Source organism: Mycobacterium neumannii, from assembly GCF_048452905.1.
GTDB lineage: Bacteria > Actinomycetota > Actinomycetes > Mycobacteriales > Mycobacteriaceae > Mycobacterium > Mycobacterium neumannii_B.
Window position 1 is genome coordinate 199815 of the sequence record NZ_JBCGVF010000007.1, and the last position, 229074, is coordinate 428888.

At 67.1% G+C, this 229074-nt stretch carries 221 protein-coding genes and 2 pseudogenes (2 of these 223 running past the window's edge); 85 read left to right on the top strand and 138 right to left on the bottom strand.

Annotated elements, in window-relative coordinates; all coding sequences use genetic code 11:
• The 3 genes in view from hisB to hisD are tightly spaced (each overlapping or abutting the next) and all read right to left on the bottom strand, a layout consistent with a single transcriptional unit that may run on beyond the window.
• On the bottom strand, positions 1–56 hold the 5' end (the start) of the coding sequence (hisB, locus tag AAHH99_RS21240) for an imidazoleglycerol-phosphate dehydratase HisB (RefSeq protein ID WP_418770732.1). It extends 577 nt beyond the left edge of the window; the window shows 56 of its 633 coding nt (coding positions 1–56); the start codon lies at positions 54–56; the stop codon falls past the left edge of the window.
• A complete protein-coding gene (locus tag AAHH99_RS21245; protein ID WP_418770463.1) occupies positions 35–1165 on the bottom strand; it encodes a histidinol-phosphate transaminase in 1131 nt (376 codons plus the stop codon). Before AAHH99_RS21245 ends, hisB begins: the two co-directional genes overlap by 22 nt.
• Positions 1162–2505, bottom strand: coding sequence for a histidinol dehydrogenase (gene hisD / locus AAHH99_RS21250; protein ID WP_418770464.1), 1344 nt, complete (start codon positions 2503–2505; stop codon positions 1162–1164). The genes AAHH99_RS21245 and hisD overlap by 4 nt, the downstream gene beginning before the upstream one ends.
• A gap of 36 nt (positions 2506–2541) precedes the next feature.
• On the opposite strand from hisD, the gene AAHH99_RS21255 reads away from it, so the two are divergent.
• Positions 2542–2952: a nitroreductase family deazaflavin-dependent oxidoreductase gene (locus tag AAHH99_RS21255; RefSeq protein ID WP_418770465.1), complete on the top strand. Its 411-nt coding sequence runs from the start codon at positions 2542–2544 to the stop codon at positions 2950–2952.
• A 1-nt stretch (position 2953) separates the two neighbouring features.
• Here AAHH99_RS21255 and AAHH99_RS21260 read toward each other — a convergent pair whose 3' ends face one another.
• Positions 2954–3979 (bottom strand): zinc-dependent alcohol dehydrogenase, encoded by a 1026-nt coding sequence (locus tag AAHH99_RS21260; protein WP_418770466.1) that lies wholly within the window; start codon positions 3977–3979, stop codon positions 2954–2956.
• 64 nt (positions 3980–4043) lie between these two features.
• Between AAHH99_RS21260 and AAHH99_RS21265 the strand changes: the two genes are divergently transcribed.
• On the top strand, positions 4044–4610 hold the full coding sequence (locus AAHH99_RS21265) for a TetR/AcrR family transcriptional regulator (protein WP_418770467.1): 567 nt from the start codon (positions 4044–4046) through the stop codon (positions 4608–4610).
• 1 nt (position 4611) lies between these two features.
• On the opposite strand, the gene AAHH99_RS21270 is transcribed toward AAHH99_RS21265, so the two are convergent.
• From AAHH99_RS21270 to nadA, 4 genes are read right to left on the bottom strand one after another with little or no spacing between them, the layout of a single operon-like run.
• A complete protein-coding gene (locus AAHH99_RS21270; RefSeq protein ID WP_418770468.1) occupies positions 4612–5094 on the bottom strand; it encodes a hypothetical protein in 483 nt (160 codons plus the stop codon).
• Between the two features lie 22 nt (positions 5095–5116).
• Complete coding sequence (nadC, locus tag AAHH99_RS21275; RefSeq protein WP_418770469.1) at positions 5117–5974, bottom strand: carboxylating nicotinate-nucleotide diphosphorylase; 858 nt, start codon at positions 5972–5974, stop codon at positions 5117–5119.
• Positions 5974–7539 (bottom strand): L-aspartate oxidase, encoded by a 1566-nt coding sequence (locus AAHH99_RS21280; protein ID WP_418770470.1) that lies wholly within the window; start codon positions 7537–7539, stop codon positions 5974–5976. Before AAHH99_RS21280 ends, nadC begins: the two co-directional genes overlap by 1 nt.
• Positions 7536–8579: a quinolinate synthase NadA gene (gene nadA / locus AAHH99_RS21285; protein ID WP_418770471.1), complete on the bottom strand. Its 1044-nt coding sequence runs from the start codon at positions 8577–8579 to the stop codon at positions 7536–7538. Before nadA ends, AAHH99_RS21280 begins: the two co-directional genes overlap by 4 nt.
• Before the next feature lie 47 nt (positions 8580–8626).
• Between nadA and AAHH99_RS21290 the strand changes: the two genes are divergently transcribed.
• Together AAHH99_RS21290 and AAHH99_RS21295 are read left to right on the top strand one after the other, a co-directional pair.
• Positions 8627–9331, top strand: a complete 705-nt coding sequence (locus AAHH99_RS21290) for an NUDIX hydrolase (protein ID WP_418770472.1) — start codon at positions 8627–8629, stop codon at positions 9329–9331.
• 42 nt (positions 9332–9373) lie between these two features.
• Positions 9374–10711, top strand: a complete 1338-nt coding sequence (locus tag AAHH99_RS21295; RefSeq protein ID WP_418770473.1) for a lipase family protein — start codon at positions 9374–9376, stop codon at positions 10709–10711.
• On the opposite strand, the gene AAHH99_RS21300 is transcribed toward AAHH99_RS21295, so the two are convergent.
• The 3 genes from AAHH99_RS21300 to bioB are packed head-to-tail and all read right to left on the bottom strand — an operon-like array spanning position 10668 to position 12532.
• Complete coding sequence (locus AAHH99_RS21300; protein ID WP_418770474.1) at positions 10668–11324, bottom strand: DUF2567 domain-containing protein; 657 nt, start codon at positions 11322–11324, stop codon at positions 10668–10670. The two genes, AAHH99_RS21295 and AAHH99_RS21300, sit on opposite strands and share 44 nt — an antisense overlap.
• Positions 11321–11512, bottom strand: a complete 192-nt coding sequence (locus AAHH99_RS21305; RefSeq protein ID WP_418770475.1) for a hypothetical protein — start codon at positions 11510–11512, stop codon at positions 11321–11323. Before AAHH99_RS21305 ends, AAHH99_RS21300 begins: the two co-directional genes overlap by 4 nt.
• A 24-nt stretch (positions 11513–11536) precedes the next feature.
• Positions 11537–12532 carry a biotin synthase BioB gene (bioB, locus tag AAHH99_RS21310; RefSeq protein WP_418770476.1) on the bottom strand — a complete coding sequence of 332 codons (996 nt, stop codon included), beginning with the start codon at positions 12530–12532 and terminating at the stop codon, positions 11537–11539.
• 94 nt (positions 12533–12626) lie between these two features.
• Between bioB and AAHH99_RS21315 the strand changes: the two genes are divergently transcribed.
• Entirely contained in the window at positions 12627–13205 is a 579-nt protein-coding gene (locus AAHH99_RS21315) for a TetR/AcrR family transcriptional regulator (protein WP_418770477.1), read from the top strand.
• Here AAHH99_RS21315 and AAHH99_RS21320 read toward each other — a convergent pair.
• Complete coding sequence (locus tag AAHH99_RS21320) at positions 13202–13975, bottom strand: hypothetical protein (RefSeq protein ID WP_418770478.1); 774 nt, start codon at positions 13973–13975, stop codon at positions 13202–13204. The genes AAHH99_RS21315 and AAHH99_RS21320 overlap by 4 nt on opposite strands.
• Before the next feature lie 80 nt (positions 13976–14055).
• On the opposite strand from AAHH99_RS21320, the gene AAHH99_RS21325 reads away from it, so the two are divergent.
• Positions 14056–14391 (top strand): MmcQ/YjbR family DNA-binding protein, encoded by a 336-nt coding sequence (locus AAHH99_RS21325; protein WP_418770479.1) that lies wholly within the window; start codon positions 14056–14058, stop codon positions 14389–14391.
• Here AAHH99_RS21325 and AAHH99_RS21330 read toward each other — a convergent pair.
• The 4 genes from AAHH99_RS21330 to AAHH99_RS21345 all read right to left on the bottom strand — a co-directional run bounded on the left by AAHH99_RS21330 (position 14384) and on the right by AAHH99_RS21345 (position 18109).
• Positions 14384–14905, bottom strand: coding sequence for a 2'-5' RNA ligase family protein (locus AAHH99_RS21330; protein ID WP_418770480.1), 522 nt, complete (start codon positions 14903–14905; stop codon positions 14384–14386). The genes AAHH99_RS21325 and AAHH99_RS21330 overlap by 8 nt on opposite strands.
• A gap of 2 nt (positions 14906–14907) precedes the next feature.
• Positions 14908–15573 carry a dethiobiotin synthase gene (bioD, locus tag AAHH99_RS21335; protein WP_418770481.1) on the bottom strand — a complete coding sequence of 222 codons (666 nt, stop codon included), beginning with the start codon at positions 15571–15573 and terminating at the stop codon, positions 14908–14910.
• Positions 15570–16715 carry an 8-amino-7-oxononanoate synthase gene (locus AAHH99_RS21340; protein WP_418770482.1) on the bottom strand — a complete coding sequence of 382 codons (1146 nt, stop codon included), beginning with the start codon at positions 16713–16715 and terminating at the stop codon, positions 15570–15572. The genes bioD and AAHH99_RS21340 overlap by 4 nt, the downstream gene beginning before the upstream one ends.
• A gap of 95 nt (positions 16716–16810) precedes the next feature.
• Complete coding sequence (locus tag AAHH99_RS21345) at positions 16811–18109, bottom strand: adenosylmethionine--8-amino-7-oxononanoate transaminase (RefSeq protein ID WP_418770483.1); 1299 nt, start codon at positions 18107–18109, stop codon at positions 16811–16813.
• 32 nt (positions 18110–18141) lie between these two features.
• Between AAHH99_RS21345 and AAHH99_RS21350 the strand changes: the two genes are divergently transcribed.
• From AAHH99_RS21350 to treZ, 4 genes are read left to right on the top strand one after another with little or no spacing between them, the layout of a single operon-like run.
• On the top strand, positions 18142–20319 hold the full coding sequence (locus AAHH99_RS21350) for an acyltransferase family protein (protein ID WP_418770484.1): 2178 nt from the start codon (positions 18142–18144) through the stop codon (positions 20317–20319).
• Entirely contained in the window at positions 20319–22469 is a 2151-nt protein-coding gene (gene glgX / locus AAHH99_RS21355) for a glycogen debranching protein GlgX (RefSeq protein ID WP_418770485.1), read from the top strand. The genes AAHH99_RS21350 and glgX overlap by 1 nt, the downstream gene beginning before the upstream one ends.
• An 11-nt stretch (positions 22470–22480) precedes the next feature.
• The gene (treY, locus tag AAHH99_RS21360; protein WP_418770486.1) at positions 22481–24772 is read left to right on the top strand and encodes a malto-oligosyltrehalose synthase; all 2292 of its coding nucleotides are present in this window, start codon (positions 22481–22483) and stop codon (positions 24770–24772) included.
• The gene (gene treZ / locus AAHH99_RS21365) at positions 24765–26489 is read left to right on the top strand and encodes a malto-oligosyltrehalose trehalohydrolase (protein WP_418770487.1); all 1725 of its coding nucleotides are present in this window, start codon (positions 24765–24767) and stop codon (positions 26487–26489) included. The genes treY and treZ overlap by 8 nt, the downstream gene beginning before the upstream one ends.
• 74 nt (positions 26490–26563) lie before the next feature.
• Here treZ and ilvA read toward each other — a convergent pair whose 3' ends face one another.
• The gene (gene ilvA / locus AAHH99_RS21370; RefSeq protein ID WP_418770488.1) at positions 26564–27844 is read right to left on the bottom strand and encodes a threonine ammonia-lyase IlvA; all 1281 of its coding nucleotides are present in this window, start codon (positions 27842–27844) and stop codon (positions 26564–26566) included.
• A gap of 29 nt (positions 27845–27873) precedes the next feature.
• Complete coding sequence (locus AAHH99_RS21375) at positions 27874–28311, bottom strand: nitroreductase family deazaflavin-dependent oxidoreductase (RefSeq protein ID WP_418770489.1); 438 nt, start codon at positions 28309–28311, stop codon at positions 27874–27876.
• An 88-nt stretch (positions 28312–28399) separates the two neighbouring features.
• Between AAHH99_RS21375 and AAHH99_RS21380 the strand changes: the two genes are divergently transcribed.
• The gene (locus tag AAHH99_RS21380; RefSeq protein ID WP_418770490.1) at positions 28400–28630 is read left to right on the top strand and encodes a hypothetical protein; all 231 of its coding nucleotides are present in this window, start codon (positions 28400–28402) and stop codon (positions 28628–28630) included.
• On the opposite strand, the gene AAHH99_RS21385 is transcribed toward AAHH99_RS21380, so the two are convergent.
• Positions 28627–29040: an SRPBCC family protein gene (locus AAHH99_RS21385; RefSeq protein ID WP_418770491.1), complete on the bottom strand. Its 414-nt coding sequence runs from the start codon at positions 29038–29040 to the stop codon at positions 28627–28629. The genes AAHH99_RS21380 and AAHH99_RS21385 overlap by 4 nt on opposite strands.
• A gap of 30 nt (positions 29041–29070) precedes the next feature.
• On the opposite strand from AAHH99_RS21385, the gene AAHH99_RS21390 reads away from it, so the two are divergent.
• Positions 29071–29754, top strand: coding sequence for a hypothetical protein (locus AAHH99_RS21390; protein WP_418770492.1), 684 nt, complete (start codon positions 29071–29073; stop codon positions 29752–29754).
• Positions 29755–30290: 536 nt separating this feature from the next.
• Here AAHH99_RS21390 and AAHH99_RS21395 read toward each other — a convergent pair.
• Positions 30291–32540 (bottom strand): SulP family inorganic anion transporter, encoded by a 2250-nt coding sequence (locus tag AAHH99_RS21395; protein WP_418770493.1) that lies wholly within the window; start codon positions 32538–32540, stop codon positions 30291–30293.
• A 341-nt stretch (positions 32541–32881) separates the two neighbouring features.
• Between AAHH99_RS21395 and AAHH99_RS21400 the strand changes: the two genes are divergently transcribed.
• The gene (locus tag AAHH99_RS21400; protein ID WP_418770494.1) at positions 32882–33646 is read left to right on the top strand and encodes a response regulator transcription factor; all 765 of its coding nucleotides are present in this window, start codon (positions 32882–32884) and stop codon (positions 33644–33646) included.
• A 95-nt stretch (positions 33647–33741) separates the two neighbouring features.
• The gene (locus tag AAHH99_RS21405; protein ID WP_418770495.1) at positions 33742–35175 is read left to right on the top strand and encodes a sensor histidine kinase; all 1434 of its coding nucleotides are present in this window, start codon (positions 33742–33744) and stop codon (positions 35173–35175) included.
• Here AAHH99_RS21405 and dnaE read toward each other — a convergent pair.
• The 5 genes from dnaE to lspA form a co-directional block, all read right to left on the bottom strand.
• The gene (gene dnaE, locus AAHH99_RS21410; protein WP_418770496.1) at positions 35138–38683 is read right to left on the bottom strand and encodes a DNA polymerase III subunit alpha; all 3546 of its coding nucleotides are present in this window, start codon (positions 38681–38683) and stop codon (positions 35138–35140) included. The two genes, AAHH99_RS21405 and dnaE, sit on opposite strands and share 38 nt — an antisense overlap.
• An 89-nt stretch (positions 38684–38772) precedes the next feature.
• Positions 38773–39432, bottom strand: coding sequence for a TetR/AcrR family transcriptional regulator (locus tag AAHH99_RS21415; RefSeq protein WP_418770497.1), 660 nt, complete (start codon positions 39430–39432; stop codon positions 38773–38775).
• A 31-nt stretch (positions 39433–39463) separates the two neighbouring features.
• Complete coding sequence (gene rarD, locus AAHH99_RS21420; RefSeq protein WP_418770498.1) at positions 39464–40363, bottom strand: EamA family transporter RarD; 900 nt, start codon at positions 40361–40363, stop codon at positions 39464–39466.
• Complete coding sequence (locus AAHH99_RS21425; RefSeq protein WP_418770499.1) at positions 40360–41289, bottom strand: RluA family pseudouridine synthase; 930 nt, start codon at positions 41287–41289, stop codon at positions 40360–40362. The genes rarD and AAHH99_RS21425 overlap by 4 nt, the downstream gene beginning before the upstream one ends.
• Positions 41290–41841: a signal peptidase II gene (gene lspA, locus AAHH99_RS21430; RefSeq protein ID WP_418770500.1), complete on the bottom strand. Its 552-nt coding sequence runs from the start codon at positions 41839–41841 to the stop codon at positions 41290–41292. It abuts the gene before it with no gap.
• A gap of 43 nt (positions 41842–41884) precedes the next feature.
• On the opposite strand from lspA, the gene AAHH99_RS21435 reads away from it, so the two are divergent.
• Together AAHH99_RS21435 and AAHH99_RS21440 are read left to right on the top strand one after the other, a co-directional pair.
• Complete coding sequence (locus AAHH99_RS21435) at positions 41885–42820, top strand: asparaginase domain-containing protein (protein WP_418770501.1); 936 nt, start codon at positions 41885–41887, stop codon at positions 42818–42820.
• A gap of 36 nt (positions 42821–42856) precedes the next feature.
• On the top strand, positions 42857–43324 hold the full coding sequence (locus AAHH99_RS21440; RefSeq protein WP_418770733.1) for a hypothetical protein: 468 nt from the start codon (positions 42857–42859) through the stop codon (positions 43322–43324).
• On the opposite strand, the gene AAHH99_RS21445 is transcribed toward AAHH99_RS21440, so the two are convergent.
• Positions 43306–44676, bottom strand: coding sequence for a DNA polymerase IV (locus AAHH99_RS21445; RefSeq protein WP_418770502.1), 1371 nt, complete (start codon positions 44674–44676; stop codon positions 43306–43308). The genes AAHH99_RS21440 and AAHH99_RS21445 overlap by 19 nt on opposite strands.
• Before the next feature lie 33 nt (positions 44677–44709).
• On the opposite strand from AAHH99_RS21445, the pseudogene AAHH99_RS21450 reads away from it, so the two are divergent.
• Positions 44710–44940: pseudogene (locus AAHH99_RS21450) on the top strand (RNA-binding S4 domain-containing protein); the annotation flags it as partial.
• Positions 44941–45031: 91 nt separating this feature from the next.
• Here AAHH99_RS21450 and ileS read toward each other — a convergent pair.
• Both ileS and AAHH99_RS21460 read right to left on the bottom strand, forming a co-directional pair.
• On the bottom strand, positions 45032–48226 hold the full coding sequence (gene ileS / locus AAHH99_RS21455; RefSeq protein ID WP_418770503.1) for an isoleucine--tRNA ligase: 3195 nt from the start codon (positions 48224–48226) through the stop codon (positions 45032–45034).
• 283 nt (positions 48227–48509) lie between these two features.
• Positions 48510–49154 (bottom strand): hypothetical protein, encoded by a 645-nt coding sequence (locus AAHH99_RS21460; RefSeq protein ID WP_418770504.1) that lies wholly within the window; start codon positions 49152–49154, stop codon positions 48510–48512.
• Between the two features lie 137 nt (positions 49155–49291).
• Here AAHH99_RS21460 and AAHH99_RS21465 point away from each other — a divergent pair, with 137 nt between their 5' ends.
• Both AAHH99_RS21465 and AAHH99_RS21470 read left to right on the top strand, forming a co-directional pair.
• Positions 49292–49663 carry an XRE family transcriptional regulator gene (locus AAHH99_RS21465; RefSeq protein WP_418770505.1) on the top strand — a complete coding sequence of 124 codons (372 nt, stop codon included), beginning with the start codon at positions 49292–49294 and terminating at the stop codon, positions 49661–49663.
• Between the two features lie 44 nt (positions 49664–49707).
• Positions 49708–50445 carry a hypothetical protein gene (locus AAHH99_RS21470; RefSeq protein ID WP_094286663.1) on the top strand — a complete coding sequence of 246 codons (738 nt, stop codon included), beginning with the start codon at positions 49708–49710 and terminating at the stop codon, positions 50443–50445.
• 7 nt (positions 50446–50452) lie between these two features.
• Here AAHH99_RS21470 and AAHH99_RS21475 read toward each other — a convergent pair whose 3' ends face one another.
• Genes AAHH99_RS21475 through mutA form a run of 4 tightly spaced genes read right to left on the bottom strand, consistent with a single transcriptional unit; the run spans position 50453 to position 56878 of the window.
• Entirely contained in the window at positions 50453–51727 is a 1275-nt protein-coding gene (locus AAHH99_RS21475) for a serine hydrolase domain-containing protein (RefSeq protein ID WP_418770506.1), read from the bottom strand.
• A gap of 47 nt (positions 51728–51774) precedes the next feature.
• Positions 51775–52767, bottom strand: coding sequence for a methylmalonyl Co-A mutase-associated GTPase MeaB (gene meaB / locus AAHH99_RS21480; protein WP_418770507.1), 993 nt, complete (start codon positions 52765–52767; stop codon positions 51775–51777).
• Entirely contained in the window at positions 52768–55017 is a 2250-nt protein-coding gene (gene scpA / locus AAHH99_RS21485; protein WP_418770734.1) for a methylmalonyl-CoA mutase, read from the bottom strand.
• Between the two features lie 19 nt (positions 55018–55036).
• Entirely contained in the window at positions 55037–56878 is a 1842-nt protein-coding gene (mutA, locus tag AAHH99_RS21490) for a methylmalonyl-CoA mutase small subunit (protein WP_418770508.1), read from the bottom strand.
• Between the two features lie 99 nt (positions 56879–56977).
• On the opposite strand from mutA, the gene AAHH99_RS21495 reads away from it, so the two are divergent.
• On the top strand, positions 56978–57724 hold the full coding sequence (locus AAHH99_RS21495) for a TVP38/TMEM64 family protein (protein WP_418770509.1): 747 nt from the start codon (positions 56978–56980) through the stop codon (positions 57722–57724).
• 60 nt (positions 57725–57784) lie between these two features.
• The gene (locus tag AAHH99_RS21500) at positions 57785–58981 is read left to right on the top strand and encodes a phytanoyl-CoA dioxygenase family protein (protein ID WP_418770510.1); all 1197 of its coding nucleotides are present in this window, start codon (positions 57785–57787) and stop codon (positions 58979–58981) included.
• A gap of 18 nt (positions 58982–58999) precedes the next feature.
• Here the strand turns inward: AAHH99_RS21500 and AAHH99_RS21505 are convergent, their stop codons facing one another.
• The gene (locus AAHH99_RS21505; protein ID WP_418770511.1) at positions 59000–60208 is read right to left on the bottom strand and encodes an SPFH domain-containing protein; all 1209 of its coding nucleotides are present in this window, start codon (positions 60206–60208) and stop codon (positions 59000–59002) included.
• 30 nt (positions 60209–60238) lie between these two features.
• Entirely contained in the window at positions 60239–60670 is a 432-nt protein-coding gene (locus tag AAHH99_RS21510) for an NfeD family protein (RefSeq protein ID WP_418770512.1), read from the bottom strand.
• Positions 60671–60730: 60 nt separating this feature from the next.
• Between AAHH99_RS21510 and AAHH99_RS21515 the strand changes: the two genes are divergently transcribed.
• A complete protein-coding gene (locus tag AAHH99_RS21515) occupies positions 60731–61579 on the top strand; it encodes a hypothetical protein (protein ID WP_418770513.1) in 849 nt (282 codons plus the stop codon).
• On the opposite strand, the gene AAHH99_RS21520 is transcribed toward AAHH99_RS21515, so the two are convergent.
• The 10 genes from AAHH99_RS21520 to AAHH99_RS21565 all read right to left on the bottom strand — a co-directional run bounded on the left by AAHH99_RS21520 (position 61576) and on the right by AAHH99_RS21565 (position 71519).
• Positions 61576–62562, bottom strand: a complete 987-nt coding sequence (locus AAHH99_RS21520) for a ferrochelatase (RefSeq protein WP_418770514.1) — start codon at positions 62560–62562, stop codon at positions 61576–61578. The genes AAHH99_RS21515 and AAHH99_RS21520 overlap by 4 nt on opposite strands.
• A 14-nt stretch (positions 62563–62576) precedes the next feature.
• A complete protein-coding gene (gene inhA / locus AAHH99_RS21525) occupies positions 62577–63386 on the bottom strand; it encodes an NADH-dependent enoyl-ACP reductase InhA (RefSeq protein ID WP_064419819.1) in 810 nt (269 codons plus the stop codon).
• A 29-nt stretch (positions 63387–63415) separates the two neighbouring features.
• Positions 63416–64195 (bottom strand): 3-oxoacyl-ACP reductase FabG1, encoded by a 780-nt coding sequence (gene fabG1 / locus AAHH99_RS21530; RefSeq protein WP_418770515.1) that lies wholly within the window; start codon positions 64193–64195, stop codon positions 63416–63418.
• A gap of 60 nt (positions 64196–64255) precedes the next feature.
• On the bottom strand, positions 64256–65266 hold the full coding sequence (locus tag AAHH99_RS21535; RefSeq protein ID WP_418770516.1) for a VWA domain-containing protein: 1011 nt from the start codon (positions 65264–65266) through the stop codon (positions 64256–64258).
• A gap of 23 nt (positions 65267–65289) precedes the next feature.
• On the bottom strand, positions 65290–66297 hold the full coding sequence (locus AAHH99_RS21540) for a VWA domain-containing protein (RefSeq protein WP_418770517.1): 1008 nt from the start codon (positions 66295–66297) through the stop codon (positions 65290–65292).
• A gap of 21 nt (positions 66298–66318) precedes the next feature.
• Positions 66319–67266: a DUF58 domain-containing protein gene (locus tag AAHH99_RS21545; RefSeq protein ID WP_064406116.1), complete on the bottom strand. Its 948-nt coding sequence runs from the start codon at positions 67264–67266 to the stop codon at positions 66319–66321.
• Positions 67263–68411 carry an AAA family ATPase gene (locus AAHH99_RS21550; protein WP_064406405.1) on the bottom strand — a complete coding sequence of 383 codons (1149 nt, stop codon included), beginning with the start codon at positions 68409–68411 and terminating at the stop codon, positions 67263–67265. The genes AAHH99_RS21545 and AAHH99_RS21550 overlap by 4 nt, the downstream gene beginning before the upstream one ends.
• Positions 68412–68546: 135 nt before the next feature.
• Positions 68547–69254, bottom strand: coding sequence for an NlpC/P60 family peptidoglycan endopeptidase RipB (ripB, locus tag AAHH99_RS21555; protein WP_418770518.1), 708 nt, complete (start codon positions 69252–69254; stop codon positions 68547–68549).
• Positions 69255–69285: 31 nt separating this feature from the next.
• The gene (gene ripA, locus AAHH99_RS21560) at positions 69286–70710 is read right to left on the bottom strand and encodes an NlpC/P60 family peptidoglycan endopeptidase RipA (protein WP_418770519.1); all 1425 of its coding nucleotides are present in this window, start codon (positions 70708–70710) and stop codon (positions 69286–69288) included.
• A 245-nt stretch (positions 70711–70955) separates the two neighbouring features.
• Positions 70956–71519, bottom strand: a complete 564-nt coding sequence (locus AAHH99_RS21565) for a DUF6676 family protein (protein ID WP_418770520.1) — start codon at positions 71517–71519, stop codon at positions 70956–70958.
• Between the two features lie 159 nt (positions 71520–71678).
• On the opposite strand from AAHH99_RS21565, the gene AAHH99_RS21570 reads away from it, so the two are divergent.
• Entirely contained in the window at positions 71679–74546 is a 2868-nt protein-coding gene (locus AAHH99_RS21570; protein ID WP_418770521.1) for an aconitate hydratase, read from the top strand.
• 19 nt (positions 74547–74565) lie between these two features.
• The gene (locus AAHH99_RS21575; RefSeq protein WP_418770522.1) at positions 74566–75159 is read left to right on the top strand and encodes a TetR/AcrR family transcriptional regulator; all 594 of its coding nucleotides are present in this window, start codon (positions 74566–74568) and stop codon (positions 75157–75159) included.
• On the opposite strand, the gene AAHH99_RS21580 is transcribed toward AAHH99_RS21575, so the two are convergent.
• The 12 genes from AAHH99_RS21580 to AAHH99_RS21635 form a co-directional block, all read right to left on the bottom strand.
• Positions 75156–75347 carry a helix-turn-helix domain-containing protein gene (locus tag AAHH99_RS21580; protein ID WP_064348432.1) on the bottom strand — a complete coding sequence of 64 codons (192 nt, stop codon included), beginning with the start codon at positions 75345–75347 and terminating at the stop codon, positions 75156–75158. The genes AAHH99_RS21575 and AAHH99_RS21580 overlap by 4 nt on opposite strands.
• Before the next feature lie 103 nt (positions 75348–75450).
• Complete coding sequence (locus tag AAHH99_RS21585) at positions 75451–77079, bottom strand: ABC-F family ATP-binding cassette domain-containing protein (protein WP_418770523.1); 1629 nt, start codon at positions 77077–77079, stop codon at positions 75451–75453.
• Positions 77080–77091: 12 nt separating this feature from the next.
• Positions 77092–77940 (bottom strand): enoyl-CoA hydratase, encoded by an 849-nt coding sequence (locus AAHH99_RS21590; RefSeq protein ID WP_418770524.1) that lies wholly within the window; start codon positions 77938–77940, stop codon positions 77092–77094.
• Between the two features lie 26 nt (positions 77941–77966).
• Complete coding sequence (trxA, locus tag AAHH99_RS21595; RefSeq protein WP_064395502.1) at positions 77967–78332, bottom strand: thioredoxin; 366 nt, start codon at positions 78330–78332, stop codon at positions 77967–77969.
• A 40-nt stretch (positions 78333–78372) separates the two neighbouring features.
• Entirely contained in the window at positions 78373–79005 is a 633-nt protein-coding gene (locus AAHH99_RS21600) for a hypothetical protein (RefSeq protein ID WP_418770525.1), read from the bottom strand.
• A 49-nt stretch (positions 79006–79054) separates the two neighbouring features.
• Positions 79055–79402, bottom strand: a complete 348-nt coding sequence (locus AAHH99_RS21605) for a metal-sulfur cluster assembly factor (RefSeq protein ID WP_064395500.1) — start codon at positions 79400–79402, stop codon at positions 79055–79057.
• Positions 79399–79857, bottom strand: a complete 459-nt coding sequence (gene sufU, locus AAHH99_RS21610; RefSeq protein WP_418770526.1) for a Fe-S cluster assembly sulfur transfer protein SufU — start codon at positions 79855–79857, stop codon at positions 79399–79401. The genes AAHH99_RS21605 and sufU overlap by 4 nt, the downstream gene beginning before the upstream one ends.
• A 1-nt stretch (position 79858) precedes the next feature.
• Positions 79859–81124: a cysteine desulfurase gene (locus AAHH99_RS21615; RefSeq protein WP_418770527.1), complete on the bottom strand. Its 1266-nt coding sequence runs from the start codon at positions 81122–81124 to the stop codon at positions 79859–79861.
• A gap of 2 nt (positions 81125–81126) precedes the next feature.
• Positions 81127–81897 carry a Fe-S cluster assembly ATPase SufC gene (gene sufC, locus AAHH99_RS21620; RefSeq protein ID WP_418770528.1) on the bottom strand — a complete coding sequence of 257 codons (771 nt, stop codon included), beginning with the start codon at positions 81895–81897 and terminating at the stop codon, positions 81127–81129.
• The gene (gene sufD / locus AAHH99_RS21625) at positions 81894–83093 is read right to left on the bottom strand and encodes a Fe-S cluster assembly protein SufD (RefSeq protein ID WP_418770529.1); all 1200 of its coding nucleotides are present in this window, start codon (positions 83091–83093) and stop codon (positions 81894–81896) included. The genes sufC and sufD overlap by 4 nt, the downstream gene beginning before the upstream one ends.
• Positions 83093–84538 carry a Fe-S cluster assembly protein SufB gene (gene sufB, locus AAHH99_RS21630; RefSeq protein WP_064395495.1) on the bottom strand — a complete coding sequence of 482 codons (1446 nt, stop codon included), beginning with the start codon at positions 84536–84538 and terminating at the stop codon, positions 83093–83095. Before sufB ends, sufD begins: the two co-directional genes overlap by 1 nt.
• The gene (locus AAHH99_RS21635; protein WP_418770530.1) at positions 84535–85254 is read right to left on the bottom strand and encodes a helix-turn-helix transcriptional regulator; all 720 of its coding nucleotides are present in this window, start codon (positions 85252–85254) and stop codon (positions 84535–84537) included. Before AAHH99_RS21635 ends, sufB begins: the two co-directional genes overlap by 4 nt.
• Positions 85255–85345: 91 nt before the next feature.
• Between AAHH99_RS21635 and mptB the strand changes: the two genes are divergently transcribed.
• The 3 genes from mptB to AAHH99_RS21650 are packed head-to-tail and all read left to right on the top strand — an operon-like array spanning position 85346 to position 88748.
• A complete protein-coding gene (gene mptB / locus AAHH99_RS21640; RefSeq protein ID WP_418770531.1) occupies positions 85346–87031 on the top strand; it encodes a polyprenol phosphomannose-dependent alpha 1,6 mannosyltransferase MptB in 1686 nt (561 codons plus the stop codon).
• Positions 87028–87975: an ABC transporter ATP-binding protein gene (locus tag AAHH99_RS21645; protein WP_418770532.1), complete on the top strand. Its 948-nt coding sequence runs from the start codon at positions 87028–87030 to the stop codon at positions 87973–87975. Before mptB ends, AAHH99_RS21645 begins: the two co-directional genes overlap by 4 nt.
• Positions 87975–88748, top strand: a complete 774-nt coding sequence (locus AAHH99_RS21650; RefSeq protein ID WP_418770533.1) for an ABC transporter permease — start codon at positions 87975–87977, stop codon at positions 88746–88748. Before AAHH99_RS21645 ends, AAHH99_RS21650 begins: the two co-directional genes overlap by 1 nt.
• Here the strand turns inward: AAHH99_RS21650 and AAHH99_RS21655 are convergent.
• A complete protein-coding gene (locus tag AAHH99_RS21655) occupies positions 88662–89345 on the bottom strand; it encodes a hypothetical protein (protein ID WP_418770535.1) in 684 nt (227 codons plus the stop codon). The two genes, AAHH99_RS21650 and AAHH99_RS21655, sit on opposite strands and share 87 nt — an antisense overlap.
• Before the next feature lie 91 nt (positions 89346–89436).
• On the opposite strand from AAHH99_RS21655, the gene AAHH99_RS21660 reads away from it, so the two are divergent.
• Together AAHH99_RS21660 and AAHH99_RS21665 are read left to right on the top strand one after the other, a co-directional pair.
• The gene (locus AAHH99_RS21660) at positions 89437–90006 is read left to right on the top strand and encodes a TetR/AcrR family transcriptional regulator (RefSeq protein WP_418770536.1); all 570 of its coding nucleotides are present in this window, start codon (positions 89437–89439) and stop codon (positions 90004–90006) included.
• A gap of 72 nt (positions 90007–90078) precedes the next feature.
• Positions 90079–91008, top strand: a complete 930-nt coding sequence (locus AAHH99_RS21665) for a COX15/CtaA family protein (protein WP_418770735.1) — start codon at positions 90079–90081, stop codon at positions 91006–91008.
• Here AAHH99_RS21665 and AAHH99_RS21670 read toward each other — a convergent pair.
• Positions 90958–91899 carry an ATP-grasp domain-containing protein gene (locus tag AAHH99_RS21670; protein WP_418770537.1) on the bottom strand — a complete coding sequence of 314 codons (942 nt, stop codon included), beginning with the start codon at positions 91897–91899 and terminating at the stop codon, positions 90958–90960. The genes AAHH99_RS21665 and AAHH99_RS21670 overlap by 51 nt on opposite strands.
• Positions 91900–91917: 18 nt before the next feature.
• Between AAHH99_RS21670 and AAHH99_RS21675 the strand changes: the two genes are divergently transcribed.
• Positions 91918–92889, top strand: coding sequence for a quinone oxidoreductase family protein (locus AAHH99_RS21675; RefSeq protein WP_418770538.1), 972 nt, complete (start codon positions 91918–91920; stop codon positions 92887–92889).
• A gap of 3 nt (positions 92890–92892) precedes the next feature.
• On the opposite strand, the gene AAHH99_RS21680 is transcribed toward AAHH99_RS21675, so the two are convergent.
• Positions 92893–93819, bottom strand: a complete 927-nt coding sequence (locus tag AAHH99_RS21680; RefSeq protein ID WP_066850427.1) for a heme o synthase — start codon at positions 93817–93819, stop codon at positions 92893–92895.
• Positions 93820–94006: 187 nt separating this feature from the next.
• On the opposite strand from AAHH99_RS21680, the gene tkt reads away from it, so the two are divergent.
• The 6 genes from tkt to AAHH99_RS21710 all read left to right on the top strand — a co-directional run bounded on the left by tkt (position 94007) and on the right by AAHH99_RS21710 (position 101589).
• A complete protein-coding gene (gene tkt, locus AAHH99_RS21685; protein ID WP_418770539.1) occupies positions 94007–96100 on the top strand; it encodes a transketolase in 2094 nt (697 codons plus the stop codon).
• 20 nt (positions 96101–96120) lie between these two features.
• Positions 96121–97239, top strand: a complete 1119-nt coding sequence (gene tal, locus AAHH99_RS21690) for a transaldolase (protein ID WP_418770540.1) — start codon at positions 96121–96123, stop codon at positions 97237–97239.
• Complete coding sequence (gene zwf / locus AAHH99_RS21695; protein WP_418770541.1) at positions 97236–98762, top strand: glucose-6-phosphate dehydrogenase; 1527 nt, start codon at positions 97236–97238, stop codon at positions 98760–98762. Before tal ends, zwf begins: the two co-directional genes overlap by 4 nt.
• Complete coding sequence (gene opcA / locus AAHH99_RS21700; protein WP_418770542.1) at positions 98759–99670, top strand: glucose-6-phosphate dehydrogenase assembly protein OpcA; 912 nt, start codon at positions 98759–98761, stop codon at positions 99668–99670. Before zwf ends, opcA begins: the two co-directional genes overlap by 4 nt.
• A complete protein-coding gene (gene pgl / locus AAHH99_RS21705) occupies positions 99667–100404 on the top strand; it encodes a 6-phosphogluconolactonase (RefSeq protein WP_418770543.1) in 738 nt (245 codons plus the stop codon). Before opcA ends, pgl begins: the two co-directional genes overlap by 4 nt.
• A gap of 813 nt (positions 100405–101217) precedes the next feature.
• The gene (locus tag AAHH99_RS21710) at positions 101218–101589 is read left to right on the top strand and encodes an ATPase (protein ID WP_418770544.1); all 372 of its coding nucleotides are present in this window, start codon (positions 101218–101220) and stop codon (positions 101587–101589) included.
• 9 nt (positions 101590–101598) lie between these two features.
• Here AAHH99_RS21710 and ppc read toward each other — a convergent pair whose 3' ends face one another.
• From ppc to uvrC, 12 genes are all read right to left on the bottom strand, one after another.
• Positions 101599–104397 (bottom strand): phosphoenolpyruvate carboxylase, encoded by a 2799-nt coding sequence (gene ppc / locus AAHH99_RS21715; RefSeq protein WP_418770546.1) that lies wholly within the window; start codon positions 104395–104397, stop codon positions 101599–101601.
• A 51-nt stretch (positions 104398–104448) separates the two neighbouring features.
• Entirely contained in the window at positions 104449–104682 is a 234-nt protein-coding gene (gene secG, locus AAHH99_RS21720) for a preprotein translocase subunit SecG (RefSeq protein ID WP_066842301.1), read from the bottom strand.
• A gap of 46 nt (positions 104683–104728) precedes the next feature.
• Positions 104729–105514, bottom strand: coding sequence for a triose-phosphate isomerase (tpiA, locus tag AAHH99_RS21725; protein ID WP_418770547.1), 786 nt, complete (start codon positions 105512–105514; stop codon positions 104729–104731).
• Between the two features lie 14 nt (positions 105515–105528).
• Positions 105529–106764, bottom strand: a complete 1236-nt coding sequence (locus AAHH99_RS21730; RefSeq protein WP_418770548.1) for a phosphoglycerate kinase — start codon at positions 106762–106764, stop codon at positions 105529–105531.
• Positions 106765–106768: 4 nt separating this feature from the next.
• Complete coding sequence (gap, locus tag AAHH99_RS21735) at positions 106769–107788, bottom strand: type I glyceraldehyde-3-phosphate dehydrogenase (RefSeq protein ID WP_064426638.1); 1020 nt, start codon at positions 107786–107788, stop codon at positions 106769–106771.
• A gap of 78 nt (positions 107789–107866) precedes the next feature.
• Complete coding sequence (locus tag AAHH99_RS21740; RefSeq protein ID WP_418770549.1) at positions 107867–108577, bottom strand: ABC transporter substrate-binding protein; 711 nt, start codon at positions 108575–108577, stop codon at positions 107867–107869.
• A gap of 4 nt (positions 108578–108581) precedes the next feature.
• A complete protein-coding gene (locus tag AAHH99_RS21745) occupies positions 108582–108854 on the bottom strand; it encodes a hypothetical protein (RefSeq protein WP_418770550.1) in 273 nt (90 codons plus the stop codon).
• A 5-nt stretch (positions 108855–108859) separates the two neighbouring features.
• On the bottom strand, positions 108860–111535 hold the full coding sequence (locus AAHH99_RS21750; protein ID WP_418770551.1) for an ATP-binding protein: 2676 nt from the start codon (positions 111533–111535) through the stop codon (positions 108860–108862).
• A 42-nt stretch (positions 111536–111577) separates the two neighbouring features.
• Entirely contained in the window at positions 111578–112555 is a 978-nt protein-coding gene (gene whiA / locus AAHH99_RS21755) for a DNA-binding protein WhiA (RefSeq protein WP_094286752.1), read from the bottom strand.
• Positions 112552–113589, bottom strand: coding sequence for a uridine diphosphate-N-acetylglucosamine-binding protein YvcK (gene yvcK, locus AAHH99_RS21760; protein WP_418770552.1), 1038 nt, complete (start codon positions 113587–113589; stop codon positions 112552–112554). Before yvcK ends, whiA begins: the two co-directional genes overlap by 4 nt.
• A complete protein-coding gene (gene rapZ, locus AAHH99_RS21765; RefSeq protein WP_418770736.1) occupies positions 113586–114485 on the bottom strand; it encodes an RNase adapter RapZ in 900 nt (299 codons plus the stop codon). Before rapZ ends, yvcK begins: the two co-directional genes overlap by 4 nt.
• A gap of 11 nt (positions 114486–114496) precedes the next feature.
• Positions 114497–116491: an excinuclease ABC subunit UvrC gene (gene uvrC, locus AAHH99_RS21770; RefSeq protein ID WP_418770553.1), complete on the bottom strand. Its 1995-nt coding sequence runs from the start codon at positions 116489–116491 to the stop codon at positions 114497–114499.
• Between the two features lie 53 nt (positions 116492–116544).
• Between uvrC and AAHH99_RS21775 the strand changes: the two genes are divergently transcribed.
• Complete coding sequence (locus AAHH99_RS21775; RefSeq protein WP_418770554.1) at positions 116545–118509, top strand: gamma-glutamyltransferase family protein; 1965 nt, start codon at positions 116545–116547, stop codon at positions 118507–118509.
• Positions 118506–118973, top strand: coding sequence for a GNAT family N-acetyltransferase (locus AAHH99_RS21780; protein WP_418770555.1), 468 nt, complete (start codon positions 118506–118508; stop codon positions 118971–118973). The genes AAHH99_RS21775 and AAHH99_RS21780 overlap by 4 nt, the downstream gene beginning before the upstream one ends.
• Here the strand turns inward: AAHH99_RS21780 and AAHH99_RS21785 are convergent.
• Genes AAHH99_RS21785 through AAHH99_RS21795 form a run of 3 tightly spaced genes read right to left on the bottom strand, consistent with a single transcriptional unit; the run spans position 118960 to position 121201 of the window.
• Positions 118960–119409: a PH domain-containing protein gene (locus AAHH99_RS21785; protein ID WP_418770556.1), complete on the bottom strand. Its 450-nt coding sequence runs from the start codon at positions 119407–119409 to the stop codon at positions 118960–118962. The two genes, AAHH99_RS21780 and AAHH99_RS21785, sit on opposite strands and share 14 nt — an antisense overlap.
• Entirely contained in the window at positions 119406–119885 is a 480-nt protein-coding gene (gene ribH / locus AAHH99_RS21790; protein ID WP_418770557.1) for a 6,7-dimethyl-8-ribityllumazine synthase, read from the bottom strand. Before ribH ends, AAHH99_RS21785 begins: the two co-directional genes overlap by 4 nt.
• The gene (locus AAHH99_RS21795) at positions 119882–121201 is read right to left on the bottom strand and encodes a bifunctional 3,4-dihydroxy-2-butanone-4-phosphate synthase/GTP cyclohydrolase II (protein ID WP_064395633.1); all 1320 of its coding nucleotides are present in this window, start codon (positions 121199–121201) and stop codon (positions 119882–119884) included. Before AAHH99_RS21795 ends, ribH begins: the two co-directional genes overlap by 4 nt.
• Positions 121202–121381: 180 nt before the next feature.
• Here AAHH99_RS21795 and AAHH99_RS21800 point away from each other — a divergent pair, with 180 nt between their 5' ends.
• A complete protein-coding gene (locus AAHH99_RS21800; protein ID WP_418770558.1) occupies positions 121382–121708 on the top strand; it encodes a hypothetical protein in 327 nt (108 codons plus the stop codon).
• A gap of 34 nt (positions 121709–121742) precedes the next feature.
• On the opposite strand, the gene AAHH99_RS21805 is transcribed toward AAHH99_RS21800, so the two are convergent.
• The gene (locus tag AAHH99_RS21805; protein ID WP_418770559.1) at positions 121743–122342 is read right to left on the bottom strand and encodes a riboflavin synthase; all 600 of its coding nucleotides are present in this window, start codon (positions 122340–122342) and stop codon (positions 121743–121745) included.
• A gap of 103 nt (positions 122343–122445) precedes the next feature.
• Between AAHH99_RS21805 and AAHH99_RS21810 the strand changes: the two genes are divergently transcribed.
• Positions 122446–123150 carry an LppX_LprAFG lipoprotein gene (locus AAHH99_RS21810; RefSeq protein WP_418770560.1) on the top strand — a complete coding sequence of 235 codons (705 nt, stop codon included), beginning with the start codon at positions 122446–122448 and terminating at the stop codon, positions 123148–123150.
• On the top strand, positions 123150–124733 hold the full coding sequence (locus AAHH99_RS21815; RefSeq protein ID WP_418770561.1) for an MFS transporter: 1584 nt from the start codon (positions 123150–123152) through the stop codon (positions 124731–124733). The genes AAHH99_RS21810 and AAHH99_RS21815 overlap by 1 nt, the downstream gene beginning before the upstream one ends.
• Here AAHH99_RS21815 and AAHH99_RS21820 read toward each other — a convergent pair.
• Complete coding sequence (locus tag AAHH99_RS21820; protein ID WP_418770562.1) at positions 124730–124900, bottom strand: hypothetical protein; 171 nt, start codon at positions 124898–124900, stop codon at positions 124730–124732. The genes AAHH99_RS21815 and AAHH99_RS21820 overlap by 4 nt on opposite strands.
• Positions 124901–125074: 174 nt before the next feature.
• Between AAHH99_RS21820 and AAHH99_RS21825 the strand changes: the two genes are divergently transcribed.
• Genes AAHH99_RS21825 through AAHH99_RS21835 form a run of 3 tightly spaced genes read left to right on the top strand, consistent with a single transcriptional unit; the run spans position 125075 to position 127768 of the window.
• Positions 125075–125629 (top strand): type 1 glutamine amidotransferase domain-containing protein, encoded by a 555-nt coding sequence (locus AAHH99_RS21825; RefSeq protein WP_418770563.1) that lies wholly within the window; start codon positions 125075–125077, stop codon positions 125627–125629.
• A gap of 47 nt (positions 125630–125676) precedes the next feature.
• The gene (locus AAHH99_RS21830; RefSeq protein ID WP_418770564.1) at positions 125677–126726 is read left to right on the top strand and encodes an ABC transporter permease; all 1050 of its coding nucleotides are present in this window, start codon (positions 125677–125679) and stop codon (positions 126724–126726) included.
• A 4-nt stretch (positions 126727–126730) separates the two neighbouring features.
• Positions 126731–127768 carry an ATP-binding cassette domain-containing protein gene (locus AAHH99_RS21835; RefSeq protein WP_418770565.1) on the top strand — a complete coding sequence of 346 codons (1038 nt, stop codon included), beginning with the start codon at positions 126731–126733 and terminating at the stop codon, positions 127766–127768.
• Here the strand turns inward: AAHH99_RS21835 and ribD are convergent.
• From ribD to AAHH99_RS21875, 8 genes are all read right to left on the bottom strand, one after another.
• Positions 127755–128756: a bifunctional diaminohydroxyphosphoribosylaminopyrimidine deaminase/5-amino-6-(5-phosphoribosylamino)uracil reductase RibD gene (gene ribD / locus AAHH99_RS21840; protein ID WP_418770566.1), complete on the bottom strand. Its 1002-nt coding sequence runs from the start codon at positions 128754–128756 to the stop codon at positions 127755–127757. The genes AAHH99_RS21835 and ribD overlap by 14 nt on opposite strands.
• Positions 128753–129430 carry a ribulose-phosphate 3-epimerase gene (rpe, locus tag AAHH99_RS21845; protein WP_418770567.1) on the bottom strand — a complete coding sequence of 226 codons (678 nt, stop codon included), beginning with the start codon at positions 129428–129430 and terminating at the stop codon, positions 128753–128755. The genes ribD and rpe overlap by 4 nt, the downstream gene beginning before the upstream one ends.
• A gap of 4 nt (positions 129431–129434) precedes the next feature.
• Positions 129435–130805 carry an RsmB/NOP family class I SAM-dependent RNA methyltransferase gene (locus tag AAHH99_RS21850; RefSeq protein WP_418770737.1) on the bottom strand — a complete coding sequence of 457 codons (1371 nt, stop codon included), beginning with the start codon at positions 130803–130805 and terminating at the stop codon, positions 129435–129437.
• A gap of 10 nt (positions 130806–130815) precedes the next feature.
• Complete coding sequence (fmt, locus tag AAHH99_RS21855) at positions 130816–131745, bottom strand: methionyl-tRNA formyltransferase (RefSeq protein WP_418770568.1); 930 nt, start codon at positions 131743–131745, stop codon at positions 130816–130818.
• A gap of 42 nt (positions 131746–131787) precedes the next feature.
• Positions 131788–132324: a LemA family protein gene (locus tag AAHH99_RS21860; protein ID WP_418770569.1), complete on the bottom strand. Its 537-nt coding sequence runs from the start codon at positions 132322–132324 to the stop codon at positions 131788–131790.
• Positions 132318–134126 carry a DUF2207 domain-containing protein gene (locus AAHH99_RS21865; protein WP_418770570.1) on the bottom strand — a complete coding sequence of 603 codons (1809 nt, stop codon included), beginning with the start codon at positions 134124–134126 and terminating at the stop codon, positions 132318–132320. Before AAHH99_RS21865 ends, AAHH99_RS21860 begins: the two co-directional genes overlap by 7 nt.
• An 84-nt stretch (positions 134127–134210) precedes the next feature.
• Positions 134211–136157 carry a primosomal protein N' gene (locus tag AAHH99_RS21870; protein WP_418770738.1) on the bottom strand — a complete coding sequence of 649 codons (1947 nt, stop codon included), beginning with the start codon at positions 136155–136157 and terminating at the stop codon, positions 134211–134213.
• 77 nt (positions 136158–136234) lie between these two features.
• Entirely contained in the window at positions 136235–136957 is a 723-nt protein-coding gene (locus tag AAHH99_RS21875; RefSeq protein WP_418770571.1) for a lysoplasmalogenase, read from the bottom strand.
• Between AAHH99_RS21875 and AAHH99_RS21880 the strand changes: the two genes are divergently transcribed.
• From AAHH99_RS21880 to AAHH99_RS21890, 3 genes are read left to right on the top strand one after another with little or no spacing between them, the layout of a single operon-like run.
• Positions 136956–137918, top strand: a complete 963-nt coding sequence (locus AAHH99_RS21880; protein ID WP_418770572.1) for an alpha/beta hydrolase — start codon at positions 136956–136958, stop codon at positions 137916–137918. The genes AAHH99_RS21875 and AAHH99_RS21880 overlap by 2 nt on opposite strands.
• Complete coding sequence (locus AAHH99_RS21885; RefSeq protein WP_418770573.1) at positions 137915–138334, top strand: ester cyclase; 420 nt, start codon at positions 137915–137917, stop codon at positions 138332–138334. The genes AAHH99_RS21880 and AAHH99_RS21885 overlap by 4 nt, the downstream gene beginning before the upstream one ends.
• Before the next feature lie 29 nt (positions 138335–138363).
• Positions 138364–139845 carry a flavin-containing monooxygenase gene (locus tag AAHH99_RS21890; protein ID WP_418770574.1) on the top strand — a complete coding sequence of 494 codons (1482 nt, stop codon included), beginning with the start codon at positions 138364–138366 and terminating at the stop codon, positions 139843–139845.
• A gap of 147 nt (positions 139846–139992) precedes the next feature.
• On the opposite strand, the gene metK is transcribed toward AAHH99_RS21890, so the two are convergent.
• The 12 genes from metK to pyrR form a co-directional block, all read right to left on the bottom strand.
• On the bottom strand, positions 139993–141201 hold the full coding sequence (gene metK, locus AAHH99_RS21895; RefSeq protein WP_418770575.1) for a methionine adenosyltransferase: 1209 nt from the start codon (positions 141199–141201) through the stop codon (positions 139993–139995).
• A gap of 128 nt (positions 141202–141329) precedes the next feature.
• On the bottom strand, positions 141330–142580 hold the full coding sequence (gene coaBC / locus AAHH99_RS21900; RefSeq protein ID WP_418770576.1) for a bifunctional phosphopantothenoylcysteine decarboxylase/phosphopantothenate--cysteine ligase CoaBC: 1251 nt from the start codon (positions 142578–142580) through the stop codon (positions 141330–141332).
• Between the two features lie 31 nt (positions 142581–142611).
• Positions 142612–142929 (bottom strand): DNA-directed RNA polymerase subunit omega, encoded by a 318-nt coding sequence (gene rpoZ, locus AAHH99_RS21905; protein ID WP_064395447.1) that lies wholly within the window; start codon positions 142927–142929, stop codon positions 142612–142614.
• A 73-nt stretch (positions 142930–143002) separates the two neighbouring features.
• On the bottom strand, positions 143003–143578 hold the full coding sequence (gene gmk, locus AAHH99_RS21910; RefSeq protein WP_418770577.1) for a guanylate kinase: 576 nt from the start codon (positions 143576–143578) through the stop codon (positions 143003–143005).
• A gap of 9 nt (positions 143579–143587) precedes the next feature.
• The gene (mihF, locus tag AAHH99_RS21915; RefSeq protein WP_003889986.1) at positions 143588–143905 is read right to left on the bottom strand and encodes an integration host factor, actinobacterial type; all 318 of its coding nucleotides are present in this window, start codon (positions 143903–143905) and stop codon (positions 143588–143590) included.
• A gap of 429 nt (positions 143906–144334) precedes the next feature.
• Positions 144335–145153 (bottom strand): orotidine-5'-phosphate decarboxylase, encoded by an 819-nt coding sequence (gene pyrF, locus AAHH99_RS21920; protein WP_418770578.1) that lies wholly within the window; start codon positions 145151–145153, stop codon positions 144335–144337.
• Positions 145150–148497: a carbamoyl-phosphate synthase large subunit gene (gene carB / locus AAHH99_RS21925; protein ID WP_418770579.1), complete on the bottom strand. Its 3348-nt coding sequence runs from the start codon at positions 148495–148497 to the stop codon at positions 145150–145152. The genes pyrF and carB overlap by 4 nt, the downstream gene beginning before the upstream one ends.
• 91 nt (positions 148498–148588) lie before the next feature.
• Positions 148589–149719 (bottom strand): glutamine-hydrolyzing carbamoyl-phosphate synthase small subunit, encoded by a 1131-nt coding sequence (carA, locus tag AAHH99_RS21930; RefSeq protein ID WP_418770580.1) that lies wholly within the window; start codon positions 149717–149719, stop codon positions 148589–148591.
• A complete protein-coding gene (locus tag AAHH99_RS21935; RefSeq protein WP_418770581.1) occupies positions 149716–150219 on the bottom strand; it encodes a transporter in 504 nt (167 codons plus the stop codon). The genes carA and AAHH99_RS21935 overlap by 4 nt, the downstream gene beginning before the upstream one ends.
• Positions 150216–151520, bottom strand: a complete 1305-nt coding sequence (locus tag AAHH99_RS21940) for a dihydroorotase (RefSeq protein WP_418770582.1) — start codon at positions 151518–151520, stop codon at positions 150216–150218. Before AAHH99_RS21940 ends, AAHH99_RS21935 begins: the two co-directional genes overlap by 4 nt.
• Positions 151517–152467, bottom strand: a complete 951-nt coding sequence (locus AAHH99_RS21945) for an aspartate carbamoyltransferase catalytic subunit (RefSeq protein WP_064395441.1) — start codon at positions 152465–152467, stop codon at positions 151517–151519. The genes AAHH99_RS21940 and AAHH99_RS21945 overlap by 4 nt, the downstream gene beginning before the upstream one ends.
• Positions 152464–153060 (bottom strand): bifunctional pyr operon transcriptional regulator/uracil phosphoribosyltransferase PyrR, encoded by a 597-nt coding sequence (pyrR, locus tag AAHH99_RS21950; RefSeq protein WP_418770583.1) that lies wholly within the window; start codon positions 153058–153060, stop codon positions 152464–152466. Before pyrR ends, AAHH99_RS21945 begins: the two co-directional genes overlap by 4 nt.
• Before the next feature lie 144 nt (positions 153061–153204).
• On the opposite strand from pyrR, the gene AAHH99_RS21955 reads away from it, so the two are divergent.
• Together AAHH99_RS21955 and AAHH99_RS21960 are read left to right on the top strand one after the other, a co-directional pair.
• A complete protein-coding gene (locus tag AAHH99_RS21955; protein ID WP_418770584.1) occupies positions 153205–154407 on the top strand; it encodes a serine hydrolase domain-containing protein in 1203 nt (400 codons plus the stop codon).
• A 17-nt stretch (positions 154408–154424) separates the two neighbouring features.
• Positions 154425–155645, top strand: coding sequence for an FAD-dependent monooxygenase (locus AAHH99_RS21960; RefSeq protein ID WP_418770585.1), 1221 nt, complete (start codon positions 154425–154427; stop codon positions 155643–155645).
• 10 nt (positions 155646–155655) lie between these two features.
• Here the strand turns inward: AAHH99_RS21960 and AAHH99_RS21965 are convergent, their stop codons facing one another.
• Genes AAHH99_RS21965 through AAHH99_RS21980 form a run of 4 tightly spaced genes read right to left on the bottom strand, consistent with a single transcriptional unit; the run spans position 155656 to position 158376 of the window.
• Entirely contained in the window at positions 155656–156204 is a 549-nt protein-coding gene (locus AAHH99_RS21965; RefSeq protein ID WP_418770586.1) for a hypothetical protein, read from the bottom strand.
• A gap of 3 nt (positions 156205–156207) precedes the next feature.
• Positions 156208–156687 carry a transcription antitermination factor NusB gene (gene nusB, locus AAHH99_RS21970; protein ID WP_064395436.1) on the bottom strand — a complete coding sequence of 160 codons (480 nt, stop codon included), beginning with the start codon at positions 156685–156687 and terminating at the stop codon, positions 156208–156210.
• The gene (gene efp / locus AAHH99_RS21975) at positions 156680–157243 is read right to left on the bottom strand and encodes an elongation factor P (RefSeq protein ID WP_064395435.1); all 564 of its coding nucleotides are present in this window, start codon (positions 157241–157243) and stop codon (positions 156680–156682) included. Before efp ends, nusB begins: the two co-directional genes overlap by 8 nt.
• A 17-nt stretch (positions 157244–157260) precedes the next feature.
• Positions 157261–158376: a M24 family metallopeptidase gene (locus AAHH99_RS21980; protein ID WP_418770587.1), complete on the bottom strand. Its 1116-nt coding sequence runs from the start codon at positions 158374–158376 to the stop codon at positions 157261–157263.
• 33 nt (positions 158377–158409) lie between these two features.
• Here AAHH99_RS21980 and AAHH99_RS21985 point away from each other — a divergent pair, with 33 nt between their 5' ends.
• Together AAHH99_RS21985 and AAHH99_RS21990 are read left to right on the top strand one after the other, a co-directional pair.
• Entirely contained in the window at positions 158410–158955 is a 546-nt protein-coding gene (locus tag AAHH99_RS21985; RefSeq protein ID WP_418770588.1) for a B-4DMT family transporter, read from the top strand.
• A gap of 18 nt (positions 158956–158973) precedes the next feature.
• Complete coding sequence (locus AAHH99_RS21990) at positions 158974–159870, top strand: hypothetical protein (RefSeq protein WP_418770589.1); 897 nt, start codon at positions 158974–158976, stop codon at positions 159868–159870.
• Here AAHH99_RS21990 and aroQ read toward each other — a convergent pair.
• From aroQ to AAHH99_RS22015, 5 genes and pseudogenes are all read right to left on the bottom strand, one after another.
• Complete coding sequence (gene aroQ / locus AAHH99_RS21995) at positions 159798–160265, bottom strand: type II 3-dehydroquinate dehydratase (protein WP_418770590.1); 468 nt, start codon at positions 160263–160265, stop codon at positions 159798–159800. The genes AAHH99_RS21990 and aroQ overlap by 73 nt on opposite strands.
• A complete protein-coding gene (gene aroB, locus AAHH99_RS22000) occupies positions 160262–161347 on the bottom strand; it encodes a 3-dehydroquinate synthase (RefSeq protein WP_418770591.1) in 1086 nt (361 codons plus the stop codon). Before aroB ends, aroQ begins: the two co-directional genes overlap by 4 nt.
• Before the next feature lie 115 nt (positions 161348–161462).
• A pseudogene (locus AAHH99_RS22005) lies at positions 161463–161987 on the bottom strand (shikimate kinase); the annotation flags it as partial.
• Positions 161987–163198 (bottom strand): chorismate synthase, encoded by a 1212-nt coding sequence (gene aroC, locus AAHH99_RS22010; RefSeq protein ID WP_418770739.1) that lies wholly within the window; start codon positions 163196–163198, stop codon positions 161987–161989. The pseudogene AAHH99_RS22005 and the gene aroC, both read right to left, overlap by 1 nt.
• Positions 163199–163235: 37 nt before the next feature.
• Positions 163236–163844: a TetR/AcrR family transcriptional regulator gene (locus AAHH99_RS22015; protein WP_418770592.1), complete on the bottom strand. Its 609-nt coding sequence runs from the start codon at positions 163842–163844 to the stop codon at positions 163236–163238.
• A gap of 96 nt (positions 163845–163940) precedes the next feature.
• On the opposite strand from AAHH99_RS22015, the gene AAHH99_RS22020 reads away from it, so the two are divergent.
• Complete coding sequence (locus tag AAHH99_RS22020) at positions 163941–164714, top strand: alpha/beta hydrolase (RefSeq protein ID WP_418770593.1); 774 nt, start codon at positions 163941–163943, stop codon at positions 164712–164714.
• Between the two features lie 130 nt (positions 164715–164844).
• Here AAHH99_RS22020 and AAHH99_RS22025 read toward each other — a convergent pair whose 3' ends face one another.
• Together AAHH99_RS22025 and AAHH99_RS22030 are read right to left on the bottom strand one after the other, a co-directional pair.
• Positions 164845–165336, bottom strand: a complete 492-nt coding sequence (locus tag AAHH99_RS22025; RefSeq protein ID WP_418770594.1) for a DUF3237 domain-containing protein — start codon at positions 165334–165336, stop codon at positions 164845–164847.
• On the bottom strand, positions 165333–165719 hold the full coding sequence (locus AAHH99_RS22030; protein ID WP_418770595.1) for a nuclear transport factor 2 family protein: 387 nt from the start codon (positions 165717–165719) through the stop codon (positions 165333–165335). The genes AAHH99_RS22025 and AAHH99_RS22030 overlap by 4 nt, the downstream gene beginning before the upstream one ends.
• A gap of 103 nt (positions 165720–165822) precedes the next feature.
• On the opposite strand from AAHH99_RS22030, the gene AAHH99_RS22035 reads away from it, so the two are divergent.
• The 5 genes from AAHH99_RS22035 to AAHH99_RS22055 are packed head-to-tail and all read left to right on the top strand — an operon-like array spanning position 165823 to position 168199.
• Positions 165823–166365 carry a DUF1097 domain-containing protein gene (locus AAHH99_RS22035; protein ID WP_418770596.1) on the top strand — a complete coding sequence of 181 codons (543 nt, stop codon included), beginning with the start codon at positions 165823–165825 and terminating at the stop codon, positions 166363–166365.
• Positions 166365–167102 carry a nitrile hydratase subunit beta gene (nthB, locus tag AAHH99_RS22040; protein ID WP_418770597.1) on the top strand — a complete coding sequence of 246 codons (738 nt, stop codon included), beginning with the start codon at positions 166365–166367 and terminating at the stop codon, positions 167100–167102. The genes AAHH99_RS22035 and nthB overlap by 1 nt, the downstream gene beginning before the upstream one ends.
• Positions 167099–167719: a nitrile hydratase subunit alpha gene (nthA, locus tag AAHH99_RS22045; RefSeq protein WP_418770598.1), complete on the top strand. Its 621-nt coding sequence runs from the start codon at positions 167099–167101 to the stop codon at positions 167717–167719. Before nthB ends, nthA begins: the two co-directional genes overlap by 4 nt.
• A complete protein-coding gene (locus AAHH99_RS22050) occupies positions 167716–168006 on the top strand; it encodes a nitrile hydratase accessory protein (RefSeq protein WP_418770599.1) in 291 nt (96 codons plus the stop codon). The genes nthA and AAHH99_RS22050 overlap by 4 nt, the downstream gene beginning before the upstream one ends.
• The gene (locus tag AAHH99_RS22055) at positions 167999–168199 is read left to right on the top strand and encodes a CbtB domain-containing protein (protein WP_418770600.1); all 201 of its coding nucleotides are present in this window, start codon (positions 167999–168001) and stop codon (positions 168197–168199) included. Before AAHH99_RS22050 ends, AAHH99_RS22055 begins: the two co-directional genes overlap by 8 nt.
• Here AAHH99_RS22055 and AAHH99_RS22060 read toward each other — a convergent pair.
• The 6 genes from AAHH99_RS22060 to AAHH99_RS22085 all read right to left on the bottom strand — a co-directional run bounded on the left by AAHH99_RS22060 (position 168196) and on the right by AAHH99_RS22085 (position 174657).
• On the bottom strand, positions 168196–168624 hold the full coding sequence (locus tag AAHH99_RS22060; RefSeq protein ID WP_418770601.1) for a prepilin peptidase: 429 nt from the start codon (positions 168622–168624) through the stop codon (positions 168196–168198). The genes AAHH99_RS22055 and AAHH99_RS22060 overlap by 4 nt on opposite strands.
• 137 nt (positions 168625–168761) lie before the next feature.
• Positions 168762–169568, bottom strand: a complete 807-nt coding sequence (locus AAHH99_RS22065; RefSeq protein WP_418770602.1) for a shikimate dehydrogenase — start codon at positions 169566–169568, stop codon at positions 168762–168764.
• The gene (locus AAHH99_RS22070) at positions 169565–170806 is read right to left on the bottom strand and encodes an endolytic transglycosylase MltG (protein ID WP_418770603.1); all 1242 of its coding nucleotides are present in this window, start codon (positions 170804–170806) and stop codon (positions 169565–169567) included. Before AAHH99_RS22070 ends, AAHH99_RS22065 begins: the two co-directional genes overlap by 4 nt.
• Positions 170799–171380, bottom strand: a complete 582-nt coding sequence (gene ruvX, locus AAHH99_RS22075; RefSeq protein WP_418770604.1) for a Holliday junction resolvase RuvX — start codon at positions 171378–171380, stop codon at positions 170799–170801. Before ruvX ends, AAHH99_RS22070 begins: the two co-directional genes overlap by 8 nt.
• Positions 171381–171384: 4 nt before the next feature.
• Positions 171385–174108, bottom strand: a complete 2724-nt coding sequence (gene alaS / locus AAHH99_RS22080) for an alanine--tRNA ligase (protein ID WP_418770605.1) — start codon at positions 174106–174108, stop codon at positions 171385–171387.
• A gap of 147 nt (positions 174109–174255) precedes the next feature.
• Entirely contained in the window at positions 174256–174657 is a 402-nt protein-coding gene (locus tag AAHH99_RS22085; RefSeq protein ID WP_064395414.1) for a secondary thiamine-phosphate synthase enzyme YjbQ, read from the bottom strand.
• Between the two features lie 119 nt (positions 174658–174776).
• Here AAHH99_RS22085 and AAHH99_RS22090 point away from each other — a divergent pair, with 119 nt between their 5' ends.
• On the top strand, positions 174777–175397 hold the full coding sequence (locus tag AAHH99_RS22090) for a hypothetical protein (RefSeq protein WP_418770606.1): 621 nt from the start codon (positions 174777–174779) through the stop codon (positions 175395–175397).
• A 79-nt stretch (positions 175398–175476) separates the two neighbouring features.
• Complete coding sequence (locus AAHH99_RS22095) at positions 175477–175785, top strand: GlsB/YeaQ/YmgE family stress response membrane protein (RefSeq protein WP_064395413.1); 309 nt, start codon at positions 175477–175479, stop codon at positions 175783–175785.
• Between the two features lie 67 nt (positions 175786–175852).
• On the opposite strand, the gene AAHH99_RS22100 is transcribed toward AAHH99_RS22095, so the two are convergent.
• From AAHH99_RS22100 to AAHH99_RS22115, 4 genes are all read right to left on the bottom strand, one after another.
• The gene (locus AAHH99_RS22100; protein WP_418770607.1) at positions 175853–176326 is read right to left on the bottom strand and encodes an SRPBCC family protein; all 474 of its coding nucleotides are present in this window, start codon (positions 176324–176326) and stop codon (positions 175853–175855) included.
• Positions 176323–176649, bottom strand: coding sequence for an ArsR/SmtB family transcription factor (locus tag AAHH99_RS22105; protein ID WP_418770740.1), 327 nt, complete (start codon positions 176647–176649; stop codon positions 176323–176325). Before AAHH99_RS22105 ends, AAHH99_RS22100 begins: the two co-directional genes overlap by 4 nt.
• Positions 176650–176771: 122 nt before the next feature.
• On the bottom strand, positions 176772–178100 hold the full coding sequence (locus AAHH99_RS22110; protein ID WP_418770608.1) for a replication-associated recombination protein A: 1329 nt from the start codon (positions 178098–178100) through the stop codon (positions 176772–176774).
• A gap of 20 nt (positions 178101–178120) precedes the next feature.
• The gene (locus AAHH99_RS22115) at positions 178121–178957 is read right to left on the bottom strand and encodes a DUF3097 domain-containing protein (protein WP_418770609.1); all 837 of its coding nucleotides are present in this window, start codon (positions 178955–178957) and stop codon (positions 178121–178123) included.
• 120 nt (positions 178958–179077) lie between these two features.
• Between AAHH99_RS22115 and AAHH99_RS22120 the strand changes: the two genes are divergently transcribed.
• Positions 179078–179878 (top strand): SDR family NAD(P)-dependent oxidoreductase, encoded by an 801-nt coding sequence (locus AAHH99_RS22120; RefSeq protein ID WP_418770610.1) that lies wholly within the window; start codon positions 179078–179080, stop codon positions 179876–179878.
• Positions 179875–180360 (top strand): nuclear transport factor 2 family protein, encoded by a 486-nt coding sequence (locus AAHH99_RS22125; protein ID WP_418770611.1) that lies wholly within the window; start codon positions 179875–179877, stop codon positions 180358–180360. Before AAHH99_RS22120 ends, AAHH99_RS22125 begins: the two co-directional genes overlap by 4 nt.
• A gap of 113 nt (positions 180361–180473) precedes the next feature.
• On the opposite strand, the gene AAHH99_RS22130 is transcribed toward AAHH99_RS22125, so the two are convergent.
• The 4 genes from AAHH99_RS22130 to AAHH99_RS22145 form a co-directional block, all read right to left on the bottom strand.
• Positions 180474–181502, bottom strand: coding sequence for a zinc-binding metallopeptidase family protein (locus AAHH99_RS22130; protein WP_418770612.1), 1029 nt, complete (start codon positions 181500–181502; stop codon positions 180474–180476).
• Positions 181495–182427, bottom strand: coding sequence for a transglutaminase family protein (locus tag AAHH99_RS22135; RefSeq protein ID WP_418770613.1), 933 nt, complete (start codon positions 182425–182427; stop codon positions 181495–181497). Before AAHH99_RS22135 ends, AAHH99_RS22130 begins: the two co-directional genes overlap by 8 nt.
• Positions 182424–185084 carry a circularly permuted type 2 ATP-grasp protein gene (locus tag AAHH99_RS22140; protein ID WP_418770614.1) on the bottom strand — a complete coding sequence of 887 codons (2661 nt, stop codon included), beginning with the start codon at positions 185082–185084 and terminating at the stop codon, positions 182424–182426. The genes AAHH99_RS22135 and AAHH99_RS22140 overlap by 4 nt, the downstream gene beginning before the upstream one ends.
• 64 nt (positions 185085–185148) lie before the next feature.
• Complete coding sequence (locus tag AAHH99_RS22145) at positions 185149–185616, bottom strand: winged helix-turn-helix transcriptional regulator (RefSeq protein ID WP_418770615.1); 468 nt, start codon at positions 185614–185616, stop codon at positions 185149–185151.
• Positions 185617–185710: 94 nt separating this feature from the next.
• Between AAHH99_RS22145 and AAHH99_RS22150 the strand changes: the two genes are divergently transcribed.
• Complete coding sequence (locus AAHH99_RS22150; protein ID WP_418770616.1) at positions 185711–186892, top strand: thiolase family protein; 1182 nt, start codon at positions 185711–185713, stop codon at positions 186890–186892.
• 54 nt (positions 186893–186946) lie between these two features.
• On the opposite strand, the gene AAHH99_RS22155 is transcribed toward AAHH99_RS22150, so the two are convergent.
• Entirely contained in the window at positions 186947–187369 is a 423-nt protein-coding gene (locus AAHH99_RS22155; protein ID WP_418770617.1) for a nitroreductase family deazaflavin-dependent oxidoreductase, read from the bottom strand.
• Positions 187370–187426: 57 nt separating this feature from the next.
• On the opposite strand from AAHH99_RS22155, the gene AAHH99_RS22160 reads away from it, so the two are divergent.
• Positions 187427–188221, top strand: a complete 795-nt coding sequence (locus AAHH99_RS22160) for an SDR family NAD(P)-dependent oxidoreductase (protein WP_418770618.1) — start codon at positions 187427–187429, stop codon at positions 188219–188221.
• Here the strand turns inward: AAHH99_RS22160 and AAHH99_RS22165 are convergent, their stop codons facing one another.
• Both AAHH99_RS22165 and aspS read right to left on the bottom strand, forming a co-directional pair.
• The gene (locus AAHH99_RS22165) at positions 188222–189079 is read right to left on the bottom strand and encodes a DUF4436 family protein (RefSeq protein ID WP_418770619.1); all 858 of its coding nucleotides are present in this window, start codon (positions 189077–189079) and stop codon (positions 188222–188224) included.
• Between the two features lie 46 nt (positions 189080–189125).
• Positions 189126–190904 carry an aspartate--tRNA ligase gene (aspS, locus tag AAHH99_RS22170; protein WP_418770620.1) on the bottom strand — a complete coding sequence of 593 codons (1779 nt, stop codon included), beginning with the start codon at positions 190902–190904 and terminating at the stop codon, positions 189126–189128.
• A gap of 76 nt (positions 190905–190980) precedes the next feature.
• Between aspS and AAHH99_RS22175 the strand changes: the two genes are divergently transcribed.
• Together AAHH99_RS22175 and AAHH99_RS22180 are read left to right on the top strand one after the other, a co-directional pair.
• Positions 190981–191868 carry an oxidoreductase gene (locus tag AAHH99_RS22175; RefSeq protein WP_418770621.1) on the top strand — a complete coding sequence of 296 codons (888 nt, stop codon included), beginning with the start codon at positions 190981–190983 and terminating at the stop codon, positions 191866–191868.
• Between the two features lie 36 nt (positions 191869–191904).
• Positions 191905–192405, top strand: coding sequence for an SRPBCC family protein (locus AAHH99_RS22180; protein ID WP_418770622.1), 501 nt, complete (start codon positions 191905–191907; stop codon positions 192403–192405).
• 66 nt (positions 192406–192471) lie between these two features.
• On the opposite strand, the gene AAHH99_RS22185 is transcribed toward AAHH99_RS22180, so the two are convergent.
• On the bottom strand, positions 192472–194010 hold the full coding sequence (locus AAHH99_RS22185; RefSeq protein WP_418770623.1) for a carboxylesterase/lipase family protein: 1539 nt from the start codon (positions 194008–194010) through the stop codon (positions 192472–192474).
• Here AAHH99_RS22185 and AAHH99_RS22190 point away from each other — a divergent pair.
• The 5 genes from AAHH99_RS22190 (at position 194009) to AAHH99_RS22210 (ending at position 198929) form a co-directional block, all read left to right on the top strand.
• Entirely contained in the window at positions 194009–194899 is an 891-nt protein-coding gene (locus AAHH99_RS22190; protein WP_418770624.1) for a neutral zinc metallopeptidase, read from the top strand. The genes AAHH99_RS22185 and AAHH99_RS22190 overlap by 2 nt on opposite strands.
• Positions 194892–196550, top strand: a complete 1659-nt coding sequence (locus AAHH99_RS22195) for a DUF885 domain-containing protein (protein WP_418770625.1) — start codon at positions 194892–194894, stop codon at positions 196548–196550. Before AAHH99_RS22190 ends, AAHH99_RS22195 begins: the two co-directional genes overlap by 8 nt.
• A gap of 41 nt (positions 196551–196591) precedes the next feature.
• Positions 196592–197266 (top strand): MBL fold metallo-hydrolase, encoded by a 675-nt coding sequence (locus AAHH99_RS22200; protein WP_418770626.1) that lies wholly within the window; start codon positions 196592–196594, stop codon positions 197264–197266.
• Positions 197267–197341: 75 nt separating this feature from the next.
• On the top strand, positions 197342–198088 hold the full coding sequence (locus AAHH99_RS22205; RefSeq protein WP_418770627.1) for an SDR family oxidoreductase: 747 nt from the start codon (positions 197342–197344) through the stop codon (positions 198086–198088).
• 13 nt (positions 198089–198101) lie between these two features.
• On the top strand, positions 198102–198929 hold the full coding sequence (locus AAHH99_RS22210) for a mycofactocin-coupled SDR family oxidoreductase (RefSeq protein ID WP_418770628.1): 828 nt from the start codon (positions 198102–198104) through the stop codon (positions 198927–198929).
• Positions 198930–199023: 94 nt separating this feature from the next.
• Here AAHH99_RS22210 and AAHH99_RS22215 read toward each other — a convergent pair whose 3' ends face one another.
• Complete coding sequence (locus AAHH99_RS22215; RefSeq protein WP_418770629.1) at positions 199024–199908, bottom strand: acyl-CoA thioesterase; 885 nt, start codon at positions 199906–199908, stop codon at positions 199024–199026.
• Positions 199909–199985: 77 nt separating this feature from the next.
• Between AAHH99_RS22215 and AAHH99_RS22220 the strand changes: the two genes are divergently transcribed.
• The 4 genes from AAHH99_RS22220 (at position 199986) to AAHH99_RS22235 (ending at position 204451) form a co-directional block, all read left to right on the top strand.
• Positions 199986–200636, top strand: coding sequence for a TetR/AcrR family transcriptional regulator (locus tag AAHH99_RS22220; RefSeq protein ID WP_418770630.1), 651 nt, complete (start codon positions 199986–199988; stop codon positions 200634–200636).
• A gap of 110 nt (positions 200637–200746) precedes the next feature.
• Positions 200747–201970: an amidohydrolase family protein gene (locus AAHH99_RS22225; protein ID WP_418770631.1), complete on the top strand. Its 1224-nt coding sequence runs from the start codon at positions 200747–200749 to the stop codon at positions 201968–201970.
• Positions 201971–202043: 73 nt separating this feature from the next.
• Positions 202044–203192 (top strand): acyl-CoA dehydrogenase family protein, encoded by a 1149-nt coding sequence (locus AAHH99_RS22230; RefSeq protein WP_418770632.1) that lies wholly within the window; start codon positions 202044–202046, stop codon positions 203190–203192.
• Positions 203189–204451: an acyl-CoA dehydrogenase family protein gene (locus AAHH99_RS22235; RefSeq protein ID WP_418770633.1), complete on the top strand. Its 1263-nt coding sequence runs from the start codon at positions 203189–203191 to the stop codon at positions 204449–204451. Before AAHH99_RS22230 ends, AAHH99_RS22235 begins: the two co-directional genes overlap by 4 nt.
• A gap of 8 nt (positions 204452–204459) precedes the next feature.
• Here AAHH99_RS22235 and AAHH99_RS22240 read toward each other — a convergent pair whose 3' ends face one another.
• Positions 204460–205479 (bottom strand): Rv2578c family radical SAM protein, encoded by a 1020-nt coding sequence (locus AAHH99_RS22240; protein ID WP_418770634.1) that lies wholly within the window; start codon positions 205477–205479, stop codon positions 204460–204462.
• Positions 205480–205569: 90 nt separating this feature from the next.
• Between AAHH99_RS22240 and helR the strand changes: the two genes are divergently transcribed.
• Positions 205570–207738 (top strand): RNA polymerase recycling motor ATPase HelR, encoded by a 2169-nt coding sequence (gene helR, locus AAHH99_RS22245; protein ID WP_418770741.1) that lies wholly within the window; start codon positions 205570–205572, stop codon positions 207736–207738.
• Between the two features lie 27 nt (positions 207739–207765).
• Here the strand turns inward: helR and AAHH99_RS22250 are convergent, their stop codons facing one another.
• On the bottom strand, positions 207766–208185 hold the full coding sequence (locus AAHH99_RS22250) for a hypothetical protein (RefSeq protein ID WP_418770635.1): 420 nt from the start codon (positions 208183–208185) through the stop codon (positions 207766–207768).
• A 255-nt stretch (positions 208186–208440) separates the two neighbouring features.
• On the opposite strand from AAHH99_RS22250, the gene urtA reads away from it, so the two are divergent.
• From urtA to AAHH99_RS22285, 7 genes are all read left to right on the top strand, one after another.
• Entirely contained in the window at positions 208441–209706 is a 1266-nt protein-coding gene (gene urtA, locus AAHH99_RS22255) for an urea ABC transporter substrate-binding protein (protein WP_418770636.1), read from the top strand.
• Positions 209707–209742: 36 nt separating this feature from the next.
• Complete coding sequence (gene urtB / locus AAHH99_RS22260; protein ID WP_418770637.1) at positions 209743–210627, top strand: urea ABC transporter permease subunit UrtB; 885 nt, start codon at positions 209743–209745, stop codon at positions 210625–210627.
• Positions 210624–211742 carry an urea ABC transporter permease subunit UrtC gene (urtC, locus tag AAHH99_RS22265; RefSeq protein ID WP_418770638.1) on the top strand — a complete coding sequence of 373 codons (1119 nt, stop codon included), beginning with the start codon at positions 210624–210626 and terminating at the stop codon, positions 211740–211742. Before urtB ends, urtC begins: the two co-directional genes overlap by 4 nt.
• On the top strand, positions 211739–212557 hold the full coding sequence (gene urtD, locus AAHH99_RS22270) for an urea ABC transporter ATP-binding protein UrtD (protein WP_418770639.1): 819 nt from the start codon (positions 211739–211741) through the stop codon (positions 212555–212557). The genes urtC and urtD overlap by 4 nt, the downstream gene beginning before the upstream one ends.
• Positions 212557–213249 carry an urea ABC transporter ATP-binding subunit UrtE gene (gene urtE / locus AAHH99_RS22275; protein ID WP_418770640.1) on the top strand — a complete coding sequence of 231 codons (693 nt, stop codon included), beginning with the start codon at positions 212557–212559 and terminating at the stop codon, positions 213247–213249. Before urtD ends, urtE begins: the two co-directional genes overlap by 1 nt.
• 103 nt (positions 213250–213352) lie before the next feature.
• Positions 213353–213883: a hypothetical protein gene (locus AAHH99_RS22280; protein ID WP_418770641.1), complete on the top strand. Its 531-nt coding sequence runs from the start codon at positions 213353–213355 to the stop codon at positions 213881–213883.
• The gene (locus tag AAHH99_RS22285; protein WP_418770642.1) at positions 213880–214422 is read left to right on the top strand and encodes a hypothetical protein; all 543 of its coding nucleotides are present in this window, start codon (positions 213880–213882) and stop codon (positions 214420–214422) included. Before AAHH99_RS22280 ends, AAHH99_RS22285 begins: the two co-directional genes overlap by 4 nt.
• A gap of 94 nt (positions 214423–214516) precedes the next feature.
• On the opposite strand, the gene hisS is transcribed toward AAHH99_RS22285, so the two are convergent.
• A complete protein-coding gene (hisS, locus tag AAHH99_RS22290) occupies positions 214517–215782 on the bottom strand; it encodes a histidine--tRNA ligase (RefSeq protein WP_418770643.1) in 1266 nt (421 codons plus the stop codon).
• A 9-nt stretch (positions 215783–215791) separates the two neighbouring features.
• Positions 215792–216478 carry an MBL fold metallo-hydrolase gene (locus AAHH99_RS22295; RefSeq protein ID WP_418770644.1) on the bottom strand — a complete coding sequence of 229 codons (687 nt, stop codon included), beginning with the start codon at positions 216476–216478 and terminating at the stop codon, positions 215792–215794.
• A 103-nt stretch (positions 216479–216581) separates the two neighbouring features.
• Here AAHH99_RS22295 and AAHH99_RS22300 point away from each other — a divergent pair, with 103 nt between their 5' ends.
• Together AAHH99_RS22300 and AAHH99_RS22305 are read left to right on the top strand one after the other, a co-directional pair.
• The gene (locus tag AAHH99_RS22300) at positions 216582–217451 is read left to right on the top strand and encodes a peptidylprolyl isomerase (protein ID WP_418770645.1); all 870 of its coding nucleotides are present in this window, start codon (positions 216582–216584) and stop codon (positions 217449–217451) included.
• A 4-nt stretch (positions 217452–217455) separates the two neighbouring features.
• The gene (locus AAHH99_RS22305) at positions 217456–218454 is read left to right on the top strand and encodes a peptidylprolyl isomerase (RefSeq protein WP_418770646.1); all 999 of its coding nucleotides are present in this window, start codon (positions 217456–217458) and stop codon (positions 218452–218454) included.
• 4 nt (positions 218455–218458) lie between these two features.
• On the opposite strand, the gene AAHH99_RS22310 is transcribed toward AAHH99_RS22305, so the two are convergent.
• The 7 genes from AAHH99_RS22310 to yajC form a co-directional block, all read right to left on the bottom strand.
• A complete protein-coding gene (locus AAHH99_RS22310) occupies positions 218459–218752 on the bottom strand; it encodes a DUF4333 domain-containing protein (protein ID WP_418770647.1) in 294 nt (97 codons plus the stop codon).
• A 142-nt stretch (positions 218753–218894) separates the two neighbouring features.
• On the bottom strand, positions 218895–221249 hold the full coding sequence (locus AAHH99_RS22315; RefSeq protein ID WP_418770648.1) for a RelA/SpoT family protein: 2355 nt from the start codon (positions 221247–221249) through the stop codon (positions 218895–218897).
• An 84-nt stretch (positions 221250–221333) separates the two neighbouring features.
• A complete protein-coding gene (locus AAHH99_RS22320) occupies positions 221334–221900 on the bottom strand; it encodes an adenine phosphoribosyltransferase (RefSeq protein ID WP_418770649.1) in 567 nt (188 codons plus the stop codon).
• Positions 221867–223558, bottom strand: a complete 1692-nt coding sequence (locus AAHH99_RS22325) for an ABC transporter substrate-binding protein (RefSeq protein ID WP_418770650.1) — start codon at positions 223556–223558, stop codon at positions 221867–221869. The genes AAHH99_RS22320 and AAHH99_RS22325 overlap by 34 nt, the downstream gene beginning before the upstream one ends.
• Before the next feature lie 4 nt (positions 223559–223562).
• Entirely contained in the window at positions 223563–224834 is a 1272-nt protein-coding gene (secF, locus tag AAHH99_RS22330) for a protein translocase subunit SecF (RefSeq protein WP_418770651.1), read from the bottom strand.
• Between the two features lie 3 nt (positions 224835–224837).
• Complete coding sequence (secD, locus tag AAHH99_RS22335; RefSeq protein ID WP_418770652.1) at positions 224838–226694, bottom strand: protein translocase subunit SecD; 1857 nt, start codon at positions 226692–226694, stop codon at positions 224838–224840.
• A gap of 79 nt (positions 226695–226773) precedes the next feature.
• Positions 226774–227109, bottom strand: a complete 336-nt coding sequence (gene yajC / locus AAHH99_RS22340; protein WP_064415788.1) for a preprotein translocase subunit YajC — start codon at positions 227107–227109, stop codon at positions 226774–226776.
• A 369-nt stretch (positions 227110–227478) separates the two neighbouring features.
• Here yajC and AAHH99_RS22345 point away from each other — a divergent pair, with 369 nt between their 5' ends.
• Positions 227479–228921, top strand: coding sequence for an aminobutyraldehyde dehydrogenase (locus AAHH99_RS22345; RefSeq protein WP_418770653.1), 1443 nt, complete (start codon positions 227479–227481; stop codon positions 228919–228921).
• Positions 228922–228935: 14 nt separating this feature from the next.
• On the opposite strand, the gene AAHH99_RS22350 is transcribed toward AAHH99_RS22345, so the two are convergent.
• Positions 228936–229074, bottom strand: the final stretch of a protein-coding gene (locus AAHH99_RS22350) for a hypothetical protein (protein WP_418770654.1). It continues 170 nt past the right edge of the window; 139 of the gene's 309 nt are visible here — the last part of the coding sequence; its start codon lies beyond the right edge, outside the window; it ends in the stop codon at positions 228936–228938.

Below are 229074 nucleotides of genomic sequence, written 5' to 3' on the forward strand. Positions count from 1 at the left end.
GTCTTGCGCTCGATCGTCGCGCGGCGGGGTTCGTTCACGGTGCTCCTACTGGGGATAGTTCGGTCGCGGCCAGGCGGGCGCTGGCGGTCAGCAGCGCGTCGTTCTCCTCGGCCAGACCGGTGGTGGCGCGCAGATAGCCGGGTATTCCGACGTCGCGGACGAGGATGCCCGCGTCCAGGTAGCGCTGCCAGGTGGCGGGGGCGTCGGCGAACTCGCCGAACAACACGAAGTTGGCGTCGCTGCCGATCACTCGGAAACCCATCTGCGACAGCGCTTCTGTGACGCGGTTGCGTTCGGCGATGAGAGCGGCGACGCTGCCGAGGGTGTCGTCGGCGTGGCGCAGTGCGGCGCGAGCGGCAGCCTGCGTCACCGACGACAGGTGGTAGGGCAAGCGGACGAGCAGCATCGCGTCGATCACCGCGGGTGCGGCGATCAGATACCCCAGTCGGCCGCCTGCGAACGCGAACGCCTTGCTCATCGTGCGGGTGACCACCAGCCGAGTCGGATACTCGTCGATCAGACGCACCGCGCTGGGCTGCGACGAGAACTCGCCGTAGGCCTCGTCGACGATCATCATGCCGACGCTCATCGCGTCGAGCAGCTTGCGGAGGTCGTCGACTGGAACGCTCTGCCCAGACGGGTTGTTCGGGCTCGCGATGAACACGATGTCGGGCGTGTGCTCCTTGATCGCGTGCACCGCCACGTCGATGTCGAGGCCGAAGTCATCGGCCCGGTTGGCCACCAGCCACTGGGTCTGCGTGCCGTCGGAGATGATCGGGTGCATCGAGTACGAGGGCACGAAGCCGATCGCGCTGCGGCCCGGCCCGCCGAAGGCCTGCAGGAGTTGCTGCAGGATCTCGTTGGAACCGTTTGCCGCCCAGAGGTTCTCAACGGTCAGCGGAGTTCGGGTCTGCGCCGAGAGGTAGGCGGCCAGATCGGTGCGCAGCGCCACCGCATCGCGGTCCGGGTACCGGTGCAGCTCCCCCGCGACCGCGGCGACGGACGCCGTCACATCGTCGATCAGGGCCTTGGTCGGCGGATGCGGATTCTCGTTGGTGTTTAACCGCACCGGAACGTCCAATTGAGGTGCGCCGTACGGCGCTTTACCGCGCAGATCGGCCCGCAGCGGCAAATCGTCGAGCGTCGCCCTCTTTCCGAGCGTCACCTTTCGAACCTCCGCCGCACCGCTTCGCCGTGCGCGGGAAGATTCTCGGCTTCGGCGAGGGTGATCACGTAGCCGGAAACGTCTTTCAGCGCGGCCTCGTCGTAGTCGACGACGTGGATGCCGCGCAGGAACGTCTGCACCGACAACCCGCTGGAGTGACGGGCACAACCCGCGGTGGGCAGCACGTGGTTGGATCCCGCGCAGTAGTCACCAAGGCTGACCGGTGCATATGGGCCGACGAAAATGGCGCCAGCGGAACGGATTCGAGCGGCCACCTCGCGCGCCTCGAGGGTCTGGATCTCGAGGTGCTCGGCGGCGTACGCGTTCACGGTTCGGATGCCGGCCTCCAGATCGTCGACGAGCACGGTGGCGGACTGCTTTCCGCCAAGCGCGGCGGTTACCCGCTCGCGGTGCACCGTCGTCTGTAGCTGGTTGACCAACTCGCGGTCGGTCGCGTCGGCCAATTCGATGCTGGGGGTAACCAGCACGCTGGCCGCCATCTCGTCGTGTTCGGCCTGGCTGATCAAGTCCGCGGCGACGTGGACGGGGTCAGCGGTGTGGTCGGCCAGGATCGCGATCTCGGTAGGTCCGGCTTCGGCGTCGATGCCGACCTGTGAGCGGCAGATGCGCTTGGCGGCGGTGACGTAGATGTTGCCCGGACCGGTGATCATGTCGACGGGCGCCAGTTCGGCGCCGTCGGTGTCGGTGCCGCCGTAGGCCAGCAGCGCGATGGACTGCGCACCGCCGACCGCCCATACTTCGTCGACGCCGAGCAGCGCGGCGGCGGCAAGGATGGTCGGGTGCGGCAGGCCGCCGAACTGTGCCTGCGGTGGGCTGGCGATCACCAGCGAGTCGACACCGGCGGTCTGCGCAGGGACGACGTTCATTACGACGCTGGAGGGATAGACGGCGTTGCCGCCGGGGACGTACAGCCCGACGCGCTCGACCGGTACCCAACGCTCGGTGACCGTGGCGCCCGGGGCGAGCGTCGTCGTCGTATCGGTACGGCGTTGGTCGGCGTGGACCGCGCGGGCGCGTTCGATGGCGACCTCGAGCGCGGCGCGGACATCTGCGGGCAGCTCAGCCAGGGCGGTCTGCAATTGAGCCGTAGGTACTCGGACCTGCGCGGGTCGCACACCGTCGAACGATTCGCCGTATTCCAACGCCGCATCGGCGCCGCGTGCCGCGACCGCGTCGACGATCGGGCGCACCTTCGGCACCACCGTGTCCACATCCACGCCGCCGCGCGGCAGGGCGGATCGCAGGCGCGCGGCAGAAAGGTGCGCACCCCGCAGATCGATGCGGGCGATCGGGCCCGGCGATAGATTCACGGTGTCCATTCTCCCAGAGCAGACCAAATTGGTTATGGAGGCACCATGCGAGCCAGCGAGCACCCGAATAACGCGCCCGGCGTGCCTATGCTATTTCCGCCGTGGTTTGAGAAACTGCAGGTCAAGTACCTGAATAACATGATCAGACCGCTTTCTCGACTGATGCCCGGGATGGCGATGATCAAACACCGTGGCCGCAAATCCGGAAAACCGTACGAGACGATCGTCACTGTCTATCGCAAGGGAAACACCGCGGCCGTCGCACTCGGGCACGGGAAAACCGACTGGGTGAAGAACGTGCTGGCCGCCGGCGAGGCAGACCTACGCCATGCCCGCCGAGACTTGCATCTGGTCAATCCGCGGATCGTGCCTGCCGGCGGTGACGCGGACGGGCTTCCGTTCATGGCCCGCCTCCAAGCCAAGAAGATGGGCATCTTCGTCGCCGATATCGCCTGAGCTACAACCGGCTGAACACCGTCTTGCCCGTCATCTTCGGCCACGCCTCCGGAGCCTCCTCCCACGACACCACACGTTCGACGGCAGGCGAAAGATCACGTCCGGCAAGCAGTTCCAATACTTCAGGTAGTACGGCGCGAGAGTTGACCCGCCCGGTGACGAAGCGCACGCCGCGGGTGTACATCGACAGCAGCGGCATCTCCACCGCGCCCTGGTAGTAGATGCCGGTATCCGTGCACACTCCGTCCGGCCAGGTCGCCCGCAGAGTCGCGGCCAACAGCGCCGGGTCCGCCGACGTATGCACCGTCACCGGATACGGTTCGGCGCTCTTGTCCGGCTTCTCGCGGTCGTGCACGGTCGCGCCCAGTTTCTCGGCCATAGCGAGCCGGTGCGGGTCGGTGTCGACGTAGTCGACGTGCACACCCGCCGCGGCTGCCGTCGCCGCCGCGTACAAGCCGATCGACAGCTGCCCGACGACCAGCACCCTGCGGTCGGCCGGTGTAAGCAGAGCAAGCTCCTCGCGATACGGCCCCACGCCGCGCCAACCATCGGGGATGTTGTCCGACATCGAAGCGACGGCCACGGGATCGGCGCCATCGGGCAACGGCACCAGCATCGCGTCGGCATAGGGCACCAGCACCAGGTCCGCCATGAAACCGCCGCCGTCGAGACCCGAAAGCGGCGCCATTCCGTACGTCGCCATCAGCGGCAAGGACGCACACGATCCGGTCGCGCCGCGCAGACACGCACTGCACTCACCGCAGCTGATCTGGAACGGCACGACGACACGGTCACCGACCGCGACGCTGCGGACGTCGTCCCCGATCGCGACCACCTCGGCTACTCCCTGATGTCCCACGGCATGACCGGGCGGCATTGGGAGCCGACCCTGCACCACCGCCACGTCGAGGTCACAACACGCCACGGCGATCGGCCTGACGAGTGCCTGTCGCGGACCGGCGAGTCGTGGATCGGATCCTTCACGCCACGCGTACTTGCCGGCGTCTTCGAGCATCAGCTGTTGCATGGTCGGCCCTTTCTTTAGTGATCGCTCAATTATTCTTGAGCGATCTTTCTAGTAAAGTCAAGGCATGCCTCGTCCGGACCGCAGCCGCACCGCCCTGATCGACACCGCGGCACTTCTGTTCCGCAGGCAGGGCTACGCAGCGACCGGCGTCAACCAGATCCTCGAGCTCGCCGACGTCAAAGCGGGCTCCCTGTACCACCACTTCCCCGAGGGCAAGCAGCAGTTGGCGGCCGCCGTGGTGGAGCGCGTCGGCGCCGACATCGAGCAGCGACTACGGGATCTGCTGGCCGCCGGCTCCCCCGTACCCGACCTCATCGACGGCTGGATCGACCTGATGGCCTTGGGACTGACCTCCGATCCACGCGACGGCTGCCCGATCGAACCGATCGCCACCGAGTCGGTCGACGCCAGCGCACGGGTTCGGCAGGCATCGGCAACGGCATTCGCCGGCTGGCGCAGGGCCATCGCCGACCGGCTGCACGCCGACGGGTGGGCGCAGGACGACGCCGAGCAGACTGCGCTGGCGTTGATAGCACTCATCGAGGGTGCGTTGATACTCGCCCGGATCGCGGGTGACACCGCCACCCTCGACTCCGCGAAAGTCGCCGCCAGGACGCTGTTGAGCCGGTGAGCTACTTGCAGAGCTCGGTGATGCTCTTGTTCTGCGCGTCGGCGTCGGACAGCCGCTTCGTTTGCGCCGGATCATCATTGGGCACTCCGGCCGTAGCGTTGGCGCCGATGTCCATCAGACTGTTCGCGAACTCTTCGACTTTCTCCGCGAGCACCACCGGGGTCGCCGGATCGAGCCGGTCCAGCAGGTACTGACCTCCGTCGTACAGCGAGATGCGCGCATTGGCGGCCACCGCCTGCGCGCCGGTGACGTCCTGTGGACCGCCTTCGGGTTGCATGTTCGTGTTGAGCGTGATGCCTTTCCGGACGACGTCGGCGGCGCTACAGATCTTGGCCTTGGCTTCGGCGACCTGCGTGGAATCGTATTCAGGCTCAGACGGGCTGGTCTTGTAGAGCGTCCATCCGGCGAGCGCCAAAGCGACGACGGCTACAACCAGGCTGGCGACGACCAACAATGTGAGGCGCCGCGACGAATCCTCATCCACGCGACCGATGCTATCGGCCCATTCAGATATCGAGCCCGATATCGAGCACCCGCACCGAGTGCGTGAGCGCCCCCACCGCGAGATAGTCGACACCGGTTCCCGCGTAATCCGCTGCGCTTTCCAGCGACAGCCCGCCCGACGATTCCAGTTTGGTCGCTGGTGAGCGAGAGTCGCGGCGCTGCACCGCGATCTGCGTCTGCCATACGGGGAAGTTGTCGAGCAGCACGAGTTCGACGTTCTCGGCCAGCACTTCGTCGAGTTGTTCGAGTGAGTCGACCTCGACCTCACATTCGAGCTCCGGCGCGGACGCGCGCACCGCCCGCAGTGCCGCCACCACCGACCCTGCCGCCGCGACGTGGTTGTCCTTGATCAGCGTCGCGTCCCCGAGCCCCATCCGGTGGTTGATCCCTCCGCCGACGCGCACCGCGTACTTCTGCAGTGCGCGCAAGCCCGGCAACGTCTTACGGGTGTCGCGGATCCTCGCCGCACTCCCGGAGACGGCCTCGACCCACGCCGCGGTTGCGGTTGCGATGCCCGACAGGTGACAAACCAGGTTCAGCGTGGTGCGCTCAGCGGTCAACAGCCCCTGCGTGGGGGCTTCGACGGTGAGCACGACGCCGCCCGGTTCGAGCCGGGCACCATCCTCGACGCGATGCTTGACCAGGTAGTTGTCGGGACCGATCACCTCGTCGAACGCGAGAAGTGCGATGTCCACACCCGCGATCACACCGGCCTCGCGGACCACCATGGACGCCGTGGTCCTGGCGTCGGCGGGCACCGTGGCCAGCGTGGTGACATCGGGCCCGTACCGCAGGTCTTCTTCGAGCGCACGAGCGATGACGCTTCGAGCCTCGGTGAGCTCGTCGGCGGTCAGTTCCATCAGCAGCACGCTCCTGCTGGGACCAGCGCGCGTGCCTGTACGGGGTCGGTGCCGGGGTAATCACGGCGATGATGGCAGCCCCGAGACTCGGTGCGGGTCAACGCACCCGCGGCGACCGCTACCGCAGCGGTGGTCAGCGCGGCGTCCTCGAAGTCGGTGCGCGAGCCGACCACCCGGGGTGGCGCGGTGTCGAGTTCCTTTGCCAGGATGCGCAGGCCGTCGGCGTCGCGGACCACACCGGCGTTCTTGGTCATCGCCCGCTGCAGATCGGCACGGGTCAGCGCAGGCCGCATCACGGGCTCCGGAGGACGCGCCGTCACGGACGCGGCGGCCAAAGCGTATGCGGCAGCGGCTTTTCCGGCTCTACCTCCGACGACGAGCCCCTCGAGCAAGCTGTTCGACGCCAGCCTGTTCGCGCCATGCATACCCGTGCACGCGACCTCACCTGCTGCGAACAGGCCCGCGAGCTCGGTGCGTCCGTGCACATCGGTGACCACACCGCCGCAGCTGTAGTGCGCACCCGGTAGCACGGGAATGGCCTCGAGCGTGGGATCGATACCGGCTGCTCGGCATGCCGCGGTCACCGTCGGGAATCGTTTCTCGAAGTTGTCGATCCGCCGCGCGTCGAGGAACACGCAGGGCGCGCCCGTCTGCTCGATGCGGGCGTGGATCGCCGCGGCAACCACATCGCGCGGCGCCAGGTCGCCCATCGGGTGAACACCCTCGGTGACCGAACAACCTTGCGAGTCAACGAGTATCGCGCCCTCACCGCGGACGGCCTCGGTGATCAGCGGGCGCCTGCCCGCGTTGTGTCCGTCGAAGAGCATGGTGGGGTGGAACTGGATGAACTCGATGTCGCTGACCGGAACTCCGACCCATATGGCCAGCGCGACACCGTCTGCCGTCGACCCATCGGGATTGGTTGTCGCGGAGTACAGGTGACCAAGTCCTCCGGTCGCGAGGATCACCGACGGTGCGTGCACCACACCGAACCCGTCGTCGTTGAGCACCAGCACACCGGTGACCGCTCCGGCGTCCTGCAGGATCTCGACCGCGACGTGGTTGGGTCGGACGTCCAGCGTGGCCGCGGCAACGTTGAGGGTTCGCTGAACCTCGGCACCTGTCGCGTCGCCGCCGGCGTGGATGATCCGGCGTCGGGAATGCCCCCCCTCGCGGGTCAGTGACCATGTGCCCGGCCTCGACTCATCGAATTGTGCGCCGTGTTCGACCAGTTCGGCGACCGCGCGGTACCCGTCGGCCACGATCGAGCGCACGGCTTCGGGATCACACAGCCCCGCGCCCGCAGCAAGCGTGTCGGCGATGTGCGCCTCGATCGAGTCGCCCTCCTCGCGCAGAGCGTCGGGCAGCACAACGGCGATCCCACCCTGCGCGTAGAACGTCGCAGTGTCACCGGTCTTGCTGAGCACCACGACTTTACGGCCTTCACGCTGTGCGGCGAGGGCAGCCACCAGGCCGGCCACACCGGTCCCGATGACTACGACATCGGCGCGCTGCTGCCAATGACCGGCCCACCTGCCGGCGCCGCAAGCCACCGGGCGCGTCATTCTCCGCCGCCGGGCTGGCCGATCTCGATCATGCGTTGCACGCTGGCCCGGGCCAGTCGTGCGGTCTCGGGATCGACGTGCACCTCGTCCTTGCCCTCCACCAGGCAGCGCAGTAGCGCGGCGGGGGTGATCATCTTCATGAACCGGCAGGACGCGCGGTCGTTGACGGCCATGAAGTCCACACCCGGTGCGGCGCGGCGCAACTGGTGCAGCATCCCCACCTCGGTGGCGACCAGCACCTGCTGTGCGCCGGTCTCGCGCGCGGCGTCCAGCATGCCGCCCGTCGACAGGATCTTGACGCGGTCCTCCGGGAAGGCACCCTCGCCGGCGAGGTACAGAGCCGATGTCGCGCAACCGCATTCGGGGTGAACGAACAGCTCGGCGTCCGGGTGAGAGCGGGCCTGGTCGGCGAGCTCGTCGCCGTTGATCCCGGCGTGCACGTGACACTCGCCCGCCCACACGTGCAGGTTCTTACGGCCGGTGACGCGCCGGACGTGCGCACCGAGGAACTGGTCCGGGCAGAACAGCACCTCGCAGTCTTCGGGTATCGACGCCACCACCTCGACGGCGTTCGACGACGTGCAGCAGATGTCGGTCTCGGCCTTCACCGCCGCGGTGGTGTTGACGTAGGACACCACGACCGCGCCAGGATGCTCGGCCTTCCACGCGCGCAGTTCGTCGGCGGTGATGGAATCGGCGAGCGAACATCCGGCTCGCTGGTCCGGGATGAGCACCGTCTTGTCCGGTGACAGGATCTTGGCCGTCTCGGCCATGAAGTGCACGCCGCAGAACACGATGGTGTCCTCGGGCACCTCGGCGGCGATCCGCGACAGCGCCAGCGAGTCACCGACGTGATCGGCGACATCCTGGATGGCGGGCAACTGGTAGTTGTGCGCCAGCAGCGTCGCGCCCCGCAGATCGGCAAGGCGACGAACCTCGGCGGCCCACTCCTCGTCGCCGTCGATCCCGGAGAAACCGGTGGGACCGTCGACGATGCGGCTCGAGAGGTTGTCTGCGGGCATCCGGTCCAGAACCGTCATGGCCGCCTCCTTCGTCCAAATCGAGTTTTCGACTTACAATCGAAAACATGGCACATACTAGCACCGCCCATGAGGTGCTCGCCGCCGTGTTCCAGGTTCGCGAAGCCGCTCACGGGGACACCGACCGGAAACCAGCACTTCACGTGCTGTTGTGGCAGCGCGCACTCGATCCGCAACGCGGAAATTGGTCCCTTCCCGGCGGACGTCTCGGCGACGACGAGGACCTGACCAGCTCGGTGCGCCGTCAACTGGCCGAAAAAGTGGACCTACGTGAGCTTGCCCACCTCGAGCAGCTCGCGGTGTTCTCCGATCCCTATCGAGTCCCCGGCGATCGGACGATCGCGTCGACCTTCCTCGGGCTGGTGCCCTCCCCCGCGGTTCCGGAGTTGCCGCCGGACACGCGCTGGCATCCGGTCAACGATCTGCCGCCGATGGCGTTCGACCACGGCACCATGGTCGAACACGCGCGCACCAGGCTCGTCGCCAAACTTTCCTACACCAACATCGGATTCGCCCTGGCACCAACGGAGTTCGCGTTATCGGCGTTGAGGGACATCTACAGCGCCGCGCTCGGACACCACGTCGACGCCACCAATCTGCAACGCGTGCTCGAACGTCGCAAGGTGATCACCCGCACGGGCACCACGGCGCGGTCCGGTCGCAGCGGCGGCCGCCCGGCGGCGCTGTACCGGTTCACCGAGTCGCGCTACCGCGTGACCGACGAGTTCGCCGCACTGCGCCCGCCCGGGTGAGTCGACTGGATTCTTAACGGTTCCTTAAGTAAGAATGGCCGAATGTCTCTGGGCAATGCCGCGCCAGCATCAGGTGCCGAGTGGATCGGGCACGTACCCCACCAGGACCTGGCGCGCGGCTCCCGGCCGCTGCGTCCCGACGACGACCCGTTCTATGAACCCCCGAGCGGCTTTCAGCACGCCGAACCGGGCACAGTGCTGCGCAGTCGCGATGTCGAGCTGGCCTTTTTCGGCCTGATTCCGCAGAAGTTCACCGCGACGCAGCTGCTGTACCGCACCACCGACATGAACGGTGCGGCGGAAGCCACCGTGACCACGGTGATCGTGCCCGCCGAGCGGACGAACCGCGACGTCATACCGGTGATCTCCTACCAGTGCGCGATCGACGCGGTGTCCTCGCGCTGCTTCCCGTCCTACGCGCTGCGCCGCAAGGCGCTGGCCCCCGGCGCGCTCGCGCAGCTGGAGTTCCTGCTGATTGCCGCCGCGCTCGCCGAGGGGTGGGCCGTTTCGGTGCCCGACCACGAGGGTGCGCACGGGCTGTGGGGCACGCCGTACGAGCCGGGATACCGCATTCTCGACGGCCTACGTGCGGCTGTGAGCTGCGAACGGCTCGGGCTGGACGAATCGGCGCCGATCGGCCTGTGGGGTTACTCAGGCGGCGGGCTGGCGTCGGCATGGGCGGCCGAGATGCACAGCCAGTACGCCCCTGAGCTCAACATCGTCGGCGCCGTGCTCGGCTCGCCCGTCGGCGACCTCGGACACGCCTACCGGCGGCTCAACGGCAGCCTGTACTCGGGGCTGCCCGCGATGGTGGTGGCCGCGCTGAGCCACGTCTATCCGGACTTGGACCGGGTCATCCAGGAGCACGCCACCGACGCCGGTAAGGCGATGTTGATGCGCATCCAGGACATGACCACCGCCCAGGCTGTGCTGCGGTTCGCGGGCATGGACATGGGCAAGCTGGTCGACCGGCCGCTGAACGAGATCCTCGATATGCCCGAGGTCAAGCACGTCTTCGACAGCATCAAGCTGGGCACCGCGGTGCCCACCCCGCCCGTGCTGATCGTGCAGGCCGTCCACGACAGAATCGTCTCGGTCGACGACATCGACGAGCTCAGCGAGATCTACCGCAGTGGCGGCGCATCGGTGACGTATCACCGCGACATGTTCAGCGAACACATGTTGCTGCACCCGATGTCAGCGCCGATGGCGCTGCGCTGGCTGATCGACCGGTTCGACGGTAAGCCGTTGTCGGAGCATCTGGTCCGCACGACGTGGCCGACGCTGCTCAACCCGATGACCTATGTCGGAATGACGCGGCTGGTCCGCATCGCGGTCAGGGTGATGACGGGCCGGAAGGTGGAGCGCTCTCCGCTGTGACGTCCGCCGCGGCCGGCGGGGGCACGAACGCAGGCACCTCGACAGGCGGCCAGGCACCCAGATCGTCGCGCGCGGTGGACACCGCGGCCAGCGAGTAGACGAGTGCGGCGACCGCGGCGGGAAACAGGATCGTCAGCACCGCCTGTATCGGGGAGGGCCCGAAGAAGACCGGCGGCGCCTCTATGACGTAGTACACACGGTTTTCGGGTGTCACCGGTGCGGCGGCCATGTCGATGGTCCCGTAGCGCAGGCGCACCAGGAGCGCCCCGATACCGGCGGCCACGCCCGCGGCGAGCATGCATCCCGTCGCCAGTGCCGCGGTCATCACCGGTCCCCGGTGCGCGCGCCACTGCCACACGGCCACCGCGGCGACGGCCCCCACGACGCAGAGCATGCCGACCAGCAGGAAGGCAGCGACGAAGAAATGGTCGCTTTCGTTGCCCAGGTGTGCGCGGACGCGGTCACCGTCGCGCGTCAGCGCTACGACACCGTGGACAGGCGGCGCCAGAATCGCCCACAGCGCACCGACGAGGGCACCGGCCGCCGCCAGTGCCACGACGACCGTCAGCGCTGCACGGGTACGTGAGAATCGCGGCGGGGCAACGTCGTTCATCGCTGCTCCAGATCTTTTGAATCGGTCAGCCCGTGCCGTGAGCACTTGGCAGACCACCCGTCGGGGCGCACCTGCACGATCATCCGCCTGCCGCATTCGGCGCAGAACCGGGGCGGCTCCAGACCCAGCCGGGCCGCGGTCGGTACAGCGGTGCCGTCGGGCTCGCCGGTGTAGACGTTGAACGCCATACTTCTACGTTCTACCGGCCGGCCTCAGAGACTGGCATTGAGCGCCTTGATCGGCATCTGCAGATCTTCGAGCAGTTCGAGGTCGGACTCGGCGGGCCGGCCCAGCGTCGTCAGGTAGTTGCCGACGATGACGGCGTTGATCCCGCCAAGAATGCCCTTCTTGGCGCCGAGGTCGCCGAGCGTGATCTCCCGGCCGCCGGCGAAGCGCAGCATGGTGCGGGGCAACGCAAGGCGGAAGGCCGCGACGGCCCGCAGAGCATCGGCGGCCGGCAGCACGTCGAGGTCGCCGAACGGGGTGCCGGGTCGTGGGTTGAGGAAGTTCAGCGGCACCTCGTGCGGATCGAGTTCAGCCAGGTTGGCGGCGAATTCGGCACGCTGTTCGAGGGTTTCACCCATGCCGAGGATGCCGCCGCAGCACACCTCCATACCGGCCTCGCGGACCATCTGCAAGGTGTCCCAGCGCTCTTCCCACGTGTGCGTGGTGACGACGTTGGTGAAGAACGACCGCGCGGTCTCGAGGTTGTGGTTGTAGCGGTGCACGCCCATCTCGGAGAGCTGCTCGACCTGTTCGGAGGTCAACATGCCCAGCGAGCAGGCGATCTGGATGTCGACCTCGTTGCGGATCGCCTCGATACCCGCGGCGACCTGTGCCAGCAGCCGCTCGTCGGGCCCGCGCACGGCGGCCACGATGCAGAACTCGGTCGCGCCGGTCTTCGCGGTCTGCTTGGCCGCCTCGACCAGGCTCGGCACATCCAGCCATGCGCTTCGTACGGGTGAGGCGAAAAGTCCTGACTGCGAACAGAAGTGGCAGTCCTCGGGGCAGCCGCCGGTCTTGAGGCTGATGATGCCCTCGACCTCCACGTCGGGGCCGCACCACGCCATGCGCACCTCGTGCGCCAACGCGAGCAGGTCGTCGAGCCGATCATCCGGCAACTGCAGCACCTGCAGCGTCTGGTCCTGGTTCAGGCCTTCGCCGCGCTCGAGCACCTGCTCGCCGGCCACTGCCAGAATGTCGCTCACTGATCACCTCTCGGTACTTGCACACGTCGGCGAGCCGACACTTGAACACGTCGGCGAGCCGACACTTGAACGCTGTTCAGGTTAGGGTACGGGCGTGCAGCTTCACAAACGTGACGTGGTGGCCGCGGCGGCGACGCTGTTGGACAGCTACGGTCTGGCCGACCTGACCATGCGGCGGCTGGCACGCGAGCTCGAGGTCTCCCCCGGCGCGCTGTACTGGCACTTCACCAACAAGCAGGAGCTGCTGGGTGCGGTCGCCGACCGGATCCTCGCGCCCGTCGGTGACGCCACCGGGGCCTGGCGGGAGCGGGTCTCGAGTGTCTGTGTGGCGCTGCGCGATGCGCTGTTGTCGCATACCGACGGCGCCGAGCTGGTGTCGGCCAGCTTCGCGGCCGGTCAGTCGACCGCGATGGCGCGGATCCTCGAACGGCTCGCCGAGGCCGCCCGCGACGCCGGTGTGCCCGACGGCCACGCCGAGCTGGCCGCCCGCACCGTCGTCTACTACGTGCTGGGCTTCACCGTCGACGAGCAGTCGCGACTGCAGTGGGATGCCGCCGGCGCCGACCTGCCAGGCGACCAGTCGGTGTTGGCCGAGGATGCGTCCGCCCGGTTCCGCTTCGGGGTGGGCCTGCTCGTCAGCGGGATCCGCGGCAGACAAGATCAACCGATCTAGAAGCCGCGGTAATTCTCGACGTCGTTCATCCACCGAGGATCGCCGGCGTCTACCGATGCGGTGAGGGCCCACATTCGGACCCCCTCGTCATGCCCGCCCACCATCGCGAAGCCGAGCTGGCGGTGTGTTTCGCTTGGCCCGGGCCGAATGAGCACCTCGACGATCTTGTTCGGGCGGCCCTCGGCTGTCACTCCGGCGAATTCACCCTGGTCGTAGAGCGGGCTCTCATGTACGACGACGTTGTCGGCTTTGGGCGCTTCATTACCGCTTCCGACAAGGGATTCCACATCTGGATAGGTGTTGGCCGGGTCCACCTTCAAAACGGGGGCGTACACGCACGAGAGTAGATTCTCGCCTTCGTCGGTGGGCGCCGACTTCTCGGCATAGTCGACCACGGTCAGATAGGTGTTGACGATCGCCTGGCCCGTGGCGTTCGCATCGTCGAGGGCCGCAAACGGTACGGGCGCCTTCTGACGCGAACCTCCAGAGTCGTCGAGTGCGGCGCGCCACTTGTCGCGCCAGGCGGCAGCATGCTCGGAGATGTAGGGCACGCACCGATCGATCCGATCGGAGTAGCTCAACTTCATGAACTCCGAGTGCGCCGAGTCGATGGTCGTCGGCGGCGGATTCGGGTGATAGAAGAAATTCATGATCAGCGATGTGCCGCCGACTAGAGCGCCGATGATGGCGATCGCCGTCGTCGTCCACCAATGGTGGCGGCCCGGACTCCAACCCGAAGTCCCGGCATCGTCGTCCGACTGCTTGGCCACCGAGGCGTAAGTTACCGGACTGACCGCCGCAAAATGGCAGATCAGCAGCGATGTCGTAGCACTCGGCTAGCGTTCCGTACGTGATCACCGTCGACGATGTGCGACGCACCACCGCGACGCTGCCGCGGTCGTACGAGGCGGTGGTCCGCGACAGCATCAGGTTCCGGGTCGGGCGCCTCGTCTACGCCGCGTTCTCGCGCGACGAGACGGTGATGGGCGTCGCCTTTCCCAAGGAGGAACGGGCCGCGATGGTCGCCGCCGAGCCCGACAAGTTCGCGCTGCCGCGCCAGTCGGAGATGCGGTTCAACTGGATACTTGTCCGGCTTGACGCGATCGGTCACGACGAACTTCGCGAGCTGCTGATCGACGGTTGGCGGATGTGCGTGCCGAAAAGCGTTGGCGCAACAGTCAGCTGATCGGATACTCGGCCCGGTTGTCGCCGTCCCAGTGACGCAGGCCGGTCACCGCACCCACTATGTCGCGGCCCACCGACTTGAGCGTCAGCGCCATAGGCAGCTTGTCGGGCGCGACGCGACGCGCCAACGTCACATGCGGTGTCCACTGCCCCGGATCGGCGTGGCCCAGGACGCCGTTAGGCATGTGCGGCAGGCACAGCTCATGCACCTGGCGATGCATTGCCAGCAGTTCTTCGGAGGGCACCACCAGCCGCACCAGCGTGAAGACATGACCGCCGAACAGCATCGGCGCTCCGATGGTGCAGTCCAGCGGCAGTCGCTCGAGCACCGGACGCAGCGCGGTGTTGGCCGTCTCTTCGAGGTTCTCGGCGACGGTCACGGTGACATGCGGCCGATTGCTCGGCGACGTGTTGCTCGCCTGACTGCGGATCCCGGCGCGTGTCAGGTCGTCCCAGACACCGCGGATCGCCGCGTCCGTGTCTGGATCGAAGACCAGCTCGACCGAATGCACCATGTCTAGACCAGGCTTTCGACCCACGCGGGATCAAAGGCGTGGGCGCTCATGTGCTCGAAATCGGATGCGGTCAGCACACCGGCACCCGCAGGCAGGATCCCCCGCACGGGAGCCAGCTCGGCCAGCGCGGCGCGGTTGCCCTGCTCGGCGACACCCGGCGACGACGGCCACGCGCCCACGACCAAGCCGGCACACGGAATACCCTCGTGTGCAAGCGCTTCCAGTGTCAGCGCGGTGTGGTTGAGCGTACCGAGCCCGGCCCCGACGACCACCAATACCGGTGCACCCAGGTCGCCCGCGAGGTCGCGCAGCGTCGTCCCCGCTCCGATCTCGACGAGCAGCCCGCCGGCCCCCTCCACCAGTGTCAGCGACGCGGCCGCGGACCGCACCGACTCGACCAGTTCGGGGCGGGTCGGCAGCGTCATGCCCGCCCGGCGCGCGGCTGCGACGGGCGCCAGCGGCTCGGGATAGCGCCATCCGCCGTGCAGCCGGGACACACCCGAGAGCCGCCCGACGTCGGCGAGGTCGTCGTCGTGGGGGCTGCCGGTCTGTACGGGTTTGCACACCGCGACGTCGATGCCCGCCATTCGGGCGTGGCATGCCAGGGCTGCGGTGGCGATCGTCTTTCCGATGCCGGTGTCGGTGCCCGTGACGAGGAGCGTGCTCACCGGCGCGCGGTCAGCACGTCGGCGAGCACCTCGGCCGCCAACTGCATCTCGTCGTCGGTCAGCGACGCCCGCGCGGTCAGTCGCAGCCGCGATGTGCCTGCCGGCACCGTCGGCGGCCGGAAGCACCCCACGCGCACACCGCGATCCAGGCATGCCACCGCCGCGCCGAAGGTGACGTCTGCGTCGCCGAGAACCACTGATACCACGGCCGATTCGGGAAGCTCCGACACCGAGCAGATAGACGCGAGCTCTGCGGCGCGGTCGATCACGGCCCGTGCGCGCCACGGCTCGGCGGCCAGAATGTCGAGCGCAGCCCAGGCCGCACCGACGGCGGCGGGCGCCAGCCCGGTGTCGAAGATGAACGGTCGCGCCGCGTCGATCAGGTGGTCACGCACGACCGTCGGGCCCAGAACCACACCGCCTTGGCTGCCCAGCGCCTTGGACAGCGTCGTGGTCACCACGATGTCGGGCGCACCGGCCAGGCCGACTTCGTGCAACAGCCCGCGTCCGCCCGTGCCGCGGACGCCGAGACCGTGGGCCTCGTCGACGATCAGCAGTGCGCCGTGGCGGCGGCAGACGTCGTGCAGGGCGCGCAGCGGTGCGAGGTCACCGTCCGCGGAGAAGACGGAGTCCGTCAGCACGACCGCGCGCTCCTCGCTGCGTGCCGCCAACGCCGCCTCCACCGCGGCGACGTCGCGGTGTGGCGTGACGACGACCCGCGCCCGCGACAAGCGGCACGCGTCGACCAACGAGGCGTGTGTCAGCGCGTCGGACACCAGCAGCGACCCCGTACCCGACAGCGCGACGACCGCGCCGAGGTTGGCGGTGTAGCCGGACGAGAACACCAACGCGGCCTCCGCGCCGACGAAGCCGGCCAGCGCCCTCTCGAAACCCTCGTGCAGCTCGGTGTTTCCGGTGACAAGGCGCGATCCGGTGGAACCCGCACCCCAGGTTCGCAACGCTGCCACCCCGCCGTCGATCACCGCGGGATGCTGCGACAGGCCCAGATAGTCGTTGGAGGCCAGGTCGAGCTCGGTGCTGACCGGTGGCCGCGCACGCAGGGAACGCCTCAGCCCCGCGGCGCGCCGCTGCCTTTCGACATCGTCGAGCCACGCCAGCGGTGAGAGACCTGCGCGCGTCACCGTGCTCCTCGCATCGGACTTGAACAGCGTTCAGGTTAGGGCACCCGCGCGCGGCGGCACAAATGTGTAGTCATGGTTCGCGAGCGCCTGATGAGTTAATGGCTTGGTTCATCACCCAGGGCCCGGGCGACCGCGCCCATCCCCGCGGTGATCTGCGCGATCTCCCCGGACGTGCAGATGTACGGCGGCATCGCGTAGATCAGGTTGCGGAACGGGCGCAGCCACAGGCCGTGTTCCAGCGCCACGGGCGTCGCGACCTTCAGGTCGACGGGACGGTCCATCTCGATGACCCCGATCGCGCCGAGCACCCGCACATCGGCCACCCCGGGCAGGGACGACGCGGAGGCCAGCCCCGAGCGCAGTCCCGCCTCGATCTCGCGGACCCGCGTGCGCCAGTCCTGGTCGAGCAGCAGTTCGACCGCGGCGACCGCGACCGCGCATGCCAGCGCGTTGGCCATGAACGTGGGTCCGTGCATCAGGGCGCCCGGCTCGTTCGAGCTGATCGTGTGGGCGACCTCCCGTGTGCAGAGCGTCGCGGCCAACGTGATGTAGCCGCCGGTGAGCGCCTTGCCGACGCACATGATGTCGGGGCTCACGCCTGCGTGGTCGGCCGCGAACAGTTCACCGGTCCGGCCGAAGCCGGTCGCGATCTCGTCGAAGATCAGCAGCACCTCGTGCCGGGTGCAGATGTCGCGGAGCTCCGCGAGGTAGCGGGGGTCGTGGAACCGCATCCCGCCCGCTCCTTGCACGACGGGTTCGACGATCACCGCGGCCAGTTCGTCGGCGTGTTCGGCCAATTGCTTCTCGAACGACTCGACGTAACCGGCGTCGTAGTCGCGCGGCACCGGCGGTGCGAACTCCTGGGCGACCAACACGTCCGTCCACAGCTCGTGCATCCCGCCGTCCGGGTCGCACACGCTCATCGGGGTGAAGGTGTCGCCGTGGTAGCCCCCGCGCCAAGTCATCAGGCGATGCTTGGCGCCTCGGCCCTCGCTGCGCCAGTACTGCAGCGCCATCTTCACGGCCACCTCGACCGACACCGACCCCGAGTCGCTGAAGAACACGGTGTCCAGGCCGTTGGGCGTGATCTCGACAAGCAACTGCGCGAGCCGTGCGGCCGGTTCGTGGGTGAGCCCGCCGAACATGACGTGATTCATGGTGGCGAGCTGGTCGGTGATCGCGGCGTCGAGCACCGGATGACCATGGCCGTGGATCGCGGTCCACCACGACGCCATCGCGTCGAGAACCCTCACCTCGCGCCCGTCGTGATGGAGGCTGAGCCAAGCGCCGCGCGCACCGACCGCGACGACGGGAGCCAAGGCTTCCGCGCCGATCGTGCTGTAGGGATGCCAGACGTGGGCGGCGTCGATCGCAGCGATCTCGGCGGGCGTCATGGCTGGCACCTTCGGTAGATTATCGGTCGACCATGATGACCCTCGCCCCTCCCCGGTCGGCGCCCGCCAGCTATCCGGGACGTCCGTTGCGCGCCGCGAAAGCCTCGGCCGGCACCCGCTCCTCAGCGGCCTACCGGCATGACCTCGACGGTTTGCGCGGTATCGCGATCGCGCTCGTCGCGGTGTTCCACGTGTGGTTCGGCCGGGTCTCCGGCGGTGTGGACGTGTTTCTGGCGCTGTCGGGCTTCTTCTTCGGCGGCCGGTTGCTGCGCTCGGCGATGACGCCGGGCGTGTCGCTGCGGCCGCGCCCGGAGGTGACGCGGCTGATCCGGCGGCTGCTGCCCGCCCTGGTCGTGGTGCTCGCGGCGTCGGCGGTGCTGACCGTCCTGATCCAGCCGCAGACGCGCTGGGAGACCTTCGCCGACCAGAGCCTGGCCAGCCTCGGCTACTTCCAGAACTGGGAGCTGGCCAACTCCGCGTCGGACTACCTGCGCGCGGGCGAGGCCGTGAGCCCGCTGCAGCACATCTGGTCGATGTCGGTGCAGGGCCAGTTCTACATCGCATTCCTGGCGATGATCTTCTTGTCGGCCTTGCTGTTTCGGCGGGTCTTCGGCCGGTATACGCGCGTGGCGTTCGTCGTGCTGCTCAGCGTGCTGACCATCGCGTCGTTCGTCTACGCCGTCCACGCCCACAACGCCGACCAGGCCACCGCGTACTACAACAGTTTCGCCAGGGCCTGGGAGCTGCTGCTCGGTGCACTGGTCGGTGCGCTCGTGACACATCTGCGGATGCCGATGTGGCTGCGAACGACGGCAGCGGTGGTGGCGCTGGCGGCAATCCTGTCGTGCGGGGCGCTGATTGACGGCGTCAAGGAGTTCCCCGGGCCGTGGGGGCTGGTCCCGGTCGGCGCCACCGTACTGTTCATCCTGTCAGCGGCGAACCGGGTGGCCGACCCGCACACCGCAGGCCGGATGCCGCTGCCCAACCGGCTGCTGGCCACGGCGCCTTTCGTTTCGCTGGGCGCGATGGCCTACTCGCTGTATCTCTGGCACTGGCCGCTGCTGATCTTCTGGCTGTCCTACACCGGGCACAGCCGCGCCACCTTCCTCGAAGGCGCGGTGGTGCTGCTGCTGTCCGGGGTGCTGGCCTGGCTGACCACCAAGTACGTTGAGAACCCCCTGCGCTACCGCAGTTCCACGGTCCAGCGCGCGGTCGCACCGAAGAAGGCCCGCCGGCGCAGGCCGCCGGTGGTGCTGGGGTCTGTGGTAGCCCTGCTGGGTGTGGCGTTGACCGTCACCTCGTTCACCTGGCGTGAGCATGTGCTAGTCCAACGCACCAACGGGGCCGAGCTCGTGTCGCTTTCGACACAGGACTACCCCGGCGCCGCTGCCCTGCTGAGCAATGCCAGGGTGCCCAAGCTGCCGATGCGCCCGAGCGTGCTGGAGGCCAAGAACGACCTGCCGGAGACCACTGAGGACGGGTGCATCAGTGACTTCGAAACCGTCGACGTGATCAACTGCGCCTACGGTGACAAGAACGCCAAGCGCACGATCGCGCTGGCCGGCGGATCGCACGCCGAACACTGGATCACCGCTCTCGACCTGCTCGGCAAACAGCACCACTTCAAGGTGGTCACCTACCTGAAGATGGGCTGTCCGTTGACCACCGAGCAGGTGCCGCTGGTGATGGGCGACAACCGCCCGTATCCGAAGTGCCACGAGTGGAACAAGCGCGTGATGGCCCAGATTGTGGCCGACCGGCCCGACTACGTCTTCACCACCTCCACGCGGCCATGGAACATCAGGGCCGGCGATGTGATGCCGTCGACGTATGTCGGCATCTGGCAGGAATTGTCCGCCAACAAGATTCCGATCTTGGCCATGCGTGACACGCCGTGGTTGGTCCGGAACGGTGAACCGTTCTTCGCCGCTGACTGCCTCGCGGGCGGCGGTGACGCTATCTCCTGTGGAACACGGCGATCCGACGTACTCTCGGAGCGCAACCCGACACTCGATTTCGTCAAGCGATTCCCGTTGATGAAGCCGCTCGACATGAGTGATGCGGTGTGCCGCAAGGACATTTGCCGAGCCGTGGAGGGTAACGTGTTGCTCTACCACGACGCTCATCACATCTCGAAGACGTATATGCGCACGATGGCGCCCGAACTCGGAAGGCAGATCGCCGCCGCCACCGGTTGGTGGGGTGGCTGATGCCTTCCGGCGAACCGGCGGCGGTGCCCACCGTCTGGCCGGGAGTGGCGTATCCCCTTGGCGCAACCTACGACGGCGCGGGCACCAACTTCTCGGTGTTCTCCGAGGTGGCCGATCGGGTCGAGCTCTGCCTGATCGGCAAGGACGGTAGCGAGGAGCGCATCAACCTCGAAGAGGTCGACGGCTACGTCTGGCACTGCTACCTGCCCACGGTCACCCCGGGACAGCGCTACGGCTTTCGCGTGCACGGCCCGTGGGACCCCGCGGCGGGCCACCGGTGCGACCCGAGCAAGCTGCTGCTCGACCCGTACGGCAAGTCGTTCCACGGTGATTTCGAGTTCTCCCAGGCGCTGTTCTCGTACGACTTGAACGCCGAGGATCTCGCCTCCGGCGGTACTCCGCCCCGCATCGACTCCCTCGGTCACACCATGACCAGCGTCGTGATCAACCCGTACTTCGACTGGGTTTCAGACCGCGCGCCGCGCACGCCGTACCACGAGACGGTGATCTACGAGGCCCACGTCAAGGGCATGACGCAGCGACATCCCGGTATCCCCGAGGGACTCCGCGGAACCTACGCCGGCCTGCACCACCCGGTGATCATCGACCACCTCAAGTCGCTGAACGTGACTGCCATCGAGTTGATGCCGGTGCACCAGTTCCTCCACGACCACCGGCTCATCGACCTCGGTTTGCGAAACTACTGGGGCTACAACACTTTCGGATTCTTCGCACCACACCATGAGTACGCGGCCAACAAACACGCCGGCGGCGCGGTCGCCGAGTTCAAGACCATGGTGCGCGCATTCCACGAGGCCGGGATCGAGGTCATCCTCGACGTGGTCTACAACCACACCGCCGAGGGCAACCACCTCGGCCCGACGCTGAACTTCCGGGGTATCGACAACGCCGCCTACTACCGGCTGCTCGACGGCGATCTGCGGCTGTACAAGGACTTCACCGGCACCGGCAATAGCCTCAACGCCCGCCATCCCCACACCCTGCAGCTGATCATGGATTCGCTGCGCTACTGGGTGATGGAGATGCACGTCGACGGGTTCCGCTTCGACCTGGCCGCCACTTTGGCCCGCGAGTTCTACGACGTCGACCGCTTGAGCGCGTTTTTCGACCTGGTGCAACAGGATCCGGTGGTCAGTCAGGTCAAGCTGATCGCCGAACCCTGGGACGTCGGCGAAGGTGGTTATCAGGTCGGCAACTTCCCAGGTTTGTGGACCGAGTGGAACGGGAAGTATCGCGACACTGTGCGTGATTACTGGCGGGGCGAGCCCGCAACCCTCGGCGAGTTCGCATCGCGGCTGACCGGTTCGTCCGACCTTTACGAGGCGACCGGCCGGCGCCCTAGCGCGAGCATCAACTTCGTCACCTGCCATGACGGCTTCACGTTGAACGACCTGGTGTCCTACAACGAGAAACACAACGAGGCCAACGGCGAGGACAACCGCGACGGCGAGAGCCACAACCGGTCGTGGAACTGCGGCGTCGAGGGTCCGACCGACGATCCTGACATTCTGGCGCTACGCGGTAAGCAGATGCGCAACATCATGGGCACGTTGATGGTTTCGCAGGGCACGCCGATGATCTCGCATGGCGACGAGATCGGCCGCACCCAGCGGGGCAACAACAACGTCTACTGCCAGGACTCCGAGCTCTCCTGGATGGACTGGTCATTGTGCGAGAAGAACGCCGACCTGCTCGAGTTCACCCGCAAGGTCACCCAGCTGCGCAAGGACCACCCGGTGTTCCGCAGGCGCAGGTTCTTCGAGGGCAAGCCGATCCGCAGCGGCGATCAGGTGCGCGACATCGCGTGGTTGACCCCCGCCGGTGAGGAGATGACGCTCGAGGACTGGGGCACCGGGTTGGGCAAATGTGTTGCGGTGTTCCTCAACGGTGACGCCATCTCGGCGCCGAACGAACGCGGTGAGCGAGTCGTCGACGACTCGTTCCTGTTGTGTTTCAACGCCCATGACCGTCCACAGCACTTCGTCACGCCATCGGGTTACTACGCGAAGGAGTGGACCGCGGCGCTCGACACCGCAGATGACACCGGGTCCACCGAGCTGGTGGCCAAGGCCGGGGAGAAGATCTCGCTGCCTGCGCGCTCCCTGCTGGTGATGCGTAAGACGGCCTGATGGCGCGACACATGCCCGTCCAATCCACATACCGCCTCCAGATGCGCGGCGACGCTTTCACTTTCGCCGACGCCGAGAACCTGCTCGACTATTACGCGGCGCTCGGCGTTTCCCACCTGTACCTGTCGCCGATCCTCACCGCGGCCGAAGGCTCCACCCACGGTTACGACGTCACCGATCCCACGACGGTGTCCGCCGAACTCGGTGGGCCCGAAGGGTTCGCGCGCCTGTCGCGCGCGGCCCGTGACAAGGGCATCGGCTTGATCGTTGATATCGTGCCCAATCACGTCGGTGTGGAGAAACCGCGGGATAACGCGTGGTGGTGGGACGTGCTCAAGCACGGGCGCGAGTCGGCCTACGCGTCCTATTTCGACATCGACTGGGACCTCGACGGCGGGCGCGTCGTGGTGCCGGTACTCGGATCCGACGACGACGCCGACAATCTCGAGGTCGACGCCAGCGGCGCTGAGCCCGTGCTACGCCTCGGCGACCTCGTCTACCCGATCGCCCCCGGCACCGAGGACGGGACCGGTCCACAGGTGCACGATCGGCAGCACTATCACCTGATCGGCTGGAAGAACGGTATCTGCGGCTATCGCCGGTTCTTTTCGATAACCTCGCTGGCCGGCTTGCGCCAAGAGGACCGCGCCGTTTTCGACGCCACCCACACCGAGGTGAAACGGTGGTTCGACGAGGGATTGGTCGACGGCATCCGCATCGACCACCCGGACGGGCTGTCGGACCCGGCCGGCTATCTGACCCGGCTGCGCGAACTCACCGGACCCGACGCCTGGATCGTGATCGAGAAGATCTTGGCCGCCGACGAGCCGCTGGAACCGACGCTGCCGGTCGCCGGAACCACCGGTTATGACGCGATGCGGGAAATCGGCGGCGTGCTCATCGACCCGTCGGGCGAGGAACCCCTGACCAACCTGTTCGACTCCACCGGGCTGGCCTACAGCTCGATGCCGGATCTCGCGCGCACGCTCAAGGCGAATGCCGTCACGGTCACCCTGGGCAGCGAACTCGCCCGGTTGCGCCGCACCATCGTCGGCGCCGTCGGTACCGACCATGATGACCTGCCCGCGGCGACCGCGGCTCTGCTCAGCCGCATCGACGTCTACCGCTCCGACTACCGCTCGCTGTCTGGTGTCCTGCCCAGCGCGCTGGCCGAAACAGCCACTGCAGAACCTGAATTGGCCGAGCCCCTGGCCTTGATCACGACTGCGCTGGCGGTCAACAACGAGGCCGAGGTCCGGTTGCAGCAACTGTGCGGTGCGGCGACGGCGAAGTCGATGGAGGACTGCCTGTTCTACCGTGATGCGCGGCTGGTCTCCCTCAACGAGGTCGGTTCCGAACCGCACCATTTCGGAGTGAGCGTCGCAGAGTTCCACCAGCGGGCCGCGGTGCGCGCACGGATGTGGCCCGACGCGATGGTCGCGATGACGACCCACGATACCAAGCGCGGTGAGGACGTGCGGGCACGCATCGGACTGCTGTCGCAGGTTCCGTCGCTGTGGGCGGAGTACGTCACCGCGTGGGAGCAGCGCACGCCAGCTCCCGACCGCGCCACCGGATTCTTCCTGCTGCAGAACATGTTCGGCGTCTGGCCTGCCGACGGTAGGGTGACCGACGAGCTGCGTGAGCGACTGCACGCCTATGCGGAGAAGGCCATCCGCGAAGCCGCGGTGCACACCACCTGGAACGATCCGGACGAGGATTTCGAGACCCGGCTGCACACCTGGATCGACGCCGTGATCGACGGCCCGGTGGCCACCGAATTGACTGGTTTGGTCGCGCGGCTCGACCTGCATGCCCGCAGCGACGCGCTGGGCCAGAAACTGTTGGCGCTCACGGGGCCCGGGGTCCCCGACGTCTATCAGGGCACCGAACTGTGGGAGGACAGCCTGGTCGATCCGGACAATCGCAGACCCGTCGACTACGCGGCTCGCCGCAAGGCGTTGGAGGCGATGCGCCATCCGAAGCTGCGGGTGGTCACTTCCGCGCTGGCGGTCCGGCGGGAGCGGCCGGCGACGTTTTCGAGCAGCGGTTACGTCCCCGTGCTGGCCGACGGGCCGGCGGCGCAACATCTCGTGGCGTTCCTGCGCGGTGACGACGTGCTGACCGCCGTCACCCGGCATTCCGTGCGGCTCTCCGAAACCGGCTGGGGAGAAACAGCTTTTGCCTTACCTCCCGGCACGTGGGCGGACCGCATCGGCGGGCGCCGGCACACCGGGCGGGTGCTGGCCGCCGAACTCTTCACCGAACTGCCGGTCGTACTGTTGGAGCGGGTCGATGGCTGAATTCAGCGTGTGGGCGCCGCGACCGCAACGGGTCCGACTCGACGTCGACGGTGAACTTCATGACATGACCCGGTCCGACGACGGGTGGTGGCGCGCCGACGTCGAGGCCCGGCCTGACGCGCGCTACGGTTTCGTCCTCGACGACGACCCGAAGGTGCTCCCCGACCCCCGCTCCCCCCGTCAGCCCGACGGTGTGCACGAGAGGTCGCAGCGGTGGCAACCGGATCCGTCGGCATGGACGGACGGCGACTGGGCTGGGCGTTCGATCGAGGGCGCCGTGATCTACGAATTGCACGTCGGAACCTTTACTCCCGAAGGCACTTTCGACGCGGTGATCGAGAAGCTGGACTACCTCGTCGACCTCGGCGTCGACCTCATCGAGCTGATGCCGGTCAACGCCTTCGGAGGCACCCACGGGTGGGGTTACGACGGTGTGCTCTGGTACGCGGTACACGAACCCTACGGCGGGCCCGACGCGCTCGTGCGCCTGATCAACGCTTGTCACGAACGCGGACTCGGGGTGCTGATCGACGCCGTGTTCAACCACCTGGGCCCCTCGGGGAACTACCTGCCCCTGTTCGGCCCGTACCTGTCGACGGGTAGCAATCCGTGGGGCGAGTCGATCAACATCGCCGACGCCGACGCCGACGAGGTGCGGCGCTACATCATCGACTGTGCGCTGCGCTGGATGCGCGACTTCCACGCTGACGGGCTGCGCCTGGACGCGGTGCACGCCCTCGTCGACACGACGGCGATCCACATCCTCGAAGAGCTGTCCGCCGAAACCGACGCGCTGGCAGCCAAGTTGGGCCGGCCGCTGTCGTTGATCGCCGAGAGCGACCTCAATGATCCGCGGCTCATCACACCCCGTGACAAGGGCGGCCTGGGGATGACCGCGCAGTGGGACGACGACATCCACCACGCAATCCACTCCGCAGTGTCCGGCGAACAGCAGGGCTACTACAACGATTTCGGAACCGTCGAGGCGCTGGCAACCACGCTGAAGAACGGTTACTACCACGCCGGCACGTACTCGTCGTTTCGCCACCGCAGGCACGGGCGCCCGTTGGACACCGCCACGATTCCGGGCACCCGCCTGTTGGCGTATACGCTGACCCACGATCAGGTGGGCAACCGCGCGGTCGGAGACCGGCCGTCGCAAAACCTGACCTTCGGCCAACTCGCCGTCAAAGCCGCCTTGGCGCTCGGAAGCCCGTATACTGCCATGCTTTTCATGGGCGAGGAATGGGGGTCGTCGTCGCCGTTCCAGTTCTTCAGCTCGCATCCAGAGCCCGAACTGGCGCGCGCCACGGCCGAGGGCCGCAAGCGCGAGTTCGCCGAGCACGGCTGGGACGCCGACGAGATCCCCGATCCGCAAGACCCCGAGACGTTCGAGCGCTCGAAGCTGAAATGGGATGAGATCGACGAGGGTGACCACGGCCGGCTGCGGCGGGTATACCGCGACCTGATCGTGTTACGGCACAACGAGCCCGATATGGCCGACCCGTGGCTGGGCAGCCTCGGGATCGACTACGACGAAGACCGGCGCTGGATCGTGATGCACCGCGGGTCGCTGTCGATCGCATGCAATCTGGGCACCGACGCGGTCGATGTCCCGGTCACCGGCGAGGTGGTGCTGGCGTGGGGCGGGCCCGAGGTCGCCGAAAAGACCACCCGCCTCGAGGGGCACTCGTTCGCGGTCATCCGCCGAAACTGAACTTATTCGCTACTTCGCGCGGAAAAGTCCTACACAGCTTCAGTTTCGACGCCGGGCGCGCGGCACCGATTACCTCAGAGCAGGTAGCGGTACGCCGGTGAGTCCGGTTCGAGCGCCTCGACGTGGATGTCCGATGCGCGCATGCGCTCGAGCAGGCCTTCGAAGTCGGTCGCCGAACCCAACTCGATTCCGACCAACGCCTCGCCGGTCTCGCGGTTGTTGCGCTTGACGTACTCGAACAAGGTGATGTCGTCGTTGGGCCCGAGGATCTGGTCGAGGAACCGGCGCAGTGCGCCCGGTTCCTGCGGAAAGTCGACCAGGAAGTAATGCTTGAGGCCGAGATGCACCAGCGAACGCTCCAGCACCTCGCCGTAGCGCGACACGTCGTTGTTGCCGCCCGAGATCACGCACACCACAGTCGATCCCGGCTCGATGTCGGCCTCCATCAACGCGGCCACCGACAGCGCTCCCGCCGGCTCGGCGATGATGCCCTCGTTCTGGTACAGGTCGAGCATCGCGGTGCACACTGCGCCCTCGTCGACGGTCGTCATCGACACCATGTCGCCGGCCGCCGCCAGCACCTCGTACGGCAGCGTTCCCGCGCGCTTCACCGCCGCACCGTCGACGAACTGGTCCACATCGTCGATCGTCACCGGCTCACCGGCGGCCAGCGCCGCGATCATCGCGGGCGCCCCCGCCGGCTCGACGCCCAACACGGAGGTGCCGCTGGTTCGTTCGACCAGATATGTGGTGATGCCGGCGATGCATCCGCCGCCCCCGACCGGGACAACGACGAGGTCGGGTTCGGCGTCGAGCTGGACGAGGATTTCGGCGGCGATCGTGCCCTGTCCGGCCATCGTGCGCAGATCGTCGTAAGGCGGCACCAACGTCGCACCCGTGCGGGCGATGTCTTCGGCTGCGGCGGCCGCGGCGTCGTCGTAGGTCCTGCCGCCGACGATCAACTCGATGAACTCGCGGCCGTGGTATCGGATCCGGTCGCGCTTCTGCTTGGGCGTCTTGCCCGGCACGTAGACCCGGCCGCGCACGCCCATCGAGCGGCACGCCATCGCGAAGCCCTGCGCGTGATTGCCCGCCGACGAGCACACCACGCCAGCGGCCAACTCGTCGGGGGACAACTGCATCAGCAGGTTGTGCGCGCCGCGCAACTTGTAGGACCGCACCGGCTGCAGATCCTCACGCTTCAGATACACCGCAGCGCCGGTGGCGTCCGAGAGCCTGTCGCTGAGTTCCAGCGGGCTGCGCAGCACGACGTCCGCAATTCGCTGAGCGGCCTCGTCGATATCCGCCGCACGAAGTGGCGACGTCCTCGGGCTTTGCCTCAGTTCAGCGGACACCGGTCAATGGTGCCACCAACCAGCGGTTTTCAAGAAATCGGGGTCAGCACGAACACCGGGATCTGGCGGTCGGTCTTCTTCTGGTACTCGGCGTAGTCGGGCCATGCGGACACGGCGCGCTCCCACCAGACCGCCTTCTCCTCGCCGGTGACCTCCCTAGCGTCATACTCCCTGGTCACCGCCCCGTCCTGCAGTTCCACCCGCGGATGGGCCTTGATGTTGTGGTACCAGACCGGATGCTTCGGGGCGCCGCCCAAAGAGGCCACCACCGCGTACTGGCCGTCGTGTTCCACCCGCATCAGCGGGGTCTTGCGGATTTTGCCCGTCTTCGCGCCCACGGTCGTCAGCAGGATGAGCGGCTTACCCTTCATGTCCACACCCGCAGTGGTGCCGGACTCCGTGATTTTGTCGGCGTGTTCCCTCACCCAGTCCCACGGGCTGGGCTCATACTCTCCGGAAAGTGGCATCCCATCAGCTTAGACGCGCTGGAGATCCACTGACCTTATCCGGTGTTTCGGGTGGCCGAAAAATAGGTTACGAGCTATCGTGGGTGTCATGACCACCGCAGGTAACTTCCGCACCGCGGCCGCACGCGTGACGTGCGACGTGTCGGTGGCGGGCGTGCCGTGGCCGGCCTACAAGCTGATCGCTCTGGTGCTCGGCGCGCTGGTGACGCTGGTGATCGGGATCGCCACCGCGACGGCGGCCACCGCGGTGCTGGCCGGTGCCGCGGTCGGAACCGTCACATGGCTGGCGTTCAGCGCGCTCTGCTCGTCGCGCCTTTAGTCCTCGATCAGCCTCTTGAGCGTCGCCAGGTCGGCGACAACCGCTTCGGTGTCGGCCTCGAACTCCTCGTCGGTCATCGCGGGCCGTCGACGCACGCTGAACACCACCTCGCAGCGTGGCTCGTCAGCGTCTGTCGGCACACTCCAGGGCTGCACCCGCATCGGGTTGTAGACCGCTTCCCCGGTGGGCAGACGCACGACGTGGTCGAGCACGCCGAGATCGTTGCGCGGCGAGAATTCGACGATCACCTCGCCCATCGGTGAGTCGGCCACCCAACCGCTCGGAGTCTGGCGAAGGCCGCCCTGTGCGATGCCCGCCGCCCACCGCGGCCACGTCTGCGGGTCCGCGGCGAACTCATAGACGGCCTCGGCCGGCGCGGCGATCCAGGTGCTGACGTGTCGTGACTCCATCCGACCATCCTGGCGCATCACAATGACGGGATGGAATCACCGCCGGAACAGCACCGCGCGCCGGCCTGGTTGCGGCGCGGCGATCCGGAGAGCACTATGCCCGTGCTGATCGCGGTGGTGGCGGTCATGGCGTTGCAACTCGCGATCCCGAAGGACTACACGCTGGTCCCCCGTTGGCCGCTGGTGGTGTTGGAAGGACTTCTGCTGCTGGCGCTGCTGGCGATCAACCCGCGCGTCATGACCCGGCGCACGCGGATCGGTCGGTACACCACATGGGTTCTGCTGGCGGCGATCACCCTCGACAACACGCTGTCGGCGGTCGTGCTGGCCTTCGGCATCCTCAGCGGCGGCGAAAGCAACGATGCGGCGGTGCTGCTCGGCAGCGGCGCCTCGATCATCGTCACGAACGTGATCGTGTTCGGTATCTGGTACTGGGAGCTGGATCGGGGCGGGCCGTTCGCGCGGCGTGCAGGAGAGCGGCCCTATCCCGATTTCTTGTTCCCGCAGATGACGACTCCGCATGTGGCCGAACCGGATTGGCGGCCCACGTTCGTCGACTACCTCTACGTCAGCGTGACGAACGTGATGGCGTTCTCCCCGACCGACACCATGCCCCTCGCGCGGTGGGCCAAGATGATGATGACGGTGCAGGCGATCGTCGCACTGGGCACCGCGGGGCTCGTCATTGCGCGGGCGGTGAATGTTCTGAACTGAGCGTCACGAGATCCGTTGCGGTGGAGCGCTCTCAGCATGCATCGATCACTTGCACCGCACACCGACATGGACGGTGGGTTGATGCTGCTGGAAGGCGTTGCCCATTTGCGGGTTACCTCCGATAGACCTGCCGCGCGGTGCCGGCGGCTGCGGCGTACGCACGGTCTGAACAGAGGTGATCGAGCAATCTTGGCCGGCCCCAACCCTATTGATGACGACCCTGTTCCCTTCGGCTTGCAACCTGGCGATGGTCTCATTCGCCGACGGTCCCGTCGGTGCCGCGAAAGCCGACCCTGCGCCGGCGGTCAGACCCACCACCATGCCGACAGCGGCAATACCCGATACGATTCCAATACATTTGGTGTACATTCGAATCCTCCTATTGTGCTTGGTATTTCGTGATACCCCAAGCCTAGGAGCTGCCCTCCAGGAACTGCCATACATTCATAGAGGGCGCATATGTGAAGGCACATATATGTGCATTCACATATATGTGCCTTCACCGCATTGCGCTTTGGATTCGGGTGTCTGGCCTGTCAAGCGCTGGGTTCGACAGCCAAGGCCCCGATATGGTCGTCACTGACCCGCAAGACCCGCGCAGAGGCGATGTCATAGAACAGACCGCTCAGCTGCAGCCCAGCTTCCCGACACGCCTTTTCGACGACCGGATGTTGTCGCAGAGTCTCCATTTGGACCGCGACGTTGACCATGCTCAATTGGTCTACTATCGAGAACCCTGCAGCAGCCGCAGATCGCGCGACCGGGTGGTCGCCCGAGCGAAACGCCGCGACCGTGTGCCGACCATTTCGTAGCCAGCGCACAAGTGGATCACCGTCATCGCCGTGCATCGATCCGTTGGTCGGTGCGGACAAGAGCGCCGTCATAGCCCCGCAGCTCGAGTGCCCGCAAACCACGATCGACGAAACGGCCAAGTGTTCAACCGCAAACGTTATCGCCGCTTCCGCCGAGGCATCGTTGCGATCCGGCGGCACCATGTTGCCGACGTTGCGGAAGGTGAACAGATCACCCGGTCCACTCGCTGTGATCACGTTGGGTACCAGGCGCGAGTCCGCGCACGTGATGAATAGCGTCTGCGGTCGTTGAACATGGGCGAGATCGCGCAGATGCCGTCGAATCACCGGCGCGGTGCGCCGCTGGTATACGGCCAAGCCATCCAAGAGCGGCCGCGGTGGGCTGTCGGCACCGCTCGCTTCGCGGCCGTCGGTGTTCTCAACGCCGTTACCCTGCCACGAACTCCACGGTAAAACGCCGGCCAGACTGCCGGTCGGCGACTCGAGTACACGTTCCGGGGGCCCCTGCATGGCGCTGCCCATCTTCACAGCACCGAGTTCGTGAATATACACCGCGCCTCCCGCAGCCTGCTGCTGGCGTTGCCAATGTGCGATCGACTCCAGGCACGGGTGATCGAGGAAGTCCACCGACAACTCGAGCGTCACGGTGGCGTTCGCGGGGATGGACGCAAGCTTCCGGGTCAATACGGGCAGCGAGAGGAAGGTGAGCGAGCCCGCGATGGTGACGCGCCAATCGTCTTCGCCCTCCTGCTCGACCCGAATTCGCATTCGGACGACGCGCCAGATAATGAGAGAGACCGCCAGCCCCAGTCCGATCAGCACGCCTGCGAGCAGGTTGACGAACACCACCCCCAGGATCGTGACGAGATACACGGCCAAATCACCGGTGCGGTGGGCGGTCTTGATCTGCGGCCACTTGACAAGCTGAAGGCCGATCACGATCAGCAGGCCCGCCAGCGCCGCGGAGGGAATCTGCTGGATGAGGGCCGTGAAGGGCAGCGCGAATAACAGCACCCAGACACCGTGCAAGATGGCCGAGGCACGGCTGCGGGCGCCGGCGGAGACGTTCGTCGAACTCCGCACGATGACGCCCGTGACGGGCAACCCGCCGATGGCGCCCGACACGATGTTCGCGCTGCCTTGGCCGAGCAGTTCCCGGTCGAAGTCCGTGCGAGTGGCGCCGTGGAGTCGGTCCACCGCCACGGCCGACAACAAACTCTCCACGCTGGCGATGAGCGCCACGGTGAGCACCCCGATGGCGAAAGCACCCCAGTTGCCGTCTGGTAATTCCGGAAGTTGCAGCGCATCCAAGAGGTTGCCGTCGATCGCCAGACGCGGAACGTCGAGCGACAACACCACCGAGGCCAGCGTCACGCCGGCGATCGCGACCAACGGTCCCGGCACCTTGCCCACGGCCCCCCGAACCCTCGGCCACACCAGAAGCAGGGCAATGACAGCCAGGCCCAAGACCAAGCCCATGCCGTCGGCGTTGGCCAACTGTGCCGGGAACTCGGTGATGCTGGTGAGTGCCGAACTCTTCGATTCACCGCCGAGCAGCACGTGCAGCTGCTGAAGAGCGATCGTGACCCCGATGCCGGCCAGCATCGCGTACACCACGACGGGTGCGATGGCCAACGCCGCACGCGCAATCCGGCTGAGCCCGAACAGCACCTGTAGTAGCCCTGCACATACCGTGATGGCACAGGTCACTGCCCATCCGAACTGCCCGACCAATCCGGCTACGATGACGGTCAAACCTGCGGCCGGCCCGCTCACCTGCAGCGGTGATCCGCCGAGGCTGCCAGCGACGATACCGCCGACGACGGCGGCAATCAGTCCGGCAAGTACTGGCGCGTTCGAGGCGACGGCGATACCCAGCGACAGCGGAAGAGCAACCAGGAACACCACCAACGACGCGGGCAGGTCGTAACGCATTATCGATCGCCAACGAGTCGTCTTCGACCTTTCTCCCATAATGCTGTCATGTCCGTTCGCGACGGCGGCCTGTTGTCCTTCGTTCATGGGCGATTCCCGTTCGTCGTTCCAAAGTCGTTTGATAAAGCGCCAATTGGCCGTGTCAGCGCGGACACACTCTCAGCCGGCGAAGCGCTGCACAGAGTCAGATGGTGAGACCTCATCGTCTACGAGGTCCAAGTTATGAATGTGGGAACTGAGGGGGCAAACGGATCCTCGTGCTTCATATGGAACGCATATATGTTGGTAACCAGAACAACTCGGCGTGCATACCGATGTGTGAATTAGATATGAATTCGTTGACAGCCTCGTATGCCGCTCGTAAAGGGAGTAGTTAGAAGATGAAGCAACCGGCTCCAAGGCCGTCACACCGTCAAGCGATCCTGGGAAAACTGCCGCGGATTTATCGGGCCGACGGCTCGGCCATCCGGGTACTTCTCGTCGACGACGAGTTGGCTCTGACCAATCTCGTCAAGATGGCCTTGCGGTACGAGGGTTGGGAAGTCGATGTCGCCCATGCCGGCGGTGACGCCGTCGCCAAGTTCAACGCCAACGCGCCGGACGTACTGATCCTCGACATCATGCTGCCCGACATCGACGGCATGCAGATCCTGCATCGCGTGCGGGAATCGGAGGCCAACACGCCGATACTGTTCCTGACCGCCCGTGATTCAGTCGCCGACCGCGTCGCGGGGTTAACCGCGGGCGCAGACGACTACATGACCAAACCCTTCAGCCTGGAGGAACTCGTCGCGCGCATCCGCGGTCTGCTCAGGCGGGGGCAGTACACCGCATCTGCCCCACAGGACGAGATCTCCGTTGGCGAGCTGAGGCTGGATGGTGCCAGCCGGACCGTCACCGGGGGTGGGCGTGTTATCGATCTGACGGCAACAGAATTCGAGCTCCTGCGATTCCTAATGCGCAACCCCGATCGTGCCATCAGCAGAGCCGAAATCTTGGATAACGTCTGGAATTACGGGTTCGACGGCAGAACCAGCATCGTCGATCTCTACATCTCATACCTTCGCAAGAAGATCGACGGCGGCCTGCAGCCGATGATTCAAACCGTGCGCGGCGTCGGGTACATGCTGCGGTCCCCCTCGTGACACCGACCAGGCGAGCGCGATGGTGGGTGCCACGCACCCTGCGACGGCGCCTGGTGGTGGGCCTATCCAGCGTGGTGGGTGTCGTGATGGTTGTCATGGGCGTGCTCCATATGATCAGCCTGCGCGACTACGCCTATGACCTGACTGATGACCGTCTTACCAATTCGCTTGATGCGCTTAGGCATTCGTTCACCAAACTGTCGTACACCGAGGCGCATCCGCAACCGTTCGGCATGAAAGGACCCGATGCGCTGATAACCTTCACCGGGCAACCGGTGGGCTCATTGATCGCGGTGGTTCGTGACGGGACCGTGACCGGTTCGGCGGTCTTCACGGACAACGAGGCACGCCATGCACCACCTGGTGCGGTCTCCGCACTCGAAGCCATCGAGTGGAACGACAACGGCTCGCCGTTCAATGCCGTACTCGGTGAGCTCGGCCGCTACCGGCTGAAGAGCATGAGCATCGACGACGGTGACTGGCTGGTGGCCGCCGCGAGCTTGCGTCCAACCGACCAAGCGGTTGCCAGGGGATTCGTCGCCACCGTTCTCCTGGTGATCGCCGCGCTGCTGGTCATCGCGATAGGCACGCTGCTGATCGTGCGCTATGCGCTGGGTCCGTTGCGCCGAGTCGCGGCAACAGCGGCGACTGTTGCCAAGCTCCCACTCGCGGCTCCGGAGAACCGTATCGACATCCGCATCCCCGACGCCTACACCGACCCGGATAGCGAAGTCGGCATTGTCGGGCAAGCTCTGAACCGGTTGCTGGTCAACGTCGACTCGGCGCTGGCCGAACGCGCCGAATCTGACCGCCGCATGCGTCGATTCCTTGCCGACGTCAGTCACGAATTGCGCACTCCCCTGACCGCGATTCAGGGCTATGCCGAGCTGACTCGGCAAGACAGCGCCGAACTACCCGAGACCACCGAATATGCGCTTGCCCGGATCGAAGCCGAATCCAGCCGGATGTCTTCGCTGGTTGCCGACTTATTGCTGTTGTCACGCCTCGACGAACGGCAGGATCTGCTGACCGAGGACGTCGACCTCAATGACTTGGTTACCAACGCCGTCAGCGACATCGCGGTCTCGGCCACAGACCACGATTGGCGTACGGTGCTCACCGAAGATCCGATCTGGGTTTCCGCCGACCGGGCCAGGCTGCATCAGTTGGTCACCAATCTGTTGATGAATGCGGTCGACCACACCCCGCCTGGCACCACGGTGACGACGACGGTTTCGCGCGACCCCAACGCCCCAGGCCCTGCCCGCGCGAAGCTGACAGTTCACGACGACGGCCCGGGCATTCCAGCTGAGCTCCTCCCGCACCTGTTCGACCGATTCGTCCGAGCAGACAAGTCACGTTCCCGCAAGCTCGGCAACCTAGGACTGGGCCTGGCCATCGTCCAGTCGGTCGCGCAGGCACACAACGGCGCGGTGTCGGTGAAATCCCGGCCAGGAGCTACGGTGTTCACCGTCGTGCTCCCGGAGGTCGTCAGCCGCCCAGGCAGCCAGGACCGAGCAGTGCCTTGAGGTCGCCCATCAAGGCCGACGACGGTGTGACGCGCAGCGATGTGTCCAGCTCCAGCGTGGTGATCCGCTCCCCGCTGATCAACCGCAGATGCACCTGCGACGTGCCGGGGTGACGGGCCAGCACTTGCTTGAGCGCGGTCACCTTGTCGACGGTGCACTGCCGCGTCGGCAAGCTCACCGCCAGCGGTCGATCCAGCTGCGCATTCGAGAAGTCGGGCACCACAAGGTCATTGGCGATCAACGAGATCCGATCGTCGCGGATCGCCACCTTGGCGCCGACCAGCACGACGGCGTCGTCGGCGATCTCGGCACCGAACGTCGAGTAGGTCTGCGGGAAGAACAGCACCTCGATGCCGCCGGTCAGATCCTCCAGTTGCGCGGAGGCCCAGGGCAACCCGTTCTTGTTGACCCTGCGGTTGACGGAGGCAAGGATGCCGCCGACGCGCACCTGGGTGTCGTTGGGGAGGTCGCCGTCGAGGATGGCCGGGATCGCGGTGTCGACCTGGGCGGCCAGCAGGTGGGCGATGCCGTTGAGCGGATGACCGGACACGTACAGGCCGAGCATCTCGCGTTCGAGCGCGAGTTTGTGCTTGCCCTCCCACTCCTCGTCGGGCACCTTGATGGTGAACACCGCGTCGGTGGCCGTGTCGGCGCCGCCGAAAAGGTCGAACTGCCCCATCGCCTCGGCCTTCTTGGTGCCGAGCACGGAATCGACGGCGTCGGTGTGGATCAGGAACAGCCCCTTGCGCGGATGCCCCAGCGAGTCGAACGCGCCTGCCTTGATCAGCGACTCGGTGACCTTCTTGTTGCAGGCGCCGATCTCTATCTTGTTCAGGTAATCGGAGAAGTCGATGTACTTCCCCTTCTCTGTGCGCGTGTTGATCAACGAGGCAACGACATTGGCGCCGACGTTGCGCACCGCCCCCAAGCCGTAGCGGATGTCCTCACCCACCGAGGCGAAGTTCAGCCCCGACTCGTTGACATCCGGAGGGAGCACCGTGATGCCCAGTTTCCGGCAGTCGGCCAGGTACACCGCGGCCTTGTCCTTGTCGTCGCCGACCGACGTGAGCAGGCCGGCCATGTACTCGGCCGGATAGTTGGCTTTGAGGTAGGCCGTCCAGTACGAGACGAGGCCGTACCCGGCGGCGTGCGACTTGTTGAACGCGTAGTCAGCGAACGGCAGCACGGTGTCCCACAGCGCCTTGATTGCGGCCGCGGAGAAACCGTTGGACTTCATGCCCTCGGAGAAGCCCTCGAACTCCTTTTCCAGGACTTCGCGCTTCTTCTTGCCCATGGCTTTTCGGAGAATGTCGGCTCGGGCCAGCGAGTACCCGGCCACCTTCTGCGCGATCCGCATGATCTGCTCTTGGTAGACGATCAGGCCGTAGGTCTCGGCGAGGATCTCGCGCAGCGGCTCTTCGAGTTCGGGGTGGATCGGCTTGATCGCCTGACGGCCGTTCTTGCGGTCGGCGTAGTCGTTGTGGGCGTTCATGCCCATCGGGCCGGGGCGGTACAGCGCGATCACCGCGACGACATCCTCGAAGCCGGTCGGCTGCATGCGCCGCAGCAGGTCGCGCATCGGCCCGCCGTCGAGCTGGAACACGCCGAGCGTGTCGCCGCGGCCCAACAGTTCGTAGGTCGCGTTGTCGTCGAGCGAGACGGCTTCGAGGTCGAGCTCAATCCCCCGGTTGGCCCTGATGTTGTCCAGCGCATCACCGATGATCGTCAGGTTGCGCAGCCCGAGGAAGTCCATCTTCAGCAGGCCGATGGCCTCGCACGACGGGTAGTCCCAGCCCGTGATCACAGCACCGTCTTGCGGGCGTCTCCACAGCGGGATCGCATCGATCAGCGGCTCGGAGCTCATGATCACCGCGCAGGCGTGCACACCGGCATTGCGCACCAGACCCTCGAGTCCGCGCGCGGTCTCGTAGATGGTGCGGACGTCGGGGTCGGTGTCGATCAGGCCTCGGACCTCGGCGGCCTCCTTGTACCGCTCATGGTTGGGGTCGGTGATCCCCGACAGCGGGATGTCTTTTGCCATGATCGGCGGAGGCAGCGCCTTGGTGATCCGGTCGGCGATCGCGAAGCCGGGCTGGCCGTAGTGCACACGCGCCGAATCCTTCAGCGCAGCTTTGGTTTTGATGGTGCCGAAGGTGATCACCTGGGCCACGCGGTCGCTGCCCCACTTGTTGGCGGCGTACCGCAGCATCTCGCCGCGGCGGCGGTCGTCGAAGTCGATGTCGATGTCGGGCATCGACACCCGCTCGGGATTGAGGAACCGCTCGAACAGCAGCCCGTACGGGATCGGGTCGATGTTGGTGATGCCCAGCGCGTAGGCGACCAGCGACCCGGCGGCCGACCCGCGGCCGGGCCCGACCCGGATGTCGACCGACCGCGCGTAGTTGATGAGGTCGGCCACGATCAGGAAGTAGGACGGGTAACCCTTGTCGCAGATGACCTTGATCTCGTAGTCGGCGCGATCGGTGTACTCCTGCGGTACGTCACTGGAGGGGAAGCGACGCTCGAGCCCCGCGCGGACCTCGTGGCGCAGCCACGACTCCTGGGTGTGTCCCTCGGGCACGGGGAAAACCGGCATCCGGTCGCGCACGGTCCACACGTCCTCGTAGGACGACACCCGCTCGGCGATCAGCAGCGTGGAGTCGCATGCCCCGGGCACCTGGCCGTCCCACAGCGCACGCATCTCGGCGGCCGTCTTGAGGAAGTAGCCGTCACCGTCGAACTTGAACCGGTTCGGATCCGACAGCGTCTTGCCGGTCTGGATACACAGCAGCGCCTCATGATTCTGGGCGGCGTCACGGGTGACGTAGTGGCAGTCGTTTGTGGCCAGCGGCGGGATGCCGAGCTTGCGTCCGATGTCAAGCAACCCCTCGCGCACCCGGCGTTCGATGTCGAGGCCGTGGTCCATCAGCTCGAGGAAGAAGTTGTCCGGTCCGAAGATGTCCCGCCACTTGGCGGCCGCAGCGACGGCCTCGTCATAGTGGCCGAGCCGTAGCCGGGTCTGCACCTCGCCCGACGGACAGCCGGTGGTGGCGATGATGCCCTCGGCGTGTTCGGCGATCAGCTCGGCGTCCATGCGTGACCACTTGCCGAGTTGACCCTCGAACGAGGCGAGCGAGGACAGTTTGAACAGGTTGCGCAACCCGGTGGCGTTCTCGGCCACCATCGTCATGTGGGTGTAGGACCCGCTGCCCGATACGTCGTCACCCTTCTGGCCGGGATCGCCCCACAGGATGCGCTTGGTTTCGAAGCGCGATCCCGGCGCGACGTAGGCCTCGACACCGATGATCGGCTTGATCCCGGCGTCGGTGGCGGCGTTGTAGAACTCGCTGGCGCCGAACATGTTTCCGTGATCGGTCATCCCGATCGCGGGCATCTCCAGACGCTGAGCCTCGGCGAGCATCGGCTTGACCTTCGCGGCACCGTCCAGCATCGAGTACTCGGTGTGGTTATGCAGGTGCACGAACGACCGCGAATCCGAAGGGCTCATAGGAGGGCCAGTCTATGACCGCCTTCCGACACTTCTCGGCGTGTCGGAAATGCGTGTCTTCACTCCGCGCGCAGAATTTCGGCTTCTCGCTAGACCGCGAGGCTCGCCGGTGACGGGAGCAATCCCCGACGCAACAACCTGTTAAGTTGCTTGGCAACTGCGATCGCCGGTTCGGACCCGTGGACGAACCGTCCGAAGAAGCCCATTCCCCAGAACATCGCCGAGAGCATGTTGACCACCGCCTGGATGTCCACGCCCTCGGGGATCTCTCCGCGGCGCATCGCCTCTTCGACCATCCAGGTGTAGAAGTCCGCCACCGCCTCGGCAACCGGTGTGACGCTGCCGCGCAGCCCGGGATGGCGGTGCTGTTCGAGTCGCGACGCGATCACGAACCGCATCATCGAACCGTCCGAGGGATCTCGCTCACCGGCCGCCGTGATGAACGCAGTTAGCTGTTCCAGCAGCGTATTTCGTTGTTTGGCGGCCGCGATCGAGGCGGAAACCGCCGCGTACGCCTCACGCTGGAGACAGTCGTAGAGGTCTTCCTTGGTGGCGAAGTAATAGTGCATGGTCGGCCGGCTGATCCCCGCGCGCACCGCGACGGCTTTGAACGTCGCCGCCTCGTATCCGCGTTCGTTGATCACCGCTCGCGCGGCCCGCAGAATGTTGGCCCGTGTCTCGGCCGAGTCGGAGCCCACGGGACGCCCCCGCCCGCGCGGGCCGAGAGCCAGCGCAGTCTCTTCAGCCACGAGCAAACGTTATGACATTGCTAGTGCGAGGTCAACCAGCGGTTTCGCAAAGTTCCCGATCGGCCTTGGACCGCCCGATGGCGTCGGCGCTGAAGACCAGCAGCGCCAGCCAGATCAACGCGAAGCCCAACCAGCGGGCCGGCGGCATCGGCTCCCGGCCGACGACCACGCCCCACGTCAGCTGCATCACCGGCGTCAGGTAGAACAGCAGGCCCATCGTCACCAGCGGCAATCGCTGCGCGGCCGCGGCGAACAGCAACAGCGGCACCGCCGTCAGGACGCCGGAGAGCACCATCAGCGCGGCGTGGTCACCGCCGTAGTCGGTGAACGTCCCGTGCCCGGTGCTCTGCAGCACGACGATGTAGGCCGCCGCGAACGGCGTGGCGATGCCGGCTTCCACTCCGACGCTGACCCGCGGATCGGTCGTCACCACTTTCTTCACCGCGCCGTAGAGGCCGAACGAGAGCGCCAGGCCCAGCCCGATGTAGGGCGGTGCGCCCACTTCCACCGTCAGCACCACCACGCCGGTCACCGCGATGGCCAACGCGCCGAACTGCGCGCGGTTGAGTCGCTCCCGGAAGACGATCAGCCCCAACGCGACGACCACCAACGGGTTGATGAAGTAGCCGAGCGCCGCGTCCACCACGTGCCCGTTGTTGACGGCATAGACATAGATCCCCCAGTTGATCGAGATCAACGCCGACGCGGCGGCCAGCAGCAGCCAGGTGCGGCCGGTGATCCGCTTCAGGTCGCCGAGCCTGCGCACGACCGCGACCACGACGACCATCAGCAGGAAGTTCCACACGATGCGGTGCGCGAGCACCTCGAGGGCCGAGGCGGGTTTCAATAGCGGAAAGAACGCGGGAAACGTTCCCCAGCACACGTAGGCGCCGACGCCGAACAGCAAGCCGGGTCTGCGGGTCTCGCTCACAGTTCGTGATTGCGCAGTGCGTCGAGGGCGTGCTGCAGATCGGCCGGATACGGGCTGGTGATCTCGACGCGGCGCCCGTCGGCGGGATGCGCGAAAGCCAGCGACCGCGCGTGCAGCCACTGCCGGTCCAGCTTGAGCCGCTTGGCCAGCGTGGGATCCGCACCGTAGGTGAGATCACCGACGCATGGATGGTGCAGCGCGGCGAAGTGCACCCGGATCTGGTGTGTACGGCCGGTTTCCAGTTCGATGTCGAGCAGGCTCGCGGCGCGGTGCGCCTCCAGGGTGTCGTAGTGAGTGACGCTGTGCCTGCCGCCCTCGGTGACCGCGAACTTCCAGTCGTGTCCGCGGTGACGGCCGATCGGTGCGTCGATCGTGCCGCTCGACGGGTCGGGATGTCCCTGCACCAGCGCGTGATAGCGCTTCTCGACCGTGCGCTGTTTGAACGCCCGCTTGAGCACCGTGTATGCGCGTTCAGAGAGCGCGACGACCATGACCCCCGAGGTGCCGACGTCGAGGCGGTGCACGATGCCTTGGCGCTCGTGGATCCCCGAGGTGCTGATTCGGAAGCCCGCCGCGGCCAGGCCTCCCAGCACCGTCGGGCCCGACCAGCCGACGGTGGCGTGTGCGGCGACCCCCGGCGGCTTGTCCACCGCGACGATGTCCTCGTCGGAGTACAGGATCGCCATCCCGTCGATCTCGACGGGCGTGTTCTCCACCGGCGCAGGTGCTTCGGGCAACCGCACGTCCAGCCAGGCGCCCGCGGTCAGCTTGTCCGATTTTCCCGCAGGGGCGCCGTCGATCTCGACACCGCCCTCTTCGGCCAGCGCCGCGGCGGCCGTCCGCGACAAACCGAGAAGCCGGGCGAGGCCCGCGTCGACCCGCATGCCGGCCAGACCCTCGGGGACTGGAAGCGACCGATCGACCATCTATTCGTCCTCGGCGGCTTTCCGCCGCCCGACGGTATCGAAGTCGAACCCGAACAGCGACAGCCCCACCAACAGGATCGCCCCGCCGACCACGCACGGATCGGCCACGTTGAAGACCGGCCACCACCCGATGGACAGGAAGTCCACGACGTGTCCTTGCAGCGGGCCGGGTGAACGGAAGAACCGGTCGATGAGGTTGCCGAGGGCCCCGCCGAGGATCATGCCCAGCCCGACCGCCCACCACGGATTCACCAGCCGTCGGCCCATCCAGATGATCCCGATCACCACGCCGGTGGCGATCAGCGTGAGCACCCACGTGTAGCCGGTGGCCATCGAGAACGCCGCACCCGAATTGCGCACCAGCGTCCAGGTCACCGTGTCGCCGATGATCGACACGGGCTGGCCCGGGGTGAGGAGTCTGACCGCGAGCACCTTGGTGACGACGTCGGTGACCAGCACCACGCCGGCGATGCCGAGCAACAGGCCCAGCCGTCGCTTCGGCGGCGCCGCCTCTTGGGACGTCTCGTCGGCCACGTCTGGGTCGTCAGTCACTGAACCATCATCCCAAAACGTCGATGCGGAAGAATCCCGCACCATGGGTCGCGTCGTCGTCATCACCACCGGCGGCACAATCGCCAGCGCCACGGGCGAGGACGGCATCAAGCGTCCGGCTCGTACAGGGGCCGAACTGACGTCGGGACTCGAGGGCGTTCTCGACGTCGAGGTGGTCGACGTGGTGGCGGTCGACAGCTCCCAGCTGACTCCCGCCGACTGGGATCGCATCGGCACGGCGGTCGCGGCTGCGGCGGACGCCGACGGCGTCGTCGTCACACACGGCACCGACACCATCGAGGAGACGGCGCTGTGGCTCGAACTGACCTATCGCGGCACCGCGCCGGTGGTGCTGACCGGGGCGCAGCGCAGCGCCGACGCCCCCGACGCCGACGGCCCAGCGAATCTGCGTGACGCGCTGACCATTGCCGGCAGCCCGCACGCGCGAGACCTCGGTGTCGTGGTCACCTTCTCGGGTTCGGTCTGGCAGCCGTTGGGGTTGCACAAGGCGACGACGGGTGACCTGCGTGGTTTCATCGGCGCGGTGGTCGGCGCCGTGTCGCGGAACGGCTTCGACCGGCATACGAACAAGGAGCGACCGTATTTCGGTGCGCTGTCGGCCGCCGGGGCGCCGAGGGTGGACATCGTCGCCGCCTATCCGGGTGCGGATGCCGTGACGATGGACGCCTGCGCGGCCGCGGGTGCGCGCGGGATCGTGCTGGAGGCACTGGGAGCGGGCAATGCCGGCGCGGCGGTGATCGACGGGGTACGGCGACTCCGCGACGGGGGCGTCGCCGTCGCGGTCACCACGCGTGTGCCGGGAGCGCGGGTGAGGCCCGCATACGGACCGGGCCACGAACTTGTCGCCGCCGGAGCTGTGCCGGTGCGTCGGCTGCGCTCCCCGCAGGCACGGGTGCTGCTGATGGCGGCGCTGGCGAGCGGTGTGCCCGTCGACGAAGCCGTCGGTCGATGGGGTTGACGCGCATGGCACCGTGGACGCGTGCCCTTCGAGAACCTGCTTCGCCGAGGCGCCACGCTGATCGCGGTTCTAGTGCTGGCCCTGGCCGCGGGCGCGGTGGCCCGCGCCGAAGCGCCCCCGGGCACCGACACGATCGACGACTACCCCGTCGCGCAAGGCTTCTACCGACCCGGCCCACCGCCCAACTACCACGTGTTCTTCAAGACACCCGACGGCCTGTCATGCGGCATCGGTCCCAACGGCGGACCCATCGGCTGTGACGGGGTCCCGCTGGACGCCCCGCCCGGAACCAATCAGACTTTCTTGATCAGCGGCGGCCCAGCAGAGTACCGGCACTCCCCCACACTAACGTTCACCCGCGAGGGTGTCGACGTCCTGCCGGCTGGGCACCGGCTCGAAAACTGGGGCGCCAGTTGCGGTGTCGGATATCAGGGCACCGTGACCTGTAAGACGTACGGCGATCACGGCTTCACCATCTCGAGCGTTTACGGGGTGCTCTGGTAGCGCGCCAGCTCGGCGAGGTAGTCGGGCCAGTCGAGGGAATCGACGGGGTTCGCACGCTCGATACCGGGCGTGTCTACCGGGAACGTGCGGGCCTGGCCCGGTCCGCTGGTCCTGGTCTCGAACCGGACCGTCATCACGCCGTGCCCGGCGCCCTGGATCCAACCGTGCCCGAAGTCGGAATGGGTGACGTCGTCGCCGATGCGCCAGGCGGGTGCGGTCGCGGCGAGGTCCGAGACGGTGGGTGGCACCCCGGTGTGCGTCACGTCGTCGTCGGACGCCATCAGCTCCAAGTCCGGGAACAACGACTCCTGCCGAACATCCGTGAGCCCCGAAAAACCCACGCCCAGAAGGCGAATCGGCCCGACCTCGACCGGGTCGAGCAGCAGCCGGCGTGCGGTGGCGATCAAGGTGGCCGCGTCGGTGGTTGCGTACGGCAGGGTCGCCGAGCGGGTCAACGTGCTCATATCGGACTTCTTCAGCTTCACGGTGACGGTGCGCGCGCCGCGGCCGTCCTTTTCCAGGCGCCGGTGGGCGTGCTCACCGATCGGGCCCATCGCTTCGCGAAGCTGATCGAGGGTGGTCAGGTCTTCGGGGAACGTGGACTCCGCGCTGATCTGTTTGGCGGGCGCGTTCTCGGCGACCGGCCGGTCGTCGATGCCGCGGGCGAGCCGGTGCAGCGACGGGCCCACGGTGCCGCCGAGGATGTCGGCGGCCTCGGCCTCGCTGAGCGCGGCGAATGCGCCGATGGTCTCGATGCCGAGCCTGTGCAGCTTCTCCCCGGCGACGGGTCCGATCCCCCACAGCCGCCGCACCGGCAGGCCGTCGAGCAGCGCACGCTCCTCATCGCGGCGGACCACGCGCATACCGTCGGGTTTGGCCAACCCGGATGCGATCTTGGCGAGTTGTTTCCCCGAGCCCGCCCCGATGGACGCGACGAGCCCGGTCACCTCGAGCACCTGCGCGCGCAGGATCCGGCAGAAGTCCTCGACCTCATCCGCCGACGCGCCCGAGAGCTCGGCGGGCTCACCGAAAGCCTCGTCGTACGAGAGCTGTTCAAGAACGGGCACCGTCGCGCGCACGGTTTCGAACACCCGGCGGCTGGCCACGCCGTAGACGACGCCGCGCGGTGGAAGGACGACCGCCGCAGCGCCGACCAGCCTGCGTGCCTGGTGCATCGGCATCGCCGACTTGGCGCCGTACACCCGGGACTCGTAGCTCGCCCCGGCGACCACACCGCGCCCGCCGAGCCCACCGACCAACACCGGGCGCCCCCGCAGCGTGGGACGCGTCAGCTGTTCGACGGACGCGAAGAAGGCGTCCATGTCGAGGTGCAGAACCCAGCGAGCGTCCATTGCTGCAGATGCTAAGGCGCTAGCCTGACCTGCATGGCACACCCGGGCGCCGAACCGTTCGATGTCGTCATCGAGGATGCCTCGATCCGGCTTGGTCAGTTCCTCAAGCTGGCCGGGCTCATCGACTCGGGGGCAGACGCGAAATCGGTGATCGCCGACGGCCTGGTCACCGTCAACGGCGAGGTCGAGCGCCGACGCGGCAGGCAGCTGCGCCCCGCCGATGTCGTAATGTTCGCCGGGCGCGGCGCCCGCGTTTCCGACGGTTTAGCGGTCGGGCGTTGCCGAGTGTGGGATCGTGTCACGCTGATTCGCGCAATGCGTTCATCGACCCCACACTCGCGGGCGGGCGCGATCGCTAGATTCTTATTCTCCTGAGCCTGAACGGGTACCCGCCACCGACAGTCCCCGTCTTCCATTCGCCATCCTCGAGATTCAGGGCACCGCCTACCATGTCGAGCCCCGAATCGTCGCGTGCTCGAAGCTTCAGGTTCGGGTCGGGCCTGATCGTGAAGCTGGGCGCCAACAACTCGTTGGCGATGAGATCGGCCAGCTCGTCGCGCCAACCGGCGGGGAACTCTCGGATGGTCAACTCCAGTTCGATTCGGTCGCCGATGTCGAGACCGAAGCGCCGCCGGGCTTCCTGGAACTCACGCACCATGTCGCGGGCCCAGCCCTCGGCCTCCAACTCCTCGGTGACCGTGCCATCGAGCACCACCAGCCCGGCCCCGTCGGACAGCGCCGCGGTGTATTCCGGGTCGGCGGCGACCAGCCGCGAGCTGTACTCGTCGGGCTGCAACACCGCCGGTCCGGCGGTCAGCGTGCCGTCGGCGTTGACCACGGCCTCTCCCGCCTTGACGGCTCTGATGGCCGCCTGCACGTCCTTGCCCAGTCGCGGACCCGCAACGCGCGCGTTGACCGTGAGCTCGAAGCGGCCGTAAGTGTCGATGTCGTCGGTGAGCTGGACGGCCTTCACGTTGAGCTCGTCGGCGATCAGGTCGGCGAACGGCTCGAGCCGCTGCGGGTTGTCCACGGCGACAGTGAGTTTCGGCAGCGGCAGTCGCACCCGCAGTTTCTTGGCCTTGCGCAGCGACGACGCCGCCGACGCCACCTCGCGCACCAGGTCCATGGTCTCGACCAACTCGGGGTCGGTGGGTAGCAGGTTCTCCTCGGGCCAGTCGGTCAGGTGCACCGACCGCTCACCGGTCAGGTCGCGCCAGATGCGCTCGGTGATCAACGGCAGCAACGGGGCGGCCAGCCGGGCGGTCACCTCCAGCACGGTGTGCAGGGTGTCGATCGCGTCGGGATCCTCCTCCCAGAACCGCGAACGAGACCGTCGCACATACCAATTCGTCAGCGCCTCGGTGAACTGCCGCAGATCGTCGCAGGCCCCGGAGATGTCACAGACGTCCAGCGACGCGGTGAGGTCGTCGCGCAGCACGGCGAGCTTGGCCAGGATGTAGCGGTCCAAAACGTGCTTCGAGTCGGTGCGCCAGGTGCCCTTCTTCGGTGCGTACAACGCGAGGAAGGTGTAGGCGTTCCACAGCGGCAGCAACACCTGCCGGACGCCTTCGCGGATGCCCTGTTCGGTGACGATCAGGTTGCCGCCGCGCAGGATCGGCGATGCCATCAGGAACCACCGCATGGCATCGGAGCCGTCGCGGTCGAACACCTCCGTCACATCCGGATAGTTGCGCAGCGACTTGCTCATCTTCTGGCCGTCGTTGCCGAGCACGATCCCGTGCGCCACACAGGTTTTGAACGCCGGCTTGCCGAACAGCGCGGTGGCAAGGATGTGCAGCGTGTAGAACCACCCGCGGGTCTGCCCGATGTACTCGACGATGAAGTCGCCCGGAAAGTGCGAGTCGAACCAGTCCTGGTTCTCGAACGGGTAATGCACCTGCGCGTACGGCATGGAGCCCGAGTCGAACCAGACGTCGAAGACGTCCTCGATGCGCCGCATCGTCGAGTGGCCCGTCGGATCGTCGGGATTGGGCCGGGTGAGCTCGTCGATGTAGGGCCGGTGCAGATCGGTGGGCCGCACCCCGAAGTCACGTTCGAGCTCGTCGAGGCTGCCGTAGACGTCGATGCGCGGATACGCCGGATCATCAGACTTCCACACTGGGATCGGGGTGCCCCAGTAGCGGTTTCGCGAGATCGACCAGTCGCGGGCACCGGCCAGCCACTTGCCGAACTGCCCGTCCTTGACATGTTCGGGATACCAGGTGATCTCCTGGTTGAGCTCCACCATGCGGTCGCGGAATTCGGTCACCTTGATGAACCAGGACGACACGGCCCGGTAGATCAGCGGATTGCGGCACCGCCAGCAGTGTGGGTAGGAGTGCTCGTAGGTCTCGTGACGCAACAGCACCGCACCGTGCGCAGCCACGGGCCCGCTCTGATTCTTCAGGTCGCGGATGATCTGCGGGTTGGCGTCGAAGACGTGCTGTCCGGCGTAGTCGGGGACGGTGGCGTCGAACCGCCCCTTGGAATCGACCGGTGTGACGGCTTCGATGCCCGCAGCCTGCGCGGTGAGCATGTCGTCTTCGCCGTAGGCGGGCGACATGTGCACGATGCCGGTGCCGTCCTCGGTGCTGACGAAGTCCGCGGGCAGCACGCGAAACGAGTGGGGCGCATCGGCGAAGTACGCAAAGGGCGGCAGGTACCGGGTCTCGAGCAGCTCGCGACCCGAGTACGTCCCGAGAACCTCCGGCTCCTCGCCCAATTCGCGCGCATAGGCGCCGACCCGCGCCTCGGCCAACACGAGACGCCGGCCGTCGGGCCCCTGCACCTGCACGTAGGTGACGTCGGGGTGGACCGCGACCGCCTGGTTGGACGGCAGCGTCCACGGCGTCGTGGTCCAGACCAACAGGTAGGCGCCGGCCAGATCTCCTTCGGCGATCCGGAAGCCCACGGTGATCGCGGGGTCCTGGCGACTCTGGTAGACGTCGTCGTCCATGCGCAATTCGTGGCTGGACAACGGTGTCTCGTCGTTCCAGCAGTACGGCAGCACGCGGTTGCCCTCGTAGGCAAGGCCCTTGTCCCACAACTGTTTGAAGGCCCAGATTACCGACTCCATGAACTCGGGTTCGAGGGTCTTGTAGTCGTTGTCGAAGTCCACCCAGCGGGCTTGGCGGGTCACGTAGGAACGCCATTCGTCGGTGTACTTGAGCACCGAGGCTCGGCAGGCGTCGTTGAACTTCTCGATGCCCATCTCTTCGATCTGCGCCTTGTCGGTGATGCCGAGTTGGCGCTGCACCTCGAGTTCGGCGGGCAGGCCGTGGGTGTCCCAGCCGAAGCGACGCTCCACCTTGTAGCCGCGCATGGTGCGGTACCGCGGCACGATGTCCTTGACGTAGCCGGTGAGCAGATGCCCGTAATGCGGCAACCCGTTGGCGAACGGCGGGCCGTCGTAGAAGACGTACTCGGGGGCGTCGTCGCGACGGGCGATACTGGCGCGGAAGGTGTCGTCGCGGTCCCAGTACTCGAGGACCTCGGTTTCCAGCGCGGGGAATTTGGGCGCCCCAGCGGCCGGCTTCGGGTAGGCGGTCATAGCTCCTGTGCCTCGCTCGGCTTCCGGTTCGAAAGGCCTCACATGTTCGTCAAGGCACGGGGACGACGTCGCGCCGGTGCGCGGGCGCCGCGGTACCACCCCGCTTGCGCACCCTCTAAGAGATGTGCGCCGCTCAGTTCGGGCGTTGACGGGCCCACCCGTTCGGTTCTACTGGGCTCGGAACGCCTCAGAAATCGTGGCGCCGAACTGTTCTTCCGAAGGCTCCCCGGTGATGGCCGGATCCAAGCCGTTGACGTCGATCTTACCGCCGAACGGCGCGCGCTCAGTTGGGGGGCAGCGCGTCGGACGTCATCTCGACGAGCGCGAGCGGGAACTGTTCGGACAGCTCCTCGATCGTGTACTGCTCGAAGCGGCTGGTGTCGTACCACCAGTCGATCTGCACGTCGCCACCAGCGCGGTAGACACGCACCTCGAGGGCGTGGCCGAGGCCAGGCGGCGTCTCCTGGACCGGCACGGTGTCCGACGGCGATTCGCCGATGTAGTTGAAGTACACCTCCGGTGAAGCGGCCACTTCGCGCTCCGAAGCGGCGGCCAATGTCTGGTGCACGGAGGCCAGCACCTCGGTGGCGCTCGCGTGCTGCCCCGCCACACACACCAGGGGTACTGCATCGAGCAGAGAACCGCGCTCGCTGGCGATGTCGACTCGGACCAGACCTTCACCGAGTGTGCGGGCGATGGTTCGGCTCAGCGCGGCGACCAGGATCTCGTCGGCCGGCAGACCGAGCCCTTCGGTGGCCCCGTCGAGTTCGGCCGTCAGCTCGTCACTTGCCGGGGTCGAAACTTTGACCATGCTGGCGGAGGCACCGGCATCCGCAGCGTCGTAGTCCGTGACGCGGACCATTGCCGTAGCAAACTCGGCGAGCGGGCGCAGAACCTCTGTCGGCGAAGCCAGGTAGGGAGCAACCATGCGACCAAAGATAGCTCACGTGTCCCAAAAATGGGAGACGCCTCCCAAAACTGTGACGCCAGTGTCAATTTAGGCAAACTCCTCCAGTTTGCGGACCGCACTGCCCAAATGCGGGACGTTTGGTTTAGAGTGGACAAGTGCCTCGGACAGACGAGAACGGCAGACAACTCAAAGCGCTGCTCGACTACCTGCTCGACGGCGACATCGAGGCCAAAGACATTTACGACGCACTGGGCACATCCAGCAGCACGTACTACCGCAGGATCAAAGAGCCCGACTACCCAGACGCCGAGGAGCTGCGGCGGGTCGCCGACCGGTTCGGTCTGAACTATCCGGACCTGCAGATCAGGTTCGGCCTGATGACCAGGCAAGAAGTGCTCAGTTACGTCGAATACCTGGAACGCACAGGCGGTTCCGGCCAGACGGCCGTGCGGGAGACGACCAGGTTGCGAACCCGCATCCCTCGACTCTCCGAGCTGCGACCGCGGAGTGACGCCCCGCCCCTTTAGCCGTACACTTTGCTGAGTACTACGGCAGCTCCGAAGGCAACCCTATGGCTTTGGCGACACTGATCGCGATCACGCTTTGCTGTATCGCGTGGAGCCTGTGGATTCGCCGGGTCACCTGGTCCTCCCGTTGGGAAGTGGCCGCCACCCTCAACATCGCCCTGCAGGGCATGGCGGTGTTGTTGATGTCCCCGTGGGCCTCGGAAACGCTCGGTGTCGCGCTGCATGCGCTGACCGGCAAGTGGAACCTCGAAGACTTCATCGGCCATGACTGCTACATCGTCGCCGCGTCGGCCGTCGTCTACAACGCCCTCGGTCGCCTGCAGGACGACCACCTGCTCCAGAGGTCGTTCAAGCAGTATGTCGAAATCCCGGCCACGTTGTGTATCCCGCTGCTGCTGGTGACGTTCTCTCTCGGCAACGGTGCGCGCATCTACAAGCCGGACTTCTTCCAGGTGCCCACCGACTTCTGGCTGAACACCTACTGGCTGATCCTCTGCGGCATCCTGATCTACCTGTTGGGGTACGGCAGCCGGGCCCTGCTGGTGCTGCGCAGGGATCCGCGGTCGCGAAAGATCGCCAACGTTTATCTGATCTCGTCCGCCGCGGGCATCGCCGCGTGCATCGTGCGCCTGCTGACGGCCTACATCCCCGCGCTGCAACAGCACGACGGCGGCACGACCCTGGTGTGGGTCTTCGCGTGTATGTGCGGTGCCGGATTCGCGCTGACCTCGGCGGAGTCCTGGCGGCAGAAGACGAAGTGGTTCAGCAGCGCTTCTCAGTGACCGCGCGCTACCCCGCGACCTCGCGCGACACGCTGTAGAACGGCGCACCCAGATCGGGCACCGTCTGATAGCCACGCCTGCGCGCCCGCGCCGCGTCGCGCCGGATCAACACGCCCAGCCCGGCGAACGTCGCCTGGTCGAGCACCATCCGCGTCAGCAGCCGGTTGTGCACGAAGCCGAATGCCAGCCCGGTGCTCGGATCGGCCCACCCGACCGACCCGGCCAGGCCGGCATGGCCGAACCCGGGCATCACGCCCGGCGGCACCGGGAGCGAGTGGTAGCCCAGATTGAAGCTCAAGGGCACGAAGATGTTGCGGTCCGGCCAGTAGCTCGCCCGGCCGGTCAGCGCGGCGACCCGCTCCTCGGACAGGAACTGTTTGCCCTCGATGCGGCCGCCGTTGGCGATCGCACCGTACATCTTGGCCAGGCTCCTGGCGGTGGCCACACCGTTGGCGGCCGGAATCTCGGCGTCCAGGAACGGGGTGTCGCCCTGGACCACCGACTTCATGCCGGGGAAGTACATCGAACCGAACATCCCGGATACACCGAGCGCCGCGACGCGCGGGGCGACGAAGTTGAAGACCGGGTTGGCGAGGGCGCCCTGCGGGGCGAGGATCTGCGCGGCGCGTGTCGGCGCGTTAGCCGGCGGGCGGCCCAGGTGCAACCCGTCGGTGTCGAGCGGCTCGGCCAGCTCCTCGCGGATCAGATCGCGCATGCCCTTGCCGGTGACCGCTCGGCCCAGGCCGGACATCAGCCAGCCGTAGGTCAGCGCGTGGTAGGCCTGATGTCCGAACAGCAGCTTGTTGACCGGCGCGGCCGCTACCCGCTCTTCCATCACCTGATGGTCGAGCAGCTGAGCCTTGGTGCACCCGTTGAGGTGGGACAGTCCGGCCCGGTGCTGCATCAGTTCGCGCACCGTGATCGCGGCCTTGCCCTTGACGCCGAACTCGGGCCAGTACTCGGCCACCGGGGTGTCGTAGTCGATGAGGCCGCGGTCGGCGAGTCGGTGGATGACCGTCGACGCCATGCCCTTGGTGACCGAGAAGACCATCGCGCCGGTGTCGGCGCTCCAGTACTGCGTGCCGCGGCGGTCCGAGTAGCCGGTCCACACGTCGACGACGGGCTCACCGTGCAGGTAGATCGACAGGGCGCCGCCGCCGTAGCGACGGCCGGGGAACAGTCGCGAGAAACCACGCAGGGTGCAGGCGAAGTTGGAATCCGCAGCGCCCTGGACACCGTGCGGAAGCGCGGCGCTGCGCTCCCGTTTGTTGACACCCGTCACAATTTATTTAATTTACTCGTAGCCCCGGCAAATAAACCTACCGTTACCTATTTGTTAGGTTCGCGCATGTCAGAGGCGTCGAGCAGGTGCTGCGCAGCAAGCGCGGGAGTCAGCTCCCCGTCGCGGACCTGACGTTCGATCTCGGCGCGCATCCGCTTCACGTTCGGGTTCGACAGCACCCGGTCGAGGACCGAATCGCGCACCATCGACCAGGTCCACTCGACTTGCTGAGCGCGCCTGCGGCTTTCGAACTCCCCGGCCTCGATGAGCACGCCGCGGTGTTTGAGCACCGTCGCCCACAGCTCCTCGAGGCCCGTCCCCTCCAACGCGCTCATCGTGAGAACCGGTGGGCGCCACAGTGTTTCGCGGGGATAAATAAGCCGAATGGCACCGGTGAGCTCACGGGCGGCCCGTTTTGCCTCGATCGCGTGCTCGCCGTCGGCCTTGTTCACCACGACGATGTCGGCGAGTTCGAGCACGCCCTTCTTGATGCCCTGCAGCTGATCGCCGGTACGCGCGAGCGTGAGGAACACGAAGGTGTCGACCATGTTGGCGACGGTCACCTCGGACTGCCCAACACCGACCGTCTCGACCAGGACCACGTCGAACCCGGCCGCCTCCAACAGCACGATCGTCTCGCGGGTTGCTTTGGCGACGCCGCCGAGTGTGCCCGAGGTGGGCGATGGGCGGATGTAGGCGTCGGGGTGCACCGCCAACTGCGCCATGCGGGTCTTGTCGCCCAGGATCGAGCCCCTGGTCCTGGTCGACGAGGGGTCGACGGCCAGCACGGCGACGCGGTGCCCCTGGTTGATCAGGTACATGCCGAGCGCCTCGATCGTCGTCGACTTGCCGACGCCGGGCACTCCGGTGATCCCGACATGCAGCGAGCTGCCCGCGTGCTCGGTCAGCTTCAGCAGCAGTTCCTGGGCCTGCTCGCGGTGGTCGACACGCGTCGACTCCACCAGCGTGATGGCTCTTGCCAGGGCAGCTCGGTCGCCGTCCGCCACGGCGGCCGCAAGGTCGGCGGTCGGATCGGCCATCTAGTCGAGGCGGTAGCCCAGCCGATCGGCCAACTTGTGCAGGAGGCCGACCGCCGCGTCTGCGATCACGGTGCCGGGCGGGAAGATCGCGGTGGCTCCGGCGGCGTAGAGCTCATCGAAGTCGCCGGGCGGGATGACGCCGCCGACCACGATCATGATGTCGGGCCGACCCACCTCGGCCAGCGCTTCGCGCAGCGCGGGCACCAGGGTCAGGTGCCCGGCCGCGAGCGACGAGACGCCGACGACGTGCACGTCGTTGTCGGCGGCCTGCCGTGCGACCTCGTCGGGGGTGGAGAACAGCGAGCCGACGTCGACGTCGAAGCCGATGTCGGCGAACGCGGTCGCGATCACCTTCTGGCCGCGGTCGTGGCCGTCCTGGCCCATCTTCGCGATCAGGATGCGCGGCTGGCGACCGTCGGCCTCGGCGAACTTCTGCACGAGGTCGGTGGCTTTCGTGATGTTGCTGACCCCTGCACCCCCCATCTCATCGCGGTAGACGCCGGCGATCGTACGGATCTCGGCGACGTGGCGCCCGTAGACCCGCTCGAGCGCATCGGAGATCTCGCCGACGGTGGCCTTGGCCCGCGCGGCGTTGATCGCCAGGGCGAGCAGGTTGTTGCCGAGCCCGTCCTCTCCCGCAGGCCCGCGGGCACCGGCCGCCCGGCTCAGCTCGGCCAGCGCGGCGTCCACCTCGGCCTGATCGCGTTCGGCACGCAGCCGCTCGAGTTTGGCGAGCTGTTCTGCCCGCACCCGGCTGTTCTCGACCTTGAGGACCTCGACCTCGTGGTCCTCGTCGACCTGGTACTTGTTGACGCCGATCACCGTCTGCTGGCCGGAGTCGATGCGCGCCTGGGTGCGAGCGGCGGCCTCCTCGATACGCAGTTTCGGGATGCCGTCGGAGATCGCCTGCGCCATCCCGCCGTGCTCGACGACCTCGCCGATGTGCATCCGCGCCGCGGTGGCCAGCTGGTGGGTCAGCCACTCGACGTAGTACGAGCCGCCCCACGGATCGATCGGCCGCGTGGTGCCCGACTCCTGCTGCAGCAGCAACTGGGTGTTGCGTGCGATGCGGGCTGAGAAGTCGGTCGGCAACGCCAGCGCCTCGTCGAGCGCGTTGGTGTGCAACGACTGGGTGTGCCCCTGCGTCGCGGCCATCGCCTCGACGCAGGTGCGCGCGACGTTGTTGAACGGGTCCTGGGCGGTCAACGACCACCCCGACGTCTGCGAATGGGTGCGCAGCGACAGCGATTTCGGGTTCTTCGGGTTGAACTCGGCGACCAGCTCGCTCCAGAGCAGCCGGCCGGCCCGCAGTTTGGCGACCTCCATGAAGAAGTTCATGCCGATGCCCCAGAAGAACGACAGGCGCGGCGCGAATTTGTCCACGTCGAGCCCGGCATCGAGGCCGGCCTTGATGTACTCGACACCGTCGGCCAGCGTGTAGGCCAGCTCGAGATCGGCTGTGGCACCGGCTTCCTGGATGTGGTAGCCCGAGATCGAGATCGAGTTGAACTTCGGCATCTTGACGCTGGTGTAGCCGAAGATGTCGGAGATGATCCGCATTGACTCCTTCGGCGGGTAGATGTAGGTGTTGCGGACCATGAACTCTTTGAGGATGTCGTTCTGGATGGTCCCGGCCAACTTCTCCGGCGGCACGCCCTGCTCTTCTGCGGCGACGACGTACAGCGCGAGGATCGGCAGCACCGCCCCGTTCATCGTCATCGACACCGACACCGTCGACAGGTCGATGCCGTCGAACAGCTGGCGCATATCGAGGATGGAATCGATGGCCACGCCAGCCATTCCGACGTCGCCCTGCACCCGTGGATGGTCGGAGTCGTAACCGCGGTGGGTGGCCAGGTCGAACGCCACCGAGAGGCCCTTCTGCCCAGCGGCCAGGTTGCGCCGGTAGAAGGCGTTGGACTCCGCGGCGGTGGAGAAACCCGCGTACTGCCGGATGGTCCACGGCTGGTTGACGTACATGGTGGGGTACGGGCCCCGCACGAAGGGCGGTTGGCCCGGGAAGGTGTCAAGCGGATATCCGGCGGCGACGGCGGCGTCGCGGTCGGCGCCGATGTAGACGGGCTTGACGTCGATACCCTCCGGCGTCACCCAGTCGACTTGGTCGGCGCCGTATCCGTGCGTCGTGGCGGCCGCCTCGACATGGGCGGTGACGGCGGCTTCGGTCGGCGCGTCGGCACGCTTGTCGCCGTGCAGCGGGACGTCGGCGAAACTCCCGATGGTCTTTCCGATCCCGGTTGTGGCAGTCACGTCAGGCCCCCAATCTGGTGAGCAGGTCCGACAGGGTGGCGACCGCGTCGATCTTCGCGGTCAGGTAGCCGTCCGGCTTCGAATCGGCATCCGCGACGGCATTTTCCGGCCCGGCGAGCAGCACGTGCGATACGCCCGCCTTGCGTGCCGAGTCGACCGCGGTCGAGGCTTCTTCGCCGTAACGGGCGTCGGTGCCGCAGATCACGGCGATCGGCGGCGTCTGGTCCGCCTCGGTCACCGCTTCGATGCCGCCCGACGCGAGCAGGTTCGTGGCGAAGGTGGTGCGCACGTTGTGTTCGGCGAGCGGACCGAGCGGCAGCAGCAGCACCTTCGGCCTGGCCCGGGTCTTCTCGAGGAAGGCGTCGGAACGGTCCCGCAGTTCCTCGAAACCTGCCGCATAGCGGGCCACCCCCGGTAGCGAATCACCCTGCGGCAGAGCCGGATCGGCGATGTTGGGAAACTCGTTCACGCCGGTCAGCGCGGTCCGCCGGTGTGCGATGTCCTCGGCGCGTCGCTCGGCCACTTCGGCGATCCGGGCGGCGACGTAATCCCGGACGCTCTGATCGCCGCCGTCGACGCCGGCGTCGAAGCCGCCGCGGGATTCGATGTCCTGGAAGTGTTCCCATGCCTGCTCGGCGAGTTGCTCGGTGAGGTCCTCGACATGCCAGGAACCCGCGGCCGGGTCGAGCACGCGGCCTAGGTGCGACTCCTCGAGCAACAGCAGTTGGGTGTTGCGGGCTATCCGGCGCGCGAAGCTCGGGGCCGTCCCCGGGAAGCCGCCGCGGATTGCGACGTCGAACGGATGGACCTGGATGGTGTCCGCACCGCCGACACCGGCCGAGAAGGCGGCCACCGTGGTGCGCAACATGTTCACCCACGGATCGCGCTTGGACATCATCGGCAGCGACGTCATGGCGTGCAGGGTGACCGCTCCTTGCTCCGGCGCCCCGACGACCTCGGCGACCCTGGCCCACAGCAGGCGTGCGGCCCGCAGTTTGGCGATCGTCATGAACTGGTCGTCATCGGCGGCGATGCGGAAACTAATCTGCCGCAACCCATCCGGGACAGCGATACCGCCCTCTTCCAGCTGCCGCAGGTAACTCACGCCGGCGGCCAGCAGGCCGGCCAGCTCCCACGACGCGTTGGCGCCGAGGTTGTGGAACGCGGGTCCGTCGACGGTGATGGCGCGAACGCCGCCGCTGTAGTCACCGAGTTTCGCCGCGGTGGCCACGACGTCGGAAATCTCGGGAGCCACGCGTCCGCTCACCGGTGCGGTCAACGGGTCGGCCCCGAGGTCCAAAGACAGCCGGGAGCGCTGATCGGCGTCGAGGTCGCTCAGCAGACCGAGCACCGCGTCGGCGGTCGAAACGTAATCCGGCCCGGCGATCTCGAAGAGCACCGGGACGAGGTCGAGGAAGACGCCGTCGAACAGCCGGCTCAACTCGGAGGCCGCGACGCCCGCGGACGCACCGACGCGGATGACGAGCGCGCTGACCCCCTCGGTGAGGCTGAGCAACACGGCGCCGTTGTGTTCGGCCACGTTGCCGGACCCGTACGCCGGGAACGCCTCGGCGACTTTCCAGCCGGCCTTGACGTCGCGGAGTGCGTCACCACCACGCACGAACGGCCACTGGCCGGGCAGCGGGGGTTCCGGCAGCGCATCGGCGCAGGTGTACAGCGGGCGGATCGCGAAGCCGTCGTAGGTGGGCGAATCCAGCAGTCGCTCGGGTTCGGCGGGCAGATCGGCGGGATCGCGCCTGGTGCTCTTTGCCAGCACCCCGGCAACCGCTGAGCGCCAGCGCTCGCGATCGGCCTCGACCACAGTGGGTTTCTGCACGATCATCAGGCTAAATGATCGCAGTCACAGCGGTGGCTGCCGGTCGGTCGACTCGCGGCCGCGCGAACCGGTGACTTCGGCCGCGGTTCCGTAGTCTTGGTAGACGTGAACTCCGTCGTCAGCACCCTGCGCGCGGTCCGCGGGGCGGTGCTCGCGACGATTTCGAGCCTCTCCCGGGTGCGCCTGGTCGGGTCCCTGCTGGCGATTGTGATTCTCGTCGCAGTTGCATTGCTGGTCCCCTTGCCGACCGCCGTGCAGTTGCGCGACTGGGCCACCTCGGTCGGGCCGTGGTTTCCGCTGGCGTTTTTGGCCGCCCACATCGTGGTGACAGTGTTCCCGTTCCCCCGCACGGCATTCACGCTCGGCGCAGGCCTGCTCTTCGGCCCGGTGCTGGGCATCCCTCTGGCGGTGACCGCGGCGACGATCAGCGCGGTCATCGCGGTGCTGCTCGTCCGCGCCGTGGGTCTCCGACTGGACCGGGCGGTGCGCCATCCGCGGATCGAGTCCCTCAACGCGCGGTTGCGCGAACGCGGTTGGCCGACGGTGTTGTCGATGCGGCTGATTCCCGCCGTGCCGTTCGCGGTGCTCAATTACGCCGCGGGCGTGTCGTCGGTGCGTGTGCTGCCCTACGCGCTGGCCACCCTGGCGGGACTGGTGCCGGGCACGGCGGCGGTGGTGATCCTCGGCGACGCTCTGGCCGGCAACGTCAGCCCCCTGCTCGTACTGATCTCGTTCTGCACGGCCTGTCTGGGCGTGGCGGGCCTGGTCTACGAGGTCCGCGTGCACCGGCGTCACCACCGCGAGCGCAACACCGAAGCCGAGGTCGATGAACCGCTCCACCTGACGAGATGACGTCGGCCGTCGTCTGCCCTTGATGGGAAGGGTTGGAACTTCCTACGCTGGTTTGCACACATGAGTGTCGACGTACGAACGAGGGTCGACGGCGAGCCCGCACTTCTTGAGCCCGCCGAATTCTTCGAGGTCATGGTCCCGCAACTGTTCGCCGACTCGAACGAGCGGTTCACGCCATCGTTTCAGCAGCGGCCGCCGCGACCGCTGACCGTTTCGGTCGACGATCAGCGTTGGACCCTCGGCGTTGACGGCGACCGCTTGACATGCGTGAAAGGGTCGACCACCGGCACAGTACTGCGAATCGACGCAGAGCAGCTGGCGGCGCTGATCGCCGACCACGTCACCCCGATGGGGTGGCTGACCACCGGCACGCTGCAGATCCACGGGCAACTGTCTGACGTCTTGGACTGGTGGCTCCTCCTGCGAGCAGCGATCGACGGCACGACCCCTCATGTCAACGGAGCTGTCGTCTTCCGGGGTCGCGACGGCGAACAACTGGACTTGCAAACGTCTTACGCCCCAGACGATCCAGCCGACGAGATGGCCTGGTTCCTCGAACAAGCCGGCTACCTGCACATCAAGGGCATGTTCAGCCAAGCGGAGATGTCCGCCGTCTCGACGGAAATGGACCTCGCCGCACCACGCTACTTCGAGGGCGACGGGCGGTCATGGTGGGCCACCCTGAAAGACGGGACCAACGCGCTGGTGCGGATGCAGGAATTCGATGCGGAGTCTCGGGCAGCCGCTGAGCTCGTCGCTGACGAACGTCTTGCCAGAATCGGCATGTTAACGGGCGACGGACACGTCCCCAGCGGATGGGATGGGAAACGCGTTGAGGCTCTTTTCAAGCCGCTCGGCGTCACGCGGGGCATCTCAGACGTCCCCTGGCACAAGGACTGCGCCCTCGGTCGACACAGTTACGACTGCTGTGGCCTGACGGTCGGCATCTCGGTGACCGGCGGCGGTGCCACGTCGGGTCAGCTGCGGGTCGTCGCCGGTTCGCATCGAGCCCTCGTGTGGCCCGCACCAAGCCTCCAACCGGGCCTCGACCTTCCAGTCGTCGATCTCGCCACCGAGGCCGGTGACGTCACCGTCCACCTCTCGTGCACTTTGCACATGGCCCAGCCGCCGGCGGACCGGGACCGACGGGTGATGTACACCAGTTTCAGCCTTCCGACGATCGACAACAGCGCCCAAGTCGGCCGTCAGCAGTTGAAGCGGATGGCCGACGCGGCGCCGCTGAACACGAGCCAGTGACCGCCTGCCCGCCATGTCTCAAGGGGAGTGCGCCCCGCCGCCGGGCTCGCGTTCCTGGGGCGCAGGGTTGGTCTGCTGGCCGAGCCCCGGGAACGACGGCGGCGCGTTGATGGGCGCGGGGCCGTCCACCGAGGTGCGCGCCTCGGCTTCGGCCTTGGCCACAGCACGGGCGATCTCGGGATCGGTCTCGGTGTTGAACCAGTCGGCGACCTCGTCGTCGTCATCAGTCTTGACCGGCGTGTCGTCGACCGGCGACGGGGTGTAGCGGAACACGCCGTCCTCGCCCGGTGCGCCGAGCAGCTTGGTGAAACCCTGTAGTGCCGAACCGAAGTCGCTGGGCACCAGCCACACCTTGTTTGCCTCGCCCTTGGCCATCTGGGGCAGGGTCTGCAGGTACTGGTACGCCAGCATCTCCGGCGTTGGCCGGCCCGCCTTGATGGCCGCGAAGGTCTTCTCGATGGCCTTCGCCTGGCCCTGGGCCTGCAGGTAGGCAGCAGCGCGTTCGCCTTGGGCGCGCAACATGCGCGACTGGCGATCTGCCTCCGCGGCCAGGATCGCAGCCTGTTTGGCACCCTCGGCGGCCAGGATCTGGGCCTGCTTCTGGCCCTCGGCCTGTTTGATGGCCGATTCCCGGTTGCCTTCCGCGGTCAGGATCATCGCGCGCTTCTCGCGGTCGGCGCGCATCTGCTTTTCCATCGAATCCTGGATCGACGGTGGCGGGTCGATGCTGCGCAGCTCGACACGCGCAACCCGCAACCCCCAGCGGTTGGTGGCCTCGTCGAGCACGCCGCGCAACGCCGTGTTGATCTGGTCGCGCGAAGTCAGCGTCTGCTCCAGCGTCATACCGCCGACGAGGTTGCGCAGCGTGGTCGTGGTCAGCTGCTCGACACCGACGATGTAGTTGCTGATCTGGTAGACCGCGGCCTGCGGGTTGGTCACCTGGAAGTAGACCACCGTGTCGATCTGCACGGTCAGGTTGTCCTCGGTGATCACCGGCTGCGGTGGGAAGGACACCACCCGCTCGCGCAGGTCGACGCGGGCACGGATCCGGTCGACGAACGGCAGCAGCAGTGTCAGCTGACCGGACACGGTCTTGCTGTAGCGGCCGAGCCGTTCGATGACCGCGGCCTCGGCCTGCGGTATCAGCGCGATCGACTTCGCGACGATGATGGCGGCGAACACCACCAGCACGCCGACGAGCACCAGGCCGGCGACGGCTCCATCCATGACGATCCCTTCCCTCGTACCCAGTGTGTTCTAGGCGAGCTTCTGGACGACGGCGGTGGCACCGTCGATCTGCACGACGGTCACCTGGTCCCCCGGTTCGTACACGTCGTTCTCGTTGAGCGGCCGCGCCGTCCAGACGTCACCGTCGAGCTTCACCTGTCCCTCGTGCTGGGCCACCCGGTCGAGCACCAGCGCGCTTTTGCCTTCGAGCGCCTTGGCCGGGTCGGGCAGACCGGTGCCAGCCTGGAAGTGCCTTCGCAGCGCGGGCCGCACCAGCACAAGCAACAGGATCGACGCGACGGCGAACACCGCGCCGTGGACCCACAGGTCGTCGAAGATCAGGCTCGATCCGGCCGCGGCCAGCGCCCCGCCGCCCAGCATGAGGAGGAACAGGTCGCCGGTCAGTGCTTCGGCACCGGCGAGCGCCAGCGCGGCAATTAACCAGATCAGCGCAGCGGGCATGGCACCACCCTATCGTCGCGCCCGACCACCTGCGGGCGTAACAACTACACTTCGAACATCATGTGGTGTCCCAGTGTTTCGCTGTCGGTATGGGCCAATGCCTGGTTAGCGGGCGTTGCCGCGCCCGACGATGTTCTCGATGCGCTATCACATTGGGCGCCAAAGCATTCCGTAACCGCCTATGATTCGGTGGCGGCCGGCGCGACTGGTTTGCCCTGGCCCGATCTGGTGGATACGGGCGCGGTGTCGCTGCTGCAGACGCTGCGCACGGCCGCCGGCCCCGGCGTGACGGAACCGCCGATCGGCCTGGCCCTGCCAGTGCCCGGCGACGTTCGGGGGCTGCCCGCAGGCACCCAGTTCCAGCGCGACGCGGTGACCGCGGGCGAGGCCCTCGTCGTCTCCGGTGCAGGGTCGATCGGTCTGGTGCCGGATTTCGAGTACGACGAATTCGAGGATCCCGACGAGTTCGACCGTGACCCCTGCGGGTTGTCGTGGACGGTGTACTCGATACCCGACGCATCCACGCCCGCGGGATATGTCGATCTCGCCGAGGCCGAGTACGCGCTGCGGTCCGCGGTCCGCTCGGCGGCGGACGCGCTCGGTGCACTGCGCGCAGGCGCAGCGGAGATCGACGTGGAGGATCCCCGCGGGCTCGTCGAGCAGGTGCTGGAATCCACCCGCATGCATCGCCTGCCCGACCACGCGCCGAACCGGGCGGCGCGTGTGCTGGAGAACGCCGCGCACGTCGACGCGATCATCTCCGTCAGCGCCGGGCTGATACCGATCGGGCTGCACAGCTCCGCTGAGGTGCAGATCGCCAACGACGCGCTGCGTCCGCTGTCGACCGTGGTGCGCTCGGCCCGACTGGCCGCGGTCGACGCGGTCCTGCGCTCGGCCTGGCGAGGCTAGCCGCAGGCCGGCGTGCACAGCACGCCGTCGACCGAATACCCTTGCAGCGGCGGCGGATTCGTTCCGGGCACCCGCTCAGGGTCCCGGCCGTCGCGCAACTCGGCGAGCAGATCGGCGGCGACACGTGCGAGATCGGCGTTCGGCGTCGCCGCCCTCACGAAGGCCATTCCGGCTTCTTCGGCCTGTTCGCGCAGCTCGGTGTCAAGATCCCACACCACCTCGATGTGGTCGGCGACGAAACCGATCGGACACACGATCACGGCCGAAATGCCGTTCTCGGCGAGCGAGGAAAGATGATCGCCCGCATCGGGTTCCAGCCACGGCACCTGCGGCGGGCCGGATCGGGACTGCCATACCTGGTCGTAATCGTCGTACCCCGCCGCGGCCGCCACCAGCCCGGAGGCATATGCCACCTGACGCTCGTAAAGCTCTGCGCCACAGCGTGACCGGGCGGCCAGCGGAATCGAGTGCGCGGTGAACACCAGGCGCGCATCGTGCGGCACCGCCTTCGCTGCGTCGGTGATCGCGTCGGCGAACATCTGGACGAACAGCGGATGGTCGAAGTACTGACGCAGTTTGATCAGTTGCGGGGCCGCGTCACCGGCCGCCTGCCGTCCCCTGGCGATGTCCTCGACGTACTGCGTGCAACTCGAGTAGCCGCCCCACGCCGACGTGGTGAACACCGCCGCGCGGCGCACCCCGTCATCGCGCATGGCGATCACGGCCTCCTCGACGTACGGCTCCCAGTTGCGGTTGCCGAAGTACACCGGAACGTCGACGTAGGTGCGCAGCCGCTCGATCACCGCCCGGTTGATGCCGTTGATCGGCGAGACGCCGCCGAAATGCAGGTAGTGCTCCGCGACCGACGCCAGCCGCTCCCGCGGGATGCCCCTCCCGCGAGTCACGTTCTCCAGGAACGGCATCACGTCTTCGGGGCGCTCCGGCCCGCCGAACGAGAGCAGCAGGACGGCGTCGATGTCCATTTACCTGAGGTCCGTCACAGCAACTGCGTGCTTGCGCCACCATCGGCGTAGATGACGGTGCCGGTGGTGGCAGGCAGCCAGTCCGACAGCAGGGCGCACACGGTCTTGGCCACCGGGGTCGGGTCCTTCATGTCCCAGCCGACCGGCGCGCGCTGATCCCAGCCCTCCTCGAGCAACCGCATCTGCTCGCCGGCCTCGGCTCCGAGTGCGCCGCCGACGATCGCGCTCATCGCGAGCGTGCGGATCGGCCCGGCCGCGACGAGATTCGAACGCACACCGTACGGCCCGGCCTCGCGCGCGACGAAGCGGTTCACCGACTCGAGCGCACTCTTGGCCACGGTCATCCAGTTGTAGGCGGGCATCGCGCGGGTCGGATCGAAGTCCATGCCGACGATGCTGCCGCCGCGGTTCATGATCGGCAGCGTCGCCTTCGCCAGCGAGGCGTACGAAAAGGCCGAGATGTGAATGCCTTTGGAGACGTCCTCGTAGGGCGCGTCGAAGAACGGGTTGATGCCCATGCCCGATTGCGGCATGAAGCCGATCGAGTGCACCACGCCGTCGATCTTGTTGCCCTCGCCGATCACCTCGGTGATGCGCTCGGACAAGGTGTCGAGGTGCTTCTCGTTCTGCACGTCGAGCTCCAACAGCGGCGCCGGGTTGGGCAACCGGTCGGCGATCCGCTGGATCAGCTTCAGCCGGTCGAACCCGGTCAACACCAGCTCCGCACCCGACTCCTGGGCAACCTTGGCGATGTGGAACGCGATCGACGAGTCGGTGATGATCCCCGTGACGAGGATGCGCTTGCCTTCGAGCAAACCGGTCATGTGAAAGTCCCTCTCTCTTGCGAAAAGATCTAGTGGCCCATACCCATGCCGCCGTCGACGGGGATCACCGCGCCGGCGATATAGCCGGCATCCTCGGATGCCAGGAAGCTGACCGCCCCGGCCACCTCCTCGGCGGTGCCCACGCGCTTGGCGGGTATGAAATCCAGTGCACCGGCCTGGATCCGCTCGTCGAGGGCCCGGGTCATCTCGGTGTCGATGTAACCCGGCGCCACCACGTTGGCGGTGACGTTGACCTTGGACAGCTCACGGGAGATCGAGCGGGCCATCCCGATCAGGCCGGCCTTGGCCGCGGCGTAGTTGGCCTGGTTGCCGATACCCCACATGCCCGACACCGAGCCGATGAAGATGATCCGGCCGAACCGCTTGCGCTGCATGCTGCGCGAGGCCCGCTGCACCACCCGGAACGCGCCGGTGAGGTTGGCGTCGATGACCTCGGTGAACCGGTCTTCGGTCATCCGCATCAGGAACGCGTCCTTGGAGATCCCGGCGTTGGACACCAGCACCTCGACCGGACCCTGATGCTCCTCGACCTCTTTGAACGCGCGGTCGACGGCGTCGTTGTCGGTGACGTCGCACACCACCCCGAACAGTCCCTCGGGCGCCCCGGACCCGCGGTGGGTGACCGCGACCTTGTGCCCGTCGGCGGCCAGGCGCTGCGCGATCGCCAACCCGATCCCCCGGTTACCGCCGGTGACCAGCACCGAGCGGGAGACGAAAGGCGGACGACCACCGGCCGATTCGGATTCGGCGGTCGCTCCGGTGTCCTTGCTCGTCGCGTGCGCAGTCATGTCCGCCAACCTATCGCCTGCCCGCCATTCTTAAGAAATCGCCTTAGTGAAATGCCGCGCTCACAGCGGTAGCCGGCGGTTGATCAGCAGGCTGGCCACCGCCGCCACGGCCGCGAACAGGGCGCCGAGCCGAAGCCAGCCGGTGGTGGCCTCACCGCGCACGGTCTCGTACCCGATCTGGTCCTGGAGGGTGTCGTAGACCTTGTTGAGTTCGTCGAGGTTGGACGCGGTGTAGGCCTCGCCGCCGGCGAGCTCTGCGATCTTCTCCATGCCCTCGTCGTCGACGGGCACCGGGACCCGCTCGTTGTTCACCTCGACCGACCCGTTCGGCGTGCCGAACGAGATCGTCGAGATCGGCACGCCCTGATCCTTGGCGGCCCGTGCCGCGGTGAACGCACCCTTCGGATTGTCGGGGTTGTTCGGCACCGTCTCCTTGCCGTCGGAGAACAGCACGATGTGCGCGGGCGGTGGCGTATCGCCGCCACCGATGACGGCGCCGACGGTGGAGATCGACGACAGTGCGGTGAAGATGGCCTCACCGGTCGCGGTCTTGTCGGCCACCTGAAGATTCTCGATGGCGCGCCGGCTCGCGTCGCGGTTGGTGGTCGGCGAGACCAGAACGTTGGCGGTCCCGGCATAGGCGATGACACCGAGGTTGATGCCCGGCGTGAGCTCGTCGACGAACTTCTTCGAGGCCTCCTGGGCCGCGGCCAGGCGGCTCGGGTCGACGTCGGTGGCGCGCATCGACTGGGAGACGTCGATGGCCAGCACCACCACCGCGCGGTTACGGGGAAGCCGTTGGTCGTGCGTGGGCCCGGCCAACGCAATGGTGCACAACAGCAGCGAGATCGCCAGCAGCACCGCGGGAACGTGACGCAGCGGGCTGGGCCGCTTGGGCGCGACGCTGTCGAGCAGCTCGGTGTTGGCGAAGCGCTGCAACCGCTTTCGCCGGGCGATCTGGGCGGCGGCGTACAACCCGGCCAGCACCAGCAGGACCACCACGAACAGGAGGAACCACCAGATGTGCTGAAAACCGGTGAGCGATAGCGGTCCCAGCAGTGGAACTGTCATCTCAGATCGTCATCCCTTGCAAATCAGTTCGGCAGACGACGGTTGATGAACAGGGCCGCCAGCGTCGCCATCGCCAGGGCCAGCGTTCCCAGCCGCAGCCACCCCACGCTCGCATCGCCGCGGATCGTCTCGTAGCCGATCTGCTGCTGCAGGTTGGCATAGACCTCTCGCAGCTGTTGGAGGCTCGACGCGGTGAACGCCTCGCCGCCGGACAGATCGGCGATCTTCTTGAGCATCTCGTCGTCGACCGGTACGGGCTGGCGCTGGTCGTTGATCTCGACGTAGCCGTACGGCGTGCCGAACGAGATCGTCGAGATCGGCACCCCCTGGTCCTTGGCGGTGCGGGCCGCGGTGTAGGCGCCCTTGGGGTTGTCCGGGTTCGACGGCACGGTCTCCTTGCCGTCGGAGAACAACACGATGCGCGCAGGCGGGGGTTCGTCGCCGCCGCCGATCACCGCCCCCACGGTGGCGATCGCCTGCAGAGCCGTGAAGATGCCCTCACCGGTCGCCGTGCGGTCGGCGAACTCCAGTTTGTCGATTGCGGCCTTGGTGGCCTCCCGGCCCGTGGTCGGCGACACCAGCACCGTCGCCGTGCCCGCGTAGGAGATCAAGCCCAGGTTTATTCCCGGGGTGAGTTCGTCGGCGAACTGTTTGGACGCCTCCTGGGCGGCTGCCATCCGGTTGGGGGCGACGTCGGTGGCGCGCATCGACTGCGAGACGTCCATCACGAGCATCACCACCGCGCGGTTGCGCGGAATGCGGACGTCGTGCGTGGGTCCTGCCATCGCCACCGTCAGCAACACCAGACCGATGACGAGCAGGATCGCGGGAAGATGCCGCCAGCGCGAAGGTCGTTTCGGCGCAACGCTTTCCAACAACTCCATGTTGGCGAACCGCAGCATCCGCCGATGCCGGGCCAGCTGGACGACCATGTAGAGCCCGACGATCCCGACCACCGCGAGCAGGAACAGAAAAAACCAGGCGTTTTCGAAACCCGACAGCGTCATGGGTCCGAGCAACGGCAATGTCATGTGCGCCTAATCATCTCGATATCAGGCGTGGCCCGCCAGCGCGCCACGCCTGCGGTTGGCGACGAACCGGACGACGTCGGCGATCCAGTCGCGATCGGTGCGCAGCGTCAGCAGCGGCGCATCGCATCGCCGCAACGTCCTGGCCACCTCCGCGCGGTGTGCCGCGGCCGCCCGCTCGAAGTCGTCGCGCAACTGCTCGTCGATGGTGAACTCACGGGTCACCCCGGTCTCGGCGTCCTGCAGCACCACTTCGCCGACCGCGGGCAGTTCGACGTCGCGCGGGTCGAGCACTTCGATTCCGAGCACCTCGTGGCGCCCCGCGATGGCCCGCAGCGGGCGCATCCAGTTGATCGGGCCGAGGAAGTCGCTGATGATCACCGCCATGCCACGGCGCCGCTCGGGCCTGCGCAACGCGTCGATCGCGGCGGCCAGGTCCCCGCGGACGCCGGCAGGCGCCTTCGGCATCGTCGCGATCGCGCGCAGCATCTCCTGCTCGTGCATCCGGCCCGACAGCGCAGGCACCCGCCGCACGGTGTCGCCGTTGGCGATGATCGCACCGATCCGGTTACCGCCCCCGCTGTTGAGGAACGTGATCGCCGCCGCGGCGGCCACCGCGAGATCGCGCTTCTCGCAGCCGGTTGTACCGAAGTCGAGGCTGGCCGACATATCGATCACGAGCCAGGTCTCGAGTTCGCGGTCGGCGATCATCTGCCGCACGTGCGGATGCGTGGTGCGCGCCGTGACCGACCAATCCATCCGGCGCACGTCGTCGCCGGGCTGGTAGAGCCGTGACTCCCCCGGTTCCGAACCCGGGCCGGGCAGCAGGCCGAGGTGGTCGCCGTGCAGCACGCCGTCGAGCTTGCGGCGCACCGTCAGCTCGAGCTTGCGCAGCGCCGCGCTCAGCGCGGGGTCACGGATCTCGCCGCGCTTCAGCGACGGCAGATCGACGGAGCGTCGGGAGCTGGTCACCGATTGCTGGCCGCACCAGCGGCGGCGGGCACGACGGGTGGCACCGAATGACCTTGCTGCGGAATGGCGTTCACCTGCGGCAGGGCCACGGTCTGCAGGATACGGTTGATCACCGTCTCGGCAGAGATCTCGTCGGCCAACGCGTCGTAGGTCAACACCAACCGGTGCCGCAGCACATCGGGGATGACCTCAACGACATCCTGCGGGATCACGTAGTCGCGTCCCCGCACGAGAGCCAGCGCGCGCGACGCCGCGATGATGCCCAGCGATGCGCGCGGCGAGGCGCCGTAGGCGATCCACGCCTTCGCATCGGGCATCCCGAACTTCTCGGGCTGACGCGTCGCGGTCACCACACGGACGACGTAGTCGACCAGCGCGTGGTGCACAAAGTTGTTGGCCGCCACGTCCTGCAGACGCAGCAGGTCGCCGGGCGCAAGGATCTGCTTGGGCTCCGGCGGCTTGACGCCCATCCGGTAGATGATCTCCCGCTCCTCCTCGGGCGACGGGTAGTCGATGTTCAGCTTGAACAGGAAGCGGTCCCGCTGAGCCTCGGGCAGGGCATACACGCCCTCCTGCTCGATCGGGTTCTGCGTGGCCATCACCAGGAACGGCTGGGGCAACGGGAACGTCTTACCGCCGATGGAGATCTTGCGCTCGGCCATGACCTCGAGGAGCGCCGACTGCACCTTGGCAGGGGCGCGATTGATCTCGTCGGCGAGCAGGAAATTGACCACGACGGGCCCGAGCTCGATGTCGAACTCCTCCTTGCCCACCCGGTAGATGCGGGTACCGACGATGTCGGTCGGTACCAGGTCGGGCGTGAACTGGATGCGGGCGAAGGTGCCGCCCACCACCTTGGCGAAGGTCTCGACGGCCAGCGTCTTGGCCACGCCGGGCACACCCTCTAGCAGTACGTGGCCCTTGGCGAGCAAACCGACCAGCATGCGCTCGACCAGTTGGTCCTGTCCGACGATGATGCGCTTGACCTCGAAGACGGCCCGCTCGAGCGTGTGGACCTCCTGCTGCAGACCGCCGTTCTGGGAAGCCGGGCCCGACGGTGCGGCGTGTGAGCCCTGGTATCCCTGTGCCGGTGCCTGGCCGGGGTAGCCTCCAGGCCCCTGCGACGGCCCACTCGGTGAGGTCATCAACGTTCCTTCCACATAACTCGCTGGTCAAAGCGGCGCAGGCCGGTCGCGGCCGCACGCTCGACGTCAACTATTCCAGGCACGGCAGAATCCGTCGACGCCGCCCGAAACGTTCAGCTTCGGCTCAGGCTCCGCTCAGGATTCGATGATGCGCGCCACATACGGCTGAAGGCCGGAGTGACGCACCGGGCCCACCGTGACCTTGCCCGCGCTGCCCGAGGACTCGAGCATCTGTCCGCCGCCCAGGTAGATGGCGACGTGCTGGCTGCCGCCGGGACCCCAGAACAGCAGGTCGCCGCGCTTGGCCTGCGACGTCGGCACCTTACGGCCGGTGTCGTACTGGTCGCCGGAGTACTTCGGGATCAGCACCCCGACCCCGGCGAACGAGAATTGGGTGAAACCCGAGCAGTCGAACCCGACGGTGTTGGCCCCCGAGTCGATGCCCCGGCTCGGGCCGTTGGGCTTGCCGCCGCCCCATGAGTACGGCACGCCCATCTGTGAGGCGCCGCGACGGATGACGTACTCGATCGCCTGCGGTCCGCGCACCCGGCCCGGCGCGACACTCGCCGTGGCCGCCTCGGGTGGCGCGAGACCCAGGGTGGACAGGAACTTGCGGCCCAGGCTCATCGTGACTTCGGTGGCCTGGGCGGTCGCCGCGAGCGACGCGTTGGCGATCGCGAGAGGATCGCCAGGGGCGCCGGCGCTGATCAATTTGGGCAGCGTCGGATCCCACTGGCCGTCTTCGGGTGCGGACGTCGCCGGCGTCGCCAGCCCGACGGTGAGCGCGACGGTCGCCACCAGCAGCGCACAACCGCCCAAGAACCGAATCAGCTTGACACGCAAAGTTTTCCTAACGTCTTTCGCTTCTGACCGCTCACCATTCGATGAGACGAGTCGCGTACGGGGTCATGCCGCTGGTACGTACCGGCGAAATCTTCACCACCGAACCCGTATAGGGCGCTTCGATCATTTGTCCGTCGCCGAGGTACAGCGCCACGTGCTGGCTGGCGTTGGGGCCCCAGAACAACATGTCGCCGCGGCGCATCTGTGACGTCGGGACCTTGCGCCCGGCGTTGTACTGGGAACCCGAATAGTGGTCGAGCTTGATGCCGACGCCTGCGAACGCGTAGAGCATCAGGCCCGAACAGTCGAAACCGACTGTGCCCGCACCGGAGTCGATGCCGCGGCTCGGTCCGGCAGCGTTGCCGCCGCCCCACGAGTAGGGCACGCCCATCTGCGACATGGCCCGCTTGATCACGAACTCGGTCGCCTGCCTGCCGTAGACGCGGGGAATCGCGCCGTTGTTGAAGGCCGGCGCGGCGGCCGGTTGCGGGAGGATTCCCAGCGACTGCAGGAACTTGCGACCGAGGTCCTGGGTCACCTGTGCCGAGGTCGACGCGATACCGAGAACCGCGTTGATGATCGCGATCGGGTCGCCGCTGACGAAGGCGCTGGGGATCGCGGGCAACGTCGGGTCCCACGGCGTGGCCCAGTTACCGGTGCCGGGGTCGACGCCCTGCGGGGCGCGGTCCCAGTCCGGGCTTTTCGGCGTCGCGGCGGCCGCCGGTTGCGCGGCAGCCCCCGCCGGTTGCGTCGGAGCGGCCTGAGTACGCGCCTCGGCGAGCTTGGTCTGCGCGGCCTTGCGCTCGGCGGCCAGCTTGTCGAGCTGAGCCTGCTGGGACTTGAAGGTCTCCTGCGCGTTGGTCAGAGCCGAAACCGCGGATTGCTGGCTGGCTTCGGCGTCGGCGACGGCCTTGTCGGCGTTCTGCTTGGCTAGCCGCGCTGCGGACTCGCGGTTGACCTGCTCGGTGCGGGCCCGCTGCAGATCGGCGATCACCTGCTGCGAGCTGATCGCCAGCGTCTGCCCTGCCGCGGCGGTCTTGATGACCTCGGCGGGATCGCCCGCGGTCAGGTAAGAGTCCGAGGGGCCGTTTACGTACGTCGCGGCGGCGAAGGAGTTGAACCGCTTCTGCGCCTGCTCGATCGCGATGTTGGCGTGCTCGACGCGCTGCCGGCTCGCGTCGACCTCACGCTGTGCGGCGTCGGCGTTGTCTCGGGCGGTCTGCACGTCGAGGATCGCCTTGTTGACGCTTTCCTGTTGCTGCTGAATCTCGGCGCCGAGATCCTGCAACTTCTGATCGGCATCGGCGACGGCGGCGACCAGCGCGGCGAGGCTGTCGGGGCTGCCGGGTTGCGCGAGGGCCAGGCCGGGCGTCGTGGACAACATGGCTGCCACGATCAGGGCCGCGCAGAACCGTCCACACGGCCGCGTAGCGGATGCGCCAGGTGTGCGTCTCATCCGACTCAGTTCTCCTATGGCTTCAGGCGAACGTGCGGACACATTCGTCACGGTGACTGTGCTCATTTGTCACACGATGCACATCTACAACACAGTTACCGATTGCACCGTACGTCACATCTGACGCCAAAGAAACTTAAGTCGCGAATTACAAGTTTGTAATTGAAAGAAGTGTTATCGGGTCGTGACTTCGCCCGTACCGGGGCGTTCCGCGGCCGCCCCAAAACCGTTGGCGCAGTGGGTTTTTAGGCGTTCTCGCGCGACGCTTGACGCTTGGCGCGAACCTGCAAAAGTCGCGTACCGATAACGGCGGCAACCACTCCCAGAACGACCACAATCGTCAATGCGGTCCACGGAAAGTGTGTTGCCGTCAGCTCACTGAGGAAATTCTGCGAACCCTGCACCGGACCGCGCCCTTCGGCGACGTCCTGGCCCGCCTCCAGTGTCATGCGGTCGAAGGTCGTACTGAAGGTGCCCGAGTCCGTCGGGCTGAGCACCAGCACCGTCGACCCGGGAAACGCCTCGCCCACCTCGGTCGCGACATCGCGCAGTGGCGTGTCGATCGGCGGGTTCTGGTTCACGACGACGATCTTCAGGTCGATGCCCTTCTGCTGGGCCTCGGCGACCACGTCGGGCAGACCCTCGTTTTCGGGTGTGGGCGAGGCGCTCACCCCGTCGTCGCGGACGTCTTCGATGACCAGGTTCAAACACGTGTCGACCGGCGTGGTCGCGGGGTCCATGCCCACGGGCCCGCAGACGTCGGGCGGGATGTAGGCCGGCAGTAACGGAATCACATGTGGTCCGAACACAGAAGAACCGTACGTGATGGGTACTCAGCAGAGTGACAGCACGCGCGGTGGGTACGAGACTGAGAACCGACCCTGACCGTTTTACAGGACAAGCGTACTGTTAGAGTTGTAACGCGGCCGTCACAGCCCGTCGGCTGCGAGAACTAGCCGGGAGTTGATGTGAGCAAAGGTAATACGGAAAATTCTTCCCCCAATTCTTTTGACGCCCGCGACACCCTGAAGGTCGGAGACAAGAGCTACGAGATCTACCGCCTCGACGCGGTGCCGGGTACCGACAAGCTGCCCTACAGCCTGAAGGTCCTTGCCGAGAACCTGCTGCGCAACGAGGACGGCGCCAACATCACCAAGGACCACATCGAGGCCATCGCCAACTGGGATCCCGACGCCGATCCCAGCGTGGAGATCCAGTTCACCCCCGCGCGCGTGGTGATGCAGGACTTCACCGGTGTGCCGTGCATTGTCGACCTGGCCACCATGCGCGAAGCGATCGCCGACCTCGGCGGTGACCCCGAGAAGGTCAACCCCCTCGCCCCCGCCGACCTGGTGATCGACCACTCGGTGATCGCCGACCTGTTCGGCCGCGAAGACGCGTTCGAGCGCAACGTCGAGATCGAGTACGAACGCAACGGCGAGCGCTACCAGTTCCTGCGTTGGGGCCAGGGCGCCTTCGACGACTTCAAGGTGGTTCCGCCGGGCACCGGCATCGTCCACCAGGTCAACATCGAATACCTGGCCAGCGTCGTGATGGACCGCGGTCGGGCGGGCGAAGCAGGGGCGGGTGAAGAGATCCGCGTTGCCTACCCGGACACCTGTGTGGGCACCGACAGCCACACCACCATGGTCAACGGTCTCGGCGTGCTCGGCTGGGGCGTCGGCGGTATCGAGGCTGAGGCCGCGATGCTCGGCCAGCCCGTGTCGATGCTCATTCCCCGTGTCGTCGGGTTCAAGCTGACCGGTGAGCGGCAACCGGGCGTGACGGCCACCGATGTGGTGCTCACGGTCACCGAGATGCTGCGCGAGCACGGTGTGGTTGGCAAGTTCGTCGAGTTCTACGGCGACGGTGTGGCCGAAGTGCCGCTGGCCAACCGGGCCACGCTGGGCAACATGAGCCCCGAGTTCGGTTCCACCGCGGCGATCTTCCCCATCGACGAGGAGACCATCAGTTATCTGCGCTTCACCGGGCGCAGTGAGGAACAACTGGCGCTGGTCGAGGCGTACGCCAAGGAACAGGGCATCTGGCACGACCCGAAGCAGGAACCCAAGTTCTCCGAGTACATCGAGCTGGACCTGTCCGACGTGGTGCCGTCGATCGCCGGACCGAAGCGCCCGCAGGACCGCATCGCGCTCAACGAGGCCAAGTCTGCCTTTCGCCGGGACATTCTCGACTATGTCGGCGACGACCAGCAGGAGGCGGAGTATTCCAAGCTCGACGAAGCCGTCGATGAGACCTTCCCTGCAAGCGATCCGGTGCGCAATACCGAGTACGCCAGCAACGGCGCGCCGCCCGGGCACGTCGAATCGGCGGCGGTTGAACCGGAGGGCCGGCCGAGCAAGCCGGTGACCGTGAAATCGGACGAATTGGGCGAGTTCGTGCTCGACCACGGCGCGGTGGTGATCGCAGCGATCACGTCGTGCACCAACACCTCCAACCCCGAGGTGATGCTCGGCGCGGCGCTGCTGGCCAAGAACGCGGTCGACAGGGGGCTGACCACCAAGCCGTGGGTGAAGACGACGATGGCGCCGGGCTCGCAGGTGGTCACCGACTACTACGAGAAGGCTGGACTGTGGCCGTATCTGGAGAAGCTGGGCTTCTTCTTGGTCGGCTACGGCTGCACGACTTGCATCGGCAATAGTGGCCCCCTGCCCGAGGAGATCAGCAAGGCCGTCAACGACAACGACCTCGCGGTGACGGCGGTGCTGTCGGGCAACCGCAACTTCGAGGGCCGCATCAACCCGGACGTGAAGATGAACTATCTGGCGTCCCCACCACTGGTGGTCGCCTACGCCCTGGCGGGCAAGATGGACTTCGACTTCGACAACGACTGCCTGGGCACCGACTCCGACGGCAACGAGGTGTACCTGCGCGACATCTGGCCGTCGCAGTCCGACATCAACGACACGATCGCCGATGCGATCAGCCAGGAGATGTTCACCAAGAACTACGCCGACGTCTTCAAGGGTGACGAGCGCTGGCGCAACCTGCCGACCCCGGAGGGCAACACCTTCGAATGGGCCGACGACTCGACCTACGTGCGCAAGCCCCCGTACTTCGACGGGATGTCGGCCGAACCTGAACCGGTGACCGATATCAAGGGCGCGAGAGTGCTGGCGCTGCTGGGTGATTCGGTGACCACCGACCACATATCCCCGGCCGGTGCCATCAAGCCGGGCACGCCTGCGGCGCAGTATCTCGACGAGCATGGCGTCGAACGTGCGGACTACAACTCGTTCGGTTCCCGGCGCGGCAACCACGAGGTGATGATCCGCGGTACGTTCGCCAACATCCGACTGCGCAACCAGTTGCTCGACGACGTCTCGGGTGGCTACACCCGCGACTTCACCAAGGACGGCGAGCAGGCATTCATCTATGACGCCGCGCAAAACTATGCGGCGCAGGATATTCCGCTCGTCGTGCTCGGCGGCAAGGAGTACGGTTCGGGTTCGTCGCGCGACTGGGCGGCCAAGGGCACGGGGCTGCTGGGTGTGCGCGCGGTGATCACCGAGTCGTTCGAGCGGATCCACCGGTCGAACCTGATCGGCATGGGCGTGATCCCGCTGCAGTTCCCTGAGGGCGAGTCGGCGGAGTCGCTGGGCATCGACGGCACAGAGACGTTCGACATCACCGGCATCGAAGAGCTCAACGAGGGTAAGACGCCCAAGACGGTGCACGTCACCGCGGCAAAGGAGGACGGCTCCAAGGTCGAGTTCGACGCGGAAGTGCGCATCGACACCCCGGGTGAGGCTGACTACTACCGCAACGGCGGCATCCTGCAGTACGTACTGCGCAATATGCTCGAGAACCAGTAGCTCGGAAGGGACAGCCGCGTTGCCCCGGGTGACCGACGACCACCTGGCGGCGCGTCGTCGGCAGATCCTCGACGGCGCCCGCCGGTGTTTCGCGGAGTACGGCTACGACAAGGCGACCGTGCGGCGGCTCGAGCAGACGATCGGGCTGTCGCGCGGCGCCATCTTCCACCACTTCCGCGACAAGGACACCCTGTTCTTCGAACTGGCCCGTGAGGACGCCGAGCGCATGGCCGATGTCGCCGCGCGCGAGGGGCTGGTCCAAGTCATGCGCGACATGCTGGCCGCGCCCGATCAGTTCGACTGGCTGGCCACCCGCCTCGAGATCGCGCGAAAGCTGCGCAACGATCCGGAATTTCACCGCGGTTGGGCAGAGCGGTCCGCCGAACTGTCGGTGGCCACGACCCAGCGGCTGCGCATGCAGAAACAGGCGGGCCGGCTGCGCGACGACGTCCCCAGCGCCGTGTTGCAGACCTATCTCGACCTCGTCCTCGACGGCCTGGTCGCACGTTTGGCGTCGGGGGACGATCCCGAAAAGCTCAGTGCCGTACTGGACCTGGTCGAGGCGTCACTGCGGCAGCGACGCGACCAAGAGACCGTGCGGCAGGGCGACTAGCGGCGCCTGCTGCGGTGGTTCGGACCCCCACGGCTGCGCATCGTGGTACCCGACTCACGCAGCATGCTGTGGATCGAACCGTACGAGCGTCCCGTGGACGCGACCAGAGTACGGATACTTGCCCCACCCTCGTAAGCACTCCGCAGCTCGTTGAGCAACTGGTCTCTCGACTTGTCCAGCTTCTTCATCAGCACCTCCCCGCTTCGATGCCCCGACGGATACCCAGCGTAGAAAGCGGTTACACACAGCGTTTGAAATTGGCCAAACGCTTCGCGTAATGGCCAAGCCGGGTCAAGCCAACTCGATCAGGTCGCGATAATCCTCGGACCAGTAGTCCTCGGTGCCATCCGGAAGCAGGACCACGCGTTGCGGTTCGAGCGCCTCGGCGGCCCCGGGATCATGGGTCACCAACACCACCGCGCCGACGTAGCTGCGCAGCGCATCGAGCACCTGCTCGCGCGATGCGGGATCGAGGTTATTCGTCGGCTCGTCGAGCAGCAGCACGTTCGCGGTCGACGCGACCAGGCCGGCCAGCGCCAGCCGGGTCTTCTCGCCGCCGGACAGCGTGCCCGCCGGCTGATCCAGCTGCGGTCCGCTGAACATGAAGGCGCCCAAGAGCCCGCGCAGATCCTGCTCGCCGGTGTCGGGCGCCGCGTGGCGGATGTTCTCCCACACCGTCGCGTTGTTGTCGAGGGTGTCGTGCTCTTGGGCGAAGTAGCCGAGCTTGAGGCCATGACCGGGTTCGAGTCGACCGGCGTCGGGCGTCTCCGTTCCCGCCAGCAGGCGCAACAGGGTGGTTTTGCCTGCACCGTTGAGTCCCAGCACCACTACTCGTGACCCACGATCGATCGCCAGGTCGACGCCGGTGAAGACCTCGAGTGAGCCGTAGTTCTTGGTCAACCCCTTGGCGACGAGCGGGGTTCGCCCACACGGCGCGGGGGTCGGGAACTTGATGCGCGCCACTTTGTCGGCGACGCGTTCCTCGTCGAGTGCGGCCATCATCCGATCCGCGCGACGCAGCATGTTCTGCGCGGCAACGGCTTTGGTGGCCTTGGCCCCCATTTTGGCCGCCTGGGTACGCAGCGCGGACGCCTTGCGTTCGGCGTTGGCGCGTTCGCGGCGGCGCCGGGCTTCGTCGGTCGCCCGGGCGTCGAGGTATTTCTGCCAGCCCATGTTGTAGACGTCGACTTCGCTGCGGACGGCGTCGAGGAACCACACCCGGTTCACCACGTCGGCGAGCAGATCGACGTTGTGACTGATGACGACCAGGCCACCGGGATGGTTCTGCAGGAACTCCCGCAGCCAGCCGATGGAGTCGGCGTCGAGGTGGTTGGTCGGTTCGTCGAGCAGCAGCGTCGTGCTCGAGCCCGCGCCGCTGTCGGAGGCGGCGAACAGGATCCGGGCCAGTTCCACGCGCCGGCGCTGCCCGCCGGAGAGTGTGCGCAGCGGTTGGGTGAGGACCCGCTCCGGCAGCCCGAGGCTGGCGCAGATCCGGCCGGCCTCGCTCTCGGCGGCGTAACCGCCCAGCGCGGCGAACCGCTCCTCGAGTTGGCCGTACTTGCGCACGGCCTTGTCGCGGGCGGCGTCGTCGGCGACTTCGGCCATCAGAAGCTGCTGCTTCTCGAGTTCGGCAAGCAGGGTGTCCAGGCCGCGCGCGGAGAGGACCCGGTCCCTGGCGAGCACGTCCAGGTCGCCTTCTCTGGGATCCTGTGGCAGATAACCGATCTCGCCGTTGCGGATGATGTCGCCCGCATACGGCTCGCCCTCGCCGGCGAGGATGCGCATCGTGGTGGTCTTACCCGCGCCGTTGCGGCCGACCAGTCCGATCCGGTCGCCGGGCTGCACGCGAAGCGCGGTCCCGTCGGTGGACAGCAATGTGCGCGCCCCGGCGCGGACCTCGAGGTCCGTTGCGGTGATCACGCTGTGCTGTCCTTACTTATCGTCGGTGAATGCGGGGTCTCGTTTTTCGGCGCGCGCCGCCACCGCTTCTTCGAAGTTGGCGGTGAGCAAACGGACGAACAGTTGTCCGAGACCCTCGGTTTGCATATGCCCTTCCAGGCTACCGGCGTCCAGTCCACTCCAAAGTGTGCGCTTGGTCAACTCGATTCCAGGCCGGGAGAACGCCGCAATGCGCTCCCCCATCTGGTAGCAAACCTCTAGCAGGTCCTCGCCGGGCACCGCGCGCGACACCAGGCCGATGCGTGCGGCCTCCGCGGCGTCGACGTCACGTCCGGTCAGCATCAGCTCGAACGCCCGCGACGTGCCGATGGCTCGCGGAAGCAGATAGGACAACCCCAGCTCACTGGCGGTCAGGCCGTTGTTGATGCCGGCCGCGCGGAAGTAGGCACCGTCGGCTGCCACGCGGATGTCGCAGGCCAGCGCCAGGCACAAGCCCCCGCCGATCGCGGCGCCGTTGACCGCCGCGATGACCGGCTGGTGCATCTTGCGCAGGGACAGGATGACGTCGTCGAGCACCTCCATCGAGCGCAGCGCGAACGTCGGCCGGGTCAACCCGTCGATGTGCGGCACGGAACCGGCCGACTTGTGATCCGCCCCCGAGGAGAATCCGCGGCCTGCACCCGTGAGCACGACCGCCCGCACCGAATTGTCGTAGGTCAGCTCGTCGAGCACCTTCTTGAGTGGAACCATGACGTCGAACGCCATGGAGTTCATCCGTTCGGGGCGGTTCAGCGTGACCAGCGCGAGGCCGGGGCGCGGTCGGTCGACCAGGACGAAGCCGCTCTCGTGATCGTCGGTGTTGTTGTCTGCGTGCTCGCTCACCCATGCACGCTATCGCGTGCGGACGATCACTCCGGCTGACCGTTGTCCTGCGCGGCGATCGCCGCGTCGATGTCGAACTCCTTGACGCGCTGAACCAGTTCCTCGAGGGCGGCCGGCGGCAACGCGCCTGCCTGGTTGAACACCAGCTTGCCTTTCTTGAACGCCATCAGCGTGGGGATGGACCGGATGTCGGCCGCGGCGGCCAGCTCCTGCTCGGCCTCGGTGTCGACCTTGGCGTACACCACATCGGGGTGTTGTTCGGAGGACGCCGCGAACGTGGGCGCGAACGCCTTACACGGGCCACACCACGACGCCCAGAAATCCACCAGCACGATCTCGTTGTCATTGATGGTGTTGTTGAATTGTTCGGCAGTGATGTCTTGGGTAGCCACGTTGATTCCTAACGCTGATGGTCAGCTGTCTGTTCCCAGCCTACGGACGGATACCCAGTTCAGTGCGGCCGCGCTCGAAGAATTCGGTGATCCGGGCGGCCAGAGTGTCGACGTCATGTGTGGCGTCGAGTGGATAAAGGGCCCCGAACGGCGCGTTCCAGAACGGACCCGTCCGCTGTTGCCACGGGCCGACGTACGCATACGGCGTCGGATGGGTTTCGTCACCGGCCGAGACCCCGTAGTTCACCGCGTCCTCGACGGCGGCGACGTCGAAGTGTTCCGGCCACAGCGTCGGATGCTGCTCCGGTAGAACATGTTTCAGCGCATATCCGCCGGCGTAGTGGGCACGCTGAAGCCACGCCGCGGCATCGGGATCGAGCTCGAGATCGGCGTCGGCGGGCAACGGGTCGACGATCCGGTAGACGCCGTCGGGAGGGCCGGGCGCCACACCGGCCGCCTCGGCGATGGCCTCGACTCGGCCGGCCAGCGGAACGCTGCCGTCCAGAAACACCAGGTCGGTGCCGTGCACCGACAGGGGTAGGGCGACCGCGGCGAACCCGTCAGGCCGAACGGCGAGCCTGATCGTGCCTGCGGACCGGTATTGCGGGCCGGCGATCAGGCTTTCGGCCACCCCGCGCAGTTGGCGGCGAGTGGCGACGTAAGGGTGCGTCATATCGCATCGAGCGTACGGACGCCGCGCGCCGAATCCGACGCCGCCTGTGCTAGACCGTGAAACCGAGCGCGCGCAGCTGTTCGCGGCCGTCCTCGGTGATCTTGTCCGGGCCCCACGGCGGGTTCCACACCCAGTTGATCTTCAACTCGTTGACCAGCCCTGCGCCGACCAGCGCTGTGCGCGACTGGTCCTCGATCACATCGGTGAGGGGGCAGGCGGCCGAGGTCAGCGTCATATCGATCAACGCGACCTTGCCCTGCTCCCCCTGCTCGACGTTGATCCCGTAGACCAGGCCCAAATCGACGACGTTGATACCGAGCTCGGGGTCGACGACGTCGCGCATCGCCTCCTCGAGGTCGAACAACAGTTCCTCGTTGGGTACTGCGGTGTCACTCATCCTGCCTCCTGAAATCTCTCCGATGCCTGTGACAGTGCATCTTTGAAAGCCATCCACCCCAGCAACGCGCACTTGACCCGCGCCGGATACTTCGCGACACCGGCGAATGCGATGCCGTCCCCGATGACGTCCTCGTCGCCTTCGACGGTCCCGCGCGAGGAGATCATCTCGCTGAACGCGGCGACGGTCTTGAGTGCGTCGCCGACGCTCTGGCCGATCACCTGATCGGTCAGCACCGATGTCGAGGCCTGGCTGATCGAACAGCCCTGCCCGTCATAGGAGATGTCGACCACCTGCTCACCGTCGTGGGACAACGCCACCCGCAGTGTCACCTCGTCACCACACGTCGGGTTGACGTGGTGAACCTGCGCGCCGTAGGGCTCTCGCAATCCGCGGTTGTGCGGGTGCTTGTAGTGATCGAGGATCACTTCCTGATAGATCTGATCCAGCCGCACGTCAGTCCCTGCTGAAGAATTCGACGGCCCGGCGCACACCTGCCACCAACCGATCGACCTCGTCGAAGGTGTTGTAGACCGCGAACGACGCCCGTGCGGTCGCGGCGATCCCGAACCGCCGATGCAGCGGCCACGCGCAATGGTGGCCGACGCGCACCGCCACGCCCTCGTCGTCGAGCACCTGCCCCACGTCGTGCGCATGCACTCCGTCGACGACGAAACTGACTGGCGAGCCCCGGTTCTCCAGCGACGTCGGCCCGATGATGCGCACGCCGTCGATCGCGGTCAGTCCCTCCAACGCGGCGGCCACGAGCTCGGCTTCGTGTGCTTCGACGGCGCCCATCCCGATCTCGCGCAGGTAGCGCGCCGCGGCGGCCAACCCGACTACTTGCGATGTCACCGGCGTTCCGGCCTCGAAGCGCTGCGGCGCAGGCGCGTACGTCGTCTCTTCCATCGTGACGGTCTCGATCATCGACCCGCCGGTCAGAAACGGTGGCATCGCGTTCATCAGCGCAGACCGCCCGTATAGCACGCCGATCCCGGTCGGTCCCAGCATCTTGTGCCCGGAGAACGCCGCGTAGTCGACGTCGAGCGCATGCAGGTCGACGGGCTGGTGCGGCACCGACTGGCAGGCGTCGAGCAGGGTCAACGCGCCGACGGCCTTGGCGCGCGCAACCAGCTCGCCAACCGGCGCCAATGCGCCGGTGACATTCGAATGATGGCTGAAGGCAACGAGCTTCACACGCTCATCGAGCTGCAGCGAATCGGGGTCGATGCGTCCCGCCTGATCACCTGAGTCGGTGACGCCGTACCACTTGAGCGTGGCTCCCGTCCGGCGCGCCAACTCCTGCCAGGGAACCAGGTTGGCGTGGTGTTCGAGTTCGGTCGTCACGATCACGTCGCCGGGCCCGACAGCGTGGTCGAACCGCGAGTCCCCCATCACGTACGAGACCAGGTTGATCGCCTCGGTCGCGTTCTTGGTGAACACCAACTCATCGGCATCGGCACCGACGAACGCCGCGATGTCGGCGCGGCCGTCCTCGTAGGCGTCGGTCGCCTCCTCCATCAACTGGTGCGCGCCGCGGTGCACCGCGCCGTTGGAGGTCACCAGGAACTCGCGCTCGGCGTCGAGGACCTGCACCGGCCGTTGCGAAGTAGCCCCGGAATCCAGATACGCCAACGTGTTTCCACCGCGCATCTGCTTCTTCAGGATCGGGAAGTCCGCGCGGATGGCGGTCAGATCCAGCGGGCGAACGGTGGCGGTCATGGCTACGCCTCCGCGGCCGCCGTCTGCGCGAAGCGGACGTAGCCCTTCTCCTCGAGCTCGTCGGCGAGCTCTGGACCACCGGAGGTCACGATGCGTCCGTCGACGAACACGTGCACGAACTGCGGCTGGATGTAGCGCAGGATGCGGGTGTAGTGGGTGATCAACAGCACGCCACCGTTCTCGGTCTCGGCGTACCGGTTGACGCCTTCGCTGACCACCCGCAGCGCGTCGACGTCCAGGCCGGAGTCGGTCTCGTCGAGGATCGCGATCTTCGGCTTGAGCAGGGCCAGCTGCAGGATCTCGTGGCGCTTCTTCTCACCACCGGAGAACCCCTCGTTTACACTGCGTTCGGAGAACGACTGGTCGATGTCGAGGTCGCTCATCGCCGACTTGACCTCTTTGACCCAGTGCCGCAGCTTCGGCGCCTCACCGCGTACGGCTGTGGCGGCCGTGCGCAGGAAGTTCGACATCGACACACCCGGCACCTCGACCGGGTACTGCATCGCGAGGAACAGGCCGGCGCGGGCGCGTTCGTCGATGCTCATCTCCAGCACGTCCTGGCCGTCGAGCGTGATCGAACCGGACGTCACCGTGTACTTGGGGTGACCGGCGATCGCGTAGGACAGCGTGGACTTGCCGGAGCCGTTGGGTCCCATCACCGCGTGGGTCTCCCCCGACCTCACGGTCAGGTCGACACCCTTGAGGATCGGGATCTCGGTCTGCTCAGGGGTGTGCACCGAGACGTGCAGGTCTTTGACTTCAAGTGTGGTCATGATTGGGCTGTTCTCGATTCCGTGATCGCTAGTTCTCGTTCGATTGCTTCGGTGAGGCGCTCGCGCACTGCGGGCACGGCGATCTTCGCGATGATCTCGTTGAAGAAGCCGCGCACCACCAAACGTCGCGCCTGATCCTCCGGGATGCCGCGGGCCCGCAGATAGAACAACTGCTCGTCGTCGAAACGCCCGGTGGCACTTGCGTGTCCAGCTCCGACGATCTCGCCCGTCTCGATCTCGAGGTTGGGCACCGAGTCGGCGCGAGCGCCGTCGGTGAGCAGCAGGTTGCGGTTCACCTCGAAGGTGTCGGTGCCGGTGGCCTCCGCGCGGATCAACACGTCACCGACCCACACGGTGTGCGCATCGGGCAGGTTGGATGCCGGATCACCCTGCAGCGCACCCTTGTACAGCACATCGGACTTGCAGTTCGGGTGGGCGTGGTCGACCAGCAGTCGCGACTCGAAGTGCTGGCCGTCGTCGGCGAAGTAGGTGCCGAGCATCTTGGCGTCGCCGCCGGGCGCGGTGAAACGCACGTTCGCCGTCGTCCGCACCACGTCCCCGCCGAGCGTCACGTTGACGTGGCCGAGGACGGCGTCCTTGCCGAGGCGCGCGTGATGCGCGCTGACGTGGACGGTGTCGTCGGCCCAGTCGGCGATCCAGATCACCCCGAGGCCTGCCGAATCGCCGACGATGATCTCGACGTTGTCGGCGTAGGTCCCGCTGCCGCGCAGGTCCACCACGACGATCGCGCGGGAGAGTTCTTCGACGCGGATCTGCAGATGCCCGTAGGCGACCGAACCCTCGCCGGGACCGTCGATGTCGATCTCGATCGGTTCGGCGATCTCGGTGTCGCGGCCCACCGTGACGATCGTCGCGCTGTCGAACGACGAGTACGCCTGTGCCGCAACGCGGTCGGCGGGCACGCCGCCCTGGCCGAGCCGCTCGTCGTCGCGGCCGACCTTCTCGATGGTGACCCCGGGGCGCTCGCTCACGGTAATGCCGGCGCTCCCCGAGGCGACCGCGGATCCGTCGTGCAGACCGCGCAGGCGCTTCAATGGCGTGAACCGCCAGATCTCGTCGCGACCGCCGGGCACCTCGAAGGCGTTCACGTCGAACGACGTGAAGATCTCGCCCTTGTTGAGTGCCGACCCGGCCGGTGTCCCCTCGATCGCAGTGGTCAGATTCTGTGCCGTCACTATCCAACCGCGCCTTCCATCTGAAGTTCGATCAGCCGGTTGAGCTCCAACGCGTACTCCATCGGAAGCTCCTTGGCGATCGGCTCGACGAAGCCGCGCACCACCATCGCCATCGCCTCGTCCTCGGTCAGGCCGCGGCTCATCAGGTAGAACAGCTGATCCTCGCTGACCTTCGACACCGTGGCCTCGTGGCCCATCGTGACGTCGTCCTCGCGGATGTCGACGTAGGGGTAGGTGTCGGAGCGGCTGATCGTGTCGACAAGCAGCGCATCGCATTTCACGCTCGACCGCGATCCGTGGGCGCCCTTGTTGACCTGGACAAGGCCGCGGTACGAGGCCCGGCCACCGGCGCGGGCCACGGACTTGGACACGATGTTGCTCGACGTGTTCGGCGCCAGGTGCAGCATCTTGGCACCGGTGTCCTGGTGCTGACCCTCCCCGGCGAACGCCACTGAGAGCACCTCACCGCGAGCGTGCTCACCGGTCATCCACACCGCGGGGTACTTCATGGTGACCTTGGAGCCGATGTTGCCATCGACCCACTCCATCGTCGCGCCGGCCTCCGCCCTGGCCCGCTTGGTGACCAGGTTGTAGACGTTGTTCGACCAATTCTGGATGGTCGTGTAGCGGCAGCGGCCGCCGGACTTGACGATGATCTCGACGACCGCGGAGTGCAACGAGTCGCTCTTGTAGATGGGCGCGGTGCAGCCCTCGACGTAGTGCACGTAGGCACCCTCGTCGACGATGATCAGCGTGCGCTCGAACTGGCCCATGTTCTCGGTGTTGATCCGGAAGTAGGCCTGCAGCGGGATGTCGACGTGCACACCGGGCGGGACGTAGATGAACGAACCGCCCGACCACACCGCGGTGTTCAGCGCGGAGAACTTGTTGTCGCCGGCCGGGATCACTGTGCCGAAGTACTGCTTGAAGATCTCCGGGTGCTCACGCAGCGCGGTGTCGGTGTCGAGGAAGATGACGCCCTGCGCCTCCAGGTCCTCGCGGATCTGGTGGTAGACCACCTCGGACTCGTACTGGGCCGCGACACCGGAGACCAGGCGCTGCTTCTCCGCCTCCGGGATGCCGAGCTTGTCGTAGGTGTTGCGGATGTCCTCGGGCAGGTCATCCCACGTGGCGGCCTGCTTCTCCGTGGACCGCACGAAGTACTTGATGTTGTCGAAGTCGATGCCCTCGAGATTGGAACCCCAGGTCGGCATCGGCTTCTTCTCGAAGGTGCGCAGCGCCTTCAGCCGGATGTCGAGCATCCATTGCGGCTCGTCCTTCTTGCCGGAGATGTCACGAACCACCGCCTCGGACAACCCGCGCTGCGCGCTGGCGCCCGCGACGTCGGAGTCCACCCAGCCGTAGCCGTACCGGCTCAGCGAGGCGATCGCCTCGTCCTGACTGAGCGGTTCGCCTACCTTGTGGACCTCAGGTGTCGTCGTCATCTCGACGCTCCTTGCTTGTTGGTGGGGGCTGTTGGGGCTGAAGCACTGACCTTTTCGACCAGGGGTACGTGCGTGGTGCACGCGAAGTCGCCGTTGACGATGGTGGCGAGCCTCTGCACGTGGGTTCCCAGAATCTCCGCGAACGCCTCACGCTCGGTCTCGCACAGCTCGGGGAACTCCTCCGCGACGTGTGAGACCGGACAGTGATGCTGACACAGCTGGATTCCGTGGATCGATCCAGGCGCCGGTGTCACCGAAGCCACACTGGTCGCGTATCCAGCCTTGGTCAGCGCGTCGGCCACCCGGTCTGCTTTAGATACAACGTCATCGGGCCCCTCGGTTACTCCCGCGAGGATCCCGTCGATACGGCGCCGCGCGAACGTCCGCACGGCGTCGTCGCCGCCGATCTCGCGCAGCTGACGAATGGCCGCCGCGGCCAGGTCGTCGTAGGCGTGGCCGAGCTTGGCACGACCCGCCGCAGTAAGCCGATACCGCTTCGCGGGCCTGCCGCGTCCGGTGTGCTGCCAGGCCGCTGCGGCGCTGGCCTGCGCGTCGCCGGCCTCGATCAAGGCGTCGAGGTGGCGACGCACGCCTGCGGCGGAGATTCCGAGCTGTTCGCCGATCTCACCGGCGGTGATCGGTCCGGATTCGAGCAGCAATTGCACGATCGCCCCACGCGTGTGGCGATCGGCTCCCGCCTCCGGACTGAATTTCACAACACTATTGTGACGGAATTCGGAAACCCCTGTAAAGCAAGGGCACCCTTAGCGTGACTAGAGCCATAAAGGGGACGGTTAGGCTGCTGAGGTGGCAGCCCGCCTCCCGTCGTTCAGCTCGTCGATCGCCCGTTGGCACGCCGACGAACCCCCGGTGGGCTCGCCCCTCAACGATGCCGAGGTCATCGCGCTGCGCCGGACCCGGCTGTTCGGAGCGGCCGGCACCGTCTTGATGGCGATCGGCGCGCTGGGCGTCGGGGCCAGGCCGGTGGTGCAGGACCCGACGTTCGGCGTGCGGCTGCTCAACCTACCGTCACGCCTCCAGACCGTGAGCCTGACCATGACCACCACCGGCGCGGTGATGATGGCGCTGGCCTGGCTGATGCTCGGGCGGTTCACCCTGGGTGACCGGCGGATGTCGCGCAGCCAGCTCGACCGGCTGTTGTGGCTGTGGGTGCTTCCCCTGCTCATCGCGCCACCGATGTACAGCCGCGACGTGTACTCCTATCTGGCGCAGAGCGAGATCGGCGTCAAAGGCCTCGACCCGTACCGGGTCGGCCCGGCCACCGGCCTGGGTCTGGACCACGTGTTCACGCTCTCGGTGCCGAACATGTGGCGCGAGACACCTGCGCCGTACGGGCCGCTGTTCCTGTGGATCGGTCAGGGTATCTCGGCGTTGACCGGTGAGAACATCGTCGCCGCGGTGCTGTGCCACCGGTTGGTCGTGCTGTTCGGCGTGGGCCTGATCGTCTGGGCGACCCCGCGCCTCGCCCGGCGCTGCGGCGTCGCCGAGGTGAGCGCGTTGTGGCTCGGCGCCGCCAACCCGCTGCTGATCATGCATCTGGTCGGGGGCATCCACAACGAAGCGCTGATGCTCGGCCTGATGCTCGCAGGCACCGAGTTCGCGCTGCGCGGGGTCGACGCCGCGGCGCCGCTGCTTCCGCGGCCGCTGTCGTGGCCAGACCGCCGCGAGCAGTGGGCACGATGGTGGCCGCTGGCGATGCTGTTGGTCGGCGTCGTCCTGATCACGCTGTCGTCGCAGGTCAAGCTGCCTTCGCTGCTGGCCTTGGGCTTCGTGGCAATGGCGCTGGCCTGCCGATGGGGTGGCACGGTCAAAGCGTTCTTCCTGGCCGGCGGGTCGCTGACCGCGGTGTCGGTGGTGGTGATGGCGCTAATCGGGTGGGCAAGTGGCCTCGGGTTCGGCTGGCTCAACACCCTGGGCACTGCGAACGTCGTGCGCAGCTGGATGTCGCTGCCCACCCTGTTGGCCCTGGGCACCGGTCAGGTCGGCATCCTGCTGGGGCTCGGCGACCACACCACGGCGGTGCTGGGCCTCACCCGTGCGATCGGCGTGTTCATCATCGCGATCCTGGTGACCTGGCTATTGCTGCTGGTGCTGCGGGGACGCCTGCATCCGGTGGGTGGGCTCGGGGTCGCGCTGGGTATGACGGTGCTGCTGTTCCCGGTCGTCCAGCCCTGGTACGTGCTGTGGGCGGTCCTGCCCCTCGCGGCGTGGGCCACCCGGCCGGCGTTCCGCAGCACGACGATCGTGGTGACGCTGGCCGTCGGCATCTTCGGTCCTACCGCCAACGGCGACCGCTTCACGGTCTTCCAGATTCTGCTCGCGACCGCGGCGAGCACGGTGATCGTCGTCGCGCTGTTTCTGCTCACCTACAACCGGTTGCCGTGGCGCAGCGTGGCGAGCCCGCCGCATGAGCGACCGCCGCCACCGCAGCCACAGCCCGCGCGGCCCGACGCATACGCTGAGTCCCCGTGACCCACTCTGGATCCGGGGCGTCATCCCCCGCCCCCGTACGCCTGCGCGGGGTCACGAAGCGCTACGGGTCGACGGTCGCGGTGTCCGAACTCGACCTGGAGGTACAGGCCGCCGAGGTGTTCGCGCTGCTCGGACCGAACGGCGCAGGCAAGACCACGACCGTGGAGATGTGCGAGGGCTTCATCAGACCCGACTCCGGCACGATCGAGATTCTCGGGCTGGACCCGTTCGCCGACAACGCCCGGTTGCGTGAGCGCATCGGCGTGATGCTGCAGGGCGGCGGCGGCTACCCGGCGGCCCGCGCAGGCGAGATGCTCAACCTGGTGGCCTCATACGCGGCCGACCCGCTCGACCCGGCATGGCTGATGAACACCCTCGGACTGACCGAGGCGGCACGCACCACCTACCGGAGGCTGTCCGGTGGTCAGCAGCAGCGGTTGGCACTCGCCTGTGCGGTGGTGGGCCGCCCGGAGTTGGTGTTCCTCGACGAGCCAACCGCGGGCATGGACGCGCATGCGCGAATCGTGGTGTGGGACATGATCGATGCCCTGCGTCGCGACGGCGTGACCGTGGTGCTGACGACCCATCAGCTCACCGAGGCCGAGGAGCTGGCCGATCGCATCATGATCATCGACCACGGCGTTCCGGTGGCCACCGGTTCGCCCGACGAACTGATGCGCAGCGGCGCCGAGAACCAGTTGCGGTTTCGCGCGCCGCGCATGCTCGACCTGTCGCTGTTGGTTTCCGCACTGCCCGAGAGTTACAAGGCAACCGAGACCGCCCCCGGCGAATACCTGGTGGAGGGCGCGATCAACCCGCAAGTGCTGGCGACGGTCACGGCGTGGTGCGCGCGTCTGGACGTTCTGGCCACCGATATGCGCGTCGAACAGCGAAGCCTCGAGGACGTTTTCCTCGACCTGACCGGGCGGGAGTTGCGGCCGTGATGACGAATCGCTTTGCGCCGGGCACCTTCACACCCGATCCGGGACCGGCGACCGTGCAGAAAATGCTCGCCGCACAGTTCGGCCTGGAGCTGCGACTGCTGCTGCGCAACGGCGAACAGCTCCTGTTGACGATGTTCATCCCCATCACCTTGTTGGTGGGCTTGACGGTGCTGCCGCTGGGGTCGTTCGGGCCGAACCGGGCGGCGACGTTCGTACCCGCCATCATGGCGCTGGCCGTGATCTCCACCGCGTTCACCGGGCAGGCGATCGCCGTGGCATTCGATCGCCGCTACGGGGCCCTCAAACGCCTTGGCGCCACGGCGCTTCCGGTGTGGGGCATCATCGCGGGCAAGTCGCTGGCGGTGGTGGCGGTCGTGTTCCTGCAGGCGATCGTGTTGGGCACAATCGGCGTGGCGCTCGGCTGGCGACCGCACCTGGCGGGGCTAGCGCTCGGCGCAGCGGTGATCGCTTTGGGCACAGCGGTTTTCGCAGCGCTGGGCCTGCTGCTCGGCGGCACTCTGCGCGCCGAGATCGTCCTGGCCTTGGCGAACCTGCTGTGGTTTGTCTTCGCGGGGCTCGGCGCGCTGACGCTTGAGGGCGGCATGGTGCCGTCCGCCGCACAGTGGGTGGCCCGATTGACGCCGTCCGGCGCACTCACCGAAGCGCTGACCCAGGCGATGACGTTGTCAGTGGACTGGTTCGGCCTTCTGGTGCTCGCGGTCTGGGGCGCCGTCGCCGCGCTGTGCGCGCTGCGCTGGTTCCGCTTCACCTGAGCGCAACAGCGGCAGCAGGTATTCGAGCTGTCCGACCTCTTCGATGTTGTGCTTCACCCACGCGCGCACCTTGTCCGCCGGGAACCGTCGGCGCACGACGCTGTTGACGACAGACAGCAGCGGCGAGCGTGCGCCGAGATCCATCACCGTCACGTAATGGGCGCCGTCGGCGCCCGCGGACCAGGTGTGCTCGAGCTGGAAGATCGCGATCCCCGCAACGCGTTTGACCAGTCGGATACCGGTCTCGTCGAGTTTTTCGACCCGCGCAACCTCGTCAATCCGGTACTCGGGTCGACCGCCGAACGCCTCGACCATGCGGAAACGCGCACCGTCGGCCGCTCCACCTCCCGGCGCCGGACGCGCCAGTGCCCATTGGATGTGATCGATCGGATGCCAGGCGAGATACCGGTCGATGACCTCTCCCCCGTACACCATCGTTTCGCCCAAATGCGTGAACCAGTCCAGCAGCATCGCCGGAGTGATGCCCGCCAGCGGCCGATGGTCGATGGTGATGCGGCGCCTGCCGTGGCGATGGTCGAGATGCTGCACCGTCGCGGTGTCGACGGAGCGCAGCGGATAGAGCACCGGACGCGCCATGAGATTCTCCTAAGATACGGAAGCGTTTCTTAAAACATGACGCTAGGCTTTCGCCATAAGATACGCAAGCGTTTCTTCGAAGGAGTGTCTGATGCCGCGTCGCCGCGGACAAGAACTCGACACCGCGATCCGTGACGCGGTGCTCGCCCTGCTCGCGCGGCACGGTCCGGCCGGGGTCACGATGGAGGCCGTCGCCGTGGCGGCCGCGACGAGTAAGCCCGTGCTGTACCGGCGCTGGCCGGACGCCACCGCTCTACTCCGAGACACCCTGCTCGGCATCGCCACCGAGGCGATTCCGCACGAGGACACGGGCAGTTACCGCGGCGACATGCTCGCTGTGTTGCGTGGATGGGCCGCGTTGTTCACCGGCCCTCGGGCGCCGCTGATTCGGGCCGCGATCACGGCGGGCGCCCACGACCCGGAGCTCACCGAGGCCTTCCGCAACGGTGTCATCGGCTGGCGCAAGGAGGAAATGGCCGCCCTGCTGGCGCGGGGTATCGCCCGCGGCGACGTGCGCGCCGACGTTCCCGTCGAGATCGCCCGCGAATTGGGGCAGAGCGTGCTGTGGCATCGGCTGCTGATCACCGGCGACCGCATCGACGACGATCTGGTCGTGCAACTGGTCGACGAGGTGCTGGTGCCGTTCGTGGCGCAGCGGTAGACCGCTCACCCGCTACTACGGCTTGTAGTTGCGCTGCTCTACCATCGAACCGTGCGACGTGCCTTTTTGCGGCTGGTCGATCTACTGCCGCTGCCCAGCCTGCGGGCCCAGCGCGTCATCGCTTTCCTCGTCATCCTGACCCAGGGCGGGATCTCGGTGACGGGTGCCATAGTCCGTGTCACCGCGTCCGGCCTGGGCTGTCCGACCTGGCCGCAGTGTTTCCCGGGCAGTTTCACACCGGTGCCGGTCGCCGAGGTGCCGGTGGTGCATCAGGCGGTCGAGTTCGGCAACCGGATGGTCACCTTCCTCGTCGTGCTCACCGCGGCGGCTGCCGTGCTGGCCGTGACCCGGGCCCGTCGCCGCCGCGAGGTACTCGTCTACGCGTGGCTGATGCCGGTGTCGACGGTGGTCCAGGCGGTAATCGGCGGCATCACGGTGTTGACCGGGCTGCTGTGGTGGACGGTCGCGATCCACCTGCTGGCGTCGATGACCATGGTCTGGTTGTCGGTGCTGCTGTTCGTCAAGATCGGCGAGCCCGACGATGGTGTCCTCGTCCGGCGGGCGCCCAAGGCGTTGCGGCAGCTTGCTCTGCTCAGCGCCGCGGCCTTGGCCGCCGTGCTGGTGACGGGCACCCTGGTGACCGGCGCAGGCCCGCATGCCGGAGATAAGAGCGTCGACCGCACGATTCCCCGGCTGGAGGTCGAGATCACCACGCTGGTGCACGCGCACTCGGCGCTGATGGTGGCCTACCTGTCGCTGCTGATCGGCCTCGGCTTCGGTCTGTTGGCGGTGCGCGCACCCCGTCCGGTCCTGCTGCGACTGGGTGTCCTCGTCGCGCTGGTGGTGTGTCAGGGTCTGGTCGGCACAGTGCAGTTCTTCACCGGCGTGCCTGCGGCATTGGTGGCGACGCACGTCGCGGGCGCCGCGCTCTGTACCGCGGCGACCGCCGCGCTATGGGCGTCGATGCGAGAGCGGGCCAAGCCCGAACCGGTCGAGCGCTGATTCGACGGCGACGACGAACTCGCGCTGCTGTCGGTCCCTGGTCGTTTCGTCCAGCTGCATCCAGCCCAGCGACGGTTCAACGAGTTCGACTTCCAGCACGCGCGGATCCGCGCGTCCGCCGATGACGTCGACGCGCGCGTAGAGCAACTCCTCCTGGGACAGGTCGAGGTGCGCGGCCGCCGCTGCAAGCGCCTGGTGTCCGACGTCCCAGACCTCGAAATCGGGATCGGCGGGGCCCAGGGACTCCTGCGCGTAGGTTCCCGACTCGTCGAACGGGGGCACCTGGCCGGGCTGCCGCAGGATCGGGCCCTTCGCGAAGGCATGCGACTGCTCGCCGCCGATGAACACCAGTGCGGTCTCGCCGTCTTCGATGCGCGGATCGTAGGGCTGGAGCAACACGGTCCGGCCGGCAGCCAGCAGCCGGTCGGCGTGCCGCCGCGCATCGTCGCGATCCGAAAAGCGAAGGGTGTCAACCGATCCCACACCGACAGCGGGTTTGACCACGACTTCTGCGCTGTTCGGAAGCCGTACCGCGTCGCCGGGGTCGAAGAATCGGGTGGGGACCGTCGGCACACCCGCTGCGGCCAGGTCGGCCAGGTAGCGCTTGTCGGTGTTCCAGGGCACCACCCTGGCCGGGTTGAGCAGATGGCGAACCCGTCGCGTCCAGGACAAGAACTCCTCGAGCCGGTCGATGTAGTCCCACGTCGCCCGCAGGATCACCAGATCCGCCTTCAAGGTCGCCGGGTCATCCCAGGACATCCAGAGCGCATGGAGTCCGTGCTTTCCCAGGACCGCGACCAGGCCGGCGTCGTCGCCGTCCCCCTCCGGCAGTGCGGGGCATCCGGCCAACACGATGCGCGGATGGAACACGTCGGGCCGCGCAAGCTTCATAGTTGGCACGATAGAACCATGCATGCCATCGAAGTCGCCCAGACCGGCGGACCCGAAGTCCTCACTTACGTCGAGAAGCCACAGCCCACGCCGGGCCCCGGCGAGGTGCTCATCAAGGCCGAGGCCATCGGCGTGAACTTCCTCGACACGTACTTCCGGTCCGGCCAGTACCCGCGGGAGACACCGTTCATCGTCGGCAACGAAGTGTGCGGCACCGTGGCGGCGATCGGCGAAGACGTCGCCGCGTTGAAGGTCGGCGATCGCGTCGTCACCGCTCAGGCCAACGGGGCCTATGCCGAATACTGTGTCGCCCCAGCTGATTTCGTGGCCTACGTACCCGAAGGCGTGGCTCCCGACGCGGCCGCCGCATCCCTACTCAAGGGTATGACGGCGCACTACTTGATCAAGTCGCTGTATCCGGTACAGCAGGGCGACTCGGTGCTGGTGCACGCGGGCGCCGGCGGCGTCGGGCTCATCCTCACCCAATGGGCGACCAGCATGGCGGTACGCGTCATCACCACCGTCTCGACGCCGGAGAAGGCGGAGCTGTCGCGTCAGGCCGGTGCGGTGCAAGTGCTCGACTATCCCGACGATCCGGCGGCGTTCGGCGCCGAGATCAAGGACATGACCGACGGTGGCGTCGCAGCCGTGTACGACGGGGTGGGAGCGGCTACCTTCGAAGCCAGCCTGGCCAGTCTCAGGGTGCGGGGCACGTTGGCTTTGTTCGGCGCTTCGAGCGGGCCGGTGCCGCCTTTCGACCCGCAGTTGCTCAACGCCGCGGGCTCGCTGTTCCTGACCCGTCCGACGCTCGTGCACTACACCCGCACGGCCGACGAGTTCGCGTGGCGTGCGGGCGAACTTCTCGATGCGATCGCCTCGGGCACGCTGACGATCACGGTCAGCGAGCGCTACCGGCTCGCCGATGCTGAGCAGGCGCACCGCGACCTGCAGGGTCGCAAGACGGTCGGTTCGGTGGTGCTGGTGCCCTAGGGGCTAGAACACAGTGGGCAGCGCCAGGACGGAGTCGACCGCGAGCGCCAGGAACACCACGGCGAGGTAGTTGTTCGACTGCAGGAACAGCCGCAGCGGCTTGACCGCCTCGCCGCGACGCACGCCGTTGTAGAGCTGGTGCGCCATCACCAGGAACCATCCGCCCGCCAGCAGCGCCACCGCCGCGTACAGCCAGCCGGTGACGGGCGTCAGCGCGAGCGTCGCGGCCACCGTCAGATACGTGTAGATCAGGATCTGCTTGGTGACCTGACGTTCGGTGGCGACCGCGGGAAGCATCGGGACGCCCGCGGCGCGGTAGTCCTCCTTGTAGCGCATCGCCAGCGCCCAGGTGTGCGGCGGAGTCCAGAAGAAGATGATCGCGAACATGACCAGCGCGGGCCAGGCGATCGTCCCGGTGACCGCGGACCAGCCGATCATCACCGGCATGCAGCCGGCCGCGCCGCCCCACACCACGTTCTGCGAAGTGCGGCGCTTGAGCAACAGTGTGTAGACGAGCACGTAGAACGCGATCGTCGCGCCGGCGAGATGGGCCGACAGCATGTTCGTCGTCCACCACAGCCAGAAGAACGACGCGACGGACAGGGCCAGCCCGAAGATCAGTGCGTGACTGCGCGGAACCGTGGCACGCGCCAGCGGCCTGCGCTCGGTGCGCTTCATGACCTTGTCGATGTCGGCGTCGGCAACGCAGTTCAATGCGTTGGCGCCCGCCGCGGCCAGCAGCCCGCCGAACAGGGTGTTCAGAATCAGCAGCGGATCGACCGTGCCCCGGCTCGCCAGCAGCATGGCCGGGATCGTGGTGACCAGAAGCAGTTCGATGACGCGCGGCTTGGTCAGCGAGACGTAGCCGAGGAACTTGTCGCGAATCCGAATCTGCGCCCCGTCGACGAGGTGAACGTCGCGAACTCTCACGCAGTTACTCCTGTCGAAATGTTCCCAGCGCGCGGGCATCTACTACAGACGATGGTAGACCGCACGACAACACCGGCCTAATCCTGCCGGGCGTCTCGCGCCGGCAGCCTGCATTCGACGACCATCCCGCACTAGGGTGGTTGAACGTGCAGCTGAGAAATGCTCTATGCCGACCAGGAGTGCGCCTGTGACCACACTCGAAGAAATCTCCGCGCTGACCCGCCCGAACCACCCCGAGGACTGGACCGAGTTGGACTCGGCGGCGGTCGACACCGTCCGGGTGCTGGCGGCCGACGCGGTGCAAAAGGTCGGCAACGGCCACCCGGGAACGGCGATGAGTTTGGCGCCGCTGGCCTACACGCTCTTCCAGCGCCAGATGCGCCACGACCCCAGCGACGTGCACTGGCTCGGCCGCGACCGCTTCGTGTTGTCGTGCGGCCATTCCAGCCTGACCCTCTACATCCAGCTCTATCTCGGCGGATTCGGGCTCGAGCTGGACGACATCGAAGCCCTGCGGACGTTCAAGTCCAAGACCCCCGGCCATCCGGAGTTCCGCCACACCGATGGCGTGGAGATCACCACCGGCCCGCTCGGGCAGGGTCTGGCATCCGCGGTCGGTATGGCGATGGCCTCTCGTTACGAGCGCGGCCTGTTCGATCCCGACGAGCCGTGGGGTGAGAGCCCGTTCGACCACTACATCTATGTGATCGCCTCCGACGGCGACATCGAAGAAGGCATCACCAGCGAGGCGTCGTCGCTTGCGGGCACGCAGCAACTAGGCAACCTGATCGTGTTCTACGACAAGAACCAGATCTCGATCGAACACGACACCAACATCGCGCTGTCCGAAGACGTCGCGGCCCGCTACCGCGCTTACGGCTGGCACGTGCAGGAGGTGGAGGGCGGCGAGAACGTCGTCGGCATCGAACAGGCCATCGTCGAGGCGAAGAAGGTCACCGACAAACCGTCGTTCATCGCGCTGCGCACGATCATCGGCTACCCGGCGCCCAACAAGATGAATACCGGCGACGTGCACGGTTCGGCGCTCGGCGAGGAGGAGGTCGCGGCCACCAAGAAGATCCTCGGCTTCAACCCCGACAAGACCTTCGAGGTGCGGCCCGAGGTCATCGAGCACACCCGCAAGCTGGTGGATCGCGGCAAAGAGGCACATGCGAAGTGGCAGATCGACTTCGACGCATGGGCCGAGCGTGAGCCCGAGCGCAAGGACCTCCTGGACCGGCTGCTGGCTCAGAAACTGCCCGACGGCTGGGATTCGGACCTGACCTACTGGGAGCCGGGGTCCAAGCCGTTGGCCACCCGCGCCGCGTTCGGCCAGGTCCTCAACGACGTCGCGCCCAAGCTGCCCGAGTTGTGGGGCGGTTCGGCGGACCTCGCGGGCAGCAACAACACCACGATTAAGGGCGTGAACTCGTTTGGCCCGCCGTCCATCTCGACCGACGACTTCACGGCGGACTGGTACGGCCGCGTGCTGCACTTCGGCGTCCGCGAACACGCGATGGGCGCGATCCTGTCCGGTATCGTGCTGCACGGCCCGACCCGCGCGTTCGGTGGCACGTTCCTGCAGTTCTCCGATTACATGCGGCCCGCCGTGCGACTTGCATCGCTGATGGACATCGACACCATCTACATCTGGACCCACGACTCGATCGGTCTCGGTGAGGACGGCCCGACCCACCAGCCGATCGAACACCTGGCGGCGCTGCGCGCCATCCCGAACCTGTCCGTCGTGCGACCGGGTGACCCCAACGAAACGGCGTACGCCTGGCGCAGCATCATCGCCCGCGGAAACGGCAGCGGTCCGGTCGGTTTCATCCTGACCCGCCAGGGCATCCCAGTGCTGGAGGGCACCGACGCCGACGGGGTGGCCCGCGGCGGCTACGTCCTCGGCGGCGGAAATCCCGCCGACGACGCGGACGTGATCATCATCGCGACGGGCTCGGAATTGCAGCTGGCGGTGGAGGCGAAAAAGCAGTTGGCGGATAAGGACATCACGGCATACGTGGTGTCGATGCCGTGTGTGGAATGGTTCGAGTCGCAACCGCGCGAGTACCGCGATTCGGTTCTGCCGCCGAGTGTTTCGGCGCGCGTAGCGGTCGAGGCGGCCGTCGCGCAGAGCTGGTACAAGCTCGTCGGCGACACCGGGGAGATCGTCTCGATCGAGCACTACGGCGAGTCCGCCGACTACAAGACGTTGTTCCGTGAGTTCGGGTTCACTCCCGAGGCCGTGGTGGCCGCCGCGGAGCGATCGATAGACAACTGAGGTCTAGGAAAGGCACAGCTATGGCTCAGAATCCGAATCTCGCGGCATTATCCGAGGCAGGCGTGTCGGTGTGGCTCGACGATCTGTCACGCGACCGACTGCAGACAGGAAATCTGCAGGAGCTCATCGACACCAAGAGTGTCGTCGGGGTGACCACCAACCCGTCGATCTTCCAGTCCGCACTGTCCAAGGGACACGCCTACGACGATCAGGTCAACGAACTGGCCGAGCGGGGCGCGGACGTGGACGCCACGATTCGCACGGTCACCACCGATGATGTCCGCAACGCCTGCGACGTATTGGCCAAGCAGAATGAGCTTTCCGACGGAGTCGACGGTCGGGTGTCGATCGAGGTGGACCCGAGGGTTGCGCACGACACCGACAAGACCATCCTGCAGGCGATCGACCTGTGGAAGACCGTCGACCGGCCGAATCTGCTGATCAAGATCCCCGCCACCATGGCGGGCCTTCCCGCGATCACCGCGGTGATCGCCGAAGGCATCTCGGTCAACGTCACGCTGATCTTCTCAGTGGAACGCCACCGGCTCGTGATGGACGCCTACCTCGAAGGCCTGGAGAAGGCCAAGGAGGCCGGCCACGATCTGTCCAAGATCCATTCGGTCGCTTCGTTCTTCGTGTCCCGGGTGGACACCGAGATCGACAAGCGCCTGGAGAAGATCGGATCGCAGGAGGCGCTGGATCTGCGGGGTAAGGCCGGTGTCGCCAACGCGCGACTCGCCTACGCCGCATACGAAGAAGTGTTCGTCGGCGGCAAACGCTACGAAGCGCTCAAGGGTGACGGTGCCCGTGTGCAGCGTCCGCTGTGGGCCTCCACCGGCGTGAAGAACCCGGAGTACTCGGACACCTTGTACGTCACCGAGTTGGTCGCCCCGAACACCGTCAACACCATGCCGGAGAAGACGATCGACGCGGTCGCCGAGCACGGCGTGATCACCGGCGATACCGTGACCGGCACGGCCGACGAATCGCAGGCGCTGTTCGACAAGCTGGCCGCGGTCGGTATCGACCTGCCCGACGTGTTCCGACTCCTCGAGGACGAGGGTGTGGAGAAATTCGAGAAGTCGTGGCTCGAGTTGCTCGAGGCGACGCAGGAACAGCTCAACGCCGCCAAGAAATGACGGACTGGGTGAATCCGCTTCGCGACAAGCGCGACAAGCGGATGCCTCGGATCGCGGGGCCCTGCGGCATCGTCATCTTCGGCGTCACCGGTGACCTGTCGCGTAAGAAGTTGATGCCGGCGATCTACGACTTGGCCAACCGCGGCCTGCTGCCTCCGTCCTTTTCGCTGATCGGATTCGCCCGAAGGGACTGGGCCGACGAAGACTTCGGTGAAGTGGTCTACGAGGCGGTGAAGAAGCACGCTCGCACGCCCTTCCGGCAGGAGGTGTGGGACCGCCTGGCCGAAGGATTCCGGTTCGTCCAGGGCACGTTCGACGACGATGCGGCATTCGGCCGACTCGCCGAGACGCTCGAGAAACTCGATGCCGAACGCGGAACGGGCGGCAATCACGTTTTTTACCTGTCCATTCCGCCGAACGCGTTCCAGCAGGTATGCGAGCAGCTGCACAAGTCCGGGCTGGCCAACCCGCAGGAGGGTCGCTGGAGCCGGGTGGTAGTCGAGAAGCCGTTCGGCCACGACCTGGCGAGTGCGCAGGAACTCAACGCGGTCGTCAACAGCGTGTTCCCCGAGGAGTCGGTGTTCCGCATCGACCACTACCTCGGCAAGGAGACGGTGCAGAACATCCTCGCGTTGCGGTTCGCCAACGAGTTGTATGAGCCGATCTGGAACAACAACTACGTCGACAGCGTGCAGATCACGATGGCCGAGGATATCGGGCTCGGCGGGCGCGGAGGCTATTACGACGGGGTCGGTGCCGCGCGCGACGTCATCCAGAATCACCTCCTGCAACTGCTGGCTCTGACCGCCATGGAGGAGCCGGTCAGCTTCGGCCCCAAGGAACTACAGATCGAGAAGATCAAGGTGTTCTCGGCCACGCGGCCGATGCAGCCGCTGAACGAGACCACCGCGCGTGGGCAGTACGCCTCGGGCTGGCAGGGCAGCGAGAAAGTGGTGGGCCTGCTCGAAGAGGAAGGCTTTTCGAAGGATTCGAAAACCGAGACCTACGCGGCCATCGCCCTGGAGGTCGACACCCGGCGGTGGGCCGGTGTGCCGTTCTTCCTGCGCACCGGAAAACGGTTGGGGCGCAGGGTCACCGAGATCGCGCTGATCTTCAAGCGGGCTCCGCACCTGCCCTTCGACAAGACCATGACCGAGGAACTCGGCCAGAACGCGTTGGTGATCAGGGTCCAGCCCGACGAGGGCATCACGATTCGGTTCGGCTCCAAGGTGCCCGGCAGCGCCATGGAGGTCCGCGACGTCAACATGGACTTCTCCTACGGGTCGGCGTTCGCCGAGGACTCCCCCGAAGCCTATGAACGGCTGATCCTCGACGTGCTGCTCGGTGAACCCTCGCTGTTCCCGGTGAACAGGGAGGTCGAATTGTCGTGGGAGATCCTCGACCCCGTGCTGGACTACTGGGCCGCGCACGGTAAACCGGAGTCCTACGAATCGGGTACCTGGGGTCCGGCCTCGGCCGACGAGATGTTGCACCGCATGGGCCGGGAATGGAGGCGGCCGTGATTGTCGACCTGCCGAACACAAACACCAACGACATCAACAAGAAGATCACCGGGCTGCGCGAGGAGGGCGGCGCGATCACGCTGAGCCGGGTGCTCACCCTGGTGGTCTCGCTCGACTCCGATGAGCTGCTGGAGGAGTCCATCGAAGCCGCCAACTTCGCCAGCCGCGAGCACCCCTGCCGGGTGATCATCGTGGTGCCCGGGGACCGCAACGCCGACGACGCCCGGCTGGATGCGCAGTTGCGTGTCGGCGGGGATGCCGGCGCCGGGGAGATCGTCGCGCTGCGCCTGCACGGCGAGCTCGCCGATCATGCGAGCGCCGTGGTCCTTCCTTTCCTTCTGCCGGATACACCGGTGGTGGCGTGGTGGCCAGCGGGCGGACCGGCGGTGCCCGCCGAGGATCCGTTGGGCCGGTTGGCGATTCGTCGAATCACCAACGCGACGCAGTGTTCCGATCCGTTGGGCGCGATCAAAGGTCGACTGGCCGGCTATACCGCCGGAGACACCGACCTGTGCTGGGCGCGGATCACCTACTGGCGGGCCCTGCTGGCTGCGGCCGTCGACCAGGAACCGCACGCGCCGATCGCATCGGCGGTGGTGTCGGGTCTGCGCGACGAGCCGTCGCTCGACGTGCTGGCGGGTTGGCTCGCCGCACGGATCGACGGTCCGGTGCACCGCCGGGTGGGCGAGCTGAAAGTGGAGCTGATGCGAGACGGTGAGACGATCACCCTGCGTCGGCCGCAAACCGGCGTCACCGCGACACTGAGCCGCACCAGCCGACCCGAGGCGCGAATCCCGTTGGCGCGCAGAGAGGCCAAGGAGTGCCTGGCCGAGGATCTACGCAGACTCGACCCCGATGAGATCTACCACGAAGCCCTGCGAGGAATCGACAAGGTGCAATACGCATGAACGCGACGATCGAGCGTTATCCCGACACCGCGACACTTGTGGCGGCCGCAGGTGATCGGCTTGTCGCAGCGATCGTCGCGGCCATCGACAAGCGCGGGTCGGCGCACATCGTCCTGACGGGCGGGGGCACCGGTACCAAGCTACTGAAGCGCGTTGCGGAGAAGGGAACCGAGATCGACTGGGCAAAGGTTCATCTCTACTGGGGTGACGACCGCTTCGTGCCGGCAGACGATGACGAGCGCAACTACAAGCAGGCCCGTGAGGCGCTGCTGAATCGTGTGGGCATCCCGGCCGGGAACGTGCACCCGATGGCGGCCAGCGGCGCGGAGTTCGGTGACGACCTCGACTCTGCCGCGGCCGCCTACGAGCAGGTGCTGGCGGCCAACGCCGAGGGCGGCGAGCCGGCCCCCGACTTCGACGTGCATCTGCTGGGGATGGGTGGCGAGGGGCACATCAACTCGCTGTTCCCCCACACCCCCGCGGTACGTGAGACCGAGCGTCTGGTGGTCGGTGTGGACGACTCCCCCAAGCCTCCACCGCGGCGAATCACGTTGACCCTGCCCGCGGTTCGCCGGTCGCGGGAGGTGTGGCTGGTGGTCTCCGGCGACGGGAAGGCCGACGCGGTTGCAGCGGCGATCGGCGGTGCTGACGCCGACGACGTGCCTGCGGCGGGTGCGGTGGGTCGCGAGGCGACGGTGTGGCTGCTCGACGAGGCTGCGGCGAGCAAGCTCTGACTTCTCGAGGTGTGCGGGTAGCGCCGGACGCCAGTGTCCGGATTTCGGCACCAGAGCGCTCAGCGTGCAGTCGGGGGCAGCACTGAAACGGTGGGGCCGACCAAAGGCGGATTCTGCGGTGCCACGATGGGTGGCTCCACCCTCACGGTCGGAAGGCCGACCCTCGGGCCGCTTGGCGGCTGACCTGCGTCCGCGGCCTCCGCAGGCGGGGCGGCACAGGTAATACCGTTCCACACGCCGCCAGAGCGATGGCAGCAGTAGCGATCGTTCTCCTCTTCCTGTGCGATGGGATCGCTTCCCGGCGGCACCCCTCCCGTCTGTCTCATGCAGTAGTCGTACTCTTCGACGTCCCACACGGGCTCCGCGGTTGCGACCGCCGGGCATGCCGCGCTGGCGAGGGTGACTGCCGCTGCGAACAGGGCAGCACGTGCGAGCCGACGCAGAGCCGCGGAAGAGGCGATGACGGTGCTGGTCATGAGACCTCACCCCCTGGTGTTCACGACGCGCTGCCTCGAACAATGGACCCGTGTTGCGGGTGGTATGTAAAAGTGTGCGCTTACTCCGGGTGTCTGTTGAGTCTTCGGCGTATTTTCTCCGCCCCAGAATTCCAGCTGGGCAACGTCGTGCGATCGTCCTTTCGTCCGTCGCGGAATCCCGCCTCGTATTCGGCCCCTGCGGTCACGGTGTCCGATCCGACAATGACGTTTCGCGGATCCACCATGCAGTGCCGAGACGCCGTTTCGTTTTGGCTCACATCTGTTCAGACGACGGGTTACGCCCAGCGGTTCCCCTGCTGCCGTCATAATGGCCGTCATGGCAGACAAGGGTGGTCGACCGGTTCGCACAGGACCAGAACGCATCAGGAAGCTCGCCCAGGCGGCGCTGAACGCCGACGTCACCGTCGAGCAGGTCGACACCATCCTGGAGGGGCTGAGCGAGACGCTCGAGGACCTCAACAGCTCCACCGCCAACCTCGACGCCACCCTGGAGCGGTTCAACGAGACGATCAACCAGATCAATCAGCTGGCCCCACGCCTGAACGCCGTCGTCGACCGCATGGAGGGCATCGTCGGGCGGGTGGAACGCATCGTCGGCCTCGGTGAATCGGTGATCTCACCGCTCGCCGCGACTGAGCAGGTGGTGCGGGGAGCCGTGAACAAGATGCGCCGCTCCGCAGGTCTGTAGTTCTGCCGGCTAACCGCTGTTGCGCAGTGCACTTGCCAACCCGCTCATCGTCAGCAGGATGCCGCGCTGGACGAGTTCGTCGTCGTCTCCGGATCGGTAGCGGCGCAACAATTCGACCTGGAGATGGTTCAGCGGTTCCAGGTACGGGAAGCGGTTGAACACCGAACGGGCCAGCGCCGGATTGTCCGCTAACAGGTCGTCCTGGCCGGTGATGAGCTTGTGCATCCGGATCGTGCGCTCGTGCTCCGCGACGATCTTGTCGAACACCCGCCGCCGCAACTCCTCGTCGTCGACCAGCTCGGAGTAGCGGGCCGCCAACCCCAGGTCCGATTTGGCCATGACCTGCGCCATGTTCGACAGCACGGTACGGAAGAACGGCCACCGCCGGTACAGGTCCCGGAGCACCTCGACGCGGTCCTCCTCCGACTGCGGCCCCTCGGCGATCCACTCCTCGAAAGCCGTGCCCGTGCCGTACCAGCCGGGCAGCATGACCCGCGACTGGCTCCACGCCAGCACCCACGGGATGGCGCGCAAGTCCGAGATCGAAGTCGTCGGCTTGCGCGACGATGGCCGGCTACCGATGTTGAGCGCGCCGATCTCGCTCACCGGGGTCGACGCCTTGAAATAGTCTACGAAACCCGGTGTCTCGTGCACCAATTCGGCGTATGCGCGCTGAGCCCGTGCGGCCAGGTCGTCGAGGACCTCGTAGGCCGGGCCTGCCTCGTCGCCGAGACCTTCCACGTCGAGCAGCGTGGCCTCCAACGTGGCCGCCAGGAGGGTCTCGAGATTGCGGTACGCCGCTTGTGGTTCGGCGTATTTCGCCGCGATGACCTCGCCCTGCTCGGTGAGGCGCAGCGATCCGTTCACCGCTCCCGGCGGCTGGGCCAAGATGGCGTCGTAGCTCGGCCCGCCGCCTCGACCCACCGTGCCTCCGCGACCGTGAAAGAGGCGCAGCCGAATTCCGGTCTTGCGCGCCGACTCCACCAGGTCGAGCTCCGCCCGGTACAGTGCCCAGTTGGCCGCGAGGTAACCGCCGTCCTTGTTGGAGTCCGAGTAGCCGAGCATCACCTCCTGACTCTCGCTGCGCGCCGACACGATCGACCGGTACACCGGAAGATCCAGCGCCGCTTCAAGAATCGACGAGCCACGCTGCAGGTCGTCGATGGTCTCGAACAACGGCACGATGCCGACGGGGGCGTACGGCCTCTCCCCCGAGACGTCGAGCAACCCGACCTCTTTGAGCAGGATCGCCGCCTCCAACATGTCCGACACGGACTCGCACATCGAGATGATGTAGTTCGGAATCGCCCGCGTCCCGAAGATCCGCACCGCCCGCGCGGCCGCCGCGACGATGTCGAGTTCCTTGCGGGCCAGCTCGGACAGTTCCGCGCCGGCTTTGACCAACGGGCGACGGGTCGACAGCTCACCTGCGAGCAGCTCTACCCGGTCCTCCTCGCTCAGCGAGCCGTAGTCCTGGTGCACACCCGCCCACGCCAGCAGCTCGGCGACGACCTCCTCATGGACGTCGGAGTTCTGCCGCATGTCGAGGCCGCACAGGTGAAACCCGAACGTGCGCACCGCCTCCCGCAACCTGGCCAGTCGGTCCTCGGCCAGCACCGCGCTACCGTTGCTCCGCAGCGACCCGTCGACCACGTCCAAGTCGGCGAGCAACTCGGCGGGCGACGCGTAACGCTCGAGTCCCAGATCGAGTTCGTGCTCGGGCTGCTCGTCGAGGTTCTCTTTCGCAGTCGACGTCAACCGGGAGTGGATGACCCGCAGCGCGCGCCGGTAGGGCTCGTCGGCCCGCGCGGGCTCCTCGCACCGGGCGGCCAGCGCTTCGAGTTCCTCGCTGATCCTGACCAGACGCGCCGACATCGACAGCTCTTCCTCGAGCGCGGTGATCTCCGTGAAGTAGTGGTCCATCGCGGTGTAGGCGGCTCTGCCGGTCGCGCGCCGGACGACGTCGGCGGTGACATTCGGGTTGCCATCCCGGTCCCCGCCGATCCACGAACCGGGACGCACGATCGGCTCGTCGAGCAGCGCGGTGTCGGGCCAACGGGCCTGCAGTTCAGTGCGGACGTCGGCGTTCACCTGCGGTATGACGTCGAAGAACGCGGCCGGGTAGTACCGCAGGCCTGTCTCGATCTCGTCCTGGATCTTCAAGCGCGACAACCGAACCAGCGCGGTCTGCCACAAGGTCAGGATGTGGCGGCGCAATTCGAGCTCGATGTGGCGACCGTCGGCATCGCTGCGCCCGTGCAGGCGTAAGCGCATCAGCTCGGTGATGCGGTGTTGGGTGTCGAAGATCGTGCGGCGCCTGGTCTCGGTCGGATGCGCAGTGATCACCGGCGACACCATCGCCCCGGCGAGGGCTTCGGCGACGGTGCCGGCATCGAGGTCGACGGCGTCGAGTTTGGCGTAGGTGGCGGCAAGGCTGCTGTTCTGCGGCGGCTCGCCCGCTTCGACGTGGATCGCCCGACGACGTTCTCGGTGAATGTCCTCGGCGACGTTGGCCAACAGAGCGAAGTGGGTGAAGGCACGGATCACCGGGATCGCCCGACGGATGTCGATGCCGTCGAACATTCCCGCCAGTTCCGCGCGGTCGATCTCGGAGCGGCGCACACGGAACGACTCGACACGGGCGCGCTCGACGAGGTCGAACACCTCGTCGCCGTTCTGCTCGCGCACGGTGTCGCCGAGTATCGCGCCGAGAAGGCGGATGTCCTCGCGCATCGGCTCGGTGGCGTCACGCCCCACCTTGGTCCGCCTGACCGCGCCTATAGGTTCGAGCCCGGCGATTTCAGCCATGACTCAAGTATCGACGGGCCACAGTCGGCCCGCACGGCGAGGTGCTGGGAATCAGCTGTACTTGATCAACAGCGCGACGCCGACGATCGAGACAAGCCAGATGCCGGTGACGAACAGCGTCAGCCGATCCAGGTTCTTTTCCACCACCGTCGACCCCGACAGGCTGGACTGGACACCGCCGCCGAAGAGCGTGGACAGACCGCCGCCCTTGGCGCGATGCAGCAGCACCAGGAGCACGACCAGGAGGCTGGTCACGACCAGGGTGATCTGCAGGGCCAATTCCATGGGCGCAAGACTACCTAATCGACGACGATGCTCACCAATCGGACGGTCAGGGCAGGGGGCCGCCGGCCGCGATGGCCGACAGGGTGGCGAACTGCTCGCCGTCGAGCGAGGCGCCCCCGACCAGAGCGCCGTCGATATCCTCCTGCGCGACGATGTCGCCGACGTTCTTCGCGTTCACCGACCCGCCGTAGAGCACCCGCACACCGGCCGCCAGCTGCGGCGTCGCCAACTTGCCCAGCTCGTCGCGGATCGCTTTGCAGACCTCCTGGGCGTCGGCGGCGCTGGCCACCCGACCGGTGCCGATGGCCCACACCGGCTCGTAGGCGATCACGGCCTGGCCGATCTGTTCGTTCGAGAGGCCCGCCAGCGACCCGCGCAACGACTCGACATTGTGCTCGACGTGGTTGCCCGCCTCGCGGACTTCGAGTTGCTCACCGATGCAGATGATCGGCACCAGCCCGTGCCGGAAGGCGGCCGCCGCCTTCGCCGCCACGACGGCGTCGTCCTCAAGGTGGTACGTGCGCCGCTCGGAGTGCCCGACGACGACGAAGGTGCATCCCAGCTTGGCCAGGAACGCGCCGCTGATGTCGCCGGTGTAGGCGCCGGAGTCGTGCTCCGAGAGATCCTGCGCGCCGTAGGTGAGCATCAGCTTGTCGCCGTCGACCAGGGTCTGCACGCTACGCAGGTCGGTGAACGGCGGGATCACCGTCACGTCGACCTTGTCGAAGTACTTCGCCGGCAACGCGAACGCAATCTTCTGCACCAGCGCGATCGCTTCGAAGTGGTTGAGGTTCATCTTCCAGTTGCCGGCGATCAGCGGCTTTCGGCTCACGATTCCAGGACCTCTCACTCTTCTAAAACGGCGATGCCGGGCAGTTTCTTGCCTTCAAGGTATTCCAGAGAGGCTCCGCCCCCGGTCGAAATGTGGGAGAAGCCCTCTTCGTCCAGGCCGAGCTGACGGACCGCGGCAGCCGAATCGCCGCCGCCGACGACGCTGAACCCGCCCTTACCGGTAGCTGCGATGATCGCCTCGGCGACCCCCTTTGTGCCCGCGGCGAACGCCGGAAACTCGAAGACTCCCATCGGCCCGTTCCAGAAGACGGTCTTGGCGTTCGACAGCAGCGTGGTAAACCGCTCGACCGAGCCGGGACCGATGTCCAGGCCCATCTTGTCGGCTGGGATCTTGTCCGCGGCGACGATTTCGGCCGTCGCATCAGCGGCGAACTTGTCAGCCACCACGATGTCGACCGGCACGTGGATGACGTCGGCATAGGTATCGAGCAGCTTGCGGCACGTGTCGATCATGGCTTCTTCCAGAAGCGAGTTACCCACCGAAACACCTTGTGAGGCAAGGAATGTGAAGCACATGCCGCCGCCGATGATCAGACTGTCGGCCTTCTCCGCCAACGACTCGATGACCGCCAGCTTGTCGGAGACCTTCGACCCGCCGAGCACCACGGCGTAGGGCCGGTCGGTGGAGGTGGTCAGCTGCTCGAGCACCTTGACCTCCGCGGCCACCAGCGTGCCCGCGTAGTGCGGCAGCAGCGTCGCGACGTCGTACACCGACGCCTGCTTGCGGTGCACCACCCCGAAGCCGTCGGAGACAAAAGCCCCCGGCGAACCGTCTGCGCCGCTGACGAGATCGGCGAGCTGCCGGGCCAACGCCATCCGTTCGCCGTCGTCTTTGCTGGTCTCGCGGGGGTCGAAACGGATGTTCTCCAGCAGCAGGATGTCGCCGTCGGTCAAGCCTTCGGCACGGGCCAGTGCGTCGGTGCCCACGACGTCACCGGCCAGTTGCACGTGACGGCCGAGTTGCTCGCCCAACGCCTTGGCGACCGGAGCCAGTGACAGCTTCGGGTCGGGTCCGCCCTTGGGTCGACCGAGATGCGCGGTGACGATCACCTTGGCGCCGGCATCGGAGAGCGCCCTCAGCGTGGGCACCGACGCGGTGATGCGACCCGGGTCGGTGATGTTGCCGTCATCGTCGAGCGGGACGTTGAGGTCCGACCGAACGAGCACTCCCCGATCCGAAACACCTTCACCGAGAAGGTCTTCCAGAGTCTTGATGGAAGACGAGGCCACGGCGTTACAGCGACTTGCCGACAAGTGCGACGAGGTCCACGCACCGGTTGGCGTAGCCCCACTCGTTGTCGTACCAGGACACCACCTTGGCCTGGTTGTCGATCACCTTGGTCAGCCCGGAGTCGAACAGCGAGCTGTGCGGGTCGGTGACGATGTCGCTGGACACGATTGGTGCGTCGTAGTACTTGAGGATGCCCTTGAGTGGTCCGTCGGCGGCGGCCTTGAACGCGGCGTTGATCTCGTCGACGGTGGCCGACTTGGACAGCTCCGCGGTCAGGTCGGTGACCGAACCGGTGGGGATCGGCACCCGCAGCGCGTACCCGTCGAGCTTGCCCTTCAGCTCCGGCAGCACCAGGCCGATGGCCTTGGCGGCGCCGGTGGAGGTCGGCACGATGTTGACCGCGGCGGCGCGGGCGCGACGCAGATCTTTGTGCGGGCCGTCCTGCAGGTTCTGGTCCTGGGTGTAGGCGTGAATGGTCGTCATCAGGCCCTTGACGATGCCGAACTCGTCGTTGAGGACCTTGGCCAACGGGCCCAAGCAGTTCGTGGTGCACGAGGCGTTGGAGATGATGTTCTGGCTGCCGTCGTACTTGTCGTCGTTGACGCCGAGCACGACCGTCAGGTCCTCGCCCTTGGCCGGTGCGGAGATGATGACCTTCTTGGCGCCGGCGTCCAGGTGGCCCTTGGCCTTTGCAGCGTCGGTGAAGATACCGGTGGACTCGACTACCACGTCGACCCCGAGATCGCCCCACGGGAGGGCCGACGGGCCCTCCTTGATCGACAGTCCCTTCATCTTGTGCCCGCCGATGATGATGTCCTCGCCGTCGACCTCTACGTCTTCGGGCAGCCGGCCCAGGATCGAATCGAACTTCAGCAGGTGCGCGAGCGTCTCGTTGTCGGTGAGGTCGTTGACAGCGACGATCTCGATGTCGGAGTTCCTGCCTTCGTGCTTCTGCGCGTCCAGCGCGCGGAAGAAGTTGCGTCCGATGCGGCCGAAGCCGTTCACGCCTACCCGGATGGTCACTGTTTCTCCCTTGATCGCCTCAACGTGTAGTGCTCGGCCGTCAGCCTAGTCGTGTGATAGCGGCCACGCGTCACCTGGTCAGTGCGCGGTCAGGCGCTGGTCGGCGTAGGGGTTGCCGAGCCATTTACGGCGGATCCGTTGCAGCGTGCCGTCGGCCTCCAACTCGGCTTGCGCGACTGTCAGCCGACCGAGAAGCACCTGGTCACCGTGCGGAACGGCAATCGCAATGTCCTCGACCGTGATGTCGCGCTGGACGACCTCGACGCCAGGGACCGGCTTGACCAGTTCGGTCAGCACCGGCGCAAGCTTCATGACGGCATCACAGCCACCCGTCGAAAGGTCGCTCAACGCGTCGCGAATCGCGGTGTACTCATAGACGCGGACGGCACCGGCCTTGCCATCAGCGACGAGTCGCTCGGCAATCGGCCGGCTGGTGTTGCCCCGCTGAACGCCGATGGTCAGGCCTTCGAGATCGTCGACGGACGTGACACGCGGCAGCCGGCGAGTGTCGACGGCCAGCGCCTGACCGGAGATCAGGTACGGAGGTAGGAACGTCGCCCTTCTCCCCCGGTCCGGTGTGACGGTGGTCCCGGCGGCGACGCAGTCGTACTTCGACCCCAGTGCATCGAAGATGCCGTCGAAGTCGGTTCCGTCGTAGGGCACGAATTCGACTGTCGCGTCGATCTTCTCGCTGAGCGCTCGCAACAGGTCGATGTCGAGCCCACCGTCGTCGGACATCCCGTTGAAGGGCGGGTCTGGCATCGCCACACCGACTCTCAGCGTCTCCATGGGTTCACCGTAGTTGCTGCAGCAGCGCGCGGGCCTGATCGATCTGTTCGAACGCGTAGGTCGCGAGTTCGGCCACGAGGATGTGACAGCCGGGCCCGGCCGCCATCACCCGGTTGAGGACCGTGCCGAAGTAGTCCCCGTCGCGAACCTTGGTCTCACCAGTCGTGATGCCCATGCGCACCGGTAGCTCGAATCGGCGCTGGGCGTCGACAGCAGCCTCGACGACGCGAAGGCAGCCCGAGTCCATCACCGCTATGGCTGAACACAAATTTGTCATGCGCCTCATGACGGTCGGTCGAGTTCAGCTCGCGCATGGTCGATTTCGCCATAGGCGTACTCCGCGACGGCAGCCATCGACATCGACTCCCCTCTGGAGGCCAGTGATTCGTAGGTGGTGTCACCGAGCACCGTCCGGAGGTGGGCTATGGAGGTGCTGAACTCCGGCAGTACCGCTTGAGCCAGAGGACTCATTGAAAACCCGCTGATAATCGCTGCCGATTCGTACAGACCCACGCGGTAAAGGAACGTACTCAGTACGGCGAGTGGGCTGCGAATGCTGCCGACGTTGCCGGAGTCGTGGTAATTGCGTAGGACTAACGTCAAGTGCTCGAGTGCCTCTGGGGTGACCGCCTCAAGTGCCTCAAACCTGGCCATCCCCAGAGCGAGAATCGAGGCGTTGAAACGATTTCCGCTATCCAGGGCCATCGCCAAACCTTCGCGGCAGTCCTCCAAGCCGGCGTCTGACCCTTTCGCGTGGAGTGGGAACGTACTTGCGGCGATTGCGAACGTGTGCATATAAGGGTTTCGAGTTGCCGCCCCCGCTTCGACCAATCCTTTCGCCGCTTCGATCGCTTCGTCGACAAGTCCCCCGAACGAAAGGCCGAACACCCGGCAGCCACGGATGTACACGTGGTTATCGCCGCGCCGTTCGAGTTGAGCGTGACATAGTTCGGCCCACCGCCGAGGCTCGCCGGCCGGAAGGTAGGCCGCTCCCAGCCAACCCTCCATTCCGTACGGCGGCGCATTCTCGTTGCGCGCCACTACGGCGGCGCCTGCTTCGGCATATCGAAGCGCGTTTTCCAACCTGCCGGCCATCCAGCACACCGCTGCGACCACATACAAACTCGACAGCCGGGGATGGTTTACAGCGACGGCAAGCTCGATCATCTCTTCGGCCCAGGTCATCGGTTCGTAACTCTCGACCCCTATGCCGAGAAGCCCCGCATACGTTGCGATCGTGGCGGCAACGTCAATGTCGCCTGAATCGGCCGCCCAGCGGAAGGCTGTGCGCAAGTTCGCCAGCTCCAACGCCAACCAGCGATACGCGTAGCGTTGCTCAGGGCTGTCCCATAAGGACAGCATCGTGTTCTCGAGTTGCGCGAAGTAGCGGGCGTGGGCGTTTCGAACCTCCTCTGCCGCACCGCAAGAGGCAAGCTGTTCCTCTGCGAATTGACGAACGGTCTCGAGCATGGAGAACCGAGCCGTCTGCTCGGATCGGTCCACCGTGAGCAGCGACTTGCGGACCAAAGACTCGAGAAGATCCACGACCGCGAACTCGTCGTATTCCGGCCCGGCCACGGCGCAGGCGCTGTGGATGTCGAACCCACCGGCGAACACCGAACACCGCTCTAGCAGTCTCTTCTCTTCGGCGCTCAAGAGGTCGTATGACCATTGCACCGCGTGACGAAGTGTCTGGTGTCTTTCCAAGCTTCGCCGTGACCCGACGAGGAGGTTGAACCTCTTGTCGAGTCGGTCACGAATATCGGTCAGCGTCATCACCGAAACCCGAGACGCAGCGAGTTCGATCGCCAGCGGAATGCCGTCGAGGCGACGACATATGTCGGTGACCGCATCCATTTCGTGGACGGCAGCGCCAGGAGCAATGCTGCCGGCCCGCTCCACGAACAGCTCCGCCGCGGCATCGTCAGAGAGTGAGCGGACCGGCCAGATCTGTTCTTCGGCGACGCCCAAGCCCTCTCTGCTCGTGGCGAGGATGCTCACGGTCGAGGACTTCGCGAGGATGGCCTCGACAAGTCCTGCGGTCGCGTCCAACACGTGTTCGCAGTTATCGAAGACCAACAGCCGCTTCCGGTTCTCCAAGACAGCCGCGACCGAATCACACATGCTCATCCCGGGTTGTTGAGCGATGCCTAGGATCGCGGCAACCGAATCAGCCACGGCACCTGCGTCGGCCACAGACGCGAGCTCGAAAACCCAGACCCCGTCGGTGAAATCGTTGGTCAAACAACCAGCGACCTCAAGCGCCAGACGCGTCTTGCCCACTCCACCGACACCGGTCAATGTGACGAATCGATTGGTGCGCAACACCGCCGCGATCCGGGCCACTTCGTCATCTCGCCCAACCAACCTTCTTCCCACAGGTCGGAAATTTCCCCGGTCAGCGTCCAGGCTGCGTAATGGCGGGAAGTCACATGGAAGGCCTTGGGTTCGCAGCTGAAAGATCGTGATCGGGCGCGTCACGTCACGTAAGCGCTTCGGCCCCAGGTTCAGCAGTTCGACACCGTCGAGCAGAACCGCCGTCGACTCGGCCACCAGGATCTGGCGACCATGCCCGGCCGCCATGACGCGAGCTGCGCGGTTGAGCACCGTTCCGAAGTAGTCACCGTCACGCAGTTCGGCCTCACCGGTCGCGATTCCCATACGCACGGGGAGCTCCAACTCGCGCTGGGCGGCGATGGCTGCGTCGACGGCGGCGCTCGGAGACGCGAACGCAGCGGCGAGACCATCGCCGCTGTGGCTGAACACGAATCCGTCGTGCGCCTCGATCGCCGCGCGCAACACCTTGTCATGGCAAGCAAGTGCGACCCGCATGGCATCCGCGTCGGACTCCCACCGACGAGTCGAACCCTCGATGTCGGTGAACAGGAATGTCACGACGCCGGTGGGCGGGACGCCCGCGGGCACAAATGAAGTGTCGGCCGAGAGGCCGCTTGTCATACGCTTTTCGCCGAAATGCGTGTCACAAGTGGCCGGTCGGCGCTAGGCGTCCTCGAGCAGGTCCGGCGTGACAGCCGACTCAGTGTCGGGAATGCCGTCCTGCTTGGCCTTGCGATCGGCCATGGACAGCAACCGCCGAATGCGGCCCGCCACAGCGTCCTTCGTCATCGGCGGATCGGCGAGCCGGCCCAACTCCTCCAGCGACGCCTGCCGGTGCTCGACGCGCAGCTTGCCCGCGGCGGCGAGATGGTCGGGCACCGTGTCGCCGAGGATCTCCAGCGCCCGTTCCACGCGCGCGGCCGCGGCGACCGCCGCCCGTGCCGAGCGCCGCAGGTTGGCGTCGTCGAAGTTGGCCAGCCGGTTGGCGGTGGCCCGCACCTCGCGCCGCATCCTGCGCTCTTCCCATGTCAGCCGGGTGTCCTGCGCGCCCATCCGGGTCAGCAGCGCACCGATCGCCTCGCCGTCGCGCACCACCACCCGGTCGGTGCCGCGAACCTCGCGCGCTTTCGCGCTCACCCCCAACCTGCGGGCGGCGCCGACGAGTGCCAGCGCCGCCTCAGGACCCGGGCAGCTGACTTCCAACGCCGACGAGCGTCCCGGTTCGGTGAGCGATCCGTGTGCCAGAAATGCTCCGCGCCAGGCTGCTTCGGCATCGGCCACGCTGCCGCCGACCACTTGAGCCGGCAGCCCGCGCACGGGGCGGCCCCGCAGGTCGAGCAGACCGGTCTGCCTGGCCAACGCCTCGCCGTCCTTGGCCACCCGGACCACGTACCGGGTGCTCTTGCGGATGCCGCTGGCCGACACGACGTGCACCGTGGCGTTATAGCCGTACAGGTCGTAGATGTCCTTGCGCAGCCGCCGGGCGATGATGCCGAGATCGACCTCCGCCTCGACGACCACGCGGCCCGAAACGATGTGCAATCCGCCGGCGAACCGCAGCAGGGAGGCCACCTCGGCGCGCCGAGCACTGACCGAATTGACGATCAGCCGACTCAACTCATCCTTGACCTCGGCTGTCATCGCCACGGGTCGTCACCTCTCGGTTCATTCGCTGTCGACGTGGGCACTGCCGGCGCCGGAGCGGCGGCGCCGCGAAGACGCACACTCTCCAATGCCGCGGCCAAGCGCGCCGGGTCATGTAAAGGTGTACCAGGTCTGGACACGTCAGCAAACTGAACTTGAGCACGAAGGATGTTCGCGGTCCGACGCAGTTGGTCGCGCTCGCGCTCGCTGGGCACCCGACTCGCGTCGACGATGATGTCGTGCACGGTGAAGTCGGGCGCATGCTGCGCGAGCACGTGAATGTGTCGCTCCACGGAAAAGCCCGCCGTCTCCCCCGGTTCGGCCACCAGGTTGAGCACCAGCGCCCGGCGCGCCGCGGTCGCCTGCAGCGCCGCCGCGAGCTCGGGAACCAGCACATGCGGGATCACGCTCGTGAACCACGAGCCGGGGCCCAGCACCACCAGGTCCGCCGCCATGATCGCGTCCACGGCCTGCCGAGTGGCGGGCGGATCCCCCGGCAACAGCCGCACGCGACGGACTTTGCCCACGGTCGTGGCGATCGCCACCTGACCGCGAATCACCCGGCTCATGCGGGGGTCGGACTCCAGACCCGCGACGTCGGCCTCGATGCCGAGCCCCATCGGGCACATCGGAAGCACGCGACCCTTCACGCCCAGGATGCGGCCCAGTTCGTCGAGCGCGGCGATCGGGTCGGCCAAGACCTCGCTGAGGCCCGCGAGCAGCAGGTTGCCGATCGGATGCCCGGCCAGCGCCCCACTGCCACCGAACCGGTGCTGAATGATCGTCGCCCACAGCCGGCCATGCGGACTGTCAGAGGCCAACGCCGCCAACGCCATTCGAAGATCACCCGGGGGAACGACATCCAGCTCGTTGCGCAGTCGACCCGACGAGCCGCCGTCGTCGGCGACCGTGACGATGGCCGTCACATGCGGCGTCAGCCTGCGCGCCGCCGACAGGGTCGCATAGAGCCCGTGCCCACCACCGAGTGCAACGATCCGCACCGCGGCGAGCCGCGAATCAGATGAAGTCATTCGCGACCCAGATCCCGGTGCAACACCCGCACCGTCAGGTCATCACCGCCCTGCAGTCGCGCCGCCAGTGCCTCGGCGATCGCCACGCTTCGATGTTTGCCGCCGGTGCATCCGATGGCGACGGTCATATATCGCTTCCCCTCGCGACGGTATCCGTCGATGACTACGTCGAGCAGCCGATGATAGGTCTCCAGGAAGTCGCCTGCACCCGGTTGCCCGAGAACGTAGTCGCGGACCGCGGGATGCTGGCCGCTGTGCGGGCGCAGATCGTCCACCCAGTGCGGGTTCGGCAGGAACCGGACGTCCATCACGGTGTCGGCATCCATCGGCAACCCGTACTTGTAGCCGAAGGACTCGACCGTGACGTTCGTGTGGGCGACGGTTTCGCCCCCGAAGGCGCGTTCGATGCTCTCACGCAGCGCGGGCACCGAAAGCGTCGAGGTGTCGATCACCAGATCGGCCGACGCGCGCACGGAGGCCAACAGCGAACGCTCGGCCGCAATGCCTTCTGCCAGAGTCTGATTGCCCTGTAGTGGGTGACTTCGGCGGTTCTGTTCGTAGCGGCGCACCAGGCTCTCGTCCGAAGCGTCCAGGAACAACACTCGCGGCGCGATGTTGCGGGTCGCGAGCTCGTTGCGCACCCAGTCCAGGTCTCCGGTGAACCCCCGTGAGCGCACGTCCATCACCACCGCCAGCTGGGTGATCCGTGAGCCGGCCGCCAGCCCCAACTCGACCATCTGCGCGATCAGCTCCGGCGGAAGGTTGTCGGCGACGTACCATCCCAGGTCCTCGAGCACCTTGGCCGCGGTACCCCTACCCGCGCCCGAGAGGCCGGTGACCAGAACCACGTCGATGCCGGAGTCGGCGCTGGCCTCGTCGCGAAGATCCTCGTGCATTCCCTGGTCCGTCATCCCGATACCTTGCTCTGATCATCGTCGACCGCCGACTCGGGCGCGTCGCTTTCGGGCGGTACGCCAAGCGCGTCGAGCACGGAACGGGCGGTGGCGACGCCAATGCCGGGTACCGCGGTGATCTCCTCGATCGACGCCTCCTTCAGTCGGGCCACCGATCCGAAGTGGGTGACCAGTGCTTTCCGGCGATGCTCACCGAGTCCTCGAACCGAGTCAAGCGCCGACGCGGTCATCCGCTTGGAACGCTTGCTGCGGTGATAGGCGACCGCGAACCGGTGCGCCTCGTCGCGTACACGCTGCAGCAGGTACAGCCCTTCACTGTTGCGCGGCATGATCAGCGGATCGGGCTCCGACGGAACCCACACCTCCTCCAGACGCTTGGCCAAGCCGATCACCGCGACGTCGGTGATACCCAGCTCGTCGAGCACCGTTTGTGCGGCGTTGACCTGTGGCGCACCGCCATCGACGACGAACAGGTTGGGTGGGTAGGCGAACCTGCGTGACTTTCCTTCCGGTGCAAGCTCTGTCGGATGCTGGGTGTCGTGCAGGTGACGGTGGAACCGGCGCCTTGTCACCTCGGCGATGGAGGCGACATCGTCGGAACGGCCGTCGCCCGCGGCCTCTCGGATTGCATAGTGCCGGTAATCGGACTTGCGCGGTAAGCCGTCCTCGAAGACCACCAGCGAGGCCACCACATCGGTGCCCTGCACGTGGCTGATGTCGACGCACTCGATGCGCAACGGCGCCTCAGCCAGCCCCAGCGCGTCCTGGATACTCTGCAGCGCAGCGGTTCTCGCGGTGAAGTCACCGGCACGCCTGAGCTTGTGCTGGGCGAGCGCATCCTGGGCGTTGCGGCGGACCGTCTCGGCGAGCGCGCGCTTGTCTCCGCGCTGCGGCACGCGCAACGACACCCGAGAGCCGCGCAACTGGCTGAGCCAGGCCGCCAATTCGTCGGAGTTGCTCGGCAGACACGGAACCAGCACCTGACGCGGCACGGGATTGGTCGCCTCGTCCCCGCCGCTGTCACTGGCGCCGCCCAATTCGGCCTGATCGCCGTAGAACTGCGTCAGGAACTGCTCCACCAGACGTTCCTGGCTCGATTCTCCCGGCTCACCGGACTTTTCCACGATCCAACCGCGCTGGCCACGCACCCGGCCGCCGCGGACATGGAAAACCTGCACGGCCGCTTCGAGTTCGTCGTCGGCGAATGCCACCACGTCGGCATCGGTGCCGTCGCCGAACACCACCGCCTGTTTCTCCAGCGCCCGTTTCAGAGCGCCGATGTCGTCGCGCAGGCGCGCGGCCCTCTCGAAATCCAGTTCCTCGGCGGCCTCGTTCATCTGGTGTTCGAGGTCGCGGCCCAACCGATCGGTCTTACCGGCGAGAAAGTCGCAGAAATCGACAACGATCTGGCGGTGCTCATCGGCGCTCACCCGACCGATACAGGGAGCCGAACACTTGTCGATATAGCCGAGCAGGCAGGGCCGATCGATTTGCCTGTGGCGCTTGAATACTCCGTTAGAGCATGTGCGCGCCGGGAACACCCGCGTCAGCAGGTCGAGGGTTTCGCGGATCGCCCACGCGTGCGAATAGGGTCCGAAGTACCGGACGCCCTTGCGCCGGGCCCCGCGGTACACCATCAGCCGCGGATACTCCTCGTTGAGCGTGACCGCGAGCACCGGGTACGACTTGTCGTCTCGATACCTGATGTTAAATCGCGGGTCGAACTCCTTGATCCAGTTGTATTCGAGCTGCAGCGCCTCGACTTCGGTGTTGACCACCGTCCACTCGACGCTGCCCGCGGCCATCACCATCTGACGTGTGCGCGGCGCCAGGCTCGCGACGTCGGCGAAGTAGGAGTTCAGTCGGCTGCGCAGACTCTTCGCCTTGCCGACGTAGATCACCCTGCCGTGCGGGTCGCGGAATCGGTAGACGCCCGGTTCGACGGGAATCGACCCTGGGGCGGGTCGGTATGTCGAAGGATCAGGCACGCAATCCAGGTTACTGCCGCGTACCGACCGCCCCGATCCACTACCGTCGGGTGATGCGGATCTCCTCGCTGACCAAGGTGATGGCCCCGCTGACCGGGTTGATGCTGGTGCTCGCCGGCTGCTCGACGAACGACGGCAGCACCGAATCGGAGTCCGCGGGACCGTGCGCGATCGTCGAGAACGGCACCCCGGTGGTCAAGACCACCGCCCCACCCACTCCCGGGTCGCCGCCGACCTCCCGCGACATCTCCACCAATCCCGAAGTGGCCACGGGTTACCGCACCGACATGACGCCGGTGCGAACCAGCAGCTATTCGGTGGTCACCGCCAATCCGCTGGCCACCCAGGCAGCGTGCGAGGTGCTCCGCGACGGCGGCACCGCGGCGGACGCGCTCGTCACCGCGCAGGCCGTGCTCGGCCTCGTCGAGCCGCAGGCGTCCGGCCTCGGCGGCGGCGGCTTCCTGCTCTACTTCGACGCGGCCTCCGGTGAGGTCCAGGCCTACGACGGTCGCGAAATCGCGCCCGCTGCGGCCACGGAGAACTATCTGCGCTGGGTCTCCGAAACCGACCGGACGGAGCCCAAACCGGACGCAAGGACCTCGGGCCGCTCGATCGGTGTGCCCGGCATCGTGCGGATGCTCACCGAGGTACACGCCGATCACGGCAAGACGGGCTGGCGCGATCTGTTCGCTCCCGCAGTCCGGATGGCCGACGACGGCTTCGACATCAGCCCGAGGCTGGCCGCGGCGATCGATGACGCGGCGCCCGAGCTCGAGCTCGACCGCCAAGCCGCCGAGTACTTCCTCAACGCCGACGGCACCCCCAAGACGGAGGGCACCCGGCTGACCAACCCGGCGTACTCGAAAACGTTGGGCATCATCGCCACCGACCCTCAGGAGTTCTACACCGGCGCCATCGCCCGCGACATCGTCGCCGCTGCGGCCGACGACTCCGGGGGCCGGACGCCAAGCCTGATGACCGTCGAAGACCTCGCCAACTACACGGTCAGCGAACGCGAACCGCTGTGCAGGCCATACCGCGGACGCGAGATCTGCGGAATGCCACCGCCGTCGTCAGGAGGCATCGCCGTGCTGGCGACGCTCGGCATTCTCGAACACTTCCCCATGGCCGATCACAAACCCAGCGACGTCGATCTCAACGGCGGCCGACCGTCGGTCATGGGCGTACACCTGATATCCGAGGCGGAACGACTCGCGTACGCCGACCGCGACAAGTACGTCGCCGACACCGATTTCGTGCCGCTGCCGGGCGGCTCACCCGACACCCTGCTCGGCAGTGACTACCTCGCCGGGCGGGCCGCGCTGATCTCCGAGCAGCAAAGCATGGGCACCGCGAAACCGGGCGAGTTCGGCCCGCCGACCAGCCCCCCACCGCCCGCCCCCGAACACGGCACCAGCCAGGTCAGCATCGTCGACTCACAGGGCAACGCCGCGTCGTTGACCACCACGGTCGAGTCAGCGTTCGGCTCGTTCCACATGGTCGACGGGTTCATCCTCAACAACCAGCTCACAGACTTCTCGGCCGAGCCGGCCGGCCCCGACGGGGCGCCGGTGGCGAACCGGGTCCAGCCCGGTAAGCGCCCGCGCAGCACGATGGCCCCGACCCTGATCTTCGACCAGGCACAGGGCCGGGCCGGGGAGCACGGACACCTCTTTGCGGTCCTGGGTTCGCCCGGCGGTGCCGTGATCATCCAGTTCGTGGCGAAAACCATTGTGGGAATCCTGGATTGGGGACTCGACCCGCAGCAGGCGGTGTCGATGGTCGACTTCGGCGCGGCGAACACCCCGAAGACCAATGTCGGCGGCGAGCATCCGATCATCGACACCTCCGATAACGGTGACCACGACCCCCTTGTGCAGGGGTTGCGGGCACTCGGCCATCAGGTGGATCTATCCGACCAGTCGAGCGGCCTGTCGGCGATCATCCGAGACAGCACAGGCCTCATCGGCGGAGCGGATCCACGCCGGGAAGGGTTGGTCATGGGCGACACCCAATGACCGAATGCGTTGCCCGGCTCGGCGAAATCGACTGGCAGACATTCGCCGCCATCCGGTTGAGGGCGCTGGCCGACTCGCTGGGTGAGAAAGATCCAAGCTATCGCGACGAGGCGGCCTTCACCGCAGCGCAGTGGCGGCGGCGGTTGCGCGACCATGCGCAGTTCGTCGCGCTCGACGGTGACCGTCCGGTCGGCATGATCGGGGCGCAGCAGGAGAACGGCGAGACCGTGTATCTGTACTCGCTGTGGCTGGAACCCGCGGCCCGGGGTCGAGGCCTGGCGCGGCAACTGGTTGCCGCGGCTCTTGACTGGGCGCGCACCAGCAACGTGCACACGGTGCGCTTACGGGTGGCGATCGACAACGCGGCGGCGCGTCAGGTGTACGAAAGCATCGGGTTCACCGTCGCAGACGACCAAACCACCTCCGAGCGCGACGAACTCGCGATGTCGCTCAGCGTGAGTTGAGGCCTTTGTAGCGCTCGAAGACGTCGCGAACGCGGTCCATCGCGTCGATGGCGCGCCCTTTGTCGACGGCCTGGATCGCCATGATCGGAATGTACTCGTCGTCGGGCAGATCCACGCGCGCCCACCGCGCGCCCCTCGGGAAGGAGATGCCGACCACATCGGACCACGGAATCATCTTGTCGTTGACGAGGTTCCGCACACTCACACCGGCAGCGCCGACTCGAAGCCGGGGCCGGGCGAACATCAAGACCACCCCGGCGATGACGACACCGAGGAGCGCGATCGCCACCTGGTCGGCGGTCCGAAAGATCACCCCTGTCGAGCTGATCTTCAACAATGCGCCGACCATCACATGCGCGGCAAGGATCAGCGCTGCGGCACCATAAGCGAAATACGGTGCCAGATGCGGGCGTATCTCGACATCCCAGTCGGTCATGAGCGCGAACGAATGTCGCGCAACGTCAACGCGGTCGACAACGCGGCCGCCGCCGCCTGCGCGCCTTTGTCCTCAGACGAGGACGGGAGCCCGGCCCGGTCGAGAGCCTGTTGCTCGCTGTTGGTCGTCAGCACGCCGTTGGCCACCGGTGTCGACGCATCCAGCGACACCCGGGTCAAACCCTGTGTTACCGCGTCACACACATAGTCGAAATGCGGTGTCTCCCCGCGGATTACCACGCCCAGCGCCACGACCGCGTCATGGTTGGCCGCCAGCGCCTGTGCCACAACGGGAATCTCGATGGCGCCCAGCACCCGCACCACCGTGGGGTTCTCGACCCCTGCGCCGGCTGCCACTTTGAGTGCCCCGTCGAGCAGTGCGTCGCAGATGGTCTCGTGCCAGGTGCTCGCCACCACGGCTAGCTTGAGCGCCGATCCGTCGATGTCTGGAAGATCGGGTACGCCTGTACCACTCACAGGGCTCCACCGAGATCTGTTGGGCGGCGGTCACCGAGCAGGTATACGCCCTCGTCGTAGTCGGCCATGGTGGTGGCCTCGTGATAGGCGTCCAGACCGCTCAGGTCGTGACCCATCCGGTCCCGCTTGGTCATCAGGTAACGGATGTTTTCCTTGTTGGCCCGCACGGGCAGCGGCACGCGTTCGATGATGTGCAGCCCGTAGCCGTCGAGCCCGACCCGTTTGGCGGGGTTGTTGGTGAGCAGCCGCATAGACCGCACGCCCAGGTCGACGAGGATCTGCGCTCCGATGCCGTAGTCGCGGGCGTCGGCGGGCAGGCCGAGCTTGAGGTTGGCGTCGACGGTGTCATCACCAGCATCCTGCAGTTGGTAGGCCTGCAGCTTGTGCATGAGCCCGATGCCGCGGCCTTCGTGGCCGCGCATGTACAGCACGATGCCACGGCCTTCGCGGGCGACCATCGCCATCGCCGCGTCGAGTTGGGGTCCGCAGTCACAGCGTCGAGAGCCGAACACGTCACCGGTAAGGCATTCGGAGTGCACACGCACCAATACGTCGTGGCCGTCGCTGGTCGGGCCCGCGATATCACCCTTGACCAACGCGACATGCTCGACGTCGTCGTAGATGCTGGTGTAGCCGACGGCGCGGAATTCGCCGTGGCGGGTTGGGATCCGCGCCTCGGCGATGCGCTCGATGTGCTTCTCGTGCTTGCGCCGCCACTCGATCAGGTCGGCGATCGAGATCAGCGCGAGGTCGTGCTCGTCGGCGAAGATGCGCAGCTCGTCGGTCTGCGCCATCGAGCCTTCGTCTTTCTGGCTGACGATCTCGCAGATCGCACCAGCCGGCTGCAGCCCGGCGAGGCGGGCCAGGTCGACGGCGGCCTCGGTGTGGCCGGGGCGGCGCAGCACGCCTCCGTCCTTCGCCCGCAGCGGCACTACGTGGCCCGGTTTCGTGAAATCGTCTGCAATGCTTGACGGATCCGCGAGCAACCGCATCGTCGTCGCCCGGTCGGCAGCCGAGATACCCGTTCCCACACCGTTCTTCGCGTCCACCGTGACGGTGTAGGCGGTGCCGTGCTTGTCCTGGTTCACCGCGTACATCGGCAGCAGACCCAGCTTGTCGCAGATCGCGCCGTCCAGCGGGACGCAGAGGTAGCCCGAGGTGTAGCGAACCATGAACGCAACAAGCTCCGGCGTCGCCTTTTCGGCGGCGAAGATGAGATCGCCCTCGTTCTCGCGATCCTCATCGTCGATCACGACGACGGCTTTGCCCGCGGCGATATCTGCCACCGCGCGCTCAACAGTGTCAAGCCTCGTCACCACATCAGTATGAACTACCAGGGTTCAAAACTTATTGCCAGGCCGCTGAGCTGGGCGTTCACTGCTAATTTCGGCGTCGGCGGCACATTGTGGAACCTCTGTGTATTTTCGGGATTGCTGCTCGGCCGAGTCGCCGGATGTCTACGCTACGTTCTCCTGGTCACGCTCAAAGGGACTCATATGAATGCGTCACGTCTCACCGCTCCGAGGCTGCTCTTCGCCGCGTGCGCTGTGGCCGCCTCCGGTCTGCTTCTTGCCATCGCACCGCCGGCGGCCGCCCAGCCGAGCGACATCGCTCCTCCAGGACCCGGCCCAACCGCGTCCGACGTGATCCCGGCAGTGGGAGTGCTCGAAGGAATGTGGCAGCAGTACGTGCCCCGGAACGTGGCCCCGCCCGACCAGATGGGCGCGGTCGACCGGTTCTTCAACGACTTCGTTCCGACCGCGACCCATGTCAGCGACTTCTTCACCATCATCCAGCAGTTCCGCGGGCCACTCGGCTACTAGACGGTGACGCCCGCTGCTCCAAAGTGGCGGCCGGTCAATCGCTTTGGGGAGTGAGCAGCCGCTCGACGTACTTGGCGATCACGTCCACCTCGAGATTGACCAGCGTACCGACCTCGGCACGGCCGAGCGTCGTGAGATCGAGTGTCGTGGGAATCAGCGACACCTCGAACCAGTCGTGTCCGAGCCCGGAAACCGTCAGCGAGACACCGTCGACGGTGATGGAGCCCTTCTCCACCACATACCGTGACAGCGCGGTCGGAAGCGCGATGCGCACCACGACCCAGCGATCCGACGGGGTGCGCGCGATCACGTGACCGGTGCCGTCGACGTGGCCCTGGACGATGTGACCGCCTAGGCGGCTGTTCACCGCAGCCGCCCGCTCGAGGTTGACCCGGCCGCCCACCGCGAGACGGCCGAGGCTCGAGCGGTTTAGCGTCTCCCCGATCACATCGGTGGTGAACGTCGCACCCGGACGCACCTCGACAACGGTGAGGCAGACACCGTTCACCGCGATCGAGTCACCGTGGCGAGCGTCCGATGTCACGAGGGGCCCGCGAATGGCGAGCCGCGCGAAATCGCCAAGATCTTCCTTGCCGACGACCTCGCCGACCTCTTCGACGATTCCGGTGAACACCTCGCCAGACTAGCGAGATCGCCGCCTCCTCCGGCGTGGGCCTGTTCGCCCTGGCAGCGCCCGCGCACCGAGTCGGTGCGCTCGGACCCTTTACGATGCACTCATGCCCACGCGCCTCCTCACGATCTTCGCCGCCCTCGTTGCCGCCGTCGCCCTTGTGGCGGGTTGCTCCTCCACATCGGAGGAGTCCACGAAGGACCTCCCCGACGGCGCGACCCTGCTGCAACAGTCCAGCGAAACGACCAAGAAGCAGACCAGCGCGCACCTGAAGCTGCAGGTGCAGGGCACGATCGAGAAGTTGCCGATCGAGCAGCTCGAGGGTGACTTGAGTAACGCGCCCACGTTCACCGCCCAAGGGAAGGTCAACCTGCTGATGGGGGGCCAGCGTATTGAGGGCGTGGAGTTCGTGGTCTTCGACGGCGACCTCTACGCCACTCTGACGCCCGGGGGCCCATTGTCGAACTTCGGCCCTGCCGTCGATATCTACGACGCTTCGCTGATCCTCAATCCCGAGACTGGTTTGGGCAACGTGCTGGACAACTTCTCGGATTCGAAGGCCGAGGGCCGTGAGACGGTCAACTCCGTAGAGACCGTCCGCGTCACCGGTAATGTCAGCGCCGATGCGGTCAACAAGATCGCGCCGCAACTCGAAGTGACGGGTTCTGTCCCTGGAACAGCCTGGATCGCCGAGGACGGCGACCACAAATTGGCCCAGGTCAAGTTGCAGATCGACTCTGATAGCAGCGTCACTATGACGATGTCGGAATGGGGCAAACCAGTGACTGTCAACAAGCCGCCGGCCGCCTAATGTCGATTCCAACGCGAACCACGGGCACCGAAACCTCCCTGACCACGGGGTCGAATCGGCGAATCGCAATCAGCGCCGGCGGCCTCGCGGTGCTGCTCGGCGCCCTCGACACCTATGTCGTGGTCGCGATCATCACCGACATCATCATCGATCTCGGTATCCCAATAAATCAGCTCCAGCGGGTGACCCCGATCATCACCTGCTACCTACTCGGTTACATCGCCGCGATGCCGCTGTTGGGCCGGGCCTCGGACCGGTTCGGCCGCAAATTCATCCTTCAGGTGAGCCTGGCCGGCTTCGCGGTCGGATCCGTCGTCACCGCGATGTCGAACGACCTGGTCCCCATGGTGATCGGCCGCACGATCCAGGGCGTCGCCAGCGGCGCGCTTCTGCCGGTCACGCTGGCGCTGGCCGCCGACCTGTGGGCCAGCCGCAACCGCGCCACGGTGCTCGGCGGGATCGGCGCCGCGCAGGAGTTGGGCAGCGTGCTGGGACCGCTGTACGGCATCGCCGTGGTGGCGGTGCTGAACACGTGGCGCGACGTCTTCTGGATCAACCTGCCATTGGCGGCCGTCGCTATGGTGCTGATCCACTTCAGCCTGCCCTCGCGCCTCAAACCCGAGAACCCCGAACGGGTGGACGTCGTCGGCGGAGTCCTGCTGGCCGTCGCGCTCGGCCTTGCGGTGATCGGGCTCTATAACCCGGCACCGGACGGCCGCAAGATCCTGCCGAGTTACGGGCTTCCGGTGCTTTTGGCCGCACTGGTGGCCGTCGTGGCCTTCTTCGTTTGGGAGAGGTACTCCCGCACACGCCTGATCGAACCCGCCGGCGTGCATTTCCGGCCGTTCCTCGCCGCGCTGGGCGCGTCCCTCTGCGCGGGCGCGGCGCTGATGGTGACGCTGGTCAACGTGGAACTGTTCGGGCAGGGAGTGCTCGGCAAGAACCAGACCGACGCGGTACTTCTGCTGCTGCGCTTCCTGATCGCGCTACCCATCGGCGCCGTTATCGGCGGGTGGGTCGCGACCCGCATCGGAGACCGACTGGTGGCCTTCGTCGGCCTGATGATCGCCGGAGGCGGCTACTACCTGATCTCGATGTGGGGCACCGACGTGCTGACCACTCACCACGACCTCGGGTTCATCGCCCTGCCCGTGCTCGACACCGACCTGGCGATCGCCGGCCTCGGCCTTGGCTTGGTGATCGGGCCGTTGACCTCGGCGACGCTACGTGTGGTGCCGGCCGCCCAGCACGGCATCGCGTCGGCGGCCGTGGTGGTGGCCCGGATGATCGGCATGCTCATCGGCCTGGCCGGTTTGACCGCATGGGGTCTGTACCGGCTCAACCAGCACCTTCAGACCCTGCCATTCCCGCCGGCCAACACGCTTGCCGAACGACTGGCCGCCGAAGCGACCCGCTATCGCGAGGCCTACGTGCTGCAGTACGGCGACATCTTCCTCGTCACGGTCGTGGTCTGCGTCGTCGGCGCTTTGTTGGGCCTGCTCATCGGCGGCAAGCAGGAGCACGCCGACGAACCGGCGGAATTGGTCGGGGAAACGGCCGCGGATCGCGTCGATGGCGCCTAGCAGCGCTCGAGGCCGGGGCGCAGCAGCGGCGGCTCGGCCGGCGTGACCGGCGCGGCCTCCTTTGCGACGGCCTGGGCAGGCTGAACCCGGAAGGTGTCGCAGATCAACGCCTTGAGGGTTCGAGGGTGCATCGGGCGATAGCTGAGCCAGTCCTGCAGTGCAGTCATGGGTCGTCGTCCTTTGTTCGTGCTCACCAGCGCGCAAATCGTCGGTGAAAGCGCGACTACGGCGGGCCATACACGGCCCACTCTGGTACGAGTGTACCGACGTGAACGCCCTGATTGACTCCTCGACGCGCGGGGTATGCGTGGCATCACACCTAACCTCAACGGAGAAAGCTCATGGCAAGTTCACTGAATGGCAAGAAGATTGCGTTCCTGGTTGCTACCGAAGGTGTCGAGCAGGTCGAGCTGACGGAGCCATGGAAGGCCGTCGAGCAGGCCGGGGGCACCCCTGAACTGGTGTCGACGGAGGTCGGCAAAATCCAGGCGTTCAACCACCTGACCCCCGCCGACACGTTCGAAGTTGAGAAGTCCGCCGATTCGGTGTCGGCGTCCGACTACGCCGCGTTGGTGCTGCCCGGCGGCGTGGCCAACCCGGATAACCTGCGCATGAACGCCGACGCGGTCGCGTTCGCAAAGAGCTTCTTCGATGACGGCAAACCGGTCGCGGTCATCTGCCACGGACCGTGGACGCTCATCGAGGCGGACGTGGTGCGGGGACGCACCATGACGTCGTGGCCCAGCGTGAAGACCGACCTGGTCAACGCCGGAGCCAACTGGGTGGATGACGAGGTCGTCGAATGCTCGCGTGGGCCAAACACTTTGGTGTCCAGCCGCAAGCCCGATGACCTGCCGGCCTTCTGCAACACATTGGTCAGCGCTTTCGCGAAGTAGCCGAAACCCCACGCACCAAAGACCATAGCCGGGGTAACGTCGCCTACATGCTCATCGCCGCGCTGCGCGACATGCAGTGGCGAAGGCGACGTTTCGCCATCGCGGTGTTGTCCACCGCGATCATTTTCGGAATGACGCTGGTTCTCACGGGTCTGGCCAACGGTTTCCAGACCGAGGCCGAAAGGACCGTCGACAGCCTCGGTGTCGACCAGTTCATCGTGAAGGCGGGCGCATCGGGTCCCTTCGTGGGGGCCACACCGTTCGCGCCCGTGGAATTGCGCCGTATCGCTGCCGCTCCCGGCGTCGACGCCGCCGCCCCCCTGGCCTATGCCGGCGGCACGGCCACCCTCGACGGGGCGACACGCAACGTCGACATCTTCGGCGCGCCCGAACGCGGACCGGGCATGCCCGCCGTCGTCGAAGGGCGTGCGCCCACGACCCCCGACGAAGTCGCGGTGTCCACCACATTGGGTCGTGGCGTCGGCGATGAGGTCGAGATCGCCTCTCAGACGCTGCGTATCGTCGGCCTGGTGGAGAACTCGACCGCATTGGCGAACCTGCCGAATGTGTTTCTCACCACAGAGGGTGCACAGCAGTTGGTGTACGGCGGTGAGCGTCTGGTCGCCTCCATCGGTGTCCGCGGTTCACTTGAGCAGGTGCCGAACGGTTATCGGGCGGTCGACCGCGGCGGAGCGATCGAGGACCTGCTGCGGCCGTTGAAGGTGGCCGTCAACTCCATCACGATTGTCGCGATCCTGCTGTGGATCGTGGCCGCGCTGATCGTGGGTTCGGTCGTCTACCTGTCCGCACTGGAACGGCTGCCAGACTTCGCCGTCTTCAAAGCGATTGGGGTGCCTACTCGTTCGGTGATGGCCGGGCTCGCCCTGCAGGCGGTGATCGTGGCGCTGCTGGCCGCGTTGGTCGGCGCCGGGCTGTCGCTGCTGCTCGGACCGCTGTTCCCCATGCAGGTGATCGTGCCCACAGAGGCCTTCGTCGCGCTGCCGGTGGTCGCGGTGGTGATCGGCCTCATCGCCAGCGCGGCGGGGTTACGTCGCGCCGTGTCAGTCGATCCCGCACTGGCCTTCGGGGGGCCGTGAGCCCATGGGCGATCTGGCGATCCAGAATCTCATCGTCGAGTACACCAGCGGCGGGCACGCCGTGCGCCCGATCGACGGCTTGAACCTCGACGTCGCGGCCGGCTCACTGGTGATTCTGATGGGCCCGAGCGGATGCGGGAAGACAACGCTGTTGTCGTGCCTCGGTGGGATCCTCCAACCCACCTCGGGTGCGATCAAATTCGGCGACGTCGAGGTGACCTCGCTCGGCGCCAACGAGCTCGCGACATACCGGCGCGAGACGGTGGGATTCGTGTTCCAGGCCTTCAACCTGGTGCCCAGCCTCACCGCGGTCGAGAACGTGATGGTGCCGCTGCGCGCAAACGGCATGTCGCGCCGGGCTTCCCGGAAGCGGGCGGAACAGCTGCTGGCGCGGGTAGGGCTGCAGGACCGTCTCGACCACCGGCCAGGTGATCTCAGCGGCGGGCAGCAGCAGCGGGTGGCGGTGGCCCGGGCGATCGCGCTCGATCCCCCGCTGATCCTGGCCGACGAGCCCACGGCGCATCTGGATTTCATTCAGGTCGAAGAGGTGCTGAAGCTGATTCGCGAGCTTGCCTCCGACAACCGGATGGTGGTCGTCGCGACACATGACAGCCGGATCCTGCCGCTGGCCGATCGGGTCGTCGAGATGGTGCCGAACTTCGCCTCCGGCGACCGCCCACCGGAGACCGTAGAGCTGGAAGCCGGTCAGGTGCTGTTCGAGCAGGGCACCATGGGTGACCAGATCTACATCGTCGATGACGGCGAGATCGAGATCATGCGCGAACTGGCCGGCGGCGGTGAGGAATTGCTGAAGTTGGCGATCGAAGGCGACTACTTCGGCGAGATCGGGCCGCTGTTCCATCTGCCCCGGTCAGCGACGGCCAGGGCGCGCACCGACGCGACCGTGGTGGGCTACACGGTGCAGGCTTTCCGGAAACGGTTGGGGATGGCCGGAGTCCGCGACCTCATCGAGCACCGTCCGCTGAGCGGCGAATTGGACGAGGGTCCGCCGGACACCGAGGGCCCGGCTACCCCGGAATGAGGCTCAGCAGCACGTCGGGGCCGATGGGTTCAATCTTGTCGAAGCGCCACCGCTGGGCGTGCGCGATGCTCAGCACACCGACATCGTCGACCGCGGTAATCGGGCCACCGAGAAGGATCGGTGCGACGTAAGCCAGGATCCGATTGATGACGCCGGCGCGCAAGAACGCGCCCGCCAACGTTGGACCACCCTCGAGCAGCACATCGGTGCGATCGGACAGCGCCTTGATCACTTCGTGGGGATCGCGGGTGCGGATCACCATCGTGCGGGAGTCGTCGTTGAGAACCCTTGCCTCTTGCGAGATTTCGCGCTCTCCGACGACGACGCGCAGCGGTTGACGGTCGGCGAGAGTGCCATTGGGGAGTCGCGCCGTCAGCGCAGGATCGTCGACGAAGACAGTGCCGGTACCGACCACGATCGCATCGGCGACGGCGCGCCTGCGGTGCACATCCGCACGGGCGGCTTCGCTGGTGATCCACTGGCTGCTACCGTCGGCCGCCGCGCTGCGACCGTCCACGCTGGTCGCGAATTTCCATGTCACATGCGGTGATCCGGTGCGCTGCTTGTGCAACCACTCGCGCAGCGGGCCGCCCGCCACCGTGTCGCCGAGCACGCCCCCGGTCACGGCCACCCCCTCCTCGGCGAGCCGCGCCGCCCCACCCGCAGCGATCGGGTTCGGGTCGGCGACCGCATACGCGACCGCCGAGACACCGGCAGCGACAAGCGCATCCACGCAGGGCGGGGTGCGGCCGTAGTGATTGCACGGTTCGAGCGCCACGACGGCGGTGCCTCCCGCGGCGCGCTCTCCCGCCCTACGCAAGGCCACCACCTCGGCGTGCGGCCCGCCGGGAGGCTCCGTGGCCCCCACACCGGCCACCTCGCCGTCGCTGTCCAGGATTACCGCTCCGACCGGCGGATTGGGATAGGTTGAGCCCTTGACCTTCTCGGCCTGTTGGACCGCCAGCCGCATCGCGGCCTCCAGATTCATGCCCGCAGGTGCTTGGAGGCGGCGGCGGCCTGCCTGCGCAACGACTCCACCGCCGCCGCGGGGTTCTCTGCGCTGTAGACGGCCGAGCCCGCGACGAAGCAGTCCACCCCCGCCTCGGCCGCCTGCTCGATGGTGTCGGCGTTGATGCCGCCGTCGATCTCGACGACGATCGTCAACTCGCCGGCGTCCACGAGGCGCCGCGCCGTGCCGACTTTCACCAGCACTTCCGGAATGAACTTCTGGCCGCCGAATCCCGGCTCCACCGACATGATCAGCAGCGTGTCGAACTCCGGCAGGATCTCCAGGTACGGCTCCAGCGGGGTGCCCGGCTTGACCGAGAGCCCCGCCTTGGCGCCCGCGGCGCGGATGTCTCGGGCGACGCCGACCGGGTTGTCGGTGGCTTCCGCGTGGAACGTGACGTTGTAGGCGCCCGCTTCCGCGTACGGCGGCGCCCAGCGTTCGGGGTTCTCGATCATCAGGTGGCAGTCCATCGGAATGTCGGTCACCTTCAGCAGCGACTCGACGACGGGCTGACCGATGGTCAGGTTCGGAACGAAATGGTTGTCCATCACATCGACGTGCAGCCAGTCCGCACCGCGCACGGCCTCGGCTTCGTCGGCGAGCCTGGCGAAGTCGGCGGCCAGGATCGACGGCGCGATTAGGGGTCCTGCCATGGGCCTACCCTACTTTGAGCGCGGCGGCGAACATCGCATCGGTGCCGTGGCGGTGCGGCCACAACTGCACGTGCGGCCCATCGCCGAGATTGTCCGCGGGCGCGAACAGCGGCCGGGTGTCCAGCGCCGTCACGGGGTGTCGGCGCAGCGCGTCGGAGACGACGCCCACGGTCTCGGCCAGGTGCGGCGAACAGGTGGCGTAGAGGACCACCCCTCCCGGCCGCGTCAGCCGGATCGCCGACGCCAGGAGTTCACGTTGCAGCTTCGTCAACGGCGGCACGTCACCTGGCTTGCGTCGCCACCGTGCCTCGGGCCTGCGCCGCAGCGCGCCGAGGCCGGTGCAGGGGGCGTCTACGAGCACCCGGTCGAAGCCGGGTTCCACGCCGGGCTCGCGACCGTCGACGCGCAGCACGTCCACGGGCAGGCCGCCGGTGTTCTGTTCGACGAGCTCGGCGCGCGCGGGTGCGGGCTCCACCGCGGTGACCCGGGCGCCGTCGGGCGCCAACGCGGCCAGCATGGCCGTCTTCCCGCCGGGGCCCGAGCACAGGTCAAGCCAACGTCCGCCGTCGGTGCCGTCGATTTCGGCCAGGGTCAGCGCCTGCGCGACGAGTTGGCTGCCCTCGTCCTGTACCAGCGCATTGCCGTCACGCACCGCCTGCAACCGCCCCGGGTCACCGCCGGTGAGGTACACCGCGTACGGCGAATATCGGCCGACCGTGCCGTCGACCTGCGTGGCCAGCTCATGCGCGGTCAGCGCTCCCGGGCGCACGGCGAGGTGCACGGCGGGCCGAGCGTCGTCGGCGGCGAGCAGCGCGTCGAGTTCACCGGCGTCGGCGCCCAGCGCATCGGCGAAGGTCTGCGCGACCCACCGGGGGTGCGCATGCACGAACGCCGAATGACCGATGGGGTCGGTCGTCGCGTCGGGGGCCAGTTCCGCGACCCAGGACTGTTCGTCGCGCGAGGCGATCTTGCGCAACACGCCGTTGACGAAACCCGCACGGGCCGAATCGAACTCGATGCCGGCCTGTTCCACGGTGGTGGACACCGCGGCGTGTTGTTCGACCCGCGTGCGCAGCAGCTGGTAGGCGCCCAGCCGCAGCAGGTCCAGCAGGACGGGGTCGATCCTGTCGGTGGGGCGGCCCGCGACGTGACTGATGACAGCGTCCAGCAGCCCTTTGGTCCGGCAGGCGCCGTACGCGAGTTCGGTGGCGAACGCCGCGTCACGGCCGCTGATGCCACGTTCCCGCAATAACGCCGGCAGCGCGAGGTTGGCGTAGGCGTCCTTCTCCGAGACGGCGCGCAACACGTCGAACGCGACCCGGCGAGGCGGGTCCAGAGGCTTGCGCCGTTGCGGACGGTTGCTGCGGGGCTTGATCATTCGGCTGTCATTCGGCTCGTGCCGAATCATCGAGGCGGGCGCCGCGGGCCCAGTCGGCCGCGTTCATGAGCTTCTTGCCCGGTGGCTGAACCTGCCCAAGCAGCGCAGGGTGCGACGCGGTGCCGATGCGCACACCGTCGCGACTGACGCGGATCGCGCCTGGCGCCAGAGGCTGCGAGGCCTCGTCGATGGTGACGGGACCGACTTTGACGCGAAGGTCACCGATCATCGTCCAGGCGCCGGGACTCGGTGTGACGGCGCGGATCCGCCGCTCGACGACATGGGCGGGCAGATCCCACCGCACGCGTGCCTCGTCGACGGTGATCTTGGGGGCGATCGTCACCCCCTCCGGCGGCTGCGGTACCGCCGTCAGCGTGCCGTCGGCGATTCCGTCGAGCGTGCGATCGAGCAGCTCCGCACCTGAAATCGACAGTCGCTCAAGGAGATCACCGGCCGTGTCCGTCGACCGGATGGTTTCGGTGACGACGCCGTAGACGGGACCGGAGTCGAGGGCCGGTTCGATGAGGAACGTGGTCGCGCCGGTCACGCTGTCCCCTGCTGCGATCGCCGCCTGCACCGGCGCGGCTCCACGCCACGTGGGCAGCACCGAGAAGTGCAGGTTCACCCAGCCGTGTTCGGGCACGGCGAGCAGCCGCTCGCTGAGCAGTGCGCCGTAGGCGACCACCGCGCAGCATTCCGGTGCGAGTTCGGTCAGTTCGGCGATGAACTCGTCGGAGTTCGGCTTCGACGGCCGCAGCAACGCGATGTCGTGCTCGAGCGCCACCCGCGCGACCGGCGACGGTGATGGTTTGCCGCGCCGACCCGATGCGGCATCGGGGCGGGTCAGCACAGCGATGACGTCGTGACGTGGCGATTCGATGAGACGGCGCAGCGCAGGCAGGGCGGGTTCCGGGGTGCCGGCGAAGACGATGCGCACCGCGTCAGTCTAGAGACGGCGGCGGTGACGACATCCGGGTGCTCAGCGCGGGGTCTGGTAGTACTCGCGTTCGGACACGCCGGTCATCGGTGCGACGAACATCCACGGGATCGTGGTGATCAACCGGTTCAGTGTCGCGACCGAGTCGTTGTAATACTGGCGCGCGAACGCGAGTTTGTTCTCGCTGTCGGTGAGGTTCTCCTGCAGATTGAGAAAGTTGTTCGACGAGTTCAGCTGCGGGTAGTCCTGGCCGAGCGCCAACAGCGGGGCCAGCGCGGTGTCGAGTTGCTTTTCGGCGGCGCTTCGTTGGGCCACCGACCTGCCGGTGGTGGCCGAGGTCAGCGCGGCACGCGCATTGGTGACGTGGTCGAGGATGCCCTTCTCGTGCGCGGCGAAGGTCTGCACGGTGTGCACAAGGCTTGGGATCAGCGACGCGCGACGCGTGAGCTCGACGTCGATACCGCTCAGCGCCTCGGCGACGCGTACGTCGGCCGAGCGCAGTTTGTTGTATCCGACGACGAAGACGATGAACGCCAGCACCGCCAGCACCAGTGCGATCGTCAGTAGCAGCGTCACCATGAGCCGCCTCCTCCCCCTCCGCCGCCGCCACCGCCGCCACCACCGCCGCCGCTGGACCCGCCGCCCCCGCTGGACGACTGTGAGGCGGTGTACGCGCCGATCGACGACGACAACGCGGACTCAAAGCTGTCGAAGTTCGATCCGCCGGAGCCGCCGACCAATCCCATACCGCCGTATGTGGTCGAGTTGTACCAATCCGGCTGTGGCGCAGCAGTTCCCATCGTCGTCTCGTACTTCTTGGCCCACAGTGCCGCGGCGCCCGCAGCGACGGCGAACGGAACATATGCCGAGTAGAGGTCTTTACGCGCCCCGAAGTCGAAACGCGCCTCGGCCGAATCGGTTGTCAACATGCGGTGGAAACCACCTGCACGCGACCAGAGTTCGCGGCCGGCCTCGGTGCGCCTGGTCCCCACGCCCGCGGCCCACGAACCGATGGACAGCAAGAAGAACGCCGCGAACGGCACCGCCCACATCGTGGTCGGAAAGAGCCAGCGGAAGACGGCGCACAGCATGAGCACGAAAGCGATCGCGTTCGCGGTGCGAAGCCAGAGTTCGTTGCGTCGTTTGACGAGAAGCTTGTTGTCGAAGGCCCAGTTCTGGACGGCCTTGGCCAGATCGGTCTTGGCCTTGTTGAGCTTCTGCCCCGACTTGACGGTCTTCTTCGCTTCGAACTCGCCGCCCGGATGCAAAACCTTCAGCACCGACCCGACGGTCACACTGACCGGGTCCACGTCGACCCATGCGCTGTGCTCGGCGATGCCGCGGATCCGCCAATGCTTCTCGCTGACCTGGCGCAGTTCGACCAAGCCCCGCTCGGCGAGGTAGAACAGCGTCGCGGTCAGGGCTTGTTTGGGGACTGCCTCGGTCCGGATGTACTCCGTCTGCACGGGGCCGAGCCCCTCCGGTGGCGCGTACTGCAGTGGGAAACCCGGCGACGGTTCGACCGTGGTGCGGTACCACAGCAGACCGGCCAAGCCGGCCGCCACGGTCAGCGCCGCCACCCACAGCGCTCCGGCCAGCGACTGGCCCAGTACGCGATCCCATTCATAGGTCCAGGGCAGCTCGGTCCGCGGCGGCGTCGGCACGTCCACACTTGCCCGTACCGTCACCGGCGTGCGCGGCGGGAGGTTTCGCGCCGAGAATTCCACCCGGTTCCCCGCCGTCGTCAGGCCCAGGCACTGCCCGCCGACGCCGTATCCGACCGAACACTGCACGCGGGGAACGTCTCCGGGCAGCCCGATCGAGATGTCGGCGCGCTGGATCCGGTTGTTCCAGGCCGGCGCGATCACATTCCAGAAGAACACCGACCCGGTTGCACCGGGTTCACCCGACGATGTGGCGAATCTCCGGTCCGCGCCGGTGGTTCCGGGATCGAGGACACCATCGATGGAGTAGCGGATTTCGTATACGTGCTCGCCGTAGCTCAGGTAGCTGTCGGGATCGCCGATCTTCGCGACCCGGAACCGCTCACCGTCTTCCCACAGCAGCTCGTAGGGCGCTGGGTCGCCGTCGAGAAGGATGGAGTCGATTTCCGGCACTTGGCGCACGTGAGGACTGTTGGGGTTGGTCACATCCCAGTACCGGAAGATGCCGTGCCTGCCACTGGGAAAATCCGCCGTGATGGTCTCGACGGCGTCGAGCCGTCCGTCCTCGTCGACGACGAGGTCCACGTCGTAGTCCGTGATGACAACGGGGTCGTCGGCGGGTGCGGCCTCCGAACCACCACCGCTGAACACCACCGGCCAGAGCACCGCAAATGCCAGAACCAGCAACGTGATCGACCACGCGAACAGCCGGCGCATGCGGTCCTCCTGTTGCGTGCGATGCCAGGTTTTCGGTTCACCCTAAGTGCAGCGGGCCGATTTGGGCGCGAACTGGCCATCGGGTCACCCGATGTGCAGCGGGTCGATCTGGACGCGAACCGGCTGTTGGTCGTGACGGGCGCTGAGCACCGCGGTGGCCCGGCGCAGGGCCGACGATAGGGCCAGTCCGGTGTCACGGGGAACCCTCAGCAGCATCCGGATCACCGTCGTGTCGGAGGCCAGTCCCGGCGGTCGGCGCGCCCCGACCGGCAGATCGACCGGGCCGAGTTGTTCGGTGCCGTCAGGCGTGTCCGCGGTGTCGAGCAAGGCGTGCACCGCCTCGGGCGGTCCGTCCACCGCGGCCATGTGCACGTCGGGCGGCAGGCCGACTTCAGCGCGCGCGTTCAGCTCAGCATCGGCATGGCCGACGGGATCCCAGCGGATCAGCGCCTGCACGGTCGGTATCGCGGACTCCGCCACCACCGCGATCACCCCGCCGTCGCCGCGGTTGCGTACCAGGGCGGCCGCGGCCATCCACCTGCGCAAGGTGTCCTCGGCCGCCCGCAGGTCCTGGCGGCCGAGCAGTGCCCAGCTGTCCAATAGCAGCGCGGCGCCGTAGCCGCCCGCGGCCACCGGTTCGGCGCCGGGGGTGGCGACCACGACAGCGGACCGCGCCGGGACCTCGGCGACCATCGCATCACCGCCGGAGGTGATGACCGTGGTGCCCGGAAATGCCCTGCCGAGTTCCTCGGCGGTTCGCCTGGCCCCGACGACGACCGCACGCACCGCATCCGAGCCGCACCGCACACAGCGCAGCGACGGGTGGGCGCGCCCGCACCACCGGCATACCGCGCCTGAGGCATCGCGGTCGGGAAGCGACAACGGCCCCGTGCAGTTGCGGCACCGGGCGATGGTCCGGCAGCGCCCGCACGCGAGCGCGGGTACGTATCCGCGGCGGGGTACTTGCACCAGCACCGGGGAACCGGACTCCAGCGCTTTGCGCGCGGCCTGCAGCGCCATCGACGGGAGCCGGGCCGACCGGGCGGCCGGGTCGCGTTCCTGTTCGAAACCGCTGTCGTCGAGGGCGATGACACGCGGTGAGGCCGACCGCACCACCGGCCGGAGCGCGACCAGGTCGTGCGCCCAACCGCTGCGCACCAGCGCCTGGGCCTCCGCGGTCCTTGCGAATCCGCCGATCAGTGCGGCGCAGCGGAGCTGATGTGCCCGCAACATCGCCACTTCACGCGCATGCGGATAGGGCGCACGAGGTTCGGCGAGCGTGTCGTCGCCGTCGTCCCACACCATCACCAGGCCGAGATCGGCGACGGGTGCGAACACCGCGCTGCGGGTGCCGATGACGAGTTGGGCGCTGCCGCGAAGCACCGACAACCATCGCCGATAGCGTTGCGCGGGACCGAGTCCCGCCGACAGCGCCACCACCACGTCTTCGTCGAGGAGGCCGAGCGCGGCGGTGTGCACCGCGTCGATGTCGCGTTGATCCGGCACGATCACCAGCACACCGCGGCCGGAGTTCGCCATCACCGCGGCGGCTTCGGCCAGCCGGTCGGGCCACGCTTCGCCGGGCAGCGCCTGCCAGACCGCGCGTGCGGCACGTCCGCCCGCCACGGCCGTTAGGAACTGCTCACCTCTGCCGTAGGCGTTCCAGGGGTCGGTGTCGACGGGTCGCGGGTCGATCGGCGCCGTCTGAGGTGGCTGCTGTTTCTCGACCCGGGCGTGCCGCGGCGGGATGGCCAGCCGCAGAACGTCCGCGCGGGTGCCGGCGTAACGGGCCGCGACGCCGTCGGCCAGTCGACGGATCTCGGGCGTCAGCACCGGTTCGGGCGAGACCACGCGATCGAGCCAGCCGAGCTTGCCGACGTGGTCGGTTTCGGACCGCCGCTCCAGAATGAACGCGTCGACCAGCCGGCCGTGGAACCGCACCCGGACGCGGACGCCGGGTTGCGCGTCGTCGGACTGCTCGGCCGCGACGAGGTAGTCGAACTCGCGGTCGAGGTGGGGAACGGTCAGCATCGGCAGCACACGCGCGACCGGCTCGTGCTCGGCAGGCTGTCTGGTGGCGCCCGGGCGGGCCGGGCTGTCGGACCCCGTCACGCAGGATTGGTAGCAGACGGCACCGACGTCCTGCCGAAGAAGAACCCGGCGGTGATGAGCAACAGCGAGGCCGCATACACCCACCAGATCGGCAGCGCAAGCGCCTCGGAACCCAGCACGAACTTGCCGATCCCGATCATCGCATCCGACACCGCGAAACACACCGCGCCCAGCGCCGTCCACGGCGTGGGCAACCGGGCCATCAGCGCGGCGCACACCATCGCACCTAGCACCGCGATGTACAGCGTGACCGGTACGGCCATGCCCTCGGCGATGAGCCGCGGCCAGAACCACACCAGCAGGGCCAGGCAGGCCGCGACCGTGACCGCGGCGGCGGCCAGCCTCGGACCGGAACGCGTGACCAACGGCCACAGCGCGCCCAGGAAGCACAGGTGGGCGACGAGGAACGCGGCCAGCCCGAGCATGAACGACGGCTCCCACCACGGCAGTGCCAACAAAAAATCCCCCGCCGCCGAGAACAGCAGCGCGGCCACCAGCCAGCGTCGCTCCCGGGCGATCGGATGCGACAACGCAGCCGCCGCGAGCAGCACCGCCGCGGCGGCCTTGACCGCGGGCTGCAACGCGAACTGGCCGGTGAGCTCGGCGCCGGCGGGCAGCCGCACCGCGGTCGCGATCAGGAACAGCCCGTAGCAGGCGGCCACGACGGCGGCGGCCACCCACAGAAGCCGGGTCCGCCGATGAACGTACGGTGTCCCCATGTCAGTCCCTGAGGTAGGGCCGGCCAGCCCGGAACCCATCGACGCCATTCTGCTGAAGGTACTGCAGGCAGTTCCGTTCCAGTTGACAACCGACGGGGGCGTGCGGGCCGCGCGTGAACGGTTCAACGCGCTGCCGCGCGTCGAGATCCTCCCCGAGGTGCGTGCCCAGGACCGCACGGTCGAGGGGCCCGGTGGTCCGATCCCGGTCCGGGTGTACCGGCCGCCGACCGCGTCAGACGCGCACGCCCCCGTGGTGGTGTTCTTCCACGGCGGCGGCTGGTGTGTCGGTGACCTCGACAGCTACGACGGCACCGCGCGCCGGCATGCGGCCGACGCCGAGGCCGTGGTGGTATCCGTCGACTATCGGCTGGCACCAGAGCACCCATACCCCGCCGCCGTCGACGATGTGTGGGCGGTGACGCAGTGGGTCGCCGCGAACGCGGACGAGCTGTGCGTCGACGCGGGCCGGCTCGCGGTGGCCGGCGACTCGGCGGGCGGCAATCTTGCCGCGGTGGTGGCGCAGTTGGCGCGCGACGCGGGCGGCCCGGAGATCTGTTTCCAGCTGCTGTGGTATCCAGCGACGACGTGGGACACCACGTTGCCGTCGTTCGCCGAGAACGCCGACGCGCCGATCCTCGATTTTGCTGCGGTAGGCGGCTTTTCGCGGTGGTATGTCGGTGACATGGACCTGTCGGACATGCCCGCGACGCTGGCGCCCGCGCGCGCCGAGGATCTGACCGGCCTGCCGCCGGCCTACATCGCGGTCGCGGGCCATGACCCGTTGCGTGACGACGGCGCCCGATATGCGGAGTTGCTGTCGGCCGCCGGGGTTCGTGTCGAACTGCACAATGCTGAATCGCTCGTGCACGGCTACCTCGGCTATGCCGGGGTAGTGCCCGCCGCGACCGAGGCCACCGAACGGGGATTGAGGGCGCTACACGCCGCGTTACACCCGGTGTGAACACATCGAGATCCATCGACATCGTGCACGCGTTCTGGGACGAGGTCTGGAACGCCCACGACCCAGCCGCGGCGGACCACTTCGTGGTCGAGGACTTCGTGATCGTCAGCGGTGGGGAGACGGTGCGCGGCCGCGAGAATTTCAAGGAATGGATCGCCGGCTTCCTCAGCAAGGTCGACGACTTGCACCTGGACGTCGTCGAGTCGTTCGAGAGCGCTGACGGCAGCCGCGTCGCGTCGCGGTGGCAGCTGACCGGGAAGAACAACGGCTACCTCGGAAGCGCGCCCGACGGCAGCGATATCGCGATGACCGGGACGGCCGTGTGGGCGGTCGGCGAGGACGGCAAGCTGCTCACCAACTGGGTCGAGCGCAGTGCATGGGAGTTGTCGCAGCGGCTGAACATCGAGGTACCGTGAGCGAGATGTGAGCGACACGGGGAGGCCCTATGACAGTGCCCGATCACGACACCATCATCGTCGGTGCTGGCTTCTCCGGTATTGGCGCGGGAATCAGCCTCGACAAGGCCGGTCTCGGCGACTACCTCATCATCGAGGCGGGCGACGGGCCCGGCGGGACGTGGTACTGGAACACGTATCCCGGTATCGCCGTTGATATTCCGTCGTTCTCCTACCAGTTCTCCTTCGAGCAGAGCCCGGAATGGACCCGCACGTACGCACCGGGGCACGAGCTGCGCGCATACGCCGAGCACTGCGTCGACAAGTACCGTCTGCGGCCAAAGATCCGGTTCAACACCAAGGTGCTCGGCGCGGTCTTCGACGACGACCAGAACCTGTGGCGGGTAGAAATCGACTCCGGCGATGTCGTCACATCCCGCTTCCTGATCAATGCGTGCGGCGCGCTGGTCACCCCGAACCTGCCCGACATCGACGGCGTCGACTCGTTCGCCGGCGTGACCATGCACACCGCGCGTTGGGATCACTCGCAGGACCTGTCGGGCAAGCGCGTCGCGGTCATCGGCACTGGCGCCTCAGCGGTGCAGGTGATCCCGGAGATCGCACCCGTCGTCAAGCAGCTCACCGTCTTTCAGCGCACACCGATCTGGTGTTTCCCGAAGTTCGACGTGCCGCTGTCGCCAACGGTGCGGCGGATGATGCGGCTGCCCGGCGGCCATGTGGTGCAGCGGCTGATCAGCCAGGGGTTCGTCGAGCTCACCTTCACGCTGCCCGCGCAGTACTTCACGATCAACCCGATAGCCAAGAACATGTCCAAGGCCGGCGAAGCGTATCTGCGTAAAGAAGTCCACGACCCGGAGGTCCGCGAAAAGCTCACGCCCGACTACGCGGTCGGCTGCAAGCGGCCCGGCTTCCACAACACTTATCTGTCGACGTACAACCGCGACAACGTCGAGTTGGTCACCGAGCCGATCGACAAGATCACCGGTTCGGGCGTGGCCACTGTCGACGGCGCGACCCGCGAGGCCGACGTCCTGATCCTGGCCACCGGGTTCAAGGTCATGGACACCGACGAGATGCCGACCTTCTCGGTGACCGGGGCCGGCGGCCGGTCCTGGAGTCGGCACTGGCAAGAACACCGGCTGCAGGCCTACGAGGGCGTCAGCGTGCCCGGCTTCCCGAACTTCTTCACGGTATTCGGGCCGTACGGCTATGTCGGCTCGTCGTATTTCGCGCTCATTGAGACGCAGACGCACCACATCGTGCGCTGTCTCAAGCACGCCCGACACAAGAGCGCCCGCCGCGTGGAGGTCACCCAGGAGGCCAACGACCGCTACTTCGACGAGATGATGCGCAAACGGCACCGCCAGATCTTCTGGCAAGAGAGCTGCCAGCGCGCCAACAGCTACTACTTCGACAAGAACGGCGACGCCCCGCTGCGGCCGACCACCACACTCGAGGCGTACTGGCGCAGCCGCCGCTTCCCGCTGCGGGATTACGCGTTCAGTTCGTAGGTCTCCATCGCGCCGAGGCCGACGAAATGGCTGGGATCAGCCGTCGAGGGCGACCAATTCGTCAGTTTCGGCGCTGGGCAGACGAACTAGACGGACCCTTCTCGTCCGACTCCTCAACGCGGCTCGTACCTCGCCGCTTGATCGTCCTCAGACGGCGGCCTTGAGCTCGTCGACCTTGTTCAGCTGCTCCCAGGGCAGCTCGACGTCGGTGCGGCCGAAGTGGCCGTACGCGGCGGTCTGCGCGTAAATCGGGCGCAGCAGGTCGAGGTCGCGCACGATCGCGCCGGGACGCAGGTCGAATACCGAGGTGATGGCTTTCTCGATGCGGCCCGGATCGACGGACTCGCTGCCGAACGTCTCGACGAACAGACCGACCGGAGCAGCCTTGCCGATCGCGTAGGCGACCTGGACCTCGACGCGCTCGGCCAGACCCGCCGCGACGACGTTCTTCGCCACCCAGCGCATCGCGTAGGCCGCCGACCGGTCCACCTTGGACGGGTCCTTGCCCGAGAATGCGCCGCCGCCGTGACGGGCCCAGCCGCCGTAGGTGTCGACGATGATCTTGCGGCCCGTCAGCCCCGCATCACCCATGGGGCCGCCGAGCACGAACTTGCCGGTCGGGTTCACCAGCAGGCGGAAGTCGGAGGTGTCCATCGAGTCGTGGCCCAGGTCGGCGAGGACGGTGTTGACGACCTTTTCGCGGATATCCGGCGTCAGCGTCCCCTCGAGGTCGATGCCCGCCGCGTGCTGCGTCGACAGCACGACCGTGTCGAGGCGCACCGGGGTCGTGCCGTCGTACTGCACGGTGACCTGGGTCTTGCCGTCGGGGCGCAGGTAGTCGAGCACACCGCTCTTGCGAACCTCGGTCAGCCGGCGCGACAGCCGGTGTGCGAGCGCGATCGGCAGCGGCATCAGCTCGGGCGTGTCCTTGATCGCGTAGCCGAACATCAGGCCCTGGTCGCCCGCGCCCTGCAGGTCGAGCGGGTCGCCCGCACCCTCGACGCGGGTCTCGTGCGCGGTGTCGACGCCCATCGCGATATCGGGTGACTGACGACCGATGCCGACATTGACGCCGCAGGTCTCACCGTCGAAGCCCTTCTCCGACGAGTCGTAGCCGATCTCCAGGATGCGCTCGCGCACCGTGGTGGCGATGTCGGCGAAGGCCTCCTTGGCCGTTGTCGTCACCTCACCGACGACGTGCACCTGCCCGGTGGTGACCAGCGTCTCCACGGCAACCCGCGATTTGGGATCCCCCGCGAGCAAAGCGTCGAGCACCGAGTCGCTGATCGCGTCGCAGATCTTGTCGGGGTGGCCCTCGGTTACCGACTCACTGGTGAACAGCCGAGCTTCACTCACGGTGTGATCCTTCCGCTCAAGTCATCTTGAGGTAGTTAGTTCATCAAATTGTAGGCGTGCCCTGTTGCACCCAAGCCTGTGCTTGACTCGCGCGCAAGCATTTCACGCAGCCGGATGCGTGATCCGCGTTACCCGCTGCCGCTGTGCAGGAAGGCCACGATCGCGTCCACGATACGGCTGGCCATCAGCGTTTTCGAACCGTGCTCCAGTGTGGACTCCGCGCCGTCGGCCGCGAGCAGCCAACCGTCGTTGTTGTCCACTTCGAACGCCCGATTCTCGCCCACCGCATTGACCACGAGCAAATCGCATCCCTTGCGCTGCAGCTTCGCGCGAGCGTGGTGAAGCACGTCGCCGTTCGCGTCGCCGGTCTCGGCAGCGAACCCCACGATGGCCCGCATATTCGGCAGCTGCCCGTCGGCGCGGGCCCGCACTGCGCCGGCGAGCACGTCCTCGGTGCGGGTCAGTTCGATGACCGGCGCGGCGGCGTCCGGATCGGCGGACTTCTTGATCTTGCTGGTCTGCATCTGCGTGGGCCGGAAATCCGCGACCGCGGCCGCCATCACCAGCACGTGCGCGTCGGGTGCGTGCTTGGACACGGCGTCCTTGAGCTGGGCGGCCGAGCCGATGTGTACGACGTCGACGCCCGCCGGGTCAACCAGTCCGGCGGTGTTGCCGGCGATCAGCGTGACGTCGGCACCGCGCTGGGCCATCACCCGCGCCATCGCATAGCCCTGTTTGCCCGAACTGCGGTTGCCGATGAACCGCACGGGATCGATCGGCTCGCGCGTCCCGCCCGCGGAAACCAGCACCTTGACCCCTGCCAGGTCGTAGGGCAGGGCGTCCGGTCGCGTCAGCAAAAGTTGGGCCAGCGTGCTGATCTCCTCGGCCTCGGGCAGGCGGCCCGCGCCGCTGTCGGCTCCGGTCAGCCGGCCCGACGCGGGTTCGAGGACGACGGCACCGCGACGACGCAGTGTGGCCACGTTCTCCACCGTCGCGGGGTGGAACCACATTTCGGTGTGCATGGCCGGGGCGAACAGCACCGGACATCGCGCGGTCAGTAGCGTCGCGGTCAGCAGGTCGTCCGCGCGGCCCGCGACGGCCCGCGCCAGAAGATCCGCGGTGGCGGGGGCGACGACGACCAGGTCGGCCTCCTGGCCGAAGCGGACGTGCGGCACCTCGTGGACGTCGTCCCAGACGCCGGTGTGAACGGCATGGCCCGAGAGGGCCTCGAAGGTGGCGGCACCGACGAACCGCAGCGCGGACTCGGTGGGGACGACGCGGACGTCGTGTCCGGCCTCGGTGAGCTGTCTGACCACCGTGGCCGCCTTGTAGGCGGCGATACCACCGGCGACGCCGACGATGATCCGCTTGGGCTCCATGGCGGCCGCTCCCCTATGCCTCGCGGTGTTGCTACTCGCCTTCGGTGTGCTCGAGCAGGTCGGCGTGGATCTCGCGCAGCGCGATCGACAGCGGTTTCTCCTGCAGGCCGGGCTCAACCAGCGGGCCGACGTACTCGAGGATGCCGTCGCCGAGCTGGTTGTAGTAGTCGTTGATCTGGCGGGCGCGCTTGGCGGCATAGATCACCAGCGCATACTTGCTCGACGCGCGATCCAGCAGCTCGTCGATGGGCGGGTTGGTGATGCCCAACGGCGTGTCGTAGGCGCTGGCTGCGGACGTGTCGAAGTCGTCCACAGCTGCCAGCTGCGTGTCGGCGTGCGGGGTGCTCACGAAAAATTCTCCTGGCGGGTTTAGCTGAATGCGAGATAGCTGTCGGGCCTGCGGCGCCGTCTCCGGCGCGTACTTATCTGTGGCCCACCAGCAAGGATACCAATTCGGCGCATGCAGACTCCAATTGACTGTTCACGACCACGGCGTCGAAGTCGTCCTGTGCGGCGAGTTCGGCTCGCGCGGTCGCCAGCCGGCGCTCCATCGCCTCGGGTGTCTCGGTGCCCCGTCCGGTCAGCCGGTTCTTCAGCTCTTCCCAGCTCGGCGGCGCCAGGAAGACGGTCAGGGCCTCGGGCATCGCGGACTTGACGGCCCGCGCGCCCGCGAGATCCACCTCGATCAGAACGGGCCTGTCGGCGGAGATCGCCTCGCGGACGGGCCGGGCTGGTGTTCCGGAGCGGTGCAGCCCACCGTGGATCTCCGCCCATTCGAGCAGGGCGCCGTCGGCGATCAGTTCATCGAATTCGTCAGGGGTCACGAACGAGTAATCAACGCCGTCGACCTCACCCGGGCGCGGCGCCCTGGTGGTGACGGACACGCTGAAGTGCAGGTCGGGAACGCGTTCGCGCAGACAGCGAACGACGGTCGACTTCCCGACGGCAGAGGGGCCGGACAGCACGACTACCCGGCCGGCCCCTCGGCCGGCGCTCAACTTAGGCGCCTAGGACTGGTCGAACTTTTCCAGCAGCGCCTTGCGCTGACGATCGCCGAGACCGCGCAACCGGCGGGTCGGGGCGATTTCGAGTTCGGTCATGATCTCCTGCGCCTTGACCTTGCCGACCTTGGGCAACGCCTCCAGAAGCGCCGAAACTTTCATCTTGCCCAAGACCTCGTCGGTCTCGGCATCCTTGAGCACCTGCTTGAGGTTGGTGCCGCCGCGCTTGAGCCGATCCTTCAATTCGGCTCGGGCTCGACGTGCGGCGGCAGCCTTCTCCAACGCGGCCGCGCGCTGTTCGTCGGTCAACTGGGGAAGGGCCACGGGTTCCTCCGTCTCATCACCATCAATTTTCACTGCCTCGGCTGATAGGGAAAACCCAGAAACAGCCAGCGACGACGACCGTACCCACGCATGCTGACGAAAGCGAACCCCACCCCCTGGTTACGGCGTCAAAAGCCCAGCGTGTCGGGCAGTCGCGCCCGACACGCGCCTACGGCGTTTCGCGGCCGGGAGCGTCGAAATCTCGTTTTCCGCCGCCGGAACCGCCTGCATATCAAGGCATTTCGGATTGTGTGGAAGCGCTAATCGGGCGCTCAGCGCGTGACCTGCGCCACACTACGGCGGGTCGGCGCCGCCGAAGAAGAAAATTTTCGCTGGTCATCAGCTTTCGGGCGTGTCGCGAGCAGCCGGTTTGTGACGTCTGTGACAGGTGAGTCTGGCGGTGCCTGAGTTGCGTCGCCAGCCGGTATGTCAGGCCAGGTAGGCGACCGCATCGCGCATTCTCTCGGCCGCGGCGCGCACCGCGCCCACGTCCGGGCCGGCGCGCAGCACCTCGCGGGACACCGCGGGCAGCAACTGGCCGGGTTGGGCCCCTCCGAGCCCGCTCAACGCCTCCGGACGCCCGCCCTGGGCCCCGACACCGGGGACCAGGACCGGTCCGGCGAGCGCGCTGACGTCGGGGGGGTCGGCAAGGGTGGCGCCGACGACGACGCCGATCGGGCCGGGTTGCGCGGGCAAGGCGTGGTTGATAGCCGCGGCGGCGTCGACGATCGCCTGCGCGACGGTGCGCCCGCCGGCATCGGCGCGCTGTATGGACGCGCCCTCGGGGTTCGAGGTGGCCGCAAGCACGAACACCCCGCGGTCGTGGGCCATCGCGGTGTCGATCAGCGGTTGCAGCGAGCCGAAGCCGAGGTAGGGCGATGCGGTCACCGCGTCGGCGGCCAGCGGCGAATCACCCGCCCATGCGGCGGCGTACGCGGCCATCGTCGAGCCGATATCGCCGCGTTTGGCGTCGGCGAGCACCAGCACTCCCGCCTCGCGGAGCGCGGCGATGGTGTGCTCGAGGACCGCGAACCCGGCGGCGCCGTACGCCTCGAAGAACGCGACCTGCGGTTTGACGACGGCGAAGTCGGAAAACGCCGTCACGCACACAGAGCAGAACCGGCGCAACCCGTCGGCGTCAGCGGTGAGTCCCCATGCGCGCATCAACTCCGGGTGCGGGTCGATGCCCAGACACAGTGGTCCACGCCGGGCCGCCGCGTCGGCCAACTGCAGGCCGAACCTCGTCACGGCCCCAGCACGCTGTGCAGTTCCTGCAGTGACATCACGCCGATGTCACCGCGGATGCCGGCCTCGATGCCCTGTACCGCCGCGGACGCGCCCTGCACCGTCGTGACACACGGAATGCTGTTCGCCACCGCCGCGGAACGGATCTCGTATCCGTCGACGCGAGGACCGGAGTTGCCGTACGGGGTGTTGATCACCATGTCCACCTCCCCGGCCTTGATGAGGTCGACGGCCGACGAGGCCGGCCTGTCCTCGCTCGGCTCCTGGAAGTGTTTGCGTACCTCCTCGCACGGAATCCCGTTGCGCCGCAACATCTCCGCGGTGCCTTCGGTGGCCAGAACCCTGAACCCTAGATCGGCAAGCCGTTTGACGGGGAACACCAGCGACCGCTTGTCGCGGTTGGCCACCGACACGAACACCGTGCCCTCCAGCGGCAGGGACCCGTAGGCGGCGGTCTGGCTCTTGGCGAAGGCGCTTCCGAAATCGTGGTCGATGCCCATCACCTCGCCCGTCGACTTCATCTCCGGGCCCAGCAGCGAGTCGATCTGGGTGCCATCGTGTTTGCGGAACCGGTTGAACGGCAGAACGGCTTCCTTGACCGCCACCGGAGCGTTGCGTGCGGTGCTCGCGCCGTCCCCGGTGCGCGCCAGCACGCCTTCCTCGCGCAGCTCGGCGATCGTCGCGCCGAGCATGATCCGCGCACACGCCTTGGCCAGGGGCACCGCGGTGGCCTTCGAGACGAACGGCACGGTGCGGCTGGCGCGCGGGTTGGCCTCCAGCACGTAGAGCACGTCGTCCTTGAGCGCGTACTGCACGTTCAGCAGGCCCACCACGCCGATACCGTGGGCGATCGCTTCGGTGGCCCGCCGAACGGCCTCGATGTCGCTGCGGCCCAACGTCACCGGTGGCAGCGCGCACGCGGAGTCACCGGAGTGGATACCGGCCTCCTCGATGTGCTCCATGATGCCGCCGATGTAGACCTCGGTCCCGTCGCAGAGCGCGTCGACGTCGATCTCTATGGCGTCCTCGAGGAACCGGTCCACCAGCACGGGATGTTCGGGCGAGAGTTCGGTGGCCCTGGTGATGTAGCCCTGCAGCGTCTCGTCGTCGTAGACGATCTCCATGCCGCGGCCGCCGAGAACGTAGGAGGGCCGCACCAGCACGGGGTAACCGATCTCGGCGGCGATGCGCCGCGCCTGCTCGAAGCTGGTGGCCAGGCCGAACCGCGGTGCAGGCAGGCCCGCGTTGGTCAGCACCTCGCCGAACGCGCCGCGATCCTCGGCCAGGTCGATGGCCTTGGGGCTGGTACCGACGATCGGCACGCCGGCGCTCTGCAGGCGTTCGGCCAGTCCGAGCGGCGTCTGGCCGCCGAGCTGCACGATGACGCCGACGACACCGGGACCGCTTGCGCCGGAGACGGATTCGGCGTAGTACACCTCGAGCACGTCCTCGAAGGTGAGCGGTTCGAAGTAGAGCCGGTCGGCGGTGTCGTAGTCGGTGGACACCGTCTCGGGGTTGCAGTTGACCATGACCGTCTCGAAGCCGGCCTGGCTCAACGTCGTTGCGGCGTGCACGCAGCTGTAGTCGAACTCGATGCCCTGACCGATGCGGTTGGGGCCCGAGCCGAGGATCAGCACCTTGGGCCGCTCGGTCTGCGGGGCCACCTCCGTCTCGGCGGCGGGGTCGAGCTCATAGCTGCTGTAGTGGTACGGGGTCTTGGCCTCGAACTCGGCGGCGCACGTGTCGACGGTCTTGAATACCGGGTGGATGCCGAGTCGCTGGCGCAGCGCCCGGACACCGACCTCACCGGCGAGTTCGGGTCGCAATGCGGCGATCTGGCGGTCGGACAGCCCGTGGTACTTGGCGCGCCGCAACAGGTCGGCGTCGAGCACCGGCGCATCGACGATTTCGGCGCGCAGCGCGACCAGCCCGGCGATCTGCTCGACGAACCACGGGTCGACTCCGGAGGCCTTCGACACCTGCTCGACGGTCGCGCCCTTGCGCAGCACCAGTTCCAGGTCATACAGGCGTCCGTCCGACGGTGTGCTCAGCCGCGCCAGCAACTCGTCGACGGTGACCGTGTCTTCATCGGGGTCGGGCTTGGTCCAGAACCCGGCGCGGCCGGACTCCAGCGAGCGCATCACCTTGCCGAGCGCTTCGATGAAGTTGCGCCCCAACGACATCGCCTCGCCGACCGACTTCATGGTGGTGGTCAGCGTGCCGTCGGCGCCGGGGAACTTCTCGAACGCGAAGCGCGGGGCCTTGACGACGACGTAGTCGAGCGTCGGCTCGAAACAGGCCGGGGTCTCCTTGGTGATGTCGTTGACGATTTCGTCGAGCGTGTAGCCGATGGCCAGCTTCGCCGCGATCTTGGCGATCGGAAACCCGGTGGCCTTCGACGCGAGCGCGCTCGACCGCGACACTCGCGGGTTCATCTCGATCACGATCAGGCGCCCGTCGGCGGGGTTGACGGCGAACTGGATGTTGCAGCCGCCGGTGTCGACGCCGACCTCGCGCAGGATCGCGATGCCCAGATCACGCATCGTCTGGTATTCGCGGTCGGTGAGCGTCATGGCAGGCGCGACGGTGACCGAGTCGCCGGTGTGCACACCCATCGGGTCGAAGTTTTCGATCGAGCACACCACGACCACGTTGTCGCGGCCGTCGCGCATCAACTCGAGTTCGTATTCCTTCCAGCCGAAGATCGATTCCTCGATCAGCACGTTGGCACTCGGCGAGGCCGCGAGCCCGTCACCGGCCATCCGATCGACGTCCTCGGCGGAGTACGCCATTCCCGAGCCCAGCCCGCCCATCGTGAACGAGGGGCGCACCACCACGGGAAGGCCGAGGTCCTCGACGGTTTCGCGTACCTCGTCCATGGTGAAACAGACTCGGGAGCGGGCGGATTCGCCGCCGACCTTGGCGACGATGTCCTTGAACCGCTGCCGGTCCTCGCCGCGCTGGATGGCCTCGAAGTCCGCGCCGATCAGCTCCACCCCGTGCTTGGCCAGCGCACCCGACTCCGACAGCGCGACCGCGGTGTTCAGCGCCGTCTGGCCACCCAGCGTGGCCAGCAGGCCGTCGATCTTGTTGCCGCGCTCGGCCTGCTGCACGATCACCCGCTCGACGAACGCGGGCGTGATCGGCTCCACGTAGGTGTGGTCGGCGTACTCGGGGTCGGTCATGATCGTCGCCGGATTCGAGTTGATCAGGCTGACCTGCAACCCCTCGGCGCGCAGTACCCGGCACGCCTGGGTGCCGGAGTAGTCGAATTCGGCGGCCTGACCGATCACGATCGGCCCGGAGCCGATCACCAGGACGTGGTTCAGGTCGCTCCGCTTGGGCATTACCGCATACCTCTTCTACCGCGAGTGACCGTGTTTGCGCACGACACGCCGCGCAAATTTGTACAACAGCGGTCGCTCACCGCGGACGACGTCACTTATTCTCCCCTGCCATCAGGTCGACGAACTTATCGAACAGATAGTTCGCATCGTGCGGTCCGGCCGCGGCCTCCGGGTGGTACTGCACCGAAAAGGCCAGCCCGCTGACGAGTTTGATGCCCTCTACGACGCCGTCGTTGGCGCAGGTGTGGCTGACGATCGCCTCACCGAACGGGGTGTCGAAGCGCTCCCCCGCCTCGCCCTCGAGGGCGAAACCGTGGTTCTGCGCGGTGATCGCGACGGCGCCGGTCTGGTGGTCGATCACCGGCACGTTGATCCCGCGGTGGCCGAACACCATCTTGTACGTCGAGCGTCCCAGCGCACGGCCCAGGATCTGGTTGCCGAAACAGATGCCGAACAGCGGAATGCCCGCGCCGAGCACCTCCCGGGTGACGGCCACGATGTGGTCGGCGGTGGCGGGGTCGCCGGGGCCGTTGGACAAGAACACGCCGTCGGGTTTCAGGTCGGCGATCTGCTCGTAGGTCGTCGACGCCGGCAGCACGTGGCTGCGGATACCGCGTCTTGCGAAATTGCGGGGGGTGTTGGTTTTGATGCCGAGGTCGATCGCTGCCACCGTGAACCGTTGCGGCCCTTCGGGTTCCACCACATAAGTGGCGTCGGTGCTGACCTCTCCCGCCAGGTTCGCGCCGAGCATGCCGGGCTGACTGCGCACCCGCTCGAGCAGCTCGTCGGGGTCAGCCAGCGCCGGTCCGGAGAATAACCCGGCCCGCATCGAGCCCCGACTGCGCAAGTGGCGCACCACCGCGCGGGTGTCGATGCCCGCGATGCCGACGATGCCCTGCCGTTCGAGTTCCTCGTCGAGCGTGCCGGTGGCCCGCCAGTTCGAGGCCCTCGGCGAGGGATCGCGCACCGCGTAACCGGCCACCCAGATCTTGTCGCCGCGGCTCTCGGCGTCCTCGTGGTTCCATCCGGTGTTGCCGATCTGCGGTGCCGTCGCGACCACGATCTGACCGTGATAACTCGGATCGGTGAGCGTCTCCTGATAGCCCGACATTCCGGTGGAGAACACCGCCTCGCCGAGCGCCTGCCCGGCCGCGCCGAACGCCGTGCCCGTGAAGACGCGGCCGTCCTCGAGCACTAGAACGGCCTTGTCGGTTCCTCTCACACCGCCTCCTGTTCCACCCAGTGCGAGTACTCGCGGCGGTCGTTGGCGCGAAACCCGGTATCGATTTCGGTGCCTGACGGCAATCGCCACCGGATCGCGAGAATGCCTTCGTGCGTCATCGCCTTGCCCGCGATCCCCCGCTCGGTGCGGATTTCGGTGATCGCCTCGTCGGGGATCCAGATCGGCAGAGCACCGCTGCGCTGCAACATGATTCCTTCGGGGTAACGGGTCAGCACGGCTTTGGCGCGAAAGCCCAGGTCGCCGACCACGATTCGGTCGTTCCAATGGGGGGCCAGCGTGCTGCCGACGTACAGGCCCTTGGTGGCGGACACGATCGCGGGCCCGACAGTGTCGGGAAGCGCAGGCAGCGTGCCGATCAGTTCGGCCTGACGTTCGGCGCGGCGGCGCCATCCCCGGATCATCGCCTGGATCAGCACCGCGATGAGCACGGCCACGACGGCGGCCATGACCAGCGATCCGACGAGCGTGGCCGTATTCATGCCGGACACTTCCCATCGCGCGCAGTCACCTTGCCGCGCAACAACGTCAGCGTGACCGCCGCGGGCAGTTCGAGCGCCTCGTAGGGGGTGTTTGCCGAGCGGCTGGCCAGCGCGGAACCCTCGACCGTCCACGTCGCGTCCGGGTCGACCACCGTCAGGTTGGCCGGCTCGCCGATCTCCAGTGGCCTTCCCTGATCGGGCAGCCCGACGATCTCGGCGGGCCGCTCGCTCATCACCCGCGCGACGTCCCGCCAGCTCAGCAGCCCCGGGCGCACCATCGTCTCGACCACCACCGACAGCGCGGTCTGCAATCCGAGCATGCCGGGGCGGGCGACGGAGAACTCGCAGCACTTCTCGTGCTCGGCGTGGGGGGCGTGATCGGTGGCCACACAATCGATGATCCCGTCCGCCAGCGCCTGGCGCAGCGCCCGCGCGTCCGAAGCCTCACGCAGCGGCGGGTTGACCCGGTAACGCCCGTCGTAGGTGGCCAGCCGTTCGTCGTCGAGCAGCAGGTGGTGTGGGGTCACCTCCGCTGTGATCGAGATCGCTTGTGATTTCGCCCATCGCACGATCTCGACCGTGCCCGTGGTGGACGCATGGCAGATGTGCACCCGCGCACCGGCGTCGCGTGCCAGCAGCGCATCGCGCGCGACGATCGACTCCTCGGCCGCCCGCGGCCACCCGGCGAGGCCCAGCCGGGCGGCGTTGGGACCTTCGTGGGCGACGGCGCCGACCGTGAGCCGGGGTTCCTCAGCGTGCTGGGCGATCAGCACACCGAGCCCGGTGGCGTATTCGAGCGCGCGGCGCATGATCAGCGGATCGTGCACACAGATGCCGTCGTCGGAGAACATCCGCACCTGCGCGGCACCGCCTGCCATCATCCCCATCTCGGTGAGCTGGGCACCCGCCAGGCCGACGGTCACCGCGCCGACGGGGTGCACGTCGACCAGGCCCACCTGCTGACCTCGCTGCCAGACATGGTCGGTCACCACGGGGCTGTCGGCGACGGGGTTGGTGTTGGCCATGGCGAACACCGCGGTGTACCCGCCCAGAGCGGCTGCTGCCGAGCCGGTTTCGATGTCCTCGGCGTACTCGCGGCCGGGCTCGCGCAGGTGAGTGTGCAGGTCGACGAAGCCGGGCAGCAGAACCTGATCGGTGGCGTCGATCACCTCGGAGGCCTTCTCGAGGCCGCCGGACTCCGCCAGGTCCGCGCCGATGTCGGCGATCTGCTCGTCGTCCACCAGCACGTCGACGCGGTCGCCCTCACCGTAGAGCCGGACCCCTCGTATCAGCACGCTCATACGCTGATCGCCTCTTTCTCGGCACCCACCAACAGGTGGAACAGCACCGCCATACGGATATGCACGCCGTTGGAAACTTGTTGCAGCACAGCCGATTGCGACGAGTCGGCGACGGAGAACGCGATCTCCATACCGCGGACCATCGGCCCCGGGTGGAGCACCACCGCGTTACCCGAAAGCAGCGCCTGGCGCTTCTCGGACAAGCCGTAGAGCACCGAGTACTCCCTGGCCGACGGGAAGAATCCGCCGTTCATGCGCTCGGCCTGCACCCTCAGCATCAGCACCGCGTCGGCCAGCGGCAGTTCGGCGTCGAGGTCGTGCGACACCGTGACCGGCCAGCCGGCGACGCCGACCGGCAGCAGCGTCGGCGGCGCGACCAGCACCACCTCCGCGCCGAGGGTATGCAGCAGAAGCACATTCGAGCGGGCCACCCGGCTGTGCAGGACATCGCCGACGATGACCACCCGCTTGCCCTCGATGTCGCCGAGGCGCTGGCGGATGGTCAACGCGTCGAGCAGCGCCTGGGTGGGGTGCTCGTGGGTGCCGTCGCCGGCGTTGATGACCGCGGGACCATGCCCGTCCTCGGTGGCCGTCCACTCCGCGAGTTGCTGCGGCGCTCCCGAAGCGGGGTGGCGCAGGATCAGAGCGTCGGCTCCCGCCGCGCGCAGCGTCAACGCGGTGTCGCGCAGCGACTCCCCCTTGGACACCGACGATCCCGAGGCGCTGACGTTGATCACGTCGGCGCTCATCCACTTACCGGCGACCTCGAAGGAGACCCGGGTGCGGGTCGAGTTTTCGTAGAACATCGTGATGATCGTGCGCCCACGCAGGGTGGGCAGCTTCTTGACCTCGCGGCCGAGCAGCGCCTGGCTGAAACGGTCGGCGTTGTCGAGGATCGCCAGCGCGTCGTCGCGCGACAGGTCCGCCGCCGAGAGCAGATGTTTCACCTGATCGGACCTCCGTACGGCGCGATGGACACACGGTCGTGGCCGTCGTCTTCGGCTAACCGGACCTTGACGTTCTCACTTCGGGACGTGGGCACGTTCTTGCCCACGTAGTCCGCACGCAGCGGCAGCTCGCGGTGGCCGCGGTCGACGAGGACCGCCAGCTGCACCGCCTTCGGCCTGCCGATGTCGCGCAGGGCGTCCAGGGCCGCGCGCACCGAGCGGCCGGTGTAGAGCACGTCGTCGACGAGGATGACGAGCGACTGGTCGACACCGCCCCCGGGTATCGAGGTCTCCTCCAGAGCGCGGGGCGGCTTGAAGTCGAGGTCGTCGCGGTACAGCGTGTTGTCCAGCGCGCCGTGCGGGACGACGACGCCGGAGAACTCCTTGATTTTCTCGGCGAGCCGGGTGGCCAACGTCACGCCGCGGGTCGGGATGCCGAGCAGGACGACGTGGGGGGCTTCGGCGTCATCGGGGGAACCGTCGAGTGCGGTCTTCTCGATGATCTGGTGGGCGATACGGGAAATGGTGCGGCCGACGTCCGCTGCGGACATCAGCTCCCGGTCGGTGCCCGACGAGCCTTCATGCGCGCCCAAGCGACTCTGACCTCCTTCTCCGCCTCTCTGGACGGCTCCTTAAAGGACGTCGAAACTGCGGGGAAGCTTAGCACCCGGACGACGGTGGTCCGATCAGGCCACGAAGGCGACTGCCCGCGCCGGCGCGTCAGTAGGCTTGCCGCGATGAAACTCGACGGCAACCACGCGTCCATCCGCGAGGCGATCGACGCGGGGCTCCTCGCCGGTGCGGTCACCCTGGTGTGGCACGCCGGTGAGGTGGTTCAGGTTAACGAGTTGGGGCACCGCGACGTCGACGCCGGACTGCCGATGCAGCGGGACACGATCTTCCGCATCGCCTCGATGACCAAACCCGTGACGGTCGCCGCCGCGATGAGTCTTCTCGAGCAAGGCCACTTCGCGCTCACCGACCCGGTCGCCACGTGGGTTCCCGAACTCGCCGACATGCAGGTGCTCGTCGACCCGCAGGGCGACCTGGACAAAACGACGCCTGCCCGGCGCCTGATCACGTTCGACGATCTGATGACACACCGCAGCGGCCTGGCCTATGCCTTCTCGGTACTGGGTCCGTTGAGCCGCGCCTACGGCCGGATGTCGTTCCGCCAGGATCAGGACCGCTGGCTGGCCGAGTTGGCCGCTCTACCGCTGGTGCACCAGCCCGGCGACCGGCTCACCTACAGCCACGCCACCGACGTGCTCGGAATCGCGATATCGCGAATCGTGGGCAAACCGTTGTCCGACATCCTGCGCGAACGGATCTTCGATCCACTGCAGATGCCCGACACCGGGTTCTCGGTGGGCACGGCGCGGCGCCACCGCGCCGCGACGATGTACAAGCTCGACCAGAGCAACACCCTGCAGCACGACGTGATGGGACCCGCGCCGATCTCCGATCCGCCGTTCTGCACAGGCGGTGCCGGATTGTGGTCGACCGTCGACGACTACCTGCGCTTCGCACGGATGCTGTTGGCCGGCGGGACGCTGGAGGGGGTCCAGGTGCTCTCGGAAGAGTCCGTGCGTCTCATGCGCACCGACCGCCTGACCGACGAGCAGAAGCGCCAGAACTTCCTCGGCGCCCCGTTCTGGGTGGGCCGCGGATTCGGGCTGAACCTCTCGGTGGTGACCGATCCGGCGAAATCCCGGCCGCTGTTCGGGCCCGGCGGGCTGGGCACTTTCAGCTGGCCCGGCGCCTACGGCACCTGGTGGCAGGCTGACCCGTCCGCGGATCTGATCCTGATCTACCTGGTCCAGAACCTGCCCGATATCAACGTCGACATGGCCGCGATCGCGGGCAACACATCGCTGGCCAAGCTGCAAAGCGCTCAGCCGAAATTCGTCCGCCGGACCTACCAGGCACTCGACATCTGAGCGTTTAGTCTGACGGCATGACCCAGCCAACCGTCTTGATCAGTGGCGCCGGGATCGCCGGGCCGTCGTTGGCGTTCTGGTTGACGCGCAACGGATATCGCGTCGTCGTCGTGGAGATCGCACTGGGCGTGCGGCCCGGCGGCCAGACGGTCGACCTGCGCGGCGCGGGCGGCGACGTCGTCGAGCGGATGGGGCTGATCGACCAGATGCGGGCCCGCGCACTCGAACAGCGCGGTGCGGCCTGGGTGCGTTCGGACAGCAGCAGACGTGCCGAGATGCCGGTGACCGCGTTCGACGGCAACGGTCTGGTGTCGAAGTTGGAGATCCTACGAGGCGATCTGGTGGACGTGCTGTACCAGGCCACCCGCGACTCCGTCGAATACCGCTTCGGACAGCGGATCTCGGAAATTCGCGAAGTCGACGCGGGAATCGAGGCGACACTGGCCGACGGCACCGTGCTGCACGCCGACCTCGTCGTCGGCGCCGACGGTCCGCATTCGACGGTGCGCCGCCTGGCCTTCGGCCCCGAGGAACAATTCGTCAAGCCCATCGGCGGATACAACGCGTGGTTCTCCGCGCCCGACAGCGTCGGACTCGACGGCTGGTACCTGCTCTACCAGGCCCCCGGCGGCCTCAACGCCTCGATGCGGCCCTCCCACGACCCCGCAATCGCCAAGGCCGGCCTGGCTTTTCGGTCCGAGCCGATTGAGTACGACCGGCACGACCCCGACCAACAGCGCCGGATCCTCGCCGAGCGGTTTGCAGGCGCCGGGTGGGAGTGCGACGCGCTGCTGGCCGCCGCCGACCAAGCCGACGACTTCTACTTCGATTCCTTCGCCCAGATCCACATGCCGTCCTGGTCGACGGGACGCGTCACCCTGGTCGGCGATGCCGGATACTGCGCATCGCCGCTGTCGGGTATGGGCACGAGCCTCGCGCTCGTCGGCGCCTATCTCCTCGCGGGTGAACTGGGACCGGCGGATTCGTTCGAGGCGGACGGCATCGCCGATGCGCTGGCGCGGTACGAGTCGCGGATGCGCCCGTACGTCAACACCTGCCAGAAGTTGAACAACACCATCGACCGGTATGCACCGATGAAGGAGTCCGACATCGCGGTCAACGCGGCGGTGATGAAGTGGATGCAGCGCTGGCCGTTTCGACCGGTGGCCGCACGGCTGTGGTTCACGACGGCCGATTCGATCGCGTTGCCGGAATATCCGGCCATGGTGGACAACTGAACTCCACGCGCTACTGCATGCTGCGCGAGAGGACGCGCCCGAACTGCAGCAGCCGCTGCATCTGCGCGAGCCCGCCGTTGTCAACGGACTTGTAGTAGCGGAACGACTCGCAGTAGACATCTGATTCGGTGGCCGACTTCTGTCGTGCGCGGGTGATCAGTTGGGTGTACATCCGCAACCTGACCTCCGACAGGCGCCGGGTGCCGTCGTCGAGCACCTCGTACTCGGTTGTGAGCACGTGGTCGGTGATCGTCGACAACAGGATCGTGCGCACCGAGGCGTTGAGCACGCGACGATCGCGGTCGGTCGACGACATCTCGTCGTCGGCGCGCCACATGATCAGTCGGTGCCCGTCGGTGAGGACGACCTCCTGCCAAAGGGATTGGTCCTCCTCGCCCCACGGCTCGTCGATGTAGCCGCGCGACATGATGAACGACTTGATGATCGGCAGGTCCACTACCGACCGCAGTTGGTCGAGCGCGAGTTCGGGATCGCGTAGATACACCCTGGCCGCTTCGTCGACGCTCGAGTACGGCGCCCAGTCCTGCGGTGTGGGCATCGCCTAGCCCCCGCTCCCCTCACCCCGCACGGCCGCAGCGGCGGCACGGATCTGTGGCGTCACGAGCATCACCTGACCCAGCACTCCGTTGACGAAACCCGGTGAATCGTCGGTGGACAACTGTTTGGCGAGTTCGACCGCCTCGTCGACGGCCACCGGTTCGGGAACGTCCTCGGCGTGCAGCAGCTCCCACACCGCGACCCGCAGGATCGCGCGATCGACGGCGGGCAGCCTCTCGAGCGTCCAGCCCTGCAGATGGGAGGCGATCAGATCGTCGATGTGTGCGGCGTGCTCCGTCACACCGCGCGCCACCGTCACCGTGTAGGGGTTGAGTGGCGATACGTCGGACTGGTTCTCGGCCAACGCATTTCGTGCATCGGCCACCTCGGCTGAGGTGAGCCCGCGCGCTTCGGCTTCGAAGAGCAGGTCGACGGCGCGCTTGCGTGCCTGATGCCTGCCCCGATCGCCTTTCCGGTCAGGCATTCACCCGACCCAGGTAGCTGCCGTCGCGCGAATCGATCTTCAGCTTGTCGCCGGTGTTGATGAACAGCGGCACCTGGATCTCGGCACCGGTCTCGACGGTCGCCGGTTTGGTGCCCGCGCTGGAGCGGTCACCCTGCAGACCCGGCTCGGTGTGGGTCACCTCGAGTTCGACGGTCACGGGCAATTCGAGGTAGAGCGGATTGCCGTCGTGGAAGGCGATCTGCACCGGCATGCTCTCCAGCAGAAAGCCGGCGGCGCGACCGACGAGCGACTCGGGCAGCGGATGCTGCTCGTAGTCCTCGGAATCCATGAACACGAAATCCGAACCGTCGCGGTACAGGTAGGTCGCGTCGCGCCGGTCGACCGTCGCGGTCTCGACCTTCACCCCGGCGTTGTAGGTCTTGTCCACGGTCTTGCCCGAGACGACGTTCTTGAGCTTGGTGCGCACGAAGGCCGGTCCCTTGCCCGGCTTGACGTGCTGGAACTCGATGATCTGCCAGAGCTGGCCGTCGATCACCAGGACGAGCCCGTTCTTGAAGTCGGCGGTCGTTGCCACGTTGGTCGTACTCCTTGTCAGAGGATGGCCAGTTCCTTGGGGAACCGGGTGAGCAAGTCTGCTGTCTGATGTCGTCGGCTACCCGGCTCCGAAGCGCCGCTCCCGACGACGAGCGTGTCCTCGATGCGGACACCGCCACGGTCGGGCAGATAGACACCGGGCTCCACGGTCACCGCGGAGCCAGCAAGCAGTGTACCGACGGAGGCCCCGCTGATTCCTGGCGCTTCGTGGATCTGCAACCCGACGCCGTGGCCGAGGCCGTGGGTGAAGTTCTCGACGTAGCCGGCGCCGGCGATGACCTGCCGCGATGCGGCGTCGACGTCCTTGCACGCGACTCCGGGCGCCAGCGCCTCCCGGCCCGCCTTCTGAGCGGCCGACACCAACGCGTAGATCTCGTGTTGCCAGTCTGCGATCGGCGCGAGCACGAAGGTTCTGGTCATGTCGGAGTGGTAGCCGCTCACCAAGGCACCGAAATCGATCTTGACGAAATCGCCGGCCGCCAGAACGGCATCGGTGGGCCGGTGATGCGGAATCGCCGAGTTCGGTCCGGCCGCCACGATCGTCTCGAACGACGGACCGTCGGCGCCGTGTTCGAGCATCAACCATTCCAGTTCGCGGGCGACCTCCTTCTCACTGCGACCGGCCCGCAGCCCACCGCGGTCGACCAGGTCCCGCAGTGCCGCGTCGGCGGCCTCGCACGCCAGCCGCAACAGCGCGACCTCGCCCGCGTCCTTGACTTCGCGCAGCGCCTCGACGGTTCCGGCGGCGCGCACCATGTCAATCTGTTCTCCGGCGGCCTTCTCTAGAACTGAAAAAGCATCGACGGTCACCACATGACTCTCGAAGCCGAGCCGGCGCACGCCGTCGGTGGCGGCACGACCCGCCAGATACGGTCCGCACGCCCGCTCGATGACGATCTCGGCGTCGGGCGCCTGCTGCCCTGCCTGCGTGCGATAGCGCCCGTCGGTCGCCAGCACCGGCGTTTCGTCGTCCGCCTTGATGAGCAGGGCGGCGTTGGAGCCGGTGAACCCGCTCAGATAGCGCACGTTGACCAGGTCCGATACCAACATGGCATCGATTTCGGACTTGGCCAGCCGCTCGCGCAGCCGATCCCGGCGCTGTGAAATAGTCACGGTCGATGACGCTACTCGCTAAGGTGAGGCCCCATGAGTAAGTGGTTGCTGCGCGGACTGGTGTTCGCGACCCTGATGGTGATCGTGCGATTGCTGCAGGGCGCGCTGATCAACGCGTGGGAAACCAAGGCCGGATTGATCAGCGTCGTGCTGGTCGTTCTGTTCGCCGTTGCGGTGTTCATCTGGGGGTTCGTCGACGGCCGCGCCGACGCCCGCGCCAACCCGGACCCGGACCGCCGCGGAGACCTGGCGATGATCTGGCTTCTGGCCGGCCTGTTCGCCGGAATCGTCAGCGGCGCGGTGGCATGGTTCATCTCGCTGTTCTACAAGGCGCTCTACGTCGAGGCGCTCGTCAACGAGCTCACCACCTTCGCGGCGTTCACCGCGCTGCTGGTGTTCCTGATGGCGCTCGCCGGAGTGGCGCTCGGCCGCTGGCTGGTCGACCGCAAGGCCGACCAGACCCCGCACCTGCACCGCGCCGGTGACGACGACCGCGCCGACACCGACGTGTTCGCCGCGGTCAGCCAACCGGGTACGGACGACACCACCCAGACCGCGCCCCGCGACGACCGGGTCTAGCTCTAGGCCCAGCGCTCCGTGAACCCGGACGAGTTCTGCACGTCCGACCAATGGAGCGTGCTGTCGTCCGCGTCGTCGAACTCCCAACTGGCCGGGGTGCTCGGCGGCTTCCTGATCACCGCGATCGCCCTGCTGTTCGACAAGAACAGCCGCGAAGGCGTGCACACGCTGGCGCTGTTCTCCTCGGCCGTCCTGGTCCTGATGCTCGACAGCTTCCTGTTCAGCTTGATCACCGGAACTCAGGTGCCCGACGGAGCGCGCCGGGCCACCTGCGCGATCGCCTGGACTCAGGGTGCGGTGTCGACCGGGATGCTGGCCGCCGGGGCGGTCGCGTTGTTCGGGGGGCTCGGCTGGATGCTGGCCAGCCACGCCGTCAACAAGATCAGCGACCAGGACCCCGCCGATGTGCGCGCGTATGGCTTCCTTGCCGAACTCGGCGGTTGGCTGACCTTCGCCGCCGCGATGACGGCGACGCTGATCGTGTCCGAGACCTCGATCGACTACCTGCGCTTCATGTGGGGACACCGGCCCGCGGTGTGGGTGGAGGGCACCATCGTCGTCGCGGCCGCGGCCTTCGTCATCGCCAATTTCGTGTTGGTGTACCTGCGCACCCGGGCGTTGCGAAAGTCGTTGGCCGACACCACCGAACCGACGCTCCTCGAGCTTCGGTCCATCCAGTTCGCCACCATCGGCACCGTGGTGCTCGCGATCGCCGGATCCTGGCTCGCGGTCAGCCTCGCTCGCATCCCCGAGGCCTGGCTCACGGCGCCCAACCCGGCGATCGTCGTCTGCGTGCTGATGCTCACCCTCGTGATGCCGACGGTGATCTCGACGGCGATCTGCTATTCGGTGGCCAGTACCGACGAACGCGGTTCCTCGCCGACGCTGGCCAGATACCGCAGGGCCAACAGGTAGCCCTGCACCCCCAGGCCGACGATCACACCGGTCGCCACCGCGCTGAGGTACGAATGATGCCGAAAATCCTCGCGGGCGTGCACGTTCGAGATGTGCACCTCGATCAGCGGCGCGCGCAGTTCGCTGCAGGCGTCGCGCAGGGCGACCGACGTGTGGGTCAGCGCGCCGGCGTTGATGATCACCGGATCACCGGCGTCCGCGGCTGCGTGGATCCAACCCAGCAGGTCGGCCTCGTTGTCGCTCTGGCGCACAACGGCCTTCAGTCCGAGCGCCTCGGCCTCGCGGTCGATGAGCGCCACCAGCTCGTCGTGGGTGGTGTTGCCGTACACGCCGGGTTCGCGGCGGCCCAGCCGACCGAGGTTGGGGCCGTTGAGCACGAGCACGGTCTGGGTCATGACGTCACCGCCCCTATTTCTGCGTAGGCCGCCGCCAGAAGTGACGGGTCAGGCCCTTCCAGGCGTCCGGGCTTGCCGAGCCCGTCGAGCACGACGAACCGCAGCACACCGGCGCGGGTCTTCTTGTCACCGGCCATGTTTTCCAGCAAGTCGCCGAAGGCGTCGGGGTCATAGCTGACCGGAAGCCCGAGCGAGGTCAGCACGGAACGGTGCCGCTCGGCGGTTTCGTCGTCCAGCCGGCCCGCGAGCCGGCCGAGTTCGGCTGCGAACACCAGTCCCACCGAAACGGCGGCGCCGTGCCGCCACTGGTAGCGCTCGCGGCGTTCGATCGCGTGGGCGAGGGTATGGCCGTAGTTAAGGATCTCGCGCAGTTGCGATTCCTTCTCGTCGGCGGCCACCACCTCGGCCTTGACCGCGATCGCGCGGCGGATCAGTTCGGGCAGCACGGGGCCCGTCGGGTCGAGTGCCGCCTCGGGGTCGGCCTCGATCAGGTCGAGGATCGTCGGGTCGGCGATGAAGCCGGCCTTGACGATCTCGGCCATACCCGCCACGAGTTCGTTGCGCGGCAACGTCTCCAGGGTCGCGAGGTCGACGAGCACGGCCGCCGGCTGGTGGAACGCACCGACGAGGTTCTTGCCCGCGTCGGTGTTGATGCCGGTCTTCCCGCCGACCGCGGCGTCGACCATGCCGAGCAGCGTTGTGGGCACGTGCACGATGTCGATGCCGCGCAGCCAGGTGGCCGCGGCGAACCCGGCGACGTCGGTGGCCGCCCCCCCGCCGAGGCTGACGATCGCGTCCTTGCGGCCGACCCCGATGCGGCCCAGCACTTCCCAGATGAACCCCACGACGGGCAGGTCCTTGCCCTTCTCGGCGTCCGGGATCTCGATGCGGTGTGCGTCGATCCCCTTGTCTGCCAGGGTGCTTCGTATGACCTCGGCGGTCTGCGCCAGCGTCGGCTGGTGCAGGATCGCTACTTTGTGCCTGCCCTCGAGCACGCGCTCGAGATCGCCGAGCAGTCCGGTGCCGACGATCACCGGGTAGGGAACCTCAACGAGGACGTCTATGGTCACGGGCTCAGTCACGGTTGGCCTTCGGATTGCGGGCGGCGACCGCCGCCGGGGACGGCGGGGCCTCGGTACTGGGTTCGGCGGTCAGCTGCGCCGGCCCCCTGCGCCACGGCGAGCGGCGCTTGCGTCGCGAGGAGTGGGAGTTCTCGGGGTTCTCGAGGCGGGCCACGATGTAGCGCACAACCGCGCCGGGGTTGCGGCGGTTGGTGTTGACCCGCAGCGTCGCCACTTGGCGGTACAGCGGAACCCGTTCGGACATCAGCGCTTTGAATTTCTCGCTGCGGTCGCCGCCCTCGAGCAGCGGGCGCACGGTGCTTCCGCCGGTCCGGCGAACCCCCTCGGCGGCGCTGATTTCCAGATAGATGACGGTGTGACCGGCCAGCGCATCGCGCACGCCGGGCGTGGTCACCGCGCCGCCCCCCAGCGACAGCACGCCGTCGTGGGTCTGCAGTGCCGAACCGATGACCTCTTCCTCGATCCGGCGAAACTCCTGCTCGCCGTCGGTGGCGAAGATGTCGGCGATCGTGCGGCCCGTGGTCTCCTCGATCGCGGCGTCGGTGTCGAGCATTGAAAGGTCGAGCGCCTTGGCCAGCCGCCGCCCGATGGTGGACTTACCCGAGCCGGGCAATCCGACCAGCACTGCTCGGGGCGCCATCAGCCCGAAGCCTGGACCCGTTGCGGAGAGGGCTCACGCGTGCGCACCGCCCGCAGGTAGTTGTCGATGTTGGCGCGCGTCTCGGTCAACGAGTCACCGCCGAACTTCTGCAGCGCCGCGCGCGCCAGCACCAGCGCCACCATGGTCTCGACGACCACGCCCGCGGCGGGCACCGCGCACACGTCGGAGCGCTGGTGGATCGCGACGGCCTCCTCACCGGTGTCCATGTCGACGGTGGCCAGGGCGCGCGGAACCGTGGAGATCGGCTTCATCGCCGCCCGCACCCGCAGCGGTTGGCCGTTGGTCATCCCGCCTTCCAGCCCGCCCGCGCGGTTCGTCGAGCGCATGATGCCGTCGGGTCCCGGATACATCTCGTCGTGGGCGACGCTGCCGCGGCGGCGGGCGGTCCGGAAGCCGTCGCCGATCTCGACGCCCTTTATCGCCTGGATGCCCATCACCGCGGCGGCGAGTTGGCTGTCCAGCCGATTGTCGCCACTGGTGAAGGAACCCAGCCCGACCGGGAGCCCGTTCGCCACGACCTCGACGACGCCGCCCAGCGTGTCGCCGTCCTTCTTGGCCGACTCGATCTCGTCGATCATCGACTTCTCGGCGTCCTTGTCGTACGCGCGCACCGGGCTGGCGTCGATCGCCGCGAGGTCGGCAGCTTGGGGCGGTGGGCCGTCGTAGGGGTCCGACGCCCCGATCGAGATGACATGGGACACCACCTCGACGCCGAGGGCCTCCTTGAGGAATGCGCGGGCGATGCTGCCTGCGGCGACGCGGGCCGCGGTCTCGCGCGCGCTGGCACGCTCCAGCACCGGGCGGGCGTCGTCGAAGCCGTATTTGAGCATGCCCGCGTAGTCGGCGTGCCCGGGCCGGGGCCGCGTCAGCGGCGCGTTGCGCGCGCTCTCGGCCAGCTCGGCGGGGTCGACCGGATCCGGGGCCATCACCGTCTCCCACTTGGGCCACTCGGTGTTGCCGATCTCGACCGCGATCGGGCCGCCGAGCGTGACGCCGTGTCGAACCCCCGCCAGCATCGTGACCTGGTCTTGTTCGAACTTCATTCGGGCGCCGCGGCCGTACCCGAGACGTCGACGCGCCAGTTGTCCGGCGATGTCGTCCGAGGTGACGTGCACGCCGGCGACCATGCCTTCGACCACGGCCACCAGGGCGCGGCCGTGTGATTCACCAGCAGTGGTCCATCGCAACACGCGTCCCATCTTCCCACGTCGGCCGTCTGACCCCGAATCAGGCGATGACCAGGCCGTCGAGGACGCGGGCGAGTTCGGCCGCGGCCTGACGGTGCGCGGCCTTCTGAGCGGTCGAGCGCGCGACGATCATGGCCGCCTCGCAGATGGCTCCGAACAGGAAGTGCGCCAGCGGCCCCGGCGTGCGCTTGGCGATCCGTCCCGCGTCGACCGCACGAGCGATGGCCGCCTCCATCATGTCGAGCAGGGGGGTCTCCAGGCGCCGCATCTGCTCCCAGCCCAGCGCGGTGAACGCGTCGAGCAGCACGATCCGTTGCACCCCCGGGTCGAGGCACTCGTCGAGGAACGCCTGGCAGCCGGCCCCGAACGCGTCCCACGGATCCTTCTTCCGCGCGTACGCACGCTGATAGGTCTCGACCAGTGGCACCGCCATCCGCTCGACCTCGCGCATGAAGACCGCCTCGAACAGCCCGCGCTTGCCGTCGAAGTGGTGGTAGACGGCGCCCTTGGTCACCCACGCCCGGGCCGCGACGGCGTCGAGCGAGGTCGCGTCGTATCCGTTCTCGGCGAACAACGCGCGCGCCGCGTCGATGAGCGCGGCGGTGGTCGCCTCGGTCCGTTCGGCCTGGGTGAGTCGCGTTGCGGGCATACCTCGAGTATGCAAGTGTTGTGCGGTCGGGGGTGGGAGCTTCCATGACCTCCGAGGTAATCGACTCGGCGAACCCGGTCCGCGAGAATCAGTGCGATGACGTCCGAGAAGCCGCCGATCCTGTTCCTACACTCGATTTTTGGAACTCCCGAGCTGTACAGGCCGTGGCTGGAGTTCTTCCGCGCCACGGGGTACGAGTGTCGTGCCGCGACGATGCCCGGCCGCAACCCGACGGATCGGGAGGTGTTGTCGGCGAGCGGGGTGGCGGAGTTCTTCGAGGCGGCGCTGGCGGCGTACGACAGCCTGGACGCCCCGGCGGTGGTGGTCGGCCACAGCATCGGCGGGCTACTGGGCCAGAAACTGGCCGCAGTGCGCGACGTGCGCGCGCTGGTGCTACTGGCGTCGATTCCGGCCGGGGTTTTGTGGCCGCAGCTGCGGTCTCTGCCGCACCTGGTCCCGATCCTGCCGGCGGTGCTGGCAGGCCGGCCGGTCCTGCCGAATGCGCGCACGATGCGGGCGGTCCCGTTGAGCACGCTGCCGACGGCCGAGCAGGATGAGCTGGTACCGAAGCTGGTGCCCGACTCGGGCAAGGCGTTTCGCGCGTTGACGTTGGGAACGCCGTCGGTGCGGGCGAACAGGCGTTCGGTGAGGTGTCCCGTGCTCGTGGTCAGCGGCGGTTCGGATCGCAATGTCGCGCCGTGGATTTCGCGACGGATCGCAAAGCGGTACAGCGCCGAGCATCAAATGCATCCGGACATGCCGCACTGGATCATCGCGGAGTCGGGTCTGCAGCGGGTAGCGCCGCCGGTGCTGGAGTGGCTTGAGCGAGTGCTCGCGAGCGGCCACGAATGCGAGCTCGCCACCGAGTAATCGTGCTCGCTCCGGTGCCTTGCCGGGCCAGTCCCGGGCATGCCAGAGCGGAGCGCGGCCAGCCAATCTCGTGGTGGCGTTCTTCTTCAGCTTCGAGTTCAGCGCGTTCGCGGCGTTCTGTCTCTTCAGTTCAGAGCACCTGGTAGACGCGGTAGTCGACGCGGTTGGGCGACAGTATGTTGTAGGCCACCGTCACGACCTCACCGAGCCGGGAATAGCGCTCGTCGGCGGTGGCCAGTCGCGGCGTGGTGCGGACATAGGTCTCGCGGAACGGCAGGACCTCACCGGCCGCGAGGCGCTGCGCGCCGTCGGCGGGGACCTTGATGATGCCTGCGCTCTCGAAGTGGATGAGCACACCGTCGTCGGAGCGCAGTGTCACGCGGACGTCGACCCGGCCTACGCCGTCCTCGCCCACGAGCAACCAATCTCCGCCACCCGGCAGCACCTCGCCGGTGAGCGCGGGTCCGGCTATTGCCCCGCCGGCCGCGACGAAGGTCATCCGCATGCCGGTGGTGGTCGGGACCGGTTGCGCCGGAAGCAATTCGACGGTCATGTCGAACAGGTGCTCCACCGGGAGTGCATCGACTAGCGGCAGCTGGTCGACCACCGCAGACGCGGTCACGAGGGGCTCCCGCTCATCGTCGCCATCAACTGCGCGGAATCGATGAACGAGTCCTTGCGCGCGACCAAGCCGTCGGGTGAGACGACGACCAGGTCGAGGCAGTCGAATCGCACGTTACCGGAGATCAACACCCAGTCGAGCACCCAATGCGCATCGCCGTAGAGAACTCGGTTGACCTCGAAGGCGAAGTCGGGGAATTGCCGGAAGACACCGGCGAACGCCTCCCGCGCGGCGTCGCGGCCCACCGCGGGCTCGATATCCACATGGGTCCAGAATCGGGTGTCCGCGGTGTGCAGTTCGGCGATCGCGTCGGGATCCCGAGCCGCCCACGCGGCGAAATACCGCTCCGAGATGGCTTTCAGATCAAGGTCGACATTTTGCATACTCGCAGTATGTATTAACCTACTCTGAGTATGCAACTTGCAGTTGTTCTGAATCCAACACAGCCGTTACGCGGGCGAAACACCGCGACCGCACAGTTTTTCCATGGATTCAAGATCGGCATTGACGGTGAGCATCGGTGTGCTCGGCGGACTCGCGGTTGCCTTGACCGCGGAAGTGATCACGGTCCCGATCTGGGTGGTCTTCCTGACGTGGGCCACCTTCTTCTTCGTCGGTGGCGGTATCGGCGGATGGGTGCGGTCGCTGGCGAGCAATCTGGCCGGCGTCCTGATTGCGTCGGCGAGCCTGTATGCGGGCCACCTGTTGGGCGGCAGCCTGTTGGCGGTCGCGGTGGCCGTCGGGATCGGCAGCGCGGTGATGGTGCAGGTGTCCTGGCTACCGCTGCTCTCGACGACGCCCGCGGTGGTGGTCGGTTTCGCGAGCACGGTGTCCACGGTGGCCGGGACGGGCAACGCGATCACCGTGACGTCGATATCGCATCCGGGCCTGGTCGCCGCGATGGCGTGTGTGCTCGGGGCCTCGTTCGGGCTGTTGAGCGAGTACGTCGCGAAGGTGTTGACCCGCGAGCCCGAACCGCACCACGGGAGTCCGGAAAATGCACCGACGACGGAAGGCAGCCCCGCGTAATGAAACTGCAGCACTACCTTGGCGGCCTGGAGGGGCTGCCGGCACCGCTCACGTTCGAGAAGCGAGTCTTCGTCGAAGAGTGGGAGAAGCGGATCTTCGGTATCCACGTCGCGATGATGGGGTTGTCGAACCACCTCGGTTCGTCGCTTCCGCGGTATCCGATCGACGAGGTGCCGACCGCGTTCAAGGACGAGTGGACGTGGGCTGACCTGCGCACCGGCGCCGAGGCGATGAACCCGTTCGACTACTTCAAGTTCCGCTACTACGAGAAGTGGCTGGGCGGCATCACGCAGTTCTTCATCGACAAGGGCTACGTGAGCGAAGACGAATTGGCCGCGCGTAAAGAGGAATTGGCCGCCGAAGCCGCCCCTGCCGTCGCCGATCCGGTGCCGGCGATCGACGACCAGGTCGTCGACTACCTGCGTCGGGGCGACAGCCCCCGGCGCGACGTCGCGCACCCGAAGTTCGCCGTCGGCGACTCCGTGCGCATCACCAACGTCGCCGCCGCCGCCCACACCCGCCTGCCCGGCTATCTGCGTGGTCGCGTGGGCACCGTGGAGCGGATCTTCGAGGGTGACTACGCGTACTTCACCCACACCGGTGACGGCATCGGTGACCCGATGCCGATCTACATCGTCGCGTTCGACCCGCAGGATCTGTTCGGTGAGCGCGCCGAGGACGGTCCGCTGACCATCTACGCCGAGCTGTTCGAGGCCTACCTGGAAGGAGTGCGATGAGCGACCAGTTCTTCTACCCCGAGGATCGCGAGCTGTCCAGCGCGGCCAAAGTCGCTGCACTGGAATCTCTTCTGATCGAGAAGGGCGTGATCACGAACCAAACTGTGGACAAGGTGTTGTCGTACTTCGAATCGGAGATGACACCGCTGAACGGCCGCAAGATCGTCATTAAGGCATGGACCGACCCGGATTTCGCGGCTCGCGTCGTGGTCGACACCCCTGCGGCCATCGCCGAACTCGAGCTGCCCGAGGGTATGGCCGGCGCCGAGGGTGAGCATCTGCAGGCCGTCGCCAACTCCCCCGGTGTGCATAATCTGGTCATCTGCACGCTGTGTTCGTGCTTCCCGTGGCCCGTGCTGGGTCTGCCGCCGTACTGGTACAAGGACCCGGTGTTCCGTGCTCGCGCGGCGCGCGAACCACGCAAGGTGCTCGCCGAGATCGGCGTCGAACTGCCCGAGGACACCGAGATCAAGGTCTGGGACAGCAGCGGTCACTCACGGTGGTTCGTCATCCCCGAACGCCCGTCCGGCACAGAACAATTCACTGATGAGGATCTGATGGAGCTGGTCACGACCGAATCGATGATGGGCGTGGCCCTGGCGGGGCCGGTCTCATGAGCCTGCACGAGACCTGCACCACCGACCAGGCCGCTCCGCAGTTCGACCACGACTGGCAGCGGCGGGCGTTCGGTCTGGCACTGGCCCTGTCGGAATTCCGCCACTTCGATTGGAGTGACTTCCAGCAGAGCCTGATCGAGACGATCGGACGGTGGGAGGAGACCCCGGAATCCGACCGCGGCGACTGGCAGTACTACGACCACTGGGTCAGCGCCCTGGAGAAGGTAATTCACGATCACCATTTGTTGACCGCGCCCGCGCGCATGACCGGAGACAGCCATGACTGAGGCGACCGCCGCCCGCATCGATGTCAGCGGACTGGCCGCCACCGCGTGGTTGACCGGTACGGCGTTCCTGGCATTGATGGTGCTGTATCTCGTCGGGCTCGACCGGGGCGCGACGTCGATCTTCGGCTCGGACACCCACATCCACGAGTTCGTGCACGACGCCCGCCATCTGCTCGGGTTCCCCTGCCACTAGGACACCGCGAGCGCGGTCACCGTCGCCGCGGCCAGACACATCGACAGGCCGTGTGGGACAGTGCTTTCCCTGCGGCACATCACGGCGGCGACGGCCCATGTCGCCGTCACAAGCGGTGCGGTTAGCGCGGACAGGGCCCACACGTCGACGCCGAATGAACCGGTCAGGGCTCCGAGACCGATCGCGAGCTTGACGTCGCCGGCGCCCATCGCCGCAGGCGCGAGCAGGTGCACCGTCAGGTACACGAGGAACAGCGCCGAGGCGCCGATCAAGGCGGCGCCACCGCGCCCCGTCACGAACGCGACCGCAACGATCACCAGCGCACCCGGCAGGGTCAGCCAGTTGGGCAGCCGACGCGCCGTGACGTCGAACACGCTCAGCGCCACCAGCCACGCCAGTACAGCGCCGCAACCCACTCCCCCCATCCACGAAGGTTAACGCTCGCTCAGTACACAGGTGGACACCGAAATGGCTTGCAGTCGTGCTCCGATTTCTGCGTCTGGGCTATGAAATCGCCCGGACCACAGCCGTGGGCAGAAATGGACGCTATGCGAGCGGCGGGCTAATCGCGTTGCAGCGCCGCGGCCATCGCCTCTTTCGGCGCCGGCATCCCGGTGAAGAGTTCGACCTGCGAGAACGCCTGGTGCAGCAGCATCTGCAGACCGCTGATCACCCGTCCACCGGCGTCCTGCACAGCGGTGGCCAGCGGGGTCGGCCAGGGATCATAGATCGCATCGAGCAGGAGCGGGACGACGGCCAGTGCGGGGGTATACGCCGCGGCGACATCCGCCGGAATCGTGTTGATCATCAGGTCTGCGTCGGCCGCCGCCGCAGCCAATCCGGTTCCATCGATGTCGGACCACCGTGCCTCGGCACCCAGCCGCGTCGCCAGGTCCACCAAGGGTGCGGCCTTGTCGGGGTTCCTGGCCGCCACGGTGATCCGCCGGACCCCGAGTTCGGCCAGCCCGACGACCACCGCGGGCGCCGTACCCCCCGAGCCGACCACGATGCCGTGGGCGGCCGCGACGCCCTCCAGCGCGCCCGTCACACCGTCGATGTCGGTGTTGTCCGCCCTCCAACCCGCCGGTGACCGGACAAGCGTGTTGGCCGAGCCGACCATTTCCGCACGGGAGGTGCGCTCGTCGGCGACCGCGAGCGCCGCGAACTTGCCGGGCATTGTCACCGACACGCCCACCCATTCCGGACCCAAACCGCCGACCAGAGCCGGCAGTTGCTCGGCGGTGCACTCGATGCGCTCGTAGGTCCAGTCGTCCAGGCCCAGCGTGCGATAAGCCGCGAGGTGTAGTTGCGGTGAACGGGAATGCGCGATCGGCGACCCGAGCACCGCAGCCTTACGGCCGGGGCTCACCGCGCGGAGTCGAGCACACCGTTGCGCCGGGCGAGCTCGATGTTCGCGAGGTGCTGCGGGTAGTCCCGGGTGAACAACGTCGTTCCCTGCATGTCGATGGTGACGAAGTACAGCCAGTCCCCTGGGGCGGGATTCTCGGCAGCGGTCAATGCCGCGGCGCTCGGCGAACAGATCGGCGTCGCCGGAAGGCCGGGCCGCACATAGGTGTTCCACTCGTTGCGCTGCGCGCGGTCGGCGTCGGTGGTGGCCACCTCGATGCGGTCGAGCGGATAGTTCACCGTCGAGTCGAACTCGAGGGTGCGGTTCTCGGCCAGCCGGTTGTAGATGACGCGCGCCACCTTCGAGAAGTCTTCCGGTGTCGACTCCCGCTGCACCAGTGAGCCGACGATCAGGATCTCGTAGGGCGACAAGTCCATGGCCGCTGCCGTCTCGAGCAATCCACCATTGGCGTATTGCGTTGCGCTGGTGGAGATCAGATTCATCAGGATCTCCTGCGGCTGTGCCGACGGGTCGATGTTCCAGGTCCCCGCGGCGATCAACCCCTCGAGGCGGCGGTGGTCGTCACCCATCGCCTGGACGGGGCCGACAGCCCAGTCGGCCACACCGAGCGACGCCGGCGCCGCCGTCGCGGCCACGTTCTTCAGCGCGTCCGCGGACACACAGTGCCGCTCACCGTCGAGGTCGACACACGTCGCCCGCGAGATCAGGGTGAGGATGCCCTCGGTGACCGCGTTCGTCTTAACGTCACGAACATCGTCGAGCTGACGCCCCTCGGGGATGGTCAGCTTGCCGACCCGGTTTTTCGGATCCGAAAGCCGCTCAACCGCGTTGGCGGCCGGAATCTCGGTCCGCATCTTGTAGAAGCCCGGCTGGATCGCCGATATCGCGTCGTTGCCTTCGGCGGCGTCGACGAACACGCTTGCGGCCGCGACGATCTTGTGCTCCTGCAACGTCTTGCCTATCGCGGTGGTCGAGTCGCCGTCGTGCACCTGGATCACGACATCCGCGACGCCCTCACCGGTGAAGTCGTTACCGCCGAACAGTGAGTGCCACAACTTGGAACCCAGGAACACCGCGCCGATGGCGACCACGATCAGCAGGCCGACGGCCAGGCCACCCGCCCAGCGGCGCTTGCGCCGGTTGCGCGCCGCGCGGATGCGCTCCGCGCGGGTCATCCGGCGCCGCGGCGGGCCCACCGCAACCGGTTCGGCCCGCTCACCGCTCCAGTGGTTAGTCATCCCCGACCTCTCCATGCGCGGCAACGTGCTCATCCGCTCCTCGCGTGCGCGCCGCTTCACGCCGCTGGTCCAACCAGTTCTGCAGAATGCCCACCGCCGCCGCTTGGTCGATCACCGAGCGCTGCCCTCTGGCGCGGACACCGGCATCCCGCAGCGAGCGTTGCGCCACCACCGTAGTCAGTCGTTCATCGGCGAGTCGCACCGGTGTCGGCGCGATCCGTGCAGCCAACGCGTCAGCCAATGCGACGGCGTCCTGAGCCGAGGACCCCGATCGATCGGCGAGCGTGCGCGGCAAACCCACGACGACCTCCACCACATCGAGGTCCTTGACCAATCCGGTGAGCCGGCGGATGTGCCGATCGGTGCGGTCGCGACGGACGGTCTCGACCGGAGTGGCCAGGATGCCATCCGGATCGCTGGCGGCCACGCCGATCCGCACGCTGCCGACGTCGATGCCGATCCGGCGGCCGCGCCCCGGATCCGGCGGGTTCAGTGAATCCCCGGGCCGATCCGGTCGACGGTCCCCTGATGCCCCCCGCGAGTGCGGATCGTCGCCCGTCGGTGTGGAATCCACGCCGCTAGCCTCGGTCGATCTCTGCGCGGAGCGCGGCCAGCGCCGCGTCGATTGCTGCCGCCTCCTTGCCGGAACCCTGTGCCAGATCAGGTTTTCCGCCGCCGCGACCGTTGACGGCCGCACCCAACGTCTTCACCAGATCGTTGGCACGGAACCCGAGGTCTTGTGCGGCCGGGTTGACCGCGACCACGAACGGCACGCTGTCGTTCTCGCCCTCGGCGATCAGCGCGACAACGGCGGGATCGCTGCCGAGCTTGCCGCGGACGTCGCCGACGAGCGTGCGCAGATCACCGGCCGACATCCCACTGGCCATGCGCTGCGCCACCAGACGGACCTTACCGACAAGTTCCGCGCCCGCGGCGGCATTGGCTGCCGCGGCGCGGGCATTGGCCAAGCGCAACCGGTCCAGCTCTTTCTCGGCCGTCCGCAGCCGCTCGACCAGGTTCGCCACCCGCGCAGGCACCTCGTCGGAGGGCACCTTCAGGGTCGACGCAAGCCCGGCCATCAAGGCCCGTTCCTTGGCCAGGTGGCGGAACGACTCGAGGCCGACGTAGGCCTCCACCCGGCGCACACCGGAGCCGACCGACGACTCACCGAGGAGGGTGACCGGACCGATCTGCGCGGAGTTGTGCACGTGGGTGCCGCCGCACAGCTCCAGCGAGAACGGGCCGCCGATCTCGACCACGCGGACCTGTTCGGGGTACTGCTCGCCGAACAGCGCTATCGCGCCCATTGCCTTGGCCTTGTCCAGCTCGGTGGTGAACGTGTGCACCTCGTGGTCGGCTTCGACCGCCTCGTTGGTCACCTCTTCTATCTGGGTGCGCTGCTCCTCGGCCAACGGGCCCTGCCAGTTGAAGTCGAAGCGCAGATATCCGGGCCTGTTCAACGAGCCCGCCTGCACGGCGTTGGGCCCCAGCACCTGCCGCAGCGCGGCGTGCACCATGTGGGTCCCGGAGTGGCCCTGCGTGGCACCGTGTCGCCACTTTGGGTCGACCGCTGCGACGACCGTGTCGCCCTCGACGAACTCGCCGGACTCCACATGGACACGGTGTGACCACAAAGTCTTCGCGATCTTCTGCACGTCGGTGACCGCCGCCTTGGCCGCGGTGGAGGCGCCCGATCCGCTGATCGTGCCCTCGTCGGCGATCTGACCGCCGGACTCGGCGTAGAAGGGGGTGCGGTCGAGGATCAGCTCGACGCGGTCCGGCGGCGGGCCTCCACCGGAGGCCGAGCCGCCGGATCCGGCACCGTTGTGCGAAACGACCGGCACCCGTTCACCGTCGACGAAGATTCCGAGAATCCTTGCCTCGGAAGCCAACTCGTCGAAGCCGGTGAATTCGGTCGGTCCGGCGTCGACGAGGTCGCGGTACGCCGACAGATCCGAGTGCGCCTGCTTGCGCGCTGCGGCGTCGGCCTTCGCGCGTTGCCGCTGCTCAGCCATCAGGCCGCGGAAGCCTTCCTCGTCGACGGACAAGCCGTGTTCGGCCGCCATCTCCAGCGTGAGCTCGATCGGGAAGCCGTAGGTGTCGTGCAACGTGAACGCATCGGAGCCGGACAGCACCGTGGCTCCCTTGGCCTTCGTGGCGCCGGCTGCCTCGTCGAACAGCCGGGAGCCGGAGGCCAGTGTCCGGTTGAACGCTGTCTCCTCGGCCACGGCGATGCGTTGGATGCGGTCGAAGTCGGCGACCAGTTCCGGGTACGACGGGCCCATCGCGTCGCGCACGGTGATCATCAAGTCGGCCATGATCGGTCGTTCGACGCCGAGCAGTTTCGCGGAGCGGATGATTCGGCGCAGCAGGCGGCGCAACACGTATCCGCGGCCCTCGTTGCCGGGGCTCACGCCGTCGCCGATGATGATTGCCGCCGTGCGGCTGTGGTCGGCGATGATGCGGTATCGCACGTCGTCGGTGTGGCTGCCCTGGCCATAACCGCGCGGCGCGTGCGCGGCCACCAGGTCGATGGCCGGACGCAGCAGGTCGGTCTCGTAAACGTTGTCCACACCTTGCAGCAGGCAGGCCACCCGCTCGATGCCCATACCGGTGTCGATGTTCATGCGCGGCAGCGGCCCGAGGATCTCGAAGTCCTCCTTGGAGGTGCCCTCGCCGCGCTCGTTCTGCATGAAGACGAGGTTCCAGATCTCGATGTAGCGGTCTTCGTTGGCGATCGGGCCGCCCTCGACGCCGTACTCGGGGCCCCGGTCGTAGTAGATCTCCGACGACGGCCCACACGGCCCCGGGATGCCCATCGACCAGTAGTTGTCGGCCATGCCGCGACGCTGGATGCGCTCGGCCGGCAGTCCTGCCACCTCCTGCCACAGGGCCATCGCCTCGTCGTCATCGAGATAGACCGTGGCCCACAGACGCTGCGGGTCTAGCCCGTAACCGCCCTGTTCGACCGGGTTGGTGAGCAGCGTCCACGCGAACTCGATGGCGCCCTTTTTGAAGTAGTCGCCGAACGAGAAGTTGCCGGCCATCTGGAAGAAGGTGTTGTGGCGGGTGGTGATGCCCACCTCGTCGATGTCGGGTGTGCGGATGCACTTCTGGATGCTGGTGGCCCGTTTCCACGGCGGGGCCTGCTGGCCCAGGAAGTAGGGCACGAACTGGACCATGCCGGCGTTGACGAAGAGCAGATTCGGATCGTCCAGTATCACCGAGGCGCTGGGCACCTCGGTGTGGCCCGCCTTCACGAAGTGATCGAGGAAACGCTTCCTGATCTCGTGTGTCTGCACGTCTGATACATCCTTGAAGTTTCGCTGATACCTGCGACTATTCGACCGCACTACAGTACCGGTCGCGGTTGTCACGCCGAAAAGACAACGAACGGGCAGCGCCGGCAGTGCCCAGGTCAGAATCGGTCGGGTGTCACCGACGTCACGTCAAGCGTCGATGAAGCTCAGCCGGACCTTGCGCTGCGGGTTGTCGCGGTTGAGGTCGACGAGCACGATGCTCTGCCAGGTGCCGAGCAGCGGCTCACCGTTCTGCACGGGGATGGTCACCGACGGCGACACCAGGGCGGGCAGCACATGGTCGGCGCCATGTCCTGGCGAGCCGTGGGAGTGCCGGTAGCGATCGTCGCGCGGGAGCAGGTTCTCGAGGGTGTCGACGAGATCGTCGTCAGAACCCGCGCCCGTCTCGATGATCGCCACACCCGCCGTTGCGTGCGGGACGAAGACGCTGCACAACCCGTCGCCGCGGCGGCCGCAGAAGGAGCGCACGTCGTCGGTCAGGTCGATGATGCGGCGCTGACCGGTCTCGATGTTGAGCACGTCGGTATCCACATCATCGAGGGTACGAGTTGCGTTTCTATCGTCCATTGAATCGACCTCCTACCAGGAGGAAGCTGAGAGGTGGTCCGGCGGCGCCGCTGGGGCGCTGCCCCGAGCAAAGGAGGCGGGCCGTGTACGCACGCTCTACCACCGTCCATGCACGACCTTCGTCGATCGATGACGGCATCGCGTTCATCAGGTCCGAGGTAATGCCCGCGCTGGAAGCGGTCGACGGGTTCGTCGGCTTGTCGTTGTTGGTGGATCGAGAATCCGGCCACTGCATCGCGACCAGCGCATGGGACTCCGAGGACGCGCTGCGGGCGAGCACCGAGCGGGCGGCACCGCTGCGCGATCGCGCCGCCGAGGCCCTCGGCGGTGAGGCGACCGTCGATCAGTGGCAGATCGGCGTCATGCACCGCGATCACCGCTCGGCCGAGGGCGCCTGCGTCCGGGCCACCTGGCTGAGGGTGCCTCGCGAACACATCGCACGCTCGATCGCGTTCTTCAAGACCGATGTGCTTCCGGCCCTTGAGGCACTGCACGGCTTCTGCAGCGCCAGCTACCTGATCAATCCGGATTCGGGCCGCGCCGTGGCGTCGGCGACGTTCGACAGCCGTGCCGCGATGGCGGAGAACCGGGACCAGGCCAGGGAACTGCGCAACGCCCGGACGCGCGAATTGGGAGCCGACATCGTCGACGTGGGCGAATTCGATCTGGCCCTCGCCCACCTCCGCATCCCGGAAATGGTCTGATCCCGGTCCGCCACGCCGATCCGTTTATTGACGTCGGTGTCGGGGTATGTCAGCTGCACCCCGAGACCCTGGAGGAACCATGACCGTCACCGGCGTTATCACCGCGATTCTCATCGGCGCAGTGGTCGGCGTGCTCGCCCGCCTGATCCTGCCCGGCAGGCAGCCCATCGGCATCATCGTGACCGTTCTCGTGGGGATCGTCTCGGCGCTGATCGGCACGTGGCTCGCAAATGCGCTCGGGCTGCCGACCGCCACCGCCGGCGTCGACTGGATCGAATTGCTTTGTCAGGTCGTCGTCGCCGTGATCGGCGTTGCGCTCGTGTCTGCGCTCATGGGACGCAGGCGCACCGGCGTGACGGGCGGTCGTCGCGGCGGCGTCCTGCGCTAACGAAAACCAACCAGGCGATCCCGGCTGCGCCACCCGGCAGCCGGGATCGCTTCTGTCGCAGGGTTAGTCAAAGCGTCTTCAGTAGTTCGTCGAGCTTCTCGTAGCCCTCGGTCATCCCGCCCTCCATACCGGAGGCCAGCAGCGCGTCGCGGGCCTCGACGGTCGGGCAGATCGACCGGCCGCGCAAGCGGCTGCGGCCGCCGCCGAGATCCTCGAACCAGAGGTATTCAATGTTGACCTGATCCGGCGCCCCGTCGAACTCGAACGTCTGGAGGATGAACTCGTTCGCCCGGACGGTGTGGAACGTGCCGTTGAAGCTGTACGCGCCGCCCTGGTCCTTGTGCACGTAGCGGTATCCGCCGTGGCTGTTGAAGTACCACTCCTCGATCGTCATCTCCAGTCCGCGCGGGCCAAGCCACTGCTTGACCAGATCGGGCTCGGCGTGTGCGCGGAACAGAGCGTCGACGGGTGCGTCGAACTCCCGGGTGAACTCCATGGCCAGGGTGTCCACGGGGGCCGTCAGATCCAGTGCGTTGCTCATGTGTTGGTTCCTTTCTCAACGGTGTCGGTCATCGGTGAAATCTGAGCCAGCAGGGTGTCCAGCCGGCGATAACTGCGTTCGGCGTCGAGCCGGTACCGGTCGATCCATGCGGTCAGCCGCTCGAGCGCGGCCGCGTCCAGGTGCACTGGCCTGCGCTGAGCCTCGCGGGTCCTGGTGACCAGTCCCGCTTGCTCGAGCACCTGAATGTGTTTGGACACCGCCTGTTTGGTGATGTCGAAGGGCTCCGCGAGCTCGTTGACCGTAGCCGGCCCCCGAGAGAGCCGCGCCACGATGGTGCGCCGGACGGGGTCGGCCAGCGCCATGAAGGCGCGGTCGAGTGCGGAGTCAGCATCGTCATCACGCTCCAATTATCAACCCTATGCTTGATCAACTTAATGATTGAATACCAAGGTAAACGAGCCCAGAGAGTGTGTCAAGGCTGAAGTCAGCGCTTGCGACGGATGATTGCGCGCAGCTTGTCGAGCCGGGTGGCGATCTCGCGCTCTACGCCATGCGAGGTCGGCTTGTAGTAGTCGACACCGACCAGTTCGTCGGGCGGATACTGTTGCGGCACAACCCCGTCCGGATCATCGTGGCTGTACCTGTAGCCCACTGCGTTGCCGAGCTTCTCCGCGCCGGAGTAATGACCGTCGCGCAGATGCGGCGGCACCAGCCCGGCCTTGCCCGCCCGGATATCGGCCATCGCCGCCCCCAGCGCGGTGGTCACCGCGTTCGACTTCGGGGCCGTCGCGAGATGAACCGTCGCGTGCGCGAGCGTGAGCTGCGCTTCGGGCATGCCGATCAACTGCACGGTTTGCGCTGCGGCCACTGCGGTGTGCAGGGCTGTCGGATCGGCCATGCCGATGTCCTCGCTGGCCAGGATCATCAGCCGTCGGGCCACGAACCGCGGGTCCTCCCCCGCGACCAGCATCCGGGACAGGTAGTGCAGTGCTGCGTCGACGTCGGATCCGCGGACGGACTTGATGAACGCGCTGATCACGTCGTAGTGCTGGTCTCCGTCGCGGTCGTAGCGGACTGCGGCCTTGTCCAGGGACTGCTCGATGGTCTCGACCGTCACGGCCTCGCCCGCTTCGGCCGCCACCTCCAGCGCGGTCAGCGCCCGGCGGGCATCGCCGGCAGATAACGAAACCAGAAGGGCGACGGCGTCGTTGGTGACCTCGACCTTGCCCCCGAGACCGCGAGGGTCGTCGATGGCGCGGCGGACCAGCGTGCGCACCGCGTCGGCGTCGAGGGGTTGCAGCTGCAGGATCAGCGATCGCGAGAGCAGCGGGGCAACGACCGAGAACGACGGGTTCTCGGTGGTCGCGGCGACCAGTGCGACGACGCGGTTCTCGACCGCGGACAGCAGGGCGTCCTGTTGCGTCTTGGAGAAGCGGTGCACCTCGTCGATGAACAGCACGGTCTGCTCGCCGTAGGCGGCGGCGCGCCTGGCGACGTCGATCACGGCGCGCACCTCTTTGACTCCCGCCGACAGCGCCGAAAGGGCCTCGAATCGGCGGCCCGTGGCTTGCGAGATCAGCGATGCGAGCGTGGTCTTGCCGGTGCCGGGCGGTCCGTAGAGGATGACTGAGGCCGCACCGGAACCCTCCACCATCCGGCGCAGCGGGGAGCCGGGTTGCAGCAGGTGATCCTGGCCGACCACCTCGTCGAGGGTGGCCGGGCGCATCCGGACCGCCAGCGGTGCCGATGCACCGAGGGACCCGGCCGCCGGCGTGGCGACCTCACCGGGGACGTCGAACAGACCGTCGGACACGCCTTCTGCTTACCACGCCATCACGACGCGGGTTGCGTCACGAAGTCGATCAATTCCTCGACCCGCCCGATCAGCGCCGGCTCCAGGTCGTTCCAGTCCCGCACACAGGCGCGGATGCGCTGCCAGGCCCTCGCGGTGTCGGCCTGCCCGTCCGCCGGCCAGCCCAGCGCGCGGCACACCCCCGTCTTCCAGTCGACGCCTTTCGGCACGACGGGCCATTTCTCGACGCCGAGCCGCTCGGGTTTGACGGCCTGCCATATGTCGACGAACGGGTGACCGACGACGAGCGTGTGCACGCCGCCCGGTCCGCGCCGCACCGCCTCCGCGATACGAGCCTCCTTCGAGCCCGCGACCAGGTGATCGACGAGGACGCCGAGCCGGCGGCCGGGGCCGGGCCGGAAGTCCTCGACGATCGCCACGAGATCGTCGATGCCGCCGAGGTGTTCGACGACGACGCCTTCGATCCGCAGATCGTCACCCCAGACCTGTTCGACGAGTTCGGCGTCGTGCCGGCCTTCGACGTAGATGCGGCTGGCCAACGCGACTTTCGCCCGGGCGCCCTGCACCGCAACGGATCCCGACGCGGTGCGGGTGGTCTTGGGTGCGGCCCGGCGGGGCGCGGTCAGGATCACGGGCTTGCCGTCGATCAAATAGCCCGGCCCGACGGGGAATGGCTTACGCCGTCCGTTGCGGTCTTCCAGTTCCATGCGGCCGTACTCGACCCGCACGACAGCGCCGACGAATCCCGTCTGCGCGTCCTCGACGACCAGTCCGATCTCGGCCTGTTGTTCGGTGGAGCGGACTCTGCGCGGGTGAGGGTTGTTAGCCAGGATGTCGGAGCCATAGCGATCAGCCACCGGGCGATCGTAGGGTCGCGGCCTGCCCCCGTCCGATGCAATGCGGTTCCGACACGCCGAGATGTCCGCCACTCGATGTCCGCCCGCGGACGCAATGCAGCGTCGGCGACAATGCGGGGCGTGACAGATCTGTCCCGATACGGACCCTGGGCGGTGATCGCCGGCGGCTCCGAAGGTGTCGGCGCCGAGTTCGCCCACCAACTCGCCCACGCGGGAATCAACCTCGTCCTGATCGCACGCAAGCCCGACCCGCTCGAGCAGACGGCCGAAACCTGTCGCCGCTGCGGCGTTGAGGTGCGAACCCTCGCCGTGGACTTGACCTCACCCGGCGCGCTGGAGCGCACCGTGGCGGTCACCGGTGGCCTGGAGGTCGGTCTGCTGATCTACAACGCCGGAGCCAACACCTGCAGCGAGCACTTCCTCGACGGCGACCTCGACGGCTTTCAGCGGGTGATTGACCTGAACGTCGGCACCATGCTCGCGATGGTGCAGCACTTCGGTCGTCCGATGCGGGACCGGCGCCGCGGCGGAATCCTGATGGTGGGGTCGATGGCGGGATACCTGGGCTCCGTGCGCCACACCGTTTACGGCGGGGTGAAGGCGTTCGGCCGGATCTTCGCCGAGAGCCTGTGGCTCGAACTGCGCGCCTACGACGTCGATGTGCTCGAACTCGTCCTGGGCGTGACCCGCACACCGGCGATGGAGCGGGTGGGCTTGAACTTCGACGTGCCCGGTATGCGGGTGGCCGAACCCGCCGACGTGGCGCGAGAAGGTCTGGAGCAGTTGGCGAATGGACCGGTGTACGTCGCGGGCGGCAACGCCGAGGACGTCGCACGCCGCAACGACCCGGACCGCGCCAAGGTCGTGCTGCGCACGCACGAGTTCATGCGAAAGCTGCTGGGCGAGAAGGGAACCCGATGACCGAGCTGGCGGACCTGGAGCGGCGGCTTGCCCGCATCGAGGACGAGCGCGCGATCGAACGGCTGATCGCGTCCTACGGTCCGCTGGTGGACGCAGGCGAAGCCGATGCAACCGCCGACCTTTGGGCGGAGGACGGCAGCTACGACGTCGAGGGTTGGCACATGGCCAGCCGTGACGAGGTCGCGGCGATGGTCCGCTCGGATGCGCACCAGGGTTTGATCGGCCGCGGATGCTGCCACTTCCTGGGACCCGCGGTGGTCACGGTGGACGGCGACGAGGCGGTCGCGGTCTGCGAGTCGCTGTTGGTGACGCGCCACGACGACGGTCTCGCGGTATCGCGGGCAGGCGCCAACCACTTCCGTTTGCGCCGCAGCGACGGGCGATGGTTCATCGCCGCACGACGAACCCGCCAGCTCGACGGCGGCGCCGAGGCGCGGGAGCTGCTGGCGAGGGGGGTGGCCGGGTGTCCGACGCCGGGGTGACTCTCGACCGGCGCGAGCGACCACGAAATGAGAAATTGTCGCGGCGTGTCGTGGGCAAACACGGCCGCTCGCGGAGGTGTGGGGAGCGCTCGCGGAGGTCTGGGGAGGCGAGTTCAGGTCTGGGTGATCTCGTCGACGACGGTGTGGATGAACCGCATCTTCTCGAGCACCGGGCCGGGCAGCACGAACGGGTAAAGATCCTCTTTACCCATCGAGCGGTTGAGCATGTTGAGCGCCCACGATAGCGGGAGCCACATCTCGATGATCGCATCGAAGCTGCTCGGGCCCAATACCTTTCGTTCGAACGTCGCCGCCGCGGGCGCCACCCCGAACGCGGCGGCGGTGTCGAGGGTGTCGCGGATGTGCAGGTAGTGTGCGAACGTTTCCGCCCAGTCCTCGGCGGGATGCATGGTGGCGTAGGAGGAGACGTAGCTCTTCTGCCAGTTGTCGGGCGGACCGTCGTTGTAATGGCGGTCCAGAGCGGCCTGGTAATCGGCGTCGGGGTCGCCGAACAACTCGCGGAACCGATTGTCGTAGTCGGGTGACACGCTGACCAGGCGGTAGTAGTAATAGTGCCCGATCTCGTGGCGGAAGTGGCCGAGTAGGGTGCGGTACGGCTCGTCCATCGCTTTGCGCAACTGCTCGCGGTGTACGTCGTCGCCCTCGGCGAGATCCAAAGTGATGACACCGTTTTGGTGACCGGTGAACACCTTCTGATGTTCGCTCGACAACAGATCGAAGGCCAGACCGTAGTCGGGATCCTCGTCACGGCCGACGATCGGCAGCTTGAGTTCGTGCAGTTCGGCCAACAACCGCCGCTTGGCGCGCTCGGCGTCGGCGAACGCCGCGAGTGCCTTGGTGTCGGAGTCCTGCGGCCGGGTGCGGGTAAGGGTGCATGCGTCACAGAGCTTGTGGACCGGAGCTTTCTCCACCAGCCAGTTGCATTCAGCCAGATGCATATTCGCGCACAACTGGTACTTTTCGCCGTCGACGAAACCGGCGTGGTTTTGCTCATCGCCCGTGGCGATGACCAGCAGCGCCATGTCGTCGAGCGAGAACCCCAGCGGCCGACCGCACGACAGGCACAGTGAGTTCTCGAAGGCGAGGCGCTGTCCGCAGTTCGGGCACAGGAAGTCACGCATGCAACACTCCCCCCTCGAAGGGTTCGACGTCGACGGAGACGTCGATCTCGCTGCTCTGCGACTCGGTGTAGATGATGCCGCGCAACGGCGGGACGTCGGCGTAATCGCGGCCGTACCCGACGGTGATGTAGCGCTCGTCGACCATCTGGTCGTTGGTGGGATCGAGGCCCAACCACTGGTTCTGCGGTGTCCACACGGCGGCCCACGCGTGGGTCGCGTCGATACCGATCATCCGTTCCTTCCCGGGCGGCGGATCGGTCGCCAGATAACCGGACACATAACTGGCGGCCAACCCGTTGGCGCGCAGGCAGGCGATGGCCAGCCGTGCGAAGTCCTGACATACCCCTTCGCGTGCCGCCAAAACCTGACTGACCTGAGTGGACACCGTCGTCGACCCGGATCGATAGGTGAAATCGGAGTAGATGCGGTGCGTCAGGTCTTCCAGCGCGTCGATCAGCGGCCGTTCCGGCGCGAAACTGGCTGCCGCGTAATCGCGTAGGGTCGGCGTGATCTCCGGCGGCTGCAGGTCGAGGGTGAACTCGGTCGCCAGCGCCGCGTCCACGCCGACCGGGCGGGCGATCTCCCACGGCGCCAGCGCCGAACCGGCCCCGTACAGCGTCGACGGCGGTGGGTCGACTTCGACCACCGACTGGCTGGTCACCGCCAGCGTCCGGTGGCGTTCGGCCACGTGGAAATACGAGCTGATGTTGCCGTAGACGTCGCGGCTGGTGGAACTGTCCGCGGCCGGCGGGTCGATCTCGAGCTCATGCGACAGGCAGCGCTGACGCTCGGTGTCCCGCGGGGTGAGGAAGCCGCGGCCGTAGGAACTGGTGACATCGGCGGCGTAGCGATACACGGTGCGGTGCGCGATGCGGTAGGTGCGGCTGGCGGCAGACGAGGTCGGGCCATCCGGTAACGCCCTCACGGCATCAACCTCCGCTCGTCCGGGCCCCACAGGTGCTGCATGCCACCCGGCAGCGACAGATGGGTCGCGGTGATCACGTTCGCCAATTCACGGAGATCCGTGTGCATTCCGTCGAGCAGCTCAGCCAGCTCCACCCGCCTGCCGTCCACGATCTCCTCGAGATCGTCGGGGTCGAGTCGCCGGAGCCGCGTGGCGATCTCGTCGACCATCCGCTCGGGTCGCGACGAACCCGACGACCCGGGCAACGCCTTGAGGCCCGCGCGCAGCCGCTCCAGCTGGTAGGCCAGCGAGCGCGGGTTGTCGGCGTCGAACAGCACCAGGTCGGCGACCGCGGACACACTGACCTTTCCGAGCATCCGTCGCCGGTAGATGACCGACGACTCGCACACCACCAGAGTCGATTCGGTGATGGTCTGCTCGGCGCCGGGGCTACGGGCGGTGGTGAGCGTCGCGCTCAGCAGCGCGGTGAGGTTCAGGCCGCGTTCGATGCGCTTGCCGATGTCCATCATCGTCCAGCTGACATCGCGGATCATCGATTCCGCCGCCACACCGGACAGCGCCAACATTCCCGCAAGGGTCAGGCTGGCCGTCGCGGTGAGAAACGCCTCTCCCTCGGCCTGCGAATCCGGCGGCTCGTTGGCGGGACGGACAGCCGACGACGCCGGTGGATGAAGCAGTGTCCGTTCCACAGCAGCCAGCACCATCCAGGTGTCGTTGGACATCTGGTCGCGCACGGAACGGGTGAGCAGTCCGAGGCGTTCGACGGACTGCGCCAGCGATCCCGGGCGGTACCGGTCCGCGGTCAACGACCACAGGGTGGATTGTGCGGTGGCGACCATCTCCGCGTCGTCGCTGCCGGCGCCGGTGTCGGTACCGGTCTGGTGGCCCAGCGCGGCCAGCAACACCGGTACGCATTCGCTGCCGTCCATGTCTCGGCGGTAATGGAATTCGTGGTAGCGCTCCCTGGTCACCGTGAGCAGCCGCGCCATGTGCTCGGCGCGTTCGGCGTAGCGTCCCACCCAGAACATGTCGGCCAGTACGCGCGGCGAGCTCACCGCGCGCGTCGGGCTCGGTCTGACCGCGGGCAATTCGACCGGTGGCACCCGCTCCACGGTGACCCGCTCCGGTGCCCGAACCCAGACATCCTTGGCGGCAACGGTGTTCAGTGTGTACGCCGCATCACCCGGTGCCAGGACGTAGCCGAGGCCACCGATCATGGGCGCATAGCCGCCGCGCTGAGCGACGGTGAACAGGCGCATGCCGACATTCGTCGCCGACAAGCTGTCGGATACGACAACGCTTGGCGCAGAGGAGAACTGGGGGAGCTCCTGGCCGACCCACTGCCACGGGGTGGCTTCGATGCACTCGGTGAGCTGCCGACGCTGATCGGCCGACAGGGCGGGGCCGACGATCCCACGGCCGCCGGTCACCGGTCTGATCAACAGCGACGACAGGTGGGCGAGAAGATGCGAGCGTTCGGTGCTGATGCCGCCCCAGTACATCGGCGCGGTGTCGAGCATCGGTGCCTCGCCGAGCAACTGTTGCGAGAGTTCGGGCAGAAACCGTTGCAGCCCGGGGCTTTCGAGAACGCCGCTGCCCAACGTGTTGACGACCGCTACCGTGCCACGACGCAGCGCCTCGACGAGGCCGACGACACCGATTCGTGAGTCCGAACGCAGATCCAGCGGATCGACGAAGTCCGCGTCCACCCGGCGCAGCACGACGTCGACACGCTTGAGCGTTCCCATCGAGCGCATCCACAGCTTGCCGTCACGCACGACCAGGTCGGCGCTCTCCACCAGCGGAAAGCCCAGCACGCTGGCCAGGTACGCCTGGTCGAAGGCGGTCTCGGAGTGGATGCCCGGGCTGAGTACCACCACAGTGGGTTCCTCGGCCGACTCGGGGGCGGCGTCGATGAGCGCCAGTCGCAGCGCCTGCGCCCACGGGGACGCCGGTCGCGGGCCGATCCTTTCGTAGAGGTCGGGAACGGCATGCGCGACGACGCGCCGGTCCGCCAGCGCGTAACCCGCCCCCGAGGGCGCCTGTGTCCAGTCGGCGTTGACGCGGAAGCCGCCGTCGGCGACGCGGCTGACGTCGCAGCCGTGCAGGAACAGCTGGTGGCGGCCGGGGACGTCGATGCCGCGCGCGGCCCGCACGTAGCCAGGATGGGCGAAGAGAAGCTGGGCCGGCAGCACGCCGCTGGTGATCGACAGCTGAGGCCCGTACAGGTCGGTGAGGACCGCGTCGAGGAGCCTGGAGCGCTGCAGCAGACCGGATTCCAGCACATTCCACTCGTCGGCCGAGACCACAAGGGGCAGCGCGTCGAGATGCCACGGCCCCGGTTCGGTGGGCTCGTGACCGTGGGGGCCGGCCTGACCGACCACCGAACCGCGCCTGTCGACCTGGACATAGGTGATGCCGTCGTTGTCGACCAGGCTGCGCACCACGTCACGCAGCTGCGTCAGACCGGGGCGGCCGCGCTCGGCGACGCATTCGGCCAGGTCCTGCCACCCCGGGCGGACTTCGCCTGCGGCATCGACGAACTCGTCGTAGCCGCTGCCTGCGCCCGGTCGCACGTCGAACAGCGCCTGCTGAATGCGTGCGGTGCGGTACCTGCCCAGCAGGTCGTCGGTGACGTTCGGTGCCGGTAGTGCCATCAGTGCAGAACGGTAACCGGTCAACCCGGGATACGGCGCGGCGCGCTGTGCCGGCGGTCGATGCTCACCGCTTCAGCCGTACCGCCAGTTCCTCCGGCGGTACGCGGTGACCGTCGGCGCACCGAATTTCGACGGTGGCCTCGGCGCCACACTCCCGGTGCGCAAGGCGCAACGGCGTGCGGTTGGGCAGATGGCGCCGACCCCACTCGAACATCGCCCAGACCACCGGCATGAACTCCCGGCCGGCCTCGGTAAGCACGTACTCGTCGCGGCTGCGCTGGCCCGGCTCCTGATAGGGCTGCCGCTCCAGCAGACCGGCCTCGACCAGGTCCGAAAGCCGGGCCGCCGCGGCGGCTTTGGTGATGCCGACCCGGCGCCAGAAGTCTTCGAAGCGGGTGGTGCCGTAGTAGGCCTCGCGCATGATGAGCATCGCCGACTTGGTGCCCAGCACCGCCATCGTCTTCTCGACCGGACACTCCCCGACCGCCGACCAGGCCTCCCGATCGGCCAGCCTCCCCTGCAGAACTGTCATGGAATTCACTCTACCCCTGAGTTGTTCTAGCTATACCTAGCTGGTATAGCTGGGTATAGACAAGTTCACTCAGCGTGGAGGCTAGGAGGCAGCAATGTCCGGGTTCTCAGCTCGGGACGCCGTCATCGTCGGAGCGGTACGCACGCCGATCGGAAAGGGCAAGCAGAACGGAGCGCTGCACGATGTGCTGCCCGTTGACCTGCTGGCGCATAGTCTCAAGGAACTGGTGGCCAGGACCGGCATCGACCCGGTACAGATCGACGACATCATCGCCGGGGCGGTCACCCAGGTCGGTGACCAAGCGGTCAACATCGCGCGCAACGCCCTCCTCGGCGCGGGATTCCCCGAATCGGTCCCGGGTACCACGGTCGACCGGCAGTGCGGCAGCAGCCAGCAGGCCATCCATTTCGCCGCCCAGGGCGTCATCTCGGGCGCCTACGACATCGTTGTCGCCGCAGGGGTGGAGTCGATGTCGCGGGCGCCGATGGGTTCCAGCGTGCTGCCCGGCAGTGACCCGTTTGGCGCGATGGCGCAGCGCTATCCCGAAGGCCTTGTGCCGCAGGGCATCAGCGCAGAGTTGATCGCCGCGAAGTGGGGTCTGTCGCGTCACCAGCTAGACGAGTTCTCGGCCGGCAGCCACGAGAAAGCCGCGGCCGCGACCAAGGAGGGCCGGTTCGACGACGAACTGATCCCGATCGCCGGTCTCACCACTGACGAGATCATCCGGCCGGGCACGACCGTCGACACGTTGGCCGCGCTGAAGCCGGCTTTCTACAACCCCGCCTACGAGCAGCGCTTTCCGCAGATCGGCTGGGAGATCACCCCGGGCAACTCGTCGCCACTGTCCGATGGCAGCGCCGCGGTGCTGATCACCACCAGCGAGGTGGCCGCACGACTGGGTCTGCGCCCACGCGCCCGCATCCACTCGATGACCGTCGTCGGCTCCGATCCGCTCTACATGCTGACCGGTGTCATCCCCGCGACCGAGAAGGTGCTGCAGCGCGCCGGCCTCTCACTGGCCGACATCGACCTGTTCGAGGTCAACGAGGCGTTCGCGCCCGTCGTCCTGGCGTGGGCGCACGACACCGGAGCCGATCTCGCCAAGACCAACGTCAACGGCGGGGCGATCGCGATCGGTCACCCCCTGGGTGCCAGCGGCGCGCGCATCATGACGACTCTCGTGAACGCGTTGGAACAGCGCGGCGGACGGTATGCGTTGCAGACGATGTGCGAGGGCGGCGGCATGGCCAGCGCCACCATCATCGAACGCCTCTGAACCGGACGACTTCGGTGTAATTGGTCGCGCTGACCGCGCCCAACTACACCGAAGTCACGCGCGGACGAGCTCGAAGACTGGGATGACCCGACTCGTCTTCGCTTGGTACTCGGCGAACACCGGCGCATACTCGACCAGCTTCGGGTAGAGCTCGTCGCGCTCCGCTCGCGGCAGCTCCCGAGCGGTGGCCTCGTAGTCGGTAGTCCCGACCTCGACGTGGACCTTCGGATTCGCCCGGAGGTTGTGCACCCACGCTGGATCCTTGTCGGAGCCGGCGTAGGACCCGACGATGTAGATCCTGTCCTCGACTCGGAAGTACGCCAGCGGCGAAACCCGCGGCTGACCTGACTTCGCGCCGGTGGTGTGCAGCAACAGGAGGTTTCCGCCCTCGAACGGCCCGCCGACCTTGCCGCCGTTGGCGCGGAACTCATCGACGATGCTTGCGTTGAAGTCCTTGATGTTGGAGATCTCGGTCACAACCTCTCCAAGTCCCGGCGGGTGCCCCGGTATTCCGCATCCGCATAATCAACGACCATGCGGGTGATAGTGACGGGCGGTAACAGCGGTGTCGGCAAGGCCACGGCGGCAGCCCTCGCGGCCCACGGCCACAGCGTGCTTATCGCCTGTCGCGATGTCGACAAGGGGCACCGCGCGGCGGCCGAGATCGCCGGTGACGTCGAGGTGGCCGCCCTCGACCTCGCCGACCTGGCCAGCGTGCGCGCGTTCGCCGATTCCGTCGAATCCATTGACGTACTGGTGAACAACGCCGGCGTGATGGGCATGCCACTGACGCGCACCGCCGACGGTTTCGAATCCCACATCGGCATCAACCATCTCGGCCACTTCGCGTTGACGTCGCTGCTGGCCGACCGGATCACCGACCGGGTGATCTCGGTGGCGAGCGCGACGTATCTGTTCGCCACTCTGCATCTCGACGACCTGAACTGGCAGCGCCGCAAGTACTCGAAGTGGAGCGCCTACGGCGAATCCAAGTTGGCCAACCTTCTGTTCGTCGCCGAGTTGGCGAACCGAGGCGTGCGCGCATACGCCACCGATCCCGGTTCCACCGACACCGACATCACACGGTCGCTCGGAATGGGCGAGCATCAACGGATCCGGCGCCTGATGCACACCCCCGCTCAAGGCGCCAGGGCCACTTTGCAGGCGGTGACGACCGACCTGCCCAGCGGGACCTATCTGGCGCCGCGGTTCAATCAGCTCGGCAGGCCCAGGGTCACCCGGTTGCGACGCAAGGCCGTCGATCCGGCGACGGCCCGCCGACTGTGGGACGCGTCGGCCGAGCTCACCGGGTGCGACTGGCCGCGCTGATCAGTCCCTCTGCCGCCACCACGCGACGATGTACAGCACCATCGCCGCCGCCAGCGCGAGCAGCACCCACAGCACCACCGCCAGGTCGATCCAGGCGCCCGCCGGCGGCGCCCCGGGCAGCAGGTTCCGAAGCGGGACCACTGCGAACAACATCGCCGCGAACCAGGTCGTCAACGGCGGCAGGAACTTTCGGCGGCCCAACGCCGTCTCGATCGCCACGAACAATGCGGCCGCAGGCAGCGCGAGCAGCACCAGCAGGATCCCGAGGTCGAATGCGAGCGCTCCCCTGGTGCGCTCCATGGTGAATCGCACGGTCGGAACCGAGTTGGCGGTGTCGTGCGCGGTATGGACGTCCCACCCGTTGATCTGCCCCGCGACGACGACGCCCGCCGCGATCGGGCGTTCTTCCGGGCCATCCCCCAGGAAAGTCTGTACGCCGATGATGTCGGTGGTGAACCTGTCGAACGGCCAGTCGTCGGGATCCCCGACGGCGACCAGGTGGGTCGTCGTGTCATTGGCGGACAGAGCCGGGTGGAGATAGATCAGCTCGCCCGAAGCGGTCCACGAGCTCAGGCGGATCGTGACGTCGTCGCGACCGTCGGACTGCAGCTCCGGTCCGGGATGCACCAGGACGTCGACCACCAGTCGGTTCTGGATCGCGTTCATCTCCCGCAGCCGGATGATCACGACGGTCTCGCCGGTGACCGACGACTCGGAGAACTCGAAATGGCGGTGCTCGGGCTCCAGCAGCGCGTAACCGATCAGCGACCCCACATAGACGGCGATGACGGCCACCACAGTGGTCACGACGGTGACCCGTCGCCGCCTGGGCGTGCCTGATGGCGCCGCACCTGTCACGCGCGGATCGTAGCCTCAGTCGCGACGAACCCGACGCGAATTGGGGTCAGTCGGTCTTCGGCTTGGCGTCGATCCCGGATTCCTTGCGCTGCTGCGCGGTAATGGGTGCGGGCGCGCCGGTCAACGGGTCGACACCACCACCGGACTTCGGGAACGCGATCACTTCGCGGATCGAGTCCGCGCCGGCCAGCAGAGCGGTGGTGCGATCCCACCCGAACGCCAGACCGCCGTGCGGCGGCGCGCCAAAAGTGAACGCCTCCAACAGGAATCCGAACTTCTCCTCGGCCTCGGCCTTGTCCAGACCCATCACCGCGAACACCCGCTCCTGGATGTCGCGACGGTGGATACGGATCGAACCACCGCCGATCTCGTTGCCGTTGCACACCACGTCGTAGGCGTCGGCGAGCACACTGCCGGGATCGGTGTCGATGCGGTCCTCGAACTCCGGCTTTGGCGCGGTGAACGCGTGGTGTACCGCGGTCCACGCGCCGGACCCGACCGCGACGTCACCGTGCGCCGTCGCGTCATCGGCGGGCTCGAACAGCGGCGGATCCACCACCCAGGTGAACGCCCAGGCGTTCGGGTCGATCATGTCGAGCCGTTTGGCGATCTCGATGCGCACCGCGCCGAGCAGCGCCCGCGAACTCTTCGCCGGGCCCGCCGAGAAGAAGACGCAGTCACCCGGGGATGCGCCGACGTGCGCGGCCAGGCCGTCGCGCTCTGCGTCCGACAGGTTCTTGGCCACCGGCCCGCTCAGCGTGCCGTCCTCGCCGACGAGCACGTACGCCAGCCCCCTGTGCCCGCGCTGCTTGGCGAAGTCCTGCCAGGCGTCCAGCGTGCGGCGGGGCTGAGATGCGCCACCGGGCATGACGACGGCGCCGACATATGGCGCCTGGAACACCCGGAACGGGGTGTCGGAGAAGAATTCGGCGCACTCGACTAGTTCGAGTCCGAACCTCAGATCGGGCTTGTCCGAACCGAACCGGCGCATCGCGTCGGCGTAGGTCATTCGCGGCAACGGCAGCGGCACGTCGTAGCCGATCAGCCGCCACAGCGCCGCGATGATCTCCTCGGAGACCGCGATCACGTCCTCGGAGTCGACGAAGCTCATCTCGAGGTCCAGCTGGGTGAACTCGGGCTGGCGGTCGGCGCGGAAGTCCTCGTCGCGGTAGCAGCGCGCGATCTGGTAGTAGCGCTCCATGCCTGCGACCATCAGCAGCTGCTTGAACAGCTGCGGGCTCTGCGGCAACGCGTAGAACGAACCGGGCTGCAGCCGTGCGGGCACCAGGAAGTCTCGCGCACCCTCGGGGGTTGAGCGGGTCATCGTCGGGGTCTCGATCTCGACGAAGTCATGCCGTTCTAGCACTTCGCGGGCGGCGGCGTTCACCTTGGACCGCAGCCGGATCGCGTGGCCGGGGCCGTCGCGCCGCAGGTCGAGGTAGCGGTACTTCAGGCGCGCCTCCTCGCCGGCCTGCTCGTCGAGCTGGAAGGGCAGCGGCGCGCTCTCCCCGAGCACGGTCAGCGACGTCGCGTTGACCTCGATCTCACCGGTCGCGATCTCGGGGTTGGCGTTGCCTTCGGGGCGAATCTCCACCACACCGTCGATCGCGATGCAGAACTCGGCGCGCAGCCGGTGCGCCGCCTCGAGGACCTGCCCCTTTTCAAGGCCTTCACGGAACACGACCTGCGACACCCCGGACGCGTCGCGCAGATCGATGAAGATGACGCCGCCGTGGTCGCGCCGACGCGCCACCCACCCGGCCAACGTCACCTTCTGACCGGCGTCGGCGGGCCGCAACGATCCGGCGGCATGACTGCGCAGCACTGAAACTCCTGGGATTCGCCTGACAAGACAACTGCACAAGTGTAGAGGGGTCGAATCCGCCGGTAGTTTGGCGTTCATGCCCAGTCGCGTCGCGCTCGTCGGACCCGGGGCGATCGGATCGACGGTCGCGGCTCTGCTGCACGCGTCCGGCCACCCGGTGATGCTGTACGGGCGCACGCCGCGCGACTCGATCGAGGTCAGGTCCGACGACGGCGAGCCGATCGTGGTGCCCGGTCCGGTGCTGACCGACCCTGCCGTCATCTCCGATCCGGCCGATGTCGTGTTGCTGGCGGTCAAGGACACCCAGAACGAGCGGTCGGCCGGATGGCTCGCCAGGTTGTGCGACAAGCGCACCGTGGTGTGTGCGCTGCAGAACGGTGTCGAACAGGTCGAGCGCGTCGGCCGCTACTGCCCCGCATCGACGGTCGTGCCTGCGGCCGTCTGGGTTTCGGCGGAGCCGACGGAGCAGGGCTATGTCCGGTTGCGCACCGGGGCCCGCCTCGTGCTGCCCGATAATGCCGGGGCGCGGACACTGGCGGCACTGTTCGCTGACAGCGCCGTCACGGTCGAGATCGACCCGAACTTCGTCAGCGCGGCGTGGCACAAGCTTCTGGTCAACGCGGTCGTGGGGTTCATGGTGCTCAGCGGCCGCCGCTCGGGCATGTTCCGCCGCGACGACGTGGACGGCCTGGCACGCCGCTATCTGGCCGAATGCCTGGCCGTCGCGCGGGCCGACGGCGCCCAACTGGGCGATGAGGTGATCGACGACATCGTCGGGCTGCTCGCCAAGTCCCCGGAGGACATCACTACCTCGATGCTGACCGATCGCGAGGCCGGCCGGGAGCTGGAGTGGGACATCCGCAACGGGGTGATCGCTCGCAAGGGCGCCGAGCACGGGCTGAGCACGCCGATCAGCGATGTGCTGGTACCGCTGCTGGCGGCGGCCAGCGACGGGCCGGGCTAGACGTGGGCTCTGACTAGACAGCGTCCTTTACTGTGTATGCCCATGCAGCAGTGTGAACGCGTCGACCTGGGCTTCATCGAGAACGCGCCGTTTCGGTTCGTCAGCACCGTCGACCTCGCGATCACACCCGAACAGCTCTTCGAGGTGCTCGCGGACGCGGAGTCATGGCCGCACTGGGCCACCGTGATCACCGAGGTCACGTGGACCAGCCCCGAACCGCGAGGTATCGGCACGACCCGAACGGTGAAAATGCGCGGCGGCATCGTCGGCGACGAGGAGTTCCTGGCGTGGGAGCCGTACAGCCACATGGCGTTTCGGTTCAACGAAGCGTCGACAGGGAGTATCGCGGCGTTCGCCGAGGATTACCGGGTGGTGCATACGCCGCGGGGCTGCCACCTGACGTGGGTGATGGCGATGAAACCCAACGGCGCCGCCGCCCGCATCGGAATGACGCTCGGCAAGCCGGTGATGGGCTGGCTGTTCCAGAAGTTCCTCTACAACCTGCGCGACTACTCCGCGAAGCGCTTCGGGGTCTGAAGTTCGCGAAATTGCATTCCCGCAGGCGTCTACTCGCACTTTCGCTGCTGGAATTCCATTTCGCGGTTAATACAGGCCCGCCCAGGCTTCGCGGCGCTGGGCGTCGGGATCGGAGACCACCGTGTCACGCGCGCTCATGATGATGCGGGTGCAGCGCCGTTGGGTATCGTAGACGGGCCAGTCGTGTCCGTTCGACCAGTGGATCTCGCCGGTTTCCCACCCCTGGCCCGCGAAGTCGAGCCAGGCCCGTTGCATGCGTCGCCCGACCGCAGGCTGCAGCCGCCGCCCCAGCGGGTGGATCTTGCGCCCGAGATATGACGCGTAGCTGTGCTGGATGTGCACGATCTCGCTGCCGTGCGTCGCTCCGAGGCCGAGCATGCGCAGGCTGAAGCCGAAGTGGTCGAAGCGGTACATGTGGGTCGGGGCGTGTGTGCTGTAGGCATCGGCGAACGCCCACGCCGGCCCGCCGAACATCACATCGGAGGCGAACGCCAGCAACTCCCTTCGGCGCGGATAGTGCGGGTACGCGGCCAGCACGCGCTGTTTGGCGTCGGGCGCGACGCGGGCGAAGTAGGCCTCCACGGACGGCTGGGTGGTCGGCAGCATCGGCGGTTTGGTCCAGGCGAACATCGACGCTTCGTGGCTGTTGGTTCCGATGATCAGCGGCACCCGCCGCAGGGTTCCGGCGCGCGCGGCGTCCACGGGGTGACGCGGCAGCAGATCGACGCCGTAGGTCAACCCGTAGGCCAACGTCGGTGTGCGCGCGGCGCTTTCGAGTTGCAGCCTGCCCGCCGCGCGGCGCAGCTCGCGTTGCGGTAGCCCCTTGAGGTCGGAGACCGGCACACCGAGTCGGCGCACGAATTCGTGTGCCTGCTCGGCGCGCAGCTCGCGATCGGCGATCAGCGGCAGCGCCGGGCTCTGCGCGATCGCGCGGCTGAAGAGACCATCGGCGGCGGGGCTGGCGATCAGCGCGAGCACCGACGTTCCGCCCGCGGACTCACCGAACACCGTCACGCGGGACGGATCGCCGCCGAAGGCCGCGATGTGGTCGCGGATCCACCGCAGTGCGGCTATCTGGTCCCGCAGGGCGAGGTTGTCGTCGAACCCGTCGCCGAGGTCGCCGAGTTCGAAGCCACCGAATACGCCGATGCGGTAGGTGATGTTGACGACGACCACGTCGCCGTTGGCAGCCAGCCGCGAGCCGTTGTACAGCTGGAACTGACCCGCACCGAACACGAAGGCGCCGCCGGGGATCCACACCATCACCGGCAGTGATGCGCTGGTGTCGGGCGACCACACCGTCAACGTGAGGCAGGCTTCGTCGCGGACCTTGGGATCGTCGCGGCCGCCGCCGACGAACGACTTCCCCTGCGGGGGCAGCGGCCCGTGCTCGATCGCGTCACGCACGCCAGTCCACGGCCGCTTCGGCTCGGGACCGAGGAACCGGCGGTCACCAACGGGCTGCTCGGCGTACGGCACACCCCGCCAGACGCCGACGCCGCCCTCGGTCGCGCCGCGGAGATCACCGAGGTCGGTGTGCACGACGACCGGATGTCCGACAACGGTGGCCACGACGGAATCGTAATGTGCAAAGCTGAACGTCATGACCTTCAACGAAGGCATGCGAATCGACACCAGCACCGCCTCGTCCAGTGGCGGCGGAGGCGGGCCCGGGCGGGGCATCGCGGTCGGCGGTGGCGTCGGCGGCCTGCTCATCCTCGTGGTGGCGCTGTTCCTCGGCGTTGACCCCAGCACGGTGCCTCAGCAGGGCCAGTACGGCAGCCAGGGTGTGCAGGCGCCGGGTTTCGACCTCAGCCAGTGCAAGACCGGCGCAGACGCCAACGCGATTCCGCAGTGCCGCGTGCTCGCCACCGCCACCTCGCTGGACGGGATCTGGCCACAGCTGATGCCGGACTACACGCGGCCGGGCGTTCATCTCTTCAAAGACAGCGTCAACACGGCCTGCGGCCCGGCGACCAGCGACGTGGGACCGTTCTACTGCCCCGCGGATCAGACCGCCTATTTCGACGTCGGCTTCTTCAACGTGCTGCGTGACCAATTCGGTTCCAGCGGTGGGCCGCTGGCGCAGGAATACGTCGTCGCCCACGAGTACGGGCACCACGTGCAGAGCCTCACCGGCGCCCTTCGCCAGTCGCAGGGCCCCGGCGCCGCGGGCCCCACCGGCGGCGGTGTCCGCACCGAACTGCAGGCCGACTGCTACGCCGGAGTGTGGGCGCACTACGCCGCCATCACCAAGCAGGAAGGCACCGACGTCACGTTCCTACAGCCGTTGACCGACAAGGACATCGCCGATGCGCTGTCGGCCGCGGCCGCGGTGGGCGATGACCGCATCCAGAAGCAGACCACGGGCCGCGTCAACCCGGAGGCCTGGACGCACGGATCGGCCGCGCAGAGGCAGAAGTGGTTCACCGAGGGCTACCGCACGGGTGATCCGCAGGCCTGCGACACGTTCTCCACCGAAAACCTTGGGTAGGACGCCAACGGCCGTCGACGCCGTCGCCGAACGCTATCTCGACACCCTCGCCGAGCTCGACCCCTGTGCTGCAACGGAAATGGGCATCACCGGCTACGACCGCAACTACGACGAGGAGATCACCGACTACTCCCCCGACGGCGTCGCCGCGCGTGCCGACGCCGCGCGCCGCGCACTGCGGGAGCTAGACACCGTCACCGCCGCGGACGCCGTCGACGAGGTGACGGTCGCGGCGATGCGCGAGCGCCTCGGCATTGTGGTCGACATCAACGACGCCGGGCTGGATATGGGCGAACTCAACGTGATCGCCTCCCCGCTGCAGTCGATGCGCGACGTGTTCGACCTCATGCCCACCGACACCGACGACGACTGGGCGGTGATCGCGCGGCGGCTGTCGCAGGTGCCCGACCGTGTCGCCGGATATGCCGACGCGCTGCGAACGGCGGTCACCATCGGCCAGCCACCCGCGGTCCGTCAGGTCGCACGCGGCATCGAGCAGTCCGCAAGCATCCAGCACCTGTTGGTGGACATGGTCGCGGCCGCGGTCCCCGACAATGCAACGCTGCACGACGAACTGCAACAGAACGCCGCTCACGCCGCGAACGCCTACCGCGAACTCGGCAGGATTCTCGGAGACGAGATCGCACCACATGCGCGCGTCGAGGACGCAGTGGGCCGCGACGCCTACCGGTTGTGCTCACGTTCCTTTCTCGGCGCCGAGGTCGATTTCGACGAGACATACGAGTGGGGCTTGGAGCGGCTGGAAAGCATTGTCACCGAACAGGAGAAGCTCGCCAAGCAGTTGTATCCCGGAACGTCGATCGCGGACGCGCTGCGGCGCCTGGACACCGAGGAGCGCTACCTCATCCACGGCGTCGACGCACTGCAGGCATGGATGCAAGACCTCTCCGACCGCGCTGTCGAGGCGCTCGCCGACACACACTTCGACATCGCCGAACCGCTGCGCCAGCTGGAGTGCCGGATCGCCCCGACCCACACCGGCGGCATCTATTACACCGGTCCGTCGGAAGACTTCAGCAGACCTGGTCGGATGTGGTGGTCGGTTCCCCACGGCATCGACACCTTCCACACCTGGCAAGAGACGACGACGGTGTTCCATGAGGGCGTTCCGGGACACCATCTGCAGATCGGGCGCGCGGTCGTGCGCGCCGACCAACTCAACCGGTGGCGGCGACTGGGCTGCTTCGTGTCGGGCCACGGTGAGGGCTGGGCGCTGTACGCCGAACGGCTGATGGCCGAACTCGGTTGGCTCGACGATCCCGGCGACCACATCGGAATGCTTGACGCGCAACGCTTTCGGGCCGCGCGCGTCGTCATCGACATCGGTGTGCACTGCGGCATGACCGCATCCGATGGCACCGTTTGGGATGTCGACAAGGCGTGGCAATTCCTGGTCTCGCACAGCGCGATGAACGAGGAGCACCTGCAGTTCGAACTCGACCGCTACCTCGGCTGGCCGGGTCAGGCGCCGTCGTATGCGATCGGCCAGCGGATCTGGCAACGGCTGCGCGACGAGATACTGGGCCGGGGTGTGTCGCTCAAGGAGTTTCATGATCGCGCCCTGGATCTCGGCGGATTGCCGCTCGACGTGCTCCGGTCCGCGCTGATGCGCGATTTCGCCTCCGGCTGAGCCTCTTTCGCGGCCCGCTCGTACGCACTAGCGTTGGACGCATGCAGTCCGTGGCCGTCACGCCGAACCTCACCATGCTCGTCGTCAACGGCTGGCAGGTCTACGCCTGGCGCGACGGTGACTCGGTCACGCTGATCGACACCGGGGCACCGGGATCCGGCGCAGCCATCGCCGAGGCGGTGCCCGCAATCGATCGGATAATCCTGACGCACGGACACGTCGACCATATCGGCTCGGCCGCAGAACTACACAGCTCGACCGGCGCCCGGGTTGTCGCCGGCGCAGGGGATGCCGCCGCGATTCGCGACGGAGCTGCGCTGCCCCCACCGGTGTTCGAGGACTGGGAGGTGCCGATCCATGCGCGTGTCGCAGCAGGATTGCCCGATGCCGCCGACCCCGTCCCCGTCGACCGGGAACTGCGCGACGGCGACATCCTCGATTTCGGTGGCGGCGCCGAGATCCTCTCGATACCGGGTCACACCGAGGGCAGCATCGCGATTCATCTGCCACACCACGGTGTGCTGCTCACTGGCGACACCATCGCCAACGTCGGCACGCTCATGCTCGGCACCTTCAACCAGGACCGTGCGCGCACGGTGGCGTCATTCCGCCGTCTTGCCGCGCTCGACATCGAAACGGCGTGTTTCGGTCACGGCGAGCCGATCGCCTCCGGCGCGGGCGCCCGTCTTCGTGAGGTCGCTGCCGCGCTGAGCTGATGGTTGCGTCGAACGCAACCGACCCCATGCGAATCGCCCAGCGAGTACCGTCACGACTGGCCAAAGGAGACACAGATGCGCATTGCCATCGCAGGTGCGACGGGAAACATCGGCGCCCGCACCGCCGCCGCGCTCGAACGCGACGGCCACGAGGTCGTCCGCATCAGTCGCTCACTCGGCGTCGACCTGATGTCCGGCGAGGGTCTGGACGCCGCGCTCGCCGGGGTGCAGGCGGTCGTCGACACGGTCAGCGCACCTCCTATCGACCGGGACGGCACCATCGAGTACTTCGGCACCACCACACGCAATCTGTTGGCCGCCGAGCAGCGTGCCGGCGTCGGACACCATGTGCTGTTGTCGATCGTCGGCATCCACGACATCGAAGGCAATCCGCACTACTCAGGCAAGCGGGAGCAGGAGCGTCTCGTCGCCGACGGACCGGTGCCGTGGACGATCGTGCCCGCCACACAGTTTCACGACTTCGCAGCCATGGTCGCCGGCTGGTTCGAGCAGGACGGGGTGTCGACCATCGCGCCGTTGCTCGTGCAACCGATCGCGCCCGACGACATCGCCGAGGTTCTCGCCGAGGTCGCACTCGGCCAACCGCAGGGCCGGTACGTGGATGTCGCGGGGCCCGAGACACAAGACCTCGTCGACATGGCCCGCCGGACGCTGGCCGCAAGGGGCAAGCAGGTCAAGCTGGTGCCGACCTGGTCGGGCATGTTCGGGTTGTCGATGTCGGGAAACGTGTTACTGCCGGGCGAGAATGCGCGCATCGCCTCGACGACGTTCGACGACTGGCTCACCGCCGGCGCCAACTGATCAGGAGAACTCGATGACCAACCCCGATACCCCGCTCGCCGGGAAAGTTGCCTACGTGACGGGCGCCGCTCGCGGACAGGGCCGTTCGCACTGCGTACGGTTGGCCCGCGCCGGCGCCGACATCGTCGCGATAGACGCGTGCGGTCCGGTCGCCGAGCACAACGGCTATCCGCCTGCGCTCCCGGAGGATCTCGCCGAGACGGTCAGCCTCGTCGAAGGCGAGGGCCGCAAGATCGTCGCCGACAGGGTCGACGTCCGCGATGCCGCCGGACAGCAGCGGGTGGTCTCCGACGCGATCGAACAGTTCGGCCGCCTCGACATCGTCGTCGCCAATGCCGGTGTGATGAATTGGGGTCGGCTGTGGGAGATTTCGGCACAGCAGTGGCAGGAAGTCCTCGACGTCAACCTCACCGGTGTGTGGAACACGATCAAGGCCGCCGTGCCGCCGATGATCGAGGCGGGCAACGGCGGCTCCATCATCACGATCAGTTCGGCAGCCGGCATCAAAGCCGTTCCCGGGTGCGGTCACTATTGCGCCAGCAAGTTCGGCGTCGTCGGGCTCACCAACTCGTTGGCGGTCGAACTCGGCGAGTTCGGCATCCGGGTCAACTCGGTGCATCCGTACGGCACCGACACCCCGATGGGCAACGACACGTCGATGTGGCAGGTCTTCGCCGACCACCAGAGCTACATCCACAGCTTCTCCCCCGGCGCGCTGCCGACGGAGTCACTGGCGGACCCGGATCTGATCTCCGACATCGTCGTGTGGCTGGCCAGCGACGCCTCGTCACTGCTGACCGCGGCGCAAATCCCCGCGGACAAGGGCTATCTCAAGATTTGAGCTTGCCGCGAGTCTGAGCTTATGCGTCAAATCCGGCCGAATTCTCGTGCAGAAGTTCAGTTTCGGCGGCCGACCGGCCGTGCCACGGGCTCGGTTACAGGCGCGACTGCTCCTTGATCGCCGTGTCGCTGGTGCGCAGCGGACGGATCAGCGCGTCCTGGGTGAACGATGCGATCAGGTCACCGGCCTCGGTGTGCACGGTTCCGCGGACATACGACATCCCTGCGCCCACCTGCGTGCTCTCGTGGCTGTACAGCAGCCACCCGTCGAATCCGAACGGCTCGTGGAAGCTGACCGACACCGTCATCGGTGCGGTCGACACGGTGACGTGGGACTGCGCGGTGCCGATGCCCTCGTGGGCGCGCATGGTCGTCGAAATACCAAGGTGTCCGGTCAGATACGCGACGAGAGCCTTGGCGAGGTCGTCGCGGACGGGGGTCTTGTCGTAGTGCACCCAGGCGTACAGTTCCGGCGGGCCGACCTCGTCGGGGCTGTTGACGTCGACCACATCGACCAGTCGGATCTCGCGACCGGCCATGGCCATGCGCGCGTCGTTCGCCTCGGCGGGCGACTTCACCTCTGGACGCGCGACGGCGTGGCGGATGACGTCATCGGTCGGGACGTCGGTCAGCACGGTGACGGTGATGCAGCGCTTGCCGTTCTGCTTGGCCGCGACGACAGCGGTTGCGGTGGAACGGCCTTCGTTGACGACGTCGATCTCCAACTCGACCGGCCCGGCCGCGACCATGACCGCCCGCGAGAACACCGCATGCGCCGACCGCACCGACTTGCCCTCGAATCGCTTGGCCACCGCCACGATCACCTGGGCGAGCACCTGGGTGCCCTCGACGACCTGCCGGTCCTCCTCACCGGCCGGGCCGGTCTCGGCGATGAATCGGTTGTCCCCGTCCCGGCGGACGTCGAACAGGTCGAGCAGGGTGTCGACGGTCCACTGGTGCTGCGCTGAGTCTGTCGTCATAACAAGGAACAGTAACCGAGCTTCTACAAAAGCGGTAACGTCGTTACCAGTCGATCTCGAGCCGGAAGGTGACGACCATGGCCAAGCCGAGCGGGCGCCCCGCTGCGGGCGCCACACGCATGGCCGACGCCGCCGATGGTGACCCCCGGCCCAAGCGCTTCATGAAGTCGGCGCTGGCGATCCTCGGCGAGACCGGACGCACCGACTTCACCGTGCTCGAGGTGGTCGAACGGTCGAAGACATCGCTGCGGTCCTTCTACCAACACTTCTCGACCAAGGATGAGCTGCTCCTCGCGCTGGTCGACAAGATCATGGCCGAGTCGACGCGCCGCTGGTGCGAAGACACCGCCGGGCTGCCCGCCGCGACGGCCCTTCGCGTGCTCATCGACCGGATCTGCACCCCACCCGAGACCACCACCCAGGACAAGGTCAACCGCGGCCTGACCAACTACAACGACCGCCTCGCCGAGACCTTGCCGCGCGAATACTCCCGTGTGCTCTCGCCGGTCTACGAGCTGATCAAGGACATCATCAACCGCGGCATCGCCGAGGGCGTCTTCCGGTCGGACCTCAACGTCGACGCCCGGGCCGCACTGATCATGCAGTCCTCGCTGGGCGCGATCCGGCTGCAGGTGCTCGGCGCGGAACTCAGCGGCGTACCAGTCGGCGCCGACGACATCTACGACTTCTGCCTCAGCGGGCTCACCGGCCCGGACAACAACGCTTGACCTGCGCCGCACCGGCAGAGAACAGGCTTCTCCGGCGCCGCTGTTTCTGCTGGTCCCAAAGTGGTAATGTCATTACCACTAACAGCCAATCAGACTTGCAGGAGGCGAACATGACACGCCAGCTTCCGTATCCCGTCTTCGACGCGGACAACCACTTCTACGAGCCCAAAGAGGCGCTGACCAAGTTCCTCCCGGACCACCGCAAGCACGTCATCGACTACATCGAGGTGCGCGGCCGGACCAAGATCATGGTGCGCAACCAGGTCAGCGACTACATCCCGAACCCGACCTTCGAGGTCGTCGCGCGCCCCGGCGCCCAGGAGGAGTACTTCAAGCATGGCAGCGGCGGCAAAAGCTTCCGCGAGGTGATGGGCAAGCCGATGAAGGCGATTCCGGCGTTCCGCGAACCCGCCGCACGACTCGAGGTCATGGACGGCCTCGGCCTGGATTACTCGCTGATGTTCCCGACCCTGGCCAGCCTGGTCGAGGAACGTATGAAGGACGATCCGGAACTGATCCTCGACGTGATCCACGCGCTCAACGAGTGGATGTACGAGACCTGGCAGTTCAACTACGAGGATCGGATCTTCTCCACCCCGGTGATCAACCTCGGCATTGTCGACCGCGCGCTCGAGGAACTCGAATGGTGTCTGGAGCGCGGCGCCAAGACGGTCCTGGTCCGGCCGGCGCCGGTACCGGGTGTGCGCGGCACGCGGTCGTTCGGGCTGCCCGAGTTCGATCCGTTCTGGGACGCCTGCGTGAAGGCCGGTATCCCGGTGTCCATGCACGCCTCGGACTCCGGCTACGCCGAGTACCTCAACGACTGGGAACCGGCCGACGAGTACCTGCCGTTCAAGCCGACCGCGTTCCGGATGGTGTCGATGGGCAAGCGGCCGATCGAGGACTCGATGGCCGCGCTGGTGTGCCACGGCGCGCTGACCCGTAACCCTGATCTGCGAATCCTGTCCATCGAGAACGGCGCCGACTGGGTGCCGTACCTGTTCAAGCAGTTCGAGGGCGTCTACAAGAAGATGCCGCAGGAGTTCCCCGAGAACCCGATCGAGGCGTTCAAGCGCGGGGTGTATGTCGCACCGTTCTGGGAGGACGACTTCGCCAAGATGGCCGACCTCATCGGCATCGACCGGGTGATCTTCGGATCGGACTGGCCGCACCCGGAGGGGCTGGCCGAGCCGACCCATCTGATCGACGACCTGCAGGGTCTCGACGAGGAAGGCCAACGGAAGATCATGGGCGGCAACATGATCGACCTGTTCAAGGTGCCCAACGAGATCGTCCACAACCCCGACGTGCCCGCGCTCGTCATCCCCGCCTGAGTTCAGGCGCCGTCGCGAAACGTGCGTGTCGATCCGTCGACACGCACGTTCGCACGATCACGAAAGAGAGCCCGTGACCGATAGCTCGAACAACGGCACGAATCCTGAGGTACTGCTCTTCGCCTCGACCACGCAGTCGTTCCTCGAAAAGGAAGTGCCGCTGAGTCGGATACGCGAGATGCACGACGCCGGAACCTCGTTCGACGCCGATTGGTGGCGTCGCGCCGTCGAACTGGGCTGGACCAGCCTGCTGGTGCCCGAGGAACTCGGCGGCGGCAGTGTTTCCGGTAACGGCGTCGAGGATCTGGCGCTGGTCGCCGAGATCGCAGGCAAGACCGTCGCTCCCGGCCCGCTGCACCCTGTCAGCACCGTGCTCGCCGGGCTGGTGGAGGCGCCCGCCGGCCACGAGGACACCATCGAGGCCTTGGTGGCCGGCGACGCGGTGGCCAGCTGGGCGGTGTACGAACCAGGGCAGCAGTGGTCACCGCTGACGCCGACCGCCACCGCCACCGCCACCGCGACCGGGTTCCGTCTCGACGGGGTCAAAGACCGGGTCGAGGCCGGCGCCGACAGCGCATTGTTCTTGGTCACAGCACAATCCGACGACGGTGTCCGACAGTTCCTTGTGCCCGCGGACGCACCGGGTGTGCGCGTGGAGCCGCAGCGCTCGATCGACATGGTCAAGACGTACGCCCGCGTGCACTTCGACGGGGTCGAGGTCGATGCGGGCGCGGCGGTCGGCTCTGCCGACCAGACACCTGCCCTGATCGAGCGGCAGACCCAGATCGCCTGCGTACTTCAGTGCGCGGAAGTGGTAGGCATCCTGGATACGGTGCTGGCCTTCACGATTCAGTGGGGCTTCGACCGGCTCTCCTTCGGTCGCCCCCTTGGCTCGTATCAGGCACTCAAGCACAAGTACGCCGACCTGAAGATCTGGTTCGAAGGATGCCGTGCCACGACCAACGCCGCGGTGGCCGAGGTGGCAGCGCAGACTCCCGGTGCGGCGATGGCCGTCAGCGTCGCGAAATCGTACGTGGGCGAATACTCACCGGGCATGTTGCAGCTGTGCGTGCAGCTGCACGGCGGCATCGGGGTGACGTGGGAACACGACCTGCACTTGTTCTTGCGACGAACCACGTTGAACCGCTCGATGTTCGGCACTCCCGAGGAGCACAACCTGCGCGTCTACTCCCTCACCAAGAACCTGGAGCAAGCGTCATGACCGAGACCACATCGGCCCCCGCCGCGACCGCCACCACGGAGTCGGTCGAGGAGTTCGCCGCCCGGGCTCAGGCGTGGCTTGCGGAGAACATGCCGCCGATCGATCCGAACAACCCACCCGAACACGACCGCGGTGAAGAGGAGCCATGGCTACGCGCGCGGGAACTCCAGAAGCGGTTGTGGGAGGGGGGATTCGCAGGCATCTGTTTCCCCAAGGAGTACGGCGGGCTCGGACTGCCGATCGCCTATCAGAAGGCGTTCGACAGGGTGTCGCGTGCCTATGAACTGCCGATCATCCTCAACACCCCGACGTTCACGATCTGCGCGGCCACCATCCTCGACACCGGTAGCGAAGAGCAGAAACGACAGCACATCTCCGCGGCGCTGCGCGGCGACGAGGTGCTGGTGCAGCTGCTGTCGGAACCGAGCGGCGGCTCCGACCTCGCCGGTGTGATCACCCGCGCCGACCGCAAAAGCGACAAGTGGGTGATCAACGGAGCAAAGACCTGGAGCACAAGCGCTTTCGCCGCTGACTACGGGTTGATGCTCGCGCGCACCAACTGGGATGTGCCCAAGCACGAGGGCCTGACGATGTTCCTGGTGCCCATCAACAGCCCCGGCATCACACTGCGCCGCATCAAGCAGGTCAACGGTTCCGTCGAGTTCTGCGAGGAGTTCTTCGACAACCTCGAACTCGACGAGGACGCCGTGGTCGGCGAGGTCAACGCGGGCTGGCACGTCGCCTCCCGGCAGCTGTACCACGAACGGCGCGCCGTCGGCGGCGGATCGGAGTTCGCCAGCGGGATCGGTGCCGAGGGCAAATCCGATGTCCCGACCAATTACGTTGAGCTGCTTGAGAAGGCGGGTCAGGCCGACAACGCGCGGCTTCAGGAGATGGCCGGGCGCGCGCTGGTGCACCGGACCGTGCGCGAGCAGCTGATCGACCACGTCTACCACGGTGTGCTCGACGGCTCGCTACCGCCGGCCGCCGGGTCGATCATCCGCATCGCGCACGCCGACGTCCATCACGTCGAGTTCGACACGGCGCTGGCGATCACCGGCAGCGCGGGTGTGGTCGACGTCGACGGTGTGTTGATCCGTCACGGCGAGCGGTACCTGTCGCGCCAAGCCGCCGCCCTCGGTGGCGGCACCACCGAGATCGCGCGCAACATCATCGGCGAGCGCGTGCTCGGCTTCCCCCGCGAACCCGCCGCCGATCGCGACGTGCCGTTCAAAGAGGTCAAGCGCAACAGAGGCTGACCCATTCCTCAGAAGAGGGTGGGTTGCAACGCTGGGACGGGTGAAGCTGCGGGCGGAGTGTCTGTGGCGCGGAACGACCGGCGGTCGGGCGCCAGGCCGTGCTTGGCCACGAGCGGTGCCGCACGGCCGTGCAACATCTTCCGGTAGTCCTGCGGCAGGTAGGCGCCGCGGCGATACAGTTCGCGGTACTTGGGCACCAGCTCCGGGTGCGAGCCGGCCAGCCAGTTCATGAACCAGCCGCGCGTGGAACCACGCAGGTGCAGGCCGAACACGGTGACACCGGTGGCGCCTACCGCCGCGATCTGGGCAAGCAGCGCATCGAGATGCTCGGCCGAGTCCGTCAGATGCGGCAACACCGGCGCCACCATCACATGACAGTCCAGACCGGCGTCCCGGATCGCGGCGATCATCCCGAGCCGCGCCTGCGGCGACGGTGTGCCCGGTTCGACTTCCCTGTGCAGCACCGGATCCCCGACTGCGAGCGAAACCGCCACGCTGACGTCGACCTGCTGCGCGGCCTCGCGGATCAGCGGCAGGTCGCGCCGCATCAGGGTGCCCTTGGTGAGGATGGAGAACGGCGTACCGGAATCGGTCAGCGCCGAGATGATCCCGGGCATGAGCGCATAGCGGCCCTCGGCCCGCTGGTACGGATCGGTGTTGGTGCCCAAGGCCACCGTCTCGCGCTGCCACGATCGCCGCGACAATTCGCGGCGCAGCACGTCGGCCACGTTGGTCTTGACCACGACCTGACTGTCGAAGTCGCTGCCGCAGTTCAATTCGAGATATTCATGCGTGGGCCGCGCAAAGCAATAACGGCAGGCGTGTGAGCAACCGCGGTAGCCGTTGACCGTGAAATTGAACGGCAGCATGGCCCCGTTTGGCACCTTGTTGAGCGCCGATTTGCACAGCACTTCATGAAACGTGATGCCCTCGAACTGCGGCGTCCGCACGCTGCGCACGAAACCGATACGCTGCAAGCCGGGCAGCGCACCGTCGTCGACGCCGACACCCTGACCATCCCACCGCATATACTCGATTCGAACTCACGTTCGATGGGTTGTCAAGGTCGACGCGCGCAAGCCGGCTTTGCAGAACAAATTATTGGGGGCGATGTGGCGATCGACGGCCACGAGGACGAACTGCGTTCCGAGCAGCGCTACATCGACGGGTTGTACGCGCGACTCGACGCCGAACGCGCACGGGTGCGGGCGCACTACGACGCGGCGCTGCGCGGTGACGGCGGCTCACTCGTCGACCGCGACGCCGAGGTGCGCGCGGTAGCCACGCGGATGAACCGGCTCAACGTGGCCGACCACGGGCTGTGCTTCGGTCGGCTGGACAGCGTCACGGGCGACCGCCTCTACATCGGTCGTATCGGCTTGCTGGACGAGGCCAACGAGTACGAGTCGCTGCTTCTCGACTGGCGGGCTCCCGCGGCGCGCCCGTTCTACGTCGCCACCGCGGCCCACCCCGAGGGCATGCGCCGGCGGCGCCAGTTCCACTCCATCGGGCGTCGCATCACCGATTTCACCGACGAGACCCTGGGCAGGCCCACCGAAGGCGCCCAGGGTGACGCCGCGCTGCTCGCGGCGGTCAACGCGCCTCGCGGCGATGGCATGCGCGACATCGTTGCGACCATCCAGTCCGAACAGGACGAGATCATCCGGATCGATCACCCGGGTGTGTTGGTGATCGAGGGCGGCCCGGGCACGGGCAAGACGGTCGTCGCATTGCACCGGGTCGCCTACCTGCTCTACACGCAGCGGGAGCGGATGGAACGCCACGGCGTACTGGTGATCGGCCCGAACACCGCGTTCCTACGGCACATCGACCGGGTGCTGCCCTCGCTCGGCGAGACCAACGTCGTGTTCATGACGACCGGTGACCTCGTTCCCGGCCTGCGGGTCACCGCCGAGGACACTCCCGACGCGGCGCGGGCGAAGGGATCGCTGACGATGCTGGACGTGCTGGCCGCCGCGATCGCCGACCGGCAACGGGTCCCCGAAGAACCGGTGCCGATCAAGCTGGCCGACGTCACGGTGCGGATCGATGCCGAGACGGCCGAGTGGGCGATCCAGGAAGCCCGTGACAGCGGCTTGCCGCACAACGACGCGCGCGCGGTGTTCGTCGACGTCATCACCTGGGTGCTCACCGAGCGCGCGATCGCACGCATCGGCAAGGGCTGGCTGACCCGCGACGCCAAAGCGGCGTGGGAACACCTGCGTGCCGAGCTTCTCGACGAGCTCGCTGACCACGAAGCGTTCAACATCGCCCTCGACGGGCTGTGGCCGGAGCTGACACCGGAGGCCCTGCTGTCCGGGCTCTACGAGTCTGTTGAACGACTCAGTGCCGCAGGCGCCGACGAGTCCCTACTGCGCGCGCCCGGCGACCACTGGACGGTGTCGGACGTGCCGTTGCTCGACGAGCTGGTCGACATGCTGGGCGGCATCAAACCGGACCCCGCGGCCGAGAAGGAACGCCGGGAGGAGGCCGCGTACGCCGCCGGTGTGCTTGACCTGATGGTGGCCCGCGAAGACCTCATGGACGATGAGGATCACCTGATCGCCGCCGACCTGCTCGACGCCGAGGAACTCGCCGAACGTTTCGTCGAGCGCGACAACCGTGACGTCGCCGAACGTGCTGCGGCAGACCGTGATTGGACATACCGGCACGTCGTAGTCGACGAGGCGCAGGAGCTCTCGGAAATGGACTGGCGGGTGCTGATGCGTCGGTGTCCCAGCAAGTCCTTCACCGTGGTGGGCGATCTCGCGCAACGCCGATCGGCAGCGGGCGCCACGTCATGGGGGTCGATGCTCGAACCGTATGTGCCCGGGCGCTGGGTGTACCGGCCGCTGTCGGTGAACTACCGCACGCCCGCCGAGATCATGGACGTCGCCGCGGGCCTGCTCGCCGAGTTCGCCCCCGACGTGCGGCCACCCGAATCCGTTCGCGCATCCGGTGTTCGGCCATGGGCGCGCCTCATCGATACCGACGAAATACCCGCCGCGATCGAGGAGTTCCGTCGCGACGAAGACGGCCGCGATGGGACCAGCGTCGTGATCGGGCCTGCGGGAATGGACGGGACGTTGTCACCGTCGGAGATCAAGGGCTTGGAGTTCGACGCGGTTCTCGTCGTCGAGCCGGGCCGAATCCTCGCCGACGGTCCCCGCGGGGCGGCCGATCTCTACGTCGCGCTCACGCGCGCGACACAGCGGCTCGGTGTGCTGCACACCGAGCCGCTGCCACCCACGTTGAAATTGTCCGAGCTCCAGAGCGTGGCCGACTGAGCGGCCGCGATACCTACAGCGGCGCGGTCACCACTGGCTCAGCTGGCACTGCACCGTGTAGGTGCCGTCCTGCTGCACCGCCACCTCACCGTCGATCGCGATCTCGCAGTGCGGGTTCGGGGAAGCTTGCATGGCGTGTACTCCGGTGCTCGCGGTGAGGATCGCCCACTGCGGATCCGACATCGTCGTCTCGAACACCCACGGCACGCCCGGCTGCAGGACCACTTCTTCCTTCTTCAGGTACGCATAGGCGTCGGCGTTGTAGGCCTCCTTGCTCGGAGGCTGAGCCGTCAGATAGTTCAGTTGAAAATCGGCAGGAGCCGTTGACGTCAGCGTGTACCGGACCACGTGGCCTTCCGACTGGGCATTCGCCGTCGCATGGCTGACCGCGACTGACGCCGCCGCCACCATGAGAGCCGCCCCGACCTTGGTTGTAGCTGTTCGCATGTTCGTCACATCGCCGGACGGTACCAAACCGTTACAGCCCCGGCGTCGCCGCGACCGGGCGCATATCGTGCGTCGCTCGACGGCAAACGACCTGCAGAGAAGTGACAGGTTAATTTGTTCGTCACACGCAGACATTTCCCAGAAACACCGCCGCTCTAACGTCCCGATTCGACAATCACGCGACGTCGGGACTCTCGCGCCCGACTCGACGCTCATCGCCGATGTGCGCTGCGGATATATAGGGAAAGGCTGTTCATGCGACTACCACGACGGTCCTCCGTGAGACGTTCAGCACTCGTTGCCGGCGGAATCGTCGCTGCGACAAGTCTGGTGCTGGCCGGTTGCGGAAGCAAGGCGACCGAGTCGGACTCGGCAAACGCCCAATCGTGTGTCGACACTTCGGGCCCGACGATCAAAGTGGGTGTGCTGAACTCGTTGTCGGGCACGATGGCCATCTCCGAAGTGACCGTCCGCAACGCCATCGACCTCGCGGTCGAGCAGATCAACGCCGACGGCGGTGTGATGGGCAAGCAGATCCAGCTCGTCGGCGAGGACGGGGCGTCCGAGCCGACGGTGTTCGCGGAGAAAGCCGAGAAACTGATCAGCAGCGACTGCGTGGCAGCGGTGTTCGGCGGGTGGACGTCGTCGTCGCGCAAGGCCATGCTGCCGGTCTTCGAGAGCGCAAACTCTCTGCTGTATTACCCCGTGCAGTACGAGGGCCTGGAGTCGTCGAAGAACATCTTCTACACCGGCGCCACCACCAACCAACAGATCGTGCCCGCGCTGGACTACCTCAAAGAGAAGGGCGTCAAGTCGCTTTATCTGGTGGGCAGCGACTACGTGTTCCCGCAGACCGCCAACCGGATCATCAAGGCATACGCGGGCGCCAACGGCATCGAGATCAAGGGCGAGGACTACACCCCGCTGGGCTCGACGGACTTCTCGACCATCGTCAACAAGGTCCGCACCGCCGACGCCGACGCCGTGTTCAACACGCTCAACGGCGATTCCAACGTCGCCTTCTTCCGGGAGTACCGCAACGTCGGCCTGACGCCGGAGGCGATGCCGGTGGTGTCGGTGTCGATCGCCGAGGAAGAGGTCGGCGGCATCGGCATCGGCAACATCACCGGTCAACTCACCGCGTGGAACTACTACGAAACCGTCGACAATCCGGTCAACAAGGCGTTCGTCAAGGCTTACAAGGACAAATACGGCGCCAACAAGCCGACCTCGGATCCGATGGAGGCCGCCTACGTCTCGGTGTACCTGTGGAAGAACACGGTGGAGAAGGCGAAGTCGTTCGACGTCAAAGCGATTCAGGACAATGCGGGCGGAGTGACTTTCGACGCCCCGGAGGGCCTGGTCACCATCGACGGCGATAACCACCACATCACCAAGACCGCACGCATCGGCGAGATCCGGCCCGACGGGCTGATCTACACGATCTGGGAGTCGCCGGGCCCGATCGAACCCGACCCCTATCTCAAGTCGTATCCGTGGGCGGCCGGTCTGTCCAGCTGAGGCTCCGGGCGAGCGAAGCGACGGGAGTATGTCGTAGTGGATATCCTGATCGGGCAGCTGGCAACGGGATTGAGCCTCGGCTCGATCCTGTTGCTGGCCGCGCTGGGGTTGTCGCTGACGTTCGGCCAGATGGGCGTCATCAACATGGCGCACGGCGAGTTCATCATGGCCGGCTGCTACACCGCCTACGTGGTGCAGCAGATCGTATCGAGTGCCGGTGCGTCGCTGTTGATCTCGCTGGCGGTCGGATTCTTGATCGGCGGCGCGATGGGCGCGCTTCTGGAGACCACGCTCATCCGCCGGATGTATCACCGGCCGCTGGACACACTGCTGGTCACCTTCGGTGTCGGGTTGATCCTGCAGCAAGTCGCTCGCGACGTCTTCGGAGCTCCCGCGGTCAACGTGGTGGCACCGGCGTGGCTGTCGGGCGGGGTCGAGATGTTCGGGGCGGTGGTGCCCAAGACCCGGATCTTCATCCTGGTGCTGGCCGTCGTCTGCGTCGTGGCGCTGGCCACCGCACTCAAGGTCAGCCCGATGGGACGGCGGATCCGGGCCGTCGTCCAGAACCGCGACCTCGCCGAGACCAGCGGAATCTCGTCCCGCAAAACCGACATCACAACGTTTTTCATCGGTTCGGGGCTGGCCGCGGTGGCCGGTGTCGCGTTGACGCTGATCGGGTCGACCAGCCCGACCATCGGGCAGAGCTATCTGATCGACGCCTTCCTGGTGGTCGTGGTCGGTGGACTCGGCCAGATCAAGGGCACGGCCATCGCGGCGTTCGCGCTGGGCTTCTTGAACTCGTTCATCGAATACAACACCACCGCATCGCTGGCCAAGGTGATCGTTTTCGTGATCATCGTGATCTTCCTGCAGGCTCGGCCGCAGGGCCTGTTCACCGTCCGGACAAGGAGTCTCGCGTGAGAACCTTCGTTGGCCGCTGGCAGACGTGGGCCGGTTTCGCGGTGGCCGCGGTGCTGCTGTTCGCCGTGGCGCCTGCGGTACTGTCCGATTTCCGGCTCAGCCTGCTCGGCAAGTTCCTGTGCTTCGCCATCGTCGCGGTCGGCATCGGATTGGCCTGGGGCCGCGGCGGAATGCTCGTGTTGGGTCAGGGCGTGTTCTTCGGTCTCGGCGGCTACATGATGGGCATGCATCTGAAGATCTCGGATGCACAGTTGCGGGGCGACGATGTGCCGGACTTCATGCAGATCGCCGGTGTGCGCGAATTGCCCGGCTACTGGCAGCCGTTCGCCTCCCCCATCTTCACCCTGGCGGCGATCCTGGTTGTGCCGACCGCGATCGCGGCCGCGCTGGGGCTCGGCGTGTTCAAGCGCCGCGTCAAGGGCGCCTACTTCGCCATCCTGTCGCAGGCGCTGGCTGCCGCGCTGGCGATCCTGCTCGTCGGGCAGACCAGCTTGGGTGGCAGCAACGGTCTCAACAGGTTTCGCACGTTCTTCGGGTTCACCCTCAACGACCCGGCCAACCGGCGCATGCTGTACTTCATCGCCGCCGGCGTGTTGCTCGCCGTCGTCGCGGTGGTCCGCCAACTGATGCAGAGCCGATACGGCGAGCTGCTGGTCGCGGTTCGCGACGGTGAGGAACGTGTCCGCTTCCTCGGCTACGACCCGGCGAACATCAAGGTGGTCGCCTACACCGTGGCGGCACTGTTCGCCAGCATCGCGGGCGCGTTGTTCGCCCCGATCGTCGGGTTCATCGCACCGTCGCAGGTCGGCATCCTGCCCTCGATCGCGTTCCTGATCGGCGTGGCGATCGGCGGGCGCACCACGCTGCTGGGACCGGTGCTCGGCGCGATCGGGGTCGCGTGGGCGCAGACGCTGTTCTCCGAACGCTTCCCCTCGGAATGGACCTATGCACAGGGCCTGCTGTTTATCGTCGTTGTCGGCTTCTTCCCGGCAGGGCTGGCCGGTCTGGGTGTGCTGTTCAAACGGCGCCGGATCCGCAGGCGCACGAAACCCGTCCCAGCCGAGCCCCAACCGCAGGCCGACCCCGACGCCGAGAAGGTGGGTGCAGCCACATGACGGCAGAAGCGGAACCCATCGCGGGCGGCAACGTCGGCATGGGCACCGAGTACCTCGAAGTACGCGGGCTCACAGTCGATTTCGACGGCTTCAAAGCGGTCAGCGATGTCGACTTGACGCTGTTCCAGGGCGACCTACGCTTCCTGATCGGCCCGAACGGTGCGGGCAAGACGACGGTCATCGACGCGATCACCGGCCTGGTCGACGCCACCGGGTCGGTCAACAAATCCGGCGTCGAACTGCTCGGCAAGAAGGTGCATCAGATCGCCCGGCTCGGGGTGGGTCGCACGTTCCAGACAGCCACCGTCTTCGAGCAACTGACCGTGCTGCAGAATCTCGACATCGCGGCGGGTGCGGCGCGGTCGGTGTGGACGTTGTTGCGGCGCCGCAAGGGTGTGCTTCCCGCGATCGAAGAGGCGCTCGACACCATCGGGTTGACCGACCTGGCCGACAAGCCGGCCGGGGTGCTGGCCCACGGACAGAAGCAGTGGCTGGAGATCGGCATGCTGCTCGTGCAGAACGCCGACGTGCTGCTGCTCGACGAACCCGTCGCAGGCATGAGCCACGAGGAACGCGAGGAGACGGGAAAGCTGTTGCGCCGCATCGGTGCCCAGCGCACGGTCGTCGTCGTCGAACACGACATGGACTTCATGCGCGCGTTCGCCACGTCGGTGAGCGTGCTCGCGCGCGGGCAGGTGATCGCCGAGGGCTCTGTCGCCGAGGTACAGGCCAACCCCAAGGTGCAAGAGGTCTACCTCGGCACCGCCGCGGCGGGTACCGCCGATGTCCCCGCCGAACTCACCGAGGAGTCCTGATGCTGTCACTGGTCGACGTGCGTTGCGGTTACGGCCGTTCCGAGGTCATCCACGGGGCCAGCGTCGACGTGCCCTCCGACGGAGTGGCCGCGGTGATGGGCCACAACGGAGCGGGTAAGACCACGCTGCTGCGCGCCGCGGTCGGATTGCTGCGATGCAGCGCGGGCAAGGTGCTCTTCGACGGCGACGACATCAGCAGGCTGCGCCCGAGCGCACGCGTCGCGCGTGGACTGGCCTACGTGCCGCAGGGCCAGCAGTCGTTCGGCCAGCTCACCACGATGGAGAACCTGCAAGTTGTCGCGGACGGACGCAAGAATGGTAAGCGGCTCATCGACGAACAACTCGACCTGTTCCCTGCCCTCAAGGAGCTGTTGACTCGTCGCGCCGGTCTGCTCTCCGGGGGTCAGCGCCAGCAGTTGGCGATCGCCCGCGCGCTGATCACCACGCCGAAGTGCCTGATCCTCGACGAGCCGACCGAGGGCATCCAGCCGTCGGTGGTCGCCGAGATCGAGGCGGCGATCACCGAGCTGACCCAGCGGGGTGACATGGGCGTACTACTGGTCGAACAGCACATCGGTTTCGCGCTGGAGTCCTCGCAGCACTACTACGTTCTCGAGTCCGGTCACGTGACCTCCAGCGGTGCAGGCGGCTCGTCCTCTGAAGCCGCCGTCCGCGCGGCGATGGCCATCTAGCCTTTGTGCCCCCTTCCGCGAGCGGGCGCGTCTGCCTACGACACGCCGCGCATTTCCAGCAGTTTGCGCACGCTCGGGGCCGGCGAAGTGGCACAGTGCACGCGTGAACACAGCTTCGGAGCCGCAGGTACTGGCCGACACCGGCGGACTTGTCGTCACCGACGACGGTCGTCGGGTGTTGGTCGTGGACCGTGGGACGGGACCGCTGACGGTGCTGGCGTTCGTGCTCGGCGTCCTGACGATCGTCGTCGCCGGGTTCGGGGTGATCACGCTGATCGGCGGTTCCCCGTCGAGGGCGTTAGGTGCCGTCTTCCTCGCCGTCGGCGTGGCACTGGCGGTGGCCGCATTTCTCGTCGTCCGCAGAATCCGCAAGTACCGCAGCCGACCGTTGCACAGTTGTCGGCCCGCCGCGGTACTCGACCGCAAGCTCGGGTTGTTCAGCTACCGCGGTGGCGCCCTGGTGCAGCTGGATCAGGTGCGCTTTGCGCGCAAGTTCCAAATCGGGTCCAGTTCACCGAAACTCGTCGCCGTCACACCGGGCGGAACAAAGACGCTCAAGCGCGGCAACCCGTTCGACGGCGGGGTCGGACACATCGACGAACTCCTCAACTCGGTCGCCCGCGGCTCTGCGTGAACCCGTCGCTCGAGCCGATCGCACTGACGGATCAGGGGCCTGTGGTGGTGGCCGAGCGCGGGTTCGACGTTCTGCTCATCGACCGCGGACGCGCGCCGACGGAGATGACGGTGCTGCTGTTGACGATGTCGGCGCTGATCTTCGGCGGCTTCGGCGCCGTGTCGATCTTCTACGCGTTCGCGTATTCGATGGTGTGGCCCTCGGCGGCGATCGGTGCGACGCTGCTCGTCATCGGCCTCGTGGCCTTCAGGACGATGATCCGCGGCGGCGCAGCACTTCGACACATGCGGATGACACCGCTGAGCGCGTACCCCGCGGTGGCCGTCTTCGACCGCCGGAACCAGACCTACCGCGACGGCACCGGTGAGATCGTGGCGCCGCTGAACCAGGTGCAGTTCGAGCGGCGGTCGCGGTTGCTGACGTCGACTCTGGTCGTGGTCACCCCGTCATCGACGCGAGTCCTTATGCGCGGCAACGTGTTCAGTGGCGGCGTCGGAATGCTCGACCGGGTGCTCACCGACGTCGTACACCGCGCTTGAGCACGCTCGATAGCCCACGAGTGTGCGCAAACTGTCGGAATTTCGCGGCGCGTCGTGTGCAGACCCGCACGCTCGCGCCACTAGGGCCAAGAAATCAGGCGCGGTTGAGGCGGGCCAGCACTTCGGCCAACACGTCGTCCACCGCTACGTCCGTCTGCTGCCCCGTCGCCAGGTTCTTCACACCGATCGTGCCCGCCTCGATGTCGCGGTCACCGGCCACCAGCGCAAGCGCCGCACCCGAACGGTCCGCTGCGCGCATCGCCCCCTTGATCCCGCGGTCGCCGTAGGCAAGGTTGACGTGCACACCCGCCGCCCGCAGTCGCGCGCCCAGCACCGACAGCGTCACCTTGGCCTGTTCGCCCAGCGGCACGCCGAAGACATCGACCCGCGCCGTCCCGCCGACGGTCTTGCCCTCGGCTTTCAACGCCAGCAATGTGCGGTCGACACCTAAGCCGAATCCGATGCCCGACAAGTCTTTTCCGCCGAGCTGTGCCATCAAGCCGTCGTAGCGTCCGCCCCCTCCGACACCCGACTGGGCGCCGAGCCCGTCATGGACGAACTCGAAGGTGGTCTTGGTGTAGTAATCCAGCCCGCGCACCATCCGCGGGTTGATGAGGTACGGCACCCCCAACGCGTCCAGATGTGCCAGCACGGTGTCGAAGTGCTGTTTGGCGACGTCGGAGAGGTGGTCGAGCATCACCGGCGCATCGGCGGTCATCTCACGCATCTTCGGGCGCTTGTCGTCGAGCACCCGCAGCGGGTTGATCTCCGCGCGCCGCCGAGTCTCGTCGTCGAGGTCCAGCTTGAATAAGAAGTCCTGCAACAGTTCCCGGTACTGCGGACGGCAGGTCTCATCACCTAGCGAGGTGATCTCCAGCCGGAAACCGTCGAGTCCCAGCGATCGGAATCCCGCGTCGGCGATCGCGATCACCTCGGCGTCCAGGGCCGGGTCGTCGACGCCGATGGCTTCCACCCCGACCTGCTGTAGCTGACGGTAGCGGCCGGCCTGCGGGCGTTCGTACCGGAAGAAGGGCCCCGAGTAGCACAGCTTCACCGGAAGCGGCCCGCGGTCCAGACCGTGCTCGATGACGGCGCGCATCACCCCCGCGGTGCCCTCCGGCCGCAACGTGACCGAGCGGTCACCGCGGTCGGAGAACGTGTACATCTCCTTCGAGACCACATCGGTCGACTCGCCGACCCCCCGCGCGAACAACGCGGTGTCCTCGAAGATGGGCAGCTCGACGTCGCCGTAGCCCGCCCGCCGGGCGGTGTCGAGCAGACCGTCGCGCACACCGACGAACTGCGCCGAGTCCGGCGGCAGGTAGTCCGGGACGCCCTTGGGCGCCTGAAATTCACTCACATGAGCTCACTAGATCAAGCCTTCGAGAAACGGGTTGGTGCGGCGTTCGACGCCGATCGTGGACTTCGGGCCGTGCCCCGGTAGTACCACGGTGTCGTCGTCGAGCACCAACAGTTTGTTGACGATCGAGCCGAGCAGGTCCCGACCACTGCCGCCCGGCAGGTCCGTCCGGCCCACCGACTGCCGGAACAGGGTATCGCCCGTGAACGCGACCGAACCCGGCCCCGACCCGATGGCCTCATCGACGCGGAACACCACCGACCCGCGGGTGTGTCCCGGCGTGTGGTCGACGGTGACCGTCACACCGCCCAACTCCACCTTGTCGCCGTCCTTGTCGAGTTCGACGACCTGCTTGGGCTCGCGGAACAACGCACCGAACGCAGAGCTGGCCAGCCCGCCGAGGAACCCCCGCCCGAAGTCCTTGATCGGATCGGTCAGCATGAAGCGGTCCTCGGGATGGATGTAGGCCGGACAGCCGTACATGTCGGCCACCTTCTGGGCCGACCAGATGTGGTCGATGTGGCCGTGCGTGAGCAGCACCGCCGCAGGTGTCAGCCGGTTCTCGTCCAGGATGCGGCGCAACGGCCCCATCGCCCGCTGGCCGGGGTCGACGACGATGGCGTCGGCACCGGCCCGTGGGGCCAGCACGTAGCAGTTGCACGCCAGCATGCCGGCGGCAAACCCGGTGATGAACACGCCGTCCAGTTTCCCACCACACGATGGCGTGGGTCGCGGCGCCACACTCAGCAATGCCTGGCACACTCGTTCCCGATCGACCGACAAGAGGAGGACATCAGCGGTGCCGACCAACGAACAGCGGCGGGCGACGGCGAAGCGCAAGCTCGAGCGGCAGTTGGAGCGCCGCGCGGAGAAGGCACGCAAGCGGCGCCAGTACGCGATCATCGGCTCGGTGGCCGGCGCGATCGTCGTGGTCGCCGCGGTGGTCGCGCTCGTCGTCACCAACCGCGGCTCCGACAGCCAGACCGCGGCCGCCACCGAAACCTCCCCCACGTCGGCGGCCCCGTCGGCGCCCGGATCGCTTCCGGCGTTCGTAGCACCGGCCGGACTCGGCGAGAACTGCCAGTACCCGGCGTCCGCCGAGCAGGCCAGCAAGCCGGTTGATCCGCCCCGCGCAGGCAAGGTGCCCACCGAACCCGCCGAGATCAGCGCCAGCATGTCCACCGACCAGGGCAACCTCGGCCTGCTGCTCGACAACGGCAAGGCGCCGTGCACGGTGAACAGCTTCGCCAGCCTCGCCCAGCAGGGCTACTTCGACAACACCCCTTGCCACCGGTTGACCACCGCCGAACAGCTCAAGGTGCTGCAGTGCGGCGACCCGACCGGCGAGGGCACCGGCGGCCCGGGCTACTCGTTCGCCAACGAGTACCCGACCAACCAGTACCAGCCCGACGACCCCAAGCTCCAAGAGCCGGTCACCTATCCGCGCGGCACCCTGGCCATGGCCAATGCCGGCCCGAATACCAACGGCAGCCAGTTCTTCCTCGTCTACGAGGACTCCAAGCTGCCGCCGAACTACACGGTGTTCGGCAGGATCGACGACACGGGGCTGGCCACGCTGGACAAGATCGCGCAGGGCGGTGTCGCCGGCGGCGGCCAGGACGGTGCTCCGGCCACGCCGGTCACCGTGAAGTCGATCCTGTTGGACTGACACCGTGACCGCGCCGCCGCCGTACGGCGGTCCTCCACTGCCGTACGGCTATCCGGCGCAACAGTACCCGTACGGCTATCCGCCACCCAGGCAGACCAACGCGTTCGCGGTCGCGGCACTGGTGTGCGCGTTCGTCTTCGCGCCGCTGGGCATTCTGTTCGGTCACTTGTCGCTGTCGCAGATCAAGAAGACCGGCGAAGAGGGCCGCGGGCTGGCGATCGCAGGCCTGGTCATCGGATACCTGGTCTCGATCCTGACGGTGCTGGTCGTCGTCGTGACCGTGGTTTTTCTCGCGGCGGTGGGCCGCGACCTTGAAAGGCTCGATGGGATGGCCCCCGAAGTGACGGCGACGCCGGGCTTCGCCGTCAACGAGCTTCCGGAATTCGACCCGCCCGCGACGCTCGGCTCGAACTGCCAATACCCGCGCAGCCCCGAACCGTCGAGCAAGCCGGCCAAGCCGCCGCGCACCGGCCGGGTACCGACCGATCCCGCACTCGTCAGCGCCAGCATCACCACCAACCGGGGCAACGTCGGCCTGCAACTGGACAACGCCAAGGCTCCATGCACGGTCAACAGCTTCGCCAGCCTCGCCCAGCAGGGCTTCTTCGACGACACACCATGCCACCGGCTGACGACGGCCGCGCAACTCGGGGTGCTGCAGTGCGGCGACCCCAGCGGCACCGGCACCGGCGGCCCCGGGTACCAGTTCCCGAACGAATACCCGACCAACCAGTACCGGTTGAGCGATCCGGCGCTGCGATCGGCGGTGCGCTATCCGCGCGGGACGCTGGCGATGGCCAACGCGGGCGTCGGCACCAACGGCAGCCAGTTCTTCCTCGTTTACGAGGACTCGCAGCTACCGCCGACGTACACGGTGTTCGGCACAATCGACCAGACCGGCCTGGCGACACTGGACAAGATCGCTGCCGAGGGCGTCGCCGACGGCAGCGCAGACGGTAAGCCCGTCGCCGACGTCGTCGTCGAGTCGATCCGACTGGATTGAGCGACTACTCGGCCGGGGCGGTCTCGATGTAGAACTCGACGTCCTCACCCTCGACCTTGGTCACCCGCATATTCGCGGTGTAGGCGGCACCTTCGGGTCCAGTGAACGTGCACTCGAACTTCGCGCCCTCTTCGGCCTCGACGTCCTCGGGGCACTTCACGTCGGTCGGCGTGAACCCCGTCTGCTCGGAAACCAGGTCGACGACGGACTGCGCAGCAGCTTCGGGCTTGATCGTCGACCCGCAACCGACGAGGGCGACTCCGAGGGAGACGAGAAGGATGACGACGGCTGGCCGCATCGTCGCAGTATCCCAGAATGAGCAAAAATTGACGCGCTTCAGCGGAATTTGCCGCTACGCCGTCTCACGCCGCCTCTGCCCAACTGCGGCTCACGCCGCCTCTGCCCAACTGCGGCTCACGCCGCCTCTGCCCAACTGCGGCTCACGCCGCGGAAGTGACCCGGTAGACGTCGTAGACACCCTCCACATTGCGCACCACGTTGAGCACGTGGCCCAGATGCTTGGGGTCACCCATCTCGAACGTGAACCGACTGACGGCCACCCGGTCGTTGGACGTGGTCACTGACGCGCTCAGAATGTTGACCTTCTCGTCGGCCAACACCCGCGTGACATCCGACAGCAACCGGTGCCGGTCGAGCGCCTCCACCTGAATGGCGACCAGGAACACCGACGAGGGCGACGGTGCCCACTTCACATCAATGATCCGCTCTGACTGCTGCTGCAGCGACCCGGCGTTCGTGCAGTCGGTGCGGTGCACGCTGACCCCGCCGCCGCGGGTGACGAAACCCATGATGTTGTCGCCGGGCACCGGCGTACAACACTTGGCGAGCTTGGTCAGCACACCGGGAGCACCCGGCACGGCCACCCCGACGTCGTCGCTGCTGCGTTGGCGCACCGGCATCGTCGCAGGCGTCGACCGCTCGGCGAGTTCGTCGGAGGCTTCCTCGTCCCCACCGACCTGTGCGACCAGCCGCTGCACCACATGCCGCGCCGAGACATGACCCTCGCCGACCGCGGTGTAGAGCGCCGACACGTCGACGTACCGCAGTTCGCGGGCCAGCGCGCCCATCGACTCGGCGTTCATCAAGCGCTGCAACGGAAGTCCGCCGCGCCGAACCTCACGGGCAATGGCGTCCTTACCGGCTTCCAGCGCCTCCTCGCGGCGCTCCTTGGCGAACCACTGCCGGATCTTGGCCTTCGCGCGCGGCGAAACCACGAAGGTCTGCCAGTCGCGCGACGGTCCGGCGTTCATCGCCTTGGACGTGAAAACCTCGACCACTTCGCCGTTTTCGAGCTTACGTTCCAATGCGACGAGGCGGCCGTTCACCCGTGCACCGATACAGCGGTGACCGACCTCGGTGTGCACCGCGTAGGCGAAGTCGACCGGCGTCGACCCGGTGGGCAGCGTGATGACATCACCCTTGGGGGTGAACACGAAGATCTCCTGCACCGCAAGGTCGTAACGCAGCGACTCGAGGAACTCGCCGGGGTCGGCGGCCTCCCGCTGCCAGTCGAGAAGCTGTCGCATCCACGCCATGTCGTCGATCTCGGCCGACGAGTGCTGGTTGGGAACGGCGTTGCGGCCCTTGGTTTCCTTGTAACGCCAGTGCGCGGCGATCCCCAGCTCGGCCGTCTTGTGCATGTCGTGGGTGCGGATCTGCACTTCCAGGGGCTTGCCCTCGGGGCCGACGACGGTGGTGTGCAACGACTGGTACACGCCGTACCGCGGCTGGGCGATGTAGTCCTTGAACCGCCCCGCCATCGGCTGCCACAGCGAGTGGACCACGCCCAAAGCCGCATAGCAGTCCCGGATCTCGTCGCAGAGGATGCGCACGCCGACGAGGTCGTGGATGTCGTCGAAGTCGCGGCCCTTGACGATCATCTTCTGGTAGATCGACCAGTAGTGCTTGGGGCGGCCCTCCACGATCGCGGTGATCTTCGACGCGTTCAGCGTCGCGGTGATCTCGGCGCGCACCTTGGCCAGGTAGGTGTCGCGCGATGGCGCACGGTCGGCGACCAGTCGCACGATCTCCTCGTACTTTTTGGGGTGCAGGATCGCGAAGGCGAGATCCTCCAGTTCCCACTTGACCGTCGCCATTCCCAGCCGATGCGCAAGCGGCGCAATGACTTCCAGGGTCTCACGCGCCTTGCGCTGCTGCTTCTCGGGCGGCAGGAACCGCATCGTGCGCATGTTGTGCAGCCGGTCGGCGACCTTGATCACCAGCACGCGAGCATCGCGTGCCATCGCGATGATCATCTTGCGGATGGTCTCGCCCTCCGCGGCGGTGCCCAGCGCGACCTTGTCCAGCTTGGTGACGCCGTCGACCAGATGGCCGACCTCGGTGCCGAACTCCTCGGTCAGCGCTTCCAGGGTGTATCCCGTGTCCTCGACCGTGTCGTGAAGAAGCGCCGCGATCAGCGTGGTGGTGTCCATGCCGAGCTCGGCCAAGATGTTGGCGACCGCCAACGGATGCGTGATGTAGGGATCACCCGACCGGCGAAGCTGATCGGCGTGCCGCCGCTCGGCCACCTCGTAGGCCCGCTGCAGCAATTGCAGATTGGCCTTCGGGTAAATCTCCTTGTGGACGGCCACCAGCGGCTCGAGCACGGGGTTGATCGCGCTGCGCTGCGACGTCATCCGGCGCGCCAGCCGGGCTCGGACACGGCGCGACGCGCTCGCGGAGGGCTTCGGCATCTCCAGCGGCTGCGTCTCGGGGATCTGGGCGCCGGGCGGCGCTGACTGCACCGCCTGGCCCGTGCCGGGTTCTTCAGCCATGGTCACCTCCCGGTCTGGTCCTCACGCAAAGCGCTCATCGGTCTCGACGGCTGCATCACAGGCACGCGCCTTCGAGGATATCCCTCAGACGGTGTGCAGCGAGGTGACCGGCAGCGGTTCGAGCGCTTCGCGGCCGCCCAGCGCGGTCAACTCGAGGAGCACCGCGGCGCCCGGCACGGAGGCACCCGCGTTCTGCAGCAGTTTGACCGCCGCAGCCGCGGTGCCGCCGGTGGCCAGCACATCGTCGATGATGAGCACACTGCGGCCGCCGAGGTCGATCCCGTCGGCCGGAATCTCCAGCGTGGCCGTGCCGTATTCGAGCGCATAGGTCTCACTGAACACCGGCGGCGGCAGCTTGCCGCCCTTGCGGATCGCCAACACGCCCGTGCCCAGCCGCAATGCCACTGCCGCACCGAGCAGGAAGCCGCGCGCGTCGATCCCCGCCACCAGGTCCGTGCCGCGGGCGACCTCGGCGAATGCGTCGGTCACCGCGGCCAATCCGTGCGCGTCGGCCAACAACGGGGTGAGGTCCTTGAACGCGACGCCAGGCTCCGGAAAGTCGGGCACCTCGCGCATCATCCTCGCGATCAGCGACGAGATGTCTTCGCCACCGTCACTCACCGGTCCAACACCCAACGGTCCATGTTCCATCCCGCACCCCACCGCGTCGGGTTTGTGCTCACGGCGAACATCTTCTTCGATGTCAGCACCGTCCGCTGCTGCCGGTACAGCGGCAGCGTCGGCATGTCGGCCCACAGCACCGGGCCGCCCTCGCTGAGCAGCCGGGCCATTTCCTTGGGGTCGTTGGTGATCGCGATCGCGGAGATGACCCGGTCCACCTGTGGGTTGGAGTAGCGCGGCAGGTTGTTGCCGTTTCCGGTGTGGAACTGGTAGGCGTCCATCGCCGACGAGCCGGTCGACCCGCTGCCCGCGGCACCACCCGTGCTGGCGATCAGCACGTCGATCTCGTTGTTGCGCAATGACAGTGGGCCCACGGTGTCGCCTGCGGCCTCTTCGACGGTGATGCCGGCGGGCGCACACGACTTGGCGATGGCGCCGACGGTGGCCGCCAGCCGCGCGTTCGGGCTCTGATACCCCATGCGGACGGTCAGGGGGCGTGCGTTGAGCGCGGCGCGGGCGGCGTCTGGGTTGGCGGCGACGAACTGTCCTGGCTCCGGACCGGCCTCGGCCCCGCTGTAGGCATCCTCGGTGGCGGGATTGAGCCGCGAGTTGGCGATGGGCTGCTCGGCGTTGCGGGCGATCACGTCGCGCGGTGTGCAGAGGGCCAGCGCGCGGCGGGCCGGCGGGGCCGCCAAGGGCCCCTCCGGCGCGAAGATCAGCTGTTGGATGCCGGCCGACGGGGCATCGGTTCGTACGTAGTCGTCGGGCATGTTCAGCGTGCCCGACGATCCGGTGGCGATGTCGACGACGTCGTAGGCGCCCTGATTGACGCGCTCCTGGATGTCGGCGCCGCGCGGCCACACGGTGACCTTCTTGGTGACCGGCTCGGCGCCCCACCATTTGTCGTTGGCGACCAGCACGACGGCCCCGTCCTCGGTCACCGATTCCAGCTTGTACGGCCCCGACGAAGGGAACCGCTTCAGGTCGAGATCGGGTTTGAGTTCCCAACCGGTGTTCCAGACCTGGGCGATGCGCTCCACCGCGGCACCGTCATTCTCGAGGATGGCCCGGGTGACTCCGCCGTCGCCGAGACCCAGCTGGTCGGCGATGACGTGCGACGGCATCATCGACGTCGCGGAGAACAGCTGCCCGAAGTCGACGAACCCACGATCGGGCGCGAACGACACCCGCGCCTTCTTCTGCCCCGGCGTGCACTCCACCGTGGCGATATCGCTGTAACCCGCGCGGCTGGCGGCGTCGAAGTTCGGGAACCGCCCGGACTGCGACGCCCACGCCAACACGACGTCGTCGCAGGTGATCGGCTTTCCGTCGGAATACACCGCGTTCGCGTTGACCTCGTAGTCGAGGACCAGCGGTTGCCTGCCAACGACCGAGATGGTTCCGAAGTCGTGATCGCCGACGATCTGGCCGTCGGGTCCGTGATAGTTGAAGCCCGTCAGCACCCGCGCGAACGCCTGCGGACCGGCCGAGGCGGCGCCCGCGACGGTGTTGGTGTTGTAGGTGATCAGCGTGCCGTCGACGGCGTAATCGATGCTGTCGGCGGGGCTGCGCGTGCACGCCGACGCCAACGACGCGGCGAGCACCAGTACGCCCGCCAGGACACCACAACGCCGGATCGGGTTCACTGCCCTCGCGGGTTGTGTGCCCGCCCGCTTGCCGGCGCTCATCTCCCTACCGCCGCCGCGTATCGCGCTTACCCGACGGGCGTCCGGTCCGGCTACTGGTCGGCCGCACCGGGCGTGCCCCTGGCGCGGGCTTGTCCGGCGGCGGAGTGGTTCGCGTCGCAGCGTCGGCACGCGCCGTCGCGGCCGCGCCGACCGTCTCGGGTTCGTCGGAAACCTCGTCGGCTTGGGTGGCGCGTGCCGTCGCGTTCTTACGGCGGTTCATCACCCGGCGGGTGTGGTTGCGCACGAGGTCCGTGCGCTCGCGCAGCGTGACCAGCAGAGGGGTCGCGAAGAAGATCGACGAGTAGGTGCCGACGATGACGCCGACCAACTGCACCAGCGCCAAGTCCATCAGCGTGCCCACACCCAGCAGCCACACCGCCACGACCATCAACGCCACGATCGGCAGCACTGAAATGAGGCTGGTGTTGATGGACCGCATGAAGGTCTGGTTGACCGCGAGGTTGGCGTGTTCGGCGAAGGTGCGTCTCGTGGTGTGCTCGAAGCCGTGGGTGTTCTCCTCGACCTTGTCGAACACGATGACGGTGTCATAGAGCGAAAAGCCGAGAATCGTGAGCAGGCCGATCACCGTGGCCGGGGTGACCTCGAAGCCGACGAGCGAGTACACACCGGCGGTCACCACAAGGTCGAACACCAGCGTCGCCATCGCGGCGATCGACATGTAGCGCTCATAGCGCAGCATGATGTAGACGGTCGCCAGCACGAGGAACACCACCAGCGCGATCAGCGCCTTCTGGGTGATCTGGCCACCCCACGTCTCCGACACCGCGGAATCGCTGATGGCCTGCTTGCTGGGTTGTCCATTCGCCCCCATCGGCTTGAACGCGTCGAACAGCGCGGTGCGCAGCTCCTCGGTCTCCTCGTTGGTCAGCGTCTCGGACCGGATCTGCACGGTGGCCGATCCGCCGCTGCCGACCACGACCACCGACTCGGGGCTCTTACCCAGCGTCTTGCTGAACACGTCCTCGACCTGCTGGACGGTCACGGTGCCCGATTCGGTCGCGGTCGGCATCGACACCTTGGTGCCGCCCTCGAAATCGATGCCGAAGGTGAAGCCGCGCAGCAGCATGCTGAGCAGGCACACCAGCACGATCGCACCGCTGACGGCGTACCACAGCTTGCGCTTGCCGATGACCTCGAAGGCACCGGTGCCGGTGTAGAGGCGGACGAAGAAGCCGTGCTGAGGGGCGGTCGACTCGAGGTTCGGCGCCTCCACGGCGCTGGTCTGCTGTTCTTCGGATGACTGTTTGGGCGCCATATGTCAGTCCCGTCCCGTCGCGTGCGCGGCCGCTCGTCGCTCCCTGGCGATCTGTTGCACCGCACCGAGTCCGTTCAAAGAAGGCTTCGCCAGTGTCGGCGACTTGGACGCCAGATACACCAGCGGCCACGTCACCAGGAAGACCACGACCACGTCGAGGACGGTGGTCAGACCCAGAGTGAACGCGAAGCCCTTGACCTGCCCGACGGCAAGGACGTAGAGCACCGCCGCGGCCAGCAGCGTCACCGCGTTGCCGGACACGATCGTCTTGCGGGCCCTCGCCCAACCGCGCGGCACCGCCGACCGGAATGAACGCCCTTCGCGTATCTCGTCTTTGATGCGTTCGAAGAACACCACAAACGAGTCGGCCGTCATACCGATACCGATGATCAGACCGGCGATACCGGCCAGGTCCAGCGTGTAACCGATCCATCTGCCCAGAAGCACCAGGATCGCGTAAACCATTGCGCCGGAAGCGACCAGCGACAGGGCGGTCAACACGCCCAGCATCCGGTAGTAGAGCAGCGAATAGGCCAGCACCAACGCCAGGCCGACCGCACCGGCGATCAAGCCCGCGCGCAGCGACGACAGACCCAGTGTGGCCGAGACGGTTTCAGCCTCCGACGACTCGAAGGACAATGGCAGCGATCCGTACTTCAGCACGTTGGCCAACTCGCGGGCCGTCTGCTGGGTGAACTGGCCGCTGATCTGTGTGCGCCCGCCCGGGATCGGCTCGCGGATCTCGGGTGCGCTCATCACCTTCGTGTCGAGCACGAACGCGGTCTGCGTTCCAACGTTGGCGGCGGTGAAATCCGCCCAGGTCTTCGCGCCATCGCTTTTGAACTGGACGTCGACGACGTACTCACCGCGCTGCTGGTCGAGACCGGAGGTGGCGTCCTGGATCTGCTCGCCGTTGATGATCGCCTTGTCCAGCAGGTACACCTCGTTGCCGTCCGCCGAGCAGGTGATGAGCGGAAGATTCGGGTCGTCGTTGCCCGCGAGGACGTCCTCCTCGCCGCAGCGCGTGGCCTGGAACTGCAACGCCAGAATCTGGATCTGCTGATCGGTGCTCTGCCGCAACTGCTTCTCGTCGGCGATGCGCTGCGCCAACGGAACGTTTTCCGGTGACGTGGGTGTGGTCGGCGTCGGCTCGGGAGCGTCCGGCGCAGGTGACGGCTGGGGAGCACCCGGCGTGGGTGACTGCGCAGGGCTACCCGGTGCCGGCGTCGGAGGCGGCTCCGGTGCGGGTTGGGCAGGCGGCTCCTGAGGATAGGGACGCGGCTGCGGGGCCGGCGGAGCGGCGGGCTCGGCAGGCCGCTGCTGGCCTGCGGGAGGCTGCTGGCCGGCGGGAGGCTGCTCACCGGCGGGCGCCTCGGTTCCCGGCATACCCGGGATCATCCCGCCCGGCATCCCCGGAATCGGACCGCCAGGAGGCATACCGGCTGGTCCCTCCGTCGGCGGCTGCTGGCCGGGCACCTCGGCGGGCATCACATGCACGACGGGGCGGATGTACAGGCGTGCCGTCTGGCCGAGGCTGCGGGCGTCGCTGCTCTCGCTGCCCGGCACCGTGATGACGAGGTTGTTGCCGTCGATGATCACCTCGGAGCCGGACACACCGAGACCGTTGACCCGGTCGTTGATGATCTGCTGCGCCTGGCTCAACGCTTCGCGGGTGGGCGGCGACCCGTCGGGCGTGCGGGCGGTGAGGGTGACGCGGGTACCGCCCTGCAGATCAATGCCGAGTTTGGGTTCGGCCTCCTTGTCTCCGGTCAGGAAGACCAGGCAGTAGGCGCCGACCAGCAACACCAGAAACAGCGAGAGGTAGCGGGCAGGGTGCACCGGCGTCGAAGACGATGCCACGTTTTGTCAGGTCTCCTCGGAATCGGTTCGTCAGCACCGCAGAGACTACGGGCTTCAGCTGTGAAGATCGCCCGCGGACTCAGCCGTCGGTCTTGGTGTTCGGGCTTTCGGTGAGTTCGGTCGCGGTCGACTCGGGCTCGTCGTCTTCGAACTCGTCGTCGTCAGTGATGCGGTCACGCACCGCGAGCTTCATCCAAGTGGTGACGACGCCCGGGGCGATCTCGAGCTCCACCTCATCGTCAGTGATGCCCTTGATGGTCCCGACCAGACCGGACGTGGTGTGCACGCGGTCATCGATCTGAAGAGATTCATGCAGGTCGATGGTGGCCTGCATAGCTTTCTTCTGTCGGCGGGACGCGAAGAACATGAATGCGCCCAGCACGATGAGCAGGGGAAGGAAGACAACCAAATCCATGGCAACAAAGTCTTTCGTTAGGTCATATGGTCACAGCGCAGCGCGGTCGGGGCGCGCGCCCATAAGTGACCAGTGTGCCATTGCGGGCGTCGGCAGCGACCAGCCCACCGCGATGAGACCGCGAAATCGCCAAGCCGCAAGCACGCTGAGGCACGCCGGGGCACCGGCGGTCAACGGATTTCGTCGTCGTTGCACCGGATGACCGCGGATCACACCGCACTCCCCCGTGGTTATCGATCGGATCGGTGCTGTCTTGGTTAGGCTCTTGCTCGATGAGCACCGTCGAGCAGACCCGGCGTGATCGTGGAGTTCGACGGACAGTCGGCGACGCGCTGCGCTGCCTCCCATCCCGGACGAAGCGAGGATCGAATGGCCAGCGACTTCAAGGTCCAGAACTTCATCGGCGGCGAAAGCGTCGACTCGGTCAGCGGTGCCGCCATGCCGCTGATCGATCCGTCGACCGGTGAGCGGTACGGCACCGCGCCGATCTCCAACGAGGCCGACATCGACAACGCGTACGCGGCCGCGTCGAAGGCGTTCGCCGACTGGAAGCGCGCCACGCCGTCGGTGCGGCAGAAAGCGCTGCTCGACTTCGCCGACGACGTCGAGGCGAGTGCCCAGGCGCTCGTCGAGGCAGAGGGCCGCAATACCGGTAAGCCCAACCACGTCACGATGGCCGAAGAAATTCCCCCGATGGTGGATCAGATCCGCTTCTTCGCGGGCGCCGCGCGGATGCTGGAGGGCAAGTCGGCCGGCGAGTACATGGAGAACCACACGTCGTGGATCCGCCGCGAACCGGTCGGCGTGATCGGGCAGGTCGCGCCGTGGAACTACCCGATGATGATGGCGATCTGGAAGTTCGTGCCCGCGGTGGCGGCGGGCAACACCGTCGTCATCAAGCCCAGCGACACCACCCCGGTGACGACGGTGATGCTGGCCAAGATCGCCGCCAGGCATTTTCCGCCCGGAGTGCTGAACGTCGTTTGTGGAGACCGGGAAACGGGCGCGGCCGTCGTGGCACACCCAATACCGCAGATGGTGTCGATCACCGGTTCGGTCGCCGCGGGCCGTGCGGTGGCGGTCAGCGCGGGCGGACACCTCAAGCGCACGCACCTGGAATTGGGCGGCAAGGCTCCGGTGATCGTGTTCGACGACAGCGACATCGCATCGGCGGCCGAAGGCATCGCGGCAGCGGGCTATTTCAACGCCGGACAGGACTGCACAGCGGCAACGCGCGTGCTCGCAACGGCCCGGGTGGCCACGGACCTCACCGAGGCGCTGGCCGAGCAGGCACGCGCTGCGACGACGACGTACGGCAAGCCCGCCCACGACGAGGACGCGTGGGTGCCGCCGGTGAACAACTCCACTCAGTTGGAGCGTGTGCTCGGGTTCCTGGGAGACGTGCCATCACATGCCTCGGTCGCGGTCGGCGGAGGACGCCAGGGCGACAAGGGCTTCTACGTCGAACCGACCGTGATCGGCGGCCTTCGGCAAGACGACAGGCTGGTTCAGCAGGAGATCTTCGGGCCGGTCATCACCGTGCAGGCGTTCTCCGACGAGGACGAGGCGATCGCGTGGGCCAACGGCACCGAATACGGGTTGGCGTCGTCGGTGTGGACGCGCGATGTGTCGCGCGCGCTACGGGTTTCGGCGGCCCTTGATTTCGGCTGCGTGTGGATCAACACGCACATTCCGCTGGTGGCAGAGATGCCGCACGGCGGGTTCAAGTCGTCGGGCCACGGTAAGGACCTGTCGATGTACGGGTTCGAGGATTACACCCGCGTCAAGCACGTCATGGCCTACACGGGCTGACGTTCCGCACGCGATTAGAAGACTCTGACGCCGATCAGTGTGGCGACGAAGCGGTAGATGTCGTCGACGGTCAGTTCGATGCCGTCGACTTCGACGTCGATCAGGTCGGACAACAGATCGTCGGTCGGCTTCCAGCAACGCTCGGCGATCTTG

Coding starts and splice junctions, on each gene's coding strand:
- hisD (WP_418770464.1), bottom strand. CDS start 2,505: ATGGACACCGTGAATCTATCGCCGGGCCCGATCGCCCGCATCGATCTG.
- AAHH99_RS21255 (WP_418770465.1), top strand. CDS start 2,542: ATGCGAGCCAGCGAGCACCCGAATAACGCGCCCGGCGTGCCTATGCTA.
- AAHH99_RS21260 (WP_418770466.1), bottom strand. CDS start 3,979: ATGCAACAGCTGATGCTCGAAGACGCCGGCAAGTACGCGTGGCGTGAA.
- AAHH99_RS21265 (WP_418770467.1), top strand. CDS start 4,044: ATGCCTCGTCCGGACCGCAGCCGCACCGCCCTGATCGACACCGCGGCA.
- nadC (WP_418770469.1), bottom strand. CDS start 5,974: ATGGAACTGACCGCCGACGAGCTCACCGAGGCTCGAAGCGTCATCGCT.
- AAHH99_RS21280 (WP_418770470.1), bottom strand. CDS start 7,539: ATGACGCGCCCGGTGGCTTGCGGCGCCGGCAGGTGGGCCGGTCATTGG.
- nadA (WP_418770471.1), bottom strand. CDS start 8,579: ATGACGGTTCTGGACCGGATGCCCGCAGACAACCTCTCGAGCCGCATC.
- AAHH99_RS21290 (WP_418770472.1), top strand. CDS start 8,627: ATGGCACATACTAGCACCGCCCATGAGGTGCTCGCCGCCGTGTTCCAG.
- AAHH99_RS21295 (WP_418770473.1), top strand. CDS start 9,374: ATGTCTCTGGGCAATGCCGCGCCAGCATCAGGTGCCGAGTGGATCGGG.
- AAHH99_RS21300 (WP_418770474.1), bottom strand. CDS start 11,324: ATGAACGACGTTGCCCCGCCGCGATTCTCACGTACCCGTGCAGCGCTG.
- AAHH99_RS21305 (WP_418770475.1), bottom strand. CDS start 11,512: ATGGCGTTCAACGTCTACACCGGCGAGCCCGACGGCACCGCTGTACCG.
- AAHH99_RS21330 (WP_418770480.1), bottom strand. CDS start 14,905: ATGGTGCATTCGGTCGAGCTGGTCTTCGATCCAGACACGGACGCGGCG.
- AAHH99_RS21345 (WP_418770483.1), bottom strand. CDS start 18,109: ATGACGCCCGCCGAGATCGCTGCGATCGACGCCGCCCACGTCTGGCAT.
- AAHH99_RS21350 (WP_418770484.1), top strand. CDS start 18,142: ATGATGACCCTCGCCCCTCCCCGGTCGGCGCCCGCCAGCTATCCGGGA.
- glgX (WP_418770485.1), top strand. CDS start 20,319: ATGCCTTCCGGCGAACCGGCGGCGGTGCCCACCGTCTGGCCGGGAGTG.
- treY (WP_418770486.1), top strand. CDS start 22,481: ATGCCCGTCCAATCCACATACCGCCTCCAGATGCGCGGCGACGCTTTC.
- treZ (WP_418770487.1), top strand. CDS start 24,765: ATGGCTGAATTCAGCGTGTGGGCGCCGCGACCGCAACGGGTCCGACTC.
- AAHH99_RS21375 (WP_418770489.1), bottom strand. CDS start 28,311: ATGCCACTTTCCGGAGAGTATGAGCCCAGCCCGTGGGACTGGGTGAGG.
- AAHH99_RS21380 (WP_418770490.1), top strand. CDS start 28,400: ATGACCACCGCAGGTAACTTCCGCACCGCGGCCGCACGCGTGACGTGC.
- AAHH99_RS21385 (WP_418770491.1), bottom strand. CDS start 29,040: ATGGAGTCACGACACGTCAGCACCTGGATCGCCGCGCCGGCCGAGGCC.
- AAHH99_RS21390 (WP_418770492.1), top strand. CDS start 29,071: ATGGAATCACCGCCGGAACAGCACCGCGCGCCGGCCTGGTTGCGGCGC.
- AAHH99_RS21395 (WP_418770493.1), bottom strand. CDS start 32,540: ATGGGAGAAAGGTCGAAGACGACTCGTTGGCGATCGATAATGCGTTAC.
- AAHH99_RS21400 (WP_418770494.1), top strand. CDS start 32,882: ATGAAGCAACCGGCTCCAAGGCCGTCACACCGTCAAGCGATCCTGGGA.
- AAHH99_RS21405 (WP_418770495.1), top strand. CDS start 33,742: ATGGGCGTGCTCCATATGATCAGCCTGCGCGACTACGCCTATGACCTG.
- dnaE (WP_418770496.1), bottom strand. CDS start 38,683: ATGAGCCCTTCGGATTCGCGGTCGTTCGTGCACCTGCATAACCACACC.
- AAHH99_RS21425 (WP_418770499.1), bottom strand. CDS start 41,289: ATGGTCGATCGGTCGCTTCCAGTCCCCGAGGGTCTGGCCGGCATGCGG.
- AAHH99_RS21435 (WP_418770501.1), top strand. CDS start 41,885: ATGGGTCGCGTCGTCGTCATCACCACCGGCGGCACAATCGCCAGCGCC.
- AAHH99_RS21445 (WP_418770502.1), bottom strand. CDS start 44,676: ATGGACGCTCGCTGGGTTCTGCACCTCGACATGGACGCCTTCTTCGCG.
- ileS (WP_418770503.1), bottom strand. CDS start 48,226: ATGACCGCCTACCCGAAGCCGGCCGCTGGGGCGCCCAAATTCCCCGCG.
- AAHH99_RS21460 (WP_418770504.1), bottom strand. CDS start 49,154: ATGGTTGCTCCCTACCTGGCTTCGCCGACAGAGGTTCTGCGCCCGCTC.
- AAHH99_RS21470 (WP_094286663.1), top strand. CDS start 49,708: ATGGCTTTGGCGACACTGATCGCGATCACGCTTTGCTGTATCGCGTGG.
- meaB (WP_418770507.1), bottom strand. CDS start 52,767: ATGGCCGATCCGACCGCCGACCTTGCGGCCGCCGTGGCGGACGGCGAC.
- mutA (WP_418770508.1), bottom strand. CDS start 56,878: ATGATCGTGCAGAAACCCACTGTGGTCGAGGCCGATCGCGAGCGCTGG.
- AAHH99_RS21500 (WP_418770510.1), top strand. CDS start 57,785: ATGAGTGTCGACGTACGAACGAGGGTCGACGGCGAGCCCGCACTTCTT.
- AAHH99_RS21505 (WP_418770511.1), bottom strand. CDS start 60,208: ATGGATGGAGCCGTCGCCGGCCTGGTGCTCGTCGGCGTGCTGGTGGTG.
- AAHH99_RS21510 (WP_418770512.1), bottom strand. CDS start 60,670: ATGCCCGCTGCGCTGATCTGGTTAATTGCCGCGCTGGCGCTCGCCGGT.
- AAHH99_RS21515 (WP_418770513.1), top strand. CDS start 60,731: ATGTGGTGTCCCAGTGTTTCGCTGTCGGTATGGGCCAATGCCTGGTTA.
- AAHH99_RS21520 (WP_418770514.1), bottom strand. CDS start 62,562: ATGGACATCGACGCCGTCCTGCTGCTCTCGTTCGGCGGGCCGGAGCGC.
- inhA (WP_064419819.1), bottom strand. CDS start 63,386: ATGACCGGTTTGCTCGAAGGCAAGCGCATCCTCGTCACGGGGATCATC.
- fabG1 (WP_418770515.1), bottom strand. CDS start 64,195: ATGACTGCGCACGCGACGAGCAAGGACACCGGAGCGACCGCCGAATCC.
- AAHH99_RS21535 (WP_418770516.1), bottom strand. CDS start 65,266: ATGACAGTTCCACTGCTGGGACCGCTATCGCTCACCGGTTTTCAGCAC.
- AAHH99_RS21540 (WP_418770517.1), bottom strand. CDS start 66,297: ATGACATTGCCGTTGCTCGGACCCATGACGCTGTCGGGTTTCGAAAAC.
- AAHH99_RS21550 (WP_064406405.1), bottom strand. CDS start 68,411: ATGACCTCACCGAGTGGGCCGTCGCAGGGGCCTGGAGGCTACCCCGGC.
- ripA (WP_418770519.1), bottom strand. CDS start 70,710: ATGAGACGCACACCTGGCGCATCCGCTACGCGGCCGTGTGGACGGTTC.
- AAHH99_RS21580 (WP_064348432.1), bottom strand. CDS start 75,347: ATGAAGAAGCTGGACAAGTCGAGAGACCAGTTGCTCAACGAGCTGCGG.
- AAHH99_RS21600 (WP_418770525.1), bottom strand. CDS start 79,005: ATGACGCACCCTTACGTCGCCACTCGCCGCCAACTGCGCGGGGTGGCC.
- AAHH99_RS21605 (WP_064395500.1), bottom strand. CDS start 79,402: ATGAGTGACACCGCAGTACCCAACGAGGAACTGTTGTTCGACCTCGAG.
- AAHH99_RS21615 (WP_418770527.1), bottom strand. CDS start 81,124: ATGACCGCCACCGTTCGCCCGCTGGATCTGACCGCCATCCGCGCGGAC.
- sufC (WP_418770528.1), bottom strand. CDS start 81,897: ATGACCACACTTGAAGTCAAAGACCTGCACGTCTCGGTGCACACCCCT.
- sufB (WP_064395495.1), bottom strand. CDS start 84,538: ATGACGACGACACCTGAGGTCCACAAGGTAGGCGAACCGCTCAGTCAG.
- AAHH99_RS21650 (WP_418770533.1), top strand. CDS start 87,975: ATGACGAATCGCTTTGCGCCGGGCACCTTCACACCCGATCCGGGACCG.
- AAHH99_RS21655 (WP_418770535.1), bottom strand. CDS start 89,345: ATGGCGCGTCCGGTGCTCTATCCGCTGCGCTCCGTCGACACCGCGACG.
- AAHH99_RS21660 (WP_418770536.1), top strand. CDS start 89,437: ATGCCGCGTCGCCGCGGACAAGAACTCGACACCGCGATCCGTGACGCG.
- AAHH99_RS21670 (WP_418770537.1), bottom strand. CDS start 91,899: ATGAAGCTTGCGCGGCCCGACGTGTTCCATCCGCGCATCGTGTTGGCC.
- AAHH99_RS21675 (WP_418770538.1), top strand. CDS start 91,918: ATGCATGCCATCGAAGTCGCCCAGACCGGCGGACCCGAAGTCCTCACT.
- tal (WP_418770540.1), top strand. CDS start 96,121: ATGGCTCAGAATCCGAATCTCGCGGCATTATCCGAGGCAGGCGTGTCG.
- zwf (WP_418770541.1), top strand. CDS start 97,236: ATGACGGACTGGGTGAATCCGCTTCGCGACAAGCGCGACAAGCGGATG.
- pgl (WP_418770543.1), top strand. CDS start 99,667: ATGAACGCGACGATCGAGCGTTATCCCGACACCGCGACACTTGTGGCG.
- AAHH99_RS21710 (WP_418770544.1), top strand. CDS start 101,218: ATGGCAGACAAGGGTGGTCGACCGGTTCGCACAGGACCAGAACGCATC.
- ppc (WP_418770546.1), bottom strand. CDS start 104,397: ATGGCTGAAATCGCCGGGCTCGAACCTATAGGCGCGGTCAGGCGGACC.
- secG (WP_066842301.1), bottom strand. CDS start 104,682: ATGGAATTGGCCCTGCAGATCACCCTGGTCGTGACCAGCCTCCTGGTC.
- AAHH99_RS21740 (WP_418770549.1), bottom strand. CDS start 108,577: ATGGAGACGCTGAGAGTCGGTGTGGCGATGCCAGACCCGCCCTTCAAC.
- AAHH99_RS21745 (WP_418770550.1), bottom strand. CDS start 108,854: ATGACAAATTTGTGTTCAGCCATAGCGGTGATGGACTCGGGCTGCCTT.
- AAHH99_RS21750 (WP_418770551.1), bottom strand. CDS start 111,535: ATGACAAGCGGCCTCTCGGCCGACACTTCATTTGTGCCCGCGGGCGTC.
- whiA (WP_094286752.1), bottom strand. CDS start 112,555: ATGACAGCCGAGGTCAAGGATGAGTTGAGTCGGCTGATCGTCAATTCG.
- yvcK (WP_418770552.1), bottom strand. CDS start 113,589: ATGACTTCATCTGATTCGCGGCTCGCCGCGGTGCGGATCGTTGCACTC.
- rapZ (WP_418770736.1), bottom strand. CDS start 114,485: ATGCACGAGGATCTTCGCGACGAGGCCAGCGCCGACTCCGGCATCGAC.
- AAHH99_RS21775 (WP_418770554.1), top strand. CDS start 116,545: ATGCGGATCTCCTCGCTGACCAAGGTGATGGCCCCGCTGACCGGGTTG.
- AAHH99_RS21780 (WP_418770555.1), top strand. CDS start 118,506: ATGACCGAATGCGTTGCCCGGCTCGGCGAAATCGACTGGCAGACATTC.
- AAHH99_RS21785 (WP_418770556.1), bottom strand. CDS start 119,409: ATGACCGACTGGGATGTCGAGATACGCCCGCATCTGGCACCGTATTTC.
- AAHH99_RS21800 (WP_418770558.1), top strand. CDS start 121,382: ATGAATGCGTCACGTCTCACCGCTCCGAGGCTGCTCTTCGCCGCGTGC.
- AAHH99_RS21810 (WP_418770560.1), top strand. CDS start 122,446: ATGCCCACGCGCCTCCTCACGATCTTCGCCGCCCTCGTTGCCGCCGTC.
- AAHH99_RS21815 (WP_418770561.1), top strand. CDS start 123,150: ATGTCGATTCCAACGCGAACCACGGGCACCGAAACCTCCCTGACCACG.
- AAHH99_RS21820 (WP_418770562.1), bottom strand. CDS start 124,900: ATGACTGCACTGCAGGACTGGCTCAGCTATCGCCCGATGCACCCTCGA.
- AAHH99_RS21825 (WP_418770563.1), top strand. CDS start 125,075: ATGGCAAGTTCACTGAATGGCAAGAAGATTGCGTTCCTGGTTGCTACC.
- AAHH99_RS21830 (WP_418770564.1), top strand. CDS start 125,677: ATGCTCATCGCCGCGCTGCGCGACATGCAGTGGCGAAGGCGACGTTTC.
- AAHH99_RS21835 (WP_418770565.1), top strand. CDS start 126,731: ATGGGCGATCTGGCGATCCAGAATCTCATCGTCGAGTACACCAGCGGC.
- ribD (WP_418770566.1), bottom strand. CDS start 128,756: ATGAATCTGGAGGCCGCGATGCGGCTGGCGGTCCAACAGGCCGAGAAG.
- rpe (WP_418770567.1), bottom strand. CDS start 129,430: ATGGCAGGACCCCTAATCGCGCCGTCGATCCTGGCCGCCGACTTCGCC.
- AAHH99_RS21860 (WP_418770569.1), bottom strand. CDS start 132,324: ATGGTGACGCTGCTACTGACGATCGCACTGGTGCTGGCGGTGCTGGCG.
- AAHH99_RS21865 (WP_418770570.1), bottom strand. CDS start 134,126: ATGCGCCGGCTGTTCGCGTGGTCGATCACGTTGCTGGTTCTGGCATTT.
- AAHH99_RS21870 (WP_418770738.1), bottom strand. CDS start 136,157: ATGCTGACCGTTCCCCACCTCGACCGCGAGTTCGACTACCTCGTCGCG.
- AAHH99_RS21880 (WP_418770572.1), top strand. CDS start 136,956: ATGTCAGTCCCTGAGGTAGGGCCGGCCAGCCCGGAACCCATCGACGCC.
- AAHH99_RS21875 (WP_418770571.1), bottom strand. CDS start 136,957: ATGGGGACACCGTACGTTCATCGGCGGACCCGGCTTCTGTGGGTGGCC.
- AAHH99_RS21890 (WP_418770574.1), top strand. CDS start 138,364: ATGACAGTGCCCGATCACGACACCATCATCGTCGGTGCTGGCTTCTCC.
- coaBC (WP_418770576.1), bottom strand. CDS start 142,580: ATGGAGCCCAAGCGGATCATCGTCGGCGTCGCCGGTGGTATCGCCGCC.
- carB (WP_418770579.1), bottom strand. CDS start 148,497: ATGCCCAAGCGGAGCGACCTGAACCACGTCCTGGTGATCGGCTCCGGG.
- AAHH99_RS21935 (WP_418770581.1), bottom strand. CDS start 150,219: ATGAATACGGCCACGCTCGTCGGATCGCTGGTCATGGCCGCCGTCGTG.
- AAHH99_RS21940 (WP_418770582.1), bottom strand. CDS start 151,520: ATGAGCGTGCTGATACGAGGGGTCCGGCTCTACGGTGAGGGCGACCGC.
- AAHH99_RS21955 (WP_418770584.1), top strand. CDS start 153,205: ATGAAACTCGACGGCAACCACGCGTCCATCCGCGAGGCGATCGACGCG.
- AAHH99_RS21960 (WP_418770585.1), top strand. CDS start 154,425: ATGACCCAGCCAACCGTCTTGATCAGTGGCGCCGGGATCGCCGGGCCG.
- AAHH99_RS21965 (WP_418770586.1), bottom strand. CDS start 156,204: ATGCCCACACCGCAGGACTGGGCGCCGTACTCGAGCGTCGACGAAGCG.
- nusB (WP_064395436.1), bottom strand. CDS start 156,687: ATGCCTGACCGGAAAGGCGATCGGGGCAGGCATCAGGCACGCAAGCGC.
- AAHH99_RS21985 (WP_418770588.1), top strand. CDS start 158,410: ATGAGTAAGTGGTTGCTGCGCGGACTGGTGTTCGCGACCCTGATGGTG.
- aroQ (WP_418770590.1), bottom strand. CDS start 160,265: ATGACCCAGACCGTGCTCGTGCTCAACGGCCCCAACCTCGGTCGGCTG.
- AAHH99_RS22015 (WP_418770592.1), bottom strand. CDS start 163,844: ATGCCCGCAACGCGACTCACCCAGGCCGAACGGACCGAGGCGACCACC.
- AAHH99_RS22020 (WP_418770593.1), top strand. CDS start 163,941: ATGACGTCCGAGAAGCCGCCGATCCTGTTCCTACACTCGATTTTTGGA.
- AAHH99_RS22030 (WP_418770595.1), bottom strand. CDS start 165,719: ATGCAAAATGTCGACCTTGATCTGAAAGCCATCTCGGAGCGGTATTTC.
- AAHH99_RS22035 (WP_418770596.1), top strand. CDS start 165,823: ATGGATTCAAGATCGGCATTGACGGTGAGCATCGGTGTGCTCGGCGGA.
- nthB (WP_418770597.1), top strand. CDS start 166,365: ATGAAACTGCAGCACTACCTTGGCGGCCTGGAGGGGCTGCCGGCACCG.
- nthA (WP_418770598.1), top strand. CDS start 167,099: ATGAGCGACCAGTTCTTCTACCCCGAGGATCGCGAGCTGTCCAGCGCG.
- AAHH99_RS22050 (WP_418770599.1), top strand. CDS start 167,716: ATGAGCCTGCACGAGACCTGCACCACCGACCAGGCCGCTCCGCAGTTC.
- AAHH99_RS22055 (WP_418770600.1), top strand. CDS start 167,999: ATGACTGAGGCGACCGCCGCCCGCATCGATGTCAGCGGACTGGCCGCC.
- AAHH99_RS22060 (WP_418770601.1), bottom strand. CDS start 168,624: ATGGGGGGAGTGGGTTGCGGCGCTGTACTGGCGTGGCTGGTGGCGCTG.
- AAHH99_RS22070 (WP_418770603.1), bottom strand. CDS start 170,806: ATGACTAACCACTGGAGCGGTGAGCGGGCCGAACCGGTTGCGGTGGGC.
- AAHH99_RS22095 (WP_064395413.1), top strand. CDS start 175,477: ATGACCGTCACCGGCGTTATCACCGCGATTCTCATCGGCGCAGTGGTC.
- AAHH99_RS22100 (WP_418770607.1), bottom strand. CDS start 176,326: ATGAGCAACGCACTGGATCTGACGGCCCCCGTGGACACCCTGGCCATG.
- AAHH99_RS22105 (WP_418770740.1), bottom strand. CDS start 176,649: ATGGCGCTGGCCGACCCCGTCCGGCGCACCATCGTGGCGCGGCTCTCT.
- AAHH99_RS22125 (WP_418770611.1), top strand. CDS start 179,875: ATGACCGAGCTGGCGGACCTGGAGCGGCGGCTTGCCCGCATCGAGGAC.
- AAHH99_RS22130 (WP_418770612.1), bottom strand. CDS start 181,502: ATGCGTGACTTCCTGTGCCCGAACTGCGGACAGCGCCTCGCCTTCGAG.
- AAHH99_RS22140 (WP_418770614.1), bottom strand. CDS start 185,084: ATGGCACTACCGGCACCGAACGTCACCGACGACCTGCTGGGCAGGTAC.
- AAHH99_RS22145 (WP_418770615.1), bottom strand. CDS start 185,616: ATGACAGTTCTGCAGGGGAGGCTGGCCGATCGGGAGGCCTGGTCGGCG.
- AAHH99_RS22150 (WP_418770616.1), top strand. CDS start 185,711: ATGTCCGGGTTCTCAGCTCGGGACGCCGTCATCGTCGGAGCGGTACGC.
- AAHH99_RS22160 (WP_418770618.1), top strand. CDS start 187,427: ATGCGGGTGATAGTGACGGGCGGTAACAGCGGTGTCGGCAAGGCCACG.
- AAHH99_RS22175 (WP_418770621.1), top strand. CDS start 190,981: ATGCCCAGTCGCGTCGCGCTCGTCGGACCCGGGGCGATCGGATCGACG.
- AAHH99_RS22180 (WP_418770622.1), top strand. CDS start 191,905: ATGCCCATGCAGCAGTGTGAACGCGTCGACCTGGGCTTCATCGAGAAC.
- AAHH99_RS22190 (WP_418770624.1), top strand. CDS start 194,009: ATGACCTTCAACGAAGGCATGCGAATCGACACCAGCACCGCCTCGTCC.
- AAHH99_RS22185 (WP_418770623.1), bottom strand. CDS start 194,010: ATGACGTTCAGCTTTGCACATTACGATTCCGTCGTGGCCACCGTTGTC.
- AAHH99_RS22200 (WP_418770626.1), top strand. CDS start 196,592: ATGCAGTCCGTGGCCGTCACGCCGAACCTCACCATGCTCGTCGTCAAC.
- AAHH99_RS22205 (WP_418770627.1), top strand. CDS start 197,342: ATGCGCATTGCCATCGCAGGTGCGACGGGAAACATCGGCGCCCGCACC.
- AAHH99_RS22210 (WP_418770628.1), top strand. CDS start 198,102: ATGACCAACCCCGATACCCCGCTCGCCGGGAAAGTTGCCTACGTGACG.
- AAHH99_RS22215 (WP_418770629.1), bottom strand. CDS start 199,908: ATGACGACAGACTCAGCGCAGCACCAGTGGACCGTCGACACCCTGCTC.
- AAHH99_RS22220 (WP_418770630.1), top strand. CDS start 199,986: ATGGCCAAGCCGAGCGGGCGCCCCGCTGCGGGCGCCACACGCATGGCC.
- AAHH99_RS22225 (WP_418770631.1), top strand. CDS start 200,747: ATGACACGCCAGCTTCCGTATCCCGTCTTCGACGCGGACAACCACTTC.
- AAHH99_RS22235 (WP_418770633.1), top strand. CDS start 203,189: ATGACCGAGACCACATCGGCCCCCGCCGCGACCGCCACCACGGAGTCG.
- AAHH99_RS22240 (WP_418770634.1), bottom strand. CDS start 205,479: ATGCGGTGGGATGGTCAGGGTGTCGGCGTCGACGACGGTGCGCTGCCC.
- AAHH99_RS22250 (WP_418770635.1), bottom strand. CDS start 208,185: ATGCGAACAGCTACAACCAAGGTCGGGGCGGCTCTCATGGTGGCGGCG.
- urtA (WP_418770636.1), top strand. CDS start 208,441: ATGCGACTACCACGACGGTCCTCCGTGAGACGTTCAGCACTCGTTGCC.
- urtD (WP_418770639.1), top strand. CDS start 211,739: ATGACGGCAGAAGCGGAACCCATCGCGGGCGGCAACGTCGGCATGGGC.
- urtE (WP_418770640.1), top strand. CDS start 212,557: ATGCTGTCACTGGTCGACGTGCGTTGCGGTTACGGCCGTTCCGAGGTC.
- AAHH99_RS22310 (WP_418770647.1), bottom strand. CDS start 218,752: ATGCGGCCAGCCGTCGTCATCCTTCTCGTCTCCCTCGGAGTCGCCCTC.
- AAHH99_RS22315 (WP_418770648.1), bottom strand. CDS start 221,249: ATGGCTGAAGAACCCGGCACGGGCCAGGCGGTGCAGTCAGCGCCGCCC.
- AAHH99_RS22320 (WP_418770649.1), bottom strand. CDS start 221,900: ATGGAACATGGACCGTTGGGTGTTGGACCGGTGAGTGACGGTGGCGAA.
- AAHH99_RS22325 (WP_418770650.1), bottom strand. CDS start 223,558: ATGAGCGCCGGCAAGCGGGCGGGCACACAACCCGCGAGGGCAGTGAAC.
- secF (WP_418770651.1), bottom strand. CDS start 224,834: ATGGCGCCCAAACAGTCATCCGAAGAACAGCAGACCAGCGCCGTGGAG.
- yajC (WP_064415788.1), bottom strand. CDS start 227,109: ATGGATTTGGTTGTCTTCCTTCCCCTGCTCATCGTGCTGGGCGCATTC.
- AAHH99_RS22345 (WP_418770653.1), top strand. CDS start 227,479: ATGGCCAGCGACTTCAAGGTCCAGAACTTCATCGGCGGCGAAAGCGTC.